We start from the raw sequence: 230,686 nt of genomic DNA on the forward strand, positions 1-230,686 counted from the left end.
GGCTGGAGCTCCAGCCGCTCGGCGGTTCTTTGCGCGTGTAGGGCGAGATGTTACCCATCGCCAGCTTCTTGTTCAATTGGGTTATGCTGCGGAAACTGCAGCTCATAGAGCCGGGCATAACGGCCATTAGCCTTCAGCAGTTCGTCGTGGGTCCCCCGCTCCAGAATGCGGCCTTCCTCAAGCACCACGATCTGATCGGCATGACGGATGGTGGACAGCCGGTGCGCAATGACTAGGCAAGTGCGCCCCTGCAGCAGCCGGTTCAGCGCTTCCTGGATCAGATGCTCGGATTCGGTATCTAGCGCCGCGGTCGCTTCATCCAGAATAATCAGACGGGGATTCTTCAGCAGGGCTCTGGCGATGGATATCCGCTGCTTCTGCCCGCCTGAGAGCTTGACGCCCCGTTCACCGATCTCGGCGTCATAGCCATCAGGGAAGGCAGTAATGAATCCATGGGCATTCGCGGCTGCTGACGCGGCGATAGTCTCCTCCTCGGTGGCGTCCTGCCGGCCGTAGCGGATGTTGTCCCGGATCGTGCCGTTGAACAGCATGATATCTTGAGACACCAAGCCGATCTGCTGCCGCAGTGATTGCACGGTGACATCCCTTACATCGAAGCCGTCGATGCTGACTGAACCGCTTCTTACATCATAGAAACGAGTCAGCAGATGGGCTATTGTGGTCTTGCCTGAGCCAGAGGAACCGACAAGCGCAGTGACCTGGCCGGGGCCCATTTCCAGATTGAGCTGGTGAAGCACATCCGGATGCCCGGTGTAGCCAAAGTCCACATCCTGATACACGACACGTCCCTGTATAGGCGGCAGCTGAGAGGCTCCATCGCGGTCAGCGACCTCCGGCTTTGTTTCCAGAATATCCACTACCCGTTCGTATGCGGCTGCAGACTGCTGGACCGTGTTCAGAATGCGGCTGAAATGACGTACCGGGTTTTGCAGCAGCCGCAGATAAGCCATGAAGGCGACAACGGAGCCGATCGTAAGACGGCCGCTCATTACCTGCCATGCACCCAGTACCAATACAATGGCAAGACCTAGGAAATTAATGAAATCGATGGTCGGCTCATAGATGGCCCGCAGCCGGACTGTCTTCAGGTTGGCCTCCATATTGACACGGCTCCGGTCGGCGAAGCGGTCGGATTCGTAGTCTTCGGTAGAGAAGGACTTGATCAGCCGGATGCCGGAGAGCGTATCCTGCAGATGATCGCTTACATCGGCTACCGACTGCTGGACGGTACGGAATGAAGACCGGATTCGCGTGCTGAAGCGCCGTGTCGTGTAAATCATGATTGGAAAGGTCGCAAGCAGCATCAACGTGAGCTGCCAGTCGATCCAGAGCATATAGATTGCTACTGCTGTAAAGGTGAATATATCCGTGAACAGCTGGATCATGCTGGAGGAAACCAGCTGCTGCAGCATATTGACATCGCTTGTCACCCGGGACATCAGGTCTCCGGTCCGGTTGCGGTCATAGAAGCTCATATCCAGGGTCTGCAGATGGCGGTACAGCATATTGCGCAGCTCATAGATGGCCTTCTGCCCAACAGATGCCATGGCTGTACTGCCAATATAGCCAAACAGCCCAAGCAGCAGGGCCGCACCCAGAATACCGCCGGCAACCCATGGCAGTGCGGCATAGTTGTCAGCAGGGATAACATGGTCAATTACATAACGGGTAAGCTGCGGAATAACGAATTCCAGCAGGGAAACGGCTGTCATGCTGATGACAGCCGCAATCAGCAGCCGCCAATTGGAGCGTGTCAGACTGAACAGTCTAAGCAGCATACTGGCAATGGACCGCGGATTGAATTTGGGGATAGGGGCGTGCCTGCCTGAAGGGATGCCGCCCGGGTTCATGGCTCCTGCCCTCCTAGGGGTTGTATCTGCATAAGAATCCTCTCCAAACCTAAGAATACGATATATCGTAATTGGATTATAACTGGTCTATTGCGGTACGGTCAATGCTGCCAGGGGCTGCAGCGAACGGGTGGCGAGTGCCTTGTGTCTGTTCATTGACGTATGAAGCGGTTGTCCAATAGTATAGAAGGAAGCGATAAACGAGGCATTCCCTTACGGGTAACGTTTCATAGTCAGCAAGGAAGTGAGCAGATGAGGCCAATGGAGACGAGCCTTACGATAGAATATGCCGGTTCAGAGCTGTTTAGGCTGGAAGGTAGTGAGCGTTCCGGTCACGCCGGCGGAGCGGAGCATGCTTTTCTGTTTCCGGTGGACGGAAAGCTTCGGGTTATCCTCAAGCAGGGAGAGGATCAGCGTTCAGGATTTATCCTTGAAGGAGAGCTGCTGCTCGTTCCGCCGGGTACGGCGTATGCCTTATCCTCCCCTGACGGCAGGGCTGTGCAGTGGATAGCTGTATATTTCATGTGCCGGGACAGAGAAGAATCGGAAGCCAGAAGCGAGGAATGGTCCCCGTTACTTCAGAGGCTGGAGCTGGCGCCGGTCCGGATCCCGCAGATACGAACGTGGATGGAGGATTTTCTCAGTGACCCGGGTTCCCATGAGCCGGGATTTTATTTTTGGCTGCAGTCCCACTTGTATGCCATGTGTGCCGGGTGGCTGCAGGCGGCCAGCAAACCGAAGACGATCGAGCCAGTTAGTAATTTGTCTCTCTATGTGGAATATACGGTCCGGTTTATGACGGAGCACTATAACGAGCAGATGGACATGGAGGAGCTGGCCAGGGATTCGGGTGTCAGTATCAGCCGCTTCTACAGGGCTTTCAGGCAGTACACTGGTCTTAGCCCGCATAAGTACATGACGAAGCTTCGCATGGGCGAATCGCTGCGGATGCTGGCGGAGCAGGGCCGATCCGTAACAGATGTGGCCCATGCTGCCGGCTATTCGGACGAGTTCTACTTCAGCCGCCACTTCAAGAAGCATATGGGGCTGACACCGACGGAGTATGCGACGAAGGCTAATGTCCGTATCGTTTGCCTCGTCGAGGTGTTTGAGGGAGACCTTGCAGCCTTGGGGCTGACACCTGTTCTGACCCTGAAGAGAGGCTGGACTGACCATACGGAACAGGCTCTGCTGGAGGTGAGCCGGGCACAGCCGGACTTGATTCTGGCGGGGCCGGTGGAGCAGCCGGTGCTGGATACTCTGGCTGGTATAGGGCGGACGGAAGCGGTCAGGTGGAAGGGCGTTTCGTGGAAGGAACGTCTGCTGCGCTTCGGCAGCCTGCTTGGCCTTACCGGGCCGGCGGAGCGCTGGCTTGCCTACTACGACCAGAAGGTCGAGAATGCGCGGCTGCACGTCAGCCGAAGCTTGAGGGGGGAGCCGTATCTGATTGTCCATGTTTACCCGGATGGCTACCGCGTATACGGCCTGCAGATGACGAAGATGAAGAGCTTGTTCTACGATGATCTTGGCATCGTCCCGCCGCCTTCCATCCGTGATCTGGTCGTGCTTGATACGCCTTCCCTGCTTGAAGTCGCCAAGCTGGCCTGTGAGAATGTACTGTTTCTGGTCGATAAGAGCATGACAGACGGGGAGCAGAGACAGCTTGAAGAGCGTTGGCGCAAGCTGCGAAGGACGCGGAGGGAGAGGCGCTGCCTGTTCATCCGCCATCCTTTTCCGCTTCATTATAATGCTTTCGTATATGACGGTCTGATCGATCAAACGGTTCACGAGCTTATGCACCCCCTGCGTATATAAACCGGCTTTGGTAAACGGCAAAGTTTAGTTCTCCTCCTCCGGCGGTATAATGTAACAGAGTGTTCTGCCCGCAAGAGGGCAGGGAGGAGGGTGACGATGCAGGTTGATTGCGCAGTAATCGGAGGCGGGATCGCCGGCATGCAGGCTGCTATACAGCTCGGCCGGTACCAGCACTCCGTCGTGGTGATTGACGCAGGGGATGGACGTTCCCGCAAATGCCGGAATTATCACAACCTGCTTGGGTTTCCGGATGGCGTCAGCGGGTCAGAGCTTCTGCTGCAGGGGCGCCGGCATGCTGAGCAGCTCGGTGTATCGTTTATCAAGGCAAAAGTAACAGGGGCCTCCAAGGATCGGGAAGGCTTCAAATTGGATATTGAAGGCGTAGAAACCGTGCATGCCAAGCGGCTGCTGTTTGCTACAGGTGTAAAGGACAGGCTCCCCGATTTTCCGAAGCTGTATCCCTGCCTTGGCATCAGCATCTATATCTGTCCGGACTGTGATGGTTATGAGATCCGGGACAAACGGGTGCTTGTCCTGGGGTCCGGAAGAGCCGGGGCTTCTATGGCGCTGGAGCTGACGCATTGGACAGAAGATATCGTGTATATTAACCATGAACAGCAGCAGGTGCCGGAGGAACAGCTGGACAGGCTGCTTCAGATTGGTATTGGTTATATTGAAAAGCCGATCCGCCAGCTGGTTACCGAAGGGGATCATCTGAAGGGTGCCATTCTCCGTGACGGGTCGGTTATAGCGGGCGAAAATGCCTTTGTTGCATTCGGAGGGAACGAGGTTCGCTCTGAGCTTGCATCCCAGCTCGGCGTCAAGCTGTCGGCAAGCAAGCATATTGTGACGGATGCAAGAACCAAGATGACTAATATCCAGCATGTGTGGGCTGCAGGAGACATCGCCGTCCATTCGGAACAGGTGGCCATTGCGATGGGCGACGGTGTTCAGGCCGCCATATGGATGCATAAGAGCCTAGTGGAGGATATCGGATCAGGGAGCCGCTTCGGACGGTAAGCTGAACCCATACGTGATGAAGACCGAATCAGTCGGAAAGGCTGGGGCGGTCTTCTTCTTTTTTATATTGTGGCGAATGTTAAATAATCATTAGTTTTGCCTCACCTCTATAAAGGCAGCCTAAATTTTCCGATTAATGCCATAGGAGCTGCGTGCCGACTGGGTGCTGCATGTTCAAGAATATTAAGGGGTGAAGGGCATGCTGGCTCGTCTAGGACTTACCTTCAAGTTAATTATGCTGCTTGCAATACCAGTAGTGCTGTTGTCTTCGGCGGCCTTCTATGGCTTATCTAAAACCGGGCAGGTGACAGACTTGCTGATTGAGAATCTCTATACCGCTTCGTACCGCAGTAATGACTCGCTGATTAATGCGGACAGGGATTTATACCAGGCTATGACGGCGGTCAAGACTATGGAGGCCGCACAGCGGGGAAGCGAGATTTATCCGAAGGAACTTGAGAGCTTCCGTGAAAATGTTGAGCAAGCGTCGCAGCGGATGAACGCCGCCTGGGATATATGGAAAAACCATAAGAGCGATCTCTTGACAGCAGATACCCGTCAAGCGATGGATGCATATTTCGAAGCATCGCTTCTCAAGCTGCAGGAATGGGAGCTGGCCAGCCAGCCGCTGCTTGCAGAGCTGCCTGACGCAGCCGGTTCCAAAAAGCGGGAGCTCGTCGGGCAGCTGGACGGATTGGACAGCCTGTTTGAGGAATCGAGAGGCAATATTGACGAATTAGCCGATTTGATCCAGGACAATATCGAGACGACTGTTGCGGCGATGCGGGAGGAAGTAGAGCGAATGCTCACCGTATTTGCGGTCGCTGCCGGTATTGCAATCGCGGTCAGTGCGGCGGCATGCTGGCTGCTGATTCATAATATCCGCCGTTCCATCCGAAGTGTGGTCCGGAGTGCGGATGCTGTGGCTGCAGGCAATCTGGCTGCTGAGCCTGTTCAGGTGAAGTCGCGGGATGAGATTGGCGCACTGGGAACCGCGGTCAACCGGATGACGGACAGCCTGAAGTTATTAATCAGCTCTGTTTCGGAGGTTTCGCTCACAGTCGCTGCTTCATCGGAGCAGCTGGCGGCAAGCGCGGAACAGACGGGCCATGCGACAGAGCATATAGCTGGACGGATACAGCTGATGGCTGAAGGGGCTCAGGATACGGCGGATCAGGCACGCCAGAGCGATGAGCGGATTCGTTCCATGGTAGCAGGGGCCAAAGCTATGGACAGCCGCTTAATGCAGGTAGCGGACACTGCAAGACAGGCCGCTGCCCAGTCTGGAGAGGGAAGCCGCGTTGTGGAGCAGGCTGTCAGCAGCATGGATAATATTGACCGGGCCGTAACAGAACTGTCGGATTCTATCGTCAAGCTTGGCCATGCTTCACAAGAGATCAGCTCCTTCATTGGAGCGATTACCGGGATTGCCAATCAGACGAATATGCTGGCCCTTAACGCGGGTATTGAAGCGGCACGGGCGGGTGAACAGGGCCGCGGCTTCTCGGTGGTGGCGGCGGAAATCCGCAAGCTTGCCGAGCAGACGTCCAGTGCGGCCAAGCAGGCGGCGGAGCTTACCGATAATATTACGAACAGCAGCCGCTTCGCGGTAGAGGGTATGGAAGTGGCAGGACAGGAGGTCACCAAGGGCAAGCAGTCCATCGAGCAGGCGGACCAAGCCTTTGCGGGCATTCAGACAGCGGTAGGCAGTCTGGCCAGCCAGATTGCTGTTGTATCGGGTGAGACACGTAAGCTTGCAGACAGCGCTGAGATGACGGGAGAGATATTCTCACGGGTAGCAGATGTTGCCATCCGTTCCTCGGATGATACCCAGGAGGTATCGGCGGCCACAGAGCAGCAGCTGGCATCCATGGAGGATGTGGCTTCCTCATCCCGTGCGCTGTCGGCCATGGCTGAACAGCTTCAGGAGCTTATTGCCAAGTTTCGTACCTGATTCGCCAAGCGTGCCCTATGGGAAACAGACCGTCCTCAATGAGAGGGCGGTCTTATTAATTTGCGCATTCGCACAGGTTCAGGCGAGTTCTTCTCCCCGGGGCGAATCAGCACCCATGCCAAAATAGCGGAAATCAGGCTTGTTGCGGTAAGGGTCCAAAACAAGTCACCAAGCGTGCCTGTTGCAAGCAGCGACGCAACAGGCGGTCCGATTGCGACACCGGTAAACCGCATGCTGCTGTAAAAGGAAGTGACGGTACCGCGTTTTTCCTTCTCGATTCCCTCGGTAATCAGAGCATCCAGACATGGCAGAGCCACACCAATCCCCAGTCCGGCGGCACTGAGGAAGATCATCTGCATGATAATCGACGGTGTGAATACACAGGCGGTTGTACCGGCAGCACACAGGAAGAACCCGCCGGTAACCAGTTGCTTCATCCTTTTCTTGTTCTCGCCAATAATCTTGCCGGTTATATAAGAAGCCGAACACAGGATAGCAAGCGGTATTGCAAGCACAGCCCCTTTCGCAACCCCCTTCAGATGCAAATCCTTCTCGAGAGCATCGGAGAGATAGACAAGGAATGCGAACAGGACGAACATACCAGTCCCGCCAATGATAAACACAGCATACAGCCATCTGCCCTCACGCCGGAATACCTTCTTAAGGGTATGAAGGAATTCACCAAGCGGAAGAGGCGGATCGCTGCGGCGGGGCGACTTCACCAGAAAGACCACCAGCAGTACGGATATCGCAGACAGAATAGGTATTCCAAGAAAAGGATAAAACCAGGCGAAGCTTGCAAGAAATGAGCCGAGGACAGGGCTTAACACCTTACCGAAGGTGTTCGAGGTTTCGATGAGTCCCAGCCCGGCGCTAACCTGTTCTTCTTTCTTAAACATATCACCGACCAGCGGCATAACAATCGGCGCCGCGCCGGCTGCTCCCATGCCCTGCAGGATACGCCCGACAATCATGTAAGGATAGGCATGGTCCAAGAAAATGGCTGCCGTTGCGCATATTCCTCCGCCGATCCCGACAAGTATCAGGCTTGGCACAATGATTGTCTTCCGTCCGTAACGGTCAGACAAGTAGCCTGCCGGCGGAATAAGAACGATCGCCATGACGGAAAATACCGTGATAATCAGGCTTGTCTGGAACGAACTGATCTGCAGCTGCCTGCGGATTTCGGGCAGGACGGGAATCAGCATCGAATTGCCGAGTGTCATGATCAGCGGGATAGAACTGAGCGCGATCAGTGCACCTCTCTGTTCTGGTTTCACAGCCGGTTACCCCATTTCCAGATTCTTTACAGGTATGTGTGCGGATATGGCGTCAAGCGGCGTCCGGGGGGCCGGTCACGCATGCTGTTATCATGCACAGGCAGCCGGCATTTCATACGATCGCTTCCCGCACTCCATTGGAGGCATTGCGCCCCTAGGCAAGTTGGTTCAGGACAGCTTTGCAGCGGGTAAAAGGATTCTGCATACGTTGTAACCAAGGAGGGGCGTGATGAAGCTGAATGATATGAGCCGCTTGGACCAGCGCTTGCATGGAAATATGCGGCTGCTGAAGCGCCTGTCATGGAAATGGCTGCTGGCAGCTGCACTGCTTATTGCCTACCTTACAACGATTATAGTTCATACCTATAAACCCCTGCCCGCGGGTTTGTCATACGAGAGCGGGGTTTACCGGACAAGTGACGTGGAGATGCTTGTCAATCTGTCGTACGAACAAAATGGCAGCCGTGTTTATCAGGATGAGATCTATCAGGCATGGCTGGATGCCATCCGGCAGGCGGAGAAATGGATTGTCATCGATATGTTCTTGTTCAATGGGTTCACCGATACCGGCAAGCATTATCCTCCCCTCAGCGATTTAATCGCAGATGCCATAACCCTTCAGAAAGCGCTTCATCCGGAGATGAAGGTAATTGTGATTACTGATGAAGTTAACACCACATACGGTTCTCATGCCTCCCCGGTAATGAAGCGGCTTGCTGAGGCAGGGGCTGAAGTCGTCTACACGAACCTTGATAAGCTAAGGGACTCCAATCCGCTGTATTCCGGCGCGTGGCGAATGTTCGCCCAGTGGTTCGGCCAAGAAGGGAACGGGTGGCTCCTTAACCCGTTTGGAAGCGGGGCGCCGGAGGTAACCGCCCGTTCTTATATGAAGCTGCTGAACGTGAAGGCGAACCACCGCAAGCTGCTCATGACCGAGCATACGGCTATTGTGACATCTGCTAATATGCATGACGCGAGTGCGAAGAACAGCAACATCGCATTCCGCTTCGGCGGGCCGATTCTGAAGGACGTCTGGGAGGCTGAGAAGGCAGTCATCGCGATGTCAGGCGGGCCGGATATCGAGCTTGACTTCTACAGTGCAGGGCTTGCCGGGGGCGAGGTGAGCATTACCACCGCAAATCTGGATTACAACAGTCCAGATCTGGCGGAGCTGCGGTGGCTGACAGAGGGGAAGATAGCGAAGCAGGTGGAGCGTTCCATTGAGGGGGCCAAACCCGGTGAGCGGATCTGGATCGGGATGTTTTATCTGGCGGACAGGGATGTGGTGAATGCCTTGGCAGAGGCATCTGACCGCAAGGTGGATGTCCGGCTGATACTAGACCCCAACCGTATGGCGTTCGGCCATGGCAAGGTCGGGCTTCCGAATATTCCTGTAGCGGCGGAGCTTATTAAACGTTCGGGCGGAGCTGTTCAGATCCGGTGGTATAAGACTGGCGAGGAGCAGTACCATACCAAGCTGATGGTCGTACAAGGGAAGACGGGTGTGGTCATGATCGGCGGGTCCGCAAATTATACGAGACGTAATCTGGATGACTTAAACCTGGAGGCGAACCTGATGATCACCGCGGCCAGAGAATCCAAGATTGCCATGCAGGCTGTGCAGTACTTTGAACGGTTGTGGCATAACGAGGACGGCATGTACACCGTCCCTTACGAGGCTTATGAGGAAAAGCTGCCCATCGGCAAGCAGTTCTTGTACGGGGTGCAGAAGCTTCTTGGCTTTACAACCTACTAGAGCGAGCGAGATGTCCGAATAATGAGAGAAAGGCTGGCTTCTGCCAGCCTTTCTCTATGTAATCGGTTATACCAGGTCGCAGGCTTCTGCAGGCATCCAGTGGGCATCCTTGCCTTCCCACTTGACATTGCAGCCGATAGGATTCGTGACAGGCACGGACAGCTGCTGCCCTGCCAGGTGCTCCGATAGGGCGAGATCCAGATCATTGACCGTCATCTTCGACGTATCGCGCGGACTGTCTACGGCACGTCCGGTGTAGACAAGCTTACGCCCCCCATCAAATACATAGAAATGCGGTGTCCGCAGCGCACCGTAAGCCCGGGCAATATCCTGGGATTCATCGCGCAGGTAAGTCCAAGGGTACTGCTCTTCCTTCATAATCTCCACCATATGTTCGAAGGAATCTTCCGGATAGGTGTTCACGCTGTTGGAGTTAATACCGACAAAACGTACGCCCTGCTCTTCATATTTTACAGCTGTTGCACGGGTTACCTCATTTGAGCCAATAACATAAGGGCAGTGGTTGCATGTAAAAAATACGACAAGCACCTTTGCATCGCGGAAGTCATTCAAGGAATAAGTTCGGCCGTCAGTGGCCGGCAGTGCAAAGTCCGGGGCCTGATCCCCTATTTGTAAAGTAAATGCCATTATTTATCGCCTCCTTGCCCCCATTATAACCGGGCACCGCTTACATCTCAAATGCGGAATAACCTTGCTAACTGGCTGCTATGAGATTTTTCTCCTAATCATGCTGTAACGTTACATTTATAGTATACTCTTAGGTATAAATGATGCTATACAGTCTTGCAGGTACGTGAATAGGGCTTTAATTACCCCGGATATCGGGAGAGGGAGTGCCTGATGTATATTGTGCAATCGGTCGTGCAAGTGCCGTTAGAGAAGGCCGAGGAGGTTATCGGCCTGTACCAGAACCGCTCACGGTCTGTTGACAATCAGCCAGGCTTCTTGTCATTTCAACTGCTGCAGAACGAACCGAAGCCCGAAGAGCTGATCGTGCATATGACGTGGGAAACGAAGGAGCATTACCTCGCTTGGGTTACAAGTGACGATTTCAAACGTATTCATGAGCTTGAGAAAAAATATCCCGATCAGGAGCTGGCATCCATCGTCCCGACTGTACGCAAGTATGTCGTCCGGGCGGAATAGTGAGGGGGTAGGTTATGAAGCATACGCTGCAGGATACAGGGGAAACCATTCTTCGACGAGGCGATGAACTGGCGGAACTGGTAACCGGTATGCAGTACAGCCTGCAGCCCGACCTAAACCGGCGGTTTGGGGATAGGGGTAGGATCAAGACTAAGCAGGATACGGTATATAATCTGAAATATCTGGCGCAGAGTATTCAGGTCCAGAGCCCGCTGCTGTTTGCCAACTATATTCAATGGGTGAAGAACCTGCTTGCCGGCTATAATGTGACCGCCGATGACTTAATTGTCAATATTCACTGTATCCGTGATGTGCTGGAAGCTGAATTGGAGCCGGAACCATACGCAGAGGTTACTCCGTTCCTGGAGCTTGCCCTTCATCAAGTGAAGGAACCGGCAGACGTGCATCAGATGCCGGATAATGATGAGATGGGCAGTCTGGCCCGCCGTTACACAGAGCTGCTGCTTGTGGGTGACCGGTTAGAGGCGGGCAAGCTGGTGATGGAGCTCGTACAAGGACAGATGCCAGTTGATGAGATCTACTTCCACATCTTCCAGCAGTCCCAGTATGAAATAGGCAGGCTGTGGCAGGCGAATAAGATTACGATTGCCCAAGAGCACTATGCTTCGGCTGCTACGCAGATGATTATGTCGCAATTGTATCCTTATATCTTCTCTACCGCGCGGAACGGCTACCGGATGGTGGCTGCATGTGTGGGAGAGGAGCTGCATGAAATCGGGCTTCGGATGGTATCGGATTTGTTTGAGATGGAGGGCTGGGACACGTACTATGTCGGTGCTAACGTACCATCACGCTCTTTAATTCAGACAATCTGTGACCGCAGGCCCCATGTGCTGGCCGTATCGGCAACCATGACCTATCATGTTACTCTCGTCAAGAAGCTGATCGAGGAAGTCAGGCAGGACCCGGCATGCGGCGGTGTGCGCATCATGGTTGGCGGGCTTCCTTTTAATATCGACCCGGAGCTGTGGAAGCACGTTGGCGCAGATGGATACGCTGCTAATGCCAAGGAAGGGATTGCGCGGGCTTATGAATTGGTCCGTGCCGGCCAGCCGGTAAAGAACTCGTAAGGGTTAGGGGGACCTATAGCTGTGAATGAGCATCAAGAATCGGTTCTATCGCTCTTGTGCGACAGCGGGGGTCAGATTGTTCGCGTGATACGTGATGATATCGCGATGACGGAAGGCCGAGATGATCTCTGCAATATTATAGATCTTATGGACGAGATGAGCGGGCTGAAGTGTAGAGATTTTTTCGAGCAGCTAAGGAGGAAGAAGGCGGCTTTCAACTGGGAACTGCATCTGAACATCGGCGGTAAGCCGGAGCTATTTTACTTAAGCGGGGGGATCTTTGAAGAACATGTTCTCATCGTCGGCTCCAAGTATAACACGAGTTACACGTACTTCTATGATGAGCTGATGAAGATCAATAACCAGCAGATGGTATCACTCCGGGAGACGATCAAGAAGCTGTCTCATGAGATGGTACTGAAGCTGGAGCAGGAGCTCAAGACCTATGACGAGTTCTCCGCCTTGAATAACGAGCTTCTGTCTGTTCAGAGGGAGCTTGCCAAGACGAACATTGAATTGAAGCTGGCCAAGGAAGCGGCCGAGACGGCGAACAAGACGAAGAGCACCTTCCTGGCTACGATGAGCCACGAAATCAGAACGCCCATGAACGGCATTATTGCGATGGCCGAGCTGCTTGCCCACACACATATGACGGATTCCCAGAAGGAATCCATCTCGATTATTATGGACTCCGGCAACTTAATGCTTAACATCATTAACGATATCCTGGATCTATCGAAGATTGAAGCGGGTGAGATGAAGCTGGAGCTCGCCAGGTTTCATCTGCGTTCTGTGGTTGATCATGTGGTGCAGCTGCTGCAGACACGAGCGGAAGGCCAGCGCAACCGGGTGACGGTCTATTTTGACCCGCAAATTCAGCCGCATCTTAGAGGCGATCCTAACCGGATTCGCCAGATCCTGCTCAATCTTCTCGGCAACGCAGTCAAATTTACATTCGACGGTGACATTGATCTCCGGGTCTTCATGATCCAGGATTACGAGCTGCGCCAGCGGCTCCGCTTCGAAGTGATGGATACGGGGATTGGCATTGAGGAGGATAACCTTGAGAAGCTGTTCCAGCCTTTCTACCAGGTCGGCAACAATTATACCCAGCAGTTCAGTTCTACTGGTCTTGGTTTATCCATCAGCAAGCGTCTGGTCGAGATGATGAACGGTGAAATCGGTGTGTTCAGCAAGGTTGGAAGCGGGTCAACATTCTGGTTTGAGCTGGAGCTGGAGAAGGTGGCTGAGACAGCCGGCAGCGGTATTCGGCAGGCTAGAGCAAGCTCTGCGGTTAAGCCGAAGTGGAAGCTTGAAGGGAAAGAGCTGTCCTCTGCGATCCTGCTCGCGGAGGACAATGCTGTTAACCAGCATATTACGACCCTGCAGCTGAAGAAGCTTGGGGTTGAGAGGATTATTATCGCTTCCAATGGCGAGGAGGCGGTGGAGCTGTGGAAATCTCAGAAGCCGGCATTGATTCTGATGGATAACCAGATGCCGGTCATGGACGGCTTTGAAGCCACACGACAGATCCGGGGACTTGAGGATTCAATGGATTGCGCCAGCCGGACGCCAATCGTATCAATCACGGCCAATGCTATGCAGGGTGATATGGAGCGCTGTCTGGAAGCGGGGATGGATGACTATATTACGAAGCCGGTACAGTTGGATAAGCTGCGGGAGGTTGTGATCCGCTGGCTGCCGGATGGTCCGCAAGACCATCAGTCCCCGCTGGAGGAAGTGCAGCACTCGGAATATCTGGATCTCGGGACGATTGAGGATATTGTGGCGCCTCCTTGGGATGAGGTTGATCTGGATGTTCTTGCCCAGCTGTTCGAGATGTACCGCCAGGATACACCGGCCAAGCTGGAGCTTCTTCGCCAGGAGCTGAAGCGTGGGCTGCTCGCCAAGGCGGAGCAGACCGCTCATAATATTAAGTCAGCGAGTTTAAGCGTCGGTATGGCGCCGCTCGCGGGCATTATTGCAGCTATTGAGGCGCGCATTAAGGAGGGAGCCATGGATGGCTACGATGTGCTCCTTATGCAGATGAGCCAGCTGTACGATCTGTCCTGCTCGGCTTTCACCGAGCTGCTGAATTCATCCAGCTGTGCCTGACACATTCATGAATATGCAAAAATCGCTATAGGCGGCTTCCGGTCAACATCGACCAGAAGCCGCCATTTGTTTCGTAAAGTACAGGGAGGGTAATTAATAACTGCAGTGGTACATGCCTGGACCTGTATCTTAATTTTTTGCACAATGCAAGGTCTTAACTGCAAATCAGGATAACGGGAGGTAAGGACAATGGCCAAAGAACGGAAGATTGTCGGAGTTTTTGACAAAGAAGATGAAGCGGTAAAAGCGATAGAAGGTCTGAAGGAACAGGGTTATCGCTCGGAGGAAATCTCGGTTATCGCGAAAGACCGGGACGAGCTGTCCTATGTAGCGGATGAGACGGGCACGAAAGCCCCAGAAGGCTTGGCGGCCGGCGCGACGGCTGGCGGCGTACTGGGTGGTGTCACCGGTCTTCTTGCAGGTGTAGGTGCACTCGCTATTCCGGGTGTTGGGCCCATCATCGCAGCCGGACCAATTGCGGCAACCTTGACAGGGGCAGCTGTCGGTGCCGGTGCGGGCGGTCTGGTGGGCGGTCTGATTGGTATGGGTATACCGGAAGAGGATGCAGAGCGGTATCAGAATTTTGTAGAAGAGGGCCGCATTCTTGTCCTGGTTGATGCGGATTCTGAGCGTGACGAGTATGCGTATGAGACATTCCGGTTGAATCGTTCGCTCAATCAGGATACCTATGACCGTTCCACTCGCGGTTCTGCCGGTATGGGCGCGAACGGCGCAGGGCTTGGAACTGGCATGGGTACAGGAGCTGACAACGGTGTGGACCCGCGGGCGGAAGAGCCGTATTCGGACAATCGCCGCAACTACTAGCTGACAGCCGCAGGCTTCGGTCACCAGCATGGCTGGAAGCTGGGCGAAGGAGGGATTGCGATGCCTTGGAAAGACGGAGATTACCCGGAGTCGCTGAAGAATTTCGATCCTGCAATCCGGGACAAGGCTGTGGAAATTGCCAATGCCCTGCTGCGTGACGGATACGATGAAGGCAGGGCGATCCCGATCGCAACGGCCCAGGCGAAGGAATGGGCCTCCAACCACCCGGAAGAAGTGGATGAGCACTATTCGGGTGGCGGCTAGAAGCGAAGTATTAGATTGGGTGTGCTGTTCCAGCAGGAAATAGACTCTACCCCAATATATAAGCAGCGGCAGCACGGGATCAGGTCCCATGCTGCCGCTGTTTTTGTTGAAAAAGCCGGGTTATGCTGGTTCTGATTCTCCGAGACCCAAACACTGCAAAATAATTGCTTGTTGTACATAAAGCAAATTCTTCTTAAATCCGTGCCCTACAAAGTAATCTGAATCAATGACATCTTCACTTACCTCTTGTCCTCTAAAGAAAGGAGGACATGGGTTCAAAACTGCACCCTGTTTAGTTAGCCTCATTCTATCCAGATTAATCTGGTATTTTAAAAGGTATTCATCGGTCTGGTAATCTGTGGGAAGTGAATCTGTCAGCACGACATCACTTCTTGATAATATGGCTTCGAGTTCGGTTGAATAATGATAATTTTCATTATCATCATAAATCCGATTTCCAGCAGCACACACATGTTGGAACTTAAGATTCAGAACCTTGGAAATCTCGGCCCATGAAGTGACTATATTCCCCCGGGGGCCCACAAACGTATAGGTGAGATTGCTGAAGTCTGGACGGATTTCTCGAATTGAATATAGATCAGACAGTATCTCACATGGATGGCCTTGTGATGACATTGCATTAATAATCGGGACTAAGGCATGTTGAGACAGCTCATTCATCTTATCGAAGTCGGAATGTCTGATAATAACACCATCAGCCCAATTGTTTAAATATTTCATTACATCGGAGAGTTCTTCTTTCTTATCTAGTGATTCGGGCGGGAAGAGTATGCATTCTCCGCCTAGATCGTTAATCCCTTTCTCAAATGTAGTTCTTGTTCTAATACTTGATTCAGGAAAAAATAATATAAACGTTCTCCCCTCCAAAATCTTCTCCTTGAGCTTCTTATGCTTCAGTTTGTCCGTTAGATGAAAGAGCTCCGTTATACGGTCTTGCGATAATTCTGAGATGTTTAGGAGATGCATAAACAAGTCCCCTTTGATTTAGTTTGTCTTGGTTTGCAGCAGAGTGTTCGGTCAGCAGGATCGAGGACTTAGCCGGTGCAGGGCTGTCTGCTTGATCTCTCCTCAGAAAGCGAGCTACATCCACAGGTAACTATATTCATCTTTATCAATTGTTTTTAATTGCTTTTCAAAATCTTCTATCGGTTTAATATCCTCTATGAAATGCCACTTATCTTTACTGTCTTTCCAATATACCTTCCATTTGTTATCTATATACCTGAACTGAGCGATTGGCAATTCAACTCTTTGGCCCGGTCTATATGAAGGTCTATCCTGTGATAAAGTAATGGTTTCACCTCGAAACTTATACAAAATCTTATACTCTGCTTTGAGATGTTCTGGGATCTTCTTCGCTATGTAGGTATCTAATATTTTTTCAAGTCTTTTCTTAGTGAAGGCATCAAACGCCATGCTGATCAACTCCCTCGAGGTTTTATTTCATTTTGGCTTTTGCTGTGTCTTTATGCAATGATTTTTAGTTAACGTTATTGTATCCCTCACTCTTGACCTCTTTGTATTGCATTGCAAGCACCCAAGACATTTCCGTCTGGTTCCTGAATGACCCCATAATCAACTATTTATCAAATCCCAGTGTCTGTTCAGAAAGAACCCTGAACTGCTTCAACTCTATGTTTAATTTCTCAATTTCCTTTTTGTCCAATCCATTAGTATCAAGGTAGAATGATCCTGTTATAACTTCGGAGGTGTTCGAATTAATTGTCCTATTTATTTCATTTACGATCGATTGATTCCCCAATCTTCCACTTAACTCTTCAGTTAAAATAGGAGTTGCAGAGATTATGTTTATTGAATTTTCGGTTCTGTTCCAAAGATTGAAATTATAGGATACTACGGTTTTGTCTAAATCCCCACCCAAACTATAAGAAATTGAATTAATTACTAATCCATCATCTATTACATCTATTGATTCCGTATTGTTACACCCCGGAAATATTAGAACAGAAGCAAGAATCAAAGAACTCATGATATGTTTTAAATTTATCATCGCTTCCCCCACTGGCTTTCAGATCATTCGCTGGTTATTCCAACTATGACCTTTTAGCTTTTCTTCGAATTGTTTTTTAGCTTTAATCCTTCTCTTGCATCAATAATCAGGCGACTACCCCACCGTATTCGACATAAGACCAAAAGATTCCTTTACTTACAGAGGAGATGGTTAATAAGGATTATCTTGCATTTCGAAACGGTATTTATTATTATGGATACCAGATATCCATAATAAACGGGGGGAGGAGGAGACTTGCAGTTCTCCAAAAGTACAGATTATGCCCTGCATGCCTTAGTTCACCTGGGACTTTCAGAACGGAGCAGCAATGTCGGAATCAAGGAATTATCCGGGACGCTTGGTGTATCCGAAAGTTATTTATCTAAAATCATGTCAAAGTTAAGGCAGGATGGGATTGTACGCGCCGTACCAGGAGTGAACGGCGGTTACGAGCTTGCAAGGCCGGCGGAACAGATTTCTTTTTTTGACGTGGTCCAAGTAATGGAAGGAAGACAGCAGCTATTTAAATGTTCGAACTCACGCTCACAGCAGCATCGGCTTTTAGATGAAGAGGAGAGTGCGCCGGAAAGCCAGAGAGAGTTGGATAGGAAGGAATGCCTGATTGAGAAAGTAATGTACAGTGCAGAACAGCAGATGTATCAATACTTGAGGGAACAAACGATTCAGTCGGTACTGGATGAAGCTCTGAAGCGGCGCTTCAGTCACGAGATGAACAAGAAGTAATACACTTCTTGTTCTTTAATTATGGATATCATAGATCTATTATTAAGGTGATTACGAATGGTGTATCTAAGATATGATGTGGCGCTATTGCAAATCGTTAGAGCATGAACAGGCGGCGAGATGAAGCTGTCAGATATAACAGAAGGGAAGAAAGAGATGATTATGGACCATTTTTTTGATGCAGCCGTATGGGAGCAAGCGTGGAAGGACGATACCGATACGGCCTCTAACAAGATGAGAAGTAATGGAATCGATCCATCGAGGACTTTTGACCATAAAGCAAAGTCTTTTAACGAACAGTGCTTTAGCGAAGAGGGGAAAAAACGAACCAAACGAATTGTGAGTTGGCTGGAAGGGCAAGGCGTTCTATTCGAGAACGCTTCTGTTTTGGATATCGGCGCCGCCTCAGGAGTCTTTGCAGTGCCATTTGCCGAGCGTGGCGCCCGGGTTACGGCCGTAGAGACCTCTCCGCCGCTGATCGAATTGTTGAAGGAGAATGTCTCGAAGTATGGCGAAGGCCAAGTCACGATAGTGGCAGAGAAGTTTGAAGAAATTGACGTGCCGGCCAGAGGCTGGAGCCAGGCATTTGATCTTGTCTTTGTCTCGATGAGCCCTGTCATTCACAATTGGGACAGCGTGCTCCAGATTCTCCAGTGCGCTCGAAAGTTCTGTTATATCAGTATGCCTGCAAGTTCTGCGGAGCACAGCTTGGTGGAGGAGGTCTGGCCGCTTGTCACCGACCAGCCCTTCTATCCGATCCATATGGAAATGGGATATTTGCTGCATTTGCTGTATCTGAAAGGTTATGCTTATGAGACGCTGATCACACGGGAAACGAAAACAAAGGAGGTAACCGCAGAAGAGGCGCTGCATGAAGTGATGACCTGGCTTCGCCTTCATCGTCTGCCCGATCATGAGCAGAATCGGAATCGGATTGCCGGCTATTTGGCTGAGGCTTATCCATCCGGCAAAGTAGTCATAAAAGAAGGTGGCCGTTTTGGCAAAGTGCTTATTCGATTGCAGGATCAGAATATGTACACAAGAGAGATCTGAGTCCATAACGCAGGTATTCTAGAAATCGTCGTGAGGCGCTGCCCGGGGTTCTAGTCGGGAGAGGCGGTCAACTATGATAGTTTCTAACTAAGAAACGCAAATAGGGATTCCGCTTATTCATTAATAACCGGAATCCCTATGTTAGGTTTACAGAGCTATTCAATTTTACCCTAGCACTCCATTTCACACACAGCTTGCCTGAATCAACATTCTTGCCAACCATGCTTTTCAGATTTTGTGAAACAATAACGTTCCTATACTGCCCAGATCAGTAACAGATTCTGACCGGCTGTTATCCTCGTATTTCCCGATGTTCCCTCTTACCTAGCAACATGGTGATTTCCCGCATATCCCGCTCCATCTGCAAGATGAGCGCCTTACGCATAATCCATCGGTACGAAAGGTAATGGATATGCTTCGCTAACGTTCTTCAATGGACTATCCCCTCTCCAGCTCAGACGTTAGGTATATATCAACATGAATGCGGGGCCAATGGAATCAAAAGTGATTCGCGCCTTCTATGCTTGGCGTAAGGTCCTGCATTCAAGGATATAACGCGGCAGTTACGTTAGGTGATGCGTTGCTTTTCGTTTGTTTGTGTTGGTTATGGCTTTACTTTATATTAATATTTAAAGATTGTAAATATTCAGATTATTTAAAATACAGGGGTTTTGGGCATATTTTCTTCAGTCTTCTCGCCCAATCTCCTGGAATCTCAGGATTTGGCTTTTTTCTGATTGTTAAGGGAGGATGGGCAGCTGACAGAAAAACCGCCTCTCCCAGTGGTGATTGCTTGGCGGGAGGGCGGTTCCATACGAATATAATATACATAAAGGCTATTAGCCTTCGGCTTTCCTGGTGCTGAGGTAAGCAAGCAGGTCGGGCCAGGAGAGCGGCTTGCTGAAGTAATAGCCCTGCAGCTCATCACATCCAAGCATGCGCAGGATGGCAACCTGCTCGGCATTCTCGACGCCTTCGGCGACGACTCTCAGGCCAAGATGATGACCCAGCTGCGTAATAGCCGCACATATGGTCTTGTCTGACGTGCCTTCGGTCAGCTCGGTGACGAAAGCCTTGTCGATCTTGATGGATTGGATCGGCAGCTTGCGCAGATAGCTGAGGGAGGAATAGCCGGTTCCGAAATCATCGAGTGCGATCGCAACACCATATTCAGTCAGCTTCTGCACGGCTTCCGGCGCCCGTCCGAACGACATCACGGCCGACTCGGTCATCTCCAGCTCCAGCTGCTCGGGAGGAAGTCCAGTCTTGTGAAGGATCTGTATGACATCCTCCGCAAAGTGATCCTGCTCCAGCTGGATCACAGATACATTAACGGCCACCTGAACGGTGTGCCCCTCATTATGCAAATGCTTGGCGGCCTTGCAGGCCTGAAAGAGAACCCAGTAGCCAATCTCCACAATAGCCTGTGAGGATTCCGCCAACGGAATGAATTCAACAGGAGGGATATAGCCAAGTAAAGGGTGCTTCCAGCGCAGAAGTGATTCCAGACGGATAACCTTCAAGGATTCCGCTGCAAGAATCGGCTGAAAGTGCAGCTCAAACTGCTTGTTGACGATACCAGTGAGCAGATCTCTCTCCAGCAGCAGCTGGCGGTCAATGCGGGCCTTTCGGTCCTCCGAGAAGGTCATTGCCTGCTGCTTGTCCGTCTGCTTGGCCTGATGCATAGCCATGTCGGCATATTGAACCAGCGCCTCTGGCGAGGTGCCGTCTTCCGGGAACAGGCTGACACCGATGCTTGCCGTAATACGCAGCTGCAGGCCGCGGAAATGATAGTCGGATGCGAGGGCATCATGGATAATCTTAGCCTTACGATAGGCAGATTCTCGCGAATCGAGTCCGGTCAGCAGGACGGTGAACTCATCACCGCCAAGACGCGAGACGACATCGCCCGGAGCCAGCTGCTTGATGATCCGGCTGCCGACTTCCATGAGCAGTGTGTCCCCGGTCTCATGCCCCCACGTGTCGTTAACCCACTTGAAGTTGTCCAGGTCAATGAAGAGAACTGCCAGCGGAGTGCCGGCTGACCGTGCATCCTCCAGCAGGGACTCCATCCGTTCGAAGAAGCTGGCCCGGTTGGGCAGGCGGGTGAGCGTATCATGCCGGACCTGCTCCTGCAGCTCATGGTAAGCCTCCTCAAGGGAGAACAGCATATCATTAAAGGCGAGCTCAAGCTTGCTGAACTCGTCCTGCCCGGAAGACTGAACCCGAAGGGAAAAATCCTGCTTGCTTGAGATGCTGTCGATATCAGTGGCCAGGCGCTGAATCCGCCGGTGAATGAAGCGGTCATTGAACATCAGCAGTCCAGCGAACAGCAGAGCGATAATAATAAATATGACTGCCGATATCTGAATAATCGTATTCACGCCGCGGGAGATGATATCTCGCTCCGCGTGAATGGTCACCAGATAAGCCGGCTGGCCATACATATCCGGATAGACAGACTGGACGAGCGCCAGATGGCTGTCCCGATTCTCGACCCATACCGGGTAATGGCGGAGATCACCACGGAGCTGCTGGGTCACCGTCATGCTGCTCTCCGGGATCTGGAAGCTGTCATTCAGCTTGCTGATTTGCACATCGAGTCTTGCCCGCTTCGACAGCTGCTCCTGCATCTCAGGTGTCATGATTCTTCCGGCAATCAGTGTGCCGTGTATCGGGCCGTTTATTTCACTGTCAACAATCGGCAGGGAAACCGTCATGAGTGGCCCCGCGGGCGATTGGGTAATGCCTTTGTAGCTGTCCTCAGGCCCGGTAAACTGCAGGATCTGTTTGTGATGGCTGAGCCACTCATCAATAATGATTCGCTCCAGGTCCATCTGCATGTCTGATTCAGGGTGGTAGGAACGGCCATACAGGACGTTGCCCTCCTGGTCGAGCATGGCGATGGCGGTCAGCATATTTTCCGCGAAGGTTGCGTTGGGATAATTACTCAGGATGTAGGGATCATCAAGGATGCTGGCGGTGGATGGTGCGCGCTCAATGAAAGCGATCGTGTCATCCCAGGCGGAATAGTTCAGCATTAATTTCTCGATCCGCTCCATCTCATCCTCAAGAAGATAGAAGACATGCTCCATCTTGGCCTGCATTTCCTGGCTCTCTAGCTCGCTGAAGCGGCTGTAGAGAATCGCGTACAGCAGGATATAACAGACAAGCATACTGGCAGCTGTTATAAGACCGATGAATAGGATTGATTTTTTGCGTAGTGTCATGTATGTAGGCTCCTATTAATGGGGTGATAGGACAATTGGAACAGCATAGTCCTATTCTACCATAAGAGAGGTCATTAGAAGATGTTTTATTTGGAACCTGTAAAAACGGGTATATAAGAGGTAAGAACCAAATCCAACCCTACTGAAAAGTGTGAACATATGATGAGGAGGAGATTCCGATGAATGAACCTACTATTATTGAATTAGGGGAAATGAAAATTGGGGGTCTCCACGTCCGTGCGGCGGAGACGGAACGGGGAACGGACAGTGCTGTGGCCCGGCTGTGGGAGCAGTTTCGCAGCAGTGACCGCTGTATTGCCAAGGAGGCCGAGGCTCGAAACCCTTCGGTTACCTATGCGCTATATGCCGAGTACAACCGGAGCGACAACGGTGCGTGTACGATTGTGATCGGCCAGGAGGTTTCCGGTGATGATGCATTCGAGGAGGGGGCAGATTGCAAGATTGTCACGCTTCCCGCCTCGCGTTATGCCGTATTTACAACGCGCCCTGGTCCGGCGCTGGAAGTGACGGCCGAGACTTGGGCAGCCATTGACCGTTATTTTGAAACATCGGCCTATAGACGCAGATACTCGGGAGATTTTGAGCTGTATGATGCGAAGGCGTCTGACCCGGGAGAGGCGATTGTCGATATTTATATATCAGTGACAGATGAGCCGTAATTTATTAGCAGCAGGGCTCCTGTAATCAGGAGCCCCATTCCAGCATAAACTTCTGGCGGACGGCTTCACGGGCCCGGAACAAGCGGGTCTTTACATTTTGTTCCGTCATATTCAGCCGGCTGGCAATTTCCTTATAGGATAAGCCATACCGCCAGCGGAGAAGGACAATGGACTTATATTCTGGCTTCAGGGAATGGACGCAGCGCGCTACCGTCTCGGTCATGAGGCGGCATTCTACCTCCTTCTCGGGCGATGGCGACTGCATCGGGAGGGGAACACGGGCGCCCGCAGCAGAGCTGCCGGCATCCTGAACCACAGATATATCCGGATGTTTGCGCAAATATGTAATGGCCTGGTTCTTGGCGACGGTTCGAATCCAGGCCTGCACCTGCAGCATGTTCCTTAGATGCGGGGGCATTTTACGGACGGATTTAAGGAAGGCTTCCTGAACAATATCCTCTGCAGCCGCATAGTCGCGGACAATCCGGCGGGCTTGAGGAAAGACAAAACGGTGAAATTCCTGGAATATGGCAAGCTGCTGAGCGCGGCTGAGTGTGTCATAGTTACCTTGTGCCAGTAAGTGAAGAGAGTCCATTGCAAGGTTAACCCCTTTTTTTGAGCATTCTTCTGATTCTTCTATTATACCTGACTTTATATAAAATTCTATAGATTGGAATAAATAGAAAATTAGAGTTTGCTGTCGTGCGGTGTCATCTCTTGCAGGACGAGGATAGGAGGATGTGAGGTGGAGACAGCATACGGGAAGGCTGCAGTTATTTACAATGGCCATGCAGGGCAGTCTGCGCTGCAGGAACGGCTGGGGGTGACGGCCAGTGTTATCGCGCCAGGTGTAGGCGAACTAACACTGCTCCAGACTGAGGGTCCGGGGGATGCAGAGCGGCTCTGCCGGGAGCGGGCAATGGAGTTTGATTTACTGTTAACGCTGGGCGGGGATGGTACCGTGCATGAATGTATAAATGGGCTGGCAGCTCTGCAGTCTCCGCCGCCGTTTGGGATCCTGCCTTCAGGCACGTGCAATGATTTTGCGAGAAGCTTGGGACTCCCGCTTAATCTGGAGGATGCTGCAAGGCTTGTTCTGGACACTGAACCTGTGCCAATCGACATAGGGGAGGCTAACGGCCGGTATTTCAGCAATTTCTTCGGGGTTGGTCTTATTACAGCCGCCTCGGAAAATATCGATGAGGGTTTGAAAAGCCAGTTTGGCAAATTGAGCTATTTTCTAAGTTCCCTGCAGGTTCTGAACTCCGCGGAATCCTTTGCCTACCGGCTGGTAACAGATGAAGAAGAGCGCAGCGGCGAGGCGGTCATGATCCTTGCATTTAACGGCCGTTCAATAGGAACGAACACGCTGCCGCTTGAGGAAGCTGGTCTGCAGGACGGACTGCTGGATATATTTGTGGTTAGGGAAGCGGGGCTTGCCCTGCTGTTTGAGGTGCTAAGCCGCAGGGATCCTTCAGCCTGGAAGCAGGAGGGCGGGAATATTGATTACTTCCAGAGTGCGAAGGTTACGCTGGCGACGCAGCAGCCGATGAAGGCTGATATGGACGGAGAGATCTACATGAATACACCAGCCGTACTGCGTACACACTGCCGCCAGCTGCGGATATTCAAGCCGGCCGCCGGTTAGCGGCTCTTCCCCAGCAAGATTCAGTTAAGAATTTATTATTGTCGAAAAAGGTCGAATGCGGTATGGTAGAAGGAGCATGCATGACCAAACTTTATTGATAATGAGGCTTGAGATATGGAGCAGCCAGATTGGAACATCAACCGCCCTAGTCATCACTATCAGGCTTTTATTCTGCTGTTTGCCACGACATTAGGCTTCTTGGGAGCGCTTCTCTACCTGCTATTCCGCTGGGAGAGTGCCGCGCATTATGGAGAGATCCGTCAGGAGGAGCTGGAGAAGGTCCAACGCGGAAGCGAAGCTATTGTACAGCATCTGGAAGGCCGGTATTCGGACCTGTATTTTCTGGCGGATTTGACGAGTCTTCACCGAATTGAGGAAATCAGTCAGATCCAGAATGGAACTTCAGAGGTTGCCAGTGAATATATAAGCTTCGTCGACCGGAAGGTTCAGTATGAACAGATTCATTTCTTTAACCGCTCGGGCAAACAGCTGTTTCATATTTACCGCTCGGGCAAGACGATTCATATATCGGAGCCGGGTATGCACCAGGATGCGGGGACGGTGAGATATGCACGCGGGATCAACAGGCTGGCTGTCAATGAGGTCTACATTTCGCCGCTGGAGCTGTATAAGAACCTCGGCCGGGTTGAGACGCCTCCGAAGCCGGTCATTCATCTTGGGACGCCGGTCTTTAACCAGAACAAGCAGCAGATCGGGGCAATTATGGTAAGCCTGCTTGCCTCACCGCTGCTTGACAGGTTTGCAACGGCGAGCGGGGTTCAATACGGATACACCGAATTATTAAATGCGGAGGGCTACTGGCTGTACAGCAATGACTCCACTGACCGGTCTTGGGGGTTTATGTTCCCGCACAGGACGGCAGAGACATTACCGCGAGATTATCCAGATGAGTGGAAGCAGATGCAGGCTTCGCCATCCGGGCAAATCCGGTCGGACAATGGGTTGTTTACGTATCAGCGGGTGGCTCCCTTCGAGGATATGCCAGAAGGTGCTTATGAATGGACAGTTCTGTCCAGACTCCCGGAAGATAAGCTTGAGGATATGGGCGCAGGGATGAAGGTACAGTTTCTTATTTTTGCTGGGGTCATGCTGGTGCTGTCGGCTGCGGTCACATGGCAGTACACCAAGAGCCGTGCGTATAAGCAGCAGCTTGAGTATATGGCGCTGTATGACCCGGTGACAGGACTGCCCAACCGGATCAAGTTCTTCCGCGCCTTGGATGATGCGTTGAAAGAGGGCAGGAAGGATCAGCGGTTTGCGCTGCTCTTCCTGGATCTGGATGGCTTCAAGGCGGTGAACGATACCTATGGGCATGAAGCGGGGGATGAAGTGCTGCGGATGGTAGGCAGCCGTCTTCGCGGCTCTGTCAGAAGCGGGGATACCCTTGCTCGTATGGGCGGAGATGAATTCAATCTTCTGATCAAGCTGGACAACGGCGCACAGGATGCGGAAGAAGCTTCCAAGCGAATCCTCGCTGCCCTCTCCGCGCCTTTCGAGCTATCGGGCGGGCAGTGCAGGGTGGGAGCCAGCATCGGAATCAGCCTGTATGATGTGGACGGACGGGAGCGTGAGACGCTTCTCCATAAAGCGGATTCTGCCATGTATGTTATTAAGGGTCAGGGAAAGAACGGCTTTGCCTTCTATCAGGAAGAGGAACACTCTGTTAAGTATAAGTAACAATCCCGTTTAACTCGCGAAGGCCGCGGAACCCCATCTGGTTCCGCGGCCTTTATGCATGGAAGCTCCGTTCAGCCGTTCATCTCGCTCTGAAACCGCAGCAGCTTGCCGAAGGTTCCGCTCTCGCCGGACAGCTGCTGGAAGCCTCCCTGCTGAATAATACGTCCTTCCTCCAGGACGATAACCTGATCCGCGTTCCGGATCGTAGAGAGCCGGTGGGCGATAACGATGATGGTCAGCGATCCTTTCAACCGGTCCAGCGATTCCTTAATCTTCGCTTCGTTCTCCGTGTCCAGTGCGCTTGTCGCTTCATCCAGCACCAGAATGGACGGCTTGCGCAGGATAGCCCGTGCCAGTACGATCCGCTGGCGTTCCCCGCCCGACAAGCGGACACCACGGTCACCAATAACGGTCTCAAGCCCTTGTGGAAGGTCCCTGACAAAGGATGCCGCCGAGGCGAATTCAAGCGCCTCCCATATCTTGGCGTCAGTGGCATCAGGATCGACAAGCTGCAGGTTATCCCGGATACTGCTGTTGAACAAGAACGGCTCCTGGGAGACGTAGCTGACCGAGGCGCGCAGAGCGAAGACCCGATCGCCAGTCAACGGCACCCCGTCGACTGTGATTTCACCTTGTTCTGGTCTAATCAACCCAATGAGCAGGTCGATCAGCGTGCTTTTGCCGGCTCCTGACTTTCCGACTACGGCTGTCATGCTGTTCGCCGGTATTCGCAGATTGATATCCCTCAAGGCGTAGGTTTCATAAGCTTCATTATAACGGTAATGGACCTGGCGGCATTCCATGCTGTGCTGAATCCGCAGCGGCTTCTGCAGGGCCAGGCCTTCACGAATGACCTGTTCTCTGGCTGCGGCACATTCGGCTTCCAGTTCAAGCAGGCTGTCGAAGCCGGGGGTAGACTGCATAATCTGCTCCCAGCTGGATTGAATGGAAGAGAACCTCGGCCACAGCCGGGAGAAGATGACGATGATCAGCAGCAGCTGTTCAACGGGCACCTTCAGCACCTCGAAGGAGAAGTAGATAAACAGGGCGATCAATACAGCCGAGGCTGATTTATAGAAGAACTGGCTGGAAGTCTGGAGCTTGGCGAACTGGACCATGTTATGCTCCATCCGGTCACAGAGCGCCCTGAACCAGCCCATGTGCTGCCGCTCCAGCAGGTTGCTCTTGATATCCTTGATGCCATTGAAATGGTCGTTCAGCGCTGACATATAGCTCTGGGACAGCTCGGTGGTCCGGGTGCCAAGCGATTTGGCATGACGGATAAACCGTCTGGCGTACAGGGCGAGGAGCAGACCGCTGACAAGGACGAACAGCGTCAGCTGGAAGGACAGCCAGAACGCCAGCGCAACCTGAATGGCGGTGAAGATCAGGGAGGTTACCAGTCTCAAGAAGAGATGGGTGCCCTGACTCGCCCGGGTCAGCTCCGAGGTGAAGATGTGATTGAAGTCGGACTTGCGCTTGCGCAGGAAGAACGACCAGTTGGACTGAAGCAAGTCCCGGTATACCTGCAGGCGCAGATGACGGGCGAAGCTTTGCTGAATTTCAATATTTAATACAGTTTGCTGCTTCTGCAGGTAGCTCTGCACAATAATGAGCAGCATGTAGAGGCCCAGTATGACGGGTAGAATCAGGTGATCCGGCAGGCTGCGGAGCGGGGCAGTCGCTTGATCCAAGAGGGGAATGTTGACCTGGCCGACTGCGAACAGCCCGGACACGCTGAGCAGTGGGACAAGCAGCAGGATACCGATTCCCTCGAACAGGCTGATCAGCGTCATGCTGATCATGTTCAGATACAGCTTGGCTCCGGCAAAGTGATGCAGCCGTTTTACATAAATCCAGATTGATTTCATATCCAAGTCCTCCTTATCCCCTAGTCAGGGGTTGCCGCCTGAATTGCCGCCACAGCCACAGCAGCGGCCGCAGTGGGAAGTATAAAAAATGCAGCGGTCTCGGCATCGGCAGCTGGGCGGCATCACGTGAGCTGGGGAAGAGAGGCTTGGTATAGTAATCCAGACGCTGGCGGATCGACATCAGATCCAAGAGATAGTGCCGGAATTCGTGTACGGCCTGTTTGCTGCTCTCATCCGGACAACGCTTCCCGCTAAGAATGAAGGGCAGAGCAGTCCGGGCAAGCCGACGTGATCTGTCATTCGCGTACAAGCCTTCATCCTCCTTGGACAGCGGTGTGCCGAATAGGTCCGCAGACAGCAGCATACTCTGCCCGACTATAGCCCGGTAGGCGCGGTCACAGCCAGCTGGTAGCCGCTCCTGACGCACAGGGCTGCTTCGCAGCAATCTGTCGACATCCGCCAGCCACCGAAGACGGAACCACCCATGCCGCGCGCCATGAATAGCCAGATACAGCAGCAAGTCCTGATCCCCCGGTGTATGAACGGGAGTATCGGAGAATAGCACCGTCTGCCGCCGCTTCCACATGGCTTCAAAGGGCGGTTCGCTGCCCTTGTGCGGATCGAGCTGCCAATGCACCTCTATCATGGTGCGGTGCACAGGGTGGTAGTAAGAGATATGATGCGTCTTACGCTTCCACAGATGGAATAGATGATGGTTGGCGTAGTCTGTGATATAGCCCATCTCTGCAAGCTGCCCGGCTGCGGCTGTGACATCTTCGGGCGCAACAAGCACATCGAGGTCCTTCGAGGTGCGAAGGGAGATATCGCCGTAGAGGTGCTTGGCAAGTGCGGGACCCTTCAGAACCAGCATGCGTATGCTTTCATTGCTCATCCTGTCACAGACCTTGGTCATCTCCGCGCTCAGGTGCAGCATCTGGAAGGTGTTGCGGGTGTACATTGATTGGAGCGCGTGCATGAGCTCCTGCGGCAGAGCCGGATTGTGAAGAGCGTTAACCCGTTTCAGCTGCAGATAGACGGATGGATAAACCCGGTGGTGCTCCGCAAGCTGGAGGAACAGTTTCCAGTCCATATGCCCGCCGTCTACAGCCGCTGCCAAGGCAGCAGCTGTATCCTCTTGATTCTCCGCTGACAGCAAGAGAAGCAGCGACAGCTCCGGGGAGAATGAGCTTCGGTTAAGCACGGGGTCAGTGTTCATTTCCTAGGCTCCTTTGGCTCTTCTTATAGCCGGCTGCAGAGCGGCCCGGATAACAGGCGAAGGTGCCGACTACGGTAAACTTGGACATAGTTTCGTACCCGGTGATATAGTAAGGGCCGCTTCGCAGCCAGGCGTGGGCAATCATGCTTCCGTTATCGTCCCTGCCCGTACCCAGATAGAGCGTGCTCTCGATCCGGCGCCGCCGCATCATCTTCATGGCGGCAATAGCCATAACGAGGCATTGGCTCTCCCACCAGGTATACCGGCTGATGAGACGGACGACATGAGAAATCCGGCTCTGCATGGCTTGTACGGCGGGGTCCGATTCCCAAGGCGTTTCCTCCATAGGTATGCCAAGCGACGGGGCAACCTTCGCAAACGGAGCAGCCTTCAGAATCCTAGCCCAGCCCAGGCAGAAGAATGCTTCAATCATCAGGAGCTTCATAGAGAGAGGAGAAGCGGCCAACTTACGTATTTTGCGCCACATGACAAGTCCTCCTCGCTTGCAGTATTACAGACGTTCTGCGGGGGCAACATGGATAAGCCCTTCTCTTCGCAGCTGCTCCAGAAACATGGCCACCTCTGTGCGGCAGGCAGCAGGGTCCACCTCATATTCTTGCAGAAGGGCAGAAACAATGTCTTCCATGCTGACGGGTGATGCAGCCAGCTCCCAGATTCGGCTTCCGACTTCACCGAGGCTGTAATACTTTCCATTCGTGATGCTCATCATAACCTTCTCGCCGTCCATATCGGTAACCAGACCGCCTTGAGCCTGTATAATCTTGTCCGTAGATGTTATTGCCGTATTAGCTGCCATATTGAAGGTCTCCTTCCTTAATCATAGAATGGATGATACTGGTCATTTGCACCGCACTGAAGCCTGTTACAGGACGGAACAGCCGGTACACTGGAACGCTGGCGGCAAGACGGGCTGCCGTCTCGAAATGCCACTGCATAAGACCCAGGTGAGGGACGAGGAAGTTCCGGAAGGTGTGATAGCGGAGCAAAGGCAGTCTGTGCAGGCCGTGCAGCTGCTCGATCCGGATCTGTGAAGCTTCCGGGTCCGGCCTAAGCTCTATAATACCGCCGAGCGGAACAGGCCTCCCGAAGAAGCTGGCCTTCACCGGTACCGCAAACTTGTTCAGCTCGCTGGAGAGGCGGCGGTAAGAATCATTTTCCATGCCAAGGTTGGTGAGGCTCTCATCCCACAGCTTCTGCTGGGGGTAGGCAGGCGCTGTCATAGGGACCTGATCGTGCCTTCCAAGCTGGACGGCGATGACATCATCGGTGATAATTGGGCAGCCCTGGCTGATGAAAGCGGCGGCCAAGGTTGATTTTCCCGCTCCTGAATCGCCTACGAAGGCGTAGGTCTTGCCCTCAATAACCACCGCGCTCCCGTGGAGAGGCAGGGTGCGTCTCTGCAGCAGCAGAGCTCCAATACCTGTGCCAAGCAGATAGACTCTAATCTTATCCCACTCAGCATCGCACATGGGTGAGATCTGAATTGTGCATCCGTCTGTCACGCTAATGACCGCTGTGTCTGGAATATGGAAGAGAAACCGGCCTGGGCGGGGGAAACCATAATAATCGAATACTGGAGTCAGGCTGTGCCACTCGTCAGCCAGTTCCGCGATTTCCACGGTCACATCCGGCTCTGCAGCACTTCCGCTAAGAGTGGCTAGCTCCGGCAGGGTAACGTCACTTGCGATCGTCAGGCCGAATGCCTCATAAGTTAACCGGTTCGATTGCGCTATCATCATGCCTCACCTTATTTCCTGTATATATTGACCGGGCCGGCACTGCGCTGTCAGGCAGCGGCAAGTGGGCGCTCCGGAATGTTATCGATAGGATGTAATAAAGGTGCCCTTATACACCTAAGAAGCTGTATAAGGGCGGCTGTTCTTAACTAAGTAAGTAGAAGATCAAACTACGATGTTGGCAGACCTGGGATTGGCGGTACTGGAATGCCGCTGGAAGGGTCATCCGTGATGTTAAGGTCGAGCTGGCCACCTACATATGTCCAGTCGAAGTACTGTGTACCTACACCAGCCATTGTTGCGCTGATGTCCAGTGTTTCAAGCGTTGGTTGATTCCAAGCTTTTTTAGTCATTTCTCTCTCACCTCCTTTCAAGCGTTATCAGGCTAGGCTGTAAACTGCTTCAGAAACCGGTAAGCGATCAGACACTTCATTAAATAGCGGTACTCATCCCGGAATGCACTCTCTACCTTCCCGGGTTCATTCGCTTGCGCCAGGTAGGCCTTGATTTGACTGGTATTTATGAGGCTGGAGGCGGTGGGATCCTGGCACAGCTGCTCCAGTTCGCTGCGCACCCGGTTCCAGGAGCCTGCTACCCGGTGCAGCCAGTCGGCACCCTGCACGCCGCGGACGCGCTGGTTCAGCCTCACTTCGTCTGGAAGATAACCCTTGGTGATTCTGCGTACCAATGCACGGTCCATGCCATTCTGTACATACTGGTCAAGCGGGATGCCCATACAGAAGCGTATAACTCTGACGTCCGCGGTTGGGTCACGCTCTGCAATGCCATACCGCATCAGCAGCTTGGCGCCGGAGCTTCCCTGCATGTTCAGCAGAGCGGGGCTGCGGAAATAGTAACGCCGTTCCTCAAACCCGTCCCGTCCGGAGACGGTTAGTCCCACATCCTGGCTGTGCAGCTTCTCCATAACTTTCGTCCGCTGTGCAAAATCCGGATGAATGAGGAGGGGGGCGTCATTATGCTTGCTGGCAAAAGGAGCGGGGAAGGTGTTCCTGCCTATGACAGACAGGATTTTCTTCCTGCCAACACCCATCACCCTGCTGTAGCTTCTCAGTTCCTTGTAAAATGTGAGCAGGCGCGCTCTGCGGATGAGTAATATATAGTAATCCAGGGCCGAACCGCAGGAGATGGTGTTGTTTCCTCTGGCGCCGGTTAGCAGCACACCCGTATCGTGCCGGGCGGCCTCCTCATAGATGCCCTTGATCCAGAATGAATTCTCAAAAAATTTATAAGGTGACTCCAGGATGGAGAGCCATTCATCAAGTTCGCTGTAGGAGCTCATGTCATCAAAGGCATAGTAGCCTGGTTCAATGTTGCCGACATGAGCAACCGTGGCCCGGATATAGGGCGATTCGTCAGCTAGCCGGGAGCGTGATTTCCACTGCGTAAAATCGGTTGCGGGCACATAGCTGTAGGTATACAGCTTCTTCCCGGCTGCCTTGAGCGGTTCTGCAGCAAATCCGACGACGGCACCGGAGTCAAGCCCGCCGCTGAGCGTGGCTGCAACCCTGCGGTGAGTACGTAAGCGTGTTTGGACAGCTGCATCGAACAGCTCACGGAATGCTTCCTCATACTCAGCATTTGATTGATAGAGTACCGGATCATCGGGTATCAGCTTGCTGTCATAGCCAGCGGTAAGGAGTTTGCCGTCTCTAAACACAAGCGTACTGGAAGGGGGAAGCTGCCGGATGTCTGCGTAGGCTGTTGCGCCAACATCAGTGGAATCGAGCATCATGGGAATCGTCAGAAACTCGGCAAGCCAGGATTGATTAAGCTGCTTGTCATGGCTTGGGAGAGACAGCAGCGGGGCAATAGCCGAGCAGAATGCGAAGCCTCCGCGGCCTTGCGTGTAGTATAAGGTCCGGTTGCCGAGCGGGTCACGGGCGGCAAAGAGCTGACGCTCCGCTTCATCCCAGATGGCAAAGGCGTAATCGCCCAGCAGGAATTCTGGTGTGCGGGAACCCCATTTATAGTAGGAGAGCAGAATATATTCGCTGTCTGGAAGATCGCAGGCTTCAGCGGAATCGAGCTGCAGCAGGGCGGCCAGCTCGTCGCGGTTATCCAGAATCGCATCCGATACAATGGTCAGGCCTAGCTCCGCGTGACGGCGGGGAAGCTGCTCGCTTACAGACTCAGGCGTAACCCATCGGAGGGCGCTGCCAAGGAATAGAGACCCGGCATGCAGGCTATCCAATTGATCATGCTTATAGAAGGACAGTGATTCTAACAAGGCCCTGCTTTCGTCGGCGCCCACTGGCTGGCCGTCTTGTTTAAGAATACCTGCAATGGCGCTCATAGCATCCTCCTGCCTTGGATCATTAGTGTAATCACTTTCTGACTTGGTAGGTTAAGTATTCTGACAATTTAGGTGTCTAGTTAGAATGCTACCTAACGCGTACCTTTTTGCTCATATTATACATAATATTATTCAAAACGCAAACACAAATGAAAATTATGGGCCTGAAGTCCTCGTTATTTCATGAAAGATGGGCATGGAGTGTTGGAGATCAGTCTGATTATTGTTGCGAATGACAAAAGTAAGGCTGCTGAAAGAGACACCGAAGATATCCATATGCGATAAACGAGGTAATATTCATGTAAGCGTTTGCGTCGTGGGAAAAGAAAAAAGCACCGCGGCTAAGCGGTGCTTGACACGTAATAAGCTGTGATAAGCAGGCGGCTTACTGTTTGCGCAGTTTGCCAATTGCCTGGCGAAGCGCTGGAAGAACAAAGCGGTCAAGGCCGAAGCGTCCGGCATTCGCGCCAGCGATCAGTACCAGTGTGCCGAGCAGCATGAGCCAAGGATTGGTGCTGACTGTACCGGCGAACATAAACATGAAGTTCATCAGCAGTCCGAAGAAGGCAGCGGCTGTAACGAAGCAGCCAAGTATAAGTCCGAGACCGACGAGGAACTCGCCCCATGGAATCATAAAGTTAATGAGTTCAACGTTCGGCAGAGCAAAGTTTTCGACGAAGGCTGTGAAGGTCGGGTAAACGGCTTCGCCCGTTGCCTTGTCCAACACGGGATTTGCCACTGCATTGTTTAGGAAGCCGCCCGCATCAAAGCCTCCTGTGATTTTGTGCCAGCCTGCATCAAGCCAGGCCCATCCTACCATAAGGCGTATTACAACGAGAATGCCAGCGGCAACCGGATTTTCTCTCCACCATTTCATAATCATGTCCCATCTCTCCTTGTCATATTCATATGATGTAATTGGGGAACGCTTGTGAACTGTACAGTAGATGCAGTTGAACGTGAGACTTGGGAGCTGCTTGGTTGTGTTCAACTACCTCTTGCCTTTATTATAGTTTGCCGCTACCGAAAAGTTTGTGATTAATTTCACATAAAAATAAGTCCTGAAACAAATTGTGAATAAGGACTTGTTACCAGGCAGATAACGAACTAAAATAGAAACGAATAAAGTTATTCACATTGAATAATCTGTCGGTTATGAAAATACTTGTTGAAAAGGGGATGCTGCTGTGGAGCAGAAGAAGCGGATGCATACGCCCTTCTATTGGAAAATGTTTGGCTTCCGCAGGTACAAGAACGCGGCCGGTGAACAGTGGCTTACGCACGGGAGCAAGCCCCACCGTTATTTAGTGCGTCAAGTCAAAGGACCAGGCATGCCGCGCTGGGCGAAGTGGACAGTTACGGGAGTCATCCTTCTGGGCATCGGAACAGCCGGTTATCAGATCGGCATGAACATGCTCGCGGACAGACTGATGAAGGAATTGTCTGAGAAGGTGATCAGCAAGGAGGAAATTGAAGAGCTTCGTAGAGACCCTGCAATAATGGCTCTGCTGGAGTCCGAGCTTAAGGAAGGGAATAAAGGAGTTCTGCCGGTTGAGGCGGGGCACTCCACTGAGGCACAGGGAGGCATTACCCCGGATCGCAGCAGGAGCAGAGATGCCGAAGAAGCAGGCAGTGGAGGAGTTAGACCTGTGGTGGCAGACGGAGTTGAAGCGACGGGAACCGGCAAGGACGGCCCCAAGGATAACAAATCCGCGACGGCGGAACCAGCAGCATCTAAGAAGGAACTGACATTATTGACGAAGGAGGAAGCGCTGCAGCTGCTGCTTAAACGTTTTTCGATCGGTGAACTGCGGGGGTTTATGGCTATGGCGGAAGGCGGTATTAGCGACGAGGAGAAGGAGACGGTAAAGAGCAGCTTGAAGAGTAAGCTAAGTGCAGAGGAATATGAGGCGTTAAAGCTGCTTGCTCTGATGGAAATTAGCAAATGAACCGGGCCAGGTATGGCGAAGACTGTTGTAAGGGTTAACCGTTTTCAGAAAAAAGTTTAGGGGCACAGCAGATTTCGACACATTTTTCATTATCTACACTCTATAATTATTCATATCGAATAATTAACTAGAATAATAATCTCTTTTTGAAGACTGTAGAGGAGTGTTGAATGTGGGAAAACGTGACAGCTCATATCTCCCCCCGGATGCTAAGGTGTGTAATACTGCGATAAATGTGAAGGCGGGCGCGGCGCCTGCCGAGACAGCGAAGGAGCATAAGCAGGTGCTTGTAAACAAGTTCCTGAAGCGGCTGGCAGAAGATCCGTCTCTGGACGGTAATGGAAGCCGCCCGTCAGAAACCTTTACTATGGCAGAATTGCTTCATGTGACGCAGTACCCGCTTAAGCGGGAATTTGTCTACAGTTATGACCAGCGGGAGTATACACCTGCGCCTGAAAAGCCTGTCATTGATATGGCTGTGCTGCTCGATCTGCTCTTCAAGGAGCAGGGGCTTTCCTGTACCTTTGAGGACCTGATGGAGCATGTTCTGGATGGAGGGAAGCTGGACGATTTTCTGAAAGATCAGCAGAGACACTGCAGTTGATGTTAGGTAAACCGACGGAAGACGTCATTTTTTTATTTACAAAGTTATTCATATTGAATATAATTATCTCGACAGATTCTCTAAACGAATAACATACTGGCGCACAGAATGGCTGTCGAAAGGCGGGTATTCTATGAAAGCCATATGAAACAGGTGTCGGGTAACAGGCACAGATCTTCCCGCGTGGAGATGTTAGCAGGCAAGCGATGTCGTGAGCGAGCCGGCTTTTCGCGTTTCGTCATGTGAAAATTTCTATGAAAGGCAGATGAGTTATGCGAAACCATTCCGTACAGCTATTCCAATATTTTTTTTGCATAAGGGTTCGCGAAACGAATAACTTAGTGAGCGGGCTATGATTGATATCCATACGCATATCCTGCCCTGTCTGGATGACGGCGCCCAGTCGCTGGAGGAAGCGCTGAGGATGGCGGAGTTCGCTGCAAGCGAAGGCGTGTACGGGATGATCGCGACTCCGCACACCAGAACCTCCCGCTACAACTCCGAGCCGGCTCAGGTTAGAGAGGCGGTTGCCGTGTTCAATGAAGCTCTTGTTTCTTCAAGGATTCCGCTCACGGTTTATTGCGGGCAAGAGATACGGGTAAACCAGCCGGAAGACGTGCTCGAGGATTTGAACCGCGGACAGCTGCTCACGCTTCATGACAGCAGCTACCTGCTGCTTGAGCTGCAGCCCAAATTTGATGTAGGGGCCATACAGGAGCTTATCCATGAGCTTAAGCTGCTTGAGCTGCGGCCCATCATTGCGCATCCCGAGCGCAACCCTAGTATTGCCGCGAATCTGGAGCTTGCTGCTGCGCTTGAGAGCAGCGGCGCCCTTTTGCAGATTAACGCGCCCTCGGTGCTGGGACGCAATGGATTCCGGTCGCGCCGGTCAGCCATTCAGCTGTGCCGCAGGCAGCTGGTCCACTTCATTGCATCCGATTGCCATGACCATCAAGTGCGTATGCCTGGACTGACCGAGACTTACTGGATACTGGGCAAGCTGTTTGGCAGCGATCAGGTAGACCGGTGGATCTGGAATGCAAGATGTGTAGTAGAGAACATGCCTATAGAAAGACAACAACCGCTCCCGGGCAAACGCCGGTGGCACGGCTTCAACAGCTGAGCGGAACTTTGAATTAACGGAGGAGACGAATTGGAACTGAAACAGTACTGGGCTATTGTCCGCAGGAGGTTGTGGTTGATCGGATTGCTGGTTGTTGTGCTGGCATCGGTAACAGGCTTCTATTCTTACAAGCTTGTGGTTCCCCAGTATCAAGCCTCCACGAAGCTGATTGTAAATCCGAGTCATAAGCCTGCCGAGGCTGCAGGCAATGTTGAGCTTGGTTCCATTAATACCAGCATTCAGCTGGTAAAGACCTATAAAGAGATTATTCGCACTTCCCGGATTATGGGGGTTGTCGCCAGCGAATACCCCGATCTGAAGACAAGTGCCGGCGAGCTGATTTCGAAGATCAACGTGGCATCTGTCAGCGATACGATGATCATCACATTAGCTGCCGTTGATACTTCCTATCCCAGAGCGGCGAATATGGTCAATGCAGTAGCCGAGGTCTTCCAGCGGGAAATTCCCGAGCTTATGAAGGTGGATAACGTCAGCATCCTGAATGAGGCAGACCCAAGTGCCGCTGCCTATCCCGTCTCGCCGAACCCGACCATGAATATGGCTGTGAGCATTATGCTTGCGCTGATGCTGGGGGTTGCTCTGGCTTTCCTGCTTGATTATCTGGATGACACGATCAAGACCAGCTCGGATGTTGAGCAGGCGCTCGGCTTATCGACCCTGACCAGTATACCGCGGATGAAGAATTCCGACCGCAGCCAGGCGCGTACCAAGCAGCAGTCAGCAGCACAACCGTTAAGGGGGGAAGGCAATGTCTCGGTCGACACGTAGCGTTCATCTGATCACGGAAATTAATCCGGTCTCGCCGGTCTCGGAAGCTTATAAAACACTCCGCACAAGCATTGAATTCTCTAATCTGGACAGCAAAACCCAGACGATCATGATTACCTCGACGAAGATGAGCGAAGGCAAGAGTACAACCTCCGCTAATCTTGCCGTCGCTTACGCACAGGCGGGCAAGAGGGTGCTGCTGATTGATGCCGATATGCGCAAGCCGACCCAGCATCATATATTCCGGCTGTCCAACCGGGCAGGTCTGACTGCGCTGCTGAGCCATCAGGCGGAATTGAAGGATGTCACTCTAACGACAAACGTGGATAACCTGTATGTCCTGCCAGCGGGAGCAATCGCGCCGAATCCCTCCGAGATGCTGACATCCAAACGGATGACAACGCTGCTCGAAGAGCTGAGAGGCATGTATGACATGATCATCATCGATACGCCGCCGCTGCTGGCTGTAACCGACGCGCAGATTGTGGCGACTCAGTGTGACGGGGTGCTCCTCGTGATCGACTCAGGCAAGGTGAAGAAGGATTCAGCCGTGAAGGCCAAGGCCAGTCTCGAGCGCGTGCACGCCAAGATTCTCGGCGTAGTTCTCAATAACGTTAAACGCAGTGACAGGGAGAGCTACTATCACTACTACTAAGCAGGAAGAGCAAACAGGTTAACGGATTTCTCGCGCAGGAGATTCCAGGTAATGTCTCCTTCACCTTTATCAACGGAGGCACTCGGTCATGCTGTGGGCCAGCCGGCCTTAGACGTTAATCGTCAAGGGTGTGATGTGAGGAGGGGTTTGATGCCCTGATTTGGCCGGTAAACGGCCAAACCATGCGTTCTTATGGCGAATAAGAGCGTATGGTTTGCACGTTTACAACAAGGGAAGCAGAAATAAAAAGAGAAAAGGATAGGTGATCGAGATGAAAAAGGTAAGAAAGGCTATCATTCCGGCAGCAGGTCTTGGGACTCGATTCCTCCCGGCCACGAAGGCCATGCCGAAGGAAATGCTTCCGATTGTTGACAAGCCGACCATTCAGTACATCGTGGAGGAAGCGATGGAGTCGGGCATCGAGGACATTATTATTGTGAGCGGCAAAGGTAAACGGGCGATTGAGGATCATTTTGATGTAGCGTTTGAGCTGGAGCATACCTTGGAGAACAAAGGGAAGTATGAGCTGCTTGAAGAAGTCCGCCGTTCCTCTCACGTCGATATACATTACATCAGACAGAAGGAAGCCAAAGGTCTCGGGCATGCTGTCTGGTGTGCCAGAAATTTCATCGGGGATGAGCCCTTCGCGGTTCTCCTGGGTGATGATATCGTGCAGGGTGAAGTGCCGTGCACCCGCCAGCTCATCGAGCAATACGAACATACGGGCAAATCGGTAATCGGCGTGCAAACTGTAGATGTGGATCAAACTCACCGTTACGGCATAGTGGACCCGCGCGATTCCATAGGCCGGCTCTATGAGGTCAACCGTTTTGTAGAGAAGCCGCCGCAGGGGCATGCGCCTTCCAACCTGGCCATTATGGGCCGGTACGTGCTTACGCCGGATATCTTCGAATACCTGGATAGGCAGGAGATTGGAGCGGGCGGTGAGATTCAGCTGACCGATGCGATTCAGATGCTGAATCTGGATAAGGGTGTCTTCGCCTATAATTTCGAAGGACAGCGCTATGATGTTGGTGAGAAGCTTGGCTTCATTCTAACGATGCTGGATTTTGCTCTGCGCCGTAATGACCTGAAGCATCCGCTCCTGACTGCTATGGAAGAAATCGTGGAGAGAGAGCGTGTTGATGCTTACATCGTCCCGAGAGGTGAGTGACCATGACGCCGCCACGGCAAAACGAAGCAGAAGTTGCAGTAACATCCGGTGCTTATTACGCTAAGACAGTGCTGGGGGCCGGGAAGAGCCAGACCTCCTATTTTGTCATGAAACGATGCTTTGATTTCACGGCATCCGCTGTGGGGCTGGTTTTGCTGGCCCCTCTTTTTCTTTTATTAGCCATCATTATTAAGCTGGAGGACCCGAGGGGTCCTGTTTTTTTTAGCCAGATCCGGATCGGCAAGAATGAGAAGCCCTTCCGGATGTATAAATTCCGTTCCATGGTTTCCAATGCGGAGGAGCTTCTCGGCCAGCTGCTGGAGAAGAACGAAGCGGAAGGCGCGATGTTCAAGATGAAGGATGATCCTAGGATTACACGCGTCGGCAAGCTGATCCGCAAGACGAGCATTGACGAGCTGCCCCAGCTGCTCAATGTCATTAAAGGAGAGATGTCGCTCGTGGGACCAAGGCCGCCGCTGCCGCGGGAGGTCGACCAATACACCGAATATGACAAGCTCAGGCTGCTCGTGACCCCGGGCTGTACAGGACTATGGCAGGTTAGCGGCCGCAGCGAGCTCACTTTCAGGGAGATGGTGGAGCTTGACCTGGAGTACATTCAGCGGAAGAGCTTCTGGATGGATGTGAAAATCCTGCTGCGTACCGTGCGTGTTCTGCTCGGTTCCAAGGACGCCTTTTAGCAAGCGAAGCTTTCGGGAAGTAGGAGGACGAGCAAATGGCCAAAATCCTTCACGTCGTTGAGTATACCAAGGGCGGGGTGGAAACTCATCTGAACGAAGTGCTGCGTTACCAGCGTGACCGGCACGATATCTATCTGATCGCATCCGAGCATAATTCGAACCCGGATACCCTGCAGATCAACAGGGAACGGCTTACCTTATATCCTTACAGAAGAAAGCCGAAGTACATGCTCGCTGCGATCTTCAAGATCCGCAGGGCAATCAGGCAGCTTCAGCCGGATATTGTGCATGTTCACGGCACATTCGCCGGGGTATTCGCACGAATGACGATGCTCGGCTGGCGCAAGCGTCCGGTCACCATCTACTGCTCGCACGGATGGGCATTTCTGATGGACACATCGGCCTGGAAGAAACGGGCCTACGGTTACGTGGAGCGCATGCTTAGCGGGGCAACGGATGCCATCATCAATATTTCCAATAATGAATACGAGACTTCCCTGAGGTATAAGCTGCCGGAACGCAAGTCTGTTGTCATCTATAACGGTGTGTCAGACGGGAAAGGGCCGGGGCAGGTTGAGCCTGTCAAGGTGAAGGCGGACAAAGTCAATCTGCTGTTCATCGGCAGATTTGACCGCCAGAAGGGCTTTGACCTGCTGCTCAATACCTTTCACAGGCACGGGCTGCATCATATTCATCTCATGCTGGTGGGCGGCTCGGTGCTTCAGGACGAACAAACGCACAACTTTCCTCCTAACGCCACACATTATGGCTGGGTCGATAACAAGGAGATCGACCGCTATATTCACAGTGCGGATGCGGTTATCGTTCCGTCGAGATGGGAGGGCTTCGGCATTGTAGCCATTGAGGCGCTGCGAAGCGGGAAGCCGGTCATTGTCAGCAACCGGGGTGCCCTTAAGGAGATCATTCAGCCGGGTGTGAATGGATATGTCTTTGACTTCGACCAGCCGGAAGAGCTGTACGGGATATTGAAGGATCTTAGTAAGGAGCAGCTTGGCAGCATGCATGACAGGTGCCTGGCAAGCTTCGCCGAACGGTTTCACGCCTCCGTCATGAATGAGAAGATTGAGGAGGTATACGTGAAGTCACTTGAATACAGAGGAAACAGGACGGCAGTGATTAACACGTCTGCGCCTGTTGCCCATCGAAAAGTAGGAGATCAGCATGGAGGCTAACCATTCTAACGGAAGCGGGGCAGCGGCTTCGAAGGGCAGACAGCTGTTATTCTCTGTCTACCTGATGTTCTTGCTGGTTATGACGGTCTATCAGGACTTCCCGCTCGTTAACATGGTTGGCGAGATTGGGCGGACGCCAGTTATTCTGATGCTGCCTGTCTTCCTGGGCTGCGAGCTGCTGCTGCTCTCGAGGCATAAGAGGCTGGTCTACATGACCAAGCTTCAGAAGTATATGACCCTGTTTGTTATCTATATCACCGTAGTGAGTCTGCTCTACGTGTACATTCATTTTCTGCTTGGCAGCTACACGTACGGGTCAGAGAACCTCCTGTCCAAGGCGGTTAAGATCATCATCTACCTTGTTCTGATTCTGCTGTATATCCGGCACTTATACTTTGTATTCTCGCAGATTGCGAGCAGGAGGCTGCTCTTTGTCAGCTTCTTCTCTGTGACGATGCTCCTGTTCGGCATCATGCTGATTGAGCTTGTCACCGCACCGTATGCGCTGCCGTTCCTGCATTCCAAGGCGGCTCCCTACTGGCGGGTGCGGCTCTTGACCTCGGAGAGCAGCACAACGGGCACTATTGTAATGGTGTTCGCGGGCATCTGCCTGTATCTGGCCAGCTCCCTGAAGTCCAGCCTGTTCAAGGCGGCAACCTATGGCCTGATTGGAGCGTTCTTCCTGAATTATCTGGTTGCGACCTCCTCCAAGGGCTTCTATCTGGTGCTCCTGGCGACGATGGCATTCGCTATGCTGAAGTTTATGGATATCCGCAAGAAGAGGAACTTCCTGCTGATCGCCGCCGGCTGCGCGGCTATCTATATCGTTGCCGTAACCTTCATGCCGGCTGTCATCAGCTCATTGAACAATGATATGGAGAACTACACCTCGTCCTATACGAGATTCGGGACCATCCTGATCTCACTTGTGACGATCGCCACCAACCCGTTTGGTGTCGGGACAGGAGCCTTTCTCCTTTACTTTGAGAAAAATATGCAGACCTGCATACAGATCCTGTCCGATTTCTATTATCAGGTATTTGGCATCAGCGAGATCAACACGGGCGAGCTGATGATGTATGCCAACACCGATAAGAATGTGGCCGTAAAGTCAGGTGTATTCCAATGGATTATGTACGGCGGCATAGGAGCTGTCCTGTTCTTCTTTGCGCTGGCAAGGAACATGCTGGCATCAGCCAAGCGGGATATGTGGATCTATGTTGCCCTGCTGTTTGTCTTGTTCTCCCTGCTCTTCATATCTCTTGAAATCAAATACGAGGTCTGGCTGCTGTTTGCCTTTATCAGCTTCTTCATGCATCAGCAGCATAAACCAGCCTCAACGTCAACCGAGGTGTCTGTATGAAAGTACTAGTGGTATGCAGCGATTTTCCGTATCCGGCGGATCACGGCGGGCGGGTGGACACTTGGGGCAGAATCAAAATCATGAGCGAGCTCGGCTGGGACATTGACCTGGCCGTCTGCGGCAAGTATGAACCGTCACCTGCCGATCTGGAAGCCGTTAAGCGGGTTGTCAGCGAGGTGTATCTGTGTGGGCGTTCGAGCGGAATCGTGGACCTGCTATCGCCGCTGCCCCTCCAGGTTCAATCCCGAAAGCGTCTAAGAAGCCTGCAGGTGGGCTCGGGGTACGACCACGTGCTGCTGGAAGGGGATTACGTGTATCCGATTCTCCACAATCCCCAGGTCAGCGGCGCCAATATGGTGCTGCGGGTACACAACAACGAGTCGGCTTACTTCAAGTCACTCGGCAGGAGCGCCCGAAAGGCCGTCCATAAGCTGTACTACTGGATGGAAAGCATCAAGTTTGCCGGCCTGCAGAAGAAGCTGGCGCAGCATGTCGATAAATATCTGTTCATATCCAGTAAGGAATATGATGTATTCAAGAACGAGTATCCCCACAAGGGAAGCCTGTTTTTGCCGCCGCCGATTACGAGGGAGACCTTTGAGACGAGCCATTTTGCCGCCAAGAATGTTGTCTTCATCGGCTCCTTGTTCATGCCGAATAACCGTGAGGCTGTCGAGTGGTACCTCAAGCATGTCCATCCCCGTTTGCTGAATGAGGAAGGCTACAAGCTGATTATCGCGGGCAACAGCAGGGGTCAGGGTACGCAGTGGATTACCGATTACGGCCTCAGCAGAATCGAAGTTCATGATTCGCCCAAAAGTCTGGATGATATCTACCGCTCTGGCTATCTCTTCATCAACCCGATGCGCAATGGGGCGGGCGTGAAGCTCAAGACGATTGAAGCGATCCAGAATGGCCTGCCTGTCGTCTCTACATCAGTCGGCTGTGAAGGCACGGGGCTTGTCCACCGGGAGCATATCATGATTGCTGACCAGCCGGATGACTTCATCCATGCGGTTAAGTCGCTGCTTGATGACTGGGCATATGCCGGCAAGCTGCTCTCGCAGTCACAGAGCTATATACGGAAGCATTATGACCACAAGGCCATACTGAGCGGCGTGTTCGGCTCCGGCATTCAAGAGCAGCGGGAACCTCTTATAAAGCAGGTGTTATAAGCATGAGCAGAGAGAGAATCAACGTGTTGTTCGTGACACACGCGGATAAGAAGGGCGGAGCGGAGCAGAGTCTGATTCATCTGATCAACTACATGGACACCCGCAGGTATAAGGTATTTTTTTTGTGCCCGGCGGAAGCGGCCTACCTGCATGAAATCACCACCGAGCATCAGCATATCCCTTACACCTTGGGCAGCATCAAGCAGCGGCTCGGGCTGGGCTATCTCGGCGCTGTGCGCTTTATTAGGCGGCTGGTGAAGGAGCATGGCATCCAGATTGTCCATGCCAATGGCTGGCGGGCGCCTTGGTACGTTGCGCCTCTTAAATTTATCAGCAGGGCGAAGCTGGTCTGGCATCACCGGGACTATACACATCTTAAGATGTACAATCACGTTCTGCCGAGGTTCTTCCATCAAGTCATCTGCATCTCCCATTTTGTCGCAGACTCGATTGCGGGCTCGAACAGGACTGTGATTTACAACGGTGTTGATGCCCGAAACAATCCGTATGACAAGACGCGGAGGCTGATGGAGGACGGCGAGCTGCTGATCGGAACGTTCGGCCGTATTGTGGAGTGGAAGAGATACCACCTGATGATTGAAGCGGTCAAGCGGCTGAGTGACCGGGGGATGACGAACTGGAAGCTGCTTATCGTAGGCGATACCTCGATGGATAACACAGATGATTATTATGACAGTCTCAAGCGAAGGGTGGAGGAATACGGGCTGAGCCGCCAGGTCGTCTTCCACGGCTACTCCAGCAAGCCGCTTGAGCTCATGAGCGAATGCGATGTAACCATTAACTTCTCTATGAATGAGCCGTTCGGGAGAGTGGTAATTGAATCGCTGATGGTCAAGACCCCGGTCATTGTGGCGGATTCGGGCGGGGCGCCGGAGATTATCCGGGAGACTATGGGCGGGATCATTGTGAAGGACGGTGACATACACGCGCTGGCAGAAGCGCTCTACACCATCGGCACGAAGGCGGTCAACTATGAGGAGCTTGTCCGCAGCGGACACCGGAGCGTGCTGGAGCAGTTCAGCATGGAAGAGATCATAACCAGGGTTGAACAGCTGTACGGAACTCTGCTGGGCCGCGAGCCGGAGGCTGAAGCGGGCATGGCCGTACAGGCAGTATCCAAAGGCGGGCGGGGATGAGATGAGCGTTCAGAGGCAGGTTAATTTCGGCACCGTGGCGGCACTGGCCAAGGGCGTTATGCTCTTCAAGCCAAGATCGACCTCGGTTGGCCGGTTAATTCGGGTGAAGGGGAAGCTTTACCTCCGCAATAAGGGATCATTAGTGGTCGGCCGGAATGTCTCGTTCCGGACGCTCCATACGCCTTCGTCTATTGATGTCGGGCGGCATGCTGAGCTCACGATCGGGGATAACTGCTTCTTCAATTATGGGCTGGATATCGGCTGCGCAAAGTCCATCATGATTGGCAGCAACACGATAATTGGACCGATGGTCAATATAATGGACAGCAACTGGCATCCGGTTGACATGGACAGCGGCAACGAGAGCAGAGCGGTCGTGATCGAAGAGAATGTCTGGATCGGCCGTGGTGTACTGGTACTGCCCGGAGTACGGATCGGCCGCAACTCTGTTATTGCAGCAGGGAGCATCGTGAATAAGGATATTCCTGATAATGTCCTGGCAGCGGGTGTTCCGGCCAAGGTAATCCGGCAGCTGCGTGTCGAGGATACATGGATTCGCAGAGACCACTGACCGGATACGGTTCAGCAGGATGCTGCTTGAATGCGAAGCAGGAATGAGCAATTATACGCAAACTGCGTAGATAAGGGGTGAACCGATGTTTGAACAGTTGAGCTGCCCGGTCGCAGAGAATTACTCGCTCAGCGGCCTTACGACGATGGGTGTCGGGGGACCGGCCCGGTATTATATCGTTCCTCAAACGATCGACGATGTCGTTGCCGCCAAGGAAATTTGCAGAGAACAGGGCTTGAATGTACTGGTGCTCGGCAACGGGTCGAACATTCTGGTGGATGATGAAGGGTTCGACGGAGCCGTGCTGCATGTCGGCAAAGGTCTGAGAAGCTTCGAGCGCAGAGGCGATTCCCTGTATGCGGAGTCAGGTGTCATGGTTCCCAAGATTTCGTTCTCCATGGCCAAGGAAGGGATAACCGGCTATGAATTTATGGCAGGTATTCCGGGAACGGTCGGGGGAGCTGTCGTGATGAACGCCGGATGTATTGGCCGGGAGACCTCCATGATTCTGGAGTCCGTCACTTATCTCGATCAGAATGGCAATGTGATAACAAAACCTGCAAGCGAGCTGGATCTATCCTTTAGGTCCAGTTTTTTTATTGGCAAATCCCATATTATTCTCAGCGCTATGTTCACAGCCCTGCCGGGCGATCAGGAAGAAGTCATGAAGATGACGAAGAAGGCGGCGGATATCCGTAAAGGCAAGTTCCCGGTTAATGTCGCCACTGTGGGCAGTACCTTCAAGAGCCCGCCGGAGGGTCCGCATCCTGGAAGGCTGGTTGAAGAGGTTGGGCTGAAGGGCCATCAGATTGGCGGAGCGGAGGTCAGTCACGTGCATGCGAACTGGATTATTAACCGCGGAGGAGCCAAGGCCAGCGATGTCAAGAAGCTGATTGATGTCATGCAGAACACGGTGGCCCAGAAGCTGGGCATTCTGATGGAGCCGGAAGTGCTGTTTGTCTAGAGAATAAACCCGGGAAACGGGATGGAGAGGGAGAGAGATCAATGGAATTAGCGATTAGAAAAGATTTTACGGGAATTACAGAGCCTTACCTTCAGATTGAGGGGGGGATTCCGCTGCAGGGAGAAGTAGAGCTGCCAGGTGCCAAAAACTCCGCGCTGCCTTCCATTGTGGCCGCCTGCTTGTCCGATGAGGAAGTGGTTCTCCATAATGTGCCGCTGGAGCTGAACGATGTGAAGCAGCTGGTACGGCTGCTTAATGAAGCGGGCGCTGAGGTGAAGGTAGACGGCAGCAGGCTGGTCTGCTCAGGCAGAAATTGGAGCGGCGGCACTTTGAATGCCGAGCTGGCAGGAAAGATCAGGCATTCGCTGCTCCTGCTCGGATTGTCGGCCAACTGGCGCTCTAACCTGTTCCTTCCGCTCCCGGGAGGATGCAGCATCGGCAACCGCAAGCACGACCTGCATCTGCAGGCCCTGCAGGATCTCGGCTATGAGATGGAAGAGAGCGAGCTCGGTCTCCATCTGAAGGAAAGCAACCCGAAGAAGGAAGTTGAAGTCAGCTTCCATTACCCGACATTCGGCGGGACCTTGAACGTTCTGTTCGCCGCTGTCCGTTCGGATTCAACAGTTACCCTGCGCAATGCAGCCCGGAACCCGGAGATTATCGATGTGATCAATCTCCTGGCATCCATGGGTGCGGACATTAAATGGGTCGGTCCTGCCACCCTGCAGATTACCGGCGTCGGCAGGCTGAATGCAGCCAGCCACACAGTGATGAGTGACCGGATTATTGCCTCTACGGTGATCTCGGCAGTAGGCGTAACCAAGGGTAGTGTTACCATCCGTAATGCAACCGTGCAGGTTCTGGAATCGGAGGTTGCTGCATGGCGTGAGGCCGGCCTGCAGATAGAAGAGGTGGATAACGGCATCTATGTGAAATGGGTGAAGCCGCTGAAGGCGGTCAGTATCGTCACGGAGGCTTATCCGGGCTTCCATACAGATATTCAGCCGCTTCATACCGTGCTGATGGCTACGGCTGAGGGCACGTCGACGCTGAAGGAAACGATCCTGGACGGCAGGTTCGCCTACTGCTATGAGCTGAACAAGATGGGCGCCAGCATCACGGTAGCCGACGGCGGTTTCACGTGCGTGAATGGGGCAGAAGGTCAAATTGCCCATATTACAGGTGTTGACGGGCTGGTTGGCGCCGATGTGGTGGCCACTGATATCCGTGGCGGTGCGGCAGTTGCCGTGGCTGCGCTTGGCGCCGAGGGCCAGACACGGATCATGAACCTGTATCAGCTGGAGCGCGGATACGGCAACTTCGTCGAGCTGTTCTCCGGCCTCGGAGCGCAAATTACCCGCGTCAGCCCGTAAGCGATGAACAAGAAGAGCACAGGCTTTCAAATTATAACGACCCTGGGAACCCGCTTTGCAGTTCTGTTCGGGGCTTTTTTCGTTTCCGTATTAACAGCCCGGCTGCTTGGACCTGAGGGCAAAGGGATTATAACGGCACTGCTGGTCATTCCAACTCTGGTTGTCACGATTGCAGACCTGGGAATTCGGCAGTCGACGGCTTATTTTATCGGCAAGCAGACCTATGAGCTGAAGGCTGTCACCTCTTCGCTGAATTTTATCTGGCTGATGTCCTCCATTCTGTGCACCCTGATCGTCGGACTCCTGTACTGGCTGCAGTACGGGGACCGCTACAGCTGGTGGCTGATGGGCATTATGCTGCTGACGATACCGGTTAATCTCGGTATCCAGTATCTGCGCGGGGTCATGCAGGGCAAGCTCAAGATCGGAAGCATCAACTTCACGGAGCTGCTGAAGACGGGGCTGAATTTCGGCATCCTGCTGCTGCTGGTGGGACTATGGAAGTGGGGCGTCATGGGGGCTGCGGTAACGCAGCTTCTTATGGCGGTCTTTACGCTGCTCTACAGCATCCGGGCCCTGAAGGAGATTCCGTGGGGCATTCATTATAACGGCCCGATTATCCGCAGCATGGTCACCAGAGGCTTCTCCTTTGCGCTCGCCTTATTCGTCCTCCAGCTGAATTACCGCTTCGACGTCCTGATTCTGGAGGCATACACCAACGTCACCGAGGTGGGCATCTATTCGGTCGGAACCAATATCGCGGAAGTGATCTGGCAGGTTCCCGCAGCCATTGGCCTGATCCTGTTCTCCAAAGGGGCGAATGCAAGGAGGGAGCAGGATTCCATTGACCGGACGACCCGGCTGATCCGTCTCCTGGTGCCGGTCCTGATCGTATGCGGAGGCCTCTTCTGGCTGTTTGCTCCTGTTATTATCACAACCCTATACGGTACGGCTTTTGCCCCTTCCGCTACCGTAATCCGTTATATTATGCCGGGTATTCTCTGCTTTGTAATTGTAAAGCTCCTCCATTCCGAAATTTCGGGCAGAGGATACCCGCTGTTTTCACTTAATGTGTCGATTGTATCGCTTCTGATTAACGTTGGCATGAACCTGCTGCTGATCCCGAAGTACGGCGCAATCGGCGCTTCCATTTCCTCGGCTACATCCTATACCTTCGCCGGGCTGCTGTTCCTGATTCTATATGCACGCCGGGAGAAGCTGAAGCTTCGGCATATCCTGGTGCTTACCAGGGCGGATGCCGCGGATCTGAAGCAGCGGGTGTCTGGTCTATTGAGCCGCAGGAGACAGAAAGCGAAGCAGAGGGAAGTAGGCGGGAGCAGTTCGGCGTAACAGAAGGAGTGTATCATGAAAATTTTATTGAAGAACCGGAGATTTGCAGGCGGCGCCGCGCTCTCCCTGCTGGAGTACGGACTGCTGTTCCAGTCACGGGGCCATGATGTGTTTGCAGTAGGCTTATACAACAATCTGCAGTCCAGGTACAGCGAGCAGGATATTGAGACCTATGACCTTCCCTTCTTTGAGAAAGACAGGCCGGTTGGCAACCTGCTTACGGCACGGCGCTACTACAAGCTTATCAAGCAGCATAAGCCGGATGTCATTGTGTCGATATCGGTCTGCAACGCCATCTTTCACAGGGCAATAGAGAAGTGGTTCGGCATACCGGTCATCTATATCGTGCCCGGCGGCATTGTGCCGCACATGTTCACCAGGTATATGAAGAATGAACGGCTGATCGTGTTCAGTGAAGAGAACAAAGAGGCGCTGATTGAGGATGGCTACAAGGAGACGGATGTTTCGCTCATTACCAACCGGCTGACCTTCGAGCCAAAGACCGGGCAGGAAGATGAGGTTTATACGAAATTCACGCCCGGCGAACCGGTTGAGCTGCTGGTAATATCCAGACTGGATGAGGAGAAAATCAATTCCGTCCTGTATGTCATGCGCTGCGTGGAAGCCATGCTTGAGTCAGCGGCTGACATCAGGCTTACGATTGTCGGCGACGGCGAGTGCATGGACCAGGTTCAGGCACAGGCTGCCCGCATGAACAGCGGGCGTGAAGTCGTTCATATTGCGGGCTTCCGCAGCAATGTGAAGGACTACATCAGGCGTGCCCATATTGTGTTTGGCAAGGGGAGAAGCGTGATCGAGCCAATCTACTATCACCGGATAGCATTCGTGGTCAGCGAATCCGATGAAATGTGGCTCTGTACAGCAGATACAATTCCAAGCCTTCAGCAGACTAACTTCACTGGCCGCGGGGTAGGTAACCCTGACTCACAAGCTGTACTGGAGAACCTGATTAACTCGATTCGCAGCCATACCTTGCAGACAGATTTCCTTCACGCCAACAGTGCGTACATGGAACAGACCTACGATATCCGTAAGGCAGGCCCGGTTATTGAGTCCATACTCGGTGAGAAGCTGACCGGGTTCAAGAGGGAGCGTACAGCCGCCGGGCGGCTGATTAAGGGCTTCGCGGAATATTGCCGGATTTACGCCATCATTGTATACAGTAAATTCAAGAAAGTCTCACAGCGTTCGGCAGCAAGCGAAGGCAAGGCGAAAGAAACAGGAGCGGAGAGGAGTGTTGGGGTATGAAGCTGATCTTGTTATCTGGCGGATCGGGCAAACGATTGTGGCCGCTGTCCAATGATTCACGCTCCAAGCAGTTCCTGAAGGTGCTTGAAGACGGAGAGGGCGGCAGGCAGTCAATGGTTCAGCGTGTATGGCAGCAGCTGGGCAGGGCTGGACTGCAGAGGGAAGCGTGCCTTGCGACCAGCCGTGCACAGGTTGAAATGCTGCAGAGCCAGCTTGGTTCGGAGGTTGAAATCATCGTCGAGCCGCAGAGGCGGGACACCTTCCCTGCTATCGCATTATCCGCTGTCTATCTCTACTCGATTAAAGGTGTCAGCCTGCAGGAGACAATTGTTGTGCTGCCGGTAGACCCTTATGTGGAGGATCATTTCTTCGGCAAGCTGCAGGAGCTCGAACAGATTATGGGGGAAACGGAAGCGGAGATCGGCCTGATCGGCGTTCAGCCGACCTACCCTTCCGAGAAGTACGGCTACATCGTGCCGGAGCCGGGCAGCGGGAAGACAGCTGAATCTTCAGCTGAATATGCAAGGGTGAGCCGTTTTACGGAGAAACCCCGCGAGGAGCAGGCGCGTGAGCTTATCGAACAGCAGGCGCTCTGGAACTGCGGGGTTTTTGCTTTCCGGCTGGGTTATGTCATCAACGAGCTAATCGGGCTTGGGCTGCCGATCCAGTATGACGAGCTGGTGAAGCAGTATGAACGGCTGAAGGAGACCAGCTTCGACTATGCGGTCGTTGAGAAGGCAGAGCATATTGTGGTGACACCGTACCAGGGCACCTGGAAGGACCTTGGCACGTGGAACACCTTAACGGAGGAAATCCGTTCTCCGCTTGTGGGCAAAGGAATCGTAACGGATGACTCTCTCCACACCCATGTCATTAACGAGCTGGATATCCCAATCACTGTGCTGGGCGCTTCTAACTTGATTGTGGCTGCCAGCCCGGACGGAATCCTTGTCTCCGACAAGGAAGCAAGCCCGCGTGTGAAGGAAGTGATGAAGAAGCTTCAGGATCAGCGTCCGATGTATGAGGAGCGGCGCTGGGGCCGGTACCGTGTGCTGGACTATGTGAAATATCCCGAAGGTTATGAGGTGCTGACCAAGCGGATATGCGTGGCGGAAGGCTGCAATCTGAGCTATCAGTACCACAGCAAGCGGAGTGAGGTATGGACCGTTATTGCAGGGGAAGGCGAAATGGTCCTCGGCGGCGAGCTGCGGCGTATTACAGCCGGCGATGTGGTGGCTATTCCAGTGGGTACGCTGCACAGCCTGCGCGCCATTCAGGAAATCGAAATCATCGAGGTGCAGACGGGAAGTGAACTCATTGAGGAAGATATTGTGCGGATAGCGATGAAGTGGGAGGAAATTATTCAAGTCTGCGCCTCCTAGAAGGAGAAATTCACATGTACGCAATTGTTGAGCAGCTGGATAATGTGGTGCAGCGGAGGTACAACCGGTGGAAGCAGGCCGAAATGCCCCCTTATCTGAAGAAGGAATTGAACGAGCTCAAATCAGCAGAAATTACCGACCGGTTCTACAAGTATCTGGACTATGGGAGCGATGGCATACAGGGGAAGGTCGGCGTCGGGACAAACCGGATGAATATCTTTACGCTGCGGAGGGTCTCCCAGGGGCTTGCGGATGAAATCAAAGCCCGGGGGTTCGCAGCCCAGCAGCGCGGCGTTGTCATCGGCTATGATTCCCGTTACTTCTCCAGGGGCTTCGCTGAACAGGCTGCTCTTGTATTGGCGCACAATCACATCAAAGCGTACTTGTTTGAACAGGCCAGGCCGACATCGGTGCTGGCCTTTGCTGTCCGGTGGCTTCATGCTGCAGCGGGGATCGTGCTGGCAGCGGGGAACTATGCGGCTGTCTACAACGGCTGCAGGATTTACAGTGATATTGGCATCCCCATTCAGGATGACGCCATTGGCAGGCTGGCCCATTTCATGAGTCACTGGCACGATGGCCTGCAGGTGGAAACCTCAAACCCGGAGGAGGCGCTGAAGACCGGGCGGCTCATTATGGTTGGTTCGGAGATTGATGAGGCGTATCTGGAATACATGCAGCAGGTGCCGCTGTCCAAGGAGACGAACCAGCTGCTGGGCGCTTCGGTGCGGATTGTATTCACACCCTTGCAGTCAGCAGCCGGTGAGATGGTGAAGCACGCACTCGAACAGGCTGGCTTCACGGAACTGTATCCGGTGCCTGAACAGCAGCAGCCCGACCTCTTCTTCTCGGCGCTGAATCAGCCCGACCCGTATCTGCTGGAAAATCTGAAGCCGGCCTTTGCCATAGCCAGACGGACCAATGCGGACTTGATCCTGTCAGCCAACCCTGAGGCAAGCGAGCTGAGCCTGTCCGTGAAGACGGAGCTTGGTAAGTATGAGCTGCTTACAGCCAGCCAGACAGCCGCACTTCTAATCAGTTATATGTTCCTGCGCAAGAGCGGACAGAGTAATTTGCCGCCGAATGGCATCGTGCTCCGTTCTGTCCTGGCTGAGGGGCTTGCCGATGAGGTGATTGCTCATTATGGTCTGATGACTGCCGGCGTAACAGCAGGCTTCCGCCAGATTGCGGCGCAAATTGCTTCTTATGACATATCCGGCAGCAGGGCATTCCTGTTCGGCTATGAGGAGGATGGCGGTTACACGTCAGGAGGCTTCGTGCGGGACAAGGATGCGGTTCAAACAGCGCTTCTAATCGCAGAGATGTGTGCTTATTATAAATCAGTCGGCACCTCGGCTTATCAGCATTTGCAGCAGCTCTATGAAGCATTCGGCTGGTTCCAGGAGGATCAGGTGAAGCTGACTCTCGCGGGTCTTGAAGGCTGGCAGCAGCTGCGCATTGTGATGGAACGGATGCGCAGCGAGTGTCCGCGGATGATCGCGGGGCTGAGGATTAAATATCTGTACGACTATCGCAGGGGAGAGCAGCTGGATGTGATGCGCAGCCGGACGAAGCCGGTCAACCTGCCGCATGCCGACATTCTGAAATTCATATTGGAGGACGGCTCCTGGTACGGGATTAAAGCCGCTTCGGCTGAACCGGAAATCCGGATGTTCTTCGGGAGCCGTGAACAGGGCAGGCAGGCCTGCCGCAGGAAGCTTGCGGCGATCCGCTCGGATGTGCTGTACACCGTGGAGAGTATTATCTAAGGAAGAGCCAAATCAAGATAGCCCACATGATCAGGGAGAGGCATATGCCCCACAGACATCCTTTAGCGAACTTATTCTTACGAACCGGGCGCACTGCTGAACCTCCTTGTACTCAAGAGTGGGCAATACCATAAGGAGTGAAACCATATGAATATTGCGGTTATCGGTACGGGTTATGTCGGTCTGGTCTCAGGTGTGTGTTACGCGGAGCTTGGCAACCGGGTTTACTGTGTGGATAAGGACCCGGCCAAGGTGGAAACGCTTCGGGCGGGAGGAATCCCGATCTATGAGCCGGGGCTCGGAGATCTCTCCATCCGCAATGCGGAGGCGGGCAGATTGTCCTTCACCACGGATATCTCCGAAGCCATCATTGAAGCAGAGCTTGTCATCATAGCTGTCGGCACTCCACCGCTTCCCGGCGGCGAGGCTGATATGCGCTACATTGAAGCGGCAGCACGCGAGATTGGCGATGCCATGAACGGCTATAAGGTTGTCTGTGTGAAGAGCACAGTACCGGTGGGAACGAATGAGCGGGTAAAGGCCATCATCGCATCCCGCTATACCGGAGCGTTCGACATTGCCTCCCTGCCCGAGTTTCTGCGGGAAGGAACCGCTGTCCAGGATACGATGAATCCTGACCGGATCATTATTGGCGCCGACAGCGTGCAGGCATCCGATCTGCTGACAGAGCTGCATCGTCCATTAACCGAGCAGATCATCGTTACCGATATCCGCAGCGCAGAAATGATTAAGTATGCTTCCAATGCCTTCCTGGCTACCAAGATATCATTTATTAACGAGATTGCCAATATCTGCGAGAAGGTTGGAGCCGATGTCACTGAAGTTGCGAAGGGCATGGGGCTCGACAAGCGGATTGGGGCTTCATTCCTGAAGGCTGGAATCGGGTACGGCGGTTCCTGCTTCCCGAAGGATACGAAGGCGCTGATCCAGATAGCGGGCAATGTGGAATATGATTTTAAACTGCTGAAGTCCGTAGTGGAAGTCAATCAAATGCAGCGCTACAGTGTCATCGACAAGCTCTATCAATCACTTGGAAGCCTGAGCGGCAAGCAGATTGCGATCTGGGGGCTGGCCTTCAAGCCGGAGACGGATGATGTCCGGGAAGCGCCGGCGCTTGAGATTATTGAACGGATTATCGAGCTCGGCGCAAGGCCGAAGGTATATGACCCGATCGCCATGGAGAACTTCCGCAGCATGTATGATCATCCGGCGATTGAATGGTGCACCACGGCGATGGAGGCGGTGCAGGATTCCCATGCGCTGTGTCTGCTGACAGAATGGAAGGAGTTTACGGAGGCCAGTCTTCAGGAGATAGAAGCGGCGCTCGCGGAGCCGGTGCTGATTGATGGACGGAACGTATTTGATATGGCCCAGGTTCGGGACTCCGGACTTGCCTATTATCCGGTAGGCAGGCCTGTCCAGTATATAGAAAGGCAGTACGTATAACCCATTATCGAGGAGGTAGAGGAATGGAAGTTAGGCAGCGCACATTGAAAGCCGGTCTGGCAGCCGTCTTGATGGCAACAACACTAGGGACACTGCCGCCGCTTAGCGGGAAGGATGCACATGGGGGGCTCGGTTTCGTGCAATCCGCCTACGCTGCTGATCCCAAGGCGCCGGGTCAACAGTTTCTTGACCGCTTGAACAAGATTCACCAGGCGCTGCATGCCGGCGATCCGGCGGACGTGGAAGATGTCCGCCGGCTGCGCGCCGAGATTGCAGGACTGACGTTCGAGAAGTCGGCTTCATGGCTGGACCCGGTCTGGGGCAAGGTTGCCGCGAAGCTGACCGGCACGGATACGGAGAAGGCTGAGAAGCAGAAGATCTTCTTTGACATGCTGCAGGATATCGGCACCGTGTATTTCGATCCCCAGCTGACCGATCTTCAAGCGATTCAGAAGAAGCCGGAATACGCAGCGCTGCTCCTAGAGATCGCACAGGCTGGAGGCAAGGATTCGGTTGCGGTGGATGACCTTGTGACCTTTCTCTTCGGAGGCGGCGCCTCCCCCGGAGTGGAAGGCCAGGTGATGGCCATGCTGAAGGAGAAGCCGCTGCAGGATATTGTCATCATGATGGCTGACATGCAGAAGCGCAATGCCTTCATTGGGGAAGCGATTGCAGCTGTCATGAATAATGAGCAGCAGCCGCTGAGTGCAGTCTTGGAGGGGCTGGAGGTCACACCAGCGGATGTTACTAAGGCTTTTGCCAATGTTCGTGAAGGGCTCGCAAAGGAAGGCCCGGCTGTTAATGCGCTGCTCGTTGCCTACATACGTTCCGAGACGGAAGGTACAGCCGCGGTGAGCCAGGATGGCAGAACGCATACGTATAAGCTGAAGATTCTGGGCAGGGATGTGCCGTTGGCTGTTCCGGTCTCGTGGTCGAAGGAAAGCGGTGAGGCTGCCGTGGAGGTTGCAGCGGGCGGTATCGTCAAGCTGACCAGCGGAACCACGGGCAAGGCTGTCATTGCAGCCAGGCTGCTGAATAAAGTCATTTTCTCGAAGGAAGTCACTCTGACAGCCGTCAGCACGAATCCAGGCGGCGGCGGTGGGGGCGGAGGAGGCGGTGGCGGGCCTGTGAGCCCTGTTTCGGGTGTCGCGGAACCGCAGAAGGGCTTCCTGCAGGATTACAAGGATAAGATGGCGGACATCATCCGCCGGCTTAAGGCGCCAGGCATTACCGATGCAGAGCGGAACGCCTTGATTAAGGAAGCGACAGAGCTGGCAAGGAAGACGCTGCGTGATTACTGGATGTATGACGTTTCGCCATTTACCACCGTGACCGGCAGCAAAGCGGAGGCGGTGATCGTGCAGGATCATGTGCTGGAGGCGGTCAGTTATTATGTGGACGCGCGCAAGATTGTGGAGGAACAGCTGACTGCTGCGGGCATCAGCATATCCGTTATATCGGATATCTATTTTACCTTTGTCTACGGCACATTGACGGTTAATGCCAGCGAGCTGCAGTTATCCGAGCCCATTGTGAAGGGGATCAATAACAAGGGTGTGCACACGGTTGGTGTTATGGTATACGAACTGACGAAACGGCTTCCGGTCAGCCAGTTCAACCAATCGGTTAATCTTGGTGTCAGTCTGGTAACACTGCCGGCATCCGTGAACGTGAAGCCGCTGTCTCCTGTCTATCAATTCGGACTGACCGTTGGCGGCAAGCCGCAGTCCCAGTTCACAACACCGTTCAAGGCCCGCTTCCCTGTAGAGCTTCCGGCAGGCACGGACCTGGAGAAGGTCACGGTTATCCGGATCAGCGGCAGCGGATACACGGCCGAGGGCGGTTTCCTGCATGAGGAAGACGGATATCTGGAGGAATCGCTGGCCGGTTACTCCACCTATACGGTCATCGAAAATAATGTCACCTTCCGTGACATAGCGGATGTTTACCCGTGGGCCGGCCGTGCCATTGAGGTGGGAGCCGCCAAGGGCATTACGATCGGCATGGCGCCGCAGATCTTCGCGCCGCACTACCGTGTGACCCGGGCTGAGTTCTCCAAGATGCTGGTTCGCTCCCTCAATCTGGAGACCAATGACGCGGCTGAGCAGTTCGCAGACGTAGGTACCAATGAGTGGTTCTATCCTTATGTGCGGGTGACGGCTGAGCTTGGGATAGTCATCGGGCGCAAACCAGGTTATTTCGAGCCGAACGCTCCGATTACTCGGGCTGAAATGGCGACGATGATCCACCGGGCACTCAAGCTTGTGAAGGATGCTCCAGGTGCAGTTGATGCCTCGGCTGCCTTGGCGGCCTTTGCCGATGGGCAGCAGGTTCATGCTACGCTGAAGGAAGGGTCGGCTTTCGCAGTGGAGAATGAGATCGTGACGGGAAGCGGAGGCAAATTCCGGCCGAACGATTATGCCAGCCGTGCGGAAGCAGCTGTTATCATTTATCGTACTTTGAACTATAAGAAGTAGGCTTTCTGCTGAACATGCCCGGGCTGGGGCTGATCCTCGGCCCGGGTTTATTTTATATTATGGGAGAAGGCCGGGTGAACGGGATGAACATTATGGTGACTGGCGGAGCCGGGTTTCTCGGCAGTAATTTCATCGGCTACATGCTGGATACCTATACCGATTGCAGAATTATTAATTTCGATAAGCTGACGTATGCCGGCAACCTGGATAACCTGACCGATTATTCGTGGCGGCCCGATTACCAGTTCGTGCTTGGCGATATTTGCGACCGTGCAGCCGTGGATGCGGCTCTGCGTTTATATGAGATCGAAGCGATAGTACATTTTGCAGCAGAATCCCATGTGGACCGGAGCATCGCGGATCCTTCCGCATTTGCCTTGACCAATGTAGTGGGGACACAGACTCTGCTGGATGCTGCGGTTCGGACAGGGGTGCGGCGCTTCGTACAGATCTCAACGGATGAGGTCTATGGATCGCTTGGCGATACCGGCTGGTTCACTGAAGAATCGGGCTACGCCCCCAACAACCCCTATTCCGCCAGCAAGGCAGCAGCGGATATGTTCATCCGGGCTTATTACCAGACCTATGGCCTTCATGTGAATTATGTACGCTCCTCGAACACTTATGGCCCCCGGCAGTATCCTGAGAAGCTCATACCAAGAACAATCACCGACGCCATTGCGGGACGCCCTGTCATCATTCACGGGGAAGGGCAAAGTATACGGGATTGGTTGTATATAGGCGATAATGCAGCAGCGATTGACACGGTGCTGAGGAAGGGGGAGCCGGGTGAGATATACAATATAGGGGCTGAGCAGGAGAGGAGGACCATTGATGTTGCCAAGGCGGTGCTTGACCGTTTGGGCAAGCCGCACAGCTTGATATGCTTTACCGAAGACCGCCCCAGCCAGGATTACCGCTATGCCAACAAGAGTGAGAAAATTCAGCGGACATTGGGCTGGCATCCGGTATGCCGGTTTGAGGAGGGGCTGCAGCTGACTATCGATTGGTATGTCCGCAACAGGCAGTGGTGGGCACCTCTGCTGAACCGTGAGTCCTCTCATGTATCTGCTGCCCGGATTCCCGGTTAGCACTTGGCGAAACGGCACCGCTGCTAACGGTCATGGCCTAGTGAGCTGGCAAAGCCGCTGGAACGGCTTTGCCGGTGAAATTGATTGTGTTAGGTAACGGCTGGAATGGCTTATGATCGGGATACGTGGAGGGGGAATGGCTGCCAGCCACGGCAACGTGATGCCTGATCTTCTGGCACCAGGCCGGTAATGCCGGCTGTCTGCTGCTCCGCTAATGAAGAGTGGAAGCAAGGGAAGAGCGTTGGGTGGATAAAGGCCAGGGTAGAGTGTGGCGTGCAGGGGGAACGTTTGCGTTACTTCACTTCGCTCCTTGGTCGCCCGGTTCCTTGGCTGTTCGGCTCATAATGACGCGCTCAAGCAGCCTTCGTACAAGCTCCAGATCTTCTTCTTCCAGCGGGACACCATCCCAATGCAGCTGCTGATGGTTAAGAAGCTCCTTGGCGTTGCTGGTCGGCTCCATGGTTTCGGGGTAATCGGTAAGGCCAAGCAGATAATCGGCTGATGTGTTCAGCTTCTTGGCGATCAGCTGAATGGTTTCGAGTGTCGGCTGACGATAGCCCGACTCATAGCCCGCGTATGTACTCTTGGCCACACCGACGGTATCCGCTACCTCCTGCATGGAAAACTTGCGGGTTTTTCTAAGTTGCTTAAGGCGCTTGGCAAACATGCTTGCATTCCTCCTACATATCCTCGCTTATCACCATATCGCCCCACTATGCATTAGATTTGAAGAAAGAACGTTGCCGTTCAAGCATCGTTTTGCAAAAAAAATGATGAAGTCACAAAACTTTCCATGTGCCTCCACATTAAGAGCAATATTGTAATTATCGTGTTAGATTATAGCATAAAACATCTCTCTAACACCATTATCGGCAGGTGAAAATTCGTCGATTAACGAAGGAATTTGGCAGAAAAATTAAATGCAGCTGCGCTGGTCTTGGTAATGGGAGACGGAGTAGGTGATTTGGGCCGTCAATGCATAGCAGGATGGGTAAATTTCGTGGAGCTTGCAGCCGACCAGAGACTCGCCAAGCATAGCGGCATAGGTGGTGAATTGGCCTTTCAGGTATTCAATAATGGTACAGGCGTCGGTGGAAGGCAGCTTATCCAATCCCGGGAGGCCCGGCGGGTTAGCCGCAATAATATCCCGTCCGGCAAAAATGATGGTCAGCTTGGAGGGAACGGCCTCCGCATGCATTTGTTTCAGCCAGTGGTTGAGTGTAAGCACTTCAGTCATTTCGTTTAGCTCGGCTTCTGTAAAATAACCGGAAAGCAAACTCCGTACATTGCCCTCCTGACATTCCGTCAAGCTTTGTTTCCATTCCACGTGATCATAGCTCAACAACCGGCTCAAAAATGTCATACACTCCACTCCTTGTTCATAATAAAGGCTCTATCTGTTGTATGCCTGATCAGTTTCAAGAATTCCGAAAGTGTGAAAATGATAATCAGCCAGCGATGTTGCCCAATTCTTATGCAAATGGTAATCATTGGTGGGTAACTGGTATTATACAACATGTTAAGTAAGCTGACTACCATATGTTGGAGTGAAAGCGATTACAACTATTGGTGAAATATAAGTGCATAGTCCTGTTTCAGCAGGGGCAATTGGAATCAATTATCATTCGACAGAGGTCGTTGTTATTTCTCAATATCTTCTTGTTTTCTCTGGGTTTCTGGCGGAAATTCGCTGTTTTTAGAAACTGTGCAATCAGCGGCTGATCATTGAGGCTGGGCCTTTCACTGTGGTTCCGCCATGCTTCCCGGCGACCATAGGCCCCCTTAGGGAAGAGCGAGCGGATAGGTCTGTGGGAGCGGATTCCTGCTGCAGCAGCAACCAGGGAAACGCTGTAATCTATAGTTTACCCACTTGTTGATGTTAGCTTATCTATACATAAGTCACTCGGAGACAGGGCGGGATTGCCGTAGAAATCCGTCGGAAAGGCAAGGTTGATTTCAGATTTGTCGAAGGCTAAAGTAAGAATGACAATCCCATACACGGAGGACACAGACATGAAGGACCGGATTATGGTCATCTTTACGGGCGGCACAATAGGCAGCCGGATGAGCGGTAATGTCATTGATGTGCATCAGGACACCCGATATGAATTATTGGAGCAGTACAGCCGGCTGGAAGACAGCAGGCCGTTTGAGATGGATACCCTGCAGCCGCTGCAGGTGCTGAGTGAGAATATGACGCCGGATAACTGGCTGGAGCTGCTGGCAGCTCTGGATCAGATGGACCGGTCGCCATACGCAGGAATTATTATTACACATGGGTCTGATACGGTCCCTTATACGGCGGCCATGCTCAGCTATACGGCCAGCCACTACGGGCTGCCGATCGTGCTGGTGGCGAGCAACCAGCCGCTGGGCCACCCCCGGAGCAACGGGCTGCGGAATTTCGCCGCGGCGGTAGACTTTATAGCGGATGCCGATATTCCGGGCGTTTACGTTTCATTTGAGAATGAGCGAGGCGACCATGCCATCTATTTGGGTACGCGAATAACAGAGGCGCTTCCGTTTAACGATCAATTTGACAGTCCGTATGGCGTGCCGTTCGGCAGGGTGGTTGACGGGATATTCGTCCCTGACCAGCATGAGGTTCACCCGGAGGTTGCTGAGCTGCGGGCAGTGAGAGAGCCGGCTGCGGACCTGCGGCGTGTCAGGTTCTCAACGAAGGTTATGTACATTCGACCCTTCCCGGGCTTGAATTATGCCTTGTATGATTTCCGTTCTGCACGGCCGGATGCCGTTCTGCATGGCGTCTATCATTCCGCTACGGCGAGCAGCTTCACTTCAGAGCGGTACAGCAGCTCGATAACCGGTTTTGCGGCATACTGCCGTGAGCATGGGGTACCGCTGTATGTGGCGCCAGCGAAGGGGCAGGGGTCTGCCTTGTACCGATCAGCGGATGAATTCATGAGAGCGGGCATCCTTGGTCTGCCGAAGATCGGGATGGAAGCAGCCCTGGTCAAGCTGATGCTGGCATACGGAACCTGTGATACAGAAGAAGAGCGTTCGGCGTTCCTCGGGCGGAATATCTTCTATGAGCATCACGAGGGTGGCAGCTGGTAGGGTTGTGAAGCAGAGGATGAGCGGGGAAGTCTGGGGGGGGGGCTGGTGCGGTTGGCTGATGGCGGATTGCAGGGCAGGCGGAATGTAGGCATCTTTGCGCATGTAGACGCCGGCAAGACGACTACGACGGAGCAGATGCTTTACTTGAGCGGCAGAATCAGATCGCTCGGAAGTGTGGACAAGGGGACCGCGAGAACAGATTTTATGGACGTGGAACGGGAGCGGGGAATTTCGGTCCGGGCAGCGGCAACCACTTACAGCTGGGAAGGCGTGGCGGTCAACCTGGTTGATACGCCAGGCCATATTGATTTTGTCTCTGAGGTTGAGCGGGTGCTGCGGGTGATGGATGGCGCTGTGCTGATCGTATCGGCTGTAGAGGGTGTGCAGTCACAGACCGAAGTGATCTGGCAGGCGCTGCGCAAGCTGGGCATCCCGACCATTATATACGTTAATAAAATGGACCGGGTTGGCGCCAGTGCCGGGCAGGTGCTGCTGGATATTCACAAGCACTTGTCGGTGCAGGCGGTACCGGTGCAGCTGCCGCTGGGTGAAGGTGAAGAATTCGCCGGACCGGCCTCGATTTGGCATCATGCCGGGAAGCAGCAGGCGGCTGCGGCCGGTCAGGCGGAGGCCTACCAGGCTGCACGTACGGCCATGATTGAGGCAGCTGCCGAATCGGATGAGAGGCTGCTGGACCGTTATATGGAGGAGGGCATCCCGGAGGCGGAAGGTCCGCTGTCCTGGTGGCAGAGTGAAGCAGCGGCTTTGGCCAGAAGCGGCAGCCTATTCCCTGTCCTCTATGGCGCATCGGGCAAGGGGCTGGGCGTGAGAGAGCTGATGGAAGCGGTGAACGGCTGCCTGCCTGCGCCAGCCGGCGACAACCAGGATCAGGTGTCAGGCATTGTATTCAAGATTGAACGGGACAAGACAATGGGTCGGATGGCGTATGTCCGTCTGTACGGAGGCTGTGTCCGCAACCGTGATACGGTCTACAACGCTACACAGAATATCGAGGAGAAGGTAACGCAGATCCGTAAAGTGGACGGGAACCGGACGGAGGATGCCGGTGAGCTTGCAGCAGGGGATATTGCGGCGGTATGCGGTATGCAGCATGTCCGAATCGGTGACATTATCGGCAGTCCGGAAGCGGTGCCGGATGAGGCGAGGCTGGCTGTGCCGCTGCTGACCGTTCAGGTGCATTGGGGATCGGAAGCCGATTACCCCCGTGTTGTTGCAGCGCTTCAGGAGCTGGCGGATGAAGATCCGCTGCTGGATCTGCAGTGGCTGCAGGAGGAACGGGAGCTGCACCTCAAAGTAATGGGACCGATCCAACTGGAAGTTCTGGCCCGGGTTCTGGACAGCCGCTACGGTTTGACCGTTACGTTCGGACAGCCTTCCGTTATTTATAAGGAAACACTCAAGGGTTCGGGTGAAGGCTTCGTCGCCTACACGATGCCTAAACCGTGCTGGGCTATTCTCCGTTTCCGGATGGAGCCGCTTCCACGCGGCAGCGGGCTGCAGTATGAAGCGAATGTGCGGGCCGAAGACCTGCTGCCCCAGTATCAGAACGAAGTGGCACGCCGGGTTCCGGAGGCGCTGCAGCAGGGACTGAAAGGCTGGGAAGTGGTGGACGTTAAGGTTACTTTGACGGAAGGCGAACACCATGTCTGGCATACGCATCCGCTTGACTTTGTGGTGGCTACCCCGATGGGCATCATGGACGGGCTGAACCGGATTGGCACGAAGCTTCTGGAGCCGATGCTGAGATTCCGTGTCACGGTGCCGGAAGAGTTTGGCGGCAAGGTGATGAACGATCTGGTACAGATGCGTGGAACGTTTGACACTCCCTCCCTTCATGGTGACAGGCTGACTATTGAAGGACGATTGCCGGCTGCAACCTCGCTGGAGTACCCGGTTAAGCTGGGCTCCATGACCAAGGGCCGCGGCACCATCGTGACCTTCTATGACGGCTACGAGGAAGCGCCGGATGAGGTGGCGGCTGAGCGGCCAAGGCGCGGGGTAAACCCGCTGGATACGTCCAAATACATTCTGTGGGTTCGCAATGCGCTGTAGATAAGGTGGTGCGTTGAGAACCAATGGACCATAGAAAAAGCCGTCCCGTTGGAGGTTGCGGCTTCGTCTTCTGGTCGGGTCTGCGGTTACCTGGGCTTGGGCTCAGCAGTGTCAGGCTCGATCGTGCTGGAAGCTTCCTGCCCGGCCATTGGTGCATCGGCATGCGGAGGCAGCTCGTCGCTCCGGCTCTGCAGCTCCTGCTCCAGCAGTCTGATCCGCCGCTGCAGGCGGTACTGACGGATAATGCCGAACAGGCCGACTGTCAGTCCGCCAAGAAGTGTGGAGATAAGAATGACAAGGATAAGCGGCAGGCTGGTCCGGGTAAACCAGAAATTCACTTCGACTGGTTCAATATTAATAACCGCGAAGATAGCCGTAATCAGGGCAAACAGCAGGGCGGCTATAATGGTCCACTGTACTCTCATAGGATTCATCCTCCTTCAACAGCTTGTGATGGTTATTACCCGAATTTCCGGTTAGCAATAATGTTCTCTGGGATGGAAAGCCGGTTTGCCATATCGAATGTGGGAATTGCTGTTAGTAGGTTGTGCGATTCGGCGATGATGAATGCATGCCAATGCTTCTGCGTGTGCAGATCTGATGCGGCCTGGGAGCTTCTCTGAAAACAAGTATGCGGTTCTTATATTCGCAGGAGAAATGGTGTATGATAGAGGGATAGCAATTCACCGTGGGAAAGGTTGGTCACTGTGGAAAACAAAACATCGTCCTCAAATTTTATCAAGCATATTGTCGCAGAAGACGTCAAGACAGGCAAGGTTAGCGAAGTTGTCACCCGGTTCCCGCCAGAGCCGAATGGTTATCTTCATATCGGTCATGCCAAATCGATCTGCCTGAACTTTGAACTGGCGGACGAATTCAAGGGAAAGACCAATCTCCGTTTCGATGATACCAATCCGGTGAAGGAAGATACGGAGTATGTGGAATCCATCCAGGAGGATGTGAAGTGGCTTGGCTTCGATTGGGACAGCCTGCGCTTCGCATCCGACTATTTCGAAGAGATGTATGAGCGGGCGGTTCTGCTGATTAAGAAGGACAAGGCTTATGTGTGTGACCTGACAGCCGAGCAGATCAGAGAATCACGGGGCACGCTGACGCAGCCGGGTCAGGAAAGTCCATACCGCAGCCGCAGTGTGGAAGAGAACTTGGACCTGTTCAGCCGGATGCGCGCCGGAGAGTTCAAGGATGGCGAGAAGGTGCTGCGGGCGAAGATTGATATGGCTTCCCCGAATATTAACCTGCGGGACCCGGTTCTCTACCGGATCGCTCATGCTCACCATCACCGTACTGGCGATGCCTGGTGCATCTATCCGATGTATGATTATGCTCATCCGCTGGGGGATGCGATTGAAGGTGTAACCCATTCCATCTGTACGCTGGAATTTGAGGATCACCGCCCGCTGTATGACTGGGTTGTTCGTGAATGCGAAATGGAGGCGACGCCTCATCAATACGAGTTTGCGCGCCTTAACCTGACGAACACGGTTATGAGCAAGCGCAAGCTTAAGATGCTTGTGGACGAACGGGTCGTTGACGGCTGGGATGATCCGCGGATGCCTACAATCTCCGGCCTGCGCCGGAAGGGCTTCACTGCGGAGGCCATCCGTGCATTCTGCCGTGAAATCGGGGTCGCAAGAGCCTACAGCACAGTCGATGAGCGCATGCTGGAGCATTTTATCCGTGAGGATCTCAAGCTGAAGGCGCCTCGTACGATGGCTGTGCTGCAGCCGCTGAAGGTTGTCATCACCAATTATCCGGAAGGACAGGTGGAGATGCTGGAGGCGGAGAACAATCCGGAGAATGAGGAGATGGGCAAGCGCCAGATCCCGTTCTCTCGTGAGATTTACATTGAACGGGATGACTTTATGGAGAATCCCCCAAGCAAGTATTTCCGCCTGTTCCCTGGCAATGAGGTCCGGCTCAAGCATGCCTACTTCATTACATGCCAGGAGGTCATCAAGGACAGCAGCGGCGAAGTGGTCGAACTTCGGTGCACCTACGATCCGGAGACGAAGAGCGGCACAGGCTTTACCGGACGCAAGGTGAAGGGAACGATCCACTGGGTGGAGGCTACCCAAGCGTTGGCGGCGGATTTCAGGCTGTACGAGCCGCTTATTACCGATGAAGCGGATGATAACGGCAAGCCGTTCCTCGAATGCATTAACCCTAATTCCCTGGAGGTTCAGCAGGGATTTGTTGAGCCTAACATGCAGGAAGCCAAGGCGCATGACAAGTTTCAATTTTTCCGTCACGGCTACTTTAGTGTGGATCCGAAGCACACCTCGGCTGAGAAGCTGGTGTTTAACCGGATCGTTTCGCTGAAGAGCTCGTTCGATGCCAAGGGTTAAGGGAATCAGCAAGCGCTGATCTATAGTGTCAAGTATTCAAGACCGGGCCGGGTATGGAGACATGCCTGCAGCCTGGTCTCTTTGTTATGCGTTAGCGGTTGTTGGGGGCGAGGGAAGCTACTATGGGAGGGTGTCTTGCCAAGGTGGTCAGCTGATAGATATAATGGGATAGCACACTATTCATTTTGAATAATTATTAGTTAAGTGATGTTTCGTTTTGTGTTATCACTAAGAATGCAAAGGAGATTGTATGAAACGTACAAAACTGCACGCATTAGCCGTGATCTGGATTTGCTGTATGCTGATCGGGGGCTCGGCATCCGTATCTGCTGCTCCTTCCCCCTCCCCTGTTCGTGTGACGACAACCGCTTTGAAGCTGGTGTTCGACGGCAAGACTCTCAAGCTTCCCGAAGGTCAGTATTTATTTATGGTTAAGGGTACTGCTTATGTTCCAGTCCGATTTGTTTCGTATGCCCTGATGAAGCGGGTGATATGGGATGCAAAGGATCGTTCTGTTCGGATTGAGGAGCCGGATCAGGCCGAGCGCAAGAGGCTGGAAAGCTATCTGAAGGCAGCTGCGGCCAAGGACAATCAAGCTGCGGCCGAGGGTGGTGTTGCCCTGTCAGTTGTTCCGGCGGAAGCCAAGTTTGCTTTCATGGGAGCTGAGAAGCATCCTGCTTCCGGGCTGAAGGTCTACAGCTATAAGGGAACGCTCTATGTTCCAGTCCGCTTCATGTCAGAGTCTGCGGGCGTGAAGATCATATGGGATGCTGCGGGCAAGCGTATAACAGGATATTCGGAGGCCTATCTGAGAGGACAAAATCCCGCTCTGCCTGCCAGTGGCGGAGCTGGCCCGGATGCTTCTTCGGATACAGGCACCTCCACAGAGGCTGTTCCGGGTGCAGGCAAGGGACAGGGGAGTAGCGGAGCATCCGGAGGAACGGCAGGTGGCGGTGCACCGGGCGGAGGAGCAGTGGACGCGGCCTATACAGCCATCGTAACCAAAGCAGAGAAGCGCCTCACCGAGCTGCAGAACGCCTGCCAGGCCGATATGACAGACTTGCTCAACAAGTACTTGAAGGCGGAAAGCGGGGCTGAGCGGAATAAGCTTCTCGGTCAAGGCGAGGAGCTGCTTGGCAAGTGTACGGAGGATTTTGAGACAATATTGTCGCAAACCAAGGCTGAGCTTGAGGCTGGCGGCTTCAGTACGGCGATACTGGAGGAGTACCGCAAGCATTTCGAAGAGATGATCAGTCTCGGCAAGGCTCTTGTGAAGACGCGTGTTGATTAACAACGGCAGGACAGCTTGCCATAGTCTGATTCGGACGATAGACTGAAAGCATACGAGGGTTTGGTCTGTGGGCGAATGTGTGAAATCAGACTGGCAGCCCGCATCTTAGAACAGGAATACGGGTGAAGTGATGAATGTGAACGGCATTATTCTCGCAGGCGGGCACAGCAGCCGCATGGGGCGGGACAAAGCGCTGCTGGAGCTGGCAGGCAGACCGGTTCTTGTGCGATTGATCGAGCGTGTCGGCCATTTGATTGGCAATGAGGGCTGTCTTGCAGTAGCATGCGGCAGTCTGGAGAGGGCAGAACGGTATAAGCGTGTCTTCCTGGAGGTTCAGCCTCCAGGCGTTCGTTCCGCGGAAGACATTCTGTGGGTACCTGACCGGTATGCGGGAGAAGGTCCCTTAGCGGGCCTGCATGCGGCACTCTGTGCTCTTCCGGAAGGATATGCCTTTACCGCTGCATGCGATATGCCGTTCTTGTCCGCATCCTTGTACGGCAGGCAGCTGGCAGCAGCAGCTGGCAGCGTTGCAGATGCTGTTCACGCACCCGGCCAGCCGCTTCATGCCTTGTACCATTCGCGAGTGTCTATCAAGCTGGCTGAACTCCTGGAGCGGGACGAACGGCGGTTTATGGCTGCCCTGCGACAGTTGCGGACGGAGATGGTGGAGCCCTGCGGCGAGCAGGAGCATAGAGCTTTCATGAATATGAACACGCCGGGTGACTATGAGCGGGTAATATCCGAGCTGATGTAACCCGGTCTGTACACGAGTGAAGCCGCACGGCTGCGATATGCAGCTGTGCGGCTTCTATGCTGATGTAATTCAATTGGTGTATACAGGCGGGGGTGTGGCTCAGGTACGGAATTTGGACATCAGCTGCAGCAGCTCCTGTACCATGTCCGCCAAGCCTTCGGAGGCCGAGGTGATCTCCTCCATCGTCGCCAGCTGCTCTTCAGAGGCGGCTGCAACCTGATTGGCTTGGTCGGCTGCGGAATCGCTGACATGACGCAGCTGCCCAAGTGCAGAGGAGACCTGCTCGCTGCCGGCCGATATTTGCTGGGAGGTGGCGGAGACATCCTCCATCTGCCTGCTGACATCCGAGATTTGCTCAAGGATAAGGGTGAACAAGCGGCCGCTCTCCTGAACGGATTCAGCACTGTCTGCAACCTCAATGCTGCCCTGTTCCATGGCATGCACGGCCTTTCGGGTGTCCTGCTGCACAGCTTCCAGCATACCGTTGATCTGCTCGGCAGAAGCCTTGGACTGCTCGGCCAGCTTGCGGATCTCAGCTGCCACTACCGCAAAGCCCCGGCCGTGTTCACCTGCACGTGCCGCTTCAATTGATGCATTGAGGGCAAGAAGATTAGTCTGGTTGCTGATCTGGGTAATCAGACCAGTGATGCGGCTGATTTCCTCTGAGCGGCTGTGCAGGGAACGGATCGTTTGGGTTGTCTCCTCAACCGACTGCAAGGCTGAAGACATCTTGCTGCCGGCTTCGAGCATCCGCAGGTTCCCCTGCTGTGTCCGCTCGGCAACCTCCTGAGATGCGCTGGCTGCAGCGGAAGCAGAAACAGCGATCCGGCTGACGCCTTCTGCAATCTCATGCATGGAGCGGGAGGACTCTCTCAGCTCATGGCGCTGTGTCTCGGCGCCGCTGGATACTTCCTGAATGGAAGTAGCGATGCTTTCCGCTGCTGAGCTGGTCTGCTCGGCACTCGCGGTCAGTTCCTCAGAGGTCGCGCCTACAGACAAGGAATGCTGGGATACTGTCTGCACCATCGTTCTGAGATTGTCGCTCATACGGTTGAGATTAAGTGCCATTGTGCCGAATTCATCCTTGGATTTAACCGGCAGCGTTACCGTTAAATCACCGTCTGCCATAAGGGTTGCAAGATGATTAACCTGGCGCACCTGTTTAACGATATACCGGATAATCAGGGTTGTAACACCGCCTAACAATAGCAAAGATACGGCGGCAATAATCATGGAGAAGGTAAGATCTTCATAGAAGCTCTCAAGAATTGTTGCTTTCGGAATTACCGTCATGTAAAACCATGTTGCCTCGCTGCCGGGTACCCTAACCGGTTCGAACAACCGGAGCACATCGCCGCCAGCTCTATGCTGGTACATCTTGCTCTCGCCACTCTGAAGTCGTTCCCAGGTGTCGGGGTTACGCTCAATAAAGGAGGTACCGGCACGTTCGGGCTCTAGCCCGTGGGCAATATACTGTCCGTTGCCGGCAATAAGAACGGTATAACCTCCCATTGGTTTTTGTTCCTCAATTTGCTGCTGAAGGGTATCCAGCAGTATGTCGCCGCCCACGATTCCGAGAAAATCCCCATTAGCGCTAATAATCGGAAGAATCAGCGAAGTCATCGTTGCTTCCTGTCCGCCCACCATATAAGGAGTCGGATCCATCCAGTATAGCTGCTTCGTCCGCTTAGGTTCGAGATAGTAGTCGCCTATACCAGGCGTTGTGTAACTGGGCAGCGGTTCACTGGAAATCGTACCGTCTCCAGTACGGTAAACATATGGAATGAATCTTCCTGTAGCGTCGTCATAAGCGGCCTTACTGCGGTTATCGGCATCTTGACCATCGAATGCATCGGGCTCCCACAGCGTGTAAAGTGCGAGCAGCTGCGGATGTTCACTCAGCATAGAGCCGAGCTGCCTGACGATATCCTCACGCTGTGCCGTGCCGTTCTGGCTTGCATCCAGCACTTGGCTGCGTATGGCTTCGAGACGGGCGTGAAGGGTTGCCAGCTGCATCTGCAGTGGTCTTGCGGCGTCCGCTGATGCGTCCTCGGCTACAGCCTCACCGTACGCTAGGTTGCTGTCATAGGTATTCATCAGGTTATAGCCGATAATAGCTCCCAAGGATAACAGAATAATGAGACCGAAGCTAACTGCAAGTTTATATCCGAGCTTCAAATTTTTATATAATTGCATCAATCTCGCCCTCTCCCGCATGTTTTTTCTACCTTATTTATCGACCTTTTTCGACAGCAATTAACCCTCTTCCGCAGAAGAGGGTTAATTGCTTAATAATGTGCAAAATGAAGGTGGGTGAATCAGTGTAGTATGAGATAAATGCTGGAAGAATGCACGCTGTTAAGCAAAAAAAACACGGGCACGGGCGGCGCTCCCGGGAAGCAGGGGAGTGGTCGATTCTGCTTCCCGTTTGCCGCGCGCAGCCGTGCCCGCTGTAAGATGAGCTCCATGATAACCGGAGTCAATAGATTGACTGTTACTCCATGGGATGAGTTTGGCTAGCCCGGCCAGTGCCGCCATGGTTTGCTGGAGCTTCGGAATGCGGGTCTGTGTGACTCACTTGCGGAAGTCTAGGCTGATGGTTCGGGTTGTACGTACCCCATATATCGAACACATCAAGCATGTCGAAAGCATCTGTTGAGTCAAACATTACGATCATCCCTTCCTGTCTAGAGTACGGGCTGTTAATTACCAAGCGGGCAAAAGACGGCTAGGAAGCTGCCGACGGCTGCTCCAAAGCCTTGCCGCCGTGGCCGACGAATGTCTTCTTCCACTGGCCTTGGACAATGAACATCAGGACCATGCATCCGAGGGCAATGCCGCTCAGAATCAGGAAGCCTGGTGTATACGACCCGGTCGACTGATACAGGTTGCCGAGAATCTTCGGCAGGAAATAACCGCCAAGCCCGCCGGCTGCCCCGACAATGCCGGTTACAATGCCGATCTCATTCTGGAAGCGCTGCGGCACGAGCTGGAATACCGAGCCGTTGCCTGCGCCCAGACACATCATGCCAATGAAGAGTAGAACGGTTACCACCGATAGAGGCGGGATGGAAGATACGGATGCGAGCATAATGCCTGCTCCGGCATAGAGGAGCATAAGCATGCGTATGCCGCCGATTTTATCAGCCAGCCATCCGCCAACGGGACGGAAGAAGCTGCCTGCGATAACACAGATGGTGGTGAAGTCAGCGGCTTTCACTGCGGACAAGCCGTACTGGGTATTGAAGAATATGGTTAAGTAGTTGGACATGCCGACAAATCCGCCGAAGGTGACGCTGTACAGAATGCAGAAGAGCCAGGTGTCACGGTACTTAAGAATGGCAGCATAATCGCCGAGCTTCTTGGGTGCGGGCTGGTTCGGGCTATCCTTGGCGAAGATGCTAAAGACGATAAAGACGATCGCAATCGGAATGAGGGCAAAGGCGAACACAATTTCCCAGCTGCCAAAATGCTGCGCGATCCGGTTAGCGAACAAGGTTGTCAGCACGGTGCCGCTGTTGCCTGCGCCAGCGATGCCCATTGCCAGGCCTTGATACTGCGGCGGATACCAGCGGCTCGCCAGCGGAAGTGCGGCCGCGAATGATGCACCTGCCATACCGAGCAGCAAACCTACATAATAGAGCTCAGTAAGGGAGTTTACGAACTGCCATGCCCAGATCAGCGGCACCATCGTAATAATCATGCCGATCTGCCCGGTCCGCTTCGGTCCGATATAGTCGGTCAGGAAGCCGAGCACCAGGCGCAGAACAGAACCGCCCAATATCGGAAGGGCAACCAGATTCGCCTTTTGTGCGGCATCCATCGGGTAATCGTTCATAATGACGATGACGAGCGGTCCCATCAGAACCCAAATCATAAAGCTGACGTCGAAATACAGGAATGCGCTGAATAGTGAGGGCTTATGCCCGCTCTGCCAAAATCCCTTATTCTCCATAGTAATACTCCTCTCCCGAATCCATGTTCTTTGTTTGTTCTGTCTGAAGCCTTCAGATGCTTGCTGGTTGATTATCCATCTGTCTGTAACTTGCAGGTTATCCCCGGGGACTTCATCATGCTGATGTAAACATCAAAAGGCCGCACTTCATCCATGAAGATGAAAGGCGGCCGCATTGCCAACCGGATGCACGTCATTGTGCGTTCCGGGTATTATTTGTCACAGCATTGTGAACTTAGTTGGATTATATGCGAGTCAGATTGTGAATGTCAACTATTCTAACATAAAAAAAGTTTGATGAGTTAATAGTGGAATCAACCATGGATAAGCTGATACACCTTTACTATGGAAGCGGCGATGTCACCGACCCGCTTGCGCTCATTCATAGCCTGCTTGCGCAGGAAGTCATAGGCTTCGGCTTCGGATATGCCCTTAATTTCACAGAGCACGGCCTTCGCCTGATCGATCCACTTGCGCTCTTCGAGCCGCTGCAGCAGCTGCTCCCTTTCTTCAAACCAGCGTTTGCGCTGATGGTGGGAACGGATCGCCCATTTCAGGGCGAAGAGCATCTCGGATGGCGTCATGGTGGGGAATAGAAGACCGTCCAGTGAATAGCCCCAGTCCATCTCACCTGGATATTGGTCTTCCTGGCACAGCCATAGGATCGGCAGGCGCTTCATGCCGCTAATTGTTGACTGCCAGTCTGTCATCTTCTCAAGGGGGGTCAAGAGGACTGCGGCATCGGACACGCTGATGAGCGGAAGAATTTCCTCATCAGACCGGCACCGGTATAAGGTGCGGCAGCTTTGTTTAAGATTGTCCAAGGATTCAATGGAGGGACTGTCTTCTACAAGCAGAACCGTCTTCAGCATGATTTTCACCTCATTCCACCTTAGCATTATGTGTACACGTGTTATAAAATATAACATAGAAGTAAAGGTGTGTCGATGTTAAGATAGTTCAAAATACATGTTAGATATATTGACATACATCATGGTATACCTTATACTGAGTACATCAGTGAATGTTCTGGCACAACGGCGTGCCGCGTTCCTCGGCGACGAAGCCTGCTCCTTGAATCAAGGGGTGGGCTTTTCATGTTTACATCCAACTATTTGCCAGAAGGCAAAGCGATGCAATGACCTGGTTGTCTGCAGGCTGAACAGCACCGGAGCTGGTGCAGCATATCAGGGATTTGCGCCACAGGAGGAGAGGCTATTATGAAGAAGAAGCTGGTTATGATCGGCAATGGTATGGCAGGGGTCTCATTCGTGGAGCAGCTGCTGAAGCTGAACCCGAACCGTTATGATATTACGATAATCGGTGCGGAGCCGCACCCCAACTACAATAGAATCATGCTGTCTTCCGTGCTGGCGGGGGACGCGAACATGCAAGATATTGTACTGAACGACTGGAATTGGTACAGCAGTAATCATATCGAGCTTCATGCCGGACAGACGGTAACCCGTATTGATACAGCAGCACGCTTGGTTACAACGAATCAGGGGCTCGAGGTCGCTTATGACGAGCTGGTACTCGCAACAGGCTCTCTCCCGTTCATGCTCCCGCTGCCGGGTGCGGATAAGGAAGGTGTTATTGCTTTCCGGGATATTAAGGACTGCGAGACGATGATCGAGACAGCCAAATCCTACAAGAAGGCAGTTGTCATCGGCGGCGGCTTGCTCGGTCTGGAGGCGGCGCGCGGCCTTCTGAATTTGAACATGGAAGTAAGTGTCGTGCACATTCACAATTATCTGATGGAGCGTCAGCTGGACTTGACGGCAGCCCGGATGCTGCAGGCCGAGCTTGAATCTCAGGGGATGAAGTTCCTGCTGGAAAAGCATTCAGATTCGATCATAGGCCGCAAGCGTGTGGCAGGCCTGAAATTCAAGGACGGGACGCATGTCGAGGCTGATCTGATTGTTATGGCGGTTGGAATCAGGCCGAATGTCCAGCTGGCCAAGGACAGCGGCATTGAAGTGAACCGCGGTATTGTCGTTGATGACCAGATGCGCACCAGCATACCGAATGTATATGCAGTCGGGGAGTGTGCGGAGCACCGGGGTATTGCTTACGGCTTGGTTGCACCGCTGTATGAGCAGGGGGCAGTTCTCGCGAAGAGTCTGGCTGGTGTGGAGAACGAGGGCTACCAAGGCTCCGTTGTTTCCACGAAGCTTAAAGTATCCGGTGTTAATGTATTCTCGGCAGGCATCTTCACGGATGAGCCGGGAACGAAGGCGCTGCGAGTCCAGGATGAATTGGACGGGATCTATAAGAAGGTTGTGTTCCGTGACGGCAAGGTGGTAGGCAGCGTACTGTTCGGTGATACGGCTGATGGTTCAAGGCTGTTCTCGCTGATCCGCAGCGGTGAGGATTTCAGCGGACGGGAGAAGGAAGTGCTGTTCGGTGCGGGCGGCGGCTCGAGCTCAGCGAGCAATGAAGACCTGGTTGCGGCCATGAGCGGAGATGAAATTGTCTGCGGCTGCAACGGCGTCACGAAGGATACGATCGTGGAGTCCATCACCGAGAACGGCTGCGTCAGCTTGAACGAGATCAAGGCATGCACCAAGGCCTCAGCGTCATGCGGCGGCTGTAAACCGCTGGTGGAAGCGATTCTGACGGCGACTCTCGGTGCGGATAATGTGCAGACGGTCAAGGAAGGCATCTGCGGCTGTACCCGTCATACCCGTGACGAGGTTGTAGAAGCCATCAAGCGGATGCGCCTGACTACCTCCAAGGAAGTTATGCATGTGATGGAATGGGATAACCCGGAAGGGTGCTCCAAATGCCGTCCGGCCCTCAACTATTATCTCGGCATGGTATGGCCGGAAGAGCATGATGACGAGCTGGAATCGCGGTTTGTTAACGAGCGGAATCATGCCAATATTCAGAAGGACGGCACGTTCTCGGTTGTGCCCCGGATTTACGGGGGCGTGACGACGCCGGATGATCTGCAGAAAATCGCCAGTGTAGCGCAGAAGTATCAGGTGCCGCTGGTTAAAATAACGGGCGGTCAGCGAATTGACCTGCTCGGTGTCAAGAAAGAGGATCTGCCGCAGATGTGGAAGGAGCTGGATATGCCATCCGGCTATGCGTACGGCAAGGCACTCCGCACCGTCAAGACCTGTGTAGGCTCCACCTTCTGCCGCTTTGGTACCCAGGATTCGATCAAGATGGGCATCGAGATGGAGAAGCGGTTCGAGCGGCTGAATACGCCGGCCAAAGTGAAGCTCGCGGTATCGGGCTGCCCGCGGAACTGCGCGGAATCGACGATCAAGGACCTGGGCGTCGTGGCGATCGACGGCGGCAGCGAAATCTATGTCGGCGGCAATGGTGGTACTAGGGTCCGGGCGGCAGAGCTGCTGGTCAAGGTGAAGACGGACGAAGAGGTGCTGGAGTGGACGGCAGCTTACCTTCAGTATTACCGGGAGACAGCTAACTTCGGAGAGCGTACCAGTGAATGGGTTCAACGTGTTGGTCTGGATACCGTCAAGAAGGCGCTGGAGAAGAAGGAAGACCGCGAAGCGCTTGTCAGCCGGATTGACAAGACCCTTGGCCTCATGAAGGATCCGTGGAAGCAGATTATCGAGAACGATGAGCTCCGCTCGGCGTTCGATGCTCTGACAGCTGCGCCAGAGAGAGGTGCCGCGGCGGCTGGGGAGCCAGTGGACGGCAAAGTGATTTTATCGGATAAGGACCGCTAAGAAGCGGCGTTGGAATACAGCATCAGACCGGCAGCATGCCTGCCGACAATCGAGGGGAGAGAGCGACCATGAAAAAATTCAATATTGGCCACATCTCGGAGTTTCCGGAGCGCAGGGGCCGCGTATTCCGGATGGGTGAACTGGAGCTGGCGCTGTTCAAGCTGTCGGATGGCACGGTGAAAGCAGTGGAGAACCGCTGTCCGCACAAGAACGGCAAGCTGTCCGAAGGCATGGTATGCGACCACCACGTCTACTGCCCGCTCCACGATTGGAAGATCGACCTGCAGGACGGTATGGTTCAGGCGCCGGACGACGGCTGTGTGTCCACCTATCCGGTAACTGTCGATGAGAACGGTCATGTCATTCTTGACTTGAATGGGGTACAATCATTGGTATCGTGATGCGGGTATGCCATCGGAGCGGCCCGTAAAACACCACCACCCATACAAGGAGGCGGCGTGAATGGCGCGCTTGGAAGGCATAACGGTGGCCGTAACCGGCCCGCGCAAGGCTGAGGACATGAGCCGTATGATTGAGAAGTTTGGGGGACGGGCGGTAATCCGTCCTGCCCAGGGTACGGTATTCGTGGATGATTCGCGAATTGAGGAACAGCTGAAGGATCTGATTGCCGACCCTGCTGACTGGCTCGTACTGACAACTGGCGTAGGTACAGAGGCATTATTCAATAAAGCTTCACAGTTAGGGCTTGAAGAGGGTTTCATGGCGGCTCTGCGTGAGATGAAGCTGGCCGCAAGGGGATATAAAACGGTTAATGTGCTGCGCAAGCTGGGCCTAACCCCGGCGGTTCGCGATAATGACGGAACAACAGCCGGACTGCTGGAGGAAATGGCTCCCTATGAGCTTCAGGGCAAGCGGGTTGCGCTGCAGCTCTACGGCGATCCGGCACCGCGTGTAACGGGAGCACTGGCTGCCAGAGGGGCGGTCTGCGAGGAGCTGCTCCCCTATCAGCATATTCCGCCGGAGGATTCGGTCGTTGGCCAGCTCATTGACGAGATTGTAAGCGGACAGGTGCAGGCTGTGGCTTTTACCAGTACGGTCCAAGTCCGCTATGTGATGCAATCAGCGGCACAGCTGGGGAAGCTTGACGCCGTGCTGGCCGCATTTGATGATGACGTGCTGGCTGTTGCAGTCGGTAAGGTTACCGCCGAGGGGCTCTACGAGGAAGGCGTGAAGCGGGTGCTGTTTCCGGAGGAAGAGCGGATGGGCAGTATGATTGTGGCCATGTCCAGACATTTTGGCGGCCGTTCAGATGAACTGGATGCGGATGGCGAGCTTGCGGCCGGAGAATGTGCGGCTGACCAGCCCGCCGACCGTACGAAGAAGCCGGGGGAGCAGTAAGAGAATAATAAGCTTCCGTCGCGGCTTGTCTGTAGTATAGAAGGGTGACTGGTCTTGGAGGAGGCGTGCTTATGAGTGAGAGAGGTTTCGTATATTTGACTGGAGCAGGCCCGGGAGACCCGAAGCTGATAACGGTCAAAGGTCTGGAGTCGATCCGGGAAGCGGAAGTGCTGATCTATGACCGGCTGGTATCGCCGGAGCTGCTGCAGGAGGTTTCGCCGCACTGCGAGATGATCTATGTCGGCAAAGCATCGGGTCACCATACCATGAAGCAGGAGGATATCAATGACCTCATCATTCGGCATGCGCTTCGGGGCAAGGTTGTTACCCGGCTAAAGGGGGGCGACCCGTTCGTATACGGACGGGGCGGCGAAGAGGCGCTCTGTCTGGCAGAGCGGGGAATACCGTTCGAGGTTGTACCGGGGATCTCTTCCTGCATCGCGGCACCCGCTTATGCCGGCATTCCGGTCACGCACCGTAAGCTTGCCGCCTCCTTCGCGGTCATAACCGGGCATGAATGCACAGGCAAGACAGGCGCCTGCGTGGATTGGAGCTGGGCGGCTGGGGCTGAGACGCTCGTGATCCTGATGGGTCTGCAGCAGCTGCCTGCCATTACGCAGAAGCTGATGAACAGAGGCAAGGCGCCGGATACGCCAATTGCTCTTATCCAGAGCGGTTCATGGGAAGAGCAGCGCGTCGTGACAGGCACAGTCTCTACGATTGTCGAGCTGCAGGAGCAGGCACAGCTGAAGAGCCCGGTAACCATTGTAGTTGGCCCGGTCGTTGCTATGCGGGATCAGCTCATTCGGCAAGAAGTCGAGTCCCTGCTAACGTATACGGGTTAGATTTAGATAAAGAAATAAAGCAAGAGAAAAAACAGGTACCCATGCGCTGAACACTTTTTTGGAGTGTCAGTGTATGGGTGCCTGTTTTATACTAAGTTATTAACAGATTGGAACGACGCATACGCTATTCCATCCATCTCGAAAAGTCCGTTAGGGAAGTATCTGCTGGTTAATATTTCACTCGCTTTAGCAGTCAGTTCCTTATAAAGACGCTCTGGAATAAAAATAATAACAGCTTGGATAGCGTCTAAATACTCTAATAGAGGGTCCAAGTACTTTTCCCCGCGATTTATAATCTTGAGGTCTTTAATCAAGTGACTTGGGCACTTGCATCCGCGGCTTTGATTTTATCCATCAGATCTTCTTTTGATCGATAGATATGGCTAATAAACATGGACGCTACCTCGCTGTCCTCTAAGATATGGGCTGTTATGATCAGTTGTACCTTTGTTGAGTGTATTGTTATTTCTAAGATTCTATTATAGTCTAAAAATTGTAAATTGGATTGAAAATCCTAAGAACCTATACAGAAAGCAGGAACCCCCTTGATCATCTTTGTAGACGGAAACCAACTTTCGCTCGGTATCCCCCTCATTAAAGAAGGTAGGAAAATGTTCCTTCCTCTAGATCCCGTTATTAAGGCAATGGGATGGACGTACAACCATGAAGAGGGCGGTTCGATCTCGCTCTCCTTCAGTTCACCTGGACGAAAGACAACTACTTATTTGCATGATGAATGGGGTGATGGACTTCGTCTCATTGACGATCATATCTATATCGCTGCAAGACTATTAGAAATGAGGACATTTGCGGAAATTGAATATACCTCAAAGACGGACAAAGTGATAATTACAACTTCTCAAACGCCAGGTGTCGTTACCGATCCCGAGGTTATTGCTCAGATCAAAAGTCGCCTGGAACAGAGGCAGCAGCCAGAGCCGGAAGAGAGTGCTATTGAAGCCGCCGATTTGAGTCCAGAGGAAAGCGAAAATATTAATTATGGGAAATATTCTCCTCCCGTTATCTTTGATGCCCTCTATTCCTTAGATGATCAGCTCCAAAAGGAGGGACTGTCTTTGTGGGACGAGCTTGGTTTTTATGGAGGCTACTACCATAGCGAGTATGAGAATACCCCTTGGGACGTTATTGTATTCGGCTGGACGGGCGGAGATGGCATCCACTTTGGGTTCCTGACCGATTTCGGAACAGTGGCCGATCTTAACGAAGCTCCAATTGTTATGGTTTCGCCAATGGGTGGAGATGAGGCTGGAGAGGTCGTCGCCAACAATATCAGGGAGTTTCTAAGTATTATCGCGATAGATGATTCACTTATATACTATTCGTTTGATAACGAGGAAGCTTATCTAGTCCAACAACAGCAAGATGAGCAAAGCGAGTGGGCGCCAACTGAAGAAGAGAAGGCGCGCCGCCGTCAAATTATGGATAGGATGGTTGAAGCTCTAAACCTTCCACTGATTGAGCAGCCGTACGCCTATTTAGGTCGTGTCAAAGCTGAACGGGCTAATAGAATTGTCGTGGCCACTCATGATGGACTTGGCGTAACCACCGTGCATCCTGAAGATAATGGCCGCCAACACGAACCCCTCCTGGTAGATGATGATCTGGAAGCAGAGGAACTGCGGGAATACCTGGCACGCGCGACATATGCCGGTAAGCTGGCATTGATCCGTGATTTTAATGCCAAAGGCTTTAATAGTGAAGATCTTGAGGGAATTATGGTCGAGGAAATGGTGAAATTCGGGTTTTATGATGAACTTGCCCGCAAAAACGCTTCGGCCTGGTGAAAATGGTTTCGGATTATAGCTACCTTTTGCGAAAAGGTAAACATAAAAGGGAGCGGCCTGATAAAAAGTCGGGTCGCTTTATAATAATTTGCTTTCAAAATCAGACTGATGCATTCGGATGTTGTTAAAGCCTGCTTGCAGCACAGGACTATTTCTTATATAATTCACCTAACTAACGTTAGTTAGTATTCGTTAGAAAGCTAAAAGGAGGTATACGATGTCGGCAGGCCAGATCAAGGCAGTAGCGCGTGAGATGTTTGCGGAATCAGGCTACGACGGGGTGAAGCTGGCTGAGATCGCCAAGGCGGTCGGCATTAAGACACCGTCCATCTATGCGCATTTTGAATCGAAGGAGCAGCTGTTTCTTAGCTTGTTTGCGGAGGCGGCTGAGAGTGAGCGGCAGCGAATCACCGATTATGTGGAGCAGTCAAGCTCACGGCCGGGCCCGCTTGAGAGCAGGCTCAAGGCTATCTATGACTACTATACGGACTCGGAAGAGTCAGGGGGCGCGCAGGCTTTCCTGAAGAAAACAATGCTGATGCCGCCGAAGCTGCTGAAGCCGAAGCTGCAGCATGATTTTATGCAGTTCGAGAAGGCTGTTAATGAGATGCTTGGGCAAATGCTTCAGCGGGCAATGGAGACCGGGGAGATTCGTGAGCAGGCGGTTCAGCCGCTTATTAATGTCTTCTACGCTTTTGTTGACGGGCTGCTCGTGGAAAGCCAGCTGTATAGCAGAGAAATATACCGGGAAAGACAACAGATGATCTGGCATTATTATTGGCAGAGCGTGAAAGGATGAGGTTGTAATGGCATGGCTGCTACTGGTTCTGGCGGGCATACTTGAGGTGGTCTGGGCATTCGGGCTGAAGCAGTCGGAGGGGTTTACAAGGCCGCTGCCAAGTTTGATTACGATAGCGCTGCTTGTGCTCAGCTTCTATATGTTTGCCAAAGTGATGCGTCAGATTGAGATTGACACAGCGTATGCGGTGTTTACGGGGATTGGTACAGCAGGTACCGTTCTCATTGGTATTTTGTTTCTTGGCGAGCCTGCGGGATTTTGGCGGCTGTTCTTTGTGCTGCTGCTTCTGGGGGGCATCGTGGGACTGAAGATGATTTCGGGAGATGCAGCGAATGCGGTGAAGGCGGGCGAAGATCAGGCAGGAGACGAGGCCTCAGAAACCGGTCTAAACATGAAGCGCGGCAACTCTCCGCAGACAGGGGAGGGGTGATGAAGCGTGGCTTGGATTTATTTATTAATATCGGGGCTTGGTGAAGTGAGCGGGGTAACCTTCCTGAAGCTGTCAGATGGGTTCCGCAAGTGGAAGCCGGCAATCGGGGCGGTACTGTCCGGGTTTGTCAGCTTCTATTTCCTCTCCAGGGCGCTGCAGGATATTCCGATCAGCACGGCTTATGGAATATGGACCGGTATAGGGTCGGCAGGCAGTGTCATTCTGGGTATGCTGGTATTCAAGGAGTCGAAGGCGGCGCTTAAGCTGCTGTTTATTGCGATGATTATAGCGGGTGTTGCCGGGCTGCGCATTGTCGGGGGCGTACACGGCTAGTTTTAAGTAATTAACGATATGGAGGAGGGTTTTCGATGATCCCAGCTTTGTTCCTGTCGCATGGTTCCCCGCTGCTTGCCATAGAAGACTCTGAGTATACAGATTTTCTTGCCCGATTGGGAAAAAGCATGCGGCCAAAGGCAGTTGTTGTGTTTACCGCACACTGGGAAGAGCCAGTTACGACGATCTCGCGAATGGATGGCGTCTATGATACGATCTACGATTTCGGCGGCTTTCCTCCGGAAATGTATACCATCAAGTATCCTGCCAAGGGCTCTATAGCGATTGCAGATGGGCTGGCCGCACGCCTCGGTCAGCACGGCATACAGACGCAGATGGATGTTAAGCGGGGGCTTGATCATGGATCGTGGACCCTGCTTAGAAGGCTGTATCCGGAAGCAGATGTTCCGGTCGTGCAGATGTCCGTCCATCCGTTCCTGCCGCCTGCCGAGCAGTTCCGGATCGGGGAAGCGCTCAGAGGGCTGGGGGAAGAAGGTATCCTGGTCCTCGGCAGCGGAGCCACGGTCCATAATCTGCGGCAGCTGCGCTGGGATAGGAAGGAGCCGGAGGAATGGGCAGTAGAGTTCGATGACTGGCTTATCGACAAAATCGGCAGCGGCTCAAATGAGGAGCTGTTCCGCTACAGGGAGCTTGCGCCGCATGCCGAACGGGCCGTTCCCCGTGAGGAGCATTTCGTCCCGCTGCTGCTGGCGTTTGGCAGCAAGGCGGAGCAGTCGAAGGGCAGCGTTATCTATCGCGGTTATGATTACGGCTCTCTCAGTTATCTCTGCCTTTCCTTCTGAATTGAATAATGTCTACGCTCGATTGAGACAGGTGCGGCATGGTTAATAGGAGATAAAACGAGGAGGAGCGGCGCATGATCGAGATTGGGCTGGCCGGCTGGGGAGATCATGATTCCTTATATACCGAACCCGGCTCGGCCAAGAATAAGCTGACGGCTTACAGCAGGTGGTTCAGCTGTGTGGAAGTCGACAGCACATTCTATGCGATTCAGCCGCTCCGCAACATGGAGAAGTGGACGGCTGAAACGCCGCCGGCGTTCCGGTTCATCGTGAAGGCGTACCAGGGAATGACGGGACACACGAGAGGACCCGCGCCACAGGGACAGGCTGTGGAGGATATGTTTGCGGCCTTCAGGGCTTCGATTGCTCCGATGATAGAGGCGGGCAAGCTGCGTGCTGTCTTGTTTCAATATCCTCCTTGGTTTGACTGCACGAAAGCGAATGTGCAGGAGTTGAGAGAGACCAGGGCGAGGATGGAAGGGATTCCGTGCGCTTTGGAATTTCGGCATCAGAGCTGGTTTGAGGGCGGCATGGCAGAGCGGACGCTTGACTTCATGCGTTCTGAAGGCTGGTATCATACAGTCTGTGACGAGCCTCAAGCAGGCAAAGGCTCCGTGCCCATTGTGGAGGCCGCTGCGGCAGAAGAGATGACTTTGGTCCGCTTCCATGGACGAAACGTGGAAGGGTGGCATAGTTCGGGTCAGCCGAATTGGCGAGAGGTACGCTACTTATACGATTATAATGAGACAGAGCTGGCGGATTGGTCGGAACGGCTGAAACGGCTGGAGACCATGACGGATACCGTCAGTGTGATCTTCAATAACAATTCCGGGGGCCATGCGTCAGCCAATGCTCTGGAGATGATGATGCTGCTGGGGCAGACACCGCCGCGGGGGAGCTTTGAGGTCAGGCGTCAGCCGGAGCAGCTGGAACTTTTTGCACAGGCGGATGAAATCATAGAATAAAGCTACTATACTGTATAGTGAAACCATCACATCTAAAGGAGATATGCATAATATGGTTGAAAGTAAACGAATTACCGGTTTGTCGAACCGCGTGGAGTTAAATAATGGCGTACATATGCCTTGGCTCGGGCTAGGCGTGTTTCAGAGCAAGGAAGGGCAGGAAGTGGTCGATGCGGTAACAACTGCCGTGAAGCAGGGATACCGGCTGATCGATACAGCAGCGGTATACGGTAACGAGGAGGGCGTTGGCCGCGCCATCAGAGAATGCGGCACCGACCGTTCCGAGCTGTTCGTTACCACAAAGGTGTGGAACTCGAACCAGGGGTACGACTCAACGCTGCGTGCGTTTGAGGAGAGCCGGAGCAAGCTTGGTCTTGAAGTTATCGATTTGTACCTGGTTCACTGGCCGGTCGCCGGCAAATACAAGGAGACTTATCGGGCGCTTGAGAAGCTTTATAAAGACGGTGCCGTTCGCGCCATTGGAGTCAGCAACTTCCAGGTCCATCATCTGAAGGATCTGCTTGCGGACTGCGAGATTAAGCCGGCGGTTAATCAGGTGGAATATCATCCGCTGCTGACACAGCGCGAGGTCAAAGCCTATTGCGACGAACATAATATCCAGCTTCAGGCCTGGAGTCCGCTTATGCAGGGCAACCTGGATGTGACGCTTCTAAATGAGATTGGCGGAAAATATGGAAAATCCCCTGCACAGATTGTGCTGCGCTGGGATCTGCAGACAGGGGTCACCACAATTCCGAAGTCGGTTAAAGCCGAGCGGATTGCCTCGAATGCGGATATCTTTGATTTTGAGCTGACTGCCGACGAAGTAAGACAGATCGGTGAACTGAACCGCGACCACCGGTTTGGCCCGGATCCGGACAACTTTAACTTCTAGAAGCGCTGCCTATAACGAGCAGTCACACCGCGGGAGAGCCGAATGGAATGGCTGTCAGCAACGCAAACTACAATCGGGAGACTGCTGTTTACGGCATCCATTGACAACTTCAACTGTAACTGATACCATTACAGTATAAAGCGGGGTGCCGTGATGAACAGCGAATTCACAATAGCCGTCCATAGCCTGGTCTTGCTGGCTCATCTGCCGGAGCGGATGGCTTCAAGCGAAACAATCGCAGAGAATGTACAGACTAACGCAGCCAGGGTCCGCAAAGTGATGGGCGTTCTCCGTAAAGGCGGATTCGTCGAGACAAGAGAGGGAACACGCGGCGGGTACAGGTTGACCATCGATCCAGCGGTCGTTACGCTGGCTGATATTTACCGTACTATGGCGCAAGGCTCGGTAATGCCGAGCTGGTGCTCAGGTGATCCGGGTATGGATTGTGTCGTCGGTTCCAATATGCGGTCCGTCATGAACGGCATTTTCTGCGCTGCCGAGCGGCAGCTGGAGAAGTACTTCGAAGATATCACGATATCTTCCGTTCTGGGGCAGATCCAGGAATGTGTGCCTGAAGCGGCTGACTAGGTATGACGGGATTCCCCTAAACATACACGAAATTCCAAGGAGAGGATGATTATCATGGCAGTAGCTTTGACGAAAGAGAATTTTGCGAAGAGCATTGAAAGCGGCGTAGCGCTGGTAGATTTCTGGGCACCATGGTGCGGACCTTGCAAGATGCAGCTTCCGATTGTTGAGGAGCTTGCAGCTGAGATGGAGGGTCAGGCAACCATCGCCAAGATCAATGTGGATGAAGAGCCTGAACTGGCTTCCCAATTCGGTGTAATGAGTATCCCTACCCTGATTCTGTTCAAGGATGGACAGCCGGTTGACAAGATGGTCGGCCTTCAGAGCAAGGAATCACTCAAGACGAAAATTCAAAACCAATAAGCTTGCGTTGGCCTGATTGTCCGGTATAACGCTCAAGATCCTGCCTGTAACAGCTCCTTCTGGGTTAGCTGGAACGGGCAGGATTTTTTTGTGGATATTGTTAATTTATATATTAATTTCATTTGCATAACATTACGAAAAAATACATAGTCAAACCGCCTTTTTCCCATTGACTTGAACGGCTAATACTGCGTAATATTAAATTGTTAATATCCGTAATAATAAGTTAATGATATTGCGAATATTTAACAGGTTGCCCAAGTGTCTGTCCAATGGTTACGTTGGAGTGACGTTTATGTAAGCGCTTATTTACTTGATGGGGCAAGGAGGCAGAAGAGCGTGATCCATGAAGATCAAGCGCATGTGACCTTGGGGGAGCCTATACATCACGGGAGGAGAATGAGTAAGTGAACAAGAGAATACAACGAGCTTTAGCGATGATGCTTACCGTCCTGCTGCTTATCCCTGCACAGTTGGCAGCGGCAGCTGCCGGCAGTTCAGCTGGTCAATCCGCCGCCGGTACCGGTACAGATGTAGCCGGACACTGGGCAGAACAGGATATAACCGCTTGGACAGACAAGCAGCTGATCACCGGCTATAAAGATGGTTCATTCAAGCCTAATCAATCGATTACCAGGGCGGAGTTTATTACGCTGCTCAACCGGGTGTTTGGTTTCAAATCGGAGGGCACGGCTGCGTTCGCAGACTTGTCTGAATCTAGCTATTTCTATGGCGAAGTGAAGAAAGCGGTTGCAGCGGGGTATATCTCCGGTTACAGCGATGGCACTTTCAAGCCGGAGAAGCCGATCAGCCGTGAAGAGGCTGCGGTTATTCTGTACCGTGTCTTCGAGCTGCAGGGCACAAGCTCTGAAGAGAGCAAGCTGACTGACGTGGCAGCACTTGGCGAGTGGAGCAAGCATGCAGTAGGCGCCATGATCAGCCAAGGTTTTGTAAACGGTTACGGAGATAGCACTTTCAAACCGAAGCGCAGCATTACCAGAGCGGAAGCACTGCGTATGATGGATAACACAGCTGGTGAAATTCTGGTGTCCTCCGGGACTTACACAGGTGTTATATCCCATAATGTTGTCATCAATACGGCTGATATTCAGCTGAAGGATGCGGTTATTGAAGGGGATCTCTACCTGACCGAAGGAATTGCGGGAGCTATCGACCTTAGCAATGTAACAGTTAAAGGGACGATCCGCATCTACGGGGGCGGTGACCAGGAAGGCGTTGTACTAAACGATACGCGTGCAACCCAGGTGATTGTCAACAAGAAGGGCGGCAGCGTGCGTGTAACGGCATCGGGAACAACTGAGCTCGGGTTAACGACTGTCGTCTCCGGAGCCAGCCTGATCGAAACGGCAGCATTGACTGGCAAGGGCTTTGATCAGGTAGTCATTGGCGAGCGCACCCCGGCAGGGGCGGCCATAGAACTGTCCGGAACCTTCGAACGCGTTGAGGTGCGGGCTGTGTCCGTTCCTGCTGTCAAGCTGACCCAAGGGCTGATCAAGAGCCTGGTAGTGGAGCAGAAGACGGCTCTGCATGTAGCTGAAGGGGCAGCTGTCCAATCCGTGACCGTTGGAGCGAATGGTTCGGTTACGGTTAGCGGCAAGGGAACAGTTACAAGTGCCGACAAGGCTAGCGGGGACAAGATTGTCCGGGAATCGGGCTCTGAAGCTCCTGGCGGGACAACTAGTCCAGTCGTGACGGTTCCATCTGCTCCGTCGACTCCGGGAACGGATAATCCTGCCGGACCGGAAACTCCGCAGACACCGGCACCTGTCTTCAAGAATGTATCGGTCCATGACCCGTCCATCATTAAGGATAACGGAACCTACTATGTATTCGGCTCCCACCTTGCGGCGGCGAAAACAAATGATCTGATGAGCTGGGATCTGATCGATACAGATGTCACTGACGACAACAAGATTATTCCGAACGTAACGAAGGAACTGGCAGAAGCGCTGCAATGGGCGGAGACCAAGACGCTCTGGGCAGCTGATGTAATCAAAATGAACGGCAAGTACTATATGTACTACAATGCCAGCGAAGGAAGTAAACCGCTCTCAGCTATGGGTATCGCAACAGCTGACAGCATTGAGGGTCCTTACACGGATCAAGGGTTATTCCTGAAATCAGGCAAGGGTCTAAGTACGGACGGTACGCCATTTGACGCTACGATTCATCCAAGCACAGTGGACCCTAATGTGTTCTTCGACAAGGACGGCAAGCTGTGGATGGTATACGGCTCGTACTCCGGAGGCATATTCATTCTGGAGATGAATAAGGAGACCGGCTTCCCGCTTGAAGGCCAAGGGCATGGCAAGCGCCTGCTTGGCGGCAACCACAGCCGGATCGAAGCCCCTTACATCAATTACAATCCGGAGACTGGTTATTACTACCTCTATGTAACGTTCGGTGGTCTGGATTCATTCGGCGGCTACAATATGCGGGTAGCTCGTTCGCTTAACCCCGACGGTCCTTATGAGGATTATGAAGGAAAGGATATGATCAACTCGCATGGTCCGCAGGGCTCGTTCTTCGCGGATGAAGCGATTGAGCCTTACGGCGTAAAGCTGCTCGGGAACTTCCTGTTCAGTAATCTGAACGCAACAGCTAACTTCCCGGATTATGGCTATGTATCAGCCGGCCATAACTCGGTGCTGTATGAAGAATCAACAGGCAAGACGTTCAACTTCTTCCACAGCCGCTTCCCTTACCGTGGTGAAGGCCATGAGGTGCGGGTGCATCAGATGTTCATGAATGAAGACGGCTGGCCGCTTATCGCGCCTCATCGCTATACTGGCGAAACGATCGGTGCGATAAATGCAGCTGAAATTCCAGGCGACTATCATTATGTGAACCACGGAAAGAAGATTACGAAGGATATTCAGCCGACGGTTGCCATTAAGCTGCTTGCAGACGGTACGGTAACAGGTGCAGCAACAGGTACTTGGCAGCTAAAGGGTGACTACTATGCCGAGCTGACTCTTAATGAGACAGTTGACGGCCAAGTTGTGCCAACTCTCTACAAAGGTGTATTCGTCAAGCAGTGGGACGCAACCAGCAAGGCTTATGTTACAGCATTCACTGCCTTGTCGGGTAAAGGAGTTGCGGTCTGGGGCAGCATGACAAATCTTGTTGGCGATGCCGAGCTTGTGGCCAACATTACTAGCGGTCTGAGCCTGGGCAATACGAGCCGGGTTTACACCGATATCGCACTTCCAGTTCAGGGCGCACGAGGTGCAGTGATTACATGGTCTTCCTCTAATCCGGCAGTCATTGCGGTAGATGGAACCGTAACCCGTCCGCTTCCTGGTGAAGGCAATGCGACAGTGGAGCTGACGGCTACCATTACGTCAGGCATTGCGAAAGCAACGAAGAACTTCACAGCAGTGGTTCAGCAGCAGGCGGCTTCCCAGCTGGAAGACGGCTTAGTTGCAAAATATGATTTCGAGAACAATCTGAATGAAGCGGATGGCCGCGTGAGCGCAGGTACGATTACCGGCAACCGTATTAATAATACCGGCGGTACGATAACGTATGGCACAGGTATTAAAGGGCAGGCAACTGTATTCAACGGAGCCTCAGGCATCCGTCTTCCAGACGGCCTGATTGCAAGCAACAAGTATACGGTGTCCATGTGGCTGAACCCGGCTGAGGAGACCTATATCGCACCAACATTCTTCGGCGCAAGCTCGGACAGCAAGTGGATCAGCTTCGTGACAAGAGGACCTGCATTAAACAATACGATGTTGTGGTCGGGCACGGCTTGGTATGATGCAAGCACAGGTATGAAGATTCCGGTCAATCAGTGGACGCATGTTGCCTTCACGGTTGATGAAGGAACGATCAAGGTATTTGTGAACGGCGTGGAGAAATTCTCCGGCACTGACTTCCCGAATATCTTTGATACAGCTAACGCCGCTTTCGGGCTAGGTGTAAACTACTGGGATAGCCCGTTCGTCGGGATGATGGATGAAGTTCGCATTTACGAAAGAGCGCTGTCTCCGGAGGCAATTGGATGGGTTGTTAACGGTGAGCCTGACCTGAACGTAAAGCTTGCAGAGATCCAATATGGCCATATCCCGAGCAAGCTGGCGGTTGGCGCGAGCTTCACGCCGTCCGTAACCGTTCTGCCGGCTAATGCAGGGAATAAAGCGGTTATCTGGTCATCTGCAGACCCTGGTATTGCAGCAGTAGACGCTGCGACAGGCCGGGTAACAGGCGTAGCGGTAGGTACGACAACCATTCAAGCTGCAGCAGTCGATGGAGGCGGTGCAACAGCATCTTATTCCATTACCGTCAATGACGGCATCCTTGCTCACTTGGCATTCGAAGGCGATCTGACGGACAGCCTTGGACAGCTGGGTGCAGGCACAGTTACAGGCAACAAGGTGAACAATACGGGCGGCAGCATGACGTACGCACAAGGCATCGATGGTCAGGCGGCCGTATTCAACGGGACTTCTGGCGTAAGATTGCCTAACGGCGTAATTGACGGCAGCGTCTACTCCGTCTCGATGTGGCTGAAGCCGGCCGCGATTACAAGCTATACACCGGCATTCTTCGGCGCACAGACGGCGGACAGCTGGATCAGTCTCGTGCCAAGAGGCGGGTCAGGCGATACGATGCTGTGGTCGGGAACGACTTGGTACGACGCGGTTACCGGCATCAGAATCAGCACGGACCAATGGTCGCATGTGGCCTTCACGGTAGACAATGGAGCAGTAAAGGTATATATCAACGGCGTACAGAAGTTCTCAGGAACCGGATTCCCGGATATCTTCAAGGATGGAACCGGAGTCTTCGGTCTGGGTGTTAACTACTTTGAAGATGCCCCTTACAACGGCTTGATGGACGAGTTGAAAATCTATAACCGTGCGCTTACGCTAGAGCAGGTACAAGCGCAGTACAAGGGAGTACAGGCTGTGCTGCTTGATACAACAGCAGCGTCCCTGCTGATTGGCGAGACGAAGGGGATCACGGCGAACAAAGCGGTTGTGTGGAGCTCGGATAAAGAGCATGTGGCAACCGTGGATCAGAACGGTGTCGTGACGGCAGTAGGAGAAGGCACGGCTGTCATTCAGGCGGTATCGGTAGCGGACCCTTCCCAATCTGCTGTAGCAACGATTACAGTAAGAGCGACAGCTCCGGCCTTTGACCCGGCTCAAGATCTGATCGTGCTGCTGAACTTTGAAAATAATGTGAATGACAGCAGCGGCAGCGGCAACAACGGCACAGTGAAGAACGGACGAGTAGAGTATGTGCCAGGTCGCAGCGGTCAGGCGGCGCAATTCCTGAAGGCTACGACAGACAGACCATTCGATAATATTCCGGTCCAGCTGCCGAACAACCTGATCCGGAGCGACCAGGCCTACACGGTTGCATCCTGGGTGAAATGGAACGGCGCGACGACTGACTGGTCGCAGACGTGGTCCAGCATCTACTTCAGCGATACATTTGTAGGTGTAGACGACCCGGCGAATTACTTTCTGAACCTTGGATTGAACGATCAAACTCGTGTGTTTATCGGTAATCCGTATCTGCCATCGCAGAGCCAGCTGCCTGTAGGCGTGTGGGCGCATGTGGCGATGACGGTAACACCGGGCGGCGACACAGTCCTCTATCTGAATGGTGTTGAGGTTGCCCGCGGGGCCTCCAATGTGAGACCAGCCGGACAGTTCAACGAACACTTCCTCGGCGGAAACTTCTGGAATCAGAACTTTAACGGTGCGATGGATGAGTTCCGGATGTACGGTAAAGCGCTGACCGCGGCAGACATTCGCGTGCTGGCGGGAGTTGCAGCACCATAATACAAGCTTGAACAGCCGCCTGGCTGCAGTTTTTCCGATAATGGAAAGCTGCGGTCAGGCGGTTTTTTAGGCCCGGAATGCGGGTAAGTAAATCTTTGGATGCTTGCAGTTGGCAGTAGACAGGCAGCAGGCGGCCGGTATTACTTATGTTTCTTATTCTTGTTGCTGAAATTGCTGACGGTTTCCGATCCTTCGATCGTATCGTTGACGAACGCCATGTCCTGATTCTTGGCATGCATGTTCGTAGTGCCCTTGTAATTACCTTTATGGGTTTTGTTTTCCATAGGAATCGCCTCCTCTTATGGTGTGGGTTACATCTGGAGTATATCCGGGGCCGGGCCCAGCCATTAGTAGGAATTGATTCCAGTGTTTCGTCCCCCGCCCACTGCACTGTCCGCAGCCGGCTTGCACGGCATGGTTTACAATCGTTATACTGGTCACTACAAGAGGCCTCACCGATAACAGGGCCCTAATGAGAACGGAGGCAGAATGAATACAAGATCGAAGCTATGGATTGCAGTTGTTGCCCTAATGGCATTGATGCTAACGGCGTGTACGGAAGAGAAGGAACAAGGCTTGCAGGCGGACGAGCTGCTCAGCAGGTCTCAGGAAGCGGTGGGTAAGGTGGAGAGCTATGCGCTGGCTATGGAGCTGAAGCAGGATCTGGATACCGGCAGCGGCCAGGAGACCTTCTCGGCTTCATCACGGTCGAGTGTAGAGGTGGAGCCGTTCCAGATGCAGCAGACGGTAACCAGCCAGTATGGCGGAGAGGAAACGGTCTACAAGACGATTCTAACTCCGGAGAAATATTATATAAAGGATCTGTCCATCGGGGTATGGAATCAGCTGCCGCAGTCTGAGATTGAGCTGGTCCGCGGGGCGCTGTCCGATTTTCAGATCAACCTGAAAGCCCAGGCTGAACGGCTTCACAAGGCCGCGGCGGATTTTGAGGTAGAGAGTCAGGAGGGTGTGTATGTGCTTAGCCTCCGCGAAGGGGCGGAGGAAACGGGCATTGAGCTGCTCCAGGACCTGCTGGAGAGCACCTTTGGAGGAGCTGAGTTCCTGGCTAACATTAAGGACAGCATCAAGATCAACCGTTTGGTGTACCAGGTGACGCTGGATGCGGAAACGTATTATCCGGTGAAACTGTATGTCGATACGGACATGACACTGGCTATAGATCCCGGCTCGCCGATGGAGATGACCCAGCAGCTTACAGCTGATTACAGCAAGTTCAACGCGATAACGCCAATCGAGGTGCCGGAGGATGCCTTGGAGGCTCCCGAGCTTGACCCATCCATAAGTCCGGAAGACCTGGAGGAGCTTGAGAATCTCGAGGGGCTGGAAGAGGAGCTGGAAGGCCTCCAAGGCCAAGAAGGTCTTAATGGCACAGATGGTTCCGGGAACGCCGGAGGAGATGGAGCTGCTGATGACGAGCCGGCATCCGAAGGAGCGGAGCAGCAGCCGTGATCTGCTAACCAGACTAGAGTTTTGGCCCCCGCCGCAAGCGCCCGCTTGCGGCGGGGGCTTTCATTGTCTCTGCCCTTCGGGTATAATGGCGAAAGATTATTCAAGATGATGAGGAGTGTTCATAGATGCCACTCTCCTGTGGAATCGTCGGTCTGCCGAACGTCGGCAAATCGACCCTGTTTAACGCGATTACGCAAGCGGGTGCGGAATCGGCGAACTATCCGTTCTGTACAATCGATCCGAATGTCGGCGTGGTGGAAGTGCCGGACGAGCGTCTGGACAAGCTGACGGAGCTGGTTGTACCGAACAAGACGGTGCCTACCGCATTCGAATTTGTAGATATTGCCGGACTGGTTGCCGGAGCAAGTAAGGGAGAGGGACTTGGCAACAAGTTTCTGGCCCACATCCGCGAAGTGGATGCGATCGTTCATGTGGTCCGCTGCTTCCAGGACGAGAATATTACCCATGTCTCCGGCAAGGTTGATCCGCTCAGCGATATCCAGACGATTAATCTGGAGCTCATCCTGGCAGACATCGATTCGGTCGACCGCAGACTGGAGCGCAGCCGCAAGAACATGAAGGGCGGCGACAAGAAGGTTGCGCAGGAGGTTGAAGTGCTCGAGCGCGTGAAGGAATCACTCTACAACGATCAGCCTGTGCGCAGCGTGGAGCTAAGCGACGATGAGAAGCTGCTGATCCGCGAGCTGCATCTTATTACAAGCAAGCCCGTACTGTACGCGGCCAACGTCAGCGAGGCAGAAGTGGCCAATGCTGACGCGAACCCTTACGTTCAGCAGGTGCGTGAATTCGCGGCTGCCGAGGGAGCAGAGGTTGTGCCGATCAGCGCGAAGGTGGAAGCAGAGATTGCGGAGCTTGAGGGCGAGGACAAGGCGATGTTCCTGGAGGAGCTTGGTCTTGAGGAATCCGGCCTTAACCGGTTGATTAAGGCGGCGTACAAGCTGCTTGGCTTGTATACCTATTTCACAGCAGGCGTACAGGAAGTCCGTGCGTGGACGATCCGCAAGGGCATGAAGGCGCCGCAGGCTGCGGGCGTTATTCACACCGACTTTGAGCGCGGCTTTATCCGTGCGGAGGTTGTGTCCTATAACGATCTTATTGCGGCAGGCTCGATGAACGCCGCCAAGGAGAAGGGGCAGCTCCGGCTTGAAGGCAAGGAGTACATCGTGCAGGACGGCGATGTTATGCACTTCCGGTTTAACGTATAATAATGATCGCTTATGTATGACAGCGGTATGGCAGATGGACAGCCCTCTCCCGGCCTTAAGGGAGGGGGCTTTCTGCAGGTTAGCGCAGCGGCTGCGGCGGGTAAGGAAAATAGGGACGCTCATGCTGGATTTGTGGTATAATAAAGGGACGGAATATATGTTTAGTAGGGGTGTTTATATATGATGCTGGACCGTTTACAGGCACTGGCGGACCGATATGAGAAATTGAGCGAGCTGCTCTGCGATCCGGATGTGGCTGCTGATCCGAAGAAGCTGCGCGACTACTCGAAGGAGCAGTCGGATCTCCAGGACGCTTACAATGCTTTTAATGAATATAAGGAAGTCACAACCCAGCTTCAGGATGCCAAGGCAATGCAGGCGGAGAAGCTGGACGATGAGATGCGCGAGATGGTCAAGATGGAGATCGAGGAATTGTCCGGGCGGCAGACAGAGCTGGAGGAGCGTATCCGGGTTCTGATGCTGCCGAAGGACCCTAACGATGACAAGAACGTTATCGTTGAGGTTCGCGGCGCGGCTGGCGGTGATGAAGCGGCACTGTTCGCTTCCGACCTCTACCGGATGTACACCCGGTTTGCCGATTCCCAGGGCTGGCGTGTCGAAGTGCTGGAAGCGAATGAGAATGACCTCGGCGGCTTCAAGGAAATTATCTTCATGGTGGCTGGCAAGGGTGCATACAGCAAGCTGAAATATGAGAGCGGCGCACATCGTGTGCAGCGGATTCCGGTAACGGAGTCGGGCGGACGTATTCATACTTCAACCTCCACGGTAGCCGTTATGCCGGAAGTTGAAGATGTAGAGATCGAGATTCTGGATAAGGATATCCGGGTTGATACGTTCTGCTCCAGCGGTGCTGGCGGCCAGTCCGTTAATACGACGAAGTCGGCGGTGCGCGTGACGCATATCCCGACGGGGATTATGGCAACCTGTCAGGACGGCAAATCGCAGAATGACAACAAGCAGAAGGCACTGCAGGTGCTTCGTGCCCGGATTTACGATATCCGCCGTCAGGAAGAGGAAGCGAAGTATGCGGGTGAGCGGAAGAGCAAGGTGGGTACAGGCGACCGCAGTGAACGGATTCGGACGTACAACTTCCCGCAGAGCCGTGTGACCGACCACCGGATCGGCCTGACGCTTCATAAGCTGGATTCGGTAATGAACGGCGACATGGGCGAGATTGTGAATGCCCTGACACTGGCTGAGCAGACTGAGCTGCTAGAGAGAGAAAATTCCGCAACCGTGTAAGAGCACGGATTGCAGCGTCTTCAGGAGGATTGACCGGATGGTAAAGCAAGAGATGCCGGACCGGCGGTTCACGCCGGAGCCGAATAGGACGATTGGAGAAGCCTGCGTGCAGGCTTCTTGTTTTTTGGAGGAGGCAGGCGTCGGGGAGGCCCGGCCGAATGCAGAGCTGCTGCTGATGCACCTGCTCGGAATGGAGAAGTCTGCGCTGCTTCGTGACTGGCGCGATCCATTCCCTGCCGGGAATGAAGCTGTGTGGGCGCAGCTGGTGCAGCGCAAGGCTGAGGGGGAGCCGGTCCAATATATTATGGGCGAGCAGTGGTTCTACGGACTGCCTTTCCAGGTGACGCCTGCTGTCCTGATTCCGCGTCCCGAAACGGAGCTGCTCGTCGAAGCGGTGTTGGCGGCAGCTGACCGGCTGTGGCCTGCTGCTTCAGAGGACGAACAGGAGATACCGGAAGCAGGTGAGCGGCAAGGGAAGGGCAGGAAAGCACTGAGAGCGGTTGATGTCGGCACAGGGAGCGGAGCTATCGCGGTGACGCTGGCCGTTCAGCGTCCGGAGTGGCAGGTCTGTGCTACCGACTTGTCCAGTGAAGCGCTACAGGTGGCGCATGCCAATGCGAAGCGCCATGGTGCCGAAGACCGGATGCTCTGGCTGCAGGGGGACCTGCTTGAGCCAGTGACAGCGGCTTCGCCGCCGCTTGCAGTCGACATCCTGGTCTCAAACCCGCCTTACATTCCAGCCGGAGACATTGAGGGACTGCAGCGGGAAGTCCGTGACTATGAGCCAAGGCTGGCCCTTGATGGCGGGGAGGATGGGCTGAACCCCTACCGGAGAATGCTGAAGCAGATGAAGGATATGGCGGCGGTCCCGGCTATTGCGGCATTTGAGCTTGGACAGGGCCAGGCGCATGAGGTAGCACGTATGATGATGGATACCCGCTGGTGGAATGAGATTCGGATTGTTGACGATTATGCGGGTATTGGCCGCCACGTTATAGCTTTGCGTACCAGCTCCTTCGATAACTGACAGCACTCGGGGCTGTGCCTGTTAAACCAAACAACCTTCAACCTGCTGAAGCAGCGGGCTGAAGGTTGTTTTATTTTCCTGCTGCTAAGCGGTGCTGGGCTCGCTAAAGTTCCTCTTCCCGCATTCGCTTCAATGCGAGCGTGAAGGTGCTGCCCTTGCCGGGATTAGAGATAAAGCTGATGGAACCGCCATGCGCTGCTGCGATTTCCTTTACGATAGACAGGCCGAGCCCTGTGCCGCTAATGTGGCGGCGCTCTATCGTATCTACCCGGTAGAACTTATCATATAACCGTTCGTGGGCGTCCGCTGGAATGCCAAGTCCATCATCTGCAACACGGATGGATACAGCTGTACGGCTAACCTCACAGCTGACACGGACGGCTGCAGTGTCTGGCGAATACTTGACCGCATTGCTGATCAGGTTGTCGACCGCCTGGATGAGCTTAACCGGGTCGGCGTATACCGCTGCATCAATCTCCTGCGGATTCCAGACGATGCGGCCGCCTGCCCGAACATTCCAGCTGTCTACCGTATCTTCCAGCAGGCTGCCGATATCGACCGGCTCGAACCGGAAGATCAGCTGGCCTTCCTCCATCCGGCGGAGATCGAGATAATCGTGGATCAGCCGGTTCAGCTTGGTGGCTTCCTTATGGATGGTCTCCAGATAGTAGCGCTGTCTATCCTCACCAAGCGGAGCATCCAGCATCATCTCCGTAAAGCCAATAATACCTGTGAGCGGGGTCTTCAGCTCGTGAGTCACGACGCCGACCATCTCGTTCTTGAGCGTCTGCAGATGCTCTTCTTCGCTCCGGTCCCGGAAGAAGAAGATGTGCTCCCCGGCAGGGCCGCTGTTCCCGTCTTGCGCATGGGCAGCATACAATTCAAAATGCCGGCGGACAGCGGAGTCGCCGGTCTGGCCGGTGGGCCGCTGGTAAGCGAACTGCTCGCGCAGCATGGATTCTCCGCCGCTTAGGAAGCGGGCTACTGTCTGGCCGACGGCAGGGCCATGTTCGCCGGTTATGCCCATATCTGCCCAGGCGGTGGTTATTTGGCTGCCAACCTGCATCTGCTCACCGAAGTATTCCCTGATTCTCGCATTCCGGTACACAATACGGCCCTCTGCGTCACAAATGACAGCTCCTTCACAGCTTGTCTTCAATATCCTTCTAAGCATGCTGCTTTGCGAATCAGCTTTGCGAATAGATTCAATGAGCAGCATGAGGAGCGCGCCAACCGAGTAAGCAAGCAATGATAGTGCTGCGATGACCTGGGTCAGCTTCCCGTGAGCCGGGACTTGAAGGTAGAGTGCGATGCTGCCGGTTATAACCGAAGCAGTCGTTGCAAGAAACCAGCGCAGCCATACTGAGCGCTGGCGGAAGAGGCCGGCAGCCGTACTGCTTAAGACAGCCGTGCTGAGCAGGTGTGCGGCCGGCAGATAGAAGTCCTCATACGGGAACAGCACCAGCCGCCCTGTGATTAGGACGGCAGCACAGGTGAGGACAGCAGGCCATCCTGCATAGACGGCAGACAGAACAAGGACAACAATGCGGAGGTCCACGATCGTCCCGGGCTCGATTTCGATTGCAAAATGCATTAGAAGCACACCCAGCCCGCCGGCCAGCAAACCCGAACCACCCCGCGCCCACAGCGACTGCGGGGCAAGAACCAGCTGCTTCAGGGCGTGTCCGGCGAGCAGGTAATAAGCGATAAGCAGGGCGCTGCTTGCTAACAGATCGTACGCCATGTCAACCATACTAGCTTCTCCTATCCGAACAATCCTTGTTGATAATGCTCGGCGTTATACTTGTACCCGATGCCCCAGACGGTCTTGATATAGCGCGGGTACTTGGGGTTAGCTTCGAGCTTCTTGCGTAGATTTGTAATATGCACGTCGATTGCCCGGTCCGTTACGGGAACCTGCGGCCCTTTGATTTTTCGCAGCAGCTCTTCTCTGCTGAATACCTTGCCAGGCGCCAGAAGAAAGATACGCATCAGCTCAAATTCATGATACGTCGTCTCGACAGGCTTGCCATTGTGAAACAGCTTCCTGCGGCTGGTGTCGAGGGTGAGCGCGGAGCCGCTGTTGAGACCTACTGCGTGCGGTGAGTAGTTGGCCCGGCGAAGAAGTGCTTCAACCCGTGCCGCGAGCTCACGCATGCTGAAGGGCTTGGGCAGGTAATCGTCTGCTCCGGTAAAGAGGGCCTCGACCCGGTCGTTGACATCCTGCCTGGCTGAGAGCATTAGAATGGGAATGTCCGAGACGGAACGGATTTCCGCGCATAGTGTCATGCCATCAGTATCCGGCAGCATGATATCCAGAATAATCAGATCGGCTGCGGTAGCAGCAAGAGCCCTGCGGGCGGATGCACCGTCCATGGCACTTATGACAGAGTAACCTTCCTCCCGCAGGTAAATCGAGATCATATCCGCAATGCTGCTGTCGTCTTCTACAAGTAAAATCTTCTTCATGCGTTCGCTGAACTCCTTAGAGGTTACGGATTTTACGTTGAGTCTACCACGCAAATATTTAGAATCTATAAGGAATCCGTAACGATAGTATTTGATATGACAGCTGCTAGGTTTAAAGATTCGGGACCCGGGCATACTGGTGATAGAGCCGTTCCGGAACGCAAGCTAATGCCGCCGACGGGCGCATGAAAGAGGGGCTTGTGTCATGGTCATCCGCAATCATATTATTTCATTCCCAGTTCGCTACCGTGCTTCTTATGGTTATCTGATTCTTGCACTTATGCTGCTAGTTATGTCGTGGGAAAGCCTGAAGTCTGACGCTGCTCTGGCGAGCGGCGCCATACCGGAGGAGTCGATCCGGCTCCGCATACTTGCCAATTCCGATTCCCCTGCCGACCAGGCTGTCAAACGGCATGTGCGTGATGCGGTGGTGGCCGATATGGAGCGTTATACGGCCGGCATGTCCTCAATTGAGGAAGCGCGCCAAGTTATTGGCGGCCGTCTTGATGAGATTGAAACGCTGGTTCGTCAAGAGCTGGCTGAGCGGGGATTCACGTATGCTGTGCATGCGGAGCTGGCAGAGGTTCCGTTCCCTACCAAAATGTACGGCAGCCGCGTATATCCGGCGGGCGACTATGAAGCGCTGCGCATTACACTCGGTGCGGGCGAGGGCCAGAACTGGTGGTGCGTGCTGTTTCCCCCGCTTTGCTTCGTGGATGCAGTAAGCGGTGAAGCGACGGATGGACCCGCTGTAGCAGCCTCAGCCGCAGCTGTTCAAGGAGCATCAGGAGAGCAGGAAGGAGCAGAGACCGCGGCTGTTCAATCGGGAGAAGAGCCGGAGGTAAAGTTCTTCCTTTGGGAGATGCTTCAAGCAATCGGCGATTTCTTCCGGAATCTGTTTGGCTAAAACAGAGCAGAAGGCAAAACCTGTCAGGGCTTGCTGATAGATTGTGATATAATGGAGTCGCAATTCAACTTGACGATTCGGAGTGAAACAGGCTTTGACAGAGCGGAAGATGAAGTTATGGAGAATACCGGAAAATGGTTCTGAAAGCCCGGAAGCCAGGGCGGCCATTACAGAAGCGGGTGAGCTGCTCGGGACAGGCGGGATTGTAGCTTTTCCGACCGAGACGGTGTATGGACTTGGCTGCGACGCGGCCAATACGGAGGCGGTGGAGCGGGTCTTCGCGGCCAAGGGAAGGCCTTCCGACAACCCGCTGATCGTGCATATTGCGGACGAGAGACAGCTGGAGCCCATTGTTAAGCCTTACAGCGGCACAGCTGCCAAGCTGATGGCCGCTTTTTGGCCAGGGCCCCTTACGATTGTGCTTCCAGCGCTGGAAGGGGCGGTGTCGCCGCGGGTTACAGCTGGTCTAGATACGGTAGCTGTACGCATGCCGGCACATGAGACGGCTCTTAAGCTCATTGCCGCCGCAGGGTGCCCGATCGCAGCCCCAAGCGCTAACCGTTCGGGAAGGCCGAGTCCCACCCGCGCGGAGCATGTGCAGGAGGATCTGGAGAGCCGGATTGACGGTCTGGTAGACGGTGGTCCCGCTGCTGTCGGCCTGGAATCTACGGTGGTGGAAGTTTCGGAAGGGTGCATTCGCATTCTTCGTCCGGGCAGTGTGACAGCAGAGGAACTGGCAGCAGCGGGCGGTTGCGAGGTGGTTGAGCAGGACGAAGGTGCGGCAGGCGAGCGGTCCGGCCAGCCGGAAGCTCCGCGGTCTCCGGGCATGAAATATACGCATTATGCGCCTGCGGGCAGCATGACCCTGGTAGCCGGCGAGCCGGAAGCAGTAAGCGGCTATATTATGAAGGAAGCTGCGATGGCTGCCGCTGAAGGCAGGCGTACGGGAATATTGGTGTATGAAGAGCATGCGGCAGCTTATGAGGCGGATGCCGTCCTTGTGCTTGGCAGTCTTGGCCGTCCGGCTGATGCTGCACGCACCCTGTATGATGCTCTTCGGACATTTGATAAGCTGGGAATCGAAGAAATATGGGCCGAAGCCTGTCCGCAGGAGGGGATCGGCGCTGCCCTCATGAACCGTCTGACGAAGGCGGCGGGAGGCAGATTGATTCAGGTTTAGAGAGAACGTGAACAACAGGCCCCGTCATGAACGGCGCCTTGTCCGCATACATTGGGTAGAGAATGCTGCGGACAAGGAGAGATACGGGAATGGATGGAGCTGTATTGGGAACATCGGTCGCTGCCGGGCAGCTGATGACAATCGTTGTGATGGCAGTTGCCCTCGGAATGGACGCTTTCTCGCTCGGCATTGGCATCGGACTTAAAGGGATACGCAAACTGGATATAGTGAAATTAAGCCTGCTGATCGCCTTCTTCCATGTTGTGATGCCGCTGATGGGCATGTTCATGGGCCAGTATGTCGGCAGCCTGCTGGGAGGCGTGGCTGTCAAGGCGGGCGGCGCCCTTCTGCTCCTGCTTGGCGGTCACATGATCTACAGCTCGCTGCGCGGGGACGCGGTGCAGTCATTTGACCACAGGACGGCATGGGGCATGCTGCTCTTCTCCCTCAGCGTCAGCATTGACTCGTTCTCGGTGGGGGTATCGCTCGGCATGTTTGCGACTGATGTGGTCACAACGGTGTTGATGTTCGGGCTGTTTGGCGGGATCATGTCCATTATGGGGCTGCTGCTGGGCCGGCGTGTCAGCCGCAGCCTGGGTGAATACGGGGAAGCCTGCGGGGGCATTATTTTATTCGCATTTGGCATTCTGTTTTTAATATAATATGATGTGGTAAGGTACAATAACGTGTAAAGCATAGCGACTGAAAGGGGGATGTGCAGCTGTGATACGTATCTTGTTCGTATGCACTGGCAACACCTGCCGCAGTCCGATGGCGGAAGCCCTGCTTAGAGAGCGGGCCAAAGCGAGGGGCATTGAGGTAGAGGTACGCTCGGCAGGCGTTTCGACGGTCGACGGCTTACCGGTTTCTCCGCATGCGGCGGAAACGCTGCGGGCGAGAAACATCACCCACGCCGGTTCATCCCATGCGGTTACGGGCCAGCTGATTGACTGGGCTGATCTTATTCTGGCGATGACGACCAGTCATAAGCGCAATCTCATTGAGCGGTTTCCGGTAGCGGTGGAGAAGACGCACACGCTGATGGAGTATGTGGAAGACCGCAAGGATGTTATGTCGGATATCAGTGAGCTTGAACGGCTGTATTCGGAATGGCAGGTCAAGCAGGTGCTCGGGGAGCAGCTGTCGGATGAGGAGCGGGCGCGGCTTCTGCAGCTGGAGCAGCAGATTCCGAGCTTCGATATCGCCGATCCGTTTGGCGGCTCGCTGGAGCGGTACCGTCAAGTGGCCGATGAGCTCACGGGAGCCGTTGATAAGCTGCTGGACAAGCTGCTGCTGGGAATGGGCCACCGGGCAAAGAACGATTGATTTTGCCTGATGTTTCCGTTATGATGAAGATAATGAATTTCAAGATCCGATGTGACTGGCGACGGAAGTGGGTAACCACGGTGGAGCATCGGAACATACGGCCGGTCGCCTGGGCAAAGAGCAGCATGTCTTCGACATGTCTTGCTCTTTTTTTGTTCTTTTGGACATGGTTTAAGGTATAATAAGCCTGAATTGTTAAAGGACGCTTCATGAATGCAGCATAACAATAATCAGGAGGTACTAAACAGATGAAAATTGCAATAGGCGCAGACCACGCAGGCTACCGTTTGAAGGATGAGATCGTTCCGATGCTTCGTGAAATGGGACACGAGATTGAAGATTTCGGCTGTGACTGCAGTCAATCGGTCGATTATCCGGATTACGCGATCCCGGTATGCGAAGCGGTAACAGAAGGACGGGCGGAGCGCGGGATTCTGATCTGCGGCACAGGGATCGGCATGTCGATTGCAGCCAACAAGATGCCTGGCATCCGCTGCGCTCTGGTGCACGATATGTTCTCAGCCAAAGCGACCAGGGAGCATAACGATACGAATGTTCTGGCTATGGGCGAGCGTGTAATCGGGCCAGGCCTGGCACAGGAAATTGTCCGCATCTGGATCGAGACGCCATTCTCGAATGGCGAGCGTCATGCGGGCCGGATTGGCAAGGTGAAGGCGCTGGAAGAGAAATATACGATCCATCCGTAAGCGGAGGTGATCCTTATGAATAGAGAGCAGATTGATCCGCAAGCAATTGCGGGGAATGTTGAGACGGCGGTGAGAGAGCTGGCGGCGGCAGGCTCCCTGCGAGCGGGACAGCTGCTTGTAATCGGAACCAGCACGAGCGAAGTCGCAGGTGCGCATATTGGAACAGCGGGCACTCTGGATGTAGCGGCTGCGATCTATGAAGGGGTTGAGGCCGTGCGCAAGGAGATCGGCTTCATCCCGCTCTATCAGTGCTGTGAGCACCTTAATCGTGCGCTGGTGACGACTCGCGAAGCTCAGGAACGCTACGGTCTGACTGAGGTTGCGGCTGTGCCGGTTCCGGGGGCGGGCGGCTCGATGGCGGCTTATGCCTATCGTCATTTGACGGACAGCGTGCTTGTGGAACAGGTTCAGGCCCATGCGGGCATCGATATCGGCGATACGCTGATCGGCATGCATTTGCGGCCGGTTGCCGTCCCGGTAAGGCCTTCTGTGAAGCGGATCGGTGAGGCGCATGTTACGATGGCCTACACCCGGCCGAAGCTGATCGGCGGCGCACGCGCCGTGTACCAGCTTGAACTGCCTGATGATGGGCATGCATCTCGTATCCCCACTTGTGATTAACGGCTTTAACCCCCCTATTGATAGATCGTTTACTTTGTGAAGGAGGATTATCTGAAATTATGGAAAACTTACGTAAGCAGGACCCTGAAATCGTCAAGGCGCTTGGACTTGAGCTGCAGCGCCAGCGTGACAACCTGGAGCTGATCGCTTCCGAGAACATTGTCAGCGAAGCAGTTCTGGAGACAGTAGGAACCGTATTAACGAACAAATATGCGGAAGGTTATCCGGGCAAGCGCTACTATGGCGGCTGCGAGTATGTGGATATTGCTGAAGATATCGCACGCAACCGTGCCAAGGAGCTGTTCGGCGCTGAACACGTGAACGTGCAGCCGCATTCCGGCGCACAGGCGAATATGGCTGTATATCTTGCTGCACTGAAGCCTGGCGATACTGTGCTTGGCATGGACCTGGCGCATGGCGGCCATTTGACACACGGCAGCCCGGTCAACGCATCGGGCCTGCTCTATAATTTCGTTGCTTATGGTGTCAGCGAGGATTCCTTCACCATTGACTATGAAGAGGTACGCAAGGCGGCATTCAAGCATCGTCCCCGTATGATCGTGGCAGGCGCCAGCGCCTATCCGCGGATCATTGATTTTGAGAAGCTGGGCCAGATTGCGCAGGAAGTCGGCGCTTTGTTCATGGTGGATATGGCGCATATCGCCGGTCTGGTAGCTGCAGGCCTGCATCCAAGCCCGGTGCCGCATGCCCATTTTGTAACCACAACGACACACAAGACGCTTCGCGGACCGCGCGGCGGCATGATTATGTGCCGCAAGCCTTGGGCTGCAGCGATTGATAAGGCGGTATTCCCAGGCTCGCAGGGCGGCCCTCTGATGCATATTATCGCAGCGAAGGCGGTAGCGTTCGGCGAAGCGCTTCAGCCTTCCTTCAAGACCTATGCACAGAACGTGATCGACAACGCACAGGCACTGGCTCAAGGCTTGACTGAAGAAGGCCTCAACCTGGTGTCCGGCGGCACGGACAATCACCTGATGCTGATTGACACCCGCAACCTGAACATCTCGGGTAAGGAAGCCGAGCATGTACTGGATTCCGTGGCAATCACGGTGAACAAGAATGCCATTCCGTTCGACCCGACCAGCCCGTTCGTGACCAGCGGTATCCGGATCGGCACACCGGCAGTAACCTCCCGCGGCATGGATACCGAAGCGATGAAGACCATTGCCAAGGTTATTGCCATGACGCTGAAGAATCCGAAGGACGATGCGGTTCTCGAGAAGGCGCGCGGCATGGTAAGTGAGCTGACGGCTAAATACCCGCTCTACCCTTCGATTAATTATTAATCATACCGCAAAAGAAGAAGCTGCTGACTACGATGTCGGCAGCTTCTTCTATTAGATGAGAGAGTTGTATGGGTGGCCAAGTACAGTCCAGGCAGGCTGGGGAGCTGGTGCTAGGCCTCAGCCGGTTGGACCGGCTGCTGGCCTTTTAGGAGGGCGGTCTTGGAAGCCCGGTAATATAGGAGGGCCGATATCCCTACCAGAAATGCTGAGTATAAATACATATTGCTGTAGTGAACGTAAGAGGCTAACAGCCCCAGGAAATAGGAGCCTGCGCCATAGCCGGAGTCGAACAAAACAAAGAAGGTACTAATGGCAATGCCTGTACTTGCCGGTGCCGCTTGAATGGCGAGGGTCTGATAGCTCGGAAAGAGCACACCATAGCCCAGACCAAGAATGCCCCCGGACAGCAAGAGGGTAAAGGGGCTGTGCGCTTGGCTCAGAAGCACCATGCCGGCCGTGAAGCTTACGAGCCCCGGATAGATAAGGACGCTTGCTCCATAGCGGTCGAACAAGCGTCCGGTAAACGGCCGCGGGATGACGATCATCAGCGCAAAGCAGACGAAGAACCAGCTTGCAGTCTTGTGCAGCCCCAGCTCGTCCGCATACACGGAGAGGAAGGTCGTAATGCCGCTGTAGGCGAATGCCAGCACGAGGGCGGTCAAGGCGATGGGAACAGCCTTGGGCTCGAAGATGCTTCTAATCCAGCGGGTATCAGCAGCTGCTAAGTTGCCCCTGGTCGTATTCACGGCCGGCAGCTTCGCCAGAATTCCGCTTGCGAGTGACAGCAGGGCGAACAAGCCGCATAGGGAGAAGAACAGGGTGAAGCTGTGTTCAGATGCCGTTAGCCCGGCGAAAGGGCCGATGACCATGGCAAGACTCATAAACAGGCTGAAGTAGCCTATTCCTTCGCCTTTGCGGCTGTTAGGCACCAGAAGGGCTGCCGCTGTACTCGAAGCAGTGGCCGCGAGACCGAACCCGATTCCATGCACAAAGCGCAGGACAAGCAGCATGGGCAGTGACGGTATTGCGTAATACAGCAGGGAAGCGGCCATAAACAGGCTGAGGCCGGTCAGCAGAATCGGCCGGTTGCCGATCCGGACGGCCAGCCGTCCGGCGATGGGCCGGCAGATGACGGTGGCAGCCACGAATACTGTCATCGCAAGTCCGATCTCCTGGCGGCTGCCGTTCAGACTGTTTTCCACGAACAGCGGAAGTGCGGTTGCGAGCATATAGAAGGTCATAAACAGGAAAAAGCTGCTCCAGCAGATCAGCGTGAAGCTGCGTGTCCAGAGCTTGGCAGCGGTATGGTTCATTGATCATAATCTCCTTGCTGGTGGATCTTGTTGGGAAAATATTCAGGTCCCGGAGTGCCGGTCGGCGTTCTTGTTAATGGCAGCCATTACGGCATAGAAGACGGAGAGGTCATCTTCACTAATGCCCTCTGTCAGCGAGGCGGCAAACTCCTGCTCAACAGGGGTGAGCAGCTTGTTAAGTGATCTTCCGCTTTCCGTAGGATGGAGCTTGAAGGACCTGCGGTCCAGTGGGTTGTGCCTGCGTTCGACCAATCCCTTGCGCTCCAGCTGGTCCAGTATTCTTGTTGTATTGGCAGGGTCCTTATCAGCCTTCATGCCCAGCTCCCGCTGGGTTAAGCCTACTTCCTGGCAGAGCAGGTGGAGCAGCGACCACTGCTCGGATGTGATGCCGTGCGGCTGATAAACGCGGGTAAGAAGGTGGCTTAGTTTACGACCGGTATTGCTGATCAGATATCCGGGAGAATCGTGTAAGTTCATAGGCTTAACCTCTTGAGTAAATAGTTGTGGTAACAATTATATGTATAGCATCTAATTGACGTCAAGGCTTAAACTTAAGCGAATTTTAAGGAAGCTCAGGTCGGCTGCTGTGATATGCTGAGTGTATGAAAGCTGTCCGCTTGTGTGTGGACGACTGAGAGGAGTAAGGCATGGAACCTTTCTGGATTGCAATTGGCGTCATTGCTGTGGTCTCTGCTGTGGGAGCAGCTGCCTTCCGGCGAAACCGTGTTCAGCACCCGGGAGGGCGGCGGAGAGGCGGAACCAAACCACCGCCAGTCCTCGGAGTACGGGAGGATCATCCCGCTTACAGCGCTGCACTTCGCCTGGAGGCAGTGCTGGATGATGATTTTATAGCAAGGGTTAAGGACCGGGTGCTGCATGCAGAGCCGAACCTGGCGGAGCAGCAGTGGGAATGGCGGTGGTTTGAGCTTAAGCGGTATTTTCTGATGTGCGGTATTATGAGAGCGGTCCCTATGTACAGCAGCAAAGTTGATGATATATGGCATGAAATGCTGATGTTTACGAGAGAATACCAGGTATTCTGCGAGCGCTTCTGCGGCGCAATGATTCATCATGCCCCGCACGGCAAGGCTGGTCAGCCAAGGCCGGATGAACGTGCGATGTTCGAGTGGGTGTACACCGAGCTGTTTGGGCCGCCTGCGCAACGGCCGGACATCTGGGGGCCGTTCTACCGGGTGCCCATGTCACCGGGACTGCTGTCGGAACTGGCGAACAAGTCGGAGTGCGCCCTGAAGGAAAGAAGATTCAATATGCGGGCCGCTGAGCGCTTCGGGGACCTGGAGGCAAGTGTGGACCGTCTGATCAAGACAGCCCGCGGGCAGATCAGCGAAGCCAAGTCGCGCATTGAGCAGGGGGAAGACCGCTTGCGCAGGGAAAGCTGGCCGCAGCCCGTTGAGATGATGGGGGCGGCGATGATATTTGCTTCCATGTCACAGCCGCAGCAGTATGACCGCCACATGGAGCAGCTGACGGGAAAGGCGGAGCGCGGCCAAGGCTCCGGATCAAGCTGCAACTCAAGCTACTATGGCGGGGACAGCAGAGATGCGGGTGACTGCACACCTTCCGGAGGGGATGGCGGGGGTTCATCCTGCAGCTCCAGCTGCGGAGGCGGATGCAGCAGCTGACTTCTTCATAATTATTTTCACAAACTGCGGCCTGCCGCAGTTTTTTGTTTGAAACAATGGTATAATATACAGGATTATGCGCTTGAGGGCTGTCCTAATAAGGACTTTCTGCTGCAAGCAAGGAGGAGCACACATGGGTAAACTGGTCATCTGCGACCATCCTTTAATCCAACATAAACTGACGTTTATCCGGGATAAAGCGACGAACACGAAGGACTTCCGTGATCTCGTCAGTGAGGTCGCTACGCTGATGGCGTACGAAATTACAAGAGACGTTCCACTTGAAACGATTCAGATCGAAACACCGGTATGCGAGATGGAGAGCTATATCTTGTCAGGCCGGATGATTGGGCTGGTACCAATCCTGCGCGCAGGTCTTGGCATGGTGGATGGTATTCTGCAGCTGATTCCTTCGGCGAAGGTGGGCCATATCGGTCTGTACCGCAACGAGGAGACGCTGCAGCCGGTTGAATATTACATAAACTTACCGACAGACGCACAAGAGCGTCTGCTTATCGTAATTGATCCGATGCTGGCTACCGGCGGCTCGGCCAATGCGGCCATAGAAGCCTTGAAGAAGAGAGACTGCACCCATCTGAAGCTGATGTGTCTTATTGCCGCGCCGGAAGGTGTGAAAGCGGTGCAGGATGCCCATCCGGACGTCGATATTTTCGTGGCTTCCGTCGATGAGCGTCTGAATGAGAATGGTTATATCGTTCCTGGTCTCGGCGATGCGGGAGACAGGCTGTTCGGTACGAAGTAATCAGGCTGAGCCTTTGGGCTGAACCACGGATGAACTGAGTTAATGGGAGTGAACAGATTGAAGAAGCTCAAAGTAATGACGATATTTGGCACACGTCCTGAAGCCATCAAGATGGCGCCGCTGGTGCTCGAGCTCCAGAAGTATGACGAAGAGATCGAGTCCATTGTGTGTGTAACCGCCCAGCATCGGCAGATGCTGGACCAGGTGCTGGATTTCTTTGAAATCCAGCCCCATTATGACCTTAATGTCATGAAGGACCGTCAGACGCTGACCGAAACCACGGTTCGTGTTTTATCGGGACTGGACCCGGTTCTGGAAGAAGCCAAGCCGGATATCGTGCTTGTTCATGGTGACACCCAGACAACCTTCCTGGCGAGCTACGCGGCGTTCCTGAAGCAGATCCAGGTTGGCCATGTGGAGGCGGGACTGCGGACGTGGAACAAGATGTCCCCATATCCGGAAGAGATGAACCGCCAGCTGGCGGGCGTGCTTTCCGATGTCCATTTTGCCCCGACGGACTGGTCGGCCGGCAACCTGCGCAAGGAGAACAAGCCTGAATCAGCTATCTATACGACAGGCAACACGGCCACCGACGTATTCCAGTATACGGTTGATCCGTCCTTCAGCCATCCTGTACTGGATTGGGCCAAGGGCAAGCGGATGGTCCTGATGACTGCGCACCGCCGTGAGTCGATCGGTGAGCCTCACCGCAATATCTTCCGGGCCGTTAAACGTCTGGCGGACGAGTATGAGGATGTTGTATTTGTCTACGCGGTTCATCCAAATCCTGCAGTCCGGGAACCAGCACAGGAGATTCTGGGCGGGCATCCGCGCGTCCGTCTGATTGATCCGCCGGATGTGTTTGAATTCCACAACTTCTATCCGCATGCCTACATGATTATGACTGATTCAGGCGGCATGCAGGAGGAAGCGCCTTCGTTCGGTGTGCCTACGCTTGTCCTGCGGGATACGACCGAACGTCCGGAAGGAATTGAAGCCGGTACGCTTGAGCTGGCAGGGACGGAAGAGTCTGTTGTGTATGAGCGCGCGAGACGCCTGCTGACCGACAAGGAAGCCTACGACCGGATGAGCAAGTCGGCGAATCCCTATGGGGATGGTCAGGCATCCGCGAGGATTGTGCAGGCGATTCTTCACCATTTCGGACGCCGTCCGGAACGCCCGGAGCCGTTTTCGGTGCGGTCTTAAGCGGTTTAGTTGTTAGAAAAGCGTTAAAAAACTTAACAGTGTACAGTTCTACTGTATGGTTCGATAGTGATAAAAATCCTGTAGTATCAAGGGTTTTCGGGAATTTGTTCACCAAATGTTTGAATTTATATTCATTGACAAACGTTAGGGCGCTTGGATAAAATAGATGAGGGTTGACAGGGGTAGTGGCTAATGAGCAAGAGAAGTAACGGTGACAATCCCTGGCGGGCGGCCGGTCTGGTCGGCGTTATGGGAGTCAATGTCGCTGCGTGTATCCTTCTCGGCTATTTCCTGGGGGATTGGCTTGGCGGCTCACGCGGGTGGGTTGTCGGCGGAATTCTTGCCGGGCTGGCCGTCGGTATTTTCTCCTGCGTCGTTTTGGTCAAGTATGTACTGGAGGACTCCGATGGATGAGCTGTTGAAGAGAGCCGCTAGGTCTGCGCTTTTTTTTATGTCCGCGCTATGCGCGGCGTGGGCATTTGCCCCGGAAGGCAGAACAGTGGCTGCCGGTCTTATCCTTGGCACCGCAGCAAGTCTCGTGAATGCGTTTTTATTACGCAGAAGGATTGAGCTGATTGCGCGTCTGGCGCTGGATAACAGCGGGAGAAAGGCGACGCTTGGTCTCGCCAGCAGACTGGCGACGATTTTGCTTGCTGTCATGGTGTCCTACCGTTTTCCTGAGTATTTCGCATTACCCGCAACATTGGCAGGCTGTTTTTATGTCCAGATTGCGGTTTTTTTTACAGCGGTTGCACAGAATATTAAGGGTAACAACGGAAAGGGGTGAAAACACAGTATGCATTTATTTCCGGTTATAGAGGTTGGAGGTTTTCACTTGGACCTGTCAACCATCCTTGCGCTTCTGGTTTCCTGTACGGTTGTGTTCGTACTCGCAAGGGTAGCTGTAAGTAATCTGTCGGTTCATAACCCGTCCAGGATGCAGAATTTTCTGGAGTGGGTCGTGGATTTTGTACATAACCTTGTCGCCAGTGCGATGCCGTTAGAGAAGGCGAAGAAGTTTATCGCATTAGGGATGACGCTGATTATGTTCATCTTTGTTTCCAACGTGCTGGGTCTTCCCTTTGGTATAGTGACCGAGCATCACCATGAAACCAAAATCTTCGGTTACACTTATGTAACAGATGAGATGGTCGCTGAGCATGATGGTCATGCCCATGTGGCGTGGTGGAAATCGCCGACAGCCGATATCATGGTTACGCTGGGCCTTGCGGTAGTTGTCTTCTTCCTGATTCACTATCTGGGCTTTACCCAGAACCGGAAGCACTACATCAAGCACTATTTCCAGCCTTTCTGGTTCTTCTTCCCGCTTAACCTGCTTGAGCAAGTGGCACGGCCGATCACGCTGGCTGTACGTTTGTACGCCAACATCTTCGCTGGTGAGCTGCTCATTGCAACCATCTTGATGCTGGGCTTTGTTGGTTTCCCGTTACTTGCCGTATGGCAAGGCTTCAGTATATTCGTAGGCGCCATCCAGGCGTTCCTGTTTACGATTCTCACAATGGTGTACATATCACAGGCCATTGTGCATGAAGATCATGACGATGATCACTAGCATTCCCCTTGTTAACTCGAATCCCGTCTGATCAATGCGGCGGCGGGTTTTCTCGGGATCACTAATAGAACAAACCAAATTTGAATGATAATCGAGGAGGATTTTACAAATGGAATTTTTGGCAGCAGCAATTGCAGTTGGTCTGGGCGCAATCGGCGCAGGTTTCGGTAACGGTATGATCGTAAGCAAGACAGTTGAAGGTATCGCTCGTCAGCCGGAAGCTCGCGGCGCTCTGCAGACGACTATGTTTATCGGTGTAGGTATCGTCGAGGTTGTTCCTTTGATCGGTGTCGTCCTCGGCTTCCTGATGTTCTTCTCGTAATATAACCAATCTACAAAATCCTGGGGCGGGGAAGGCGTAAGCCTCCACGCCTTCTGTTTGTATGAATCTGCCACTCGGCAGGGGAACTAATAGATTCAGAAAGGAGTGCCGACTGTGGAGTTTTATTGGGAATCGACAGTGATCGCGATTGTAGCGTTCATCCTGCTGTACATGCTGCTCAGCAAATATGCATTCGGTCCGCTCTTCGCGGTAATGGAGCAGCGCAGACAGCTCGTGAAGGATGAAATCGCAAGCGCGGAAACAAGCCGCAAGCAGGCTGAACAGCAGCTTAACGAACAGAAGCAAGCCCTTCAAGAGGCACGCAAGGAAGCCTTCGAAATTATTGAGCAGGCCAAGAGATCAAGCGCCAAGCAGGCGGATGATATACTGGATGCTGCCAAGCAGGAATCGGTGCGTCTGAAAGAAGAGGCTGTCAAAGATATCGAGAATGAGAAGAACAAAGCAATCTCCGCTCTGCGCAGCCAGGTTAGCGGCATGTCTGTTATGATCGCTTCGAAGATTATCGAGAAGCAAATCGACGAGAAATCCCAGGAGCAGCTGGTTGACCAATACCTGAAACAGGTAGGGAACAAATCATGAGCCGGGAAACCGTCATTGCAAAACGCTACGCGAAGGCACTGTTTGAAGTAGCCAAGCAGCAAAATGGTGTTGCGGGCGTGGAGCAGGAATTGAAGCTGGTTGCGGATTCCATCGCGAAGGACCCGCAGATCGTCGCCTTTCTCAGCTATCCGAACATTGAGTCGGAGAAGAAGGTGGCACTGATCAAGCAGGCTCTGCAGGGGAAAATCTCGCAGGATGTTCTGAATACGCTTGAACTGCTGATCGAACGCGGCCGCCAGGATGCGATCGGCAGTGTGTACGATGCCTATACGAAAATCGCGGGCGAAGCGCTGGGCCAGGCGCATGCGACCGTTTATACAGCCAAGCCGCTCGACACGGAAGAGATGAACAAGATTGCTTCCCGCTTCAGCGCAATTGTCGGCAAGATGATTGTTGCGGAGCAGGTAGTGGATCCTTCACTGCTCGGCGGCATTAAAGTCCGGATCGGGGACCGTCTCTATGACGGCAGCTTGTCCGGTAAGCTTGAACGTCTCGAAAAGGCGATCAAATCTTAAGCACTGTAGATAGGGGTGAGCGAATTGAGTATCAGACCTGATGAAATCAGCACGCTGATTAAACAGCAGATTGAACAATATAAAACAGAAATTCAAGTCGTTGAAGTCGGTACTGTAATCCAAGTCAGCGACGGTATCGCTCGCGTTCACGGCCTTGAGAATGCAATGTCCGGTGAGCTCCTCGAGTTCTCCAACGGCGTTGTAGGCATGGCTCTGAACCTTGAAGAGAGCAACGTCGGTGTCGTTATTCTTGGACCGTACACCGATATCCGCGAAGGCGACGAAGTGAAGCGTACTGGCCGGATCATGGAAGTTCCGGTTGGCGAAGCGCTTCTCGGACGTGTCGTTAACCCGCTCGGACAGCCGCTCGACGGCAAGGGCCCGATCGCAACAACGGCGTTCCGTCCGGTAGAATCCCCGGCTCCAGGCGTTATTGACCGGAAATCGGTTCATGAGCCTATGCAGACCGGTATCAAGGCGATCGATTCGATGGTACCAATCGGCCGCGGACAGCGCGAGCTGATCATCGGTGACCGTCAGACTGGTAAAACAGCGATTGCAATCGATGCAATTATTAACCAGAAGGGCAATGGCGTGAAGTGTATCTACGTTGCCATTGGCCAGAAGCAATCTACTGTTGCCAACGTAGTGGAGACACTCCGCCGCAACGGCGCGCTTGACTACACAATCGTTGTAACGGCTGCGGCTTCCGAGCCGTCCCCGCTGCTCTTCCTGGCGCCTTACGCCGGCTGTGCAATGGGCGAATATTTCATGTACAAGGGCGAGCACGTGCTCGTAATCTACGATGACCTGTCGAAGCAGGCGGCTGCTTACCGTGAGCTCTCCCTGCTGCTCCGCCGTCCACCGGGCCGGGAAGCTTATCCAGGTGACGTATTCTACCTGCACTCCCGTCTTCTGGAGCGTGCAGCGAAGCTGAGCGATGAGCTTGGCGGCGGTTCTCTGACTGCCCTGCCATTCATCGAAACGCAGGCTTCTGACGTTTCCGCATACATTCCGACGAACGTAATCTCGATTACGGACGGACAGATTTTCCTTGAGGCTGACCTGTTCTACTCCGGCCAGCGTCCGGCGATCAATGTCGGTATCTCCGTATCCCGTGTAGGTGGTTCTGCACAGATCAAAGCGATGAAGAAGGTTGCCGGCACACTCCGTCTGGACCTTGCCGCATACCGTTCACTCGCTGCGTTCGCACAGTTCGGCTCCGATCTTGACAAGAGTACTCAAGCTCAGCTGACGCGTGGTGCTCGCACGATGGAAATCCTTAAGCAGGGCGTTAACCAGCCGATGGCAGTTGAGAAGCAGGTTATCAGTATCTTCGCCGCTGTTAAGGGCCATCTGGATAATCTGCCGGTTGAGGCAGTAGGCCGTTTCGAGAAGGAACTGCATCTGTACCTGGAATCGAACAGCCCGCAAATCGCTGCGGCAATCCGCGATTCGAAGGATCTGAGCAGTGACACCGAGAAGGCGCTCACGGATGCAATCGTTAAATTTAAGAACAGCTTCGCCGTATAACCGGCGCTTAGCATAGATGACCGCGGCCGAATATGAGTAGGCAGGCGGTCAACTGCTGCACCAAACACCAGGCTTAGGCCAACCAGGAGCAGATCTGCTGGAGAAGGCGGACTGTCCGCTGGGCGGCCTGGGCAATAAAGGCGGGTGAACAAGATGGCAAAAGGCATGCGCGAAATCAAGAGCCAAATCAAGAGTACGCAGAACACGATGCAGATTACGAAAGCGATGGAAATGGTCGCTGCTGCAAAGCTGCGCCGTGCTCAGGAAGCGGCTCAGGCATCAAGTCCTTACGCAGATAAGCTGAAAGAGGTTGTTGCGAGTATTGCAGCTGGTACGAAGGGTGTCACACACCCGATGCTGCAAAAGCGTGAAATCAAGAAAACAGGTTATCTGGTTATTACGTCGGACAGAGGCTTAGCAGGCGGTTATAATGCCAACGTACTTCGTAAGCTGGTTAATACAATCCGTCAGAAGCACAAATCTGCCGATGAATATGTTCTGTTCGTGATCGGCCGTAAAGGCCGGGATTACTTCCGCCGGCTGAATATGCCGATCATGGAAGAAGTAATCGGTTTGCCTGACTCCCCAAGCTTCGCAGACATCAAGTCTGTTGCCTATACGGCAGTCAAGCAGTTTGAGGAAGGCACCTATGACGAGCTCTACATCTACTATAATCATTTCGTGAATGCAATGACTCAGATCCCGACTGACAAGCGGCTGCTTCCTCTCGAGGAAGTGAGCGGCGGAACGCAGTTGACTAGTTATGAATATGAACCGTCTGCTGAGCGCGTGCTGAACGTGCTGCTGCCCAAGTATGCAGAGACGCTGATCTACAGTTCTGTACTGAACGGCAAAGCAAGTGAGTTCGGTGCTAGAATGACAGCAATGGGCTCCGCTACGAAGAACGCGAAGAAGATGATCTCCGAGCTTACGCTCACGTACAACCGAGCGCGTCAAGCGGCCATTACGCAGGAGATTTCCGAAATCGTGGCAGGAGCGAACGCACAAGGCTAAGCTTCGAAGCTGCAGGGTTCGGGGGTATACCCTGGCAGGGCGGAGGCTTGATTCGGATAAGCAGTACAGATGAGGGAACCAGGAGGGAAAACAATGAATAAGGGACGCGTTATATCCGTTACGGGTCCGGTCGTCGATCTCGAATTCGAGCGCGGACAGCTGCCGGAAATTTTGAACGCGATCAAGGTTGAACGGAAAGGCCAGGCCGGTGCTGCAGATATTGATCTGACACTGGAAGTGGCGGTTCACCTTGGCGATAATATGGTTCGTGCAATTGCGATGAGTACGACAGACGGCCTCGTTCGCGGTATGGAAGCTGTCGATCTTGGCGGGCCGATCACTGTACCGGTGGGCTCTGCTACGCTGGGCCGCGTATTCAACGTGCTCGGCGAGCCGATCGATAATGCGGGCGTTGCACAATCGGAAGTTAGTCTGCCGATTCACCGTCAGGCTCCTTCTTTCGATGAGCTGTCGACGCAGGCTGAGATTCTGGAAACCGGCATTAAAGTTATTGACCTGCTAGCACCGTATGCGAAGGGCGGTAAAATCGGCCTCTTCGGTGGTGCGGGTGTAGGTAAGACAGTTACGATCCAGGAGCTTATCAACAACATCGCTCAGGAGCACGGCGGTATTTCCGTATTTGCCGGCGTTGGGGAGCGTACACGTGAAGGTAATGACCTGTATCATGAAATGAAGGACTCCGGCGTTATCAGCAAGACGGCCATGGTATTCGGCCAGATGAACGAGCCGCCGGGTGCCCGTCTGCGTGTTGCCCTTACAGGCCTCACAATGGCTGAATATTTCCGTGATGAAGAAGGCCGTGACGTTCTTCTGTTCATCGATAATATCTTCCGCTTTACACAAGCGGGTTCTGAAGTTTCCGCCCTCCTCGGCCGGATGCCGTCCGCGGTAGGTTACCAGCCAACGCTGGCAACTGAGATGGGTCAGCTTCAGGAGCGGATTACATCCACGAAGAAGGGCTCGGTTACATCCATCCAGGCGATCTACGTGCCTGCGGATGACTACACAGACCCGGCTCCGGCAACAACTTTTGCCCACTTGGATGCTACAACTAACCTCGAGCGCCGGATTTCCGAGATGGGTATCTTCCCAGCGGTTGACCCGCTCGCATCCAGCTCCCGGATTCTGAGCCCGGATGTAGTAGGCGAAGAGCACTACAATGTAGCCCAAGGCGTGAAGCGTATTCTGCAGCGCTACAAGGAACTGCAGGATATCATCGCCATCCTGGGTATGGATGAGCTGTCTGAAGAAGATAAGCTGACTGTTGCACGCGCACGTAAAATTCAGAACTTCCTGTCTCAGCCGTTCCACGTGGCCGAGCCGTTTACAGGACAAAAGGGAATCTACGTACCGGTCAAAGAAACCGTCCGCAGCTTCAAGGAAATCCTTGATGGCAAGCACGACGACCTTCCGGAAAGTGCTTTCCGTTATGTCGGTACGATCGAACAGGCCGTGGAGAAAGCCAAAACGCTGTAAGGCGTAGGACGGGGGTATCCACTTGAGCACTCTATTGCTGGAAATCGTGACACCTGAGCGTAAAGTCTATGCACAGGAAGTCGATATGGTTGTAGTAAAGGGCGAGGAAGGCCAGCTCGGCATCATGCCGAATCATATTCCGCTTGTTACACCGCTTCAGATTGCACCGGTAATCGTGAAGAAGGGCAAGCAGGAAGAGATCATCGCTGTGAATGGCGGTTTCGTTGAAGTTCGCAAGGACAAGGTCGTTATATTGGCAGAGAGCGCAGAGCTTCCTGGCGATATCGACGTTGAGCGTGCTTTGGCAGCCCGTCAGCGTGCGGAGCAGCGTCTTGGCAGCGGCCGTCGGGATGAGATTGACTACCGCCGCGCGGAACTTGCACTGCAGCGTGCGATTAACCGTATTGAACTTAGAAATCGGGTAAGGTAAGCTTCCTTAACAGGAAGCAAGCGTAATAAACAGAGGTTGCCAGCTAGCCATTACGGCTGCTAGGCAGCCTCTTTTTTTGTGCGCAATGCAGAATTAGCTCGGCCAGAGAAAGCTCAAGTGGAATATGTAATTTGCAGTTGACACCGATAATGAGAATCGTTATCATGATAAGGGTGTGATATAAAATACATAACCATGATTATTTATAACAGGGGGCTGGGATCAATGTATATACGGAAACAAACCTGGAGTATTGGACTTATTGTAATGATGCTTGTACTGGCAGCATGTGGTGGTAATAATGCCGTTAATAACGGAACGCCAAACAGCGGCAATGCTGGTAATGCGGGCGGACAAAATGAAGCTGTCCAGGAACCGGTGGAGAACAACACACAGGCAGGAAAAGAAGGACCCATTACAATCAATACGGTTAAAGGTGAAGTTAAACTGGATAAGCCGGCAGAACGGGTTGTTTCCCTGGAGTGGACCTACACAGAGGATCTGCTTGCGGTAGGTGTTCAGCCTGTCGGTCATGCAGACATTGAAGGCTATAAGAACTGGTACGATATCCCTCAAGAATTGTCTGCTGACGTTACCGATGTCGGAACAAGACAGGAGCCGAACCTGGAGCTGATCACAAGCCTTGCGCCCGACCTGATCATTGTTCCGGATTTCCGCTCTGCAGCCAATTACGAACAGCTGGCGGCAATCGCGCCGACAATCGTATTTGGCCCTTATCCGGCAGAGGATGCCGGTTACGATCAATATGGCGAGATGGAGAGCACCTTCCGTGAAATCGCCAAGGCTGTAGGCAAGGAAGCAGAAGCAGAAGAGGTTCTGGCGAGCATGCATGAATCCTTCGCAGCTGCCGCAGACAAGATCAAGGCTGCTGGCAAAGAGGGGCACAAGGTTGTGCTGACCCAAGCTTGGAGTACTAATAATGTACCGGAGTTCCGGCTGTTTACAGATAACTCCCTCGCTGCTCAAATCCTTGAGAAGATCGGGCTTGAGAATGCATGGGAGAGTGACAAGTTCGAGGTGTACGGCTTCTCGACCAACTCTGTAGAAGCATTGTCCAAGATTGAGGATGCCAGCCTGCTTCATATGGTACAGGATGAGGATAATATATTCGAAAATCAGCTGAAGGACAATGCCGTCTGGAATGCATACCCCTTTGTAAAAGAAGGCCGTGTGTATGCGCTGGGCGGTGACACTTGGCCGTTTGGCGGACCGCTGGCAGCTGAAGTGTTTGCAACGAAGACGGCTGATCTGCTGAGTCAATGAAGTTTATGAAGAATCTGCATATCCTGCATACCGGGCAGCCTCGCATTCAAGGAGCAACGGTTAAGGGAAGACCAGCTGCTGGCTGGATCATGGGGATTAGCGGGATCGTGCTGCTTGCACTGGTCTCGCTCCTTCACATTATGCAGGGTGAAGCTGGACTGACAGCGGAGAGGGTGCTGCAGGCTATCCTTAAGCCGGCAGGAGAGACTGCGGATCATATTGTCTGGACCGCCAGGCTGCCACGCACAGCAATCGGTTTCCTGGCCGGCGGTTCGTTGGCCGTTGCAGGAATTCTGCTGCAGGCACTGACACGCAATCCGCTCGCCTCCGCCAGTACATTCGGCATTAACGCCGGCGCTTACTTCGCTTTGGTCGCAGCGTCGGTTGCGGCACCGGCTTTGGCATCATCCCTATCGCTTCCCCTGGCTCTGCTGGGGGGAGGCGGTGCAGGGCTGTTTGCCTATCTGCTCGCAGGAGGCTCACGGTCGACACCGGTGCGGATGGCGCTGTCCGGCATGATTGTGTCGTTAACGCTGGCAGCGGTTACGAGCGCCTTGCTGCTCCTTTTTGAGAATGAAACAAAAGGTTTATATCTATGGGGTTCCGGTTCTCTGGTACAGCTGGACTGGAGCGGCTTCCTGTATGCATGGCCCTGGATTATAGGGGGAACAGCTGCAGCCTGTTTCATGGCGAAGAATCTGGATGCAATGGCGCTCGGAGATGAGATGGCTCAGTCGCTTGGCCAGCATGTAGCGCGGGTGCGGACTGCTGGACTGCTGCTGGCTGTGCTTCTGGCAGCCATAACGGTGAGTGTAGTAGGACCGATTGGCTTCATTGGTCTCATCGCACCCCATCTGCTGCGGATGCTTGGCATAGTCAGGCACCGTCTGCTGATCCCAACAGCCTTCCTGTGGGGGGCGGTCATAGTGCTGGGAGCAGATATGTTTGCCATGATGTTCCGGTCTTCAATCGGACAGCTGCCTGTTGGAGCCGTTACAGCTCTAATTGGAGCGCCTTGGCTGATCTGGCTTGCCGGCAGGGTTGCCAGAGGCAAGGGATCTGACGTGCCCAAATCATCGCCGCAGAGCATCGGGACTCACCTAAGACAGGTACCCTACTTGGGGTGGCTGATCGGATTGGCAGCAGTGCTGGTGGTCTTGATTATCGTGGGGCAGGCTTTTGGCGGAATCCGCCTCCCTGTACAGGAAGTTGTGTCTGCGCTGTTTGGCAGCGGAAGCAGTGAGATGAGCAGCAATCTGGTTATGAAGCTCAGGCTGCCAAGGACACTTATAGCGGCTCTCGCTGGGGCAGCCTTGGCTCTGAGCGGTCTGCTGCTGCAAAGTGTGGTGCGGAATCCGCTTGCTGACCCCTCGATTATAGGGGTGACACAAGGAGCGGGGGTAGGAGTTCTTACTCTGCTCGTTTTCTATCCGGGTCTTGGGGGATATTACCTGTCAGCGGCAGCCTGCGCTGGAGCCGTTCTTACGGCGGCGCTGGTCTATGTACTGTCAGTCCGTTCGGGACTGCAGCCGGCGGTGCTGGCGCTGATTGGGATGGCCGTGTCTGCCATGGGAGCGGCGATCATTAATATTCTTGTCATTAAGTCAGGCATGAGCGCGGCGGCGGGGCTAGCCTGGCTGGCGGGGAGCACCTATGCCAAGGGCTGGCCGCAGCTTCCCCAGCTTGGGGTGGCACTTCTGATCCTCGTTCCGCTCGCCATATGGCAGGCCAAGCGTATGGATATGATTCAATTTACCGATGAATCGTCCACAGGGCTCGGTGTGCTGCCGGCCCGTTCAAGGCTGACGATCGGTATTTTGGGCGTACTGCTGGCTGCAGCGGCGGTAGCTACTGTCGGAACAGTGGGCTTCATCGGCTTGATTGCGCCGCATGCCGTGCGGCTGATGGCCGGTCCTACCCACCGCAAGCTGGTACCGCTAACGCTGTTGTTTGGTGCCCTGCTGCTGGTACTGGCAGACCTTGTTGGCAGATCCGTGCTTGCGCCGGTAGAGATCCCGTCAGGTCTGGTAGCGGCACTGCTGGGTGCGCCTTACTTTGTGTGGCTGATGTATGCGAGCAGCCGCTCAATGAGACGGTCGTAAGGAGCTCAATAGTTAAAGTATGGGTTGTTTAGAAAGCACAGACCTTATCACCAAGGGCTGTGCTTTTTTGTGATGAACGTGATGCCGTAATATCTGTGCCAAAAGTCATATTAGTTCACGTGGATGCGAGTGGAAAGTTACTACAAATAAAAAAACCACAAAAAACAAACAATTATACCTAATTTTCGACTGGTTATGTTACAATACCTTACATAATTAATAGTTCGTAAGTAGGGGGTGGCGTCATGTTTGGGTGGATTGGCTGGCGTAAGGGAATGGGGCTATGGTTGTCTTATAAGCTGAATGCAGGGCTGAGGACTGATGTGGAGGAGATCTTTGAAGGAATTGCGGAGACGCGCCGTGATTTGTTAATGGATTGGTCGCATGAATGCTGGTCGCATATGGACAGGCTCAAGGAGAAGCTGCTGGAAGCCCGAGGCTGCAGCGAAACCTCCGGCTTCGGCGTTCAGCCGCAGCTCATCAGACCTATTCTGGAGCATGCATACGGGCGGGCAGCGGATTTTACAGAATTGTTCGTCCTCTCAGCTGAAGGTGAGGTGATTGCCTCGACCTCGCTATCGCATGAACGAGCCTTATACAACCAAGACAGTATACTGAATCCGGCGCTTGCTTGGTGCAGGAAGGATGCTGGCAAGAGGCTGTTATACGGACCCTATGCCGACCCGGTAACGCGTACATTGGGACCGCGCTCCTCCCCCTTCCATGATGAAATGACGCTGCTGTTTATCGAGCCGTTAACGGATGGGGGCGTGTGGCAGGGAGCTGTCTGCGGAAGGGTGCCCAACGATGTCATTGGAGATCTGATTCAGCGGGAGTCAGGCCATGTGTACCCCGATTCGGGCGATAACTATATCTTTATGGCGCAGCCGGGACTGGACCGCCAGATTAAACCGGGAACAGCGTTGTCCCGCAGCCGGTTTGAAGACCGGACCTTTACGCATGGCGAGAACCTCAAGGATGGGGTCTCGACGGATTGGGGAACGGTCTCGGTGAAGGAGCACACAGAACTGGAGCTTGTATTCACCGACCCGGCAACAGGCGAGCTGCACCCCGGAGTGGCCAATACGATCCGCAATGGCAGCAACCTCTTCATCCAGTTCCCGGGGTATTCGGATTATCGCCATATTCCTGTCATCGGTAAAGGCGTGACCTTCCAGCTTCCACACTGCCCGGATCGATGGGGGATGATGTGCGAGGGAGACCTGGAAGAAGTATACCGAATCAGACGCCTTAGCTGGCAGCTGCTTCGCATGCAGATGGTTGCCTTCCTGCTGCTGTCCGTACTTTCAGGGCTGCTGGTCTATGCGGTGGCAGCGGGGGCCTCGGCATTCGTTACAGCCTTGGCGGCAGTATGCTTTAACCTGTTGTTCGGCGCAGCCGCCATCTATGCCATACAGGTCAGGTATGCCCGGCCTGCCGGTGAACGGCTGAACAGCCTGCAGCGTTTTATCCGCATCAATGCAGAAGGCAAAGGGGATTTGACGAAGCGTCTGGATACGAGTGTATTCAGCAATGATGAGACCCGGGAGATTGCCAAGTGGATTAACAATATGATTGATTCCCTCGAAGGCATTATGAAGAAGGTGAAGCTGGCCTCGGAGGAGGTGCTGACCAGTCAGCGCCAGCTTGGTACAACGACGGCGGAGACGGCCGAGTCGACAGAGCGTGTGGGAGCCACGGTTCACGAGATGATCAGCAGCATCCGGCAGCAGCTGGAGGATATTGATGTGGCGCGTTCTGTCTCCGATCAGATGAGATCCACCCTCCGTGAGCTGGAGCAGCAGGCCGCAGGCCAAATTGCGGTTGCCCAAGGCGAGGTGGAGCGTATTGGGGAGAAGATGGTACATATTACTGGCAAGGTTGAACAGACGAACGGAACGATTCGCGAATTTATGGAGACGGCGGACGAAATCCGCAATGTCATGCAGGTAATAGAAGAGATATCCGCCCAGACTCATCTGCTTGCCCTGAATGCTTCAATCGAAGCTGCCCGGGTAGGCGAGCATGGCAGAGGGTTCGCGGTAGTAGCTTCAGAGATTCGCAAGCTGGCCGACCTGACGAAAGAGTCCACAGATCAAGTCCAGGATATTGTGGCGCAAATTGAGAACAACGCGGCGCGGGCATCCGAATCAATGAACGAGGGTTCACGGGCGGTGGAAGAGGGCGGCAAGCTGGTCCAGGCAGCGGCAGAGACCCTGCATGCGGCGAAGCTTGAGGATTCGGCCAAAACACAGCTGGTGGATGAGGTAGTAGAGCTGATGGGGAAGATAGCAGCGGTCAGCATGCAGAACAGAGCCGCTTCAAGAGAGGTGGAGGACAGGGTCGAGGAGCTGGTTGGCAGTATAACGCAGGTCAGATATACCTCTGCTCATGTGGAAGGGATCACGAGATTTTTGCAGCAGCTTGTCGGCCAATTTCAATTAACGGAAGATCGCAGAGGATAGAGGAATAACAGCCGCTGTGACTGGTTGCGGAAGACCCCGGAATTTCCGGGCTTATTGCACGGACCCCGCTTCCCTCTGTTTGGCCCGTAAACCCCGAGGGTAAATACAGTTCAGCAGGGCAGACTAGTCCTGATGCAGGACAAGCAAATCCTATTGGAACGGAAAGGGGTTTTAGAAGATGGCTAAGAAGGAATCTACCGCAACCAAGGTAAACATCGGCAAAGAGCTGAACAAACAGGTGGCAAACGGCAACGTGCTGTACGTCAAGCTGCATAACTATCACTGGTATGTCAAAGGGCCAAACTTCTTCACGCTGCACGTGAAGTTCGAGGAACTCTATAATGAAGTCACACTGATGATGGACGAAATCGCGGAGCGCATGCTGGCGATCGGTGAGAAGCCTTCGGCGACGATGAAGGAGTACATGCAGCTGGCTACAATCAAGGAAGCCCAGGGCGGAGAAGATCCGACCGAAATGGTCCAGAACATTGCCGACGACTACCGCGCGATGGTCAAAGACTTCCTGGAGCTCGCTGAGGCGGCTGAAGAGGAAGACGATATGCCGACATCGGATATGCTGATCGGTATGGTTGAGAAGCTGCAGAAGCATATCTGGATGCTGGATTCCTACGCGGGAAAATAAGATAGGGACCGCAGGCCGCTGCTGGAAGCCAGCCCCAGTGGTGGTACAGAGCGGAACCCGGACAAGCCTGCTCCGACGGGGATTAGCCCCGAAGGAGCGGCTTTTTCTGTTTATACATAGATATCCATGCGGACTACGGCTTATCTTGCCGGCCGTTCTGCAGTAAGCGCGCAAGAAGGCTGCGGGACTTGACAGGCGGGGATGTACTCCTTATGATTAGTGAGAATTGTTATCAGTTAGATGTCCGGGAGGTCGAACGATGATCCGTCGTTTTATGGGGTATTACCGGCCGCACAGGCGGCTTTTTATGATTGATTTCGGCTGCGCCGTGGTGGTCGCGCTGCTGGAGCTGGCTTTTCCGCTGGCTGTATCCTGGGTGATCGATGAGCTGCTGCCGAAGAATCAGTGGGGCGAGATTGCGACGGCTGGTGTCGTTTTGCTTGCTGTGTATCTGCTGAGCATGGCGCTGCACTTTGTGGTGAGCTACTGGGGCCACAAGCTCGGCATCAATATTGAGACTGACATGCGGCAGCAGGCGTTCAATCATGTGCAGAAGCAGTCGTTCCGTTACTTCGATAATACGAAGACCGGACATCTGATGTCGCGGATCACCAACGACCTGTTCGAGATCGGCGAGATGGCGCATCATGGGCCGGAGGATCTGTTCATTGCATTGATGACCTTCGTCGGTGCGTTTGGCATTATGTGGACAGTGAACTGGGAGCTGGCGCTGATTACCTTCACGGTGGTTCCGGTTATTGCCTGGCTGATTGCTTATTTCAATGTGAAGCTGCACAAGGCGGCCACCCAGATGTTCAGGAGCATCGCCGATGTGAACGCGCGGGTGGAGGACAGCATTTCGGGTATCCGTGTTGTAAAATCGTTCGGCAACGAAGCGTTCGAAATCAACCGTTTCCGTGAAAATAACGCAAAATTCCGCCAGGCAAAGCTGAGCTCCTATCTGGCGATCTCGTTCAGCTCATCCGGCATGTACATGCTGACCCGGCTAATCTCGGTCATTGTGCTGGTCTGCGGCGCGTGGTTCGCCTTCAACGACAGGCTGAGCTACGGCGAATTGGTGGGCTTCCTGCTCTATGTCAACATCTTCCTGAAGCCGATCGAGAAGATCAATGCGCTGATGGAATCCTATCCGAAGGGGATGGCCGGCTTCAAGCGATTTTGTGAGCTGATGGATACGGAACCGGATGTGAAGGATAAGCCGAAGGCAGTGGAGGTGCAGCATCTGCGGGGGGACATTGAGTTCAGCGGGGTTACCTTTGGCTATGAGCCGGGGCTGCCTGTACTGCAGGATGTAGACCTTCAGGTACGAGCAGGCGAGACGATTGCGCTCGTGGGGCCTTCAGGTGCGGGCAAGTCAACCATCTGCAGCCTGATTCCCCGCTTCTATGATGTGGACAATGGTGAAATCCGGATCGACGGCATCGATATCCGTGAGATGTCCCAGCAGTCGCTTCGCTCTCATATCGGCATTGTGCAGCAGGATGTCTTCCTCTTCAGCGGAACCATCCGAGAGAACATTGCCTATGGAAGGCTGGACGCAGATGATGAAGCGGTTTGGGACGCGGCACGCCGCGCCCATCTGGAGAGCATGATAGCGGGTCTGCCTCAAGGGATGGATACGATTATTGGTGAACGCGGCCTGAAGCTATCGGGCGGACAGCGGCAGCGTCTCGCGATTGCCCGCATGTTCCTGAAGAATCCGCCGATTCTTATTCTTGATGAGGCAACTTCGGCGCTCGATACCGAGACGGAGAAGGTGATTCAGCAGGCGCTAGATGAGCTGGCCGTTAACCGGACCACGCTGATTATTGCCCACCGTCTTGCTACCATTCGCGGTGCAGACCGGATTGTGGTTGTGACCGAGGAAGGCGTAGCCGAGCAGGGCACGCATGAGGAGCTGCTGGATCGCGGGGGCGTCTATTCCAGACTGCATCGGGCGCAGTTCGGTGAAGCACTGACGGTATAATAACGCTTTGCAGCGCAGAACTGCATAATACTATAGGAATTAGAAATGCAGCATATCCTTTAACAAGCAGGCATAACAGTTTAGAAGGGATGTCCCTAGTCGTACGACTTTGGAACAGCCCCTTCTTTTTTTTGGAGAAGAAGACATGCTGAGGAATGACAAGTTAGTCTGACAAAGGGACTTTGCAGAGGCACCCGGGCAAAACAGTGGGCGGCCGGGTTGCAGTGAACGGGGTCATAGACGGGGATGGAAGGTTTTGCTATAATTGTGAAGGAAATTTGACGGCCCTCTGTCAGGTTGGCCGATCGTCCGGCTGGAGGTGACGGTATGGCGTACATGAACAACTATGTTGTGGTAACCATCTTCATCCTGCTTGGTGTCCTGCTTCCGGTGGCGGCGTTGACGGCTGGAAGGCTGCTGCGCCCGAACAAACCGACGGAAGAGAAGCGGACAACGTACGAGAGCGGCAATGAGCCGGTCGGTGAAGGACAAGTGCGGTTTAATATCCGCTACTACTTGTTCGCACTCATGTTTGTCATTTTTGATGTGGAAACCGTTTTCTTATATCCCTGGGCTGTCGCTTATCATAAGCTCGGCCTCTTCGTGCTGGTCGAAATGCTGATCTTCGTGGCCCTGCTGCTGGTCGGGCTGCTCTATGCCTGGAAGAAGAAGGTGCTGAAATGGAATTCCGTCTAGAATCGATCACAATGGAAGAGCGCCGGGAGCTGGAGCGGAATGTGTTTATGGGCACACTGGAGGAGCTTAAAGCATGGGCCCGCAGCAATTCGCTCTGGCCGCTTACCTTCGGCCTAGCCTGCTGTGCGATTGAGATGATGGGAACCGGCGCTTCCCATTATGATCTGGACCGCTTCGGTGTGCTGTTCCGCACATCTCCCAGGCAGTCGGATGTGATGATCGTCGCCGGTACGGTGACGAAGAAGATGGGCCCGCTGCTGAAGCGGCTGTATGACCAGATGCCAGAGCCCAAGTGGGTCATCGCCATGGGTTCTTGCGCCACGGCTGGCGGACCTTATGTCAAATCGTATGCGGTTATGAAGGGCGTCGACCAGATTGTGCCGGTCGATGTCTACATTCCGGGCTGTCCGCCCAATCCGGCTGCGCTTATCTATGGGATTAACAAGCTGCAGGAGAAGATCCGGTATGAAGCCAAGACGGGGAAGCGGGTGACAGACCGATGAGTGAGGAAGAGAAGCCAGGCGGAACACTCCCCGAGGAAGAGGAAACCATGCAGCCTTCCCCGCAGCAGGCGGACCTGGATGAGGCGGTGAGCCTGCTCTGCAGCCGTGTGCATGATGAGGCGGTGGCAGAGGCCTATCTGAATGAGATGAATGGCGGCATGCCGGTGCTCATTATCCGCTCCGAGCATTGGCTGGAGGCTGCGCGTATGTTCCGCAGTGAGCCAGCACTTGGCTGTGATTATCTAAGGAATTTGTCGGGTGTGGATTATGAGACTTATATGGAGACGGTCTATCACCTGCTCTCGATGTCTACGGGCAAGCAGTATGCTGTTAAAGTAAGGACAGACCGGGATAACCCGTCCATTCCATCGGTAACGGCGGTCTGGCCGGCCGCGAACTGGAATGAACGCGAGGTGTACGATCTGCTGGGCATTGATTTTCCCGGCCACCCGGACCTGCGCCGGATTATGATGCCGGATGACTGGGCGGGCCATCCGCTCCGTAAGGATTATGAGCCGCTCGACCCGGAGGTGTAGCCGCCTTGATACGAACAGAAGAACTGCTGCTTAATGTCGGACCCCAGCATCCCAGCACGCATGGCGTATTCCGCATCATCGTCAAGCTGGACGGGGAAGTCATTACCGATGCCACGCCTGTCATGGGCTATCTGCACCGGGGAACGGAGAAGCTGGCTGAGAACCTGAACTACACGCAGATTATCCCTTATACAGACCGTATGGATTATGTGTCAGCCATGACGAACAATTATGTCCTCTGCCATGCGGTGGAGACAATGATGGGCCTTCAGATCCCGGAGCGTGCTGAGTTTCTGAGGCTGATTGTGATGGAACTGCAGCGCGTGGCCAGCCACTTGGTCTGGTGGGGGACTTATCTGCTCGATATCGGGGCAATGAGCCCTTTCCTGTATGCCTTCCGGGACCGGGAGATTATTATTAACCTGTTCAACGAGCTGTGCGGCGCCCGTTTAACCTACAATTACATGCGTGTAGGCGGGGTAAAATGGGATGCGCCGGACGGCTGGATCGATAAAGTGAGCGAGTTCATCCCTTATATGGAGAGCAAGCTGGAGGAATATGATCGCCTTGTCAGCGGCAATGAGATTTTCCTGGCACGGATCAAGGGTATTGGTGTTTATGATGCCGAGACGGCGGTCAGCTATGGTCTTTCGGGGGCGAATCTTCGCTGTACGGGCTTGAATTGGGATTTGCGGAAAACGGAGCCCTACAGCCTGTACGACCGTTTTGCGTTTGATGTGCCGGTAGGCCGGACGGGCGATTGCTATGACCGCTACCGGATCAGACTGGAGGAAATCCGGCAGAGCCTGCGGATTCTCAGGCAGGCTGTTGAGCAGTTCCCGGAAGGCGGCGAGACAATGGGCAAGGTCCCCCGCGTAATCCGCCCGCCTGAAGGGGAGGTCTACGTGCGGATTGAATCGCCGCGCGGCGAGATCGGCTGCCATATTGTCTCCAAGGGCAAGGCGGAGCCGTACCGGCTCAAATTCCGGCGGCCGTCGTTCGTGAACCTGCAGATTCTGCCGAAGCTGCTTATTGGGGAAACGATGACGAACCTGATCACCATTCTGGGCGGCATTGATATTGTCGTCGGGGAGGTCGACTGCTGATGGGCGATCTGCTGCGCGAGCCGCTGACATGGGGCCATGCGCTGATCTTTGCAGCGGCTGCCATACTGCTAATGGGCATTGTGCTTGGCTTTGTCACGTATGCCATTTATTTTGAACGCAAGGTGATTGGCTGGATGCAGCTGCGTGTTGGACCGAACCGCGTAGGGCCGTTTGGCCTGCTGCAGACGGTTGCGGATGTGCTGAAGCTGCTGCTCAAGGAAGATACCATTCCCCGCAAGGCGGACCGGGTGCTGTTCGTGCTGGCGCCTGTGCTGGCTTTCGTTCCGGCGTTCGCGGTACTGGCGGTTATCCCGTATACGCAGAGCCTTTATTTTGCCGATCTGAATGTTGGTGTCTTGTACTATGTCGCCCTTAGCGGAATCTCCACACTGGCCATTGTGCTGGGCGGCTGGGCATCCAACAATAAGTATGCGCTGCTCGGCGGCATGCGCTCGGCTGCTCAGATGATCAGCTATGAAGTGCCCCTTGTTATCTCCATTGTCGGCACGGTGATGTTGAGCGGAAGCATGAATTTGCGTACAATCGTAGAAGCGCAGTCTGGCGGGTGGTTCTGGAACTGGCATTTCCTGCCGCAGTTCATCGGGTTTGGCGTCTTTATGATCGCGGCTGTCTCGGAGCTTAACCGGACGCCATTCGATCTGCCGGAGGCGGAATCAGAGCTTGTAGCCGGCTACCATGTGGAATACAGCGGGTTCCGCTTTGCCTTCTTCATGCTTACGGAATACGTGTACGTCTATGCGATTGCGGCGCTCACAACCGTGCTCTTCCTCGGAGGCTGGCATGCTCCTGCGCCATTCCTTGCCGTTGTTCCAGGCTTAATCTGGTTTATACTGAAGTTCGCCTGTATCGTCTTCTTCCTGTTCTGGCTGAGGGCTACCTTCCCGCGTGTTCGTGTCGATCAGCTCATGGGCTTCGGCTGGAAGGTGCTGCTGCCGCTGGCGATTGTGAACGTGTTTGTGACAGCGGGTTATATTGAGCTTTTTATTAAGCATTAACGGGGGAGTGAGAGGATGAAAGGGCTTTTCAAAGGGCTTGCCGTCACCTTGAAGTCGATGACAGCGAAGAAGGTCACCATTTCCTATCCCGATGAGCCGCTCATCATGCCGGACCGTTTCCGCGGCATCCAGCATTTTATACCGGACAAATGTATTGTCTGCAACCAGTGCGTAAGAGTCTGCCCGACAGACTGCATCACACTCACCGGCAAGCCGAATCCGGACCCGGAGAAGAAGGGCAAGGTCATTGACACGTATGATATCAACTTCGAGATTTGTATTCTATGCGACCTGTGCACGGAGGTTTGCCCCACCGAGGCGATTGTGATGACGGGAAATTTTGAGCTGTCGGCCTACAGCCGGGATGACTTGTTCAAGGATAAGGAATGGCTGACGGCCAACGACCGCCTGGTGCGTAAGGATAATAATAATATCGGTGCACCGGTGAAGGGGGGCGGCAAATAACGGATGTTTACGGGGGACTTATCGGGCGAGCTTATCGCCTTTTTCATTCTGGCCGCTTTCACAATCACAGGGGCTGTGCTTATGCTTACACTGACGAAGGTCGTCCATATGGTGCTCTCTCTGGCTGCTGTATTCATTGGCTTGGCTGGCATGTATGTTGTTCTTGAAGCCGAGTTCGTTGCCTTCGTCCAAGTGCTGATCTATGCCGGAGCCGTGTCCATTCTGATGGTATTCGGCATCATGATGACGAAGCATCAGGAGGATCAGGGCCGGCCTGCGGGAAGGATGCCTGAAGTATTGGGCCTGCTGGCGGCAGTGTCGCTGCTTGGTATCCTCTTTTACGCCATTCGCTCGACCGCCTTCCCGGCGGCAGCGCAGGTAGAGCAGGCCGAGGATAACACACTGGAGATTGGCAAGCTGCTGTTTACACAGCATGTCATTCCCTTTGAACTGGTATCGGTGCTGTTAACGGTGGCTTTCATTGGAGCGATTATGCTCGCCAGGAAGGAGACTGATGAGTGATGCTGCCTTCCTATCTGATGCTCGCCGCTATTCTGTTCTGCATAGGGCTGTACGGGGCCTTGACCAAGCGAAATGCGGTAATTGTACTGATATCCATCGAATTAATGCTGAATGCGGTTAATCTGAATCTCGTCGCCTTCGCCAAATACGGTGCGCTTCCTTCGCTTACCGGCCAGGTGTTCACCCTGTTCACCATATCCGTTGCGGCAGCAGAAGTGGCGGTTGGCATCGCCATACTGATCGCCCTGTTCCGCCTCAAGGGAACTGTTCAGGCTGATGAATTTGATGAGATGAGGAGGTAAACGGGTGGATACTGTGTATTCGCATTATGCGTGGCTCATTCCGATCTTTCCGCTCGGTGCTTTCCTTATTCTTGCGGCGGCTGGCAGAGGGATGCGTACAGCCGGGAGTGTGACGGCTATGGCGGCCTCGCTGGCTTCGCTCGTGCTGTCCGTCCTTGTGCTGCTCGAACGGTTGAACGGCCGGGCGGCGGAATACAATGCGTCCTTTGACTGGATTGCAACCCGCGGGTTCCAGCTGTCAATCGGATACGATGTCACGAATCTGACGGCTCTGATGCTTGCGATGGTCTCGCTGATCAGCTTTCTGGTCAGTATGTATTCGGCAGGGTACATGAAGAATGATGACCGGATAACGGTGTTTTACGCCTATATTTCGCTCTTCACCTTCTCGATGCTGGGACTTGTACTGGCGGATAATCTGCTGATGCTCTATATGTTCTGGGAGCTTGTTGGAGTCTGCTCGTTCCTGCTGATTGGCTTCTGGTATACGAAGCCCGCTGCCAAGGCTGCGGCGAAGAAGGCTTTCCTGGTCACACGGGTCGGGGATGTAGGGCTGCTTATCGCTGTCCTGATGCTGTTCTGGTATATGCCTGAGCATGAGCTGTCATTCTCGGCTATTCAGAACGTGTTCAATGAAGGGCAGTCCGGGCTTATCGCCCAAGGAATTACAACAGCTATTGCACTCTTGATCTTCACGGGAGCAATAGGCAAGTCGGGGCAATTTCCGCTGCATGTCTGGCTGCCGGATGCGATGGAAGGCCCGACACCGATCAGCGCACTTATTCATGCAGCTACGATGGTGGCGGCCGGTGTATTCCTGATTGCCCGTACATACAGTATATTCGAAGCCTCGGCGGCAGCGATGGAAACCGTAGCGTTCATAGGGGCCTTTACGGCCCTGTTTGCGGCGTCGATCGCGATGGTGCAGAAGGATTTGAAACGGATATTGGCTTACTCGACCATCAGCCAGCTCGGCTTCATGATGCTGGCACTTGGCGCAGGCTCGCTGACAGGAGGCATCTTCCATCTGCTGACGCATGCCTTCTTCAAAGCGCTGCTGTTCCTGGGAGCAGGCAGTGTGATCCATGCCGTTCATACCCAGAACATCCACGAGATGGGCGGCCTTGGACAGCGGATGAGGATAACGGCCTGGACCTTCGGAATCGGCGCGCTTGCGCTCGCGGGCGTTCCGCCGCTGTCAGGCTTCTGGTCGAAGGATGCCATCTTAGCTGCTGTTCTGGATGAGGGCCATCCCCTGCTGTTTGCAGCGGGGCTGGCAGCCTCGCTGCTTACGGCGCTGTATATGTCACGGCTGTTCTTCCTCGTCTTCGGCGGAAAGTCCGGCGCGAAGACCGGCGCGAAGACCGGCTCCCGGAAAGTGCTGGAATCACCGCTGGTCATGACTGTGCCTCTTGTGGTCCTAGCGGTGCCAGCGGCCCTGCTGGGCCTGGTGGAGCTGCCATGGGAAGGCTGGGGGAAGCTGGGCAGCTGGCTGCTCGGCAGCACGTACAGTCCGCAGCATGACAGCAGTGCAGTGGTTATGATCATGTCAACGGCGGTTGCGGCCCTTGGCCTCTATATCGGGTGGCTCGTCTACGGGAAAGGCATGATCTCCCGGACGGCTGCAGCGGCCCGTCTGCCATGGCTCGTTAACGTGCTGGAGAATAAGTATTATATCGATGAGCTGTACCGGTACTGCATTGTCCGCCCGGTCTTAGGAATTGGGACACTGCTTGTGCTGTTCGACCGCTATATCGTTGGCGGGGCAGTCCGGCTGGCCGGGGGCTTGGCTGTGCTAGCGGGCAAAGCGGGAACCCGCATGCAGAACGGGCAGGTGCAGACATACGGGCTGCTGACTGCAGCAGGTCTCGTTATCTTGATTGTGGCTGTCGCCGGAAGGAGGTTCTGGTAATGCCCGAAACCATTCCATGGCTTACCTTCCTGGTCTTCGCACCGCTGTTGGGCGTGGTTGTTCTGCTGCTTGTGCCGCGCAGGCAGACCCGGCTGCTCCGGCTGATTGCTGTTGCTGCAGCGCTGCTGCCGCTTGCGCTCTCGCTGTGGCTGTTCGGGCAGTATGATGCAGCCGTACCGGATCAATTTCGTGAACAGGCGGCCTGGATGAATGTGGCCCTGAACCGGGAAGCGTTAAGCGGCTCGGTGACATCCTTTATCTATCAGTTTCAGTATGATCTGGCTTTGGACGGAATATCACTTCCGCTGGTGCTGCTGGCGGCCTTTATCGGCTGCATGGCGGCACTGGCCTCCGTGAACATCAGGAAGCGGCGGAAGTCCTATTATGTCTGGTTCCTGCTGCTGGAGACCGGCATGCTGGGCGTCTTCCTGGCCCGTGACCTGCTGCTCTTCTTCCTGTTCTTCGAGCTCACGCTTGTCGCCATGTTTTTCCTGATTGCTATCTGGGGCTACTTTGACAGAGAGAAGGCTGCCAATACCTTCTTGATCTACAACGGTCTTGGTTCGGCCGTGATGCTGTTTGCCTTCATCCTGCTTATTTACACAGCCGGCTTCCAAGCGGTCGAGGCTGCTGGCAGCGTAGAACTGATCTACAGCGGAAGTTATGATGCCATCGCAGCTAATCTGTTAAACCCGGAAGCCTATGTTAACTTGGCGCCGAATCTGATGGATGGTGATAATCCGTTCTATATGAGCGGGGAAATGCGGTGGACTGTCTTCATCCTGCTGCTGGTCGCCTTCGGCATCAAGCTGCCGATTGTGCCGCTCCATACCTGGATGCTGCACGTGCATAAGGAGGCGCCGGTTCCTGTGGTGATGATCCACTCTGGTGTGCTGCTGAAGATGGGTGCATATGGTTTGCTGCGCTTCGGCATGTTTCTCTTCCCGGCCGAGGCGCGGGAGGCGGCGGCGGTGATCGCCTGGCTTGGGCTTGCGAGTATTCTGTATGGGGCGCTGCTCGCCCTGCGGCAGCATGACTTCAAGCTTGTGCTCGCGTACTCTTCGCTAAGCCATATGGGAATTGTCCTGTTGGGGCTGGCCTCGTTCAACGAAATCGGCATCCAGGGCGCGGTGTTCCAGCTGGTGTCGCATGGACTGATCTCGGCTCTGCTCTTCCTTATCGCGGGGAGCATTCAAGAGCGCACGGGAACAACAGAGCTCGCCGAGCTTGGCGGGCTTGCGCGTTCGGTGCCGTTCATCAGCGGTGTGCTGCTGGCAGGAGGCCTGGCCTCTCTTGGGCTGCCGGGACTTTCCGGCTTTGTCGGCGAGTTTCTGTCCTTCCTGGGGCTGTTCGAATCCATGAAGGTGGTGACGGTGCTGGCAGCAGCCGGGATGGTCATCACGGCTGCTTATGTGCTTCGCAGTGTGCTCGGTATAACATTCGGGCCGCTTCGCGAGAGCGGTGAGGAACTGAGGGATGCCCGGCTGATCGAAGCCGTACCGATGATCGCGCTGCTGGCTTTTATCATTCTGCTGGGCCTTTATCCTTCTGTTCTTACCGGTACGACGGCTGACAGCCTGCAGGCATTCTTATCTCAGTTAAGGGTGGGGGGATGAACATGACAAGCACAGACTTGCTGCAGGGGTTAACCTGGCAGGATGTTGGCTACCTCACCCCGGAAATCACGCTGATAGCTATGGCGGTTCTCATCACCCTTCTCGACTTGGCGCTGCCTGACCGGATCAACCGTGCCTTTACCGGGTGGCTCTCGCTCATAGGGATCTTGGGCTCCCTTGGCTTTGTCAGCTGGCATATGCTGCAGCTGGGCGGAGGGGCTGCGGATGGAGCGGTGCCCGGTGTGGTCCGTTTATTGGGGGACAGCTATCGTGTCGATGGTTACGCAAGTGTGTTCAAGATCATACTTCTCAGCGCCTCGGCTCTGATTATTCTTCCGGGCATAAGCGCCGTTCAGCGGGATGATCGGGTAGTGGACAAAGGCGAAACTTACACGCTGCTGCTCCCGGCTGTTGCAGGGGCGCTGATCATGTGTTCGACGGCTGACCTGATCACACTGTTTGTCGGTCTTGAACTGCTGAGCATCTCTACCTATGTCCTGGTTGGCATTCGCAAACGATCCGGCCTCTCCCAGGAGGCGGCATTCAAATATCTGGTAATGGGCGGCATCTCATCGGCGTTCATATTGTTTGGGATGTCCTATATCTACGGTGTCACAGGATCGACCAACTATGGCGCTATAGGAGGGGCTATCACCGGGGCTCTCGCAGACTATGAGGCGCTGGTATATGTGGGGTTCTTCTTCCTGATCGGCGGCTTTGCCGTCAAGCTTGCGGCTGCCCCGTTCCATGCCTGGGCACCGGATGTGTATCAGGGTGCACCCGCATCTGTGACCGCGTTCCTTGCCGTGGTCACGAAGGGTGCCTTCCTGGCCGCCCTTCTGCGCTTCTTGTTCAATACGGCGCTGCCCCAGCTGCATACGCCGTTTGGGGAAGATATATTGCTGGCCTTCAAGCTGCTGGCTGCTTCAGCTATGATCGTTGGAACGACGGCGGCGCTCAGGCAGCGCAACATCAAACGGCTGCTGGCCCTGTCAGGTACGGCCAATACGGGCTACATGCTGGTTCCGTTAGCGGTAGGGGTAGGCAGCTTCGTGCAGTGGAGCAGCGCGGCTGAGCTGGGTTATTACATGATTGCTTACGCGCTGATGACAATTGGTGTCTTCACCACCCACCTGGTGATCAGCCGGGAGGCGGGTCATGATGAGATGAACGGCTACGCGGGGCTCTACTACCGGGCGCCCTGGACGGCTTGGGCAATGGTTATTCTGCTGCTGTCCTTCGCCGGCATTCCGTTTACCGCGGGGTTCACCGGCAAGCTGTTTATTGTGCTGGGTTCTGTCAAATCTGAGGATTACTGGCTGGGGGGGACGATGCTGCTGACAAGCGTTATCTCTTATTACTTCTATTTCGCAATTATACGCCAGATGTTCACGCGTGCAGCGGAGACTGAGAAGCGGATACTTTTACCACCGAGTTCAGGGCTGACGATATGGATTTGTGTGTCTGCCACACTTGCACTAGGCTTGCTTCCGGGTCTCGCAATGAACTGGATGGACCGCACCATATCGGTCCTGCGCGATATCCTTCTGGGATGACTGGATGACTTGATGTTCGGATAAGCGAGAGCTCTGCTATTTAATAAATTGGAAATTATTTTTGCAGAATTGGTAATCTTAAAGTGAAGACTGGATATTAATGAATGAAGCCTGGATGCTTAACCTTTAGCGGTTAAGGGGTATCCGGGCTTCCCTGTTGTAAGGGAACCCTCCAGGTCATACAAAATCTTAAGGTTAAAATTTGCAATCCGCTCGTATATTACAGCATGCGGAAGTAAATAGTTTCCTGTCCGCCAGGCGAAATCAGGGGGGAAATAGAGGAATCCCGGCCGTTGAAGTCGAAAAGATTACGAATGAGATATCTATGGTTGAAAAGGCTGAATAAGATGACAAACAGGGGAATCCAAGATAACCAAAGGCGCAGCTCCAAACAAGCGGGCTGCTCGTATCAGTTGAAACGCACGGGACGTGTGAGAGTCACGCGCCCCTGCTTCGTCCTGTCTATGCTTGCCCTATTACTGGCATGGACTGCCGCAAGTCCAAATCTTCTTCTGCCGGGAGTCTTGGGCTTTGCCTACGCGGACAGCCAGCAGGGAGTGCAGAGTGCCAAGCTTCCAACCTGGCTGGTAAAATGGCAGGGTGCAGAAGCGGGGGGCAGGGATGAGCTTCCGTTCACCGTCATGCTCGGAAGCCAGCCGGAAGCGGGAGTGAGCATCGTCCGCCCGGCACCGGGCGTGGACAAGGACAAGTGGCTGACTACTCTTGCGGCGATGCCAGAGGTGGAGTATGTGCACCCGAACGGGACGGTGGAACTGCTCTCTTCCCCTTCACCCGCGTCCGCTGCTGTTCCGAATGATCCGGCTTATGATCAGCAGAGGTACTTGAAGCAGATTGGAGCGGATAAGGCATGGAAGCTTGCGAGGGAGCAGATTGATTTCAAGATTGCGCTTATCGACACCGGAGTGGATTTGAGTCATCCGGACTTGAAGGATAACCTCGTGGAAGGCACGAATCTGGTAACCAAGGGGAAGCCCCCGGCAGATGATAACGGTCACGGCACGCTTGTTGCCGGTGTTCTTGCTGCGGTTGGCAATAATGCCAAGGGTACCACGGGCGTGCTGTGGAAGGCGAAGCTGATGCCGGTTAAGGCACTGGACAGCAAGGGCCAGGGAGAGGAAGACCGGCTTGGCGAGGCGATTCTCTACGCCGTTAATAACGGCGCGAAGATCATTGTTTTATCGGTAGGCTTATACCGTCACTCACCGTATATGTCCGATATCGTTGACTATGCCGAAAGCAAGGGTGTGCTGCTGGTTGCCGCCAGCGGCAATGACGGCCAGCTGCTTGGCAGCCGGGCGGCTGTCAAATATCCGGCGGCATACCCCACGGTGGTGGCTGTTGCCGGCGTTACAGCGTCTGGTTCACCGGAAAAACGTTCAAATCCCGGACCGGAAGTTGATATCGCGGCTCCTTGGCAGGTATACACCACAGCGCTTGGCGGGGGGTATAAGCGGGAAGAGGGTACTTCCATGGCCGCTCCTCAGGTTGCGGCTGCCGCTGCACTTCTCTGGGCAGCATCTCCGGAGCTTAAGCCTTATCAGATCAGGGAGCAGCTCAGGCAAAGCGCCAAGGATATCGGCGCCAAGGGCAGGGATGACTGGTCGGGTTACGGGCTGCTTCAGGTTGACGAGCTGCTTGCTGCCAAGCTGACGGTCGATGGCTTCGAGCCCAATGATACCAGGCGTGCTGCTGCGCAGCTTCCGCTGGGCAAGATGAGGCCGGCAAGGCTGACAGGCGGAACAGACGCAGACTGGTATAAGCTGAACCTTAAGCAGGACGGTATCCTGCATCTTCGATTCAAGGGGACCCAGCAGGAGGGCGCTGCCATGCCGCCAGTTCGCATCACGCTCTATGATGACAACGGACAGGTGGAGGAAGCGGATGTGCGGATCTCCGACCGGACCATGGAGTGGCAGGTCCGCCCGGAAACTGCTTATATAGAGGTCAGGCTTGCAGATTCGGCGAAGAAGACCATTCTGCCTTACCAGCTGACCGCGCAGCTGAAGCCTGCTGCCGACGCCTATGAGAAGAATGATAAGCCGTATGAAGCCTTCACACTGTCTCCCGTCACACAGACGCTGACCGGAACCTTCCATCAGAAGGGTGACCGGGATTGGTATTCACTAACCTTGACCAAAGCAGGCACCATCCGTGTCAGCGCAGATACGGATACCGCGCGTATCGACCCTGCATTCATGGTTCAACGGGCCGGTGAACGTGAAGCGCTCTACGATGAGAATGGCGATGGGGAGGCTGAGCATTCAGGCACCATAGCGGTTAAGCCGGGTAAATACTATATTCGTGTGCATAATGCTGCAGCGGCGGAAGCAAGCCCGGTAACAGGAACATACACGTTAAAGCTTGAAGTTGAAACCCGGTTTGAGGATCCGAATGAACCGAACGACCAGTATTATTCGTCTACTGTTCTGCAGCCCAAAATTGTCTATAAGGGTGTTATCGATACCTCGGAGGATCAGGATTGGTATCAGCTGAGACTGGATGGTTCGCATATTGTAACGCTTAGTCTGGATGAATTCCCGAATAACAGGGAGATGAAGATAGAAGGCTATGACAAGAGGCAGAAGCTTGTATTCACTGCGAAATCAGAGCCTGGCAAGCGGTCCGTCGTGACCAACCAGCTGCTGCAGCCGGGGACTTATTACGTAAAACTGACCGCGGACCGGCCTTTTGCCGATAGTCTTTACAAATTCACAATGAATGCCGATAAACTGGTAGCAGGCTTTCGAGACATAGAAGGCCACTGGGCGGAGACGGCGATCGTTTCACTAAGCCGTAAATCAGTAGTCGGCGGTTTGGGCGAGTACAGGTTTAGCCCAGACCGTTCCATTACACGCGCGGAAGCAGCGGCGGTTATTGTCCGTGCGTTCGGTGCGGGTAATTCTAATGTGCCGGTGTCTGACTTCACAGATATCCGTAAAGATCACTGGGCGTATTCTGTGATCCGGCAAGCGTCCGGATCCGGCTATGTGTCTGGTATGCCGGACGGCAGGTTCGAGCCTTCGCGGCCAGTAACGAGGGCAGAGGTGGCGGTGATGCTTGGAAGGGCGCTCGGAAGCAAGCCGGTCAGGCCGGTGGCAGAGCCCTTCTCGGACCTTGCTTCAGACCACTGGGCAGCAGGCATGCTGGTTCGGATGCACGCGGACGGGGTAATTGGCGGATATCCGGGCCTTGCGGTTAAGCCTGACGGTACGGCCAGCCGTGCCGAATTCGCCACAATGGTTTACAGAGCGCTTGCCAAAAGGGGTTGAAGGACAGGATGGCGGAATCATTTGCACCGCTTGGCGTAACCGGATTGTTATCCATTATTGTAACCTTGCTTAGTATCTATCTAGCCTGGATTGTTATTCAGGAAATCAAGCTTGATGCCTTCTTGAAGCGTCCCAAGAGCGGCCAGGCGAAGCTGCTTCAGATCATGCTTGCTGTTATAATAGGGCATCTGTTCGCCAGATTTATACTGGATTACTGGAACTGGTCTCAGCTGCTCCGGTATATTGTCGAATAAGCGGGACGAAACATGTCAACAATGGGTAGTACATGACGGACCGAAAACAGCGAAAGTACGCGAAACATATGGCAGGAATGTGAACTTTGACTGGCTATGATACCACAGAAAATAACGCTTGTCGATTTGTGTAAGGTAATGTTAAGATGTCTAATGGGTATCGGACGGGAGAGATCCCATTTTATTCACAAAGTGGTAAGTGAAACTACAGCGCGCGGGGGGACCAAAGATGAGTAAAATAATCGTCCGCGGTGGTCAGCGACTATCGGGTACGGTACGTGTAAATGGTGCAAAAAATTCCGTGCTCCCGATACTCGCGGCATCCTTATTGGCAAATGAAGGCGAGAGTGTCATTCATGACGTTCCCCTTCTTGACGATGTGATTACGATTCATCAGGTGCTTGCTTCTCTTGGCACCGAAGTTACATTTGATAACGATTCAGTACGATTAAACGCGGAACAACTGCATTCATACGAGGCCCCCTATGATCTGGTGCGTAAAATGCGCGCATCGTTCCTGGTTATGGGACCGCTGCTGGCAAGGATGGGCTGTGCCCGGATTTCGCTGCCTGGCGGCTGCGCTATCGGTACACGTCCGATCGATCAGCATTTAAAGGGCTTCGAGGCGATGGGCGCTGATATTACACTTGGTCAGGGTTTCATTGAAGCCAGCAGGAAGGACAGCCGCCTGAAGGGCGCCAAGATTTATCTGGATGTCGCCAGTGTTGGCGCTACCCAGAACATCATGATGGCTGCCACACTTGCGGAAGGCACGACGACGATTGAGAATGCTGCCAAAGAGCCGGAGATTGTTGATCTGGCGAATTATCTGAACAGCATGGGAGCTGTCGTTCGCGGAGCCGGTACCGGCATGATACGGATCGAGGGTGTAGAATCGCTTCAGGGCGCGGTACATACGGTAATCCCGGACCGGGTTGAGGCAGGCACTTATATGGTGGCCGCAGCCATTACGGGTGGCGATGTATTTATTGAGAATGCGATTGCCGATCATCTGGCTCCGGTTATCTCGAAGCTGGAAGAGATGGGTGTAGGAATTGAAGAGAGTGAGAATGGAATCCGCGTAACAGCCCCCGGGCAGCTGCGTGCAGTCGATGTTAAGACGCTTCCTCACCCTGGATTTCCAACAGATATGCAGTCGCAGATGATGGCGCTGCTGATGGTTTCGGAAGGAACCAGCGTGGTGACGGAAACGGTATTCGAAAACCGCTTCATGCATGTGGAGGAGTTCAAGAAACTGCGCGGTCAGATTAAGGTAGAAGGACGAACGGCAATTGTTTCAGGCGGAACAGGCCTTGTAGGCGCGAACGTATGCGCCACCGATCTTCGCGCAGGTGCTGCGCTTATCTGTGCCGCTCTGCGGGCAGAAGGCGTATCCGAAATTACGGGCACGCATCATATCGACCGCGGCTATGTGAATATAACTCAGAAGCTTGCGGCACTCGGAGCTGATATTACACGCGAAGAGCCTGTTCCGGTTGAAACGACCGAAGCGGCTCAGGCAGTAGCGGCCGTTACTGCGGCTTTGGAGCTGGAAGAGCAGGCGGATGATGCGAAGATTGCAGAGACTGCTTTTGCACGTGATAAGGACATGAAAATCCTTAAAGTACAGCCGACCTGGGCTTGATGGCCAGGAATTGCATCTAGTAGCTCAAAACCGTTGTACTGACGAAAGGCTGAAGCCTTCCGCAGTGCAGCGGTTTTTTGTTGCCTCTTTTCGTATGGTCGCACCCCGAAGTGCTATTCTACCAATCCGGCTCATAGGATGTACTACATAGCTTTTAAGAGATTCCATTAAGCTGATCCATGGAGGAGAGGGAAGAAGCGGATGAAGCACAAGCAACCGGTTAAGCACGTCCCCAGGGCGAGGGCTGGGCGTCTCCTGTGGTGGTGCTGCTTCGCGGCCGGCATGTTGATTGTCTGTCTAAGCGTACTGCCGGAGAGAATGCAGCAGAGGGGCGGGGAACAAGGGAGAGAGGCGGCTCTGGCTCTGGAGCAGGAAGCTCAGCCGCAGAGAGAGGCAGCGTCCGGACGCGGGAAGCAAAGGGACTCTGGCGACGAATCAAGCCCGGCAAGCGACGGTTCTCTGTCCGCTTTTGCCAGAGGCTTGCAAATCGGGGTCAAGCTCAACAACGACAACAAGGTGGAGACTGTACCTCTGGAGTGGTATGTGCGAGGTGTCGTCGCGGGAGAAATGCCGGCGGATTTCGAGATGGAAGCACTGAAGGCACAGGCGATTGCTGCCAGAACGTATGTCGTCCGTAAGCTGCTTCGCAGCGGATTGTCGGATGAACCGCTTGTCAGCGATACGACTGATGACCAGGTCTATATCCCGCTCGAACGTCTTGATGAGCTCTGGGGTGACGGCAAAGCGAAGGAGAAGCTGGCGCGGATCGGGCAGGCAGTTGAGCAGACCGCGAATCTGATTATTACCTATAAGGGAGAACCGATTCAGGCGGCTTTCTTCTCAACCAGCAACGGCTACACGGAAAATTCGGAGGATTACTGGGATCTGGCGCTTCCCTATCTGCGCAGTGTGGCCAGTCCCTGGGACAAGCAGCTGTCGCCCCGTTACAAGGAAACGGTCGAGCTGTCTCACACCGAGGCGCGCCGGAAGCTTGGTCTTGACCGGGATGCCGGGCTCGCCATGCGGGTTACTAGCAGGACCGAAGGCAACCGGATCAAGGAGGTGCAGATCGGAGGTAGGAATTTTTCCGGACGGGAGGTTCGTGAGAAGCTGGGCTTGAAATCCTCTTCGTTCACCTGGACGGTGAGCAGGGATTATATCCGTATTACGACGTACGGTTACGGTCATGGCGTTGGGATGAGCCAATGGGGGGCTAATGCGCTTGCCAAGGAGGGCAAGAAGGCAGCTGATATTATCGCTTACTATTATACGGATGTCCGTGTTGAACAAGCTTCGAAGCTTCCTCGATCTTCCTGATCCGATAGAATATGCTGGCGCCCGCTGGTTCACATCGCTGCAGATCCTGTGCGCAGCCTGAGAAAAGCGGGAAGATACCAATCTGTAAAATTAGCTATCACCTCACGTATAAAAGACAGGCATCTGGCAACAATGGCTAGTGAGGTGATGAGAGATGATGAATGATCAAGAGAAAATGAACCAATCATCTGAAGAAGCCCCTAAAATGAATCGGGGCAGCAAAGCCGCCGGGCCGTCTGCATGGAAGAGAATCCTGTCCAAGAAATGGGTATCTCCAGCAGCATTTATGGCCGCCGCGGCAATCATCGTAACGTTAATGTGGGTCTACCAGGGGACGGACAAGGCAGTCACGACATCCGAGATTACCGATCCGGCTGGGGTCAGCGAGAACGACGGTGATCAAGCAACAGCTGAAACAGGCGAAGACAGCGTTCCGGTATCAACGAGCAATGAGGCGCTTCAGTGGCCAGTAGCCGACAGGGAAGGAATTGAGACCGTTCTTGGGTTCTACGATGCCGCAGCCTCTGCGGATGAGCGCGAGAAAGCAATGGTCGTATCCGGCACCACGTATTATCCGCACATGGGTATTGATCTGGCCAAGTCTGATAACAGCACCTTCGATGTGGCTGCTGCCATGAGCGGTACGGTCTCCATGGCTGACAGTCACCCGACTAACGGCGACTTTGTGGAAATCACGCATGAAGGCGGACTAGTGACTGTGTACCAGAGCCTGAGCGAGGTTCAGGTCAAGGAAGGCGACGAGGTCAAGCAGGGAGATCTTATCGCCAAAGCGGGCCAGAATGAGCTGGAGAAGGACCTTGGGGTGCATGTGCATTTTGAAATCCGCGAGAACGGCTCTCCCATCAACCCGGCCATTCTTCTTGAGGAATAGGTTGTTAAACCAAAGACAGATCCAATCATAATGCGAGCAGGGAGAAATCCCTGCTCTTTGCTTATTGGCGCAAAGCCTGCGTAAAAGCAGGGCTGCCGGAACGCTATCCGGCATGGCCTGTGTGAAAATATTTGCACGAATCGGCTTGTCACGCTTGGACACAAAGAATATATGCCTGCTCCCCTCATATAATGTACCAATCTATCTCGAGTTGGGAGGCGGGAACGTGCATGATTACATCAAGGAACGGACGATAAAAATCGGTCGGTGCATCGTAGAAACGAAGAATACCGTTCGGACCATTGCCAAAGAATTCGGTGTCTCAAAAAGCACGGTTCATAAGGATCTGACCGAACGCTTGCCGGAAATCAACCCTGATTTGGCTGATCAGGTAAAGCACATTCTCGAATACCACAAATCGATCAGGCATCTCAGGGGAGGCGAGGCAACGAAGATCAAATATAAGAAATCGCCGAGCAAGAAGAAGGAAGTGCTCACAGCCGGAAAATCCTGACCTTTTTTCTACAAAAATAGAGGATTTTCGTCCTGAACAGCGAATGTTATGGTTCAGAGAATTTTCTCGGCTGCGGCGGCTTCTGCCGGCCGCTTAATTTATCACGGTGTGGGGGACTTAAGACTTATGTTGAGCAAGGATATCGGAATCGACCTCGGTACGGCGAACGTATCCATTCATGTGAAAGGGAAAGGAGTCGTGCTCGATGAGCCATCGGTCGTAGCGATCGAGAGTGATTCCAAGCGCGTGCTGGCGGTCGGTGAAGAGGCTCACCGTATGGTTGGACGGACTCCGGGGAACATTGTGGCCATTCGTCCGCTGAAGGACGGAGTGATCGCGGATTTTGAGATTACGGAAATTATGCTGAAGCAGTTTATCGACCGGGTGGGCGGCCGCAACTGGTACAGCCGGCCGCGGATTCTCATCTGCGCGCCGACGAACATCACATCTGTCGAGCAGAAGGCCATCCGCGAGGCTGCTGAACGCAGCGGAGCGCGTGAAGTATTTCTTGAGGAAGAGCCGAAAGCTGCCGCGATCGGGGCTGGAATGGATATTTTCCAGCCCAGCGGCAATATGGTCGTCGATATCGGCGGCGGCACAACGGATGTGGCCGTACTGTCTATGGGTGACGTTGTGACGGCCTCTTCTATCAAGGTCGCGGGGGACAAGTTCGACGCGGAGATTATGAAGTATATCAAGAGCAAATACAAGCTTCTGATCGGTGAGCGGACCAGCGAGGAGATCAAGATGCGGATCGGCACCGTCTATCCGGGCGGGCGCAGCGAATCGATGGATATCCGGGGACGAGACATGGTAACGGGGCTCCCGATTACCGTTACGATCCGTTCGGAGGAAGTTCAGGAAGCGCTGAGCGATTCCGTCTCCCTGATTGTACAAGCTGCCAAGTCTGTACTGGAGCGGACGCCGCCTGAGCTGTCTGCTGACATTATCGACCGCGGTGTTATTGTTACCGGCGGCGGCGCGCTGCTGGACGGACTGGATACCCTGCTCGCGGAAGAGCTGAAGGTTCCGGTTCTGATTGCGGAAGACCCTATGCTGTGCGTTGTCAAGGGTACGGGAATTATGCTTGACAACCTGGACAAGGTGTCCGCCAAGAAATTGTTCTAGCCAATCCTGTGCCGGGTATCTGGGGGGATACGCCGGCTGCAGGAATGGTGCTTAAGACATGGCCTCAGCCTATTAAAGAAAACAGCCTTCTGACCGATAACTATTATAGATATGCATACTGAGTAGGGCTGATTAGCCGGCAGCAGAGCCGGGCAGCCGCAGGAGGTCATTTATGCTTCGCGGATTATACACGGCAGCAGCGGGTATGGTTACCCAGCAGCGCCGCCATGATACAGTAACCAATAACATTTCAAATGCAAATACACCCGGCTATAAGCAGGTTAACTCTGTATCCCGTTCCTTTCCGGAGATGCTCCTTGAGCTGACCGGGGTTAAGGGGGATCAGCCCAAGTCGATCGGCTCGATTCATACCGGCGTATTTGCGGAAGAAAGCTTATCCATTCATCTGCAGGGCGACTTGTCTAATACGGGACGAGCTTCTGATTTTGCTCTTGTGTCCGATCTGGCTGTGCCCGGCATGGCGTTCGACGCGTCGGGCAAGTATGTTGCTCCTGATGGTACGGTTACGTTTCAGCCGCAGGCATTCTTTACCGTGCAGGACCGCGGCGGTGAAGTGAAATATACACGAGATGGCTCGTTCCATCTGAATGATCAAGGATTTTTGGTTACATCCGATGGCTCTAATGTACTGGGAGCCGATAACCAGCCGGTTCGGTTCGAGCCGGGGACTTCGCTGGAGGGTCTCTACCTGTCGAAGGACCTGAACTTTATTGATACAGCAACCGGGAACCCGACTGGCCGCCAGCTTCTGGTGTCCCGCATCGAGAATCCGAACAAGCTGATTCGGGAAGGGAACGGCAAGTTCCGTTTCGATGGCGAAGAAGGCCTAGTCAGGCCGGTTAACGGTGAAGACCGCTTTGAAGTGCGCCAAGGCTACACGGAGCGTTCCAATGTAGATACTGCCCAAGCGATGGTCGACTTGATGTCGGCTCAGCGCGCCTATGAAACCAACCAGAAGATGATTCAATTTTATGATAAGAGCCTTGAGAAGGCGGTCAACGAAATCGGCCGTGTCTAACAGGTGACGACATAGGAGGGAGAGTACACCTTGAACAATTCGATGATTAACGCCATGGTATCAATGGGCGGTCTGCAGCAGAAGCTTGATATGATCTCGGATAATATCGCGAATGCGAATACAGCCGGATATAAGCGCAAGGATTCAACCTTTCAGGATCTGCTGACGAACGTGAAGCAGCAGGAGCGGGCTTTCGAGCAGCCGGTACGGCTGACGCCGCTCGGGTATAATGTAGGATGGGGCTCGCGGCTGGCAGCCATGCAGCCGGATATGACACAGGGAGCAGTGCTGCAGACAGGCAGTCCTTATGACTTCGCTATTCAGGGAAGTGCCTTGTTTGAGGTTGCAGTAGACGATCAGGGTAATCGTGCATACACGCGCAGCGGTTCGTTCCAGCTGTCCATTAACCGGAACAATGAGCAGGTGCTGACAACAGCTGACGGATATCCGGTCATTGCCCAGACGCCGGCTGGTGAAGGACGCGTCGTAGTACCGACAGGCTATTCCGTTCGGGTAGACGCTTATGGTAATATTCAGGCAGTATCCCCGGACAAGAATACGGTTGCTAACTTGGGACAGCTCAAGCTGGTTGAGCCGGTTAAGCCTGGCTCGCTTACAGCGACAGCCGACAATCTGTATGTTATAGCGGATGGAACGGATGTCGATCAGGTCGTACAGCGGATTCTGCCGGCTGATACGAACGATGTCCGCGTCATGCAGGGCTTCCTTGAGCAGTCCAATGTGGATATGACCCACGAAATGTCCGAATTGATGATTGTACAGCGGGCATATCAAATGAGCGCGCGTGCGTTATCGTCCAGCGATACCATGATGGGCTTGGCGAATAACCTCCGTGCTTGAGGAATAGGATGATTGTGCAATGACAACGGCAAGAACCCCTGAACGCGATCAGGAACGGGTAGCGGATCAGGCAAAAGAAGGCGAAGCGGCTCCAAGCTCTTCCGCAAGGCCTTCAGGCATCCGGGTTGTACTGTGGCTGCTCCGCAAGAGCATCGTGCCTCTGTTAATGCTGGCGGCTCTTATCGGGGGCTTATACGCCGGATATGTGCTGCTTGGCAAAGGTCCTGCTGAGGACGTGTGGAAGTGGGAGACGTGGAAGCACATGTATGATCTTATATTCTCTAATGAATAGCCTACAAAAAGCCGTGCGCCTCTAACTGGTGCACGGCTTTCTTAATTATATAGTAGTGAAAAAAAAGCGAGGGCTGTCTCCCCGGGTCGATATCATATTCGTCCGGGGAAGCAGCCCTCCACTATTCTCGTCGGTCTTCTTATTTAATGGAAACCCTCACGCTTACAGTCTTGCCGCCATAAGTGGCTTTAATCGTTGCACTGCCTTTGCTGACAGCCGTTATCTTACCGTCCGTCACAGTAGCCACCTTGGTATTGGAACTGGTCCAGACAGCGGCATCGGTTACATTCTGACTGACGATTGTTCCTGTGTCGAGCAGGGCAGTCACTGTAACGCTTGAAGCAGCGCCCGTTGACAGCTTCAGGGAGGCAGAGGATGCGGTAAGCTTCTTCAGCTTGGGAACCACCATTACGTTAACGGTCACCGTCTTGCCCTGGTAGGTTCCGGTGAGCTTGCTGCTTCCCGTTGAAACTGCTTTGACCGTCGAGCCTTTCATAATAAAGATGCTTTCATTGCCTGAGGTCCAGTTGATCTTGGAAGCCAGCGAAACCTTGCTGCCGTCCTTGTAATATCCGGTAACTTTAACCGCTTTGCTCTTGCCGGGGTTCAGCGTCACGGAGACAGGCTCGGCTGTAAGCTTGGTGATCTCCTGTTCTATGGCGACCTTGATGGAGACGGTCTTGCCTAGATACGATGCCGTCAATGTCACGTTGGACGCCAGAAGTCCTTTGAGCTTGCCATTCTTGATCAGCAGGTTGGTCGAGGAGCTCTTCCACGTCACTTTGTCCGCCAGATCTTCTTCCTCTTCGCCGTTCTGATACACCAGCCGGAGGGATGGAAGGTCGGTCTCCTTCCCGATGACCACGCTGATCTGGCTCGTCTCGCTGAGCAGAGCCAGCGGCTTCTCATGGATAACAATGTGGACTTCAGCCGATTTGCCGCCTGCTGATGCGGTCAGGACCGCTTCTCCGACGCTCTTCGCGACCCACTTACCATCCTCTATCGCTGCAACTTCCGGCTTGCTGGAAGCCCAGGTAACAAGGGATGATACGTCAGCCGTTTCACCCGCAATGGTAAGACCCTGTGCCTTGGGAAGGGCACCGCTGCCTTCAAGGAAGCCGTCTATCGTGCTGACGCCAAGCTTGATTTCTGCCAGGCTCGGATACACGGTAACATCCAGGGAGCGGGATAAACCTTTATAGGTGGCCGTAATCTTGGTTGTTCCCACTGCTTTAGGGGTGACCACGCCTCCCGATACTGTAGCGGTATATACATTGGAGGAAGTCCATTCGGCCACATGTGTGACATCCACAGGCGCCTTGTCCGCATCATCCAGAACGGACACGGTTAAGGCTTCGGGCGCATCGGTAATGATCATATGCAGCGCCTTATCGCGTGAGAGCTTCATCGCCTGATGGGATGGCCGGACAACAACACTCACAGTCTTGGAGGCTCCAAGATGAGTTACGGTGATGGTTGTTGTGCCTGCACCGACAGGATGGATCAAACCCTTGTTCACCGTTGCGACTGCCGTATTCCCGGAATGCCAAGCCGCATCTGCCGTCACATTCTCGCTGCCGCCTGTTTTGCGGACTGCTGAAGCGGTAACCTGTTTGTCGTCGTCTCCAACCTTAAGCTCCAGCAGTTCTTCCGAAGAGATGCTGATTGAGCTGTAAGGGCTGGTTACCTTCAAGGTGACACTGCTGCTGCGTCCCTTATAGGAGCCTGTTATCACCGCTGTACCAGCGGCCAGCAGCGTGACATCGCCGTCTGCATTGACAGCAGCTACCGAGCTGCTGGACGAGCTCCAGGCAGCATCAGCGGTCACATCAGTGAGAGAGCTCCCTTGATAAGCCGCGAGATTTAAGGAGAGGGTCTTGCCTAGCTCTATATTCTGTTGAGTTGTAAGAACTGAGCCCGCCGAGCGGATCTCAACCTTGTCATATTGGTACAGCACCTTCACTTGAAGCGTAATGGCTGAAGCAGTCTGGTATTTCACTGTAATCGTTGCGCTGCCTTCGCCCGCTGGCGTAAGCAGTCCCTTGGACACTTTTACAACCGAGCTGTTCGATGAAGTCCAAGTGGCTTCACTGGTAATATCACGGGTCGCGGCCGTGCCGCCCGAGATACTCGCCCAAACTTTAAGCTGATGCGCGTCGTCTCCTACATAGAGGGAGAGCGGACTTGGCACAGACTCGAAGGCAATGGAATCAACTGTTTCTGCTGCAGTGGCCATACCGGCAAACAGCTGGCTGATCATTACCACGGCGAGCAGGGCGGACAGAAGCCATGAGCGTTTTGGTTTTCTTGCATAGGTATTGGTGGTGCGAAATGGTGAGTCGTACATATGAACCTCCTGGTCGTTGGCATTCTATCTATTATTAACGGTTAAATTGGTATAAAAATGTAGATTTCATAACAAATTTTGGATGACAAAAAATGAAAGTGCCTAGGCGTAAATCCGTAAATCCCTTGCCAGCCAAGGGATAGCGGCTGCCAGGGGGCGCGAGAACAATGGTTTTTTTTTTCACGGGGTAGAGGTATAATGATGAAGGAACTCGGCTAAACGGCTCCATAGAGAGAATAAAGGGGGAGAGGAGACGTTTGAACCTCCCAAACATGCTTACCGGAGTCCGCTTCCTGCTCATTCCTGTTTATGTGGTAATCTTCCTGAAGGGACATCTGATTCCGGCCTTCCTGGTCATTGCAGCGGCTGGAATTACCGACGTGCTTGACGGCTATATTGCGCGTTCGAGAGGATTGGTTACGTCTGCAGGGGCCCTTCTGGACCCGCTAGCGGACAAGCTGATGTTTCTTACGGTCTTCGGCTCACTTGTTCTGTACGAATTTATTCCGTGGAGTGCTGCCCTGGCGCTGATTATCCGGGATGCAGGATTGATCGCGGGCTCGGCTCTGTTTCATTTTCAAGGAAAACGTACGATCCCGGCTAACCGAATGGGGAAAATAACAACTGTGCTGCTGTATGCCGCCATTATGTTTATTTTCTTCGATTTGCCGTATGCACAGGAGCTGTTATGGGGTGTGGTGGGCTTCTCGTTCGTGACAGCCTTCCTGTACGTCATGCAGATTCTGTCGGTGAACAAGGTGAAGGCGGAAGATGAGCGTCGCGATGTATCGGGTCCTGCATAACAAGCTGTAAGCGGCTTATTCCACACTGAAAAGGAGCTGTCCCCCCGGAATGCTTCAGATTCCAGATGGACAACTCCCTATCTCAACCTTCTGATCTGCAGCTCAGGAAGGATGTTTCTATTGTTTCTGTAGACCATGAAATTTATACATTACGATAACCAAAGGAGTCTGTGCAACCTATGCTGGATATCAAACAAATTCAGGAAATTATCCCCCACCGGCAGCCGTTTCTGCTAATTGACCGGATCTTGGAGGTTGAAGCGGGCGTACGTGCGGTCGGTCTGAAAAATGTTACGATGAATGAGCCGTATTTTGCCGGCCACTTCCCTGATTTTCCCGTTATGCCCGGCGTTCTCATTGTAGAAGCATTGGCGCAGGTAGGGGCAGTATCGATCCTGATGGTGGAAGCGAATCGCGGCAAGATCGCGATGTTTGCGGGAATTGACAACTGGCGCTTCAGAGGACAGGTTGTCCCTGGTGATACCTTAACCCTTAAGGTTGAAATTACACGTCTCAAGGGTTCCATCGGCAAAGGCCAGGCAACGGCAATGGTCGGAGACAAGGTTGTCTGTGAAGGCGAAATGATGTTTGCTCTGACCAATCCTTCGTAACAGAGGGACAGATTGTATTTACATAATTCCACAGGTTTCAAAAGATAAAAATATGGTGTTTGGATAGAGGTAGTTTAATTCACAATAAGGAGTGGGCTATTATGACAAATACTGTTGATGTGCAAAAGAGATATCAGGCTTGGCTTGAGGACTCGCTGATCGATGAGGCGACCAAGGAGGAGCTGCGCGGCATAAGCGCGGACGAGAAGGAGATCGCAGACCGCTTCTATAAAGATCTGGCGTTTGGCACAGGCGGACTGCGGGGCGTAATGGGCGCGGGAACGAACCGCATGAACGCCTATACGGTTGGCAAGGCAACGCAGGGACTGGCTAACTGGCTCTTAAGCCGCAATGAGAAGCCTTCGGTTGTCATTGCGCACGACTCCCGTAATAATTCGCCGGAATTCACACTGGTTGCAGCAGAGGTTCTGGCGGCGAACGGCATTACAACGTATCTGTGGCCGAGCCTGCGCCCGACGCCTCAGCTGTCGTTCGCGGTACGCGCGCTTGGAGCAAGCAGCGGCATCGTGGTCACGGCCAGCCATAACCCGCCGGAGTACAATGGCTACAAAGCATACGGTCCGGACGGCTGCCAGCTTGTACCGGCAGATGCCGAGCAGGTAATCGCCCATATCGGTAAAGTGGAGTCCTTCGCCGACGTCCGCCGCATGAGCCGTGAGGACGCGGAAGCAGCCGGACTGATCCGCTGGCTGGGTGAGAAGGAAGATCAGGCATACATAGATGCGGTAACAGCGGAAAGCTTGAATCCTGGACTGCTGAAGGGCGGAGCAGGCGATGCGCTGAGCGTTATTTTCACTCCATTGCACGGTTCGGGCAATGTTCCGGTTCGGAATGTTTTGAAGCAGGCTGGATTCGGGAATGTCCAGGTAGTTAGTGAGCAGGAGCAGCCGGACGGGTATTTCTCCACGGTCAAGTCGCCGAACCCGGAAGAGCGCGAAGCCTTTACTATTGCGATGGAGCTGGCGAAGAAGACGGAAGCCGACATCATTATTGGTACTGACCCTGATGCGGACCGCATGGGCGCTGTTGTGAAGAACAATGATGGCGAGTATGTCGTCTTGTCCGGCAACCAGTCGGGTGCGCTTATGGTTTACTATGTGCTGAGCCAGCTGAAGGAGCAGGGCAGGCTGCCAGCGAACGGGGTAGTCGTGAAGACGATTGTAACAAGTGAGATGGGCGCGGACATCGCCCGCCATTTTGGCGTGGATGTTGTGAATACGCTGACCGGCTTCAAATATATCGGGGAGAAAATGACCGGCTACGAGCAAACAGGCGAGAAGACATTCCTGTTCGGCTACGAGGAGAGCTACGGCTATCTGGCTGGAACCTATGCCCGTGACAAGGACGCTGTCATTGCTTCCATGCTGATCTGTGAGGCAGCGGCTTACTATAAGAGCCATGGGAAGACCTTGTATGAGGTGCTGCAAGAGCTGTATGCCCAGTTCGGCACCTACCTGGAGCAACTGGAGTCCAGAACGCTGAAAGGGATGGACGGCGTCGCGCAGATCGCTGCCATTATGGAAGACTGGCGGAGCAACCCGCCTGCCGAGGTGGCAGGCGTTAAGGTTGCAAAGGTGCTTGACTACCTGCCTGGCATCGACGGTCTCCCGCCCGAGAATGTGCTGAAATACATGCTGGAGGACGGGTCGTGGTTCTGCCTGCGTCCTTCGGGAACTGAGCCGAAGATTAAGGTTTATTTTGCTGTCAGGGGTACGACGCAGGAGGAAGCTTCCGCCGCAATCTCTAAGCTGACAAGTGAAGTCATGGCGCGGGTAGATAACAGAGGTTAAGGAGTGGACAGCTTGTTTCAAATGTTGAAAAATTGGAACCGCAGGGCGCGGACGCTGCTCTGGGGGCTCACCATACTGGGTGTGCTCGCAGCGCTGCCGATTGGCTTCTCCCGTCATGAGATGGAGCAGACCAGCAATCAGGTGGAGTATGTTTTTAACTACCGGGATCTTCTGCTAATCTCGAATTATCAAGCCAGGCCGCAGGAATTTGTAAGTGAGCAGCTGGCGAAGCTTAAGGAAGCCGGCTTCACAACGCTTGCGGTATTTGAGAGCACGCTGGAGGAGCTGGTCTGGAGCGGAAGACTGACGGTGTATAATTCCGCTCAGCAGGCTCTGTTGAATGGAAAGACGGCTCCGCTGGGCGAGAATTTCACGTATATTCTGTTCGCTGACGCTGATGCGGAGGCGGCTTATGCTCCGATGATCCGGTCTGCCTTCGAGAAGGCAGGCATTCCTGCCCGGGAGTGGTCGTTCGGGGAGCGTCCGGGCCTCTTGCTGGAGACACCGGTAGAGGATTCCTCACTGCGCTCCATGCAGCCGGACCCAGTTGCGATTGCCAAGATCCGCGAGGCCGGGTTCCATGTGCTTCCCCGTCTGTCGGACCGGATCAGGCCTTACGATCCGGAAGAGATGAATCGGCTTCTCCAGTCTTATGCAGATCAGGGGATAACGAGGGTTCTGTTTGATGGTGATAAGGTTACCGGTTATACGGATCAGGCAGACAAGAAGAGCCTGACTCATTTCGGTGAGCTGCTGAAGCAGCATAATATCGGGCTTGTCCGTATCGAAAATCTTAAAAATCCGCAGAGCGGCATGAATAAATTGGCGTATGTGACGGATTATAACATTGTGCGTCTTTATTCTCTGTCCGGCTCAGATGCGGCGGCAATGACGCCGGAAGCCATTATTGACCGCTTCAAGCTGGCGGCCAAGGACCGGAATATTCGAATGTTCTATATGAATGCTTCACCTGTCAGAAGCTTGGACAAAGGCGGTATTACCCATCCAATGGATAACCTGTACCTGGCCATTGGCGGTGACGCGGAGAAGAAGGGTGCAGTAGAGCAGCTTGCTGAGGTCGGCTTTGAGCCGGGGCAGGCTCAGCCGTTTGACTACGAATATCCAGCATGGCACAAGGTGCTGCGGGCAATTGTGGCGCTCGGCGCGATTGCCATCATTGCTCTGCTGATCGGCGTGTTCATTCCGATGCTTACGCTGCCGTCTTTTATCCTTGGATTAATCGGCAGTGCGGGATTATATGTAGTGTCGACTTCCCTTCTTGAGCAGGCGCTGGCGCTTGGCGCCTCGATTGCGGCACCTACCTTAGGGGTCATATGGGCGCTTAGCCGGGTTCGTTCACACACGGAAGGCAACCGCCGTATTGTTGGCGGTACATGGGAAGAGCAGCCATCACAGGCAGGCGACAACAGCGACCGGCTCTTCGGCGGCCGCTGGCTGTTCGACGCTCCGCCGTTTGGCAAGCGGCTCGTATCGGCCATCAGCTTGTATATTCTAACTGCGGTGATCTCCCTACTGGGAGCGGCTTATGTATTCGGACTGCTGAACAATATCACCTACAGTCTTGTGCTTGAGCAGTTCAGGGGCGTAAGCCTGCTGCATCTTGCACCAATCGGCCTGACGGCATTGTATGTCTTCTTGTATACCGGGCATTCGGTTAAGGACAACCTGCGCAAGCTGCTCGGGCTAAACATTACCGTTCTGATGGTTGCTGTTGCAGCCGTATTGGGTGTGGTAGGCATGTACTACCTCTCCCGTACTGGAAATGCGGGTCAAGTATCCAGCATCGAGCTGGTGTTCCGCAACCTGCTGGAGGAGACCTTCGGTGTACGGCCGCGCAATAAGGAATTTATGCTCGCGCATCCGTTATTCCTGCTGGGCCTGTTCCTGTCGCTTCGATACAGGGCTGCCTGGGTATTGATGATTGTAGCCTCCATCGGACAGCTGTCCATGGTCGATACCTTTGCACATATCCACACACCGATTGTCATTTCCTTGATCCGTGTACTGCTGGGTCTTGGTCTTGGCGGGATAATCGGCCTGCTGCTGATCGCGGCATGGCAGCTGGCGGAAGGAGTATGGAAGGCATGGGCACCCAAGTTCAAGGCAGGACGTACCGGCTAGTTATATCCGGTTATTACGGGTTTCGCAATAGCGGCGATGAGGCCGTGCTGAAATCCATTCTTAATGCGCTGTCTGAAGCGCAAGAGGAAGCGGGCATCCAGATCGCGCCGGTTGTGCTCTCTTGCGATCCATCCTGGACGAAAGAGATGTATGGGGTGGAAGCCGCTCATAGGATGCGCCCTGCTGATGTTCTGGGGGCAATTCGGAGCAGTGACGGACTGATCAGCGGCGGCGGCAGCCTGCTCCAGGATGCTACGAGCGCCAAGACCATCCCTTACTATACGGGGATTATCAAGCTTGCTCAGATGCTGGGCAAACTGACATTTATTTATTCGCAGGGCATTGGTCCGGTAAACAGAGGCTGGATGAATCCCCTAATCCGAAGTGTTATGAAGAAATCCAGCTATATATCAGTACGTGATGAAGCGTCCGCCGGACTGCTGGCAGACATCGGTGTAGACCGGAACAGAATCGAAGTCGTGCCCGACCCCGTAATGGGATTGCCGCTGGTAGCAGGGGCTCAGACTGGCGGCAGCGGCGCTCGGACAGCTGAGCCTGCCGGTGAACGGCTTCCGGTAGTCGGGGTTTCGCTTCGATACTGGCGCAAGGACTATGCGGATTTGACGCGGGCTGCCTCAGCGCTTGCAATGCTGGCAAGACAGCAGCCGGTCAGGCTGCGGTTTCTGCCCTTTCATACACCGGATGACGCGATGGCTTCTGAATTCGTCATGGAGAGGCTGGGAGCGATTGGCGGCAGTACAGCTGAGCTGGCGACCCCAGGAGAGGATCCTCAGCAGATGCTGCTTGAAGTCAGCCGCTGCGATGTGCTCTTCGGGATGCGGCTGCACGCGCTCATCTACGCAGCCAATCAGCAGGTTCCGATGCTGGGGCTGTCGTACGATCCGAAGATCGACAGCTTCCTGAAGCGGCTTGGCCTGCAGCCGATCGGTTCGACCGATGCACTTGATGAGCAGGCATTCGCAGATGCGGCGGGAGAGCTGCTCGCGCCTGGCGGTGCGGCTGCCTGGAGGGATAAGCATCGGGATGCAATCCTGAAGCTGAAGGCTGAAGCTCAGGTGCCCGCGAAACAAATCGCGGATTTCCTGCGTCAGTACAAATAGAGGTGACTACCGTTACATGAGTTCAAATACAGATCGCAAGTCACAAGAACATACGAATGAAACGAGCAACCAGGACACGGCTTCGCTGCCGCAGCGGCCTAATAGCGGGGCGAGATCCTATCCCACGGTCAGTATCTTTGGCCTGCCATTCTCGAAGATGGACATGCAGGAGACCGTAAACTATCTGAGCGATGTGATCCACCTTAGAGTGCCTACACAGGTGATTACCGGCAATCCGATCATGGTTATGGCAGGCCTGGAGGATCCGGATTATTACCGCGTGATGGAAGAGGCGGAGTTAATTGTCCCGGACGGGGCGGGCGTAGTATGGGCTTCCGGATATGTCGGCCAGCCGGTGAAGGAGCGTGTGGCAGGCTTTGATCTGATGCACCGGCTTCTGGAGACAGGCGAGAAGCATCGCTGGTCTGTTTTTTTGCTGGGGACGACGCAGGAGACGATAGAAGAGTCTGCAGAACGGTTAAAGCAATTATATCCGCTTATCCGGTTTGTGGGCGCAAGGAATGGCTTCTTCGGGCCAGGTGAGGATGCCGAGGTCATTGAAGAAATCCGGAGAGCGAATCCGGATATGCTCTTCGTAGCCCGGGCTCTGAATAACCAAGAGCCATGGATAGGACGCTACAAGCATGAGCTTGGCGTTCCAGTCATGATGGGTGTCGGAGGCAGCTTCGATATAATTGCAGGCAAGCTGAAGCGCGCCCCGGTGCTGTTCCAGAAGCTGCGGCTGGAGTGGTTCTATCGTCTGCTGCAGCAGCCAAGCAGGTACAAAAGGATGCTTGTATTGCCGAAATTTATGCTCAAAGTCGTCCGAGAGAAAGAAAACGTAACAAAACGCCGCCCAACTCCGTGAATATTTCATGAAAACCGTGAAAATCGCCTTAAAACGGAGTTGGAGATTATTTTTCGATCGGAGTATAATTCTATCCGGTAGAAAAAAAGGGGAGTTGTCGAGATGCCAGAGGGCGTTTATTATGTCACAGGTTTTGTCATTGCACTAATTATTGCGTTAGTCATGACCCCGTTAGTCAAGAAGTTAGCATTTAAAGTAGGGGCCATTGATAAGCCTAACGCGCGCAAAGTCCATACCCGGATTATGCCAAGACTTGGCGGGCTGGCAATTTATGCGGCCTTTGTGGCGGCGTTCCTGCTTCTCTATCCATTCCTGCCGGATGGTTTATTGAACCGCTATGACATGAACCTCATCAAGGGTATGCTGATCGGCGGCACGATCATTGTCCTGCTTGGCGGACTAGATGACCGGTTCGAGCTGTCAGCGAAGGTGAAGCTGCTGGGGCAGATTGCCGCAGCATGTGTTGTCGTATTCGGTTTTGACGTGAAAATTAATCTCTTGAACATACCTTTCGGTGCCTCGATGCAGCCGATTGCTGAATGGATTGCTATTCCGCTTACGATCTTCTGGATAGTCGGTGTGACGAACGCCATTAATCTGATTGACGGCCTGGATGGCCTTGCAGCCGGTGTATCGGCCATTGCGATCGGTACCATTCTTGTAATGGCTGTCCTGATGGGTTTTGAGCCGGTTATTCTGCTGAGCACTTTGCTGCTTGGCGGTATCCTGGGCTTCCTGGTGTTTAATTTCCATCCAGCCAAGATTTTCATGGGGGATTCAGGTTCATTATTCCTAGGCTTCAGTCTCGCTACCCTGTCGATGCTTGGCTTCAAGCAGGTTACAATCGTGTCCTTCGTGACGCCGCTTCTTATTATCGGCGTACCGCTGTCGGACACCTTCTTTGCAATCGTTCGCCGTATGGTTCAGCGCAAGCCGATCTTTGCGCCCGACAAGGGCCATCTGCATCACTGTCTGCGGGAGCTCGGCTACAGCCATCGCAAGACGGTCCTTATCATCTATGGTATTGCTGCTTTCTTTGGTGCGTGCGCCATTGTCCAGGCGGCTGTCGTGCAGTCTCCGGCAGCCAACTGGGTGACCTTTGCCGTAATTGCTATCCTGCTGTTCGTGATGCAGATTGGCGCCGAGCTGATTGGACTCGTGGATAAGTCCAGACGGCCAGTGCTGAATATGCTGCAGCGGCTTCGCTTGAAGACCGAGACCGATTCGAATACGAAATAAGCCTGAACGGCACTCTACAAAAGGTAAAAGACTCCATTCCCTCTGGAAATGGAGTCTTTTTTATGTCAAAAAACTGCCGCAAACCTAAAGTTTGCCGAACAGATGGCCGATATTAACGGTACGAACAGAAAAACCGTAAGACAATCGGAGGAGGCTAAACGTGTTTAAGAAATTCAGTATCATGTTAGTAATCGTCGCAATGGCCCTCCAAATGGTGCCATATACAGGTACCTCGGAGGTATCAGCTTCTACAGGTAATTTCTCGTTTAACGGGATTAGCACGAATCAGAGTTCACCTACAATTGTAACGGAAGAGAGGGTTACCTTAACAGGTTCAATCAGCAATGTGGATCCAAATTCAATTACTTATGATGTTATTCAGTTGATCAATGGAGAGAAGGCTGCTTCCAGAGAGAACTTGACAAGCAATGTTTATGTGAATGGTTTTAATATACAAGTCTTTAACGTTCAGTTGTTCCCTGGTATAAACCAGATCACATTTAAGGGGAATCAGGGCGGAGGACAAGTTAGCAGTTCATTTTACATTGACTTTAGAAATGGCCCGGTTTTTTCCGATCTAGTAGCTAGTTTGTATGGAAACAATTTTCCGTTGAACGAAACAGGCACAACAGTTGTTCACTCGACCCAAACCAATGGGCTGAATCAGGCGGACATCAGCATTACAGGTAAAGCGATGAATGCGCAGCAGGTTACCGTTATTGTTAACGGCAGCAGCAAAACATATTCGGTTAATACTTCTAACGGATATACATTTGCAGCTTCGCCAATCACCCTCAGACAGGGTAAAAACCTAGTGACCATACGGGTATTCAATTCAACACAAACTGTTGAAACAACACGTGAGATAGCGTTCTACAACGGCAATGTAACCTTCTTCGATGTAAATATTAGCGAGGATGGTACGACTAATTCTGAGGCGCTCGAATACAGTCCAACGCTTTTGGTAACTGATATTAGTAAGGTAAAGGTTACGGGTAAAGTTATTGTTCCGAGCGGCCGACGCGACACGAACAATGACAACGTTCTTGATCCTGTGCCGTTCCCTACGATAACGGATGGGATTGATATTAGGTACGATCTTTCACCTAAACCGGGCACTACTCATACGTACGCAGGGACTTTCAAGTCTTCAAACTTGCCCACTGGTAACCCTCAGGCGACAGATACATTCTTTGTGTATGAATTCACTAAAAGTCTTGGAGCAGCGGATATCACTGAACCCTTGACTTACAACAAGTTGTATTCTCTGAGTCTTCAAGCACCGAACGAAGCTAAGATGGCCCTGTTTGAAGGGGTAAGTGGTCTTTCTTTTACATTGAAGGCTGCGAACGCACCGTATATCCATCAGATTAATTATCTCCAAGGGTATAAAGCAGGCGGAACATTTAATGGTCTGAGTGCAGCTCCGTTAAATGGTTCAAACCAATTTGGCATGCCGATTGCTATCGAAGTGTTGGTAGGAAATCCTGGCGATACTAGTGGCACCAACAGGCCGACGGTCAGTGTTGATGAGATTACAAATATAAGTGGTTTAACAAGAAGAAGTACTGACACAACTAAAACTTATGAAATAATATTGGAAGATGGTGCCTCTGGTCTTGTGAGCAGAACGATTAATGGCACACCGCGAACTTTTTACAGAGCAATCCTTATAGCGAAGAAGTTGCCATTTGAAGGAACACAAACCCTTAACTTTAGTCTGAATGGAACAATTGGTGCTGGAACTGCTACGACCACCCTTCTGTTCGGCCCCTTCGTTGCCTTCAATAAAGTATTTGATTTGATGAATCTGTCTGTCGATACAACAGTAGTTGAGGGAACAAGAATGACAACAATTATGACCCAATTGGACTCATTCGCGGGACGTCTGGAGAACGTTAATGATATTAGCGAAATCCGCTATGTCGCAGAAAATGGAAAGGCTCAAACGGTTTTCCTGTACATTAACAATACTCTCGTACCATTAGTACAGGGGAAAATGGTTCAAGGCCAGCCAACGGCTGAGAATACAACAAAACAAGATTTCTTAGTTCCTGCTGCAGCACAGAAAACGGCTTTCGATGCCTTATTCAATGGAGAAAATGAAATTCGCTTTGTCTTCCAAGGTGCCAAGAGTTCGTATGAGAAAAAACTCAAGTTATATTTAGTTCCTAACAACTTGCCTGAAATACCGGCAAAGGATACTATGGGGGTATTTCCCTATAGTCCAAATTTGACTGATCCTACACCAAATGATCCGGAGTTTCCGCAGAGTGGAAGTATATATACTACAAAGCGGGAGACGATGAACCTTTTTGGTACGTTTGATTTTATTGATCTAGGCACTGGGAAATCGAGTGTTGAAGGAAAATTGAATGGTATGGATACTGCTTCCAAAGAGAAGTATATCCTGGAGATTGTCAGTACCAGCAAGGGCGGGAATTTCAAATGGGATCTGACTAAACGTCTTGAAGTATTCCATAGTACCGATACAACGGTCCCGCCGTTTGTCCTAAATGTGAGCAATGATGTTCCAGGTTTAAGAGTTCGTTATGATATGAAAGACCAAACGTTCTCCTTCATTCTGCCTGACCAAAAGTTGAATGCAGACGGCAGTTCTAGCGTGTATAACATCTATGTGTATAACTCAGGCAAAACAGGCCCGCGTGCAAGTTATCGTATTGAGGTTGACCCGATCGCGCTGCCTTACGAACTGGTACGTCCGCTCGCAGGCAAGCGAATCGTCAATAAGAACTTTGTTGAAGTTATCATAAGCGCAAGCGGTGCAGAATCTGTTGAAGTGAACAAGCTTAAGGCTGAACAAGTTAACAATCTGGATATTGACGGAGACACAGTGCCCGACTATCCAAAAGCATTCCGTGTTACGGTGGATAAGCTGAAGGTCGGCACGAATAAGATTTCATTCACCATTACCAGCGGTACAGATAAGGTAACGGATTCATTTGAAGTCGTATATGCACCTACGAGCATACCTGGTGCACAATTCCTGGAACCAATGAAAAATTCGCATAAAGTATTTGACGGTGCGGTTAACCTGACATTCGCCAAAGGTACCACATTGGTTCGCCGTGATTATAATGTACCCCAAGAGTTCAAGAACCAGGTATATACGAATCACAAGATTTTATTTGGTATTGCAAACGGAGAAGACGGTGTCGTTGACCGTCATGAGTTTGAGACGCTTCCTGCGAACTTCGACGCCATTCAGCAAGGCTTTGGCACGCGGTTCCGGGTATCGTATCCGACACGCTTTACGAAGGCTTCTAACGTATACTGGATTGATGCAGGTCTGGCTGATGATATCAGCGGACTGTCCCGTGGTACGTATGACCCTCTGACTTACGGGGTAGACCCTTATCAGTTCCCTGGTGCTACAGGTCCTAAAGGTACGAAAATTCCAACGTACGACGATCGTCCGGATGAGCGTGAGCTTGTTACATCCAAGACGGGCAAGCTGACGCTGAGTTTCGATCCTAAGATGCGGGAAGGCATCAATACCTTGATTACTGTCTTCCGTTATGATGTGAAGAACAAGGTATGGGAGAACATGGGTGGGGTCGTTGATTCGAAGAAGAACACCATTACCGTTCCGTTTGATCAATTTGGTTATTATGTAGTGGGCAAAATGGTGTACTCGTTCTCTGACATCACCAGCCATCCATATGCCCGTAACTATATGGAGGCCATGTACTCGAAGGGTGTCATGAATTCCGCAGGCTTTGACGAATTCGGCGGGAATATGTACATCACACGGGGTGAGTTTGCCCGTATGGTTGTTAAGGCGCTTGAACTGCCGCTCGACTATGAGCTCAGCAAGCCGCACTTTGATGACGTGCCGGGTATTATTAACCCCGATGCGCTGTGGGACTTCCGCTATGTTGAAACAGCCGCTCGTAAAGGCATTATTCGTGGTACGCAGCCGCGTACCTTTGAACCAAGCAATACACTTACAAGGGCGGAGGGTGCTGTCATTATTGCACGTGCTCTTCAGATGAAGCTCGAGACTGATCCGAAGAAGATTGATGCGGCACTCTCTAAAGCCTTCAAGGACCATGCGTCTGTTAGTTATTATGCAAAATCATCTGTAGCGGCTATTGCGAAGAAGGGCTATATTCAGGGCTCTCCTGTGGATGCCAAGGATCCGAAGAAGGGCTATGTATTTGAGCCAAACTCGAATCTCCTGCGTTCTGATGCGGCAATTATCGTCTCTAAGATGATGAAGGATCTTAAGAAGCTCCCTGCGATCAACTAACAGGAAGCAGCAGCAGACGGCCGGATAAGCGGTGTGACCGCTTGTCCGGCTGTTTTTGTGCCAGAGAGTGAGGTCTGCAATTCCTCCTTTTATTCGACGGTAAACGTCCTCAACTATGGAAAATGTTTTGCATCGACGAAGGCTGTATGTACGAGCTATACTAATCTACGTGATCGGGAAACGAGCTCCTTGAGAAGCTTCGGAGAGTCGGCCGAGCGCATGAAGAAAAAAAGTTTAAAAACTTTTTTCTCCGGCTCGCAACTTTTTCGAGAAACATGCGTTTAATTACATGTGACTCGAAACGAGAAGCGGGAAGGAAGCATGAAAGAGCGTTATCGCAACTTTCTCTTTACGGTAGAAATTACCCATTGTATAATGTTATAGTGTTATACGGGCTCTACCAATATTTTCTTCTTGCGTTTACGAGTTTCTGCGACATGTTCTTACAAAGGGTTAAACATGGACGCAGACATCAATTATATTATCGCGCTCTACTCTGGGAAGGGGGTGAATCGGCCGATGAGGGAAACGAGCCATCAATTATCTTTACAAAACTCTCAACAACCGAAGCATTTTAGAGGAGGAGAAAAAAAGGTTATGAAGAAAAGTTTATCCTTGCTCGTTGCAATCGCTATGGTATTCTCCGTTTTTGCTTCCATGGCATCCGCAGCTGAGCTGACTGCGCAACAAAAGTTTGATGCATTGAAAGAACAAGGTATCTTCGAGGGTTACCCGGACGGTACTGCTGGTCTTAACAAAGAAATGACTCGTGCAGAATTCTCCAAAGTTCTGGCACTGGTTAACGGCCTGCCTCAAGAGGCTTCCGCAGCTAACTACACTGACGTTGCTAAGAGCCACTGGGCAATCGGCTTTATCGGTGCAGTAACAAAAGCTAACCTGATGGAAGGTGTTGGCCTGAACAAGTTCAATCCGAACGGTAAAGTAACGATTGAACAAATGGCTAAAACAGTTGTTCTGTCCGCTGGTCTGGAAGAGTCCAGCGCAGCAGTTCAAGGTACTGTAAGCGCATGGGCTAAAGGTTATGTTGCAGCAGCTGTAGAAGCTGGCATCATCCCTGCACAATCCAACTACAAAGCTAACGCTACTCGCCAACTGCTTGTAGAAGCTTCTTACGTAGTAGTTAACGGTGCAGTATCCGTTCAATCCGCAGTTGTGGTTGACGACAAGAACATCGAAGTAACTTTCACTGATGGTACTGTTGTTAAGAAAACCCTCGACACTGCTCTTGTTGCTGGTCAAGCAACTAAGGTAACTGTTGAGCACAACGGTCAATCTTATGAAGTAACAGTAACACTGGGCGCTCTGTCCATCTCCAAAGCTGCTCAAACTGATGCTGGCGAAATTACTGTAAGCTTCAACCGCGCTCTGAGCGCTAACGAGCAAGCAGGTCTGACTTACGAAGTTAAAGCAGGTCTGATTCCTTACAATGTTTCCCACAAATGGGCAGAAGACAACAAGTCCGTTGTACTTTCTACAAACTATCTGCCAGCTAACGAATATGTTGTAACAGTTAAAGGTTTTGATCCGGTTACAGTTAAAGTTGAAGAAGCAAAAGCAGCTAAGATTGAAATCGGTGCAACATCCCTGCAAAAAGCAGGTACACAAGACCTGAAGATTGATGTTCTGAACCAATTCGGCAAGAAAATGAACGTAACTCCACAAGTTACTGTAGTTCATGCAAACACTGGTGCTACACTGACAACTACTCAAACTAACAACAAAACTGAAATCAACCTGGCTAGCGAAGAAGCTAAGAACCCAGCTGTTGCTAACCGTGCAGTTAAGGTTGATGACCTTGTGCAAGTAACTGCTGTATACCCTTCTGCTGGTCTCACTGCTTCCAAGCAGTACAAAGTAGTAGCAGGCAGCGCAGCAACTTCCATCAAGTTGGGCAATGTAGCTCCACTGGAAGGTAAGACACGTATTTCCGCTAACGAATCTGGTCTGGTTCTTCCTTACGAGATGGTAGATCAGTACGGTGCGAAAATCCTGTTTAGTGCAACTACTTCTAGCGTATCTGTAGCAGATGCTACTTATTTCGAAAAAGACGGCATCAACTTCTACCTGAGCGAAGCTGGTTTCATCAGTTCTTACTCTGTGGACAGCAACGGCGTCTTCAAGTTCAACACTGGTACTAAGACTGGTACACTTATGATTAATGCGATCAACCCAGCTACTAGTGCAAGTGCTAGCCTTGCTTTAAACGTTCAAGGTTCTGCAACAGTTAAGTCTCTTCAACTGAGTGCTCCAGCTACTCAAGTAGTTGCTGGTGAAATCGTGAAGATTCCTTTCGTAGCAGTTGATCAATTCGATCAGCAACTGGCAGGTAAAGACTTTGCTGTAATTAGCGCTACTGCAAGTGATGCAGTCAAGAAGGGTAAAGTAGCATTTACCTCTAATGTAAGCTTTGAAGCTGGCTACCCACGTATCAACGGAAAAGGAGAACTTGAGTTCAAGTTCACTGGCGTAGCTGCTAATACTACTGCGCACATTTATGCTAATCTTGACGGAGCTCAAGTTGGTCAGCTTCAACTGACTGTTCAACCAGCGTCTGAGGCAGTAAGAGTTGTAGAAGCGAACGTTGCTAAGTACTTTACAGTAGGTGGAGAGTCCAAGCTCGACACTGACACAATTAAGTATCTTGACAACTACGGTCGTACTAAGTCTGTAACTAAAGACACGTACAACGTAGTAGTAACAGACCCAACAGTTGTTCAATACAACAACGGTAAATTGGTAGCTCTTAAAGAAGGTAAAACTAAAGTAACGATTACACTCGTTGCTATTGAAGGCTTCAAAGTAAGAGCGAATGCAAACCAAGCTTTTGAGTTTGAAGTAACAGTACTGAAGAATAGCGACGTTACTAACTACGCTATTAAGACGGTTGACACTGTATACGGTGGTAAGGACGCAAAAGCTACTCACAGTGTAACTGTTGAATTGGTTGGTAAGTACAGCGGTCAAGACGTTGCAATCAACCAGGCTTCTGCTTTCGCACTCGTAACAAGTCAAGATCAAAATGTTCTTCGTTCCGAAGGCAAAGTGATTTGGGGTGTTAAAGCTGGTACTTCCACAGTATCAGCAATTGGTTCCAATGGTGCAACACTTGCAACAGCTACTGTAACAGTTTCTGAAGCAGCTCCTGTAGCAACTACAGTAACTTTCAAGAAGTCCGAGTACACTGTTACCAACGGTACTTCTCTGAACCTTGCTGAAGAAATTGAAGTGAAAGACCAGTATGGTAAAGCAATTACTGTTGATGGTCTTCTGGCTTCCAGCGATAAGGCTGTAACAGTTAGCGGCAAAACTGTAACAGGTGCTGAAAGAGGTCAAGCAACAGTAACGTTCATTACGAACAATAATGTATCTGGCAGCACAGTAGTAGTTGTAGAGTAAACGCTCTGCGATCAACAGACAGGAGATTCTCTCCTGTCTGTTTTTCTATTTATACATATTAATCCTAGTGTGGCTGCTTTGTGCGTGAAATATTCTTAATGGACGAAACAAAATTGGATATTTCTTCGTCTAATAGAGTATTAAGATCCAGGAGGAGTCTACGTGAAACAGAAGCTTATCAAGAATGGTATAATCTCGGCTACTGCGATAGCCTTACTGCTGCAACCAGGCTACATGAGCACCGGTTTTTCTTACAATTCTACTCAAGGAGTGGTGTCAGCTGCCGCAGCTGTAAGTAAATCTGTACGACTTAATGCGAACAGCACCCTGCAGATTCGTGATGCAAGGCTGCTTATGCAGGATAAGGGGCTTGTTCTCTCTTATACCGTAACCATTACCAACAACGGTTCGCGAGACTTGAATCTCATTGATTATTGGACCCGGCTTAAAGGGAAGGGCGGTAAATCCATTACAGCTACTGTGTCCGAAGCGGACAAGGAGCGGAAACTGGTTCCCGCTAAATCCTCAGTAAGTATGACGTATTTTGCGACGGTTGATAACACAACAAAGCTAAAGGATTTGTCCTTTGAAGTTGTAAAGTGGGATTTCTCCGCGCCTAATTATGAACGAAGACTAGGAACGATTAAGTTTCCTTCTGATACATCTATTAAGACCGCTGCTTATAAACCAGGTATCATGCTGATGAGCAATACCAAGGTGAAGGGTGCGCTCAAGCAGTATTACGTTACTCAAGATCAGAATTCATTGTATGTTACATTAAGCTTCTTGCTTGAGAATATTGGATATAGCAGTGTTAATCTTGCTAATGTCGGGTTTGCGCTGCAGTCGGACAATTATTCCGTGTACGATGTGAATTCAGCATCGATAGCACAGTCTACGCTTCAGCCAAAAGAACGCAAAATCGTTACGCTAACGGCTAAGGTGCCTAAAGCGCTTAGCGGCAAGTCGGTTACACTTGTTCCTTATACCAAGGATGAGGCGAACAAAGCGAAGATACCGCATGGTGCTTTTGCCATTCCGGCTTTTAAGGCAGCTGCTGCTACTGCTGTGAACAAATCCCGTACCATCTATATGGAAGGCCAGCGTGTCAAAACAGCAGCAGAGAATGCTGTACTCAATGAGAATGACGGTAAAACGGATCTTTCCATGGAATATGTTCTTGAGAATATCGGAGCAGAAGCAGTTAAGTTGCCGGCGCTGGAATTCTCGCTCAGAACGAAGAACAATGTTTCCTACCCGCTGACATACAATAAGGAAGAACAGGTCACCCTGCTTCCAAATATTAAGAAGGCTATTGCTCTGTCGGGTACAATACCTGCTGACGTTGATAAAGGCAGCGTAGAGTTGGTTGTCCGGACGGCTGCAGTAGAAGGACAGGAAAGCTATGTCCTGGGAATTTATAAGTTCGGAACTTCAACGCAGCAGGGGGCAGTAGGTACTTCTTTTACCTACAATAAGGATTACCAGATAACATTAAGCTCGGTAGAGCGCACGCCTCAAACGGATAATGATATTCTTGTGGCTGATCTTGCAATTAAGAATACAAGTTCCACTAGCAAGAGCACTCCAGCAGAGCTCAGCGGTTACTTCCTTATTAATGGGGTCAGAGTTACGGGTGACACAACTACAGCTGCTTTGGACCAGACGATTAACATTGCACCTGGCTCCACTTATCATATGGTTGTCTACACGAAAATTCCTTATACCACGTCGGTGGACAATATTTCTTTCGTTCTGACGGAAGCGCCCAAGGAAAAACCGGTCAAGAACTTGTTCCAGTTTACCGGGCAGAAGGTCAATGCGATTAAAACGATTATGCCTGAGCAGATATATGAGATTAATAGCGTTGGCAATAAGGCAAGTGTAAAGGTCAGAAATACGGCGATTTATGAGGGTACTAATGTTAACTATTTCTACACGGAGTTTGAAGTGGTTAATCTGGAAACACGCTCTGCCCAATTGGCCGCTCTCGGCGCCTTCCTGCAGGACAACCAAGGCCGTTATGTACCCCTGAAGATATCAGAGATCAAAGAGCGGGTTATGGCTAATGGCAAGGTGTTGGTATCCGTAACAGGACAGCTTGGCAAATCGTTCAATACTGCAAACTATAATCTGATTTTTGGCCAGGCGCTGAGTAAGTCTATAAATGCCGGAACAGGCGCGGGAACAGGTCAGGAAAATACGGTAACCGAGAGCATTTTGATTAATCCTGTCTCCTACCGCGTAATCAATCAGGTGCCTTCCATTAACTCAACGCTCAACGAGATTACATTCTCTGCTTACACCTTGGGGCTTAAGAATATGCGTGCTAACCTGAATGTGTCAGGAATGTATCAGGTTGATGGCGTCAAGCTGGAGTTTGATTATGATTTGGCGACAGATGAGCAGTTTGACTATGTAGCAGGTGAACATAAGATTATGATTGAGTTTGTGGACCAGGAGAAGGCGCAGGCAACGTACTCTAAGACATTCGACCTGCTCAAAGCATCAGGGGATAACCAGCCGTTCTTGAAAACAGGAACCGATATTCCTATGGAGATCGCCTTCAACGACCCGGAAATTCAGAACAAAGTCCGTGATTATAAGACCTACGTGATCAATGTGTACGATGTGGTCGAGAATGCCAAGGTGCTGATTGCCTCTAAGGAAATGAAATGGTTTGACCGAAATTAACAGCAGATTCTATGGATTCCCTTCTCGTAATCTAGTATGCTTGTCATAGACTACGGGAAAGGAGCTGCGGGAATTGCGAAACAAAGCAGCAAAAACAGCGGTGGCCGTTATCTTGATCGGTGCTGGTATGTGGGCAGGAACCCTACTATCCCCTGAGAAGGAGCTTCACGCCGATTCAGTGGTGGTTACACCGGGCTCTGTTGAAGATCCGGTTGTGACGAAGAGCTATGTCGATCAGAAAGTGGCTGCTGCAGCCGGTGGTAGCGCCGGAACCGGCGCACAGCAGCCTTCCAATACGTCCAGCAGTGCTATAGAGATCGTGTCCGTTAAGGCGGGTAAAATACTGATCGCAAAGGATGGAGCGGAAGTCGTCGTACGTGCTGGCAAAGCAGTTGCCTATAGTGAAGACTCCAACGGCATCGCCGATGTGACCGACGGCAAGGATATTACGAATGGCAAGCCGGTTCCGAACAACCACTTGATCCTGTTTCCAAGAGGCGGTCGCGGCATAATGGTGGCACCAGGGGTTGACTCCAACCTGACGGTAATGGTGCGCGGAGGCTATGAAATTAAATAATCATGTGTAATGAGACATTTTTCCCCTGGTGACAACATCTTATACGCTTGAGGCTCTGGACCGCTCCATATACTACAGGCATCAACCGCTAAGGAGGTGCCCGTAATGGGGCGAAACAGAAGCAATCTGAAGGTTGTACCCGAATGTAACCAGGCGCTGGATGTCATGAAGTATGAGATTGCCGCAGAGCTTGGTTTAACCAAGGGAGTGACTGGTGACCTTAGCAGCGAGTTTGCAGGCGAGCTTGGTTCGTCTCCAGCCTCTGTCTATGGTGAAGTCGATTGGCCGACAATCGCCACCCGTGATGCTGGTGCAGTTGGCGGAATGATTACAAGAAGGCTTGTTCAACAAGCCGAACAGGTGTTAAGAGGACTGTAATCACAGTGATTAATTGACATCAAGCGACATATCCGGTATCATACTGTCCTAGAAGAGTTGTCTAACAACCTTTTCCATCATGGAAAAGGTTCATTTTTTGTGTAGACGGTACGCCTTGTACTCATACTATTTATAGGAGGTCGATACGGGATGACGATGAAAGGTCGACACTTATTCACATCCGAGTCTGTTACGGAAGGACATCCGGACAAGATTTGTGACCAGATTTCGGATGCGGTATTAGATGCATTTTTGGAGGTTGACCCACATGCGCGGGTTGCGTGTGAAGTTTCGGTTGCAACAGGTCTGGTGCTCGTCATTGGCGAAATCAGCACACGGGCTGACTATGTCGATATTCCATCGATTGTTCGCCGTACAATTAGAGAAATCGGGTATACCCGTGCGAAATATGGCTTTGACGCAAGCACTTGCGCCGTATTGACTTCCCTGAACGAGCAGTCCGCTGATATCGCCCAAGGCGTTAACGCAGCGCTCGAATCACGCGAAGGCAAAGATGTGCAGCAGGAGAATGAAGATATCGGTGCAGGCGACCAAGGTCTGATGTTTGGTTTTGCTTCTAACGAAACACCAGAGCTGATGCCGCTGCCGATCGCGCTTGCGCACCGCATCTCCCGCCGTTTGGCAGAAGTGCGGAAGAATGGCACACTTGAGTATCTCCGTCCGGATGGCAAGACTCAGGTCACGATTGAATATATGGATGGGAAACCTGTCCGTGTCGACGCTATCGTTGTATCGACCCAGCACGCTGAAGAAATCTCACTCGAACAGATTCAGCGTGATATTCGTGAGCATGTTATTCGTCCGGTCGTTCCGGAAGAGTGGCTCGACAACGAGACCAAGTATTTCATCAATCCAACTGGCCGTTTCGTAATTGGCGGACCACAGGGTGATGCAGGTCTTACCGGCCGTAAAATCATCGTCGATACGTATGGCGGTTACGCTCGCCATGGCGGCGGTGCATTCTCCGGTAAGGATCCGACAAAGGTTGACCGCTCTGCTGCTTACGCTGCCCGTTATGTTGCCAAGAACATTGTGGCAGCTGGTCTGGCAGATAAGTGTGAGATCCAGCTGGCTTATGCAATTGGCGTTGCCAACCCGGTATCGATCAGTGTCGATACATACGGTACAGGCCGTGTAAGTGAAGAGAAGCTGGTTGATATCATCAGCAGCAACTTCGATCTCCGTCCTGCAGGCATCATCAAGATGCTCGACCTCCGTCGTCCAATCTATGGCAAGACAGCAGCTTACGGTCACTTCGGCCGTACGGACATTGATCTGCCATGGGAACGTGTAGACAAAGCGGACAAGCTGAAAGCAGATGCTGGTCTGTAAGTCTCAAGTTAGTCATGCTATAAGGTGTTATAAAAATAAAAGCCTGTATTCAGCTTTGGCTGAATGCAGGCTTTTTTTGCATCTAGATTTTAACATTGCCCAAAACCTAAAGTTCGTATTGGTTAAAACCGACAATAAAGATACAAGTGTAATTTTATGGGGAGTGATCCGGTTTGTTCTGGAAAGGGAAGAAGTTCATTCTAAGCCTAATGGCTGTTGTCATGATTCAAATGGGGGCTGCACCGTTAGGGCAAGTGCTGCCATCCGCGATAGCAGGATCTGATGGCCCGCTGCTGCTTGCTACATATCCGGCGAACAAGGCGGTTCATATTTCGCCAGGCAGCAATTTGACGCTGACATTTGATGAGAATGTGACCAAGGGAAGCGGAGCAGCCGCTATCACGCTCCGGAGCGTAGCGACCAATGAAATCGTTGAGTCCTACACGGTGGCGACGAATAGCAGGGTCTCCATTTCGCCTACTAATCCCAAGGTAGTGACGATCGATCCAGAGAGAGATATGCAGGTGAACGCCAGCTATTATGTCCTTGTGGACGAAGGGGCCTTCGTAAGTAGCTCGGGCAAAGGCTATGCCGGCATCCGCAATGCGACGGACTGGTCTTTCACTGTGGCTGCAAGCGATACAACACCGCCTGTCGTTACGGAGCAGTTTCCTGTATCAGGAACGGTGAACTATGCAGGTTCTTACGTGGAGCTGACATTTAATAAGCCGGTTGTTGCTTCGAACGGTACGGTTACGTTTACGGCAGCCGGTGATACACAGACGGTAGGCGTACTGTCTTCCAATGTACAGGGTGGAGGAACCAACAAGATCCGCATCACCCCGCTGACCCCGTTCAAATCGAATACGACCTATTCGGTATCCATTACTGCGGGCGCTTTTCAGGATATGGCAGGCAACAGCTTTGCTGCATACAGCGGCTGGTCGTTCACATCTTCTGCGCCGCCAATGCCTATGCCGGAACGGTTGCCGGCTGACAATGCCTATGCTGTTTCAACAAGCCCGCAGTTTACGATGACCTTTAATGCCAACATTGCCAAAGGGACTACAGGTTCTATCAAAATCAATAAGCTTAACACCAATGAGACGGTACGTACGATTCCACTGAGCAGTGTGACGGTCACAGGCAGCCAAGCATCCTTCTCTGCCTCGCTCGAAGGAAATACGGCGTATTACATATTGGTGGATACGGGAATGTTTGTCTATGAGGCTGCAAGAGAGGTAGCATTCCAGGGGATCTATGACGCCAGTACTTGGAACTTCTCTACAGGACTCAGCTCCGATACAAGACCGCCTCAGCTCGTTAGAGAGGGACTCAAGCCTCAGCCTAACGGAACAGTGGCTGTACTGGCGGGGGAACTGGAGCTGCTCTTCGACGAGCCAGTATTTCCAGCCAGCGGTTCGATTACGATCCGTAATACATCTAATCATACTACCTTCGCTACGATACCTGTTACATCCAGTCAGGTAACGGGCGGTGGCACGACGAAAGTTATTGTGAAATCGGGGAAGCAGTTCGTAGAGGGCACACAATACTATGTTCAGGTATCGAGCACAGCCTTCGTGGATGCCTCAGGTAATTATTACGCGGGTATTAACGACACGAATGCATGGAAATTCACGGCAAGCTCCGACAGCACGGTGCCTACGATCGTATCCCTGTCGCCTGTTGCAGGCACGAACAGCGTTCGGCTTGATTCGCAGTTCACAGCCACCTTCAGCAAGCCCATCATTATTGCCAATTCGGCGGGGGCAGTCATTAAGCGGACAACAACTGCTGCAAGCGGCAGCCAGACCAGTATAGCGACGACTCTCAGCATTAGCGCGGAAGATAACCGCAAACTGGTAATCACGCCTGCCCAAGGAGAAGCAGGACTGGCGGCAGCCGCATCTTATTATGTTGAGATAGCTGCAGATGCAATAACGGATATGTCCGGAAACCGCTTTGGCGGTATTCTGAATCCATATGAGTGGACGTTCCAAACCATCGGCTCAGACCGTACGGCACCATCGCTTACGGGTGCGCAGATGTCAGGCGGGTCCAAGATTGCCTTGATCTACAATGAGGAGCTGGCTAAGGGTGCTCACCCGTATCCCGGCAGCTATTACGTAACAGTCAATGGTGTCTCCAGAGCTATAACGGCCGTGTCCGTTGAAGGGCAGACCGTTATCGTAACGCTGGAAAGCGGTGTTGTCTTCGGACAGGCAGTGAAGATCTCCTACACGGTGCCGGAAGATTCCAAAGCCGTACAGGACCTGTCAGGCAACAAGGCGATAGCCTTTAATAATCAAGATGTCACGAATACATCGGATAACGTGCTGCCGCGTCCAACCAGCGGGACGATTGTCGGCAACACGCTGACCCTGACGTTCAACGAGAATCTCAACACGGTGTCTCCTTATGCAGGCAGCCAATTCTCAGTTAATATCGGAGGCTCGGCACGGTACGTCCAGCAGATCAGCGGATCTAATGCCACGCTGACGCTTACCCTAAGCAGTGCGGCGGGCAGCGGCGAGAGCGTTACGGTCAGCTACACGCCAGGCTCTTACCCGCTTAAGGATTTGAGCGGCAACAGGGTACAGGCATTCACAGGTTTCAGCGTTGTGAATAACCTGGATACACGTGCGCCGGTCATTACGAGCGCAGCGGTGAATGGATCAACCGTGACGCTGACTTATGATGAAGCGCTCAGCACATCCAGAGTTCCTGGTGTCAGCCAATTCACAGTGGTTGTTAACGGCACCAACCGGACTATCACGAATGTACGCATTGAAGGCAGGAACGTCCTGTTAACATTGGCTTCTGAAGTAACTGCGGGACAGAGTGTCCTTGTCAGCTATACAGGAGGCACACCAGCGGTCACGGACGCCTCCGGCAATGCTGCACTGCCATTCAGCGGTATGACCGCAGGCATCACTACAACGGGGACATACAGCGGTCTGTATGCGAACGGCAGCCAGATCTTGATTACCTATCCTCAGGCGCTTGATACGGCCTATACGCCGCTGTCGAGTCAGTTCTCGGTCAGGGTAGGCGGTCAGCTTCGGTCAGTGGCCTCCGTAATGGTATCAGGAGCCTCTGTATACCTGACGCTGCACTCGCCTGTTCTTGCAGGAGAGGCCGTAACAGTGAGTTATTCAAACTCGGGTATCGGGCTTCGTACGACCAGCGGGACAACGATACCGGGCTTCACAGATAATGCCGCTCTGAATCAGACAGCAGGGACTGGAACGGCCGTTACGCTGCCCGAAGGAGTAACTCAGACGACCGACGGCGCAATCCAGATGGACAAGACGGGTGCCATGGTTACATCGGATACGACCCCAACGGGAATGACAGTTAACCGCTATACGATGACAAACGAGAAGGTGTCCGCAGCATTCAGTGCAGCAAGGAGCTCAAGCGCTTCGAAAGGGCGGGTAGTCTTTACGGTACCGGAGACGGAGCGTGCGGCAGTCGTTGCCGTACCGCTGCGGGCTCTGGAAGAAGTGAAGAGTATGACAGCGGATGCTGCGTTCGTGGTGAAGTACAAAGACACCACCTATGAGGTGCCGGTATCGTCGATTGATTACACAGAGACAGCGAAGCTGCTCAATGCTGGGGGGACAGTCGGGTATCTGCTTCTGAAGATGGAGCCGACAACCTCCACCCAAACGGTGGACCTGATCTCGGCCATTAACCGGTCTCAGGCACAGTTAATGACAAGTCCGGTCATTTACCAGACCTTCGTGCACAATAATGGCCCGAATATTGAGCTGCCGGCTTTTAAAGACTATGTCACTCGCACAATCCGGACAGCGCAAGCCATTACACCGCGTCAGAGCGGCATGGTATGGCTGGATCCGCAGACAGGCGTCTTATCTTATGTGCCAACTAAGATGACACAGTCTGACGGCTACACGCTGATTACATTCAAGAGTAAAATCAGCAGCTCGTTCGCTGCCGTGAAGGGAACAACGACCTTCAGGGATATCGAGAAGCACTGGGGACGCAACGATGTGCTGCTGATGGTGAACAAGTTCGTAGCGGAGGGGAAAACAGCTTCAGCCTTCGATCCGGACAAAGCAATTACCAGGGGTGAATTCGCAGCTTATATCTCCAAAGGTCTTGGCCTTGCTGGAGATAAGGCGGCAGCTGCGAAATTCAAGGATGTTAATGCAGCGACCACGATGGCAGCATATATTGGAGCGGCTTCAAAGGCGGGTATTATCCAGGGCTACACGGATGGCACCTTCAAGCCGAATGCTCCGATTACAAGAGAGCAGATTGCAGCCATGCTGACCCGGGCAGCTAAAACCGCAGGCAAGGAGTTGAACCTCTCGGGTACAACATTGTCCGTGCTCTCCCGGTTTAAGGACCGGACGTCCATCTCTTCGTGGGCGCAGGTGGATATAGCGAAGGCTGTATCGAGTGAATTAATAAACGGAACCTCCTCCACTGTCTTTAGTCCAAAGTCCAACGCGACACGGGCACAGGCAGTCGTCATGATCAAGCGCCTGCTCGATTATGTGGAATTTATAGATGTTTAACGTAAGGGTAAAAATAATAGTGTATCGAGGCCCCAGGCTGCTATGCAAGCCAGGGGCTTCGGAATGTCAACAAGCGGAGCAGTGATAGAACCCCGTACATTGCCATATCAGAACTTGGAGGGAAAGAATGAATACAGCTGAGAAATTCAAACAAGCAGAAGCTTTACTTCGAGAACATGATGAGCAAGCCATTCAAGCGTACGAGGATTTACTGGAAGATCCGGTAGCAGCAGCTCTATCCAGCTATCGACTTGGCGAGATTTACAACCGCCGGAAAAACATCGCCGTGTCTCAGAAATATCATACGCAAGCATTTGAACTCCAGCCTCAGTTAGCTGCTCTTTTAGTTCCGGAAGATCACCCATCTCATAACTATGTATATACTCCAACAAATGAGCAGGTGGTTAATCAATGTACGTTGTGCGGAAATGAGCAAAATGAGCTGTACGCTTGTATCAATACGGTTACTGGTCTGGATTTCATACCCGGTTTTAATCCTGTGCGGGTTTGGAACCGTTGTCCGGACTGCCACCACCTATTTACCAGCAGTTATCCGATGAATCTCGATGAGCTTTTAACCAGTACTGCGTTCTCATTTAATCTCAATCCGAACAGCAGGCTGTTCCCGATGATCAGTCAGATTATGACTAGAATCAAGGAACAGACGCCTGGAAACAGGCTTCTGGAGGTTGGTGTAGGTGCAGGTGAGTTCTCAGCTGTTGCCAAGGAGTTTCTATTCGATGTCACGGGGATGGATATTCGTCCGGTTTACGCGAAAAGGGTATCTGAGATGTTAGGCGTTCCTATTCTAACGGAGAATTTCCTGCATTTCGAAGACAACCGCGGCTATGATGTCATTTGTATGGGTGATGTCATTGAGCATATGGCTGACCCAGTTACTGCGTTGAAGAAGGCGCACAGTCTGCTTAACGACCAAGGAGTATTGTGGCTCTCAACCCCAAACTTTGAGAGTGCTTTCTCCCTCATTCACAAAGACCAGGATCCTATGTGGCGGGTTGTAGAACATCTGAACTATTTCTCTTATGTGTCGCTTCGCAAGCTGCTAGAGAAAATCGGTTTTACGGTTCAACATTACAGTGTCTCATCCCACTACAACGGCTCCATGGAACTTACCTGCATCAAAAATGAATACTGAAATTACATGGATACGTGCCTGGAATCTTCCTAAATGATTCCCGGCGCTTTTTCTATTTGCAGCTTTTACTAAATGAGAGTCTTCTAATCTAGCGTAACTTTTCCTTCCTTCCAGGAGTCTATTACTAATAGACTTTTAGAATGGGAGCGATGTAACAGTTATGCATAGATTGGAGCATCACAGCAGCGGGAACGGACCACAGCGGCCAGCGAAGCGCAAGAAGGCGGCGAAGACACTGCTTGTACTAGCACTCGGGAGTGCGTTGCTGGTTCAGCCGGGCGCTTCGGGCATCTTGCCCGGAACAGGAGCTGCGCTGGGCGGCACCGCTGTGGCTGCTGTGGAGAGCGAGCAGTTAAAGCTACTGGCGGAAAATATCATCACATCCGGTGCGATACGCAAGGACTATAAGTGGACCTCTATACGCAGCGGTGAGACAGATACAGCAAATATTCACGTGATCGAGGTAGATCTTACGAATCCGTATGTCCAGCTGAATGCAATGAACGGGAACAGCAGCGGCCTTCCGGGCAAAGCTACGGTCATGAAGATGGCCAAGGAGACCGGAGCGGTGGCTGGCATTAATGCGGATTTCTTTGATACGGGAAGCTCGGAGGCTGTGCCTTTCGGTGCTCAGATTACGAGCGGGAAGATTGTGAAAAGTCCAAAGCGAATTGAAGGCATGTATATGTTTGCTGTAACAGCAGACAAGGTGCCGATGGTGGATCAATTTACATTTGAGGGCACGGTTACAGCTGCGAACGGAGCCGCTTTTCCGCTGACGGGTATTAATGAATCATCTTACCGAATGGCCCCTGACAATGCTTATAGTCATGCCAATGCCTTATATATCTATACGAGCAATTGGACGGCGGCTCAGCGTCCGAATACAGCACTTAGCGCCACTTCGCCAACGGAGGTGCTGGTTCAGAACGGGATCGTTACACAGATAGCAGAGAACGCATCGCTTGCGGCCAATGCCCCCGCGGATGGGTACATCCTCCGGGCACATGGAACGGCGGCCAAGTTTGTACGCGAGAATCTGACGGTTGGATCGCCTGTGCAGAGTGACTACCAGCTGAAGTCGATGACGACGGGCAAGAGCTATGCGGATTCAGCCTTTCAATTTATGGTGGGCGGGCATACTATTCTAGTTAACGAAGGAAAGGCAGCCTCCTATTCACGAAGTGTGAGCGGGATCAGTCCGAACTCGGACCGGGCCAGAACGGCAGCTGGATACTCCAGGGATGGGAAGAAGGTATACCTGATTACGGCCGAAGATTTTGGCAGCAGTAAGGGAATGACATTGTCGGAGCTCCAGTCTGTGATGGTGAAGCTGGGTGTCTGGAAGGGTGTCAATCTCGATGGCGGAGGATCCACAACGATGATCGACCGGCCGCTTGGAGAATTCAATATCAAGCTGTCGCATCCGACGGAAGATAACAGCGGGGGGACGTACCAGCGTCCGGTCGTGAATGGCATCGGGATTTATACGCTGGCGCCCAAGGGATCTGTCAAGGGAATCACGGCCAGCGGCAAACAGACGCTCTTCATCGGCGAGCAGGCAGCTTACAGCGTGAAAGCCTATGATACTTACTATAACCCGGTAGATCCGACCGGCATTTCGGCCTCCTGGAGTATTGACCAGACCGCAGTGGCGAAAGTGAATAACGGAACCGTCACGGGCATCAAGCCGGGTGAGGTGAACTTAACCGTTAAATCAGGATCAGGCTCGAGCAAGCTTCCAATTGAAGTGATAGGGGAAGCGAAGATTAACAAGATGACAATCAATGCTTCGTCGACTGTCCTTGCCCCTGGCTCTTCAATCCAGGTACCTGTAACGGCAGTACTGGCAAATGGTCAGGCCTACATCGTGCCGGCTGCATCGCTCAAGTGGGAGTTCATCGGTTTTACCGGTAGCGTGAAGGATGGCATCCTTACAGTCGATACGGTGAAGCCGGATACGAAGGCAGGCTACGTAATCGCCCGTTATGACGGCTATTCAGCCGTGCTGGTGATGTCGGCCGGAGGAACGACGGAGCAGACGCTCGATGATTTCGAGAAGGTCAGCTATGGCATTACAGGCAGCGCTACGCCTTCCGGTGTAAAGAGTTCGGTGCAGCTTGTGGCAGGCTACAGCGGCCGTGAGACTTCTAAAGTATTGAAGTTCAGCTATGACTTCCAAGGCAGCACGGAGAACAAGACTAAGGCGGCCTATGCGGTGCTGAACAGCAGCGGTGGCGGTATACCGATCTCTGGTTCGCCTAACGGCTTCAGCCTGGACGTATACGGAGATGCAGGGCGGAACTGGCTGCGTGCCACGCTCGTTGATGCAGGCGGCAAGGAGCATCTGGTCACCTTGGCCGATGCGATCAGCTGGACAGGCTGGAAGACCGTGAAGGCTGCTCTCCCGTCTTCGGGCATTGCATACCCGGTCAAGCTGAAGAATCTGTATGTTGTTACACTTGCCGAGGGACAGGATGAGCGGGAGCCGTCCGGGGAGCTGGCATTTGATAATATTAAGGTACAGTACCCGGCAGCAGCAGCTCCATCCACATCCAAAGTCGTTCTAAAGCTTGGCAGCAAGTCGGCGACTGTGAATGGCGAGAAAGCTAAGCTTGATGTGGCGCCTGTGGTCTTGAAAGGTGTGACCTATCTGCCACTCCGGTTTGTGGCAGACACAATGGGCGGACAAGTAGCCTGGGACCAGGCAGCCAAGCGCGCAACGGCAATCCGGGGCGAACGGCTGCTGGATATGTGGCTGGGCAAGAAGGCTTTTGTCATAAATGGTGTGCGTAATGAGGCGGATCAATCCCCGATCGTCCGGGATGGCCGCACTTTAGTCCCAGTTCGGCTGGTGTCGGAACAGCTTGGTATGAATGTAAAATGGGAAGGAACAACTAAAACAATAACGATCCAATGATCCCGGGCATCCCGTGCGTGTTTTATGGTATGATAATGGTTAGTGAATTTAACCGGAGGGTGACGTAAAACACGTGGAAGACCGGACATACAATATTGATCGCGTCATCAAGAATGCGATTACGGTGATGGAAGACAGCAAGTACCAAATATTTGAGATAGGCGAAACCGCGCGCGAGGAGCTTCTGCTGCTGAATCAGGAGCTCGAGGAGGTATTGAAGGAGACGGCCGATACGATCGAGAAGGTCGACCGGCTGGAGCTGGAGTACCGCCGTGCGCGGATTCGTCTGACTGAGGTCAGCAAGGATTTCATCCGTTATAAGGAAGCCGATATTAAATCCGCATATGAGAAAGCAACTCAGCTGCAGCTGGATTTGATGGTATACAGGGAAAAGGAAGCTTATCTGAAGGCTCGGCGTGATGACCTGCAGAAACGGGTCAAGAACGTCGAGCTCTCTATTGAGCGCGCAGAAACAATCGGTTCCCAGATTAACGTAGTGCTCGAGTACCTGTCTGGCGACCTGAATCAGGTCACCCGTATTCTGGAATCAGCCAAGAACCGCCAGCTGCTTGGCCTCAAAATCATTTTAGCTCAGGAAGAAGAGCGCAAACGGATAGCCAGGGAGATTCATGATGGTCCTGCACAGTCCCTTGCCAATATAGTGCTTAGGACGGAAATTGCAGAAAGAATGCTCGGCAAGCAGGAATTTAAGCTAGTGCAGGACGAATTAATAGACTTAAAGGGACAGGTCCGGTCCGGACTGGAAGAAATAAGGAAAATTATGTTCAATCTGCGACCGATGGCCTTGGATGATCTGGGACTCGTCCCGACTCTGCGCAAATACATGCAGGATTTTGAGGAAAAGACGCAAATCCGCACCGTGTTTGAGACCATTGGCCGAGAGACCCGGCTGCCTTCCGCGATGGAGGCTGCTATCTACCGGTTAGTACAAGAGGCCTGTACGAATGCATTAAAGCATGCCAATCCTACTTTTATAGGACTAGAAGTGAAGTACCAAACTGACATGGTGAAGATTCTCATCCAGGACAACGGCTCGGGCTTCAATGTTGATGTAGTGGAAGCAAGATCCAAGGATAGCACTCATTTCGGCCTGATCGGCATGAGAGAGAGAGTCGAGCTTCTGGAGGGGAGGATGCATATCGAATCCGCCATCAATCAGGGGACGAAAATTTCGATTCATATTCCGACAAATGCGGAACAGAGAAAGGAGTAATTGACGATGGATCAGAAGCCCGCGGGCAACCGGAAAATTAAAGTGTTGATTGCAGACGATCATCAGTTGTTCCGGGAAGGCCTTAAACGGATTTTAAACATGGAGGATGACCTTGAGGTCATCGGAGAGTGCGGGGATGGGATCCAGGTTCTGGAGTTCTGTAACCATACCAAGCCTGAAGTGGTTCTGATGGACATTAACATGCCTATCGAGAACGGGGTTGTGGCTACCGAGCGGCTCCGCGATATTTTTCCCGAAATAAAAGTGATCATTCTCTCCATTCACGACGATGAGAGCTATGTATTCGAGACGCTGCGCAAAGGCGCGTCCGGGTACCTGTTGAAGGATATGGAAGCCGAGTCGCTCATTAACGCGATCCGCTCGGTCGTCAACGGGCATGCCTACATTCATCCGAAGGTGACGGGCAAGCTGATTAACCAGCTTCGCCGGATGACCTACCTCGATGAGATTGGTGTTGTATCCGGGGCGGCCGCGACGCAGGAGCCAGGGGTTAAGTTTGTCGCTGGCGACAACAACCCGCTTACACGCCGCGAGGCGGAAGTGCTCCGCTTAATGGCGGAAGGCAAGAGCAACAAGATGATTGGTGAATACCTGTATATCAGTGAGAAGACAGTCAAAAACCATGTCAGCAGTATTCTGCAGAAGATGGAGGTCGATGACCGTACACAGGCGGTTATTAATTCGATCAAGTTTGGCTGGGTAACGTTATAATACAATCATAGGCTTCGGAAGCAGCTCCTACAGCGGGGGCTGCTTTTTTGTTGTGTACACAGGTTACTCACTGCTCTGTGGATAATGTGAATAACTTGTGGGTAAATCTGTGGACAGGATTGCGCAGGACGCATACCGTGCGTCATACACAGGGCCGTCCCTACTTCATGGTCACCAGTAGGCGGGGTTACGCATATAGTGTGGCATCTGGTACAACAGCCATACCCGATTATTACAGGTTGGCATGAAGGAGGCGGGGAGCGATGATTCATATCCTCTTAGTAATTGTCTGCTGCTACACGCTTGCGGGCCTTGCTATATATTGGACAGCAGTTAACGGAAATAAACAGCGGGGAGCAAGACATTACGTATTGATGGCCAATAACCAGGCACCGAGAATTGAATGGTATCTCAGAGTGCTGCGCCGATTCTCGCTACGTTCCGGTACAGAGGTTAAAGTGACGGTTGTGGACTGCAACACTACCGATGAGACGATGGATATCGTTAAGCGGTTCCGGAGACAGGATGGGGGAGTGGCGGTATGCCGCACTGGAGAGACAGCTGCGCAGGGGAAAGTCAGCGGGCTGCGAAAATGGGAGCGCATACATGACTGGGGTCCGCACATGGGAACGGACAGCTCTGGTGCCGATTCGTTCTCGGGGAGAGAGAAGGATGAGCTGGAGCCTTCCCGGCTCCTGTGGAAGCTGCAGCTTGAAGGTTATATCCATGCGGCCGAGCATGCAGTGGTTGTGGATCTGCGCAATCCGGCAGAGCTTAACAAGCTCCCGCTCTAGCAGGGGAAGAGATGCAGTCGGCTTGTCTAATAGCTGTGGACATTTTATAATATAGGCAGCAGTTCGGCAGCTTGATGCTGCTGGCCGGCATAATTTAGGACCAACCGTGTGAAGCACACCCGGATAGCGCTTGTTAAGCGCTGTTCGGGTGTTTTTTGTGTTGGGACATGGCGGGTGGCAGACGGATAACGAGTCCGGTAATAGGCTGAGAACCGCATGGGAAGAAGGTGAATACGAGCCTGAGTGAGCATAGGGACAGAGAAAATTGCAGGAGGTGGAGAAATGAAGGCAGTCGTATACGCTGTACGCCAAGGGAACGCATGGAAGGCAGAGGCGGCCATTGATATGGGCGTAGCAGCGAGTTTTTGGACGGATGCTCTATTCAGGGAGCAGGTGGTGAGGGCTGCGCAAGGGAGAGATGAGGAGGGCAGCTTATGCCCGTTCCCTGCGGAGGAGCTGATTTTCTGGGATGAGCCGCTGCCGTTAGGTGACGCACTCGCTGCGGCGGAGCGGTATGACCGGTTAATGGGAAGGATAGGGACAGGTGGAGCGAGACAACAGTTACGAATAGGCGGGAGGTACTGGAGGCAGTTTGTGAGGGGGCGTGTGCCCCCTTGGAAAAAGCCGTTCAGCGGCGCAGAGCTCACCGCGGAGCAAGCACTGGAGAGAAGTGTGCGGGAGGCTGGGTTGACTGCCTTACGCACACGGGAGGGTGAGCCGCTGCGCAAGGCGGGCGGCTTGGGGCTGCGGCCGCCGGGCAGCAGCGGTGGCCGGGTTTGCCGGGTTCGCCCCGGCAGCGCGGGCGGACCCGGCGGGGCGCACAGGGCCTCCGCCATGGCGGAGGAGGCCCGTGCGCTCGCAGCGGCGGCGCAGACAGCCGCCGCTGCGCTGCAGGGGCGTGCGCTGCTCGGCAGCGAAGCGCACGCCCTGCTCGGCGCCGCGGGCGCCGAGTGCCCGGCAGCCGCCGGTTGGAGCGGGGTGCTCCAACTGGCGGCCCTGCTGGGCAGGCTGCGCCTCTGCAGCGCCATCGCCGGTGACGAAGTCCGGCGATGGCCGGGGGCGCGCCCCCGGCGCCGCCTCCGCTGCCTGCGCTGCGGCAGCGGGGATGCGCAGATGCGCAGCACGCCCTGCGCATCCTGCGGGCGGGTGTGCGCCTGCTGCGAGGCCTGCATCCTGCTGGGGCGCAGCCGCGAATGCGAGCTGCTGGTCATCGGCAGCGGGCAGCGGGCCTTTGGTGCGCAGCATCCCATCTTTTGGCATTCCCTGGCGCCGAACAGGCGGAACCATCGCCCGAACGATTCCACACCCGCCCAGCAGCTATCTGCCTCAGAACCCCCAGAAGCCCAAGAGGCCCAAGACCGTCTTAGCCGCTGGAAGCTCAGTCCCGCTCAGGCTGAAGCTGCGGGTGCCGCATTGGCATTCATTGAACAGCCGGTAACTAAAGTCCGAATTGATCTTTCAGCCGAACCTACCCACAGACGCAGGGCAGACCTGGCTGCTCCCGGCTCATCTGCGCATGCATACTTCTCATCGTTAAGACGCTTATTGCAGTGGCGGAAACAGACGGATGCTTTCCAGCATCAATTTTTGTTATGGGCGGTAACGGGCGCTGGCAAGACCGAAATGATTTTCCCGCTTGTGGAATCCGCAGCAGCCCGCGGCGGACAGGTGTTAATCGCAACACCGCGGCGAGATGTTGTGCTTGAGCTGGACCCCAGGATCAGAAAGGCCTTTCCTCACCTGTCCGTTGTAACGCTCTACGGAGGCAGTCCGCAACGCTGGGAGCGGGGCACGGTCACGCTTGCAACTACCCATCAGCTGATGCGGTTCCGCAGAGCATTTGACCTTGTCATTATTGATGAATTAGATGCCTACCCTTACCATGGCGACCCAATGCTTCACTACGCTGCTGAACAGGCAGCAGCGGCAGATGGCCGATGCATCCTGCTCTCTGCCACTCCTCCCGCTCCGCTTCAGCGTGCCGCCGCTTCAGGAAGACTGTGCCATGCGCGAGTGCCGGTCCGCTTCCATAGACATCCCCTGCCGGTGCCTGTCCAGCTTCGTGTCCCGCCTGCTGCAGAGCTGCTCAGGCAGCAGCAGCTGCCTGCAAGCTTAAGGAAAGCCCTGCTCGCCTCCGTCGCCAGGGGAGCGCAGGTATTTGTCTTCGTTCAGCGGATTAAGCTGTGCGAGCCCATTGCTGCCATGCTGGGCGCTGTCTGTCCGCCGGAAACGGCAGTTGGCTTTACCTCTTCGAAGGATGAGGAACGGGCGGACAAGGTGAACCGGTTTCGCAGCGGGGAGCTGCGCGTGCTGGTCACCACCACAATTCTCGAACGCGGGATCACAATCCCCCGCAGTGATGTCTTCATACTGGACGCGGACAGCCGGCTGTTCGATGAGGCGGCGCTTGTGCAGATGGCCGGCAGAGCCGGCCGCTCGGCGGATGATCCGGCAGGCCGCGTTTACTTCTGCAGTTCGATCCCAAGCCGGGCGCAGCGTCAGGCTGTACGGCATATCCGCATTATGAACCGGATGGCGGCGGCCAAAGGCTATATCATCAATCTGGATGCGGCAATACACAAGTAAAGGGGGAAGAGCATGTTGCTGTTAGATCGTATTATGTCATGGGCTGCTCAGGGACTGCAGGCTGGGGTGGGATTCCTTCAGGAGCAGAACTGCAGCTGCCTGGTGTGCGGCCGGAATACAGGCGGTAGGCTCGGCATGGAAGCCGGGCACAGCTTTAACGGCTGGTACCGCGATCTGCTTCCAGTGCAAAGGCGTTCGGTCAACCATATCCGACAGTCCATTTCGAATAAGCTGTGTGCGGGCTGTCTGGCTTTGATCCCTTGGCTAACTGAGATCAAGTGCAGGGCGTGCGGCCGCGGGATTGCGTGCCCGGACTGCGAGAGACGCTCCCGTCCGGCTTTTCGGTATAACCGGAGTGCCGTGCAGTATGATTCCGCCATGCGGGACTGGCTGGCGCTCTACAAATACCGCGGCCTGGAGAAGCTGGAGCCGCTGCTCGCCGAAATGCTGTATCTCCCTTACTATGGGCTAAGCAGGCTGGCAGCAGAGGCTGGAAGCAATCTTGTATCATGCGGCAGCGAACCCTGGGACATGGTCACATATGTGCCAGTAAGCAGCGAACGCGCACAGGAGCGCGGCTTTAACCAGGCAGAGCGGCTTGCAGCTGCACTAGGCAGCCAGTTTCACCTGCCCGTTCTTCCGCTCCTTATACGGACGAGACACAGCGGTAAGCAGAGCTTGAAGTCCCGGAGGGAGCGGGTGACGGATATGAGGTCCTTATTCGCTCCGGATGAGGCAGGCTGGACAGCATGGGAGTATCAGTATCAGCAGCGATGGAATCCTTCCGGGAAGCAGCGCAAGGACAAGCGGTCTAACAACCGCCCCTTGAACTCTCCAATCCGTATTCTTCTAATAGATGACATCTATACAACGGGAAGTACAATTGAGGCCTGCTCCGAGGTATTGAAATACCGCAGCAAGGTAACGTGTGAGGTGTACTCGCTTACGTGGTCCCGGTCATAAACTCCTCAATTTTCGACAGATTTTTATCAGAGAAGCGTCGAAAAATATCGCATTTTTTCCGTATATCCGTTACAATAAAATGACAAGCAAACGTGAAAAAGCAATATAAAGGATTAATGGAGGGGCGACTGCGCATGAACCTTGGAAATTGCCCGCGCTGCGGTAAGCTGTACGCCAAAAATCTTCGTGATATGTGTCCTGTATGTATAAAAGAGATTGATAAGCAGTATGAGTTGTGTGCCGAATATTTAAGGAAGAATAAGGGTTGCACCATTCATGACCTGTCCGAAGCGACTGAAGTTCCGATGAAGCAGATAACCCGGTTTATCCGGGAAGGCCGGATTTCGATTCTTAATCATCCGAATATGTCACTTGCTTGTGAGTCCTGCGGCACGCCGATCCGTGAAGGCAATATCTGCGGAGAATGCCGCCATAGAATCAGCCGTGACTTCCGGGAAGTCCAGAAGGCTGAACAGTCAAGATCGACTGAACAAGGGCACCATAGTACGTACTCCATTGACAAACTGCGTGATTAATTTTGGTATCTGCTTGCCATCTATAAATTTTTGTTGCAAAACAACCGATACTACCTTTATAAAGGGTATGTCGGTTGATTTTTTAATTGCTGTAAACAAAAGAGGTGGCGTCTATGAAGATCAATGAAACGAACCGTATTGGTGCTGTGAACTCCTATCAGAAGCAGCAGGATCATCGTACAGGTCAAGTAAACAAGAAGCGGCAGAAGGATGAGGTTCAAATCTCCGCAGAAGCCAAGCAGCTGCTTACGAGCAGCCGGGTCAATGATCCCCAGCAGGCAGAGCGGATCGAGAAGCTGAAGCAATCTGTAGCGACAGGCACGTATAAGGTTGATGCCGGCAAGGTCGCTGAGAAGCTCCTGCCGTACCTGAAACAATAACATTTGAAGGACAGGTGGACGAGAACATGTCTTTGGCTGACATTATGCAAACGCTGGAGCAGCAGACGGAGTTATACGAACAACTATTAGAGACGGCGAAGGAAAAGACCCCTGTTCTGGTCCACAATGAGGTGGATAAGCTTAACGGCATCATTCAGAAGGAACGGAAGCTTATCGCGCAGGCAGAAGTATTGGAGCGTGCTCGCATTCAGCAGACGAACTGGTACTTTGCCGAGATCAAGCACCGATCCAGAATGAATACGCTCCGTGAGCTTGTCCAATCCGTCCATCATCCGGAAGAGAAGAAGCGGCTGATTGACAAGCAGCAGCAGCTGTCGAGCATTTTGGGGGAGCTGCAGCGCAACAATTCACTCAATCAGCAGTTAATTGAACAATCACTTGCTTTTATTAACTATTCGATAGATTTGGTAGTAGATGACCCGACAGAGGATCTTGTGTACAAGCATCCGATGAAGGGAATGCCGGGCGCAGGTCGTGCCGGAGCTTTTGACACCAGAGCGTAGAGGAGGGGAAGACCTGTCATGAGATCAACGTTTCATACGCTGGAGACAGCGAAGCGCAGCTTGTTCACGCAGCAGGCTGCCATTAACACCGTTGGCCACAACATTGCCAACGCCAATACTGAAGGATACTCCCGCCAGATCGTCAAGATGGCCGCGGCACGCCCGATTGAAGCCTACGGCATGAGCCGTTCTGTGGCAGCGGGCCAGCTTGGTACGGGTGTTGAATTTACATCCATCGAGCGGGTACGCATATCATTCCTCGACGATCAGTTCCGCAACCAAAGCAAGTATCTGGGCAGCTGGAGTGTACAGAGCGATACACTGGAGAAGCTGGAAGCTGTGGTTAATGAACCGAGTGATACTGGCATTCGCAGTGTGTTGGATAAATTTTGGAATTCCTGGTCAGATTTAAGTAAGGATCCGGAGAATATTACAGGCCGCAAAATTGTAAGGGAAAATGCTCTTGCACTCACAGACTCCTTTAATCAAGTTAGCAAACAGCTTCAAGATTTGAATGCTGACCTTACCAGCAATATTGAAGTAAAAGCTACACAGATTAATACGATGCTCAGTACGATCTCTTCGCTTAATAATGAAATTAATCGAATTGAAGGACTTGGTGATCATGCCAATGATCTTAGAGACCAACGTGATTTGCTGACCGATCAGCTATCACAAATTGTTAACATCCAAGCTGCTGAAGGAGCGCAGGGCTACACCATCACTATGGGCGGACAAGTGCTTGTTCAAGGTGTAAATGTTGCACCGGTGACGGCAGCTTCGCTGGAAGCGGCGTATACATCAGGAGCACTAAATAATGGTGAAGTATTCGGGATGATCGTGTCCCGTGATATATATGTAAAAGAGTATCAGCAGCAGCTCGATACACTGGCTAACACACTAGCAAACGGCGAATTTGAAATAACAATGCCGGCTGGATCGACTATCCCGGGTGAAGCAGCGCCGCTGACTGCTCCGCGTGTTATTACGGTAAACGGGATAAATGGCTTGCATAAGCTGGGATATACACTGGAATCCCCGGCTAAGGCAGGGCTTGATTTCTTCACTTTTAAAAACGGGGCAGCAGGTATTACGGCATCAAGTATTCAGGTTAACCCAGAAATAGTATCTGATTCTAATAAAATTGCTACATCAGCCCGTGTAGAAAACGGGGAGACCGTTAAAGGGAATAACACACTCGCGCTGCTAATGGCAGAGCTGAGAGATGTTAAATTCAAGTTTGACGAGACAGCAATAGGCGGCAGCATATCATCTGCGACAATATCGGATAATTATAATGCAATGGTAGGTTCTCTTGGTGTACAGGCACAAGAAGCAAAACGGCAAGCGACAAACTCTAAGGCTCAAGTTGATCTCGTAAATTCGAACCGGGAGTCAGTAAGTGGTGTGTCGCTAGATGAGGAAATGTCCGAGTTGATCCGGTTCCAGCATGCATATTCTGCCGCAGCACGTATCATGACCACGTTTGACCAAATGCTTGAAAAACTGATTAACGGAACCGGTGTAGTCGGTCGTTAATAACGGAGGATATTAGATGCCATTACGTGTAACGCCGGGTATGATGCATATGCAGCTGACCCGCAACCTGAATAACAACCTGACGCAAATGCAGAGCATTCAGAACCAAGTTACAACAGGACGAACAATCAACAAACCTTCAGACGATCCAGTCGGAATCACTTATGCACTTCGTTACCGTACAGAGTTATCGGGTAATGAACAGTACCAGAAGAATGTTGATCAGGCGCTATCCTGGCTTGATTTTAATGACACCGTACTTGCACAGACGGGGGACGTTTTACAGAGGGTTAAGGAATTGACTGTTCAGGGCTCTAACGGTACCAATCCAGCTGAAGCCCTAGAGAATATCAAGAAAGAGATTGAGCAGTTGAAATCTCAATTGATTGATGTTGCCAACAGTAAAATGAATGGGAAATACGTCTTTAATGGTCAAAAATTCGACAGCATCCCTTACGATGTCAGTTCGGCAGGTTTTGATGCCAAGGCTGTACAGTCAGACACAGAACCAGTGGATTATATAGTAGGAGCGGGAGTCAAGCTAACAGTAAATATACCAGGAGCAAGTGTTTTTGGTGATCCGGATGCTGCCGGAACGACAGACAATATTTTTTCTACATTGGACCGTTTGATTACGGCACTCGGAACAACGAATCATAATGCAGTAGCAGCCGAAGTTACTAATATAGAATCTCGTATGAGTAAGGTCTTGAATGCAAGGGCAGAAGTAGGGGCTCGGGTGAATCGAATCGAGTTAATGCAAAATCGTCTCAATGATCTTGAAATCAATCTTACTGCGCTGCAGTCAAAGGTTGAAGATGCGGATTTTGAAGAACTGTTGATCAAGTCTAAAGTTAACGAGAATATATATCAAGCCTCATTATCGGTTGGCGCAAAAGTTATATCTCCATCACTGATCGACTTCTTAAGATAAGGGGGTCAGGGATTTGATTCCTATGCTGTCGATTGTTACCCAGGATGCTAAGCTTGGCATCAAGACGACCCGGGGACGTTATGAGATAAAGAGTACGCCTCCCGTTCTCCAGGTTGAGACAAAACCAGCTGTAATTACAGCAAATAACAAACCCGGAGAGTTAATCATTGATAGCAGTGAAGCGCATAACGCTCTGACTGGCGGGAAATACGAGGAATTCTGGGATCGTATTTACTCCCAGTATAAAGCTGTTGCGAAGCGGAATATTGAGCTGATTGTCGAAGAGGGCAATCGAATGGGAGATCTAAGAATCAAAGGGAACCCTATAGCTGATATGGCTCTGGATGCCTTTATCGAGGGTGCGCCGGATATTGAGGTCTACGGACCTGCAAGCTCCGATAATGTAAGTATTGAGTATATTCCCAATCAGCTTAATGTACAGGTCCAAACAGGCGGGGCGGATATTAACGTTAAAACAACCCGTCCTGAAATTAATTACCACCGGGGAAATGTGAGTATCTATATGGAACAGTATCCTTCAGTCACAATTACTCCCCCCAAAATTGATTTAGTGATTTAATTAAGAAGCTATAAGCGTTTTAATACGTTTATAGCTTCTATTTAGTTATAAAGCTGTTTTAATGTTTAGAAGAATGAATGATGTAGTCAGAAGGGTATAATAGTAAGATATAACAAACTTGTAAGCATAGGATTCGATTATACTACCTTAACTATGGAGGAGTCTAAATGGAATTAATTACCGATGTGTTTGGAGTTATAACTGTTGAAGAGAAGGATATTTTTCATTTCGAGGTCGGGATACCCGGCTTTGAAGAGTTATCATCTTTTGTTGTCATCCAGGACAGTACCGAAGCCTCTTTTTCCTATCTGCAATCGGTTGAGCGACCTGAATTATCTTTCTTCCTTATTGACCCCTTTGCTTTCTTTCCCGCATATGACTTTGAGCTGCCGGAGACAGCTGTGAAGGATTTAAAAGCAGAGTCAATTGAACAATTGCTGGTACGCACGATCGTGACAGTTAGAGACAAGCTGAGTAATGCCACAACCAATTTAGTTGCCCCGATAGTGTTAAACATGGAGGAACGAGTGGGCAAACAGGTTATCTTAATTCAAACAGACTACACGACACGACATAACCTGTTTCCAATAGAAACAGACGAGGTTAAGGGAGGGAATCCTTAATGCTAGTTCTTACGCGAAAGAAAGGACAGTCGATTGTCATTGGTGATGATATAGAGGTTGTTCTGTTAGAGGTCGAAGGGGATACCGTCAAAATCGGGATAACGGCTCCTAAAGAGGTTCAGATTGTCCGTAAAGAACTGCTAGCTTCTGTAACTGAGGTGAATCAAGAAGCAGCTGCCTCTAAGATTAACAGTGAGCAGTTTAAAAAATTAATTCAAAAAAACAAAAAAAGTTTGTAAGTGCTATAAACTATAAGTGATATACCGTCGATATATTAATTGTAGCCGGTTGAGGGCGGCCGACCCGACACGGTTAACCCACAAGGATGTGGAAATTAGTTAAACTCAGGGAGGAACTTTACAATGCGTATTAATCACAACATCACAGCTCTTAACAACCACCGTAACATGGGTCTGAACACAGCTAACACTAGCAAAAATATGGAGAAGCTTTCTTCTGGTCTTCGTATTAACCGTGCTGCAGACGACGCTGCAGGACTTGCAGTTTCCGAAAAAATGCGTGGTCAAATCCGTGGTCTAGAGCAAGCTCAGCGTAACGTACAGGACGGTATCTCTTTTGTACAAACAGCTGAAGGTGCAATGAACGAAGTTAGTGCGATGCTGACTCGTATGAAAGAGCTGAATGTACAGGAGCTTAACGGTACGTATTCCGATACCGATAAGGCTAACATCAACACTGAGCTGGAAGCCCTCGGCGATCAGATTGACTTGATCATGACTGAAACGAAGTTTAACGGTATCACAATTACTGCAGGTGCTACAATTCAAGCTAACGATTCTACACAATCTATCGCAATTAGCTCGATCAACACAGCTAGTTTCGTAGGTTTGACTAGCGCATCGTCCCTGGCTTCCGTTGAATCTGCTATTGAAGCAGTAGCTACTGAGCGTGCTAAACTGGGTGCTATGCAGAATCGTTTGGAATACACTTCCAACAACCTCGGTTCCACAGTTGAGAACCTGACTGCTGCCGAATCACGTATTCGTGACACAGACATGGCGAAGGAAATGGTACAGCTTTCAAAGAACCAAATTCTCCTTCAAGCTTCGCAGGCTATGCTTTCGCAAGCTAACCAAGCGCCACAAGGCGTACTGTCGCTCCTTCGTTAATCGAATTAACGGCCCTGCATTTGCAGGGCTTTTTTTTATAATTTCTCATGTGATGCAAGTTATCTATTGAAAGTATCCCCAGTCAAAATTATATGTTTATCTACATATTTTCGCCATAATAACTAATGGTTTATCGTATTAGTGACGATATATATAATAAGAGATTTAATGCGTAGGGGTGATAATGTGCAGGTATATAACGTAGGGTCGTTATTGCCGGCTGTGTCTGCAGCTTTCTCAAGCACCGCGACTGGTTCTGAAGCTAATCATGAATATAATACCCCAAGGACAGTCAAAATTGTGGCTAGCAGTGAATATGAGATAAGAAGTTTAGAAAGACAAGGTATGAATCTTACCCTGGGTGAAGAACAGATGGCTAAAGCGGTTGGAAGAGCAATTAAAGCTTTGGAAGGCCCGCAAACAGCTTTTGAAATGAAATATCACGATACCACTAACGCAATCATTATCAAGGTTCTTAATAAAGAAACTGGGGAACTTATCCGAGAAATACCGCCAGAGAAAACACTAGAGATGGTAGCTAAAATGATGGAGTTTGCTGGCTTATTAATTGATGAACGAGTATAAGGGGGAATAAGAATGCGTATATCAGGTTTTGCTTCAGGTCTGGATATTGATGAGATTGTGACAAATCTTATGAGAGCCAAACGTTTGCCTGTTGACAAGTTGACCAAGCAAAAAGTTTCGTTGGAATGGCAGCGTGAACAGTACAGGGAAATAAACAGCAAGATCGTTGATTTTCGTAATAATAAATTATTCAACTATAGCTTGACGAGTTCTATTAATGCGAAGCAGGTGAATATATCAGGCAACACGACTGCAGTCTCTGCTAAAACCACTCCTAATGCAGTAGCAGGCTCCATGACAATTGAAGTTGCTAGCTTGGCGACGGCTACTTCAGTCCAGTCAGTAGCGGGCCAAGGGATTGGAACTGTTGATACAAGTCTAACATTGAGTCAGTTAAAGGCGGCTAATCCGAATTTTACTTATACAGCTGATGCTCAAGGTAAAACGACAATTACAATTAATAACACCGACATTGTACTAGACGAAAATAAAGATACGCTACGTACAATGATTACTGCTATTAACAATAGCACTACAGCTGGTGTTAATGCCTTCCTAGACAGTACAACCGGTGAAATATCGATAAGTGCTAAGAATCCGGGAGCCACCAGCGCTGCGACAATTGCTCCTAACGGGTTGTTGGATAGCTTTAATCTAGATGCAGTAACAGCAGGTACTGATGCACAAATAAAGATTAATGGAATATCTACCACCCGTTCTTCCAATACGTTTACGGAAAATGGCGTTGAGATTACGCTTAATAATCCGACAGGCACAACAGCAGCAACCCTCAACGTTGTTACCAATACAGATAAGATCGTAGATACGATTAAATCGTTTATAACCGATTACAATAATTTGTTGGATTCGGTAAACGCTAAGCTTGGTGAAGAACGCTTCAGGACTTATCAGCCTTTGACTTCTGAAGAGAAGAAAGAGTTGACGGAAGATGAAATAAAGATGTGGGAAAGTAAAGCCAAGAGCGGTTTGATTCGTAGAGATAATGTGTTGTCCACTATGGTTAACAATATGCGGTTAGCTTCTATGACCAATGTTAATGTAGCTGGAGAGGATATTCATCTTGCTGAGATGGGGATTGGAACCGGCAAATGGCAGGATCGGGGCAAGCTTGTTATCGAAGATGAAAGCAAACTGCGGCAGATGATTGAAGCTGATCCGAATAAAGTGGTTTCATTCTTTACACAGAAGACGACAGTAACAGACCCGACATTAAAGGTATCCCCCACTAATCCTGACAGCGGATTGTTTAACCGTTTATCTAATTCATTGTTGAGTGCTGTTGAACAACTAGCGAAGAAAGCAGGAACCTCGCAATATAGTTCGGATGTTGCAGCAGCATTCTCGTCAGCAAGCAATATGGGGGAACAGCTGAGGTCAATTGATAACCGAATAGGTGATTGGAACAAACGACTAGCTATTATAGAAAATCGGTATTACAAGCAGTTTACTGCAATGGAAACGGCGATGAATAGATTTAGTGCTCAGGCCAGTTCATTATTTAGTTAAAGTTAAAAGAGGTGACTTTATTGATTAATAGCCCGCTTCAGAAATATCAACAGTCCTCCGTTCAGACAGCTTCCCGTGGTCAGTTAATCATTATGTTATACGATGGTGCGATTAGATTCACAAGACAGGGAATCGCTGCCATAGAAGAAAGCAACATACAGGCCACCAATCATAATCTTCAGCGCACGCAGACTATCATTCATGAACTTGTAGCCTGCCTGGACATGAAGTATCCGATTGCACAGAACCTTGTGTTAGTATACGAGTATATGCTTCGTAGATTGATAGAAGCTAACATTAAAAAGAAAAAGGAACCAGCCGAAGAAGTACTATCTTATCTGCTCGAACTTAAAGAAGCTTGGGTTCAAGCAGCAAAGTCAAGTACTGCTCCCCAGTCTCACGAGACAACGTATGGATAAGCTCTTAAAAGAGTTGCTTGATGTCACGCTTGAGTTGTGCACTTCTGGCCAAGAATGGGAATATGAACGCTATGTGTCCTTAGTTGAGCTTAGACAGGTAGTTGTCGATCGGTTACCCCTTCATAAGCCATTAACTCTGTTACAAGAAGGATATTTGAACCATCTAAGGCAATATGAAGAACAGATACTTCATCATATGCAGGCTTTAAAAGATGAAGCTGAACATAATTTAAACCGCATAAACGTAGCGAGGAAACAGCAGCAATTGTATACGTCTGCATCTGAAGTCCATGCGGATAGTTTCATGTTCGATAAGAGGAAGTAAGGCTTAGGATAACTAGTCGTATGACGACGAAACACCTCCATAGAATGCATCCTTATCATGAAAGATGGATGCAGCTGTGGAGGTGTTTTATTTAAAAAAAACAGCCGCCGACAGGTTCCGACGACTGACTGATTGATGAGACTAAAGGTTCTGTACCGCGGGGAGCTGGCGATACTGCGGGAAGACATCTAGAAATTTCTTTTTCATCAGATTTTTTTTGTCTGTATCTGTGCAGTGAATACAGTACTGAATATAAAGATGTTTTTTATTCGGAGATAACTTGATTGCCTCTTCGAAGAACATCAATGCGTCTTCTAAACAATCTTGGTTCACATGCAGATGAGCCAGATTTTCGCAGCTTATAGCATCTAATTCATCTTGATCCAACAGCACAGAGTAATATTGGAGTGCCAGATCTACTTGATTTTTGTTATAAAAGTAATTAGCTAAATGATTGACGATAACCGGATTGAATGGGATGTCCTGCATTAAACGATCAAACGCTTCAAATTGATGTAGATTATAAAGGTCGGTTAGCAGGTCATACAGCAATTGTTCGGGTACAGTATTTTCAATTGTATGGCGATCAGCTAAGTACTCACTTACAAATATTTTTAAGTCATAATTCGCATCTGCATTTGATATCTCCTTTAACAGAACGGCGTCATTCCAGACTAACGCTGCTAGCAATAAACATTTATTAATACGCTTAGGATCAGCAGTAAGCCTGCTGCTGGAAGATAACTCTTCTTTGAACAACTCTTTATTATTCGTTAAGATGGCATACTGCAGGTGGCTTACTGATGAGATATATGATGTATCAAGCTGTTTGTAGAAGTGGTGGGCTACAGCCGGTTGACCGACCGCTACAGCGGTAGAAAAGAGCTTGGTGACAGAAAGCTTATCTTCTTGGTCTGGATAAAACTTTCCCAATAGACGTATCGTTTCGGATTCAGATTCGTTCATAGCCAGCAGTTCAATCCATTGGGCCAGCAGGGGCAAGTTGGATGTATTTTGCATTAACATTCGTGTCATTATGACGATTTGTTCTTTTATGTTTTTTTCTGTCGCATATATTTTTAAGAGATTCAAGTATGGAATGTTGGACCCTAGCTGAGGGAAAACAGCCCAGAAGTTATTATCAACCTCCAGCCGTTTTTCCGCGGCATTGAGTGCTTGCAAGAACGATTGTTTTGCTAACGAGTAGAAGCCTAAATCAATATAGAATGCTCCTTTGAAAGTGTGATACTCAGGAAATTCCTCCCACTCGATGAGTTTCGTTTCAATTAATTCCCATGCTTCTTTCACATGATTGACAATGAGCAAATTTTGAATATAAGCAATCAGACAATGGATATACCATGGGTGTTTGGAGGTAGTTCCCTGTAGAGCTCTTTTATAGTTATAATTAGCTTTTTTGTAATCTTTCAATACGGTATATTCGTTTCCAATAACAAAATAATCATATTGAGTGAGAGAACTGTTCTTCTTCATATTTATTAGTAAATCGAGGTTGCGTTCTGATTTATTCTTTTTATTAAGTGTATCAGCCAAGTATCCTGTATGGTAGATGTTGACTGGGGCAGCTATACTGACAGCCGGTATCCCTTTTTTTGAGACAATCTGCTCGTGTATGGGCCGGTTATACTCAAAATTCATATGATTGGGAAATAAACGGGGTACAGGGGCATCGGAAAAGTTGTTGTTTTTCACGTCTCCTAAGTAACTAATAACGGACACGGTAAAGAACTGGTCCTCCCGCGGGATTAGATTAGACAGAAAGCTACGCAGCATTTCTGCATCTTTCTCCTGCATATATTCGTCGGCATCCATAATTAGAACCCACTTAGACGTGGCATATTTAATGCTTTCATTTCGGGCAGCGGCAAAATCGTTTACCCAAGTGAAATCATAGACATGCTTAGTATATTTGTGTGCAATTTCTTTGGTTCTATCGGTTGAACCTGTATCAACAATGATAATTTCATCAACAGCACTTTTCATGCTCTTTAAACAACGGTCAAGCACCTCTTCTTCATTTTTCACGATCATACATAGTGAAACAAGTTTTTCCATAGTATCTCCCGTAAGATTAGTATAGGATTTATCGTCTACTGACTCGTACTTTTATTATCGACAATTCAGGGCAGAAATATTATGTGTTGTAATATTTTCAACGCGTTATTTGTACCATTGAACTGAACTTTTATTGGTAGAATGTCGATATAAAAGTAGATCAGTTTTTCAGTATGTGAATGCAGCTTACGAGGGGATGAGAAGATGGATACACGGAGTGAAATGAATATATACATGACTAAAATAAAGGAACAAATCACAAATCTAATAGAAGACGGATTTTTGGCTGACGCAGAACAGCTTATAACTCAATACGAGGACATTATTAAAAACGATAATGATATTATTACCATGAAGGCTGTCATAAAGCTAAGCAAAGGGTTCCTGTCAGAAGCGGAGGAGCTACTATGGGAAGGTTTTGATAAGGGTAATCAGGCAGATATTCTATTTAACCTGGCATATATTTATCAAATACAAAGGGATTATCCCCGAGCATACAGATTTTATGAAAGGGCAAGAATGTCAGTCCAAGATGAAGGCTCTGCCCAAGAAATAGAGGACGCCATCATCGCTTTGAATTCTTTTGTTACTCAAGATGAGGAAAGAGTTATTAAACGTTTTATTGTAATGTCATCATGTGGATGGGGAGAAATGAAACAAAGGCCACATAATCTGGCCATAGCTTTGTCCAAAATGGGGCATTATGTTGATTATGTAAGCTCTTCAAGGGAAAAGCGAAAAACCAATAATTCCAGTATCACGATTGATAAATTAGTGAACCATAGTCTGTCGGCAGGATATACTACTGCTTTTCTAAGGGCCATAAACCCAATTGAAGTTTACTATGACGGCAAGGTTCTAATGGACAATTATTTGGCGCTGCTTCAACAACTGCTCGATGAATCACAAGAAGAAGTAATTATAATCAGTTATTTACCTAGCTCGATTATTTACTTAAATGCTCTTAAAGGAAACTTTAAGGTGATTTATGATTGCGTAGATGATCATAGTGACCTTGTTAACTCTTCATGGAACATCAAACGGGATAGAGAATATGAAGAGATATTGCTTAACAAGGCTGATTTTACTCTAACGACGAGTAACACACTATACCTTTCCAAAAGTATAGGAAGGGATAATGTGTATCTATCTAAAAATGCCGTTGAACCCACGAGTTTCAGTAAGTGTGGACAGCTAGCAGTGTTGCCTGAAGATATTATAGATTTGCCGCGGCCACTGATATGCTATATGGGTGCAGTGGATAAATGGTTTGATGAAGAATTGTTTTATCAACTAGTTAGAAATAATAAGGAAATGTCCTTTGTCGTTATTGGTCCCGTTCAACCAGGAATGCTTTCAGTAAAAGAAAACAATCTTTATCTGCTCGGAATTAAGGAGCATGAACGGCTGCAATATTATCTAGAGCATATGGACGTAGGAATCATCCCCTTTAAGACTAGCGAGGACATAATCGTTCACTGTGACCCAATTAAACTATATGAGTATGCAGCCTGCGGGCTTCCTGTTGTGGGCCCATCAATGCCGGAGTTAGCAGTTGGTAAAGGCTTTATAACTGTCGCAGATGGTTTTTGGGCTTTTAATGAAGCGTTACGTAAATCCTTGCTTGTTGAAGTGGATACTCAAGAGATCCAAGAGTTTGTTCGATCTAATACTTGGATATCTAGAAGCATTCAGTTGCTTGATATATTAAACGGAAAAACAGCGCCCTATGAAAAGGAAGTAGTCTTACCTCAAATAAAGGAATTCTGGGATAAGCATCTTGATACAGCTAATAATCCACTATATCAATCCGTTTACTCACTGCTTTACGCGGAATCTGATAAAGAAAAGTTTTTCCAGTACGCTGAGAATGGTTTTAAGGGAGACAAGAGCAATTATTCGTTAAGAGTATATGCCCTTGCCTCATTTATGACCAATAGAGTTCCTGATTTCATTGAAGAATTATTAGATTGTTCTTTGGTAGAAGATAATATTAAAGCTGAGTTACTGTTATTACGGAAGAGAAAGAGGTTTGATATTCTCCGATTGAGAGTATTATATATAGCTAAGTGTTACGGACTCCTTTACTCAGAAATCTTCAAGCTCAAGGAAGAAGACAAAACTATAGAATTGGCTCATTTTTGTTATGAAGTCGATGATTTGATCGATGCGAAGGAACTATATATAAAGGCTAAAGAGCAAGATGATTATCTATTAGAAAGCCCACTTTATTATAAGAATCAAGCTGCTTTATTCATTGCAGACGGAGACTATGCAAGCAGTCAGTCTTTCCTTGTAAAGTCACGCAAGCTGACTAAAGAATATTTGCAATCTTATATTCCAGTCGACGAAAACAATCAGTCGTTAAGTAAAGTGAGGTTTAGTGTAGTTATACCAACTAGAAACTCTTCCGACACCTTGGAGTTTACTTTAATGACATGTCTGGATCAAAATTATGACGACTATGAAATTATAGTGAGTGATAATAGTAGTGATGAATTGACTAAGAATTTAATAGATCGGCTAAACGAGGATCGTATTAAATATTTCAAGCCAGAGCGGGAGCTGGCAATGACCGAGAACTTTAACTATGCTATCTCTAAGGTCAAGGGGGAATATGTCATCGTTCTTGGTTCCGATGATGGTTTGTTACTCCATGCCTTATCTACACTTGATGTATTATTGGAGACCCTTAATACTAAAATCCTTCATTGGAATCTTGTAGCCTATGGTTGGCCTGATGTTCAATTAAACGGTTATCAAAACTATCTTAATATTCCTTACATTGAGGCTGGCACGGCTATTACCTCATATAAATTGGAGTCGCTGAATGCTATAAAAGACGTAGCGGCTTTTAATAAGTTGTACAGCAGCCTGCCAATGTTATACTGCAATTCGGTTGTTCATACCAGCCTTCTAAAAGAACTTGTAACAAAGACGGGAGAGGTTTATAAAAGTATAGCTCCGGATGTTTATTCAGGATTTGCTATGTCTTCATTAGAGAAGTATTTTATTTCGATAAATGTTCCCATGAGTATTGGAGGTTCATCTGGCAATAGTAATGGGATATCATACCACTATGGTGGGGATGAAAAATCAGATGGAATTAAAAAAGATTACATGGCTTTAAATAAGCAAGCTGGGCTAGAGTTAAATGGTATCATACCTAATGTGAAGAGTGTGCAAGCATCAGTTGGTGCATCTTTTATTGCTGCTAAACAGGCACTCTTTCCTGATATCAGTGAACTAGAGCTGAATAGGAAAAAAATGATAGAACAAACAGTCGAAAGTTTGCATAGCGATGATAGTGAATTTCAACTTATTTTAAGCGCCTTGTATGAATCCCTCCAAGATGATAAAAAACTAATGGAGTGGTTTGAGGAATCGTATCTGCAAAATCCAACGTTTAAGGGAAGAGTGACCCCTCGTAAAGTTGAGTTTAAAGAAGGTTTTCGAAAGGACGGTGGCTTATATCTAGATGCTTCCAAGTTCGATGTATCCAATGTTTATGGAGCTGCCCAATTATATAGGAAGATAACCGGATTGTAGTAATCATTTGAACGCAATAGCCGCTAACAGATTTATAGACTGTTGGCGGCTATTAAGTTAGAAATGTGACTATACGAAAGATATGCTTGTTAATGAATTATAGTCTGGTTGCCGATATAGTACTTAGACTGAGTGTGGAGAGTGGTCAAGTGAAAGCAGTTATTCTAGCTGGCGGATTAGGTACACGTATTAGCGAAGAGACACACTTAAAACCCAAACCGATGATTGAAATTGGTGGAAAACCAATTATTTGGCATATTATGAAAATATATTCTTATTATGGCATCAATGAATTTATTGTATGTCTAGGTTATAAAGGGTACATGATTAAGGAGTATTTTGCGAACTATTTTTTGCATATGTCTGATGTAACGTTTGATATGTTGAATAACACTATGCAAGTTCATCAGAAAAATGCGGAAGATTGGAAAGTAACCTTGGTAGATACGGGTGATCATACCATGACCGGGGGAAGATTAAAACGGGTTAGAGATTACATCGGTGATGAAACCTTTTGTTTTACTTATGGCGATGGCTTAAGCGATGTTAATGTTGGGGAGCTGCTTGCATATCATCATGAACAAGGTAAAATGGCTACTCTTACAGCGGTTCAGCCTGCAGGCAGATTCGGGGCGATTTATCTTGAAGATGATAATAATGTAGGCAGGTTTCAAGAAAAACCACAAGGGGACAACGCATGGATAAATGGCGGTTTTTTTGTCTTAGAGCCAGGAGTGTTTGAGTTGATTCATAATGACAGTACTTCGTGGGAAGCTGAACCGCTTGAACAACTAACTCGCTTGAAGGAGTTGGTTGCTTATAAACATAGCGGCTTTTGGCAGCCTATGGATACTATGAGGGATAAGAATAAACTTGAAGAATTATGGCTAAGTAATAAAGCCCCTTGGAAACTTTGGTAGCTTTTTTGGGAGGTAAGAAATTGATCGATACAGAGTTCTGGGCAAATAAGCGGGTTTTGGTAACGGGGCATACAGGCTTTAAGGGATGTTGGTTGACAACGTGGTTATCGATGATGAATGCAAAAGTGTATGGGTATTCTTTACCGGGAAATAGTGACTCTGATTTTTTTGAGCGGGTTGGAGCAATACATGTAACCAAAAACTACTTTGGGGACATAAAAGATAAACTGAGCCTGACAGAAGCAATTATAGAGACTGCTCCAGATATCATTTTTCACTTGGCAGCGCAACCCCTAGTCATCGAATCGTTTCATGACCCCTTGAATACTTACCACACTAACGTATTGGGCACTGTTAATTTATTCGAGGCAGTACGTACTGCAAAAAGCAAAGGTATAGATGTTAGAGCATTAATAAATGTTACTACAGACAAGGTTTACTTTAACCATCATTGGGATAGAGGTTATACAGAAAATGATCAACTTGGTGGATTCGATCCTTATTCCGCCAGTAAAGCTTGTTCAGAATTAATTACAGCTTCATACAGGGATTCTTTTTTTAATATTAACCAATATCCTGAGCACAGACTGGGAATTGCTACTGCAAGAGCGGGCAATGTCATTGGGGGCGGGGACTGGTCTCAAAATAGACTTGTACCTGATTGTGTTCGTTCCCTTCATCGTAAAGAGACAATTACACTCCGAAATCCTCATGCAGTTAGACCGTGGCAGCATGTATTAGAACCGCTAGGCGCTTATCTTATTCTTGCTGAACGCCTTATTGAGGATGCTAAGCTGTACCACGGAGCATGGAATATAGGTCCTGATATATCCGATTGCAGGCCGGTGTCTGAAGTGGTTTATGGGATACACCGCTTGTGGGGAGGAGATGTTAAGGACGTTGTAGAGGAACCATCAGTTTATCACGAGACAGATACCCTTAAACTGGATTGCTCCAAAACTATCTCTGGCTTGAAGTGGTCTCCTGTTTGGGACCTTAAGGCTGCGTTAGACAAAACAGTGGAATGGTACAAGGCTTATTACAATAATGCATTAATCGATAGTGTCACTAAGAATCAGATTAGTTGTTATATGAACCATGCGAGACTGAAGCAGACGATTAGTAAAGAGCATTAAGTTAGGAGCAGTGGGCATGTTAAACAAACCAAATTGTCGTTTCTGTAGTTCAGAATCACTATATTCTTTCGCGGATCTTGGGTTAACGCCAATGGCTAATTCATATGTTAAAGAGGTTGATAAGCACAAAGGGGAAACATTCTACCCTCTTCATGCCTATGTTTGCGGGAACTGTTTCTTAGTTCAGCTGGATAAGTATGAATCAGCTGAAGAAATTTTTAGTGACTATGCCTACTTTAGTTCTTTTTCCGAAAGCTGGCTCAGTCATGCAAAAAAGTACTCAGATAAAGTAATCGAGAGGTTTGATCTATCCTTAACTTCGCATGTCATTGAGATTGCTAGTAATGACGGATATCTGCTGCAATTTTTCAAGGGAAGAAACATGCCGATACTCGGTATTGAACCAGCGGCTAATGTCGCTAAGGTTGCTAACGAAAAAGGTATCAATACCAGAGTTGACTTTTTTGGGAGGCAACTGGCGCAAGAACTGTCGGATTCGGGATATGGAGCGGACCTGCTGGTTGCTAATAACGTGATTGCGCATGTGCCTGATCTCCATGACTTTGTGGAGGGTATGAAGATTCTCCTAAACCCTGAAGGCTTGCTGACAGTAGAGTTTCCGCACTTAATGCGACTGATGGAGAATAATCAGTTTGATACGATATACCACGAGCACTTTTCATATTTTTCATTTTCAACTTTGAGGGAGATATTTGCAGCTAAAGAACTTACCATTTTTGATGTTGAGGAACTAACCACGCATGGTGGGTCGCTGAGAGTCTACGTATGTCATAACGACGCTGATAAGTATGGAATAAGTGAAGCCGTTACGAAAATGCTGGAGCTTGAGAGGGAGCACGGCTTAAATAAAATCGAAACATATCATAACTTTGCTGAGCAGGTTCGGGAAACCAAGAGAGATATACTGTCATTTCTGGTGAGTCTGAAGGAAAGTGGCAAAATAATTGTCGGGTACGGCGCGCCGGCAAAAGGTAATACACTACTGAACTATTGCGGTATAAGTTCGGATTTCCTTGACTATACAGTAGACCGAAGCCCATACAAGCAGGGGACTTTACTTCCGGGTACACGAATCCCCGTTTATCATCCGGACAAAATTGCGGAAACAAAGCCAGACTATATCTTCATCACACCCTGGAATATTAAGGATGAGATTATTGAACAGATGCAATACGTAAAGGAGTGGGGGGCGAAATTTGTCGTGCCTATTCCAAAAATTGAGGTGATTTAGCATTATTTTCAGGGAAACAGCTTTAAAGGGCGCCTTTGTTATAGAACCGGAGAAAATAAAAGATGAGAGGGGATTTTTTTCGAGATCCTGGTGCCGGCAGGAGTTTGAGAAACATGGGCTTGAAAGTGATTTTGTCCAATGTAATATATCTCAAAATCGTAGTAAAGCTACCCTCCGCGGTATGCATTATCAGCAAGAACCTTACGGAGAAACTAAGCTGATAAGATGTACCAGGGGAGCGATTTACGACGTGATTGTAGATCTTAGACCTTCCTCCGAAACGTATAAAGGATGGGCAGCATACACGCTCAGCCAGGAAAATTATATGATGTTATACGTGCCAGAAGGGTTTGCACATGGATTTGTTACATTGGAGAATGACACGGAAGTCTTTTATCAAATGGGCAACTTTTATAAACCTGAAGCCGCGAGAGGAATAAGATGGGACGACCCTGCAATAGGCATAAGGTGGCCTGATTTAGGAACCTACATTATTTCGGAGAGAGACCTGAGTTATGGGGAGTATCAGTCGTGAAAAGAATAATGGTGACTGGAGCCAGCGGGTTTATTGGCAGGCATGTTGTAGAAGCCCTGTTAAGCCAAGGGTACGAAGTTCATGGGTTGTATCATAACCAACGGATGATAGAGGACAACAGCAGACTGAAGATGCATGCCATCGACTTGATGGATGATGCCCAAGTCCAGAGATTGCTCCATACCGTTAAACCTACACACCTGCTTCATCTTTCATGGATCACTAAGCAGGGAGTTTATTGGGACTCTGTCGAGAATTATTATTGGCATAGAGCAAGCTTCCATCTTGCCGAATGCTTTTATAGTAATGGCGGGAAGCGGCTAGTAGTGGCGGGCAGCTGTGCCGAGTATGATTGGTCGCATGGTTACCTGAAGGAAAACATAACACCTTTAAGTTTTAGTACCCCTTATGCAGCATGCAAGAACCATCTTCAGGGTATGATTACATCCTATGCCAATCTTTTAAACAAAGATTTTGTATGGGGAAGGGTTTTTTTCTTATATGGTCCTCACGAGCATGCTGGCCGGCTTGTGCCTTCGGTAATTCGCTCATTATTAGCCAATCAGAATGCAAGGTGTTCCCACGGAAAACAAATAAGAGATTTTCTTCATGTCAAGGATGTTGCTGAGGCATTAGTCACCTTATTATTAAGTACCACCATTAATGGTACCGTGAATATCTGCTCAGGAAGGCCTGTTAGCATTATGGATATAGTCACTAGGATCTCGGGTTATATGGGTAAAAGTGAGTTGGTTGAATTTGGAGCGTTGAATTGTTCTGAAAAAGAGGCGCCCTTAGTTATAGGAGATCCTGCAAGGCTGCTTACAGAAACCGATTGGAAACCTCGGATATCACTACCACAGGGAATAGCGGATACTGTCGAATGGTGGAGGGAAGTAAAAAATCAATAGATAGGGGATCTATAAAGTGAAAATTACAATTGATACTGAAAAGAAGCAACTTATTCAGGAAAACGAGGAGCAGATTAGACAACTCCCGTTATATTCTAAAGAATCATTTGAAATCTTGTCTGATTTATGGGCCAAGGTGGGATGGAATGAAAAATACACCTATACCTTTTCATGGTTGGGAAGGCCTGTTATTCAGCTGCCCGAAGACATGATCCGTATTCAGGAGGTCATATATGAACTGAAGCCGGATGTGATTATAGAGACAGGGGTAGCGCATGGCGGATCGCTGATTTTCTATGCAAGTCTGCTCAAAGCGATGAACAAGGGACGGGTTATAGGTATAGATATTGAGATTCGGCCTCACAATCGTATTGAAATTGAGAAGCACGAGCTGGCAGAATATATCACTCTTGTTGAAGGTGATTCAGTCGGAGGAAAGGTCGTATCCGATGTGAAGGAAATGATTGGAGAAGCGGAAACGGTCCTGATTATCTTGGATTCCAATCATTCAAAGAGTCATGTAACACGTGAATTGGACGCGTACAGCGGACTAGTGACTACTGGCTCATATATAGTTGTTACTGACGGTTACATGAAGTACTTGGCTGATGTTCCTCGTGCGGGTGAGGATTGGTCTTGGGATAATCCTGTTAGCGCTATAGAGGAATTTCTTCAACAAAATGATAATTTCCAGTTTGTAAAGCCAATGTGGCCTTTCAATGAAAGTAATCTAACAGAGAACGTTACGCATTGGCCAATGGCATGGTTGAAAAAAATAAAGTAACATAAAAAGTGGATATTCCGTCTGTAATGAATTCGCTTACAAACCTTGTTGACATCTCCAAACCCTGGTGCTATAGTTTTGGTGTGGGCCATGCAACACATGTACGCCTCACAGCTATTTGAAGATGAAGGGAATGTTTACGGATGCAAGGTAAAGTTAAATGGTTTAACGCAGAGAAGGGCTACGGATTTATCGAGACTGAAGAAGGCGGCGACGTTTTCGTTCATTTCTCCGCGATCCAATCCGAAGGTTTCAAAACCCTCGAAGAAGGCCAATCGGTCGAATTCGACATCGTTGAAGGCGCACGCGGTCCACAAGCTGCTAACGTAGTCAAACTGTAATCATCCGGCCTAGAGCCGATGGATAGATGGTATACAATTGACCAGTGCTGGACACAATCCCCCGGGATAACCGGGGGTCTTTTATTTGGTCCGGTGCTGGTTTTTCTGCTCCTTTATGGTCCCCTGCAAAATTTTCAAAAAATTCAAAACTATCCGTGTTTTCATTTTGTTAACGGTTTATGAATATGATATGATGGGATTAAGTAAAGGAGGAGTGCACAATGAAATACAACATCCGTGGTCAACAAATCGAAGTTACAGACGCGCTAAGAGACTATGTTGAGAAGAAAATAAGCCGACTGGACCGGTATTTTGAAGCACCCTTAACCTCCGATGTGAATGTGACTTTATCTGTTATTCGTAACAAGCAAAGCGTAGAAGTGACGATACCGCTGACCGGCGTTATGCTGCGGGCGGAAGAACAGCATGATGATATGTATGCAGCGATTGATCTTGTGGTGGACAAGCTGGAGCGGCAGATCCGCAAGCACAAGACCAAGCTGAACCGGAAGTTCCGCCAGGATGGCGGCATCCGAGCCCTGTTTAGGGAAGAGCCTGTGGCTCCTCAGGCAGTGGAGGAAGAGGATGATGAACTGGAAGTTGTCCGTACCAAGCGCCACGCACTGAAGCCGATGGATGTGGAGGAAGCGATCCTCCAGATGAATATGATCGGCCACAGCTTCTTCGTCTTCGCCAACTCGGATACGAAGGAAGTTAACGTTGTGTATAAGCGCAACGACGGCAAGTACGGATTAATTGAACAAGCGTAACCGATGCCGGAGGCATCAACCGAAGCATGACCTTGACGATGCAAATTCAGCCGGGCCCCTTCAGGGTCCGGCTTTACATTTAACAGGCTAAAGCCGGTGCTCAAGACCGCGGTTCATAACGGAAACCGGGATTGGCAACACTAGGTTCCTGTGGAGTTTGTTCGGCAGGATAGGCGCTGGGCGGATTAGCTGGGAATTTCAGGCGTTTTTTGGCTGTCTGTCATTGCGGCGGCATGTCCAAACTGATACAATTTAGGCAAAGAGTCGAATACGAAAGGGGCATAACCTGATGCTCGGACTTGTCAAAAAAATATTCGGCGATGCGAATGAGCGCGAGATTAAGCGTCTCACCCGCACCGTCGATCAAATCAACGCCATGGAGCCCGATTTCGTGAAGCTCTCGGATGAGCAGCTGCGTGCCAAGACAGATGAATTCAGGGCACGGATCGAGAAGGGCGAACAGACAGAGGCGATTCTGCCCGAGGTGTTCGCGACGGTCAGAGAAGCGTCCAAGCGTGTGCTGAACATGCGCCATTTCGATGTGCAGCTGATCGGGGGAATGGTTCTGCATGACGGCAAGATCGCCGAAATGAAAACAGGGGAAGGCAAGACGCTGGTGGCCACTCTTCCAGTATACCTGAATGCCCTTCAGGGCAAAGGCGTTCATGTCATTACGGTCAATGATTATCTCGCCCAGCGCGACAGCACCCAGATGGGACAGCTGTATGAGTTCCTGGGTCTTACAGTCGGCTGCAACCTGCACGGCTTAACCCATGCCGAGAAGCAGGAAGCATACGCCGCGGATATTACGTATGGAACGAACAATGAGTTCGGCTTTGATTACCTGCGCGATAATATGGTGCTCTATAAGGAGCAGATGGTTCAACGGCCGTTATACTATGCCATTATCGATGAAGTGGACTCCATTCTGATTGACGAAGCCCGGACACCGCTGATTATCTCCGGTCAGGCTGCGAAGTCAACAGAGCTTTACTATGCGGCGGATCGTTTTGTTGCGTCGCGTCTTAAGGGAGAAGAGGATTACACAGTCGACATTAAGCTGCGCAGTGTAACGCTGACAGAGTCGGGTGTTGAGAAGGCTGAGAAGGCCTTCGGCATCGACAACCTGTTCGACCACGCGCATGTGCTGCTTAATCACCATATTCAGCAGGCGCTGAAGGCGCATGCCATTATGAAGCGTGACGTTGACTACGTCGTTCAGGATGACGAAGTTGTCATTGTTGACGAATTTACTGGCCGTCTGATGGCTGGCCGCCGTTACAGCGACGGGCTTCACCAGGCGATTGAAGCGAAGGAGCAGCTGAAGGTTCAGAACGAGAGCATGACGCTGGCTACCATCACGTTCCAGAACTACTTCCGGATGTACCGCAAGCTTGCCGGCATGACCGGTACGGCGAAGACAGAGGAAGAAGAGTTCAAGAAGATCTATGGTCTTGATGTCGTTCAGATTCCAACGAACCGCACGAATATCCGTAACGATATGGCTGATGTCGTCTATAAGACGGAGGACGGGAAGTTCAAGGCGGTGCTGGAAGAGATTGTGGCCCGCCACCAGAAGAACCAGCCGGTGCTCGTCGGTACGGTCTCGATCGAGAACTCGGAGAAGCTGTCCGATATGCTGAAGCGCCGCGGCATCGCGCATAAGGTACTGAATGCCAAGTACCATGCGGAAGAGGCGGAGATCATCTCCCGTGCCGGACAAGCTGGCGCTGTAACCATTGCCACCAATATGGCCGGCCGCGGTACCGATATTCTGCTGGGTGATGGTGTGCCGGATACAGGCGGTCTGCATATTATTGGTACGGAGCGCCATGAGAGCCGGCGGATTGATAACCAGCTGCGCGGACGTGCCGGCCGTCAGGGCGACCCGGGCTCGACCCAGTTCTATCTCTCGCTGCAGGATGATCTGATGCGCCGCTTCGGTGCGGAGAATATTATGGGCATGATGGACCGGCTGGGCTTTGATGAAGATCAGCCGATTGAGAGCCGACTGATCACGAGAGCGATTGAATCGGCACAGAAGCGGGTAGAGGGGAACAACTTCGATCTGCGTAAGGTCGTCCTGCAGTATGACGATGTCATGAACCAGCAGCGCGAAGTCATCTATAAGCAGCGCCGCGAGGTTCTCTACTCGGATAATATCCGAGAGGTCGTTCAGGAAATGATCAAGCCGGTTGTCGAGCGGATTGTGGAAGCGCACTGCCCGGCAGAAGAGGTTCCGGAGGATTGGGATCTGCAGGCTGTGGTGGATTATGCTCACGCGACCTTCCTGAAGGAAGATACGATCACGAAGGATGACCTGTGGGGCAAGGAGAAGGAAGAGATCGTGGAATTCCTTCTGGCTAAGGTTAAAGCCCTGTATGATGAGCGTGAGGAGCAGCTTGGCGAAGAGACGATGCGCGAATTCGAGAAGGTTGTTGTTCTCCGTGCGGTGGACAGCAAGTGGATGGATCATATTGACGCGATGGATCAGCTGCGTCAGGGTATCCACCTGCGTGCATACGGCGGTACCGACCCGCTTCGCGAGTACCAGTTTGAAGGCTTCGAGATGTTCAAGGAAATGATTGACCATATCCAGGAAGAAGTCACCAAGTATATTATGAAGGCTCATGTCGAGAACAACCTGGAGCGCCAGGAGGTTGCCAAGGGCCAGACAGAGACAGGCGGAAGCGGCGAGCCGCAGGTGAAGAAGCCGACCAAGCGGGATGACCGTGTAGGACGCAATGATCCGTGCCCATGCGGCAGCGGCAAGAAATACAAGCAGTGCCACGGCAATGCGTAATGCAATACATCGGGAACCGCCCGCGCAGCAGATCTGACACGGGCGGTTCCTGCCGCGTGCGGGCCCTTTCCCCCATTCAGGGAAAGGATGCGCGGGCGGCAAGAAGCGGATCATCCGCAAATCTTATTTTGAGGTGACGACAACCATGATAGACGCATCGGTTAAACAAGACCTGCGCGAGATGGCGAAGCGGCTCCAAGAACTCAGGGGGTCTCTTTGACTTAGATCTCAAGCAGGAGATCATAGCCAACTACGAAGAGAAGATGACAGCGCCGGATTTCTGGGATGACAATGACAAGGCGCAGGCCACCATATCTGAGCTGAATGCCGTTAAGTCGGTTGTTGAGCAGTACGACAAGCTGGCCGCAGAGCAAGAAGATATGGAGACCATGCTGGAGCTGGCAGAGGAAGAAGGCGACGAGTCGCTGGAAGCCGATATTGCGGCAGGCGTCGCTGCGCTCGTCCAGAAGGTTGGCGATTTCCAGCTGCAGCTGCTGCTGAACCAGCCATATGACAAGCTGAATGCGATCCTGGAGCTTCATCCGGGGGCAGGCGGAACCGAGTCACAGGACTGGGGCCAGATGCTGTACCGGATGTATACGCGCTGGGCAGAGAAGAGAGGCTTCAAGGTCGAGGTGCTCGACTACCTGCCCGGGGATGAAGCAGGGATTAAGAGTGTGACCATAATGGTCAAAGGCTATAATGCCTACGGCTACCTGAAAGCGGAGAAAGGTGTCCACCGTCTTGTGCGGATTTCACCATTCGACGCATCAGGACGCCGGCATACCTCCTTCGTATCCTGCGATGTTATGCCGGAAATTTCGGATGATATCGAGATCGAGATCCGGCCTGAGGATCTGAAGGTGGATACGTACCGTTCCAGCGGTGCGGGCGGGCAGCATGTCAACAAGACGGAATCCGCTATCCGGATTACCCACGTGCCAAGCGGAATCGTGGTGGCCTGCCAGACCGAGCGTTCACAGATTCAGAACCGGGAGCGGGCGATGAAGATGCTTCGTTCCAAGCTCTATGAGCGTAAGATCGAGGAGCAGCAGAAGCATCTGGCGGAGATTCGCGGTGAACAATCGGATATCGCTTGGGGCAGCCAAATCCGCTCCTACGTGTTCCATCCTTACAGCATGGTTAAGGATCACAGAACCCAGGTGGAGACGGGGAATGTCGGAGCCGTCATGGACGGGGATCTTGACGCCTTCATTGACGGTTATCTCCGCAGCCAGATCAGACAGGAATAGCCAAGGGGGTTTAAGCTCCTGGGAAGGCCGTTCGTGCAGAGGTTAGTTACAGCCTTTGCCGAACGGTCTTTATGTTTATAAGCAGGCGAGCGACAGGCACGATGCCCTGCATGGGCTAATATAGTAGATGAGGCGGGCATGCTCAGACATGGAGCCGGTGTTTTCCATCGGGAATGTTCCCATCACTACGAAGTGCACACATTTATCCCTAAATAGGCAACAATAAGGACAGATCCGTACATAAAAGGGTACACAGCCTGCCGTTTCGGGTAATTTATAACTACATAATGGTTGACGGGAGATATAGAGATGATATTAGGCAAATCTAACAAGCATCGAATGCGCAGGCGTAACATGCAGGAGAATCACCCGCGGATGGCCGCTGCGGTGGACGTCCTGCTGATGCTGGCCGGATCGTTTGTTGTGGCGCTCAGCTTTAACTTGTTTTTGCTTCCGAACGGGATTGCTTCTGGCGGGGTGTCAGGTATTTCGATTCTTGTGGAGCGGACGCTTAATGTGCCGCCCGCTTACACGCAGTGGGCGCTTAACATTCCGCTGTTCATAGCAGGCCTGCTCCTGCTGGGAAGACGCTTTGCCCTGAAGTCGCTGCTTGGCACGGTGATGCTGCCGCTGTTCGTCCTGCTGACCGCTCACTGGACGCCGCCAACCGGCAACCCGCTGCTCGCTTCGCTCTACGGTGGTATTGGCGTGGGACTGGGTCTGGGTCTCGTGTTCAGGGGCAGAGGGTCGACGGGCGGGCTGGATACAGCCGTACAGATTGTCCACCGGTATACGGGCATTAAGCTGGGACTGGCGCTTGCTTTTATCGACGGCATGGTCATAATAGCGGCCGGCATTGTGATTTCTCAGGAAAATGCGCTGTACGCGCTGATCGGACTCTTCGTTACCAGCAAGACGATTGACGTGGTACAGACGGGGATGAAGGTGTCGAAGGTGGCGTTCATCATATCCGAGAAAACCGAGGAGATCGCGAAGGCTATCCTGCATGACCTGGACCGGGGGCTGACCAAGCTGGATGCACATGGCGGCTTTACCGGAGCGAGCAGGACGGTGCTGATGGTCGTTGTGGGCCAAAGTGAAGTCATGAAGCTTAAGCTGGCTGTACGGTCGGTGGACCCGAATGCCTTTGTTATCATCAGCGATACGGCCGAGGTGCTCGGTGAAGGCTTCCAGCTGCCGCAGGCAAGGTAGGTAGTCCTATTAAAAAGCGATTGTATTTATATAAATTGGGATGTATAATAATACAGAAATTAATGGCTACGGATCTATATGGCGGAATTTCCCCTGTTAGCGGGAAAAAGGCTGGTAGAGAGGCTAATCAACAGGATGGGGGAGAGCGGGCATGAGTTCGAAGGTTAGAGCGGCAATTATCGGTTCCACAGGCTACGGCGGGGTGGAGCTGATTCGACTTCTTGCGGCGCATCCGCAGGTTGCGATTACATCGGTTATCTCATCATCGAGTGCAGGCGAACCGATCGCGGCCGGGTATCCGCATCTGCAGGAAATCCGTACAGAGCTTTTGGATGGGATAGACCCTGCCGAAATGAAGTCCAAGGCGGATGTCGTCTTCCTTGCGACACCTGCAGGTGTTGCCTCCGGGCTCGTACCGCAGCTCTTGGAGCAGGGACTTAAGGTGATTGATGTGTCCGGAGATTTCAGGTTGAAGTCACCGGCTTTATATGAACAGTGGTACAAGAAAGCCTCGGCTGAGCAGGCCTACCTTGATCGTGCGGTATATGGCCTTGCCGAAGTGTTCGGCAGTGAGGTGCAGGGTCAGGAGCTGATCTCGAATCCGGGATGCTATCCGACTGCGACGCTGCTTGGCCTGGTACCGGCCGTTGCGGCTGGCTGGATTGATCCGAAGTCGATTATCGTCGATGCCAAGTCAGGTGTATCGGGAGCTGGACGGGGCGCCAGTCTTGGGACGCACTACTCCGAGCTGAACGAGAATTTTAAAGCCTACAAGGTCAACCAGCATCAGCATATACCTGAAATTGAGCAGGTGCTTGCGCGTGTAGCGGGTACGGAGGTGACCGTAACCTTCACCACTCATCTCGTCCCCATGACGCGGGGCATCATGAGCACGATCTATGCATCGGTTGAAGGGCAGCGGAGTGTGCAGGACTTCATCGGTTTATACCGGGAGTATTATGAAGGCAGGCAGTTCGTGCGCATCCGGTCTGAAGGCCAGTGGCCGGGGACGAAGGAAGTGTACGGCTCGAATTACTGCGATATCGGCTTTGCGGTTGATGAGCGAACGGGACGGGCTACAATCATCTCGGTCATCGACAACCTGGTCAAAGGCGCGGCTGGCCAGGCCATTCAGAATCTTAACCTGATGATGGGCTGGGAAGAGGGTTTGGGCCTGCAGTTCGTGCCGGTGTATCCATAAGCGGATGCGGGAGCATCTGTTCCAATAACGGACATGAAGGAGTTCGATTGATCATGGGAGCTGAAGCGCCATACAACGTGGTGCCGGAGGGATCGGTCATTACGCCGAAGGGCTTCAAGGCGGGCGGTCTGCACTGCGGTTTGAAGAAGACGACAAGGCACGATCTTGGAGCTATAGTCTGTGATGTGCCCGCTGCGGCAGCGGCTGTTTATACAACGAATGTATTTCAGGCAGCGCCACTCAAGGTAACACGCGAAAGCATCGGGCAGGAAGGCAGGCTGAGGGCGGTCCTAGTCAACAGCGGCAACGCCAACGCCTGCACGGGGAAGCAGGGTGAGGAGGATGCCTATGTCATGCGCAGCCGGTTTGCTGAGCAGCTGCAGGTCGAGCCTCATCTGGTCGCTGTAGCTTCTACAGGTGTCATTGGGGAGCTGCTAAAGATGGACCGGGTACTGGGCGGTATTCAGGAAATGCCTGCGAGGCTGATGGGCACGCCGGAAGGCGCGGATGATTTTTCCCAAGCGATTCTGACGACCGATCTGGTGCAGAAGACTGTCTGTGTGGCGGTAGAGGTCGACGGCAGGACGGTTCACATTGCCGGTGCAGCGAAGGGCTCCGGTATGATCCACCCGAATATGGCGACGATGCTTGGCTTTGTGACTACCGATGCAGCCATCGGCAATGAGTCACTCCAATACCTGCTCCGGCAGGCTACGGATGTGACGTTTAATATGATTACGGTCGACGGGGATACGAGCACGAACGATATGCTGCTGGCAATGGCGAGCGGTCTTGCCGGCAATGAGGAGCTGACCCAGCGCCATCCGGACTGGGAAGCGTTCAGCGCTGGACTGCGCTATGTGTGCGAGATTCTGGCGAAGGCGATTGCCCGGGACGGTGAAGGGGCAACGAAGCTGGTCGAGGTGCAGGTTGGCGGCGCCATAACGGATGAGTCGGCGCGAGCCATTGCCAAGACCGTCATTGGCTCTTCACTGGTGAAATCAGCTATGTTCGGTGCAGATGCGAACTGGGGCCGAATTATTGGGGCAATAGGGCGTGCGGGACAGCCGGTTAACCCGGAGACAGTCGATATTCGCCTTGGCAACATCGTGGTGCTCGAACAGTCGAGGCCGGTGCCGTTCGACGAGGAGAAGGCGCTTGTCTACCTGAAGGGCGATACAGTGCATATTTACTGTGAGCTTCATATGGGTGAAGGCAGGGCAACGGGCTGGGGCTGCGATCTGACCTATGATTACGTGCGGATCAATGCCGCTTATCGGACTTAGGAAGGGAACGGTTAGGCGATGAAGGAACGGTTTGTCATGAAATGCGGCGGCAGCACATTGGCTGCGCTGCCGGCAGGTTTTTTCGAAGAGTTGAAGTCCCTGCAGGAAAGCGGGGTTCGGCCGGTCATTGTGCACGGCGGGGGTCCGGCGATCTCTGATACCCTGGCGAAGCTTGGGATTGAGACGGGCTTCGTAAATGGACTGCGCGTAACGACAGAGGGAGTGCTTGATGTCGTCGAGATGGTGCTCGCCGGCACCATTAATAAGGAGATTGTCCGTAAAATTCAGGGCAGCGGCGCGAGAGCGCTCGGCTTATCGGGGATTGACGGCAAGCTGATCCAGGCCCGGCCTGTAGCTAACAGCAGCGAGATCGGCTTCGTCGGTGAGGTAACCGGCGTCAACGCTGAAGTCATCGAGGGCATTATGGCCATGGATTACATCCCGGTGCTTGCGCCGGTCGGAATTGACGATGCCGGACAGCGGTATAACATTAACGCGGATACAGCGGCGGGAGCGGTGGCTTCTCATCTTGGAGTAGAGCGGATGATTGTCGTGACCGATGTTCCCGGCATTATGCGCAGGATTGACGGCGAGCTGCAGGTGCTGCCTGTGGTGACCGTGGAAGAGATTGAGGCGATGATTGAGAGCGGCGAAATCTATGGCGGCATGATCCCGAAGGTGCGGGCGGCTGTGCAGTGTATTACAGGCAGGGTGCGCGAGGTTGTCATTGTCAGCGGCAGTGAGCCGGGCGTGCTCACAAAGGCGGTACGAGAGGGCGGAGTCGGCACGCGGATCGTGCAGGGCTGAATCAAGCGGAGGTGGGACGTGATGAGCGAAGTTAAAGGAATGCAGCAAGCAGCAGAAGCAGGAAGTCAGCAGGCCCCGGGCAGTCCGGCTGGAAGCTCGCTGTTCCCGACCTATGCGCGCAACCCGGTTGCGCTCGTCAAGGGTCAGGGCAGCTGGCTGTGGGATGAGGAAGGGAATAAGTATCTGGACTTCATGAGCGGGCTGGCGGTCACCAATCTTGGGCACGCGCCCCAGGAAATCAAGGAAGCGCTTGTGCAGCAGCTTGATGAGCTGTGGCATGTGTCCAACCTGTTCCGGATTCCGGGACAGGAAGAGGCCGCTGCGCTGCTGACTGCGAACAGTCATGCAGATGCTGTCTTCTTCTGCAACTCGGGAGCCGAGGCCAATGAAGCGGCGATCAAGCTGGCCCGCCGCTATCAGCAGAAGGTGCTGGGAAGCGGCAGATATGAGATCATCACGTTCCAGCAGTCCTTCCATGGCCGTACACTGGCCACGTTGACCGCAACCGGCCAGGATAAGGTCAAGGAAGGGTTCCAGCCGCTGCCGGACGGCTTCAAGCATGTGCCTTTGCATGACCTGGAAGCCCTGAAGGCCGCCATAGGCAGCCAGACGGCAGCCATCATGCTGGAGATGATCCAGGCGGAGGGCGGCGTTAACCTCGTCGATCCCGCATATCTGAAGGAAGTGGCGGCGCTGTGTGAAGAGCACGGGCTGCTGCTGATCGTAGATGAGATTCAGACGGGCATGGGCCGTACAGGCAAGCTGTTCGCGTTCGAGCACTATGGCATAGAGCCGGATATCTTCACACTCGCCAAGGGGCTGGGCAGCGGCTTTCCGGTGGGCGCAATGCTCGCCAAGGGCAAGCTTGCGCCGGCATTTGGACCGGGCAGCCACGGCTCCACCTTTGGCGGAACACCGCTGGCGTGCGCAGTCGTCAAGGCGACGGTGAAAGCGATCGTGGACAGCAGACTGCCTGAGCGTGCAGCCGAGATGGGAGCTTATCTTCGGCAGAAGCTGGAGGACCAGCTGTTGGGCAGCTCGTTTGTGAAGGAGATCCGCGGCAGGGGATTAATCCTAGGAATCGAGTGCGGAGCGGCGGTCTCGGAGCTTGTGACGGAAGCGCGGGAGCAGGGACTGCTCGTTGTCACTGCGGGTCCGAATGTCATCCGGCTGCTGCCGAACCTGCTGGTAACACAGGAGGAGATTGATCAGGCGGTTGGCGTTCTGGTCAGCTTGCTGTCCAGACAGGGTGCTGCTGCTAAGGTTTAATGGTCATATAACAGATAACGTGACGCTTTCGGAGGGCTGGCTGGTATCACAGGCTCAGCCCGAGCGGCGGAATAGAGGAATGATTGATGCCGGAGCTGCGGATGAAGCGGCACGGCTTACGATAAAGGAGTGATCCATGTGCAGAACACCGTGAAGGAAGAAATGGCCGCTAAACTTAAGGGGCGCGATTTTCTGGCGCTGGCAGACTATAAACCCGAGGAAATCCGCTATCTGATCGATCTGGCGATCGAACTGAAGCGCAAGCAGAAGGCTGGCGAAGTGTATCAGCCGCTGAAGGGCAAGACACTCGGCATGATCTTCGAGAAATCCTCCACGCGTACCCGCGTTTCCTTCGAGGTGGGCATGTACCAGCTTGGCGGCCATGCGCTGTTCCTCAGCAAGAACGACCTGCAGCTCGGCCGCGGCGAGACGGTATGGGATACCGCCCAGACGATGTCCCGCTATCTGGACGGCATTATGATCCGCACCTATGCGCACCGCACCGTTATCGAGCTGGCGCGCGGCGCAACAGTGCCGGTAATCAACGGGCTGACGGATTATGCGCATCCCTGCCAGGTGCTGGCGGACTACCAGACGGTGCTTGAGCATAAGGGGCGCCTTGAAGGGCTGAAGATCGCCTATATCGGAGACGGCAATAATATGGTTCACTCCCTGCTCATCGGCGCAGCCAAGCTTGGCATGCATATGTCGGTTGCCTCTCCGGAGGGCTATGAGCCGGACGAAGCGCTGGTTAAGCAGGCGAAGGAGATCGGCAGCCAGACCGGATCGGTTATCGAGGTGTTCCGTGACCCGCAGGAAGCGGCATCCCAGGCGGATGTTCTCTACACGGATGTGTGGGCCAGCATGGGCCAGGAGGATGAGCAGAAGGAACGGGAGATCGCATTCGCGAACTACCAGGTCAACGAGGAGCTGGTCCGCTATGCGAAGAGCGACTATGTATTCATGCACTGCCTGCCGGCGCACCGCGGCGAGGAAGTAAGCGCGGGCATCATCGACGGCGAGCATTCCATTATTTTCGACGAGGCTGAGAACCGGCTTCATGCACAGAAGGCCATTATGGCCGCTACGATGTAAGTTATTTACGAACGGCGGACGGGACATCAACGGATAAGGAGCGATTGAACCGATATGGCAAAAGAAAAGATTGTATTGGCTTATTCAGGGGGGCTCGACACCTCTGTCATCCTCAAGTGGCTGAAGGAAACCTACGACGCTGAAATCATCGCCTTCACGGCGGATATCGGACAGAAGGATGAGCTGGACGGCCTGGAGGAGAAGGCGCTGGCTACCGGTGCTTCGAAGGTATACATTGATGACCTGCGCGAGGAGTTCGCGGCGGACTTTATCTACCCGATGTTTCAGTCGGGAGCGCTGTATGAAGGACAATATCTGCTGGGCACCTCGATCGCAAGGCCGCTGATCGCCAAGCGGATGGTCGACATTGCGCGCGCTGAAGGCGCAACGGCAATTGCGCATGGCGCAACCGGCAAAGGCAACGACCAGGTGCGCTTCGAGCTGGCGGCAGCTGCGCTGGCACCGGATATCGCGGTGATCGCGCCTTGGCGGATTGAGGCGTTCCGCGAGCAGTTCCCGGGACGTGCCGAGATGATCGCGTATGCGGAGAAGCATAACATTCCGGTGCAGGCTTCCGCGGCGAAGCCGTATTCGATGGACCGCAACCTGCTGCACATCAGCTTCGAGAGCGGCATGCTGGAGGACCCTTGGTTTGATGCAAGCGCAGAGGAGAACGAAGGCATGTATGTGCTGAGCGTATCTCCCGAGAAAGCGCCTGACCAGCCGGAATATATCGAGCTGACGTTCGAGGCAGGCAACTGCGTGGCGGTTAACGGCGAGAGCATGAACCCGCTGGCCGTCATGGAGAAGCTGAACGAGCTGGGCGGCAAGCACGGCATCGGCCGTGTCGATATGGTCGAGAACCGCTTCGTCGGCATGAAGAGCCGGGGCGTATATGAGACGCCGGGCGGCACCATCCTGTTCACAGCACACCGCAAGATGGAGTCGCTGACGATGGACCGTGACGTGATGCACCTGCGGGACTCACTGATCTCCAAGTACAGCACGCTCGTGTATAACGGCTTCTGGTTTGCGCCGGAGCGGCTTGCACTGCAGGCGCTTGTAGAGGAGAGCCAGAAGAATGTTACAGGCGTCGTCCGCCTGAAGCTGTACAAGGGCAATGTGATCGGAGCCGGCGTGAAGAGCCCGGTCAGCTTGTACAACCCTGACATTGCAACAATGGAAGCCGATCCGACACAGGCTTACGACCAAGGCGATGCAACAGGCTTTATCCGTCTGAACGCCCTTCGTCTGAAGGTGTCCTCTGGCGTGGAGCAGTCGAAAAAACAATAGATCTTATCAAGCAGATCTCCCAAAAGGAGTGTTCGGATACGTGAGTAAATTATGGGGCGGACGTTTTACGAAGAAGACCGACCAGCTGGTGGAAGAGTACACAGCTTCGATTACTTTTGATAAAGAGCTGGCGGAGGAGGATATCCAGGGCAGTCTGGCGCATGTGACCATGCTCGGCAAGCAGGGCATTATTCCGCTGGACGATGTAGATACGATCAAGGAAGGCCTGCACCGGGTGATGCAGAAGATCAAGCGGGGCGAGATCGAGTTTGCGGTTGCGGATGAAGATATTCATATGAATATCGAGAAAACGCTGATCGACGACATTGGCGCCGTTGGCGGCAAGCTGCATACCGGGCGCAGCCGCAACGACCAGGTGGCGACCGACATGCACCTGTACCTGCGCAAGCGTGTTGTGGAGTTCGTAGACCTGCTGCATAAGCTGCAGTCGGCGCTGCTGGAGCAGGCGAAGGCCAACCTGGATACCATCGTACCAGGCTATACGCATCTGCAGCGGGCACAGCCGATTCTTTTTGCCCATCATCTGATGGCTTATGTAGCGATGTTCGGACGGGATGCGGAGCGGCTTCAGGACAGCTATAAGCGGATCAATACCCTGCCCCTCGGAGCAGGAGCGCTGGCAGGCACAACGTTCCCGATCGACCGGCATTTTGTCGCCTCGCAGCTTGGCTTTGACCGGGTCTACGAGAACAGCCTGGATGCGGTCAGCGACCGTGACTTTATTCTGGAGTTCCTGTCTCACGCCTCGATCATCATGATGCATCTGTCGCGCCTTAGCGAGGAGCTGATTCTCTGGTCGAGCAGTGAATTCCGATTCGTCGAGCTGGATGATGCCTTCTGCACAGGCAGCAGCATTATGCCGCAGAAGAAGAACCCGGATGTACCGGAGCTTGTTCGCGGCAAGACCGGGCGTGTTTACGGCAATCTGATGGGCCTTCTGACGGTGCTCAAGTCGCTCCCGCTGGCCTATAATAAGGACATGCAGGAGGACAAGGAAGGCATGTTCGACACGGTAAAGACCATGCAGGGCGCCCTTCAGCTGTTTGCCCCGATGATTGCTACCATGAAGGTCAACAAGGGCCGGATGCGCGAGGCAGTCAACAAGGACTTCTCGAATGCGACGGACATCGCGGATTTCCTCGTCGGCAAGGGCCTGCCGTTCCGTCAGGCGCATGAGGTGATCGGCAAGACGGTGCTGTACTGCATCGAGCAGAACAAGTTCCTGCTGGACCTGACGCTGGACGAATTCAAGCAGTTCTCCAAGCTGTTCGACGAGCGGATCTATGACGTGCTGCAGCCGGAAAATGTCGTCAATGCCCGCAACGTATACGGCGGCACGGCGACTGCTCAGGTCAGCGAAGCGATTACCCGCGCTGAAAGCGGGCTCGAGCAGACAGCTGCCTGGGTAGCTGAATATGCCGAGCGCAGCAAATAAGGCCGCGCATGAAATGGGCTAAAGCTATAATCTTAATAAAGACCGCCGGGATTCTCATCATCCCAGGCGGTCTTTGCGGTTCAATCTGCTGCTGTGATTCCATCCTCCAGCAAAGGTTCACTGCTCTTGGAGCTGCTGCTCTTGTTCGGCCTGCTGCCGCCTACCTGGACCACAGTGGGCTGGCCTTTGTACGTATCGCGGGATACGAGCTCCCTCTTAACGGCCTTGCCATCCCGATAATGAATACGGTAGGTCTCCACCTTATACCCCGACTTGCCCTGCTCAATGACTCTGCGGCTGCCGATCGGAGCGCCCGGATCGGTTATCTCCTTCACAGGCGGATCGATCAGCTTTACCGTCTCGGACTCAATCTCGTAATGCTCATTCTCCGGTATGGTGCCGAACAGCTTCACGGTAAGTGCTCCGTTCTCTACCCGGCTTCTGATGACCAGGTGTTTGCCGGTTGTGTTCTTGAACCGGAAATTGATGGCGCCCTGGGCGAACGTAGCGTCCTGTCCCCTTGGGATATAGGATACGGGCAGGGAATGGTTGCGCCTTTCCACAATTTCAAGGCCTGCCTGGAGTGCTGCGTGGTAGAGCGTGCTCGAGACCTGACAGATCCCGCCGCCTACTCCAGGAGCGAGCTTGCCGTTCAGTATGACCGGCGCCTCACGGTAGCCGTATTCCTGCTCGGCTGCCTGCACAATTTTACCGTAATCGAAGACCTCGCCGGGCTTCAGCTCCAGATCGTTCAGCACCCGGGCGGTCACCGATACATTATGCACCCGGCCTGCCGAGCTGCTGCCAAGCTGCGTCGAGAAGGAGACGATCTTCCGCTCTACACCCTGGGCCTTCAGCTGCTGCAAGGTGACAGCGGGCATTACCTTTGTGAAAGGCAGCGGCAGCCGGATCGGAGCGGGCTCCTGTTTTCCAGGGGATGCCGCTTCGCTGCCAGCTTTAACCGCCTGCTTCACCTGCTCCATGAGCTTCTCCTCATCCACCTTGTAGCCGACATTATGAGGCTGGTACAGAACCCGGTCATCCGGCGTAATCTTGCGTACCGCATCCGCAGGCTTCATGGCTTCCATCCACGCCCATTCCTGCTTTATCACCTTGCGGAAGGTACCCTGCTTCCATTGCTCCTCTGCGGCAAGCTTCTTCGGAAAATGATACCGGTATCTCGCACGCTCCCAGAGCGAGCCCTCCGATAGCTTCCGAATAGCCGCCAGCGCTTCCTCTCGCTTAATCCGGTAGCCCAGCTCCTGGAGCTGCCAGGTCTGCTGTTTGCCATTGATTCCTTCGACCACAACCTGGCGCTGCTCGGCCTGGTCCCAGCTCTCCGACAGCAGGGTGATGGCTTCCTCAGCAGGCAACCCGCCGACCGCCACTTCGCCGGCATAGACGCCATCTGGTATATGGCTGCGTGCGGCGTAGAGCCAGAGCGCTCCCCAAGCCGCAGCTGTCAGCAGAAGTGCGGTTATGCCAATAAGAATTAGCCTCTTATAGCGAATCATGATCAGGACCTCCATACCTCCGAATATGCAGCATTCATTCTGTATACGTATGTTTTTTACCCCAAAACCATGCCGAATGATTTGGCAATTGGAAAAGTTCGACAAAGTTCTACAAGTTTATTTTGCGAAGAAAGTCAGTATTTTAGCGGGTTTTTCAAAAATGAGAATTGTGAAAAATGAAGTTTTGCTAGTTTTAAAAAGGAAATGCGCTCTTTATGTCGAAATACTAAGAGTTGACTATCTACAGGATGTGATACCGTGATTGAGATGCAAGACATATGGAAGACCTATGCCGACGGCACACATGCCCTGCGGGGTGTATCCGTGCTGATCGACCGTAATGAATTTGTTTATCTGGTCGGCCCGTCAGGTGCCGGCAAGTCTACCTTCATGAAGCTGATTTACCGTGAGGAAGTGCCGACCAAGGGTCAGCTTTCCGTCAACGGGTTCAATATAGGCAAGCTGAAGCAGCGCAAAATACCGTATGTACGCCGGAACATCGGCGTGATTTTCCAGGATTTCCGTCTGCTGCCGAAGCTCAGCGCTTATGAGAACATCGCGTTTGCCATGGAAGTCATTGAAGCTCCCAAACGGCTCATCAAGAAGCGGACGATGGAGGTGCTGGACCTTGTCGGACTGAAGCATAAGCATGCAAGCCTGCCGGCCCAGCTGTCCGGCGGTGAGCAGCAGCGGATTGCAATCGCCCGCGCGATTGTGAACAATCCGTCCGTCATCGTGGCGGACGAGCCTACCGGCAACCTTGACCCAGAGACCTCATGGGAGATTATGAATCTCCTCGAGGAGATCAATTTTCGCGGCACAACAATCGTGATGGCCACCCACAACAAGGAAATCGTCAACACGATGCGCAAGCGGGTTATTGCGATTGAGGACGGCCTGATCGCCCGTGACCAGGCCAGAGGGGAGTACGGGTATGAAGTTTAGTACACTGCTCCGGCACATCCGCGAAGGTGCGCTTAATATTGTCCGCAACGGCTGGATGTCCTTTGCTTCAATCGGTTCTATCGTGGTATCGCTGTCTATATTAGGTGTCTTTCTTCTGCTTGCCCTTAACGTGAACAAGCTGACCGAGCAGATCGAGAGCCAGGTGCAGATCCGGGTATTCCTGCAGCTGAACACCGAGCAGCAGCAGATCGATGAGATGCACAATGTGATCGGCAATATGGAGGATGTCAGCCAGGTGACGTTCGTCTCCCGTGAGGAAGGGCTTGAGATCCTGCGGGAGAACCTTGGCGAAGACGGACAGGACCTGCTGGAGGGCTTCGACGAGACGAATAACCCGCTGCCGGACTCTTTTACCGTTGAGGTTGTCAATCCGGAGGAAATCTCCTTTGTTGCGAAGAAAATCAAAGCGGCCGGCGAGGCCGCATCGCCTAATCCGCTTATGAGCGTGAAGTATGGGCAGGGGACGGTTGAGTCACTGTTCAAGGTAACAACGGCCGTCCGGAACATCGGGCTTGTGCTCGTCCTGGCGCTTGGCGTGACCGCCATGTTCCTGATTTCGAACACGATTAAGATGACGATATTTGCCCGCAGGCGCGAGATCAGCATCATGAAGCTGGTTGGCGCGACCAACCATTTTATCCGCTGGCCATTCTTTATTGAAGGTGCCCTGCTTGGCATTATTGGTTCTGCTGTATCGGTGAGTATTCTGCTGATTGGTTACGGTCAGCTCGTCCAGGTTTCGCAGCTTGAGCTTGGCCTGATGATGATTCAGCTTGTGACGCTTGAGGAATCCGGTCTCTTAGTCGGCTCGCTGCTGCTGGGACTTGGAACGTTGATCGGGATTTGGGGAAGCACGATATCCGTGCGCAAGTATCTGAAAGTGTAGGTGATAAAGAAGCGTGAAGAGAGCATTTTTATTAATCGCATTTATCGTACTTGCTGCTGTTGTATTCCAGCCTGTTGAGGGGGAAGCCGCTTCGGAGCTGGATAAGATCCGCAATCAGATTGACCAGTTGAAGAAGGAAATGAACCAGACGGAAAGCACAAAGCAGCAGATTGAGGAAAACAAGCAGGTCGTTTCCGTTCAGAAGGAGCAGACGCTCGAATCGATCAATGCGGTTATGAGCCAAATCGACCAGATCAGCGCCGATATGCAGAGCGTAACGGATCAGATCGCTGCTACCGAAGCCGAGCTGCTTAAAGCCGGTCAGGAACTGGTGGACGCTGAAGCACGGATTGAGGCCCGCGATGAGCTGCTGCAGTCCCGTGTCCGTCTGATGTATACGAGCGGTTTCGTCTCTTACCTGGATGTGCTGATGAGCTCGAGCAGCTTCTCGGACTTTCTTGACCGGTTTGACGCACTGCAGTCGATCCTGAATCAGGACAAGGAAATCCTTGAGGAGCACAAGCGGGATAAAGAGCTGATTCTCGTCAAGAAGAGCGAGGTTGAAGGCAAGCTTGTTGATGTCAAGCATCTCTATGATAAACAAGAGAAGTACTACAACCATCTGGTCGCTAAGGAAAAAGAAAAAGAAAAGATGATTCTTCAGTACAATGCTCAATTGAAGAATCTGGAGGAGAAATCCGAAGAGCTGGAGGATATCTCCGAAGAGCAGGAATCGATGCTGATTGAGCTGGCCAAGAAGGAGAAGGCCGAGATCGAGAAGCAGAAGAAGAAGAAGAACAAGGTTTATTATTCGGGAGGCAAGCTTGCCCTGCCTGTGCGGGATAATTACCGGATGAGCTCCAATTTCGGGCCTCGTATTGATCCGATAACCGGACAACGAGGGAAGATGCATAATGGTATCGACTTCTCCGCACCGCAAGGGACGGCGATCTATGCGGCTGAGGCCGGAACGGTCATTGTATCGCAGTCGTGGAGCGGTTATGGCAACTGTATCATTATCGACCACGGCAACGGCTTGTGGACGCTATACGGCCATATCCGCAGCGGCGGCCTTCTTGTAGAGAAGGGCGAGACCGTCAAGCGTGACCAGAAGATTGCCGAGGTGGGCAGTACAGGACGCTCAACCGGTCCTCACCTGCACTTCGAAGTGCGCTTGAATGAACAGCCGGTTAACCCGATCAGCTACCTCAAGAAAAACTAATACTACCGGCTGCAGCATGCTGCCGGAATGACACCGCCAGCCGGCTTCGACCGGCATGGCGGTTTTTCATCCTAACCGGGTACAGAAGACAGCAGCAAATAATTAGTCTACAATGTTCATAAAGTGATGTACGGGCATATTGCTCTAAACTGAAGGAGGTCATCATGAATTTTCGTGGACGGACGGTCGTCGTATATGTGCTGATTGCCATGGTGTCAACCGCTTTAATTACGTTGACAGCAGCAGACCGCTGGCTGCTGCGGGAAGACGCGAAGCTTTCGGGGGCAGCAGGGGCAATTGATGGTTTAACCAGTCTCAGCAGCAAGGAGATCGACAAGCTTAACAAGGTGTTCTCGCTCGTTCAGAGCAAATATTATACAAGTGTCGAGCGGGAGGACATGGTGGACGGAGCCATTCAGGGTATGCTCAGTTCACTGGGAGATCCATACACTTCGTATATGGAAGCTTCGGATGCTACCCGCTTCTCGGAGTCCATTGAAGGCAGCTTCTCGGGAATTGGCGCCGAAGTAACACTGAAGGACGGCAAGGTGGTCATTATGTCAGCCATGAAGGGGTCACCGGCAGAGCGTGCTGGTCTGCATGCCAAGGATGTTGTTTTGTCTGCTGACGGCGAGCCTCTCGCGGGCTTGGAGCTGTCCGAGGCGGTTGCCAAAATCCGCGGTCCCAAGGGAACGAAGGTAAAGCTGGCCATTCAGCGCGAAGGTGTGTCCCAGCCGCTTGAGCTGGTGCTGATCCGCGATGACATTGATGTGGAAACTATTCAGTCCGAGATGCTAGAGAACGGCGTGGGCTATATTGAGATCCGGCAGTTCTCCGTCAACTCGGCGGAACGGTTTGCCGAAGAGCTTCAGAGCCTTGAAGAGCAGGGCATGAAGGCGCTTGTGATTGATGTGCGCAGCAACCCGGGCGGCGTGCTTCCGGTCGTCGTTACGATTGCGCAGCATTTTATAGAGGAAGGCAAGACGATTGTGCAGGTGGAAGACCGGAAGGGCGAGCGGGAGAAGACCTTGTCCAAGGGCGGCGGCAAGGAATACCCGATTGCCGTGCTGATTAATAAGGGCAGTGCCAGCGCCTCGGAGGTGCTGGCCGGAGCGCTGAGAGAATCCGCAGGGGCAGTAGTCGTAGGGGAAACCTCCTATGGCAAGGGCACTGTTCAGGTGAGCTATGACAAGCTTCTCGGGGATGGCAGTCTCGTCAAGCTGACCATTGCCAAATGGCTGACACCGGATGGCAATTGGGTGAATGAGAAGGGGCTTGAGCCCGATAAGGCTGTATCCCAGCCGGATTACTACACGGTCGCCCGGATACCTCGCGATGTTACCTTAGTGCCCGAATCGAACGGGGAAGCCGTGAAGAGCCTTCAGGTGATGCTGGATGCACTCGGCTATGAGCCGGACCGCAAGGACGGCTACTTCAGCCCGTCGACAGCGGAGGCGTTGAAACGGTTTCAGAAGGATGCCGGTATCACGCCAACCGGAGATGGCGACCCGAAGACAACGGAGCTGCTGGAACAGAAGCTGCTGGAGAAGATCATAAGCGGCGAGCAGGATATTCAGCTTGAGGAAGCAGTACAGGCAGTCCAAGAACAGCTTTCCAAAAGCTGATAGCCATAGGGCAGGGGGGATTGGAGGATTCCGCCGGGTAACTGTCGAATGATATAGAGGGCCGGATCTCGCGGTTTGGAGATTGGCCCTCTTATTTTGGTTAGTTTCGCCTTCAGCAAAGGAGTGAACGCAGGTTGGATATTGCGCTGGAATTGCTCAGGCTCACCGGATTAGCTGTAGCCAGGCTGTTTATGCAGCCGTTCTACTATATGGCGGTCTTGTTTATTATCCTGCTCTTGGCAAGACAGACCCGCACGGAGCGGAGACTGTTTCATGTCAAGCTGACATCCTGGCCGAAGCAGATTGTTCCTGCTGTTGTGGCAGGTTTGCTGGCGGGGTTGTTTCTCTCCTCCCTGTCTCTCTTTATCGGATTTGCCTTCACAAGCGAGACGGTATACTGGCTCTGGGGAGCCGCAGTAGTGCTTGTGCTAATTCGTATACGTTATGTCTGTATCGCCTACAGCGCGGCGTTGGTTGCCCTGCTGAGCGTAATCGCCGGACTGTTCTCGGGCAGCATGGACAGCGGCCAGTGGTATGGGGCTCTACTGGAATCTCTCGCCGAACAGGATGGGGCAGCTCTGCTGCTGCTTGCAGGGCTGCTCCATATGATGGAGGCGCTGCTGCTGCGCTGGCAGGGCGATTACGCGGCAGGCGCCTTGATTGTGGAAGGGAAGAGAGGCCTGCTGGTAGGCGGTTACCAGCTGCCAGCGTTCTGGCCCGTGCCCATGCTGCTGCTGGTGCCGGCTGGTTCGGCTGGGGCCGCTGCAGAGCTCGGATGGACACCGTGGCTGACTTACGCGAGCGGCTACAGCGGGAGCTGGACGATGCTGGCTATGCCGGTGGTGATCGGCTTCAGCAGCCTGGCTACGGCGAGACTGCCGCGGGCTAAAGCCCGCAAGCTCGCGGGGAGCCAGCTGTATTACAGTGCCGGCTTTATCGCTGCCGCGCTGCTGGCTGTATGGTGGGAGCCGCTGGTAGCTGCGGTTGCCGCTGCTGCCTTCGTCTGCCACGAGCTGATCTATTACATGGAACTCAGGCGGGAGGAGCAGGCGAGCCCTGTATTCGTCCATGATGTGAAGGGCCTGCGTGTGCTGGCGGTCGTGCCGGGAATGCCGGCCGATCAGATGGGCATCCAGACCGGCGAGATTCTGCACAAGGTTAACGGGACGCCGGTGCGGACAACGCAGGACCTTTATGACGGCCTTCAGGTCAATTCGGCGTTCTGCAAGCTGGAGATTATCAATCTCGAAGGCCATGTGAAGTTTGTGCAGCGCGCACGCTTTGAGGGAGAGCATCATCAGCTGGGTGTTGTGCTGGCTCCTGACGAAGGAGCCCCGCATGTGGCCGGCAGACTGGCGGCTTCGCTGGTTGATTTGCTGCGGGGCAGACGGACGACGCGGCAGCGCGGGTCAACGGTTACGATGTAAGAGTGAGATTTATAGCTATAAGCAAATACTGGGCAGTGCTCCATTTCGGGAGGCGCTGCTCTTTTGCGTTGTTTAAGATTGGGCATCAAGGGATGATCAACCGATTGCATGCGGCGAATGATCCCGGTATAATAGATGGGAACATCCATTCTCATGGAAATAATACTGTCTATTATGTACCCGACTTTGGGTATACATCATAATATAGTCTTTTACATGAACAACCAGATATCATCCTATAGATCGTTTGTTTATATACATCCATACCGGATAGGGAGTGAGAGGCCATCGCGATGAAAGAGGGAGTACACGTTCAGGATAAGAAGTTTGAGCTTCTGTCCGCCTACACGCCGCAGGGCGATCAGCCGGGCGCAATCGAACAGCTGTACACAGGGGTTGTGGATGGGCAAAAGCATCAGACGCTGCTCGGAGCAACCGGTACAGGCAAGACGTACACGATTGCCAACACAATTGCGAAGCTGAACCGGCCGACGCTGGTCATAGCGCACAACAAGACATTGGCTGCGCAGCTGTGCAGCGAGTTCAAGGAGTTTTTCCCGAACAACGCTGTTGAGTATTTTGTCAGCTATTACGATTACTATCAGCCGGAGGCGTATATCCCGTCTTCGGATACTTACATTGAGAAGGATTCGAGCATTAACGATGAGATCGACAAGCTGCGCCACTCGGCTACGAGTGCACTGTTCGAGCGGCGGGACGTGATCATTGTAGCGAGTGTTTCCTGCATTTACGGCTTGGGTTCTCCGATGGAATACAAGAGCCTGGTGCTGTCTCTGAGGGTAGGGATGGAGAAGTCCCGCAACGCTATTTTGCACAAGCTGGTCGATATTCAATACCAGCGCAACGACATTAACTTTGTCCGCGGTACATTCCGGGTCAGAGGAGATGTTATCGAAATATTCCCGGTTTCCAATAATGAGCGGGCGATCCGGGTCGAGATGTTCGGCGACGAGATCGACCGGATTACGGAGATTGATGTACTGACCGGGGAAATTATTGGTGAACGCGACCATGCAGCGATCTTCCCGGCCTCTCACTTCGTTACGCACGAGGATACGATGAAGGTGGCGCTCGTAAACATTGAACGGGAGCTGGAGGAGCGTCTGGCGGAGCTTCGCGAGCAGGGGAAGCTGCTGGAGGCGCAGCGGCTGGAGCAGCGCACACGCTACGATATCGAGATGATGCAGGAAATGGGCTTCTGCTCGGGCATCGAGAATTACTCGGGGCCTCTGACCTTCAGGGAGCGGGGCGCTACGCCGTTTACGCTGCTGGATTATTTTCCCGATGACATGCTGATGGTTATTGATGAATCCCATGTTACCCTGCCGCAGATCCGGGCGATGTACAATGGTGACCGTGCAAGGAAGGAAGTACTGGTTGATCACGGCTTCCGTCTGCCGTCGGCAATGGATAACCGGCCGCTGAAGTTCGAGGAATTCGAGAAAAAGCTGAGCCAGGTCATCTATGTATCCGCTACGCCGGGACCCTACGAAATTGAGCACTGCCCGGAGATGGTGGAGCAGATTATCCGTCCGACCGGGCTGCTGGACCCGATTATCGAGATCAGGCCGACGAAGGGCCAGATTGATGATCTGCTGGGCGAGATCCGGGACCGGATTGACAAGGACGAGAGAGTCCTCGTGACGACGCTGACCAAGAAGATGGCGGAGGATCTGACCGATTATCTGAAGGAAGTCGGGATCAAGGTGCGTTATCTGCACTCGGATATCAAGACGCTGGAGAGGATGGCTATTCTGCGCGATCTCCGGGTCGGTACCTTCCACGTGCTGGTCGGCATTAACCTGCTGCGGGAAGGTCTGGACCTTCCGGAGGTATCGCTGGTATCGATACTGGACGCGGACAAAGAAGGCTTCCTGCGTTCCGAGAGGTCGCTCATACAAACGATCGGCCGGGCGGCAAGGAACAGCGAAGGCCGTGTTATTATGTATGCTGACAAGATGACGGATTCGATGGCGAAGGCCATAAGTGAGACCGAACGCCGCCGGGAAATCCAGATCGCTTATAACGAGCAGCACGGCATCACGCCGCAGACCATCCGCAAGAAGGTCCACGATGTGATCGAGGCGACGAAGGTTGCGGAACAGAAGGCCGACTATCTGGCAGGCCCTGACCTTGGCAAGATGTCCAAGAAGGACCGTCAAGCCGTCATCCAGCGCCTGGAGGCGGAGATGAAGGAAGCGGCGAAAAATTTGCAGTTCGAGCGTGCGGCAGAGCTTCGTGATGCGCTGCTTGAGCTTAAGGCCGAGGCCTAAGGGAGGATAAGTTGTGGCTAGTGAAAATATCGTA

General features: G+C 52.5%; 195 protein-coding genes and 1 riboswitch (1 of these 196 cut by a window edge). Of the genes, 164 read left to right on the forward strand and 31 right to left on the reverse strand.

The window, feature by feature from the left end; translation table 11 throughout:
• Positions 1-50: 50 nt before the first annotated feature.
• Entirely contained in the window at positions 51-1,871 is a 1,821-nt protein-coding gene (locus DNH61_RS00040; RefSeq protein WP_111144658.1) for an ABC transporter ATP-binding protein, read from the reverse strand.
• 252 nt (positions 1,872-2,123) lie between these two features.
• Between DNH61_RS00040 and DNH61_RS00045 the strand changes: the two genes are divergently transcribed.
• The 3 genes from DNH61_RS00045 to DNH61_RS00055 all read left to right on the forward strand — a co-directional run bounded on the left by DNH61_RS00045 (position 2,124) and on the right by DNH61_RS00055 (position 6,660).
• Positions 2,124-3,686, forward strand: a complete 1,563-nt coding sequence (locus tag DNH61_RS00045) for an AraC family transcriptional regulator (protein ID WP_181438516.1) — start codon at positions 2,124-2,126, stop codon at positions 3,684-3,686.
• Positions 3,687-3,782: 96 nt separating this feature from the next.
• The gene (locus tag DNH61_RS00050) at positions 3,783-4,706 is read left to right on the forward strand and encodes an NAD(P)/FAD-dependent oxidoreductase (protein ID WP_111144660.1); all 924 of its coding nucleotides are present in this window, start codon (positions 3,783-3,785) and stop codon (positions 4,704-4,706) included.
• Positions 4,707-4,905: 199 nt separating this feature from the next.
• Positions 4,906-6,660 (forward strand): methyl-accepting chemotaxis protein, encoded by a 1,755-nt coding sequence (locus DNH61_RS00055; protein ID WP_111144661.1) that lies wholly within the window; start codon positions 4,906-4,908, stop codon positions 6,658-6,660.
• A 35-nt stretch (positions 6,661-6,695) separates the two neighbouring features.
• Here the strand turns inward: DNH61_RS00055 and DNH61_RS00060 are convergent, their stop codons facing one another.
• A complete protein-coding gene (locus tag DNH61_RS00060; protein ID WP_111144662.1) occupies positions 6,696-7,940 on the reverse strand; it encodes an MFS transporter in 1,245 nt (414 codons plus the stop codon).
• A 229-nt stretch (positions 7,941-8,169) separates the two neighbouring features.
• On the opposite strand from DNH61_RS00060, the gene DNH61_RS00065 reads away from it, so the two are divergent.
• A complete protein-coding gene (locus DNH61_RS00065) occupies positions 8,170-9,696 on the forward strand; it encodes a phospholipase D family protein (protein WP_245947804.1) in 1,527 nt (508 codons plus the stop codon).
• A 66-nt stretch (positions 9,697-9,762) separates the two neighbouring features.
• Here the strand turns inward: DNH61_RS00065 and DNH61_RS00070 are convergent, their stop codons facing one another.
• Positions 9,763-10,344 (reverse strand): thioredoxin family protein, encoded by a 582-nt coding sequence (locus DNH61_RS00070; RefSeq protein WP_111144663.1) that lies wholly within the window; start codon positions 10,342-10,344, stop codon positions 9,763-9,765.
• Between the two features lie 213 nt (positions 10,345-10,557).
• Here DNH61_RS00070 and DNH61_RS00075 point away from each other — a divergent pair, with 213 nt between their 5' ends.
• The 5 genes from DNH61_RS00075 (at position 10,558) to DNH61_RS00095 (ending at position 15,158) form a co-directional block, all read left to right on the forward strand.
• Entirely contained in the window at positions 10,558-10,863 is a 306-nt protein-coding gene (locus DNH61_RS00075) for an antibiotic biosynthesis monooxygenase family protein (protein WP_111144664.1), read from the forward strand.
• 14 nt (positions 10,864-10,877) lie between these two features.
• Positions 10,878-11,954 carry a cobalamin B12-binding domain-containing protein gene (locus DNH61_RS00080; protein WP_111144665.1) on the forward strand — a complete coding sequence of 359 codons (1,077 nt, stop codon included), beginning with the start codon at positions 10,878-10,880 and terminating at the stop codon, positions 11,952-11,954.
• Positions 11,955-11,975: 21 nt separating this feature from the next.
• Positions 11,976-14,069 (forward strand): ATP-binding protein, encoded by a 2,094-nt coding sequence (locus tag DNH61_RS00085; RefSeq protein WP_111144666.1) that lies wholly within the window; start codon positions 11,976-11,978, stop codon positions 14,067-14,069.
• A 189-nt stretch (positions 14,070-14,258) separates the two neighbouring features.
• The gene (locus DNH61_RS00090; RefSeq protein WP_111144667.1) at positions 14,259-14,894 is read left to right on the forward strand and encodes a general stress protein; all 636 of its coding nucleotides are present in this window, start codon (positions 14,259-14,261) and stop codon (positions 14,892-14,894) included.
• Positions 14,895-14,954: 60 nt separating this feature from the next.
• Positions 14,955-15,158 (forward strand): DUF2188 domain-containing protein, encoded by a 204-nt coding sequence (locus DNH61_RS00095; RefSeq protein WP_111144668.1) that lies wholly within the window; start codon positions 14,955-14,957, stop codon positions 15,156-15,158.
• Between the two features lie 120 nt (positions 15,159-15,278).
• Here the strand turns inward: DNH61_RS00095 and DNH61_RS00100 are convergent, their stop codons facing one another.
• From DNH61_RS00100 to DNH61_RS00110, 3 genes are all read right to left on the reverse strand, one after another.
• The gene (locus DNH61_RS00100; protein WP_111144669.1) at positions 15,279-16,145 is read right to left on the reverse strand and encodes an ornithine carbamoyltransferase; all 867 of its coding nucleotides are present in this window, start codon (positions 16,143-16,145) and stop codon (positions 15,279-15,281) included.
• Positions 16,146-16,259: 114 nt separating this feature from the next.
• Positions 16,260-16,595 carry a DUF3024 domain-containing protein gene (locus tag DNH61_RS00105; protein ID WP_111144670.1) on the reverse strand — a complete coding sequence of 112 codons (336 nt, stop codon included), beginning with the start codon at positions 16,593-16,595 and terminating at the stop codon, positions 16,260-16,262.
• 163 nt (positions 16,596-16,758) lie between these two features.
• Positions 16,759-17,190, reverse strand: coding sequence for a hypothetical protein (locus DNH61_RS00110; RefSeq protein WP_111144671.1), 432 nt, complete (start codon positions 17,188-17,190; stop codon positions 16,759-16,761).
• Between the two features lie 255 nt (positions 17,191-17,445).
• Between DNH61_RS00110 and DNH61_RS00115 the strand changes: the two genes are divergently transcribed.
• The gene (locus DNH61_RS00115; RefSeq protein WP_111144672.1) at positions 17,446-17,934 is read left to right on the forward strand and encodes an RrF2 family transcriptional regulator; all 489 of its coding nucleotides are present in this window, start codon (positions 17,446-17,448) and stop codon (positions 17,932-17,934) included.
• 162 nt (positions 17,935-18,096) lie between these two features.
• Positions 18,097-18,987 (forward strand): class I SAM-dependent methyltransferase, encoded by an 891-nt coding sequence (locus DNH61_RS00120; RefSeq protein ID WP_111144841.1) that lies wholly within the window; start codon positions 18,097-18,099, stop codon positions 18,985-18,987.
• An 839-nt stretch (positions 18,988-19,826) separates the two neighbouring features.
• Here DNH61_RS00120 and DNH61_RS00125 read toward each other — a convergent pair.
• Positions 19,827-22,217 (reverse strand): bifunctional diguanylate cyclase/phosphodiesterase, encoded by a 2,391-nt coding sequence (locus DNH61_RS00125; protein WP_111144673.1) that lies wholly within the window; start codon positions 22,215-22,217, stop codon positions 19,827-19,829.
• Positions 22,218-22,396: 179 nt separating this feature from the next.
• Between DNH61_RS00125 and DNH61_RS00130 the strand changes: the two genes are divergently transcribed.
• Positions 22,397-22,897: a GyrI-like domain-containing protein gene (locus DNH61_RS00130; protein ID WP_111144674.1), complete on the forward strand. Its 501-nt coding sequence runs from the start codon at positions 22,397-22,399 to the stop codon at positions 22,895-22,897.
• A gap of 25 nt (positions 22,898-22,922) precedes the next feature.
• Here DNH61_RS00130 and DNH61_RS00135 read toward each other — a convergent pair whose 3' ends face one another.
• A complete protein-coding gene (locus tag DNH61_RS00135; RefSeq protein WP_181438517.1) occupies positions 22,923-23,492 on the reverse strand; it encodes an RNA polymerase sigma factor in 570 nt (189 codons plus the stop codon).
• Between the two features lie 150 nt (positions 23,493-23,642).
• Here DNH61_RS00135 and DNH61_RS00140 point away from each other — a divergent pair, with 150 nt between their 5' ends.
• Both DNH61_RS00140 and DNH61_RS26920 read left to right on the forward strand, forming a co-directional pair.
• Positions 23,643-24,545: a diacylglycerol/lipid kinase family protein gene (locus DNH61_RS00140; protein ID WP_111144842.1), complete on the forward strand. Its 903-nt coding sequence runs from the start codon at positions 23,643-23,645 to the stop codon at positions 24,543-24,545.
• 114 nt (positions 24,546-24,659) lie between these two features.
• Entirely contained in the window at positions 24,660-26,243 is a 1,584-nt protein-coding gene (locus tag DNH61_RS26920; protein WP_111144676.1) for a diguanylate cyclase domain-containing protein, read from the forward strand.
• Positions 26,244-26,314: 71 nt separating this feature from the next.
• Here DNH61_RS26920 and DNH61_RS00150 read toward each other — a convergent pair whose 3' ends face one another.
• The 8 genes from DNH61_RS00150 to DNH61_RS00185 form a co-directional block, all read right to left on the reverse strand.
• Positions 26,315-28,114 carry an ABC transporter ATP-binding protein gene (locus DNH61_RS00150; protein ID WP_111144677.1) on the reverse strand — a complete coding sequence of 600 codons (1,800 nt, stop codon included), beginning with the start codon at positions 28,112-28,114 and terminating at the stop codon, positions 26,315-26,317.
• Positions 28,115-28,127: 13 nt separating this feature from the next.
• Complete coding sequence (locus DNH61_RS00155) at positions 28,128-29,330, reverse strand: nucleotidyltransferase domain-containing protein (RefSeq protein WP_111144678.1); 1,203 nt, start codon at positions 29,328-29,330, stop codon at positions 28,128-28,130.
• A complete protein-coding gene (locus DNH61_RS00160) occupies positions 29,320-29,817 on the reverse strand; it encodes a lasso peptide biosynthesis B2 protein (RefSeq protein ID WP_111144679.1) in 498 nt (165 codons plus the stop codon). The genes DNH61_RS00155 and DNH61_RS00160 overlap by 11 nt, the downstream gene beginning before the upstream one ends.
• A gap of 24 nt (positions 29,818-29,841) precedes the next feature.
• Positions 29,842-30,147: a lasso peptide biosynthesis PqqD family chaperone gene (locus tag DNH61_RS00165; RefSeq protein WP_111144680.1), complete on the reverse strand. Its 306-nt coding sequence runs from the start codon at positions 30,145-30,147 to the stop codon at positions 29,842-29,844.
• Positions 30,137-31,090: a phosphoenolpyruvate carboxykinase (ATP) gene (locus DNH61_RS00170; protein WP_146240918.1), complete on the reverse strand. Its 954-nt coding sequence runs from the start codon at positions 31,088-31,090 to the stop codon at positions 30,137-30,139. The genes DNH61_RS00165 and DNH61_RS00170 overlap by 11 nt, the downstream gene beginning before the upstream one ends.
• A 167-nt stretch (positions 31,091-31,257) precedes the next feature.
• A complete protein-coding gene (locus DNH61_RS00175) occupies positions 31,258-31,440 on the reverse strand; it encodes a paeninodin family lasso peptide (RefSeq protein WP_111144682.1) in 183 nt (60 codons plus the stop codon).
• A gap of 32 nt (positions 31,441-31,472) precedes the next feature.
• On the reverse strand, positions 31,473-33,401 hold the full coding sequence (locus DNH61_RS00180; protein ID WP_111144683.1) for an asparagine synthase-related protein: 1,929 nt from the start codon (positions 33,399-33,401) through the stop codon (positions 31,473-31,475).
• A 385-nt stretch (positions 33,402-33,786) separates the two neighbouring features.
• Entirely contained in the window at positions 33,787-34,284 is a 498-nt protein-coding gene (locus DNH61_RS00185; RefSeq protein ID WP_111144684.1) for a DoxX family membrane protein, read from the reverse strand.
• Positions 34,285-34,588: 304 nt separating this feature from the next.
• Here DNH61_RS00185 and DNH61_RS00190 point away from each other — a divergent pair, with 304 nt between their 5' ends.
• The 21 genes from DNH61_RS00190 to rfbB all read left to right on the forward strand — a co-directional run bounded on the left by DNH61_RS00190 (position 34,589) and on the right by rfbB (position 58,994).
• Positions 34,589-35,350 (forward strand): hypothetical protein, encoded by a 762-nt coding sequence (locus tag DNH61_RS00190; protein WP_111144685.1) that lies wholly within the window; start codon positions 34,589-34,591, stop codon positions 35,348-35,350.
• 172 nt (positions 35,351-35,522) lie between these two features.
• Positions 35,523-35,954, forward strand: coding sequence for a hypothetical protein (locus DNH61_RS00195; RefSeq protein WP_111144686.1), 432 nt, complete (start codon positions 35,523-35,525; stop codon positions 35,952-35,954).
• A 352-nt stretch (positions 35,955-36,306) separates the two neighbouring features.
• Positions 36,307-37,077, forward strand: coding sequence for a tyrosine-protein phosphatase (locus DNH61_RS00200; RefSeq protein ID WP_111144687.1), 771 nt, complete (start codon positions 36,307-36,309; stop codon positions 37,075-37,077).
• 30 nt (positions 37,078-37,107) lie between these two features.
• Positions 37,108-37,866, forward strand: a complete 759-nt coding sequence (locus DNH61_RS00205) for a YveK family protein (RefSeq protein ID WP_245947806.1) — start codon at positions 37,108-37,110, stop codon at positions 37,864-37,866.
• Entirely contained in the window at positions 37,847-38,521 is a 675-nt protein-coding gene (locus DNH61_RS00210) for a CpsD/CapB family tyrosine-protein kinase (protein ID WP_111144689.1), read from the forward strand. Before DNH61_RS00205 ends, DNH61_RS00210 begins: the two co-directional genes overlap by 20 nt.
• Before the next feature lie 271 nt (positions 38,522-38,792).
• Entirely contained in the window at positions 38,793-39,695 is a 903-nt protein-coding gene (gene galU / locus DNH61_RS00215) for a UTP--glucose-1-phosphate uridylyltransferase GalU (RefSeq protein WP_111144843.1), read from the forward strand.
• A gap of 2 nt (positions 39,696-39,697) precedes the next feature.
• Positions 39,698-40,393, forward strand: coding sequence for a sugar transferase (locus tag DNH61_RS00220; protein WP_111144690.1), 696 nt, complete (start codon positions 39,698-39,700; stop codon positions 40,391-40,393).
• Between the two features lie 35 nt (positions 40,394-40,428).
• The gene (locus DNH61_RS00225) at positions 40,429-41,586 is read left to right on the forward strand and encodes a glycosyltransferase (protein WP_111144691.1); all 1,158 of its coding nucleotides are present in this window, start codon (positions 40,429-40,431) and stop codon (positions 41,584-41,586) included.
• Positions 41,576-42,949, forward strand: coding sequence for a hypothetical protein (locus DNH61_RS00230; protein ID WP_111144692.1), 1,374 nt, complete (start codon positions 41,576-41,578; stop codon positions 42,947-42,949). Before DNH61_RS00225 ends, DNH61_RS00230 begins: the two co-directional genes overlap by 11 nt.
• Positions 42,946-44,124: a glycosyltransferase family 4 protein gene (locus tag DNH61_RS00235; protein ID WP_111144693.1), complete on the forward strand. Its 1,179-nt coding sequence runs from the start codon at positions 42,946-42,948 to the stop codon at positions 44,122-44,124. Before DNH61_RS00230 ends, DNH61_RS00235 begins: the two co-directional genes overlap by 4 nt.
• 2 nt (positions 44,125-44,126) lie before the next feature.
• Positions 44,127-45,281: a glycosyltransferase family 4 protein gene (locus tag DNH61_RS00240; protein WP_111144694.1), complete on the forward strand. Its 1,155-nt coding sequence runs from the start codon at positions 44,127-44,129 to the stop codon at positions 45,279-45,281.
• Position 45,282: 1 nt separating this feature from the next.
• Entirely contained in the window at positions 45,283-45,852 is a 570-nt protein-coding gene (locus DNH61_RS00245; protein WP_111144695.1) for a DapH/DapD/GlmU-related protein, read from the forward strand.
• Between the two features lie 85 nt (positions 45,853-45,937).
• Positions 45,938-46,816, forward strand: coding sequence for a UDP-N-acetylmuramate dehydrogenase (gene murB, locus DNH61_RS00250; protein ID WP_111144696.1), 879 nt, complete (start codon positions 45,938-45,940; stop codon positions 46,814-46,816).
• A 41-nt stretch (positions 46,817-46,857) separates the two neighbouring features.
• Positions 46,858-48,189: a UDP-N-acetylglucosamine 1-carboxyvinyltransferase gene (locus tag DNH61_RS00255; RefSeq protein WP_111144697.1), complete on the forward strand. Its 1,332-nt coding sequence runs from the start codon at positions 46,858-46,860 to the stop codon at positions 48,187-48,189.
• 3 nt (positions 48,190-48,192) lie between these two features.
• Positions 48,193-49,539 (forward strand): flippase, encoded by a 1,347-nt coding sequence (locus DNH61_RS00260; RefSeq protein ID WP_111144698.1) that lies wholly within the window; start codon positions 48,193-48,195, stop codon positions 49,537-49,539.
• A gap of 15 nt (positions 49,540-49,554) precedes the next feature.
• Positions 49,555-50,808 (forward strand): glycosyltransferase, encoded by a 1,254-nt coding sequence (locus tag DNH61_RS00265; protein WP_111144699.1) that lies wholly within the window; start codon positions 49,555-49,557, stop codon positions 50,806-50,808.
• The gene (locus DNH61_RS00270) at positions 50,805-52,190 is read left to right on the forward strand and encodes a sugar phosphate nucleotidyltransferase (protein WP_111144700.1); all 1,386 of its coding nucleotides are present in this window, start codon (positions 50,805-50,807) and stop codon (positions 52,188-52,190) included. Before DNH61_RS00265 ends, DNH61_RS00270 begins: the two co-directional genes overlap by 4 nt.
• A 14-nt stretch (positions 52,191-52,204) precedes the next feature.
• Positions 52,205-53,959, forward strand: coding sequence for a phosphohexomutase domain-containing protein (locus tag DNH61_RS00275; RefSeq protein WP_111144701.1), 1,755 nt, complete (start codon positions 52,205-52,207; stop codon positions 53,957-53,959).
• A gap of 147 nt (positions 53,960-54,106) precedes the next feature.
• A complete protein-coding gene (locus DNH61_RS00280; protein WP_111144702.1) occupies positions 54,107-55,426 on the forward strand; it encodes a UDP-glucose dehydrogenase family protein in 1,320 nt (439 codons plus the stop codon).
• A 23-nt stretch (positions 55,427-55,449) separates the two neighbouring features.
• On the forward strand, positions 55,450-57,903 hold the full coding sequence (locus DNH61_RS00285) for an S-layer homology domain-containing protein (RefSeq protein ID WP_111144703.1): 2,454 nt from the start codon (positions 55,450-55,452) through the stop codon (positions 57,901-57,903).
• An 83-nt stretch (positions 57,904-57,986) separates the two neighbouring features.
• Positions 57,987-58,994: a dTDP-glucose 4,6-dehydratase gene (gene rfbB / locus DNH61_RS00290; RefSeq protein ID WP_111144844.1), complete on the forward strand. Its 1,008-nt coding sequence runs from the start codon at positions 57,987-57,989 to the stop codon at positions 58,992-58,994.
• 298 nt (positions 58,995-59,292) lie between these two features.
• Here rfbB and DNH61_RS00295 read toward each other — a convergent pair whose 3' ends face one another.
• On the reverse strand, positions 59,293-59,661 hold the full coding sequence (locus DNH61_RS00295; RefSeq protein WP_111144704.1) for a helix-turn-helix domain-containing protein: 369 nt from the start codon (positions 59,659-59,661) through the stop codon (positions 59,293-59,295).
• Positions 59,662-59,910: 249 nt separating this feature from the next.
• Positions 59,911-60,357 (reverse strand): hypothetical protein, encoded by a 447-nt coding sequence (locus tag DNH61_RS00300; protein WP_111144705.1) that lies wholly within the window; start codon positions 60,355-60,357, stop codon positions 59,911-59,913.
• Between the two features lie 650 nt (positions 60,358-61,007).
• Here DNH61_RS00300 and DNH61_RS00305 point away from each other — a divergent pair.
• Both DNH61_RS00305 and DNH61_RS00310 read left to right on the forward strand, forming a co-directional pair.
• Entirely contained in the window at positions 61,008-62,072 is a 1,065-nt protein-coding gene (locus tag DNH61_RS00305; protein ID WP_181438518.1) for an asparaginase, read from the forward strand.
• Positions 62,073-62,117: 45 nt separating this feature from the next.
• Complete coding sequence (locus DNH61_RS00310; protein WP_245947808.1) at positions 62,118-64,145, forward strand: GTP-binding protein; 2,028 nt, start codon at positions 62,118-62,120, stop codon at positions 64,143-64,145.
• An 86-nt stretch (positions 64,146-64,231) separates the two neighbouring features.
• Here the strand turns inward: DNH61_RS00310 and DNH61_RS00315 are convergent, their stop codons facing one another.
• On the reverse strand, positions 64,232-64,570 hold the full coding sequence (locus tag DNH61_RS00315) for a LapA family protein (RefSeq protein WP_111144707.1): 339 nt from the start codon (positions 64,568-64,570) through the stop codon (positions 64,232-64,234).
• A gap of 282 nt (positions 64,571-64,852) precedes the next feature.
• Here DNH61_RS00315 and DNH61_RS00320 point away from each other — a divergent pair, with 282 nt between their 5' ends.
• From DNH61_RS00320 to mobA, 3 genes are all read left to right on the forward strand, one after another.
• Positions 64,853-66,511 (forward strand): glutamine--tRNA ligase/YqeY domain fusion protein, encoded by a 1,659-nt coding sequence (locus tag DNH61_RS00320; protein ID WP_111144708.1) that lies wholly within the window; start codon positions 64,853-64,855, stop codon positions 66,509-66,511.
• A gap of 250 nt (positions 66,512-66,761) precedes the next feature.
• A complete protein-coding gene (locus DNH61_RS00325; RefSeq protein ID WP_111144709.1) occupies positions 66,762-67,802 on the forward strand; it encodes a stalk domain-containing protein in 1,041 nt (346 codons plus the stop codon).
• A 130-nt stretch (positions 67,803-67,932) separates the two neighbouring features.
• Positions 67,933-68,556, forward strand: coding sequence for a molybdenum cofactor guanylyltransferase (mobA, locus tag DNH61_RS00330; protein ID WP_111144710.1), 624 nt, complete (start codon positions 67,933-67,935; stop codon positions 68,554-68,556).
• A gap of 99 nt (positions 68,557-68,655) precedes the next feature.
• Here mobA and DNH61_RS00335 read toward each other — a convergent pair whose 3' ends face one another.
• The 4 genes from DNH61_RS00335 to DNH61_RS00345 all read right to left on the reverse strand — a co-directional run bounded on the left by DNH61_RS00335 (position 68,656) and on the right by DNH61_RS00345 (position 73,383).
• Positions 68,656-70,752, reverse strand: coding sequence for a methyl-accepting chemotaxis protein (locus DNH61_RS00335; protein ID WP_181438519.1), 2,097 nt, complete (start codon positions 70,750-70,752; stop codon positions 68,656-68,658).
• 298 nt (positions 70,753-71,050) lie between these two features.
• Positions 71,051-71,224, reverse strand: a complete 174-nt coding sequence (locus tag DNH61_RS26165; protein WP_181438520.1) for a hypothetical protein — start codon at positions 71,222-71,224, stop codon at positions 71,051-71,053.
• 60 nt (positions 71,225-71,284) lie between these two features.
• The gene (locus tag DNH61_RS00340; RefSeq protein ID WP_111144712.1) at positions 71,285-72,511 is read right to left on the reverse strand and encodes a nitrate/nitrite transporter; all 1,227 of its coding nucleotides are present in this window, start codon (positions 72,509-72,511) and stop codon (positions 71,285-71,287) included.
• A 314-nt stretch (positions 72,512-72,825) separates the two neighbouring features.
• Positions 72,826-73,383 (reverse strand): ANTAR domain-containing response regulator, encoded by a 558-nt coding sequence (locus DNH61_RS00345; protein WP_111144713.1) that lies wholly within the window; start codon positions 73,381-73,383, stop codon positions 72,826-72,828.
• Between the two features lie 348 nt (positions 73,384-73,731).
• On the opposite strand from DNH61_RS00345, the gene nirB reads away from it, so the two are divergent.
• From nirB to DNH61_RS26925, 14 genes are all read left to right on the forward strand, one after another.
• Complete coding sequence (gene nirB / locus DNH61_RS00350; RefSeq protein ID WP_111144714.1) at positions 73,732-76,215, forward strand: nitrite reductase large subunit NirB; 2,484 nt, start codon at positions 73,732-73,734, stop codon at positions 76,213-76,215.
• 68 nt (positions 76,216-76,283) lie between these two features.
• The gene (nirD, locus tag DNH61_RS00355) at positions 76,284-76,616 is read left to right on the forward strand and encodes a nitrite reductase small subunit NirD (RefSeq protein WP_111144715.1); all 333 of its coding nucleotides are present in this window, start codon (positions 76,284-76,286) and stop codon (positions 76,614-76,616) included.
• Between the two features lie 61 nt (positions 76,617-76,677).
• Positions 76,678-77,574, forward strand: a complete 897-nt coding sequence (locus DNH61_RS00360) for a uroporphyrinogen-III synthase (protein ID WP_111144716.1) — start codon at positions 76,678-76,680, stop codon at positions 77,572-77,574.
• A gap of 71 nt (positions 77,575-77,645) precedes the next feature.
• A complete protein-coding gene (gene cobA, locus DNH61_RS00365; RefSeq protein ID WP_111144717.1) occupies positions 77,646-78,419 on the forward strand; it encodes a uroporphyrinogen-III C-methyltransferase in 774 nt (257 codons plus the stop codon).
• Between the two features lie 545 nt (positions 78,420-78,964).
• On the forward strand, positions 78,965-80,224 hold the full coding sequence (locus DNH61_RS00375; protein WP_111144719.1) for a hypothetical protein: 1,260 nt from the start codon (positions 78,965-78,967) through the stop codon (positions 80,222-80,224).
• A gap of 217 nt (positions 80,225-80,441) precedes the next feature.
• The gene (locus DNH61_RS00380) at positions 80,442-81,023 is read left to right on the forward strand and encodes a TetR/AcrR family transcriptional regulator (RefSeq protein ID WP_111144720.1); all 582 of its coding nucleotides are present in this window, start codon (positions 80,442-80,444) and stop codon (positions 81,021-81,023) included.
• A gap of 7 nt (positions 81,024-81,030) precedes the next feature.
• The gene (locus DNH61_RS00385) at positions 81,031-81,453 is read left to right on the forward strand and encodes a DMT family transporter (RefSeq protein WP_111144721.1); all 423 of its coding nucleotides are present in this window, start codon (positions 81,031-81,033) and stop codon (positions 81,451-81,453) included.
• Between the two features lie 6 nt (positions 81,454-81,459).
• Entirely contained in the window at positions 81,460-81,786 is a 327-nt protein-coding gene (locus DNH61_RS00390) for a DMT family transporter (RefSeq protein WP_111144722.1), read from the forward strand.
• A gap of 35 nt (positions 81,787-81,821) precedes the next feature.
• A complete protein-coding gene (locus DNH61_RS00395; protein ID WP_111144723.1) occupies positions 81,822-82,589 on the forward strand; it encodes a DODA-type extradiol aromatic ring-opening family dioxygenase in 768 nt (255 codons plus the stop codon).
• A 74-nt stretch (positions 82,590-82,663) separates the two neighbouring features.
• On the forward strand, positions 82,664-83,554 hold the full coding sequence (locus DNH61_RS00400) for a DUF72 domain-containing protein (protein ID WP_111144724.1): 891 nt from the start codon (positions 82,664-82,666) through the stop codon (positions 83,552-83,554).
• A 52-nt stretch (positions 83,555-83,606) separates the two neighbouring features.
• The gene (locus DNH61_RS00405; protein WP_181438521.1) at positions 83,607-84,449 is read left to right on the forward strand and encodes an aldo/keto reductase; all 843 of its coding nucleotides are present in this window, start codon (positions 83,607-83,609) and stop codon (positions 84,447-84,449) included.
• 153 nt (positions 84,450-84,602) lie between these two features.
• On the forward strand, positions 84,603-85,037 hold the full coding sequence (locus tag DNH61_RS00410; RefSeq protein ID WP_111144725.1) for an RrF2 family transcriptional regulator: 435 nt from the start codon (positions 84,603-84,605) through the stop codon (positions 85,035-85,037).
• A gap of 54 nt (positions 85,038-85,091) precedes the next feature.
• Positions 85,092-85,400 carry a thioredoxin gene (trxA, locus tag DNH61_RS00415; protein WP_111144726.1) on the forward strand — a complete coding sequence of 103 codons (309 nt, stop codon included), beginning with the start codon at positions 85,092-85,094 and terminating at the stop codon, positions 85,398-85,400.
• A 407-nt stretch (positions 85,401-85,807) separates the two neighbouring features.
• Positions 85,808-91,222 carry a LamG-like jellyroll fold domain-containing protein gene (locus tag DNH61_RS26925; protein ID WP_111144727.1) on the forward strand — a complete coding sequence of 1,805 codons (5,415 nt, stop codon included), beginning with the start codon at positions 85,808-85,810 and terminating at the stop codon, positions 91,220-91,222.
• 140 nt (positions 91,223-91,362) lie between these two features.
• Here DNH61_RS26925 and DNH61_RS26170 read toward each other — a convergent pair whose 3' ends face one another.
• Positions 91,363-91,506 carry a hypothetical protein gene (locus DNH61_RS26170; protein ID WP_181438522.1) on the reverse strand — a complete coding sequence of 48 codons (144 nt, stop codon included), beginning with the start codon at positions 91,504-91,506 and terminating at the stop codon, positions 91,363-91,365.
• A gap of 205 nt (positions 91,507-91,711) precedes the next feature.
• On the opposite strand from DNH61_RS26170, the gene DNH61_RS00425 reads away from it, so the two are divergent.
• The 4 genes from DNH61_RS00425 (at position 91,712) to prmC (ending at position 96,208) form a co-directional block, all read left to right on the forward strand.
• Positions 91,712-92,692 carry a DUF6612 family protein gene (locus tag DNH61_RS00425; protein ID WP_111144728.1) on the forward strand — a complete coding sequence of 327 codons (981 nt, stop codon included), beginning with the start codon at positions 91,712-91,714 and terminating at the stop codon, positions 92,690-92,692.
• A 125-nt stretch (positions 92,693-92,817) separates the two neighbouring features.
• A complete protein-coding gene (gene ychF, locus DNH61_RS00430; protein WP_111144729.1) occupies positions 92,818-93,918 on the forward strand; it encodes a redox-regulated ATPase YchF in 1,101 nt (366 codons plus the stop codon).
• 183 nt (positions 93,919-94,101) lie between these two features.
• On the forward strand, positions 94,102-95,181 hold the full coding sequence (gene prfA, locus DNH61_RS00435) for a peptide chain release factor 1 (protein ID WP_111144847.1): 1,080 nt from the start codon (positions 94,102-94,104) through the stop codon (positions 95,179-95,181).
• A gap of 37 nt (positions 95,182-95,218) precedes the next feature.
• Complete coding sequence (gene prmC, locus DNH61_RS00440; RefSeq protein WP_181438523.1) at positions 95,219-96,208, forward strand: peptide chain release factor N(5)-glutamine methyltransferase; 990 nt, start codon at positions 95,219-95,221, stop codon at positions 96,206-96,208.
• Between the two features lie 103 nt (positions 96,209-96,311).
• Here the strand turns inward: prmC and DNH61_RS00445 are convergent, their stop codons facing one another.
• Positions 96,312-97,961 (reverse strand): ATP-binding protein, encoded by a 1,650-nt coding sequence (locus DNH61_RS00445; RefSeq protein WP_111144730.1) that lies wholly within the window; start codon positions 97,959-97,961, stop codon positions 96,312-96,314.
• 11 nt (positions 97,962-97,972) lie between these two features.
• On the reverse strand, positions 97,973-98,677 hold the full coding sequence (locus tag DNH61_RS00450; protein WP_111144731.1) for a response regulator transcription factor: 705 nt from the start codon (positions 98,675-98,677) through the stop codon (positions 97,973-97,975).
• 205 nt (positions 98,678-98,882) lie between these two features.
• On the opposite strand from DNH61_RS00450, the gene spoIIR reads away from it, so the two are divergent.
• The 7 genes from spoIIR (at position 98,883) to DNH61_RS00485 (ending at position 104,725) form a co-directional block, all read left to right on the forward strand.
• On the forward strand, positions 98,883-99,584 hold the full coding sequence (gene spoIIR, locus DNH61_RS00455; protein WP_111144732.1) for a stage II sporulation protein R: 702 nt from the start codon (positions 98,883-98,885) through the stop codon (positions 99,582-99,584).
• Positions 99,585-99,693: 109 nt separating this feature from the next.
• Positions 99,694-100,764: an L-threonylcarbamoyladenylate synthase gene (locus tag DNH61_RS00460; RefSeq protein WP_111144849.1), complete on the forward strand. Its 1,071-nt coding sequence runs from the start codon at positions 99,694-99,696 to the stop codon at positions 100,762-100,764.
• An 89-nt stretch (positions 100,765-100,853) separates the two neighbouring features.
• Positions 100,854-101,426 (forward strand): manganese efflux pump MntP, encoded by a 573-nt coding sequence (locus tag DNH61_RS00465; protein ID WP_111144733.1) that lies wholly within the window; start codon positions 100,854-100,856, stop codon positions 101,424-101,426.
• Between the two features lie 61 nt (positions 101,427-101,487).
• The gene (locus DNH61_RS00470; RefSeq protein WP_111144734.1) at positions 101,488-102,090 is read left to right on the forward strand and encodes a low molecular weight protein arginine phosphatase; all 603 of its coding nucleotides are present in this window, start codon (positions 101,488-101,490) and stop codon (positions 102,088-102,090) included.
• A 41-nt stretch (positions 102,091-102,131) separates the two neighbouring features.
• Positions 102,132-102,212: riboswitch (ZMP/ZTP riboswitch) on the forward strand.
• Positions 102,213-102,338: 126 nt separating this feature from the next.
• A complete protein-coding gene (rpiB, locus tag DNH61_RS00475; RefSeq protein ID WP_111144735.1) occupies positions 102,339-102,797 on the forward strand; it encodes a ribose 5-phosphate isomerase B in 459 nt (152 codons plus the stop codon).
• A 15-nt stretch (positions 102,798-102,812) separates the two neighbouring features.
• Entirely contained in the window at positions 102,813-103,418 is a 606-nt protein-coding gene (locus DNH61_RS00480) for a TIGR01440 family protein (protein ID WP_111144736.1), read from the forward strand.
• A gap of 59 nt (positions 103,419-103,477) precedes the next feature.
• Positions 103,478-104,725 (forward strand): serine hydroxymethyltransferase, encoded by a 1,248-nt coding sequence (locus DNH61_RS00485; protein ID WP_146240920.1) that lies wholly within the window; start codon positions 103,478-103,480, stop codon positions 104,723-104,725.
• A gap of 110 nt (positions 104,726-104,835) precedes the next feature.
• On the opposite strand, the gene DNH61_RS00490 is transcribed toward DNH61_RS00485, so the two are convergent.
• Complete coding sequence (locus tag DNH61_RS00490) at positions 104,836-106,038, reverse strand: MFS transporter (RefSeq protein WP_111144737.1); 1,203 nt, start codon at positions 106,036-106,038, stop codon at positions 104,836-104,838.
• Positions 106,039-106,080: 42 nt separating this feature from the next.
• Positions 106,081-106,515, reverse strand: a complete 435-nt coding sequence (locus tag DNH61_RS00495; protein WP_111144738.1) for a MarR family winged helix-turn-helix transcriptional regulator — start codon at positions 106,513-106,515, stop codon at positions 106,081-106,083.
• A gap of 170 nt (positions 106,516-106,685) precedes the next feature.
• Here DNH61_RS00495 and DNH61_RS00500 point away from each other — a divergent pair, with 170 nt between their 5' ends.
• From DNH61_RS00500 to DNH61_RS00690, 39 genes are all read left to right on the forward strand, one after another.
• Positions 106,686-107,681: a glycine-rich domain-containing protein gene (locus tag DNH61_RS00500; RefSeq protein ID WP_111144739.1), complete on the forward strand. Its 996-nt coding sequence runs from the start codon at positions 106,686-106,688 to the stop codon at positions 107,679-107,681.
• 133 nt (positions 107,682-107,814) lie between these two features.
• On the forward strand, positions 107,815-108,444 hold the full coding sequence (gene upp, locus DNH61_RS00505; protein WP_111144740.1) for a uracil phosphoribosyltransferase: 630 nt from the start codon (positions 107,815-107,817) through the stop codon (positions 108,442-108,444).
• A 57-nt stretch (positions 108,445-108,501) separates the two neighbouring features.
• Positions 108,502-109,650: a non-hydrolyzing UDP-N-acetylglucosamine 2-epimerase gene (gene wecB, locus DNH61_RS00510; protein WP_111144741.1), complete on the forward strand. Its 1,149-nt coding sequence runs from the start codon at positions 108,502-108,504 to the stop codon at positions 109,648-109,650.
• A 192-nt stretch (positions 109,651-109,842) separates the two neighbouring features.
• Positions 109,843-110,064 (forward strand): AtpZ/AtpI family protein, encoded by a 222-nt coding sequence (locus DNH61_RS00515; protein ID WP_111144742.1) that lies wholly within the window; start codon positions 109,843-109,845, stop codon positions 110,062-110,064.
• Positions 110,057-110,437 carry an ATP synthase subunit I gene (locus DNH61_RS00520; protein ID WP_111144743.1) on the forward strand — a complete coding sequence of 127 codons (381 nt, stop codon included), beginning with the start codon at positions 110,057-110,059 and terminating at the stop codon, positions 110,435-110,437. Before DNH61_RS00515 ends, DNH61_RS00520 begins: the two co-directional genes overlap by 8 nt.
• Before the next feature lie 9 nt (positions 110,438-110,446).
• The gene (atpB, locus tag DNH61_RS00525; protein WP_111144744.1) at positions 110,447-111,223 is read left to right on the forward strand and encodes a F0F1 ATP synthase subunit A; all 777 of its coding nucleotides are present in this window, start codon (positions 110,447-110,449) and stop codon (positions 111,221-111,223) included.
• Positions 111,224-111,332: 109 nt separating this feature from the next.
• The gene (gene atpE, locus DNH61_RS00530) at positions 111,333-111,545 is read left to right on the forward strand and encodes a F0F1 ATP synthase subunit C (RefSeq protein ID WP_111144745.1); all 213 of its coding nucleotides are present in this window, start codon (positions 111,333-111,335) and stop codon (positions 111,543-111,545) included.
• Between the two features lie 114 nt (positions 111,546-111,659).
• Positions 111,660-112,145, forward strand: a complete 486-nt coding sequence (atpF, locus tag DNH61_RS00535; RefSeq protein ID WP_111144746.1) for a F0F1 ATP synthase subunit B — start codon at positions 111,660-111,662, stop codon at positions 112,143-112,145.
• On the forward strand, positions 112,142-112,681 hold the full coding sequence (locus tag DNH61_RS00540; RefSeq protein ID WP_111144747.1) for a F0F1 ATP synthase subunit delta: 540 nt from the start codon (positions 112,142-112,144) through the stop codon (positions 112,679-112,681). Before atpF ends, DNH61_RS00540 begins: the two co-directional genes overlap by 4 nt.
• Positions 112,682-112,705: 24 nt before the next feature.
• Positions 112,706-114,214 carry a F0F1 ATP synthase subunit alpha gene (gene atpA / locus DNH61_RS00545; protein WP_111144748.1) on the forward strand — a complete coding sequence of 503 codons (1,509 nt, stop codon included), beginning with the start codon at positions 112,706-112,708 and terminating at the stop codon, positions 114,212-114,214.
• 153 nt (positions 114,215-114,367) lie between these two features.
• On the forward strand, positions 114,368-115,228 hold the full coding sequence (gene atpG, locus DNH61_RS00550) for an ATP synthase F1 subunit gamma (RefSeq protein WP_111144749.1): 861 nt from the start codon (positions 114,368-114,370) through the stop codon (positions 115,226-115,228).
• 93 nt (positions 115,229-115,321) lie between these two features.
• Positions 115,322-116,725 (forward strand): F0F1 ATP synthase subunit beta, encoded by a 1,404-nt coding sequence (atpD, locus tag DNH61_RS00555; RefSeq protein ID WP_111144750.1) that lies wholly within the window; start codon positions 115,322-115,324, stop codon positions 116,723-116,725.
• A 22-nt stretch (positions 116,726-116,747) separates the two neighbouring features.
• Positions 116,748-117,155, forward strand: coding sequence for a F0F1 ATP synthase subunit epsilon (locus DNH61_RS00560; protein WP_111144751.1), 408 nt, complete (start codon positions 116,748-116,750; stop codon positions 117,153-117,155).
• A 225-nt stretch (positions 117,156-117,380) separates the two neighbouring features.
• The gene (locus DNH61_RS00565) at positions 117,381-118,439 is read left to right on the forward strand and encodes an ABC transporter substrate-binding protein (RefSeq protein ID WP_111144752.1); all 1,059 of its coding nucleotides are present in this window, start codon (positions 117,381-117,383) and stop codon (positions 118,437-118,439) included.
• Between the two features lie 5 nt (positions 118,440-118,444).
• Positions 118,445-120,541, forward strand: a complete 2,097-nt coding sequence (locus DNH61_RS00570) for an iron ABC transporter permease (protein WP_111144851.1) — start codon at positions 118,445-118,447, stop codon at positions 120,539-120,541.
• Positions 120,542-120,786: 245 nt separating this feature from the next.
• On the forward strand, positions 120,787-123,006 hold the full coding sequence (locus DNH61_RS00575; protein ID WP_111144753.1) for a methyl-accepting chemotaxis protein: 2,220 nt from the start codon (positions 120,787-120,789) through the stop codon (positions 123,004-123,006).
• Positions 123,007-123,184: 178 nt separating this feature from the next.
• Positions 123,185-123,649, forward strand: a complete 465-nt coding sequence (locus tag DNH61_RS00580) for a Dps family protein (protein ID WP_111144754.1) — start codon at positions 123,185-123,187, stop codon at positions 123,647-123,649.
• A gap of 259 nt (positions 123,650-123,908) precedes the next feature.
• Positions 123,909-125,636, forward strand: coding sequence for an ABC transporter ATP-binding protein (locus tag DNH61_RS00585; RefSeq protein ID WP_111144755.1), 1,728 nt, complete (start codon positions 123,909-123,911; stop codon positions 125,634-125,636).
• Positions 125,637-125,963: 327 nt separating this feature from the next.
• The gene (locus DNH61_RS00590; protein WP_111144756.1) at positions 125,964-126,332 is read left to right on the forward strand and encodes an NADH-quinone oxidoreductase subunit A; all 369 of its coding nucleotides are present in this window, start codon (positions 125,964-125,966) and stop codon (positions 126,330-126,332) included.
• Positions 126,317-126,835, forward strand: a complete 519-nt coding sequence (locus DNH61_RS00595) for a NuoB/complex I 20 kDa subunit family protein (RefSeq protein ID WP_111144757.1) — start codon at positions 126,317-126,319, stop codon at positions 126,833-126,835. Before DNH61_RS00590 ends, DNH61_RS00595 begins: the two co-directional genes overlap by 16 nt.
• On the forward strand, positions 126,832-127,371 hold the full coding sequence (locus DNH61_RS00600) for an NADH-quinone oxidoreductase subunit C (RefSeq protein ID WP_111144758.1): 540 nt from the start codon (positions 126,832-126,834) through the stop codon (positions 127,369-127,371). The genes DNH61_RS00595 and DNH61_RS00600 overlap by 4 nt, the downstream gene beginning before the upstream one ends.
• A 5-nt stretch (positions 127,372-127,376) precedes the next feature.
• Complete coding sequence (locus DNH61_RS00605; RefSeq protein WP_111144759.1) at positions 127,377-128,477, forward strand: NADH-quinone oxidoreductase subunit D; 1,101 nt, start codon at positions 127,377-127,379, stop codon at positions 128,475-128,477.
• On the forward strand, positions 128,477-129,493 hold the full coding sequence (nuoH, locus tag DNH61_RS00610) for an NADH-quinone oxidoreductase subunit NuoH (RefSeq protein ID WP_111144760.1): 1,017 nt from the start codon (positions 128,477-128,479) through the stop codon (positions 129,491-129,493). Before DNH61_RS00605 ends, nuoH begins: the two co-directional genes overlap by 1 nt.
• 15 nt (positions 129,494-129,508) lie before the next feature.
• Positions 129,509-129,958, forward strand: a complete 450-nt coding sequence (gene nuoI, locus DNH61_RS00615; protein WP_111144761.1) for an NADH-quinone oxidoreductase subunit NuoI — start codon at positions 129,509-129,511, stop codon at positions 129,956-129,958.
• A gap of 3 nt (positions 129,959-129,961) precedes the next feature.
• Complete coding sequence (locus DNH61_RS00620; protein WP_111144762.1) at positions 129,962-130,480, forward strand: NADH-quinone oxidoreductase subunit J; 519 nt, start codon at positions 129,962-129,964, stop codon at positions 130,478-130,480.
• Positions 130,480-130,782 (forward strand): NADH-quinone oxidoreductase subunit NuoK, encoded by a 303-nt coding sequence (gene nuoK / locus DNH61_RS00625; RefSeq protein ID WP_111144763.1) that lies wholly within the window; start codon positions 130,480-130,482, stop codon positions 130,780-130,782. The genes DNH61_RS00620 and nuoK overlap by 1 nt, the downstream gene beginning before the upstream one ends.
• Positions 130,783-130,786: 4 nt before the next feature.
• A complete protein-coding gene (nuoL, locus tag DNH61_RS00630) occupies positions 130,787-132,694 on the forward strand; it encodes an NADH-quinone oxidoreductase subunit L (RefSeq protein ID WP_111144764.1) in 1,908 nt (635 codons plus the stop codon).
• The gene (locus tag DNH61_RS00635; protein WP_111144765.1) at positions 132,694-134,310 is read left to right on the forward strand and encodes a complex I subunit 4 family protein; all 1,617 of its coding nucleotides are present in this window, start codon (positions 132,694-132,696) and stop codon (positions 134,308-134,310) included. Before nuoL ends, DNH61_RS00635 begins: the two co-directional genes overlap by 1 nt.
• 2 nt (positions 134,311-134,312) lie before the next feature.
• Positions 134,313-135,866, forward strand: a complete 1,554-nt coding sequence (locus DNH61_RS00640) for an NADH-quinone oxidoreductase subunit N (RefSeq protein WP_245947810.1) — start codon at positions 134,313-134,315, stop codon at positions 135,864-135,866.
• Positions 135,867-136,213: 347 nt separating this feature from the next.
• The gene (locus tag DNH61_RS00645) at positions 136,214-139,156 is read left to right on the forward strand and encodes a S8 family serine peptidase (protein WP_181438525.1); all 2,943 of its coding nucleotides are present in this window, start codon (positions 136,214-136,216) and stop codon (positions 139,154-139,156) included.
• 8 nt (positions 139,157-139,164) lie between these two features.
• Positions 139,165-139,410 carry a DUF1146 domain-containing protein gene (locus DNH61_RS00650; protein WP_111144768.1) on the forward strand — a complete coding sequence of 82 codons (246 nt, stop codon included), beginning with the start codon at positions 139,165-139,167 and terminating at the stop codon, positions 139,408-139,410.
• A 229-nt stretch (positions 139,411-139,639) separates the two neighbouring features.
• Entirely contained in the window at positions 139,640-141,055 is a 1,416-nt protein-coding gene (gene murA / locus DNH61_RS00655; protein ID WP_111144769.1) for a UDP-N-acetylglucosamine 1-carboxyvinyltransferase, read from the forward strand.
• Positions 141,056-141,256: 201 nt separating this feature from the next.
• Positions 141,257-142,372: a stage II sporulation protein D gene (spoIID, locus tag DNH61_RS00660; RefSeq protein WP_245947812.1), complete on the forward strand. Its 1,116-nt coding sequence runs from the start codon at positions 141,257-141,259 to the stop codon at positions 142,370-142,372.
• A gap of 154 nt (positions 142,373-142,526) precedes the next feature.
• Positions 142,527-143,264, forward strand: a complete 738-nt coding sequence (locus DNH61_RS00665) for a peptidoglycan DD-metalloendopeptidase family protein (protein ID WP_342771357.1) — start codon at positions 142,527-142,529, stop codon at positions 143,262-143,264.
• Between the two features lie 226 nt (positions 143,265-143,490).
• Complete coding sequence (gene spoIIID / locus DNH61_RS00670; RefSeq protein ID WP_111144770.1) at positions 143,491-143,778, forward strand: sporulation transcriptional regulator SpoIIID; 288 nt, start codon at positions 143,491-143,493, stop codon at positions 143,776-143,778.
• A 126-nt stretch (positions 143,779-143,904) separates the two neighbouring features.
• A complete protein-coding gene (mreB, locus tag DNH61_RS00675) occupies positions 143,905-144,906 on the forward strand; it encodes a rod shape-determining protein (RefSeq protein ID WP_111144854.1) in 1,002 nt (333 codons plus the stop codon).
• 172 nt (positions 144,907-145,078) lie between these two features.
• Positions 145,079-145,945 carry a flagellar hook-basal body protein gene (locus DNH61_RS00680; RefSeq protein WP_111144771.1) on the forward strand — a complete coding sequence of 289 codons (867 nt, stop codon included), beginning with the start codon at positions 145,079-145,081 and terminating at the stop codon, positions 145,943-145,945.
• A 30-nt stretch (positions 145,946-145,975) separates the two neighbouring features.
• A complete protein-coding gene (locus DNH61_RS00685; protein ID WP_111144772.1) occupies positions 145,976-146,806 on the forward strand; it encodes a flagellar hook-basal body protein in 831 nt (276 codons plus the stop codon).
• A gap of 19 nt (positions 146,807-146,825) precedes the next feature.
• The gene (locus DNH61_RS00690; protein WP_111144773.1) at positions 146,826-147,098 is read left to right on the forward strand and encodes a DNA-directed RNA polymerase subunit beta; all 273 of its coding nucleotides are present in this window, start codon (positions 146,826-146,828) and stop codon (positions 147,096-147,098) included.
• A gap of 139 nt (positions 147,099-147,237) precedes the next feature.
• Here the strand turns inward: DNH61_RS00690 and DNH61_RS00695 are convergent, their stop codons facing one another.
• Positions 147,238-149,445, reverse strand: coding sequence for an Ig-like domain-containing protein (locus DNH61_RS00695; RefSeq protein WP_111144774.1), 2,208 nt, complete (start codon positions 149,443-149,445; stop codon positions 147,238-147,240).
• 257 nt (positions 149,446-149,702) lie between these two features.
• Here DNH61_RS00695 and DNH61_RS00700 point away from each other — a divergent pair, with 257 nt between their 5' ends.
• The 34 genes from DNH61_RS00700 to DNH61_RS00865 all read left to right on the forward strand — a co-directional run bounded on the left by DNH61_RS00700 (position 149,703) and on the right by DNH61_RS00865 (position 194,769).
• Positions 149,703-150,248, forward strand: a complete 546-nt coding sequence (locus DNH61_RS00700; RefSeq protein WP_111144775.1) for a CDP-alcohol phosphatidyltransferase family protein — start codon at positions 149,703-149,705, stop codon at positions 150,246-150,248.
• 179 nt (positions 150,249-150,427) lie between these two features.
• Positions 150,428-150,859, forward strand: a complete 432-nt coding sequence (gene fabZ, locus DNH61_RS00705; RefSeq protein ID WP_111144776.1) for a 3-hydroxyacyl-ACP dehydratase FabZ — start codon at positions 150,428-150,430, stop codon at positions 150,857-150,859.
• Positions 150,860-150,960: 101 nt separating this feature from the next.
• Positions 150,961-152,670 carry a phospho-sugar mutase gene (locus DNH61_RS00710; RefSeq protein WP_111144777.1) on the forward strand — a complete coding sequence of 570 codons (1,710 nt, stop codon included), beginning with the start codon at positions 150,961-150,963 and terminating at the stop codon, positions 152,668-152,670.
• 21 nt (positions 152,671-152,691) lie between these two features.
• The gene (locus DNH61_RS00715) at positions 152,692-154,812 is read left to right on the forward strand and encodes a DUF5693 family protein (protein WP_245947829.1); all 2,121 of its coding nucleotides are present in this window, start codon (positions 152,692-152,694) and stop codon (positions 154,810-154,812) included.
• Positions 154,776-155,933 (forward strand): polysaccharide pyruvyl transferase CsaB, encoded by a 1,158-nt coding sequence (gene csaB, locus DNH61_RS00720; protein WP_111144779.1) that lies wholly within the window; start codon positions 154,776-154,778, stop codon positions 155,931-155,933. Before DNH61_RS00715 ends, csaB begins: the two co-directional genes overlap by 37 nt.
• Before the next feature lie 157 nt (positions 155,934-156,090).
• A complete protein-coding gene (locus DNH61_RS00725) occupies positions 156,091-156,801 on the forward strand; it encodes a WecB/TagA/CpsF family glycosyltransferase (protein WP_245947831.1) in 711 nt (236 codons plus the stop codon).
• Positions 156,802-156,903: 102 nt separating this feature from the next.
• Positions 156,904-158,040, forward strand: coding sequence for a glycosyltransferase family 4 protein (locus tag DNH61_RS00730; RefSeq protein ID WP_111144781.1), 1,137 nt, complete (start codon positions 156,904-156,906; stop codon positions 158,038-158,040).
• Between the two features lie 160 nt (positions 158,041-158,200).
• A complete protein-coding gene (locus DNH61_RS00735; RefSeq protein WP_111144782.1) occupies positions 158,201-162,313 on the forward strand; it encodes an S-layer homology domain-containing protein in 4,113 nt (1,370 codons plus the stop codon).
• Between the two features lie 519 nt (positions 162,314-162,832).
• The gene (locus DNH61_RS00740; RefSeq protein WP_181438526.1) at positions 162,833-165,730 is read left to right on the forward strand and encodes an S-layer homology domain-containing protein; all 2,898 of its coding nucleotides are present in this window, start codon (positions 162,833-162,835) and stop codon (positions 165,728-165,730) included.
• Between the two features lie 162 nt (positions 165,731-165,892).
• Complete coding sequence (locus DNH61_RS00745; protein WP_111144784.1) at positions 165,893-168,424, forward strand: hypothetical protein; 2,532 nt, start codon at positions 165,893-165,895, stop codon at positions 168,422-168,424.
• 73 nt (positions 168,425-168,497) lie between these two features.
• Positions 168,498-169,001, forward strand: a complete 504-nt coding sequence (locus tag DNH61_RS00750) for a hypothetical protein (protein WP_245947814.1) — start codon at positions 168,498-168,500, stop codon at positions 168,999-169,001.
• A gap of 105 nt (positions 169,002-169,106) precedes the next feature.
• Complete coding sequence (locus DNH61_RS00755; RefSeq protein ID WP_111144785.1) at positions 169,107-169,379, forward strand: alpha/beta-type small acid-soluble spore protein; 273 nt, start codon at positions 169,107-169,109, stop codon at positions 169,377-169,379.
• A 150-nt stretch (positions 169,380-169,529) separates the two neighbouring features.
• On the forward strand, positions 169,530-170,732 hold the full coding sequence (metK, locus tag DNH61_RS00760; protein WP_111144786.1) for a methionine adenosyltransferase: 1,203 nt from the start codon (positions 169,530-169,532) through the stop codon (positions 170,730-170,732).
• A gap of 173 nt (positions 170,733-170,905) precedes the next feature.
• Positions 170,906-175,282, forward strand: coding sequence for an Ig-like domain-containing protein (locus DNH61_RS00765; RefSeq protein WP_111144787.1), 4,377 nt, complete (start codon positions 170,906-170,908; stop codon positions 175,280-175,282).
• Positions 175,283-175,409: 127 nt separating this feature from the next.
• On the forward strand, positions 175,410-176,438 hold the full coding sequence (locus tag DNH61_RS00770; protein WP_111144788.1) for a class I SAM-dependent methyltransferase: 1,029 nt from the start codon (positions 175,410-175,412) through the stop codon (positions 176,436-176,438).
• Positions 176,439-176,598: 160 nt separating this feature from the next.
• Positions 176,599-179,358: a stalk domain-containing protein gene (locus DNH61_RS00775; protein WP_111144789.1), complete on the forward strand. Its 2,760-nt coding sequence runs from the start codon at positions 176,599-176,601 to the stop codon at positions 179,356-179,358.
• Positions 179,359-179,431: 73 nt separating this feature from the next.
• A complete protein-coding gene (locus DNH61_RS00780) occupies positions 179,432-180,592 on the forward strand; it encodes a sensor histidine kinase (RefSeq protein WP_111144790.1) in 1,161 nt (386 codons plus the stop codon).
• Positions 180,593-180,598: 6 nt separating this feature from the next.
• Positions 180,599-181,324, forward strand: a complete 726-nt coding sequence (locus DNH61_RS00785) for a response regulator (RefSeq protein ID WP_111144791.1) — start codon at positions 180,599-180,601, stop codon at positions 181,322-181,324.
• A 263-nt stretch (positions 181,325-181,587) separates the two neighbouring features.
• Positions 181,588-182,118, forward strand: a complete 531-nt coding sequence (locus DNH61_RS00790; RefSeq protein ID WP_111144792.1) for a hypothetical protein — start codon at positions 181,588-181,590, stop codon at positions 182,116-182,118.
• Between the two features lie 282 nt (positions 182,119-182,400).
• Positions 182,401-184,704, forward strand: a complete 2,304-nt coding sequence (locus DNH61_RS00795) for a helicase-related protein (protein ID WP_245947816.1) — start codon at positions 182,401-182,403, stop codon at positions 184,702-184,704.
• 12 nt (positions 184,705-184,716) lie between these two features.
• The gene (locus tag DNH61_RS00800) at positions 184,717-185,667 is read left to right on the forward strand and encodes a ComF family protein (RefSeq protein ID WP_111144793.1); all 951 of its coding nucleotides are present in this window, start codon (positions 184,717-184,719) and stop codon (positions 185,665-185,667) included.
• 134 nt (positions 185,668-185,801) lie between these two features.
• A complete protein-coding gene (locus DNH61_RS00805) occupies positions 185,802-186,203 on the forward strand; it encodes a TIGR03826 family flagellar region protein (protein ID WP_111144794.1) in 402 nt (133 codons plus the stop codon).
• Between the two features lie 113 nt (positions 186,204-186,316).
• Positions 186,317-186,583: a flagellar biosynthesis anti-sigma factor FlgM gene (gene flgM / locus DNH61_RS00810; RefSeq protein WP_111144795.1), complete on the forward strand. Its 267-nt coding sequence runs from the start codon at positions 186,317-186,319 to the stop codon at positions 186,581-186,583.
• A 26-nt stretch (positions 186,584-186,609) separates the two neighbouring features.
• Positions 186,610-187,107: a flagellar protein FlgN gene (locus DNH61_RS00815; RefSeq protein ID WP_111144796.1), complete on the forward strand. Its 498-nt coding sequence runs from the start codon at positions 186,610-186,612 to the stop codon at positions 187,105-187,107.
• 18 nt (positions 187,108-187,125) lie between these two features.
• Positions 187,126-188,646, forward strand: a complete 1,521-nt coding sequence (flgK, locus tag DNH61_RS00820) for a flagellar hook-associated protein FlgK (protein WP_111144797.1) — start codon at positions 187,126-187,128, stop codon at positions 188,644-188,646.
• Positions 188,647-188,662: 16 nt separating this feature from the next.
• Positions 188,663-189,580, forward strand: a complete 918-nt coding sequence (flgL, locus tag DNH61_RS00825; protein WP_111144798.1) for a flagellar hook-associated protein FlgL — start codon at positions 188,663-188,665, stop codon at positions 189,578-189,580.
• Positions 189,581-189,602: 22 nt separating this feature from the next.
• Positions 189,603-190,160: a DUF6470 family protein gene (locus tag DNH61_RS00830; protein ID WP_245947834.1), complete on the forward strand. Its 558-nt coding sequence runs from the start codon at positions 189,603-189,605 to the stop codon at positions 190,158-190,160.
• Positions 190,161-190,327: 167 nt separating this feature from the next.
• A complete protein-coding gene (gene fliW / locus DNH61_RS00835; protein WP_111144800.1) occupies positions 190,328-190,783 on the forward strand; it encodes a flagellar assembly protein FliW in 456 nt (151 codons plus the stop codon).
• Positions 190,783-191,022, forward strand: coding sequence for a carbon storage regulator CsrA (gene csrA / locus DNH61_RS00840; RefSeq protein ID WP_111144801.1), 240 nt, complete (start codon positions 190,783-190,785; stop codon positions 191,020-191,022). The genes fliW and csrA overlap by 1 nt, the downstream gene beginning before the upstream one ends.
• A 123-nt stretch (positions 191,023-191,145) precedes the next feature.
• Complete coding sequence (locus DNH61_RS00845; protein ID WP_111144802.1) at positions 191,146-191,913, forward strand: flagellin N-terminal helical domain-containing protein; 768 nt, start codon at positions 191,146-191,148, stop codon at positions 191,911-191,913.
• A gap of 186 nt (positions 191,914-192,099) precedes the next feature.
• Complete coding sequence (locus DNH61_RS00850) at positions 192,100-192,498, forward strand: flagellar protein FlaG (RefSeq protein WP_245947818.1); 399 nt, start codon at positions 192,100-192,102, stop codon at positions 192,496-192,498.
• A 12-nt stretch (positions 192,499-192,510) separates the two neighbouring features.
• Positions 192,511-194,025 carry a flagellar filament capping protein FliD gene (gene fliD / locus DNH61_RS00855; RefSeq protein ID WP_111144804.1) on the forward strand — a complete coding sequence of 505 codons (1,515 nt, stop codon included), beginning with the start codon at positions 192,511-192,513 and terminating at the stop codon, positions 194,023-194,025.
• An 11-nt stretch (positions 194,026-194,036) separates the two neighbouring features.
• The gene (gene fliS / locus DNH61_RS00860) at positions 194,037-194,444 is read left to right on the forward strand and encodes a flagellar export chaperone FliS (protein WP_425452193.1); all 408 of its coding nucleotides are present in this window, start codon (positions 194,037-194,039) and stop codon (positions 194,442-194,444) included.
• Positions 194,437-194,769 (forward strand): hypothetical protein, encoded by a 333-nt coding sequence (locus tag DNH61_RS00865; protein ID WP_111144806.1) that lies wholly within the window; start codon positions 194,437-194,439, stop codon positions 194,767-194,769. The genes fliS and DNH61_RS00865 overlap by 8 nt, the downstream gene beginning before the upstream one ends.
• A gap of 141 nt (positions 194,770-194,910) precedes the next feature.
• Here DNH61_RS00865 and DNH61_RS00870 read toward each other — a convergent pair whose 3' ends face one another.
• Positions 194,911-196,845 (reverse strand): glycosyltransferase family 2 protein, encoded by a 1,935-nt coding sequence (locus tag DNH61_RS00870; RefSeq protein ID WP_111144807.1) that lies wholly within the window; start codon positions 196,843-196,845, stop codon positions 194,911-194,913.
• A 204-nt stretch (positions 196,846-197,049) separates the two neighbouring features.
• Between DNH61_RS00870 and DNH61_RS00875 the strand changes: the two genes are divergently transcribed.
• From DNH61_RS00875 to argH, 19 genes are all read left to right on the forward strand, one after another.
• A complete protein-coding gene (locus DNH61_RS00875; RefSeq protein ID WP_111144808.1) occupies positions 197,050-200,394 on the forward strand; it encodes a glycosyltransferase in 3,345 nt (1,114 codons plus the stop codon).
• A 149-nt stretch (positions 200,395-200,543) separates the two neighbouring features.
• A complete protein-coding gene (rfbF, locus tag DNH61_RS00880; protein ID WP_111144809.1) occupies positions 200,544-201,314 on the forward strand; it encodes a glucose-1-phosphate cytidylyltransferase in 771 nt (256 codons plus the stop codon).
• Positions 201,315-201,334: 20 nt separating this feature from the next.
• Positions 201,335-202,450 (forward strand): CDP-glucose 4,6-dehydratase, encoded by a 1,116-nt coding sequence (gene rfbG, locus DNH61_RS00885; protein WP_220036910.1) that lies wholly within the window; start codon positions 201,335-201,337, stop codon positions 202,448-202,450.
• Between the two features lie 16 nt (positions 202,451-202,466).
• Positions 202,467-203,702, forward strand: a complete 1,236-nt coding sequence (locus DNH61_RS00890; RefSeq protein ID WP_111144810.1) for a class I SAM-dependent methyltransferase — start codon at positions 202,467-202,469, stop codon at positions 203,700-203,702.
• Between the two features lie 4 nt (positions 203,703-203,706).
• Entirely contained in the window at positions 203,707-204,237 is a 531-nt protein-coding gene (gene rfbC, locus DNH61_RS00895; protein ID WP_281272357.1) for a dTDP-4-dehydrorhamnose 3,5-epimerase, read from the forward strand.
• Positions 204,234-205,148, forward strand: coding sequence for an NAD-dependent epimerase/dehydratase family protein (locus DNH61_RS00900; RefSeq protein WP_111144812.1), 915 nt, complete (start codon positions 204,234-204,236; stop codon positions 205,146-205,148). Before rfbC ends, DNH61_RS00900 begins: the two co-directional genes overlap by 4 nt.
• Before the next feature lie 16 nt (positions 205,149-205,164).
• Positions 205,165-205,932 (forward strand): cephalosporin hydroxylase family protein, encoded by a 768-nt coding sequence (locus DNH61_RS00905; protein ID WP_111144813.1) that lies wholly within the window; start codon positions 205,165-205,167, stop codon positions 205,930-205,932.
• Between the two features lie 143 nt (positions 205,933-206,075).
• Positions 206,076-206,273 carry a cold shock domain-containing protein gene (locus DNH61_RS00910; protein WP_111144814.1) on the forward strand — a complete coding sequence of 66 codons (198 nt, stop codon included), beginning with the start codon at positions 206,076-206,078 and terminating at the stop codon, positions 206,271-206,273.
• A gap of 221 nt (positions 206,274-206,494) precedes the next feature.
• A complete protein-coding gene (gene hpf / locus DNH61_RS00915; protein WP_111144815.1) occupies positions 206,495-207,043 on the forward strand; it encodes a ribosome hibernation-promoting factor, HPF/YfiA family in 549 nt (182 codons plus the stop codon).
• Positions 207,044-207,332: 289 nt separating this feature from the next.
• On the forward strand, positions 207,333-209,846 hold the full coding sequence (gene secA, locus DNH61_RS00920; protein ID WP_111144816.1) for a preprotein translocase subunit SecA: 2,514 nt from the start codon (positions 207,333-207,335) through the stop codon (positions 209,844-209,846).
• A 145-nt stretch (positions 209,847-209,991) separates the two neighbouring features.
• Positions 209,992-211,099 (forward strand): peptide chain release factor 2 gene (gene prfB, locus DNH61_RS00925; protein ID WP_111144817.1). Its coding sequence is split into 2 segments (ribosomal slippage): positions 209,992-210,063 and positions 210,065-211,099, totalling 1,107 coding nucleotides; the frame shifts between segments, so codons are not numbered across the junction.
• Positions 211,100-211,453: 354 nt separating this feature from the next.
• Positions 211,454-212,311, forward strand: a complete 858-nt coding sequence (locus DNH61_RS00930; protein ID WP_245947838.1) for a YitT family protein — start codon at positions 211,454-211,456, stop codon at positions 212,309-212,311.
• A gap of 151 nt (positions 212,312-212,462) precedes the next feature.
• The gene (gene argC / locus DNH61_RS00935; RefSeq protein ID WP_111144819.1) at positions 212,463-213,512 is read left to right on the forward strand and encodes an N-acetyl-gamma-glutamyl-phosphate reductase; all 1,050 of its coding nucleotides are present in this window, start codon (positions 212,463-212,465) and stop codon (positions 213,510-213,512) included.
• Positions 213,513-213,565: 53 nt separating this feature from the next.
• The gene (gene argJ, locus DNH61_RS00940; protein ID WP_111144820.1) at positions 213,566-214,798 is read left to right on the forward strand and encodes a bifunctional ornithine acetyltransferase/N-acetylglutamate synthase; all 1,233 of its coding nucleotides are present in this window, start codon (positions 213,566-213,568) and stop codon (positions 214,796-214,798) included.
• Positions 214,799-214,816: 18 nt separating this feature from the next.
• Positions 214,817-215,605, forward strand: coding sequence for an acetylglutamate kinase (gene argB, locus DNH61_RS00945; protein ID WP_111144821.1), 789 nt, complete (start codon positions 214,817-214,819; stop codon positions 215,603-215,605).
• A gap of 39 nt (positions 215,606-215,644) precedes the next feature.
• Entirely contained in the window at positions 215,645-216,874 is a 1,230-nt protein-coding gene (locus DNH61_RS00950; RefSeq protein WP_245947840.1) for an acetylornithine transaminase, read from the forward strand.
• Positions 216,875-217,036: 162 nt separating this feature from the next.
• Positions 217,037-217,969: an ornithine carbamoyltransferase gene (gene argF, locus DNH61_RS00955; RefSeq protein ID WP_425452194.1), complete on the forward strand. Its 933-nt coding sequence runs from the start codon at positions 217,037-217,039 to the stop codon at positions 217,967-217,969.
• A 54-nt stretch (positions 217,970-218,023) separates the two neighbouring features.
• Positions 218,024-219,262 (forward strand): argininosuccinate synthase, encoded by a 1,239-nt coding sequence (locus tag DNH61_RS00960; RefSeq protein ID WP_111144824.1) that lies wholly within the window; start codon positions 218,024-218,026, stop codon positions 219,260-219,262.
• A 40-nt stretch (positions 219,263-219,302) separates the two neighbouring features.
• On the forward strand, positions 219,303-220,718 hold the full coding sequence (gene argH, locus DNH61_RS00965) for an argininosuccinate lyase (protein WP_111144825.1): 1,416 nt from the start codon (positions 219,303-219,305) through the stop codon (positions 220,716-220,718).
• Positions 220,719-220,798: 80 nt separating this feature from the next.
• Here the strand turns inward: argH and DNH61_RS00970 are convergent, their stop codons facing one another.
• The gene (locus DNH61_RS00970; RefSeq protein WP_181438527.1) at positions 220,799-222,232 is read right to left on the reverse strand and encodes a VanW family protein; all 1,434 of its coding nucleotides are present in this window, start codon (positions 222,230-222,232) and stop codon (positions 220,799-220,801) included.
• Positions 222,233-222,490: 258 nt separating this feature from the next.
• Between DNH61_RS00970 and ftsE the strand changes: the two genes are divergently transcribed.
• The 7 genes from ftsE to uvrA all read left to right on the forward strand — a co-directional run.
• Positions 222,491-223,177 (forward strand): cell division ATP-binding protein FtsE, encoded by a 687-nt coding sequence (ftsE, locus tag DNH61_RS00975; protein WP_111144827.1) that lies wholly within the window; start codon positions 222,491-222,493, stop codon positions 223,175-223,177.
• Positions 223,167-224,084 (forward strand): permease-like cell division protein FtsX, encoded by a 918-nt coding sequence (gene ftsX / locus DNH61_RS00980; RefSeq protein ID WP_111144828.1) that lies wholly within the window; start codon positions 223,167-223,169, stop codon positions 224,082-224,084. The genes ftsE and ftsX overlap by 11 nt, the downstream gene beginning before the upstream one ends.
• Positions 224,085-224,097: 13 nt before the next feature.
• The gene (locus DNH61_RS00985) at positions 224,098-225,306 is read left to right on the forward strand and encodes a murein hydrolase activator EnvC family protein (RefSeq protein WP_111144829.1); all 1,209 of its coding nucleotides are present in this window, start codon (positions 224,098-224,100) and stop codon (positions 225,304-225,306) included.
• Between the two features lie 164 nt (positions 225,307-225,470).
• Positions 225,471-226,931, forward strand: coding sequence for a S41 family peptidase (locus tag DNH61_RS00990; protein ID WP_111144830.1), 1,461 nt, complete (start codon positions 225,471-225,473; stop codon positions 226,929-226,931).
• A gap of 134 nt (positions 226,932-227,065) precedes the next feature.
• A complete protein-coding gene (locus DNH61_RS00995; protein WP_245947820.1) occupies positions 227,066-228,358 on the forward strand; it encodes a PDZ domain-containing protein in 1,293 nt (430 codons plus the stop codon).
• A gap of 293 nt (positions 228,359-228,651) precedes the next feature.
• Positions 228,652-230,652, forward strand: coding sequence for an excinuclease ABC subunit UvrB (gene uvrB, locus DNH61_RS01000; protein ID WP_111144831.1), 2,001 nt, complete (start codon positions 228,652-228,654; stop codon positions 230,650-230,652).
• A 13-nt stretch (positions 230,653-230,665) separates the two neighbouring features.
• Positions 230,666-230,686: the 5' end (the start) of an excinuclease ABC subunit UvrA gene (gene uvrA / locus DNH61_RS01005; protein ID WP_111144832.1), read on the forward strand. It continues 2,865 nt past the right edge of the window; 21 of the gene's 2,886 nt are visible here — the first part of the coding sequence; its start codon is at positions 230,666-230,668; the stop codon falls past the right edge of the window.

The organism is Paenibacillus sambharensis (genome assembly GCF_003233845.1).
GTDB lineage: Bacteria > Bacillota > Bacilli > Paenibacillales > Paenibacillaceae > Paenibacillus_I > Paenibacillus_I sambharensis.

Bases quoted from the DNA above. Each gene is read 5' to 3' on its own strand.
- murA (WP_111144769.1), top strand. From the start codon at position 139,640: ATGAGTAAAATAATCGTCCGCGGTGGTCAGCGACTATCGGGTACGGTA.
- fliW (WP_111144800.1), top strand. From the start codon at position 190,328: ATGGAATTAATTACCGATGTGTTTGGAGTTATAACTGTTGAAGAGAAG.
- DNH61_RS00715 (WP_245947829.1), top strand. From the start codon at position 152,692: ATGTTGAAAAATTGGAACCGCAGGGCGCGGACGCTGCTCTGGGGGCTC.
- DNH61_RS00520 (WP_111144743.1), top strand. From the start codon at position 110,057: ATGGATGAGCTGTTGAAGAGAGCCGCTAGGTCTGCGCTTTTTTTTATG.
- DNH61_RS00485 (WP_146240920.1), top strand. From the start codon at position 103,478: ATGGAAAACTTACGTAAGCAGGACCCTGAAATCGTCAAGGCGCTTGGA.
- DNH61_RS00045 (WP_181438516.1), top strand. From the start codon at position 2,124: ATGAGGCCAATGGAGACGAGCCTTACGATAGAATATGCCGGTTCAGAG.
- DNH61_RS00235 (WP_111144693.1), top strand. From the start codon at position 42,946: ATGAAAGTACTAGTGGTATGCAGCGATTTTCCGTATCCGGCGGATCAC.
- murB (WP_111144696.1), top strand. From the start codon at position 45,938: ATGTTTGAACAGTTGAGCTGCCCGGTCGCAGAGAATTACTCGCTCAGC.
- DNH61_RS00400 (WP_111144724.1), top strand. From the start codon at position 82,664: ATGATCGAGATTGGGCTGGCCGGCTGGGGAGATCATGATTCCTTATAT.
- DNH61_RS00680 (WP_111144771.1), top strand. From the start codon at position 145,079: ATGCTTCGCGGATTATACACGGCAGCAGCGGGTATGGTTACCCAGCAG.
- DNH61_RS00425 (WP_111144728.1), top strand. From the start codon at position 91,712: ATGAATACAAGATCGAAGCTATGGATTGCAGTTGTTGCCCTAATGGCA.
- DNH61_RS00875 (WP_111144808.1), top strand. From the start codon at position 197,050: ATGGATACACGGAGTGAAATGAATATATACATGACTAAAATAAAGGAA.
- DNH61_RS00635 (WP_111144765.1), top strand. From the start codon at position 132,694: ATGCCCGAAACCATTCCATGGCTTACCTTCCTGGTCTTCGCACCGCTG.
- DNH61_RS26170 (WP_181438522.1), bottom strand. From the start codon at position 91,506: ATGGAAAACAAAACCCATAAAGGTAATTACAAGGGCACTACGAACATG.
- trxA (WP_111144726.1), top strand. From the start codon at position 85,092: ATGGCAGTAGCTTTGACGAAAGAGAATTTTGCGAAGAGCATTGAAAGC.
- DNH61_RS00210 (WP_111144689.1), top strand. From the start codon at position 37,847: ATGTCTCGGTCGACACGTAGCGTTCATCTGATCACGGAAATTAATCCG.
- DNH61_RS00800 (WP_111144793.1), top strand. From the start codon at position 184,717: ATGTTGCTGTTAGATCGTATTATGTCATGGGCTGCTCAGGGACTGCAG.
- DNH61_RS00200 (WP_111144687.1), top strand. From the start codon at position 36,307: ATGATTGATATCCATACGCATATCCTGCCCTGTCTGGATGACGGCGCC.
- DNH61_RS00050 (WP_111144660.1), top strand. From the start codon at position 3,783: ATGCAGGTTGATTGCGCAGTAATCGGAGGCGGGATCGCCGGCATGCAG.
- nirB (WP_111144714.1), top strand. From the start codon at position 73,732: ATGAAGAAGAAGCTGGTTATGATCGGCAATGGTATGGCAGGGGTCTCA.
- DNH61_RS00690 (WP_111144773.1), top strand. From the start codon at position 146,826: ATGACAACGGCAAGAACCCCTGAACGCGATCAGGAACGGGTAGCGGAT.
- DNH61_RS00970 (WP_181438527.1), bottom strand. From the start codon at position 222,232: ATGATTCGCTATAAGAGGCTAATTCTTATTGGCATAACCGCACTTCTG.
- DNH61_RS00150 (WP_111144677.1), bottom strand. From the start codon at position 28,114: ATGAAATCAATCTGGATTTATGTAAAACGGCTGCATCACTTTGCCGGA.
- DNH61_RS00710 (WP_111144777.1), top strand. From the start codon at position 150,961: ATGACAAATACTGTTGATGTGCAAAAGAGATATCAGGCTTGGCTTGAG.
- DNH61_RS00105 (WP_111144670.1), bottom strand. From the start codon at position 16,595: ATGGCGTTTGATGCCTTCACTAAGAAAAGACTTGAAAAAATATTAGAT.
- DNH61_RS00650 (WP_111144768.1), top strand. From the start codon at position 139,165: ATGGCGGAATCATTTGCACCGCTTGGCGTAACCGGATTGTTATCCATT.
- DNH61_RS00495 (WP_111144738.1), bottom strand. From the start codon at position 106,515: ATGAACTTACACGATTCTCCCGGATATCTGATCAGCAATACCGGTCGT.
- rpiB (WP_111144735.1), top strand. From the start codon at position 102,339: ATGAAAATTGCAATAGGCGCAGACCACGCAGGCTACCGTTTGAAGGAT.
- DNH61_RS00815 (WP_111144796.1), top strand. From the start codon at position 186,610: ATGTCTTTGGCTGACATTATGCAAACGCTGGAGCAGCAGACGGAGTTA.
- DNH61_RS00260 (WP_111144698.1), top strand. From the start codon at position 48,193: ATGAACAAGAAGAGCACAGGCTTTCAAATTATAACGACCCTGGGAACC.
- metK (WP_111144786.1), top strand. From the start codon at position 169,530: ATGACGATGAAAGGTCGACACTTATTCACATCCGAGTCTGTTACGGAA.
- secA (WP_111144816.1), top strand. From the start codon at position 207,333: ATGCTCGGACTTGTCAAAAAAATATTCGGCGATGCGAATGAGCGCGAG.
- csaB (WP_111144779.1), top strand. From the start codon at position 154,776: ATGGGCACCCAAGTTCAAGGCAGGACGTACCGGCTAGTTATATCCGGT.
- DNH61_RS00155 (WP_111144678.1), bottom strand. From the start codon at position 29,330: ATGAACACTGACCCCGTGCTTAACCGAAGCTCATTCTCCCCGGAGCTG.
- cobA (WP_111144717.1), top strand. From the start codon at position 77,646: ATGAGTGAGAGAGGTTTCGTATATTTGACTGGAGCAGGCCCGGGAGAC.
- DNH61_RS00220 (WP_111144690.1), top strand. From the start codon at position 39,698: ATGACGCCGCCACGGCAAAACGAAGCAGAAGTTGCAGTAACATCCGGT.
- DNH61_RS00500 (WP_111144739.1), top strand. From the start codon at position 106,686: ATGGAACCTTTCTGGATTGCAATTGGCGTCATTGCTGTGGTCTCTGCT.
- nuoK (WP_111144763.1), top strand. From the start codon at position 130,480: ATGCTGCCTTCCTATCTGATGCTCGCCGCTATTCTGTTCTGCATAGGG.
- DNH61_RS00070 (WP_111144663.1), bottom strand. From the start codon at position 10,344: ATGGCATTTACTTTACAAATAGGGGATCAGGCCCCGGACTTTGCACTG.
- flgL (WP_111144798.1), top strand. From the start codon at position 188,663: ATGCCATTACGTGTAACGCCGGGTATGATGCATATGCAGCTGACCCGC.
- DNH61_RS00345 (WP_111144713.1), bottom strand. From the start codon at position 73,383: ATGCTGAAGACGGTTCTGCTTGTAGAAGACAGTCCCTCCATTGAATCC.
- DNH61_RS00125 (WP_111144673.1), bottom strand. From the start codon at position 22,217: ATGACACTACGCAAAAAATCAATCCTATTCATCGGTCTTATAACAGCT.
- hpf (WP_111144815.1), top strand. From the start codon at position 206,495: ATGAAATACAACATCCGTGGTCAACAAATCGAAGTTACAGACGCGCTA.
- DNH61_RS00360 (WP_111144716.1), top strand. From the start codon at position 76,678: ATGGCGCGCTTGGAAGGCATAACGGTGGCCGTAACCGGCCCGCGCAAG.
- DNH61_RS00580 (WP_111144754.1), top strand. From the start codon at position 123,185: ATGGCTAAGAAGGAATCTACCGCAACCAAGGTAAACATCGGCAAAGAG.
- prmC (WP_181438523.1), top strand. From the start codon at position 95,219: ATGGTAAAGCAAGAGATGCCGGACCGGCGGTTCACGCCGGAGCCGAAT.
- DNH61_RS00270 (WP_111144700.1), top strand. From the start codon at position 50,805: ATGAAGCTGATCTTGTTATCTGGCGGATCGGGCAAACGATTGTGGCCG.
- DNH61_RS00490 (WP_111144737.1), bottom strand. From the start codon at position 106,038: ATGAACCATACCGCTGCCAAGCTCTGGACACGCAGCTTCACGCTGATC.
- DNH61_RS00175 (WP_111144682.1), bottom strand. From the start codon at position 31,440: ATGACTAAAAAAGCTTGGAATCAACCAACGCTTGAAACACTGGACATC.
- DNH61_RS00540 (WP_111144747.1), top strand. From the start codon at position 112,142: ATGAGCCGGGAAACCGTCATTGCAAAACGCTACGCGAAGGCACTGTTT.
- DNH61_RS00280 (WP_111144702.1), top strand. From the start codon at position 54,107: ATGAATATTGCGGTTATCGGTACGGGTTATGTCGGTCTGGTCTCAGGT.
- DNH61_RS00590 (WP_111144756.1), top strand. From the start codon at position 125,964: ATGGCGTACATGAACAACTATGTTGTGGTAACCATCTTCATCCTGCTT.
- DNH61_RS00255 (WP_111144697.1), top strand. From the start codon at position 46,858: ATGGAATTAGCGATTAGAAAAGATTTTACGGGAATTACAGAGCCTTAC.
- DNH61_RS00575 (WP_111144753.1), top strand. From the start codon at position 120,787: ATGTTTGGGTGGATTGGCTGGCGTAAGGGAATGGGGCTATGGTTGTCT.
- DNH61_RS00755 (WP_111144785.1), top strand. From the start codon at position 169,107: ATGGGGCGAAACAGAAGCAATCTGAAGGTTGTACCCGAATGTAACCAG.
- DNH61_RS00380 (WP_111144720.1), top strand. From the start codon at position 80,442: ATGTCGGCAGGCCAGATCAAGGCAGTAGCGCGTGAGATGTTTGCGGAA.
- mreB (WP_111144854.1), top strand. From the start codon at position 143,905: ATGTTGAGCAAGGATATCGGAATCGACCTCGGTACGGCGAACGTATCC.
- DNH61_RS00570 (WP_111144851.1), top strand. From the start codon at position 118,445: ATGAAGAATCTGCATATCCTGCATACCGGGCAGCCTCGCATTCAAGGA.
- DNH61_RS00950 (WP_245947840.1), top strand. From the start codon at position 215,645: ATGCAGCAAGCAGCAGAAGCAGGAAGTCAGCAGGCCCCGGGCAGTCCG.
- DNH61_RS00990 (WP_111144830.1), top strand. From the start codon at position 225,471: ATGAATTTTCGTGGACGGACGGTCGTCGTATATGTGCTGATTGCCATG.
- DNH61_RS00410 (WP_111144725.1), top strand. From the start codon at position 84,603: ATGAACAGCGAATTCACAATAGCCGTCCATAGCCTGGTCTTGCTGGCT.
- DNH61_RS00640 (WP_245947810.1), top strand. From the start codon at position 134,313: ATGACAAGCACAGACTTGCTGCAGGGGTTAACCTGGCAGGATGTTGGC.
- fabZ (WP_111144776.1), top strand. From the start codon at position 150,428: ATGCTGGATATCAAACAAATTCAGGAAATTATCCCCCACCGGCAGCCG.
- atpB (WP_111144744.1), top strand. From the start codon at position 110,447: ATGCATTTATTTCCGGTTATAGAGGTTGGAGGTTTTCACTTGGACCTG.
- DNH61_RS00385 (WP_111144721.1), top strand. From the start codon at position 81,031: ATGGCATGGCTGCTACTGGTTCTGGCGGGCATACTTGAGGTGGTCTGG.
- DNH61_RS00790 (WP_111144792.1), top strand. From the start codon at position 181,588: ATGATTCATATCCTCTTAGTAATTGTCTGCTGCTACACGCTTGCGGGC.
- DNH61_RS00870 (WP_111144807.1), bottom strand. From the start codon at position 196,845: ATGGAAAAACTTGTTTCACTATGTATGATCGTGAAAAATGAAGAAGAG.
- DNH61_RS00775 (WP_111144789.1), top strand. From the start codon at position 176,599: ATGCATAGATTGGAGCATCACAGCAGCGGGAACGGACCACAGCGGCCA.
- flgM (WP_111144795.1), top strand. From the start codon at position 186,317: ATGAAGATCAATGAAACGAACCGTATTGGTGCTGTGAACTCCTATCAG.
- DNH61_RS00600 (WP_111144758.1), top strand. From the start codon at position 126,832: ATGAGTGAGGAAGAGAAGCCAGGCGGAACACTCCCCGAGGAAGAGGAA.
- upp (WP_111144740.1), top strand. From the start codon at position 107,815: ATGGGTAAACTGGTCATCTGCGACCATCCTTTAATCCAACATAAACTG.
- ftsX (WP_111144828.1), top strand. From the start codon at position 223,167: ATGAAGTTTAGTACACTGCTCCGGCACATCCGCGAAGGTGCGCTTAAT.
- DNH61_RS00170 (WP_146240918.1), bottom strand. From the start codon at position 31,090: ATGATGATAGCGCAATCGAACCGGTTAACTTATGAGGCATTCGGCCTG.
- DNH61_RS00805 (WP_111144794.1), top strand. From the start codon at position 185,802: ATGAACCTTGGAAATTGCCCGCGCTGCGGTAAGCTGTACGCCAAAAAT.
- DNH61_RS00460 (WP_111144849.1), top strand. From the start codon at position 99,694: ATGAAGTTATGGAGAATACCGGAAAATGGTTCTGAAAGCCCGGAAGCC.
- galU (WP_111144843.1), top strand. From the start codon at position 38,793: ATGAAAAAGGTAAGAAAGGCTATCATTCCGGCAGCAGGTCTTGGGACT.
- DNH61_RS00285 (WP_111144703.1), top strand. From the start codon at position 55,450: ATGGAAGTTAGGCAGCGCACATTGAAAGCCGGTCTGGCAGCCGTCTTG.
- DNH61_RS00135 (WP_181438517.1), bottom strand. From the start codon at position 23,492: ATGGACTCTCTTCACTTACTGGCACAAGGTAACTATGACACACTCAGC.
- DNH61_RS00180 (WP_111144683.1), bottom strand. From the start codon at position 33,401: ATGAGCGCCATTGCAGGTATTCTTAAACAAGACGGCCAGCCAGTGGGC.
- csrA (WP_111144801.1), top strand. From the start codon at position 190,783: ATGCTAGTTCTTACGCGAAAGAAAGGACAGTCGATTGTCATTGGTGAT.
- DNH61_RS00110 (WP_111144671.1), bottom strand. From the start codon at position 17,190: ATGATAAATTTAAAACATATCATGAGTTCTTTGATTCTTGCTTCTGTT.
- DNH61_RS00785 (WP_111144791.1), top strand. From the start codon at position 180,599: ATGGATCAGAAGCCCGCGGGCAACCGGAAAATTAAAGTGTTGATTGCA.
- DNH61_RS00845 (WP_111144802.1), top strand. From the start codon at position 191,146: ATGCGTATTAATCACAACATCACAGCTCTTAACAACCACCGTAACATG.
- DNH61_RS26920 (WP_111144676.1), top strand. From the start codon at position 24,660: ATGGAGCAGCCAGATTGGAACATCAACCGCCCTAGTCATCACTATCAG.
- atpE (WP_111144745.1), top strand. From the start codon at position 111,333: ATGGAATTTTTGGCAGCAGCAATTGCAGTTGGTCTGGGCGCAATCGGC.
- DNH61_RS00240 (WP_111144694.1), top strand. From the start codon at position 44,127: ATGAGCAGAGAGAGAATCAACGTGTTGTTCGTGACACACGCGGATAAG.
- DNH61_RS00445 (WP_111144730.1), bottom strand. From the start codon at position 97,961: ATGGTTGACATGGCGTACGATCTGTTAGCAAGCAGCGCCCTGCTTATC.
- DNH61_RS00695 (WP_111144774.1), bottom strand. From the start codon at position 149,445: ATGTACGACTCACCATTTCGCACCACCAATACCTATGCAAGAAAACCA.
- DNH61_RS00465 (WP_111144733.1), top strand. From the start codon at position 100,854: ATGGATGGAGCTGTATTGGGAACATCGGTCGCTGCCGGGCAGCTGATG.
- DNH61_RS00795 (WP_245947816.1), top strand. From the start codon at position 182,401: ATGAAGGCAGTCGTATACGCTGTACGCCAAGGGAACGCATGGAAGGCA.
- spoIID (WP_245947812.1), top strand. From the start codon at position 141,257: ATGAAGCACAAGCAACCGGTTAAGCACGTCCCCAGGGCGAGGGCTGGG.
- argC (WP_111144819.1), top strand. From the start codon at position 212,463: ATGAGTTCGAAGGTTAGAGCGGCAATTATCGGTTCCACAGGCTACGGC.
- DNH61_RS00910 (WP_111144814.1), top strand. From the start codon at position 206,076: ATGCAAGGTAAAGTTAAATGGTTTAACGCAGAGAAGGGCTACGGATTT.
- DNH61_RS00245 (WP_111144695.1), top strand. From the start codon at position 45,283: ATGAGCGTTCAGAGGCAGGTTAATTTCGGCACCGTGGCGGCACTGGCC.
- DNH61_RS00065 (WP_245947804.1), top strand. From the start codon at position 8,170: ATGAAGCTGAATGATATGAGCCGCTTGGACCAGCGCTTGCATGGAAAT.
- DNH61_RS00620 (WP_111144762.1), top strand. From the start codon at position 129,962: ATGTTTACGGGGGACTTATCGGGCGAGCTTATCGCCTTTTTCATTCTG.
- DNH61_RS00335 (WP_181438519.1), bottom strand. From the start codon at position 70,752: ATGCAATTATATAAAAATTTGAAGCTCGGATATAAACTTGCAGTTAGC.
- DNH61_RS00295 (WP_111144704.1), bottom strand. From the start codon at position 59,661: ATGTTTGCCAAGCGCCTTAAGCAACTTAGAAAAACCCGCAAGTTTTCC.
- DNH61_RS00595 (WP_111144757.1), top strand. From the start codon at position 126,317: ATGGAATTCCGTCTAGAATCGATCACAATGGAAGAGCGCCGGGAGCTG.
- DNH61_RS26165 (WP_181438520.1), bottom strand. From the start codon at position 71,224: ATGTTTGACTCAACAGATGCTTTCGACATGCTTGATGTGTTCGATATA.
- DNH61_RS00080 (WP_111144665.1), top strand. From the start codon at position 10,878: ATGAAGCATACGCTGCAGGATACAGGGGAAACCATTCTTCGACGAGGC.
- DNH61_RS00120 (WP_111144841.1), top strand. From the start codon at position 18,097: ATGGACCATTTTTTTGATGCAGCCGTATGGGAGCAAGCGTGGAAGGAC.
- DNH61_RS00130 (WP_111144674.1), top strand. From the start codon at position 22,397: ATGAATGAACCTACTATTATTGAATTAGGGGAAATGAAAATTGGGGGT.
- DNH61_RS00265 (WP_111144699.1), top strand. From the start codon at position 49,555: ATGAAAATTTTATTGAAGAACCGGAGATTTGCAGGCGGCGCCGCGCTC.
- DNH61_RS00165 (WP_111144680.1), bottom strand. From the start codon at position 30,147: ATGGCAGCTAATACGGCAATAACATCTACGGACAAGATTATACAGGCT.
- DNH61_RS00865 (WP_111144806.1), top strand. From the start codon at position 194,437: ATGGATAAGCTCTTAAAAGAGTTGCTTGATGTCACGCTTGAGTTGTGC.
- DNH61_RS00450 (WP_111144731.1), bottom strand. From the start codon at position 98,677: ATGAAGAAGATTTTACTTGTAGAAGACGACAGCAGCATTGCGGATATG.
- uvrB (WP_111144831.1), top strand. From the start codon at position 228,652: ATGAAAGAGGGAGTACACGTTCAGGATAAGAAGTTTGAGCTTCTGTCC.
- DNH61_RS00480 (WP_111144736.1), top strand. From the start codon at position 102,813: ATGAATAGAGAGCAGATTGATCCGCAAGCAATTGCGGGGAATGTTGAG.
- prfA (WP_111144847.1), top strand. From the start codon at position 94,102: ATGCTGGACCGTTTACAGGCACTGGCGGACCGATATGAGAAATTGAGC.
- DNH61_RS00095 (WP_111144668.1), top strand. From the start codon at position 14,955: ATGCCTTGGAAAGACGGAGATTACCCGGAGTCGCTGAAGAATTTCGAT.
- atpG (WP_111144749.1), top strand. From the start codon at position 114,368: ATGGCAAAAGGCATGCGCGAAATCAAGAGCCAAATCAAGAGTACGCAG.
- DNH61_RS00230 (WP_111144692.1), top strand. From the start codon at position 41,576: ATGGAGGCTAACCATTCTAACGGAAGCGGGGCAGCGGCTTCGAAGGGC.
- DNH61_RS00585 (WP_111144755.1), top strand. From the start codon at position 123,909: ATGATCCGTCGTTTTATGGGGTATTACCGGCCGCACAGGCGGCTTTTT.
- argJ (WP_111144820.1), top strand. From the start codon at position 213,566: ATGGGAGCTGAAGCGCCATACAACGTGGTGCCGGAGGGATCGGTCATT.
- DNH61_RS00315 (WP_111144707.1), bottom strand. From the start codon at position 64,570: ATGAGAGTACAGTGGACCATTATAGCCGCCCTGCTGTTTGCCCTGATT.
- nirD (WP_111144715.1), top strand. From the start codon at position 76,284: ATGAAAAAATTCAATATTGGCCACATCTCGGAGTTTCCGGAGCGCAGG.
- atpD (WP_111144750.1), top strand. From the start codon at position 115,322: ATGAATAAGGGACGCGTTATATCCGTTACGGGTCCGGTCGTCGATCTC.
- DNH61_RS00395 (WP_111144723.1), top strand. From the start codon at position 81,822: ATGATCCCAGCTTTGTTCCTGTCGCATGGTTCCCCGCTGCTTGCCATA.
- DNH61_RS00325 (WP_111144709.1), top strand. From the start codon at position 66,762: ATGAAACGTACAAAACTGCACGCATTAGCCGTGATCTGGATTTGCTGT.
- DNH61_RS00405 (WP_181438521.1), top strand. From the start codon at position 83,607: ATGGTTGAAAGTAAACGAATTACCGGTTTGTCGAACCGCGTGGAGTTA.
- DNH61_RS00740 (WP_181438526.1), top strand. From the start codon at position 162,833: ATGAGGGAAACGAGCCATCAATTATCTTTACAAAACTCTCAACAACCG.
- DNH61_RS00960 (WP_111144824.1), top strand. From the start codon at position 218,024: ATGGCAAAAGAAAAGATTGTATTGGCTTATTCAGGGGGGCTCGACACC.
- nuoI (WP_111144761.1), top strand. From the start codon at position 129,509: ATGAAAGGGCTTTTCAAAGGGCTTGCCGTCACCTTGAAGTCGATGACA.
- ychF (WP_111144729.1), top strand. From the start codon at position 92,818: ATGCCACTCTCCTGTGGAATCGTCGGTCTGCCGAACGTCGGCAAATCG.
- DNH61_RS00565 (WP_111144752.1), top strand. From the start codon at position 117,381: ATGTATATACGGAAACAAACCTGGAGTATTGGACTTATTGTAATGATG.
- DNH61_RS00730 (WP_111144781.1), top strand. From the start codon at position 156,904: ATGCCAGAGGGCGTTTATTATGTCACAGGTTTTGTCATTGCACTAATT.
- DNH61_RS00665 (WP_342771357.1), top strand. From the start codon at position 142,527: ATGATGAATGATCAAGAGAAAATGAACCAATCATCTGAAGAAGCCCCT.
- nuoH (WP_111144760.1), top strand. From the start codon at position 128,477: ATGGGCGATCTGCTGCGCGAGCCGCTGACATGGGGCCATGCGCTGATC.
- DNH61_RS00645 (WP_181438525.1), top strand. From the start codon at position 136,214: ATGACAAACAGGGGAATCCAAGATAACCAAAGGCGCAGCTCCAAACAA.
- rfbB (WP_111144844.1), top strand. From the start codon at position 57,987: ATGAACATTATGGTGACTGGCGGAGCCGGGTTTCTCGGCAGTAATTTC.
- DNH61_RS00040 (WP_111144658.1), bottom strand. From the start codon at position 1,871: ATGAACCCGGGCGGCATCCCTTCAGGCAGGCACGCCCCTATCCCCAAA.
- DNH61_RS00340 (WP_111144712.1), bottom strand. From the start codon at position 72,511: ATGGAGAATAAGGGATTTTGGCAGAGCGGGCATAAGCCCTCACTATTC.
- argF (WP_425452194.1), top strand. From the start codon at position 217,037: ATGGCCGCTAAACTTAAGGGGCGCGATTTTCTGGCGCTGGCAGACTAT.
- DNH61_RS00515 (WP_111144742.1), top strand. From the start codon at position 109,843: ATGAGCAAGAGAAGTAACGGTGACAATCCCTGGCGGGCGGCCGGTCTG.
- spoIIR (WP_111144732.1), top strand. From the start codon at position 98,883: ATGGTCATCCGCAATCATATTATTTCATTCCCAGTTCGCTACCGTGCT.
- DNH61_RS00770 (WP_111144788.1), top strand. From the start codon at position 175,410: ATGAATACAGCTGAGAAATTCAAACAAGCAGAAGCTTTACTTCGAGAA.
- DNH61_RS00305 (WP_181438518.1), top strand. From the start codon at position 61,008: ATGAAGGACCGGATTATGGTCATCTTTACGGGCGGCACAATAGGCAGC.
- DNH61_RS00055 (WP_111144661.1), top strand. From the start codon at position 4,906: ATGCTGGCTCGTCTAGGACTTACCTTCAAGTTAATTATGCTGCTTGCA.
- fliD (WP_111144804.1), top strand. From the start codon at position 192,511: ATGCGTATATCAGGTTTTGCTTCAGGTCTGGATATTGATGAGATTGTG.
- DNH61_RS00725 (WP_245947831.1), top strand. From the start codon at position 156,091: ATGGACATGCAGGAGACCGTAAACTATCTGAGCGATGTGATCCACCTT.
- DNH61_RS00890 (WP_111144810.1), top strand. From the start codon at position 202,467: ATGTTAAACAAACCAAATTGTCGTTTCTGTAGTTCAGAATCACTATAT.
- DNH61_RS00100 (WP_111144669.1), bottom strand. From the start codon at position 16,145: ATGCATCTCCTAAACATCTCAGAATTATCGCAAGACCGTATAACGGAG.
- DNH61_RS00160 (WP_111144679.1), bottom strand. From the start codon at position 29,817: ATGTGGCGCAAAATACGTAAGTTGGCCGCTTCTCCTCTCTCTATGAAG.
- DNH61_RS00075 (WP_111144664.1), top strand. From the start codon at position 10,558: ATGTATATTGTGCAATCGGTCGTGCAAGTGCCGTTAGAGAAGGCCGAG.
- DNH61_RS00090 (WP_111144667.1), top strand. From the start codon at position 14,259: ATGGCCAAAGAACGGAAGATTGTCGGAGTTTTTGACAAAGAAGATGAA.
- DNH61_RS00275 (WP_111144701.1), top strand. From the start codon at position 52,205: ATGTACGCAATTGTTGAGCAGCTGGATAATGTGGTGCAGCGGAGGTAC.
- mobA (WP_111144710.1), top strand. From the start codon at position 67,933: ATGAATGTGAACGGCATTATTCTCGCAGGCGGGCACAGCAGCCGCATG.
- DNH61_RS00185 (WP_111144684.1), bottom strand. From the start codon at position 34,284: ATGATTATGAAATGGTGGAGAGAAAATCCGGTTGCCGCTGGCATTCTC.
- argB (WP_111144821.1), top strand. From the start codon at position 214,817: ATGAAGGAACGGTTTGTCATGAAATGCGGCGGCAGCACATTGGCTGCG.
- flgK (WP_111144797.1), top strand. From the start codon at position 187,126: ATGAGATCAACGTTTCATACGCTGGAGACAGCGAAGCGCAGCTTGTTC.
- DNH61_RS00225 (WP_111144691.1), top strand. From the start codon at position 40,429: ATGGCCAAAATCCTTCACGTCGTTGAGTATACCAAGGGCGGGGTGGAA.
- DNH61_RS00930 (WP_245947838.1), top strand. From the start codon at position 211,454: ATGCAGGAGAATCACCCGCGGATGGCCGCTGCGGTGGACGTCCTGCTG.
- DNH61_RS00830 (WP_245947834.1), top strand. From the start codon at position 189,603: ATGCTGTCGATTGTTACCCAGGATGCTAAGCTTGGCATCAAGACGACC.
- DNH61_RS00300 (WP_111144705.1), bottom strand. From the start codon at position 60,357: ATGACATTTTTGAGCCGGTTGTTGAGCTATGATCACGTGGAATGGAAA.